222 protein-coding genes, 6 tRNA genes and 1 pseudogene (2 of these 229 only partly in view) are annotated in these 230686 nt (G+C 50.4%); 116 read left to right on the top strand and 113 right to left on the bottom strand.

The annotated features are described in order from the left end of the window. The 3 genes from J4377_RS08515 to gloB all read right to left on the bottom strand — a co-directional run. A protein-coding gene (locus J4377_RS08515; RefSeq protein ID WP_253487893.1) for an extracellular solute-binding protein crosses the window boundary here: on the bottom strand, positions 1–1771 show its 5' portion. It extends 110 nt beyond the left edge of the window; the window shows 1771 of its 1881 coding nt (coding positions 1–1771); its start codon is at positions 1769–1771; its stop codon lies off the left edge, out of view. 165 nt (positions 1772–1936) lie between these two features. Beyond that, positions 1937–3142, bottom strand: coding sequence for a transglycosylase SLT domain-containing protein (locus J4377_RS08520; protein WP_253487901.1), 1206 nt, complete (start codon positions 3140–3142; stop codon positions 1937–1939). A 29-nt stretch (positions 3143–3171) separates the two neighbouring features. Continuing rightward, positions 3172–3939 (bottom strand): hydroxyacylglutathione hydrolase, encoded by a 768-nt coding sequence (gloB, locus tag J4377_RS08525; RefSeq protein ID WP_038484023.1) that lies wholly within the window; start codon positions 3937–3939, stop codon positions 3172–3174. A 113-nt stretch (positions 3940–4052) separates the two neighbouring features. Here gloB and J4377_RS08530 point away from each other — a divergent pair, with 113 nt between their 5' ends. The 4 genes from J4377_RS08530 to nudC are packed head-to-tail and all read left to right on the top strand — an operon-like array spanning position 4053 to position 6834. Beyond that, complete coding sequence (locus tag J4377_RS08530) at positions 4053–4850, top strand: class I SAM-dependent methyltransferase (protein WP_038484026.1); 798 nt, start codon at positions 4053–4055, stop codon at positions 4848–4850. Next, positions 4843–5322 carry a ribonuclease HI gene (gene rnhA, locus J4377_RS08535; RefSeq protein WP_038484029.1) on the top strand — a complete coding sequence of 160 codons (480 nt, stop codon included), beginning with the start codon at positions 4843–4845 and terminating at the stop codon, positions 5320–5322. The genes J4377_RS08530 and rnhA overlap by 8 nt, the downstream gene beginning before the upstream one ends. Then, the gene (gene dnaQ / locus J4377_RS08540) at positions 5310–6062 is read left to right on the top strand and encodes a DNA polymerase III subunit epsilon (protein WP_038484032.1); all 753 of its coding nucleotides are present in this window, start codon (positions 5310–5312) and stop codon (positions 6060–6062) included. Before rnhA ends, dnaQ begins: the two co-directional genes overlap by 13 nt. Further along, on the top strand, positions 6055–6834 hold the full coding sequence (gene nudC, locus J4377_RS08545; RefSeq protein WP_038484035.1) for an NAD(+) diphosphatase: 780 nt from the start codon (positions 6055–6057) through the stop codon (positions 6832–6834). The genes dnaQ and nudC overlap by 8 nt, the downstream gene beginning before the upstream one ends. Positions 6835–6857: 23 nt before the next feature. Here the strand turns inward: nudC and J4377_RS08550 are convergent, their stop codons facing one another. Beyond that, positions 6858–7169 (bottom strand): SCP2 sterol-binding domain-containing protein, encoded by a 312-nt coding sequence (locus J4377_RS08550; protein ID WP_038484038.1) that lies wholly within the window; start codon positions 7167–7169, stop codon positions 6858–6860. Positions 7170–7308: 139 nt separating this feature from the next. Between J4377_RS08550 and sohB the strand changes: the two genes are divergently transcribed. Continuing rightward, on the top strand, positions 7309–8355 hold the full coding sequence (gene sohB / locus J4377_RS08555) for a protease SohB (protein WP_038484041.1): 1047 nt from the start codon (positions 7309–7311) through the stop codon (positions 8353–8355). Positions 8356–8386: 31 nt separating this feature from the next. Here the strand turns inward: sohB and J4377_RS08560 are convergent, their stop codons facing one another. Then, the gene (locus tag J4377_RS08560) at positions 8387–8707 is read right to left on the bottom strand and encodes a metalloregulator ArsR/SmtB family transcription factor (protein ID WP_038484043.1); all 321 of its coding nucleotides are present in this window, start codon (positions 8705–8707) and stop codon (positions 8387–8389) included. Positions 8708–8993: 286 nt separating this feature from the next. Between J4377_RS08560 and J4377_RS08565 the strand changes: the two genes are divergently transcribed. The 3 genes from J4377_RS08565 (at position 8994) to J4377_RS08575 (ending at position 12598) form a co-directional block, all read left to right on the top strand. Next, positions 8994–10910: a propionyl-CoA synthetase gene (locus tag J4377_RS08565; RefSeq protein WP_038484046.1), complete on the top strand. Its 1917-nt coding sequence runs from the start codon at positions 8994–8996 to the stop codon at positions 10908–10910. A 159-nt stretch (positions 10911–11069) separates the two neighbouring features. Further along, a complete protein-coding gene (locus J4377_RS08570) occupies positions 11070–11744 on the top strand; it encodes a 7-cyano-7-deazaguanine/7-aminomethyl-7-deazaguanine transporter (RefSeq protein ID WP_038484049.1) in 675 nt (224 codons plus the stop codon). Between the two features lie 47 nt (positions 11745–11791). Beyond that, a complete protein-coding gene (locus J4377_RS08575) occupies positions 11792–12598 on the top strand; it encodes an alpha/beta fold hydrolase (RefSeq protein ID WP_253487903.1) in 807 nt (268 codons plus the stop codon). A 29-nt stretch (positions 12599–12627) separates the two neighbouring features. Here J4377_RS08575 and J4377_RS08580 read toward each other — a convergent pair whose 3' ends face one another. Both J4377_RS08580 and J4377_RS08585 read right to left on the bottom strand, forming a co-directional pair. Next, positions 12628–14013 carry a 3'-5' exonuclease family protein gene (locus tag J4377_RS08580; protein WP_253487905.1) on the bottom strand — a complete coding sequence of 462 codons (1386 nt, stop codon included), beginning with the start codon at positions 14011–14013 and terminating at the stop codon, positions 12628–12630. Between the two features lie 26 nt (positions 14014–14039). Next, the gene (locus tag J4377_RS08585) at positions 14040–15200 is read right to left on the bottom strand and encodes an ABC transporter substrate-binding protein (protein ID WP_253487914.1); all 1161 of its coding nucleotides are present in this window, start codon (positions 15198–15200) and stop codon (positions 14040–14042) included. A 147-nt stretch (positions 15201–15347) separates the two neighbouring features. On the opposite strand from J4377_RS08585, the gene J4377_RS08590 reads away from it, so the two are divergent. The 9 genes from J4377_RS08590 to J4377_RS08630 all read left to right on the top strand — a co-directional run bounded on the left by J4377_RS08590 (position 15348) and on the right by J4377_RS08630 (position 24187). Beyond that, positions 15348–17054 carry a potassium/proton antiporter gene (locus J4377_RS08590; RefSeq protein WP_038484061.1) on the top strand — a complete coding sequence of 569 codons (1707 nt, stop codon included), beginning with the start codon at positions 15348–15350 and terminating at the stop codon, positions 17052–17054. 58 nt (positions 17055–17112) lie between these two features. Then, positions 17113–17203, top strand: a tRNA-Ser gene (locus tag J4377_RS08595). A 374-nt stretch (positions 17204–17577) separates the two neighbouring features. After that, on the top strand, positions 17578–17991 hold the full coding sequence (locus J4377_RS08600) for a hypothetical protein (protein WP_083004036.1): 414 nt from the start codon (positions 17578–17580) through the stop codon (positions 17989–17991). Positions 17992–18348: 357 nt separating this feature from the next. After that, on the top strand, positions 18349–19023 hold the full coding sequence (locus J4377_RS08605) for a hypothetical protein (protein WP_083004039.1): 675 nt from the start codon (positions 18349–18351) through the stop codon (positions 19021–19023). A gap of 32 nt (positions 19024–19055) precedes the next feature. Further along, the gene (locus tag J4377_RS08610; protein ID WP_083004043.1) at positions 19056–19463 is read left to right on the top strand and encodes a hypothetical protein; all 408 of its coding nucleotides are present in this window, start codon (positions 19056–19058) and stop codon (positions 19461–19463) included. Positions 19464–19525: 62 nt separating this feature from the next. Continuing rightward, positions 19526–20688 (top strand): IS3 family transposase gene (locus J4377_RS08615; protein WP_156886207.1). Its coding sequence is split into 2 segments (ribosomal slippage): positions 19526–19799 and positions 19799–20688, totalling 1164 coding nucleotides; the frame shifts between segments, so codons are not numbered across the junction. Between the two features lie 559 nt (positions 20689–21247). Next, positions 21248–22738: a SulP family inorganic anion transporter gene (locus J4377_RS08620; protein WP_083004047.1), complete on the top strand. Its 1491-nt coding sequence runs from the start codon at positions 21248–21250 to the stop codon at positions 22736–22738. 18 nt (positions 22739–22756) lie between these two features. Next, positions 22757–23614, top strand: coding sequence for a universal stress protein (locus J4377_RS08625; protein WP_083004051.1), 858 nt, complete (start codon positions 22757–22759; stop codon positions 23612–23614). Between the two features lie 111 nt (positions 23615–23725). Next, positions 23726–24187 (top strand): hypothetical protein, encoded by a 462-nt coding sequence (locus J4377_RS08630; RefSeq protein ID WP_083004054.1) that lies wholly within the window; start codon positions 23726–23728, stop codon positions 24185–24187. A gap of 16 nt (positions 24188–24203) precedes the next feature. On the opposite strand, the gene J4377_RS08635 is transcribed toward J4377_RS08630, so the two are convergent. The 7 genes from J4377_RS08635 to cfa form a co-directional block, all read right to left on the bottom strand. Next, positions 24204–26309, bottom strand: a complete 2106-nt coding sequence (locus J4377_RS08635) for a UvrD-helicase domain-containing protein (RefSeq protein ID WP_083004058.1) — start codon at positions 26307–26309, stop codon at positions 24204–24206. A 57-nt stretch (positions 26310–26366) separates the two neighbouring features. Next, a complete protein-coding gene (locus J4377_RS08640) occupies positions 26367–27980 on the bottom strand; it encodes a peptide chain release factor 3 (RefSeq protein WP_083004062.1) in 1614 nt (537 codons plus the stop codon). A gap of 45 nt (positions 27981–28025) precedes the next feature. Further along, positions 28026–28259, bottom strand: coding sequence for a hypothetical protein (locus J4377_RS08645; protein ID WP_083004065.1), 234 nt, complete (start codon positions 28257–28259; stop codon positions 28026–28028). Between the two features lie 351 nt (positions 28260–28610). Next, the gene (locus J4377_RS08650; RefSeq protein ID WP_083004069.1) at positions 28611–29078 is read right to left on the bottom strand and encodes an S-ribosylhomocysteine lyase; all 468 of its coding nucleotides are present in this window, start codon (positions 29076–29078) and stop codon (positions 28611–28613) included. A 78-nt stretch (positions 29079–29156) separates the two neighbouring features. Further along, complete coding sequence (locus J4377_RS08655; protein ID WP_083004072.1) at positions 29157–29504, bottom strand: putative quinol monooxygenase; 348 nt, start codon at positions 29502–29504, stop codon at positions 29157–29159. A 23-nt stretch (positions 29505–29527) separates the two neighbouring features. After that, a complete protein-coding gene (metK, locus tag J4377_RS08660) occupies positions 29528–30757 on the bottom strand; it encodes a methionine adenosyltransferase (protein WP_083004076.1) in 1230 nt (409 codons plus the stop codon). A gap of 67 nt (positions 30758–30824) precedes the next feature. Continuing rightward, positions 30825–31982 carry a cyclopropane fatty acyl phospholipid synthase gene (cfa, locus tag J4377_RS08665; protein WP_083004080.1) on the bottom strand — a complete coding sequence of 386 codons (1158 nt, stop codon included), beginning with the start codon at positions 31980–31982 and terminating at the stop codon, positions 30825–30827. Between the two features lie 524 nt (positions 31983–32506). Here cfa and J4377_RS08670 point away from each other — a divergent pair. Continuing rightward, a pseudogene (locus J4377_RS08670) lies at positions 32507–32862 on the top strand (universal stress protein); the annotation flags it as partial. Between the two features lie 24 nt (positions 32863–32886). Here the strand turns inward: J4377_RS08670 and J4377_RS08675 are convergent. Continuing rightward, a complete protein-coding gene (locus J4377_RS08675) occupies positions 32887–34083 on the bottom strand; it encodes an MFS transporter (RefSeq protein WP_083004083.1) in 1197 nt (398 codons plus the stop codon). 66 nt (positions 34084–34149) lie between these two features. On the opposite strand from J4377_RS08675, the gene J4377_RS08680 reads away from it, so the two are divergent. From J4377_RS08680 to J4377_RS08690, 3 genes are all read left to right on the top strand, one after another. Beyond that, entirely contained in the window at positions 34150–34491 is a 342-nt protein-coding gene (locus J4377_RS08680; RefSeq protein ID WP_083004087.1) for a molecular chaperone DnaK, read from the top strand. A gap of 176 nt (positions 34492–34667) precedes the next feature. Next, positions 34668–36098, top strand: coding sequence for an IS1182 family transposase (locus J4377_RS08685; protein ID WP_192539604.1), 1431 nt, complete (start codon positions 34668–34670; stop codon positions 36096–36098). A gap of 462 nt (positions 36099–36560) precedes the next feature. Then, entirely contained in the window at positions 36561–36728 is a 168-nt protein-coding gene (locus J4377_RS08690; protein WP_198036768.1) for a hypothetical protein, read from the top strand. 183 nt (positions 36729–36911) lie between these two features. Here J4377_RS08690 and radC read toward each other — a convergent pair whose 3' ends face one another. From radC to J4377_RS08720, 6 genes are all read right to left on the bottom strand, one after another. Next, positions 36912–37409, bottom strand: a complete 498-nt coding sequence (radC, locus tag J4377_RS08695) for a DNA repair protein RadC (RefSeq protein ID WP_083004097.1) — start codon at positions 37407–37409, stop codon at positions 36912–36914. Positions 37410–37499: 90 nt separating this feature from the next. Next, complete coding sequence (locus J4377_RS08700) at positions 37500–38111, bottom strand: lambda exonuclease family protein (protein WP_083004100.1); 612 nt, start codon at positions 38109–38111, stop codon at positions 37500–37502. Between the two features lie 38 nt (positions 38112–38149). Next, positions 38150–38899, bottom strand: a complete 750-nt coding sequence (locus J4377_RS08705) for an ERF family protein (RefSeq protein ID WP_083004103.1) — start codon at positions 38897–38899, stop codon at positions 38150–38152. A gap of 22 nt (positions 38900–38921) precedes the next feature. After that, a complete protein-coding gene (locus tag J4377_RS08710; RefSeq protein ID WP_156886210.1) occupies positions 38922–39092 on the bottom strand; it encodes a hypothetical protein in 171 nt (56 codons plus the stop codon). Positions 39093–39214: 122 nt separating this feature from the next. After that, complete coding sequence (locus J4377_RS08715; RefSeq protein WP_083004107.1) at positions 39215–40183, bottom strand: DUF932 domain-containing protein; 969 nt, start codon at positions 40181–40183, stop codon at positions 39215–39217. 98 nt (positions 40184–40281) lie between these two features. Beyond that, positions 40282–40620 carry a hypothetical protein gene (locus J4377_RS08720; RefSeq protein ID WP_083004110.1) on the bottom strand — a complete coding sequence of 113 codons (339 nt, stop codon included), beginning with the start codon at positions 40618–40620 and terminating at the stop codon, positions 40282–40284. A 156-nt stretch (positions 40621–40776) separates the two neighbouring features. On the opposite strand from J4377_RS08720, the gene J4377_RS08725 reads away from it, so the two are divergent. From J4377_RS08725 to J4377_RS08750, 6 genes are all read left to right on the top strand, one after another. Beyond that, the gene (locus J4377_RS08725; protein ID WP_083004113.1) at positions 40777–41226 is read left to right on the top strand and encodes a LexA family transcriptional regulator; all 450 of its coding nucleotides are present in this window, start codon (positions 40777–40779) and stop codon (positions 41224–41226) included. Continuing rightward, entirely contained in the window at positions 41223–42497 is a 1275-nt protein-coding gene (locus tag J4377_RS08730; RefSeq protein ID WP_083004117.1) for a Y-family DNA polymerase, read from the top strand. The genes J4377_RS08725 and J4377_RS08730 overlap by 4 nt, the downstream gene beginning before the upstream one ends. Before the next feature lie 647 nt (positions 42498–43144). Then, positions 43145–43849: an inovirus-type Gp2 protein gene (locus tag J4377_RS08735; protein ID WP_083004120.1), complete on the top strand. Its 705-nt coding sequence runs from the start codon at positions 43145–43147 to the stop codon at positions 43847–43849. Positions 43850–44246: 397 nt separating this feature from the next. Next, positions 44247–45788 (top strand): YfjI family protein, encoded by a 1542-nt coding sequence (locus J4377_RS08740; protein ID WP_253487916.1) that lies wholly within the window; start codon positions 44247–44249, stop codon positions 45786–45788. Positions 45789–45827: 39 nt separating this feature from the next. Continuing rightward, positions 45828–46157 carry a hypothetical protein gene (locus J4377_RS08745; protein ID WP_253487918.1) on the top strand — a complete coding sequence of 110 codons (330 nt, stop codon included), beginning with the start codon at positions 45828–45830 and terminating at the stop codon, positions 46155–46157. A 145-nt stretch (positions 46158–46302) separates the two neighbouring features. After that, on the top strand, positions 46303–46512 hold the full coding sequence (locus tag J4377_RS08750) for an AlpA family transcriptional regulator (RefSeq protein WP_083004129.1): 210 nt from the start codon (positions 46303–46305) through the stop codon (positions 46510–46512). A 23-nt stretch (positions 46513–46535) separates the two neighbouring features. Here J4377_RS08750 and J4377_RS08755 read toward each other — a convergent pair whose 3' ends face one another. Further along, complete coding sequence (locus J4377_RS08755; protein WP_253487920.1) at positions 46536–47297, bottom strand: hypothetical protein; 762 nt, start codon at positions 47295–47297, stop codon at positions 46536–46538. Between the two features lie 402 nt (positions 47298–47699). Between J4377_RS08755 and J4377_RS08760 the strand changes: the two genes are divergently transcribed. The 5 genes from J4377_RS08760 to J4377_RS08780 all read left to right on the top strand — a co-directional run bounded on the left by J4377_RS08760 (position 47700) and on the right by J4377_RS08780 (position 52883). Continuing rightward, positions 47700–49676 carry a class I SAM-dependent DNA methyltransferase gene (locus J4377_RS08760; protein ID WP_253487921.1) on the top strand — a complete coding sequence of 659 codons (1977 nt, stop codon included), beginning with the start codon at positions 47700–47702 and terminating at the stop codon, positions 49674–49676. After that, positions 49673–51061 (top strand): restriction endonuclease subunit S, encoded by a 1389-nt coding sequence (locus J4377_RS08765; RefSeq protein ID WP_253487929.1) that lies wholly within the window; start codon positions 49673–49675, stop codon positions 51059–51061. Before J4377_RS08760 ends, J4377_RS08765 begins: the two co-directional genes overlap by 4 nt. Next, complete coding sequence (locus J4377_RS08770; RefSeq protein ID WP_253487931.1) at positions 51058–51261, top strand: hypothetical protein; 204 nt, start codon at positions 51058–51060, stop codon at positions 51259–51261. Before J4377_RS08765 ends, J4377_RS08770 begins: the two co-directional genes overlap by 4 nt. A 166-nt stretch (positions 51262–51427) precedes the next feature. Beyond that, on the top strand, positions 51428–52360 hold the full coding sequence (locus J4377_RS08775) for a GIY-YIG nuclease family protein (protein ID WP_253487933.1): 933 nt from the start codon (positions 51428–51430) through the stop codon (positions 52358–52360). Position 52361: 1 nt separating this feature from the next. Continuing rightward, on the top strand, positions 52362–52883 hold the full coding sequence (locus J4377_RS08780) for a hypothetical protein (protein WP_083004150.1): 522 nt from the start codon (positions 52362–52364) through the stop codon (positions 52881–52883). Between the two features lie 115 nt (positions 52884–52998). Here J4377_RS08780 and J4377_RS08785 read toward each other — a convergent pair whose 3' ends face one another. Then, entirely contained in the window at positions 52999–53511 is a 513-nt protein-coding gene (locus J4377_RS08785) for a hypothetical protein (protein ID WP_156886211.1), read from the bottom strand. A 223-nt stretch (positions 53512–53734) separates the two neighbouring features. On the opposite strand from J4377_RS08785, the gene J4377_RS08790 reads away from it, so the two are divergent. From J4377_RS08790 to J4377_RS08810, 5 genes are all read left to right on the top strand, one after another. Next, positions 53735–54295, top strand: coding sequence for a hypothetical protein (locus J4377_RS08790; protein ID WP_083004157.1), 561 nt, complete (start codon positions 53735–53737; stop codon positions 54293–54295). Between the two features lie 314 nt (positions 54296–54609). Beyond that, a complete protein-coding gene (locus J4377_RS08795; RefSeq protein WP_253487935.1) occupies positions 54610–57807 on the top strand; it encodes a type I restriction endonuclease subunit R in 3198 nt (1065 codons plus the stop codon). A gap of 107 nt (positions 57808–57914) precedes the next feature. Continuing rightward, positions 57915–59018, top strand: a complete 1104-nt coding sequence (locus J4377_RS08800; RefSeq protein WP_078087603.1) for an AAA family ATPase — start codon at positions 57915–57917, stop codon at positions 59016–59018. Beyond that, a complete protein-coding gene (locus J4377_RS08805) occupies positions 59015–59614 on the top strand; it encodes a DUF4276 family protein (RefSeq protein ID WP_253487937.1) in 600 nt (199 codons plus the stop codon). The genes J4377_RS08800 and J4377_RS08805 overlap by 4 nt, the downstream gene beginning before the upstream one ends. A gap of 66 nt (positions 59615–59680) precedes the next feature. Then, positions 59681–60157 (top strand): hypothetical protein, encoded by a 477-nt coding sequence (locus tag J4377_RS08810; protein ID WP_253487938.1) that lies wholly within the window; start codon positions 59681–59683, stop codon positions 60155–60157. Between the two features lie 50 nt (positions 60158–60207). Here the strand turns inward: J4377_RS08810 and J4377_RS08815 are convergent, their stop codons facing one another. After that, a complete protein-coding gene (locus J4377_RS08815) occupies positions 60208–61398 on the bottom strand; it encodes an integrase arm-type DNA-binding domain-containing protein (RefSeq protein ID WP_253487940.1) in 1191 nt (396 codons plus the stop codon). Positions 61399–61704: 306 nt separating this feature from the next. Here J4377_RS08815 and J4377_RS08820 point away from each other — a divergent pair, with 306 nt between their 5' ends. The 6 genes from J4377_RS08820 (at position 61705) to J4377_RS08845 (ending at position 64486) form a co-directional block, all read left to right on the top strand. After that, complete coding sequence (locus J4377_RS08820; protein ID WP_167541175.1) at positions 61705–61878, top strand: hypothetical protein; 174 nt, start codon at positions 61705–61707, stop codon at positions 61876–61878. Positions 61879–61964: 86 nt separating this feature from the next. Next, entirely contained in the window at positions 61965–62126 is a 162-nt protein-coding gene (locus tag J4377_RS08825) for a hypothetical protein (RefSeq protein ID WP_231656915.1), read from the top strand. Positions 62127–62282: 156 nt separating this feature from the next. Continuing rightward, positions 62283–62594, top strand: a complete 312-nt coding sequence (locus J4377_RS08830) for an addiction module antidote protein (RefSeq protein WP_038484152.1) — start codon at positions 62283–62285, stop codon at positions 62592–62594. Between the two features lie 37 nt (positions 62595–62631). Then, a complete protein-coding gene (locus tag J4377_RS08835) occupies positions 62632–63135 on the top strand; it encodes a hypothetical protein (protein ID WP_198349731.1) in 504 nt (167 codons plus the stop codon). 97 nt (positions 63136–63232) lie between these two features. After that, the gene (locus J4377_RS08840; protein WP_038484158.1) at positions 63233–63700 is read left to right on the top strand and encodes a GNAT family N-acetyltransferase; all 468 of its coding nucleotides are present in this window, start codon (positions 63233–63235) and stop codon (positions 63698–63700) included. Between the two features lie 228 nt (positions 63701–63928). After that, the gene (locus J4377_RS08845) at positions 63929–64486 is read left to right on the top strand and encodes a hypothetical protein (protein ID WP_253487942.1); all 558 of its coding nucleotides are present in this window, start codon (positions 63929–63931) and stop codon (positions 64484–64486) included. Between the two features lie 97 nt (positions 64487–64583). Here the strand turns inward: J4377_RS08845 and J4377_RS08850 are convergent, their stop codons facing one another. After that, a complete protein-coding gene (locus J4377_RS08850) occupies positions 64584–65363 on the bottom strand; it encodes a transporter substrate-binding domain-containing protein (protein ID WP_253487944.1) in 780 nt (259 codons plus the stop codon). Positions 65364–65511: 148 nt separating this feature from the next. Further along, a complete protein-coding gene (locus J4377_RS08855) occupies positions 65512–65817 on the bottom strand; it encodes a hypothetical protein (protein ID WP_038484167.1) in 306 nt (101 codons plus the stop codon). A 179-nt stretch (positions 65818–65996) separates the two neighbouring features. On the opposite strand from J4377_RS08855, the gene J4377_RS08860 reads away from it, so the two are divergent. The 3 genes from J4377_RS08860 (at position 65997) to J4377_RS08870 (ending at position 68981) form a co-directional block, all read left to right on the top strand. Next, positions 65997–67343: a type II toxin-antitoxin system HipA family toxin gene (locus J4377_RS08860; RefSeq protein WP_253487946.1), complete on the top strand. Its 1347-nt coding sequence runs from the start codon at positions 65997–65999 to the stop codon at positions 67341–67343. Further along, the gene (locus J4377_RS08865) at positions 67340–67642 is read left to right on the top strand and encodes a helix-turn-helix domain-containing protein (RefSeq protein ID WP_038484173.1); all 303 of its coding nucleotides are present in this window, start codon (positions 67340–67342) and stop codon (positions 67640–67642) included. The genes J4377_RS08860 and J4377_RS08865 overlap by 4 nt, the downstream gene beginning before the upstream one ends. 169 nt (positions 67643–67811) lie before the next feature. After that, a complete protein-coding gene (locus J4377_RS08870) occupies positions 67812–68981 on the top strand; it encodes an alpha-hydroxy acid oxidase (RefSeq protein ID WP_253487948.1) in 1170 nt (389 codons plus the stop codon). Positions 68982–69103: 122 nt separating this feature from the next. Here J4377_RS08870 and cydB read toward each other — a convergent pair whose 3' ends face one another. Next, complete coding sequence (gene cydB / locus J4377_RS08875; protein ID WP_253487950.1) at positions 69104–70102, bottom strand: cytochrome d ubiquinol oxidase subunit II; 999 nt, start codon at positions 70100–70102, stop codon at positions 69104–69106. Next, positions 70099–71511, bottom strand: coding sequence for a cytochrome ubiquinol oxidase subunit I (locus tag J4377_RS08880; RefSeq protein WP_038484182.1), 1413 nt, complete (start codon positions 71509–71511; stop codon positions 70099–70101). Before J4377_RS08880 ends, cydB begins: the two co-directional genes overlap by 4 nt. A gap of 297 nt (positions 71512–71808) precedes the next feature. Between J4377_RS08880 and J4377_RS08885 the strand changes: the two genes are divergently transcribed. From J4377_RS08885 to J4377_RS08920, 8 genes are all read left to right on the top strand, one after another. Then, the gene (locus tag J4377_RS08885; RefSeq protein WP_253487952.1) at positions 71809–72870 is read left to right on the top strand and encodes a hydrolase; all 1062 of its coding nucleotides are present in this window, start codon (positions 71809–71811) and stop codon (positions 72868–72870) included. 22 nt (positions 72871–72892) lie between these two features. Further along, positions 72893–73897, top strand: a complete 1005-nt coding sequence (locus J4377_RS08890; protein WP_095602922.1) for an aldo/keto reductase — start codon at positions 72893–72895, stop codon at positions 73895–73897. Between the two features lie 115 nt (positions 73898–74012). Then, complete coding sequence (locus J4377_RS08895; RefSeq protein WP_167457121.1) at positions 74013–74189, top strand: hypothetical protein; 177 nt, start codon at positions 74013–74015, stop codon at positions 74187–74189. 221 nt (positions 74190–74410) lie between these two features. Further along, complete coding sequence (locus J4377_RS08900) at positions 74411–75091, top strand: Bax inhibitor-1/YccA family protein (protein ID WP_038484188.1); 681 nt, start codon at positions 74411–74413, stop codon at positions 75089–75091. Between the two features lie 81 nt (positions 75092–75172). Continuing rightward, positions 75173–75562 carry a sulfurtransferase complex subunit TusD gene (tusD, locus tag J4377_RS08905; RefSeq protein WP_038484190.1) on the top strand — a complete coding sequence of 130 codons (390 nt, stop codon included), beginning with the start codon at positions 75173–75175 and terminating at the stop codon, positions 75560–75562. A 53-nt stretch (positions 75563–75615) separates the two neighbouring features. Next, the gene (gene tusC / locus J4377_RS08910) at positions 75616–75981 is read left to right on the top strand and encodes a sulfurtransferase complex subunit TusC (protein ID WP_038484193.1); all 366 of its coding nucleotides are present in this window, start codon (positions 75616–75618) and stop codon (positions 75979–75981) included. Positions 75982–76017: 36 nt separating this feature from the next. Then, positions 76018–76305 (top strand): sulfurtransferase complex subunit TusB, encoded by a 288-nt coding sequence (gene tusB / locus J4377_RS08915; RefSeq protein WP_095602923.1) that lies wholly within the window; start codon positions 76018–76020, stop codon positions 76303–76305. 2 nt (positions 76306–76307) lie between these two features. Beyond that, complete coding sequence (locus J4377_RS08920) at positions 76308–76658, top strand: TusE/DsrC/DsvC family sulfur relay protein (RefSeq protein WP_095602924.1); 351 nt, start codon at positions 76308–76310, stop codon at positions 76656–76658. A 41-nt stretch (positions 76659–76699) separates the two neighbouring features. Here the strand turns inward: J4377_RS08920 and J4377_RS08925 are convergent, their stop codons facing one another. After that, positions 76700–77332, bottom strand: coding sequence for a helix-turn-helix domain-containing protein (locus J4377_RS08925; protein ID WP_038484202.1), 633 nt, complete (start codon positions 77330–77332; stop codon positions 76700–76702). 102 nt (positions 77333–77434) lie between these two features. After that, positions 77435–78376, bottom strand: coding sequence for a histone deacetylase family protein (locus J4377_RS08930; protein ID WP_253487954.1), 942 nt, complete (start codon positions 78374–78376; stop codon positions 77435–77437). Between the two features lie 106 nt (positions 78377–78482). Between J4377_RS08930 and J4377_RS08935 the strand changes: the two genes are divergently transcribed. Then, on the top strand, positions 78483–81230 hold the full coding sequence (locus J4377_RS08935; RefSeq protein WP_253487956.1) for a bifunctional acetate--CoA ligase family protein/GNAT family N-acetyltransferase: 2748 nt from the start codon (positions 78483–78485) through the stop codon (positions 81228–81230). 116 nt (positions 81231–81346) lie between these two features. On the opposite strand, the gene pdxH is transcribed toward J4377_RS08935, so the two are convergent. Next, positions 81347–81991: a pyridoxamine 5'-phosphate oxidase gene (gene pdxH / locus J4377_RS08940; RefSeq protein WP_038484211.1), complete on the bottom strand. Its 645-nt coding sequence runs from the start codon at positions 81989–81991 to the stop codon at positions 81347–81349. 237 nt (positions 81992–82228) lie between these two features. On the opposite strand from pdxH, the gene J4377_RS08945 reads away from it, so the two are divergent. Then, entirely contained in the window at positions 82229–82921 is a 693-nt protein-coding gene (locus J4377_RS08945) for a cytochrome b/b6 domain-containing protein (protein ID WP_253487958.1), read from the top strand. Positions 82922–82951: 30 nt separating this feature from the next. On the opposite strand, the gene J4377_RS08950 is transcribed toward J4377_RS08945, so the two are convergent. The 3 genes from J4377_RS08950 to J4377_RS08960 are packed head-to-tail and all read right to left on the bottom strand — an operon-like array spanning position 82952 to position 84485. Then, on the bottom strand, positions 82952–83344 hold the full coding sequence (locus J4377_RS08950; protein ID WP_095602928.1) for a DUF2069 domain-containing protein: 393 nt from the start codon (positions 83342–83344) through the stop codon (positions 82952–82954). Then, a complete protein-coding gene (wrbA, locus tag J4377_RS08955) occupies positions 83341–83967 on the bottom strand; it encodes an NAD(P)H:quinone oxidoreductase (protein ID WP_089038368.1) in 627 nt (208 codons plus the stop codon). Before wrbA ends, J4377_RS08950 begins: the two co-directional genes overlap by 4 nt. Before the next feature lie 47 nt (positions 83968–84014). After that, entirely contained in the window at positions 84015–84485 is a 471-nt protein-coding gene (locus tag J4377_RS08960) for a gamma-glutamylcyclotransferase family protein (protein ID WP_253487959.1), read from the bottom strand. A gap of 121 nt (positions 84486–84606) precedes the next feature. Here J4377_RS08960 and smrA point away from each other — a divergent pair, with 121 nt between their 5' ends. Then, positions 84607–85197 carry a DNA endonuclease SmrA gene (gene smrA, locus J4377_RS08965; RefSeq protein ID WP_095602930.1) on the top strand — a complete coding sequence of 197 codons (591 nt, stop codon included), beginning with the start codon at positions 84607–84609 and terminating at the stop codon, positions 85195–85197. A 109-nt stretch (positions 85198–85306) separates the two neighbouring features. On the opposite strand, the gene J4377_RS08970 is transcribed toward smrA, so the two are convergent. The 4 genes from J4377_RS08970 to metH form a co-directional block, all read right to left on the bottom strand. Beyond that, positions 85307–85852: a DUF934 domain-containing protein gene (locus tag J4377_RS08970; protein WP_038484229.1), complete on the bottom strand. Its 546-nt coding sequence runs from the start codon at positions 85850–85852 to the stop codon at positions 85307–85309. After that, positions 85839–87497, bottom strand: a complete 1659-nt coding sequence (locus J4377_RS08975) for a nitrite/sulfite reductase (protein WP_038484232.1) — start codon at positions 87495–87497, stop codon at positions 85839–85841. The genes J4377_RS08970 and J4377_RS08975 overlap by 14 nt, the downstream gene beginning before the upstream one ends. A gap of 138 nt (positions 87498–87635) precedes the next feature. Next, positions 87636–88952 carry an MATE family efflux transporter gene (locus J4377_RS08980; protein ID WP_231656930.1) on the bottom strand — a complete coding sequence of 439 codons (1317 nt, stop codon included), beginning with the start codon at positions 88950–88952 and terminating at the stop codon, positions 87636–87638. Further along, positions 88952–92647, bottom strand: a complete 3696-nt coding sequence (gene metH / locus J4377_RS08985) for a methionine synthase (RefSeq protein WP_253487961.1) — start codon at positions 92645–92647, stop codon at positions 88952–88954. The genes J4377_RS08980 and metH overlap by 1 nt, the downstream gene beginning before the upstream one ends. A gap of 286 nt (positions 92648–92933) precedes the next feature. On the opposite strand from metH, the gene nfuA reads away from it, so the two are divergent. Then, positions 92934–93545, top strand: a complete 612-nt coding sequence (nfuA, locus tag J4377_RS08990) for a Fe-S biogenesis protein NfuA (RefSeq protein WP_038484241.1) — start codon at positions 92934–92936, stop codon at positions 93543–93545. A gap of 103 nt (positions 93546–93648) precedes the next feature. Here the strand turns inward: nfuA and J4377_RS08995 are convergent, their stop codons facing one another. After that, positions 93649–94683, bottom strand: a complete 1035-nt coding sequence (locus tag J4377_RS08995; RefSeq protein WP_038484244.1) for a DNA-binding protein — start codon at positions 94681–94683, stop codon at positions 93649–93651. A gap of 176 nt (positions 94684–94859) precedes the next feature. Between J4377_RS08995 and J4377_RS09000 the strand changes: the two genes are divergently transcribed. Both J4377_RS09000 and J4377_RS09005 read left to right on the top strand, forming a co-directional pair. After that, positions 94860–96083 (top strand): site-specific integrase, encoded by a 1224-nt coding sequence (locus tag J4377_RS09000; protein ID WP_253487963.1) that lies wholly within the window; start codon positions 94860–94862, stop codon positions 96081–96083. Positions 96084–96120: 37 nt separating this feature from the next. Then, a complete protein-coding gene (locus J4377_RS09005) occupies positions 96121–96537 on the top strand; it encodes a SufE family protein (RefSeq protein ID WP_038484250.1) in 417 nt (138 codons plus the stop codon). 26 nt (positions 96538–96563) lie between these two features. Here the strand turns inward: J4377_RS09005 and yidD are convergent, their stop codons facing one another. The 6 genes from yidD to J4377_RS09035 form a co-directional block, all read right to left on the bottom strand. After that, positions 96564–96839 carry a membrane protein insertion efficiency factor YidD gene (yidD, locus tag J4377_RS09010; RefSeq protein WP_205739042.1) on the bottom strand — a complete coding sequence of 92 codons (276 nt, stop codon included), beginning with the start codon at positions 96837–96839 and terminating at the stop codon, positions 96564–96566. A 71-nt stretch (positions 96840–96910) separates the two neighbouring features. Further along, complete coding sequence (hisI, locus tag J4377_RS09015) at positions 96911–97378, bottom strand: phosphoribosyl-AMP cyclohydrolase (RefSeq protein WP_095602936.1); 468 nt, start codon at positions 97376–97378, stop codon at positions 96911–96913. Next, complete coding sequence (locus J4377_RS09020; RefSeq protein ID WP_038484256.1) at positions 97378–97827, bottom strand: transcriptional repressor; 450 nt, start codon at positions 97825–97827, stop codon at positions 97378–97380. Before J4377_RS09020 ends, hisI begins: the two co-directional genes overlap by 1 nt. A gap of 31 nt (positions 97828–97858) precedes the next feature. Then, positions 97859–98857 carry an alpha-L-glutamate ligase-like protein gene (locus J4377_RS09025; RefSeq protein WP_038484259.1) on the bottom strand — a complete coding sequence of 333 codons (999 nt, stop codon included), beginning with the start codon at positions 98855–98857 and terminating at the stop codon, positions 97859–97861. Further along, entirely contained in the window at positions 98854–100377 is a 1524-nt protein-coding gene (locus J4377_RS09030; protein ID WP_038484262.1) for an inactive transglutaminase family protein, read from the bottom strand. The genes J4377_RS09025 and J4377_RS09030 overlap by 4 nt, the downstream gene beginning before the upstream one ends. Positions 100378–100415: 38 nt before the next feature. Further along, positions 100416–101255, bottom strand: a complete 840-nt coding sequence (locus tag J4377_RS09035; RefSeq protein ID WP_038484265.1) for an ATP-dependent zinc protease — start codon at positions 101253–101255, stop codon at positions 100416–100418. 224 nt (positions 101256–101479) lie between these two features. Between J4377_RS09035 and J4377_RS09040 the strand changes: the two genes are divergently transcribed. Further along, entirely contained in the window at positions 101480–102010 is a 531-nt protein-coding gene (locus tag J4377_RS09040) for a DUF3833 domain-containing protein (protein ID WP_253487965.1), read from the top strand. 138 nt (positions 102011–102148) lie between these two features. Here the strand turns inward: J4377_RS09040 and J4377_RS09045 are convergent, their stop codons facing one another. From J4377_RS09045 to gorA, 4 genes are all read right to left on the bottom strand, one after another. Further along, positions 102149–102547, bottom strand: coding sequence for an ectoine synthase (locus tag J4377_RS09045; RefSeq protein ID WP_038484271.1), 399 nt, complete (start codon positions 102545–102547; stop codon positions 102149–102151). Positions 102548–102631: 84 nt separating this feature from the next. Beyond that, positions 102632–103900 carry a diaminobutyrate--2-oxoglutarate transaminase gene (gene ectB / locus J4377_RS09050; protein WP_038484274.1) on the bottom strand — a complete coding sequence of 423 codons (1269 nt, stop codon included), beginning with the start codon at positions 103898–103900 and terminating at the stop codon, positions 102632–102634. A gap of 124 nt (positions 103901–104024) precedes the next feature. Continuing rightward, positions 104025–104603: a diaminobutyrate acetyltransferase gene (gene ectA, locus J4377_RS09055; protein WP_030072977.1), complete on the bottom strand. Its 579-nt coding sequence runs from the start codon at positions 104601–104603 to the stop codon at positions 104025–104027. Positions 104604–104839: 236 nt separating this feature from the next. Then, entirely contained in the window at positions 104840–106222 is a 1383-nt protein-coding gene (gene gorA / locus J4377_RS09060; protein ID WP_198349717.1) for a glutathione-disulfide reductase, read from the bottom strand. A 172-nt stretch (positions 106223–106394) separates the two neighbouring features. Here gorA and can point away from each other — a divergent pair, with 172 nt between their 5' ends. Then, a complete protein-coding gene (can, locus tag J4377_RS09065; RefSeq protein WP_038484281.1) occupies positions 106395–107042 on the top strand; it encodes a carbonate dehydratase in 648 nt (215 codons plus the stop codon). Positions 107043–107081: 39 nt separating this feature from the next. On the opposite strand, the gene J4377_RS09070 is transcribed toward can, so the two are convergent. The 6 genes from J4377_RS09070 to J4377_RS09095 form a co-directional block, all read right to left on the bottom strand. Beyond that, positions 107082–107579: a cytochrome c gene (locus tag J4377_RS09070; protein WP_253487967.1), complete on the bottom strand. Its 498-nt coding sequence runs from the start codon at positions 107577–107579 to the stop codon at positions 107082–107084. Between the two features lie 70 nt (positions 107580–107649). Further along, entirely contained in the window at positions 107650–108270 is a 621-nt protein-coding gene (msrA, locus tag J4377_RS09075) for a peptide-methionine (S)-S-oxide reductase MsrA (RefSeq protein WP_253487974.1), read from the bottom strand. A gap of 9 nt (positions 108271–108279) precedes the next feature. After that, complete coding sequence (locus J4377_RS09080; protein ID WP_253487976.1) at positions 108280–112287, bottom strand: translocation/assembly module TamB domain-containing protein; 4008 nt, start codon at positions 112285–112287, stop codon at positions 108280–108282. Positions 112288–112296: 9 nt separating this feature from the next. Further along, positions 112297–114150 carry an autotransporter assembly complex family protein gene (locus tag J4377_RS09085; protein WP_253487978.1) on the bottom strand — a complete coding sequence of 618 codons (1854 nt, stop codon included), beginning with the start codon at positions 114148–114150 and terminating at the stop codon, positions 112297–112299. 84 nt (positions 114151–114234) lie between these two features. After that, entirely contained in the window at positions 114235–115083 is an 849-nt protein-coding gene (locus J4377_RS09090) for a hypothetical protein (protein WP_231656942.1), read from the bottom strand. Positions 115084–115092: 9 nt separating this feature from the next. After that, positions 115093–116385 (bottom strand): nucleotide sugar dehydrogenase, encoded by a 1293-nt coding sequence (locus J4377_RS09095; protein WP_198349711.1) that lies wholly within the window; start codon positions 116383–116385, stop codon positions 115093–115095. A gap of 165 nt (positions 116386–116550) precedes the next feature. Here J4377_RS09095 and ubiG point away from each other — a divergent pair, with 165 nt between their 5' ends. Together ubiG and J4377_RS09105 are read left to right on the top strand one after the other, a co-directional pair. After that, complete coding sequence (gene ubiG / locus J4377_RS09100; RefSeq protein ID WP_198349710.1) at positions 116551–117294, top strand: bifunctional 2-polyprenyl-6-hydroxyphenol methylase/3-demethylubiquinol 3-O-methyltransferase UbiG; 744 nt, start codon at positions 116551–116553, stop codon at positions 117292–117294. Continuing rightward, on the top strand, positions 117295–117960 hold the full coding sequence (locus J4377_RS09105; protein WP_253487980.1) for an HAD-IA family hydrolase: 666 nt from the start codon (positions 117295–117297) through the stop codon (positions 117958–117960). A 76-nt stretch (positions 117961–118036) separates the two neighbouring features. On the opposite strand, the gene J4377_RS09110 is transcribed toward J4377_RS09105, so the two are convergent. The 13 genes from J4377_RS09110 to J4377_RS09170 form a co-directional block, all read right to left on the bottom strand. Further along, positions 118037–118798: a YciK family oxidoreductase gene (locus tag J4377_RS09110; protein WP_095602948.1), complete on the bottom strand. Its 762-nt coding sequence runs from the start codon at positions 118796–118798 to the stop codon at positions 118037–118039. Between the two features lie 33 nt (positions 118799–118831). Further along, on the bottom strand, positions 118832–119623 hold the full coding sequence (gene ybgF / locus J4377_RS09115; protein ID WP_038484308.1) for a tol-pal system protein YbgF: 792 nt from the start codon (positions 119621–119623) through the stop codon (positions 118832–118834). Positions 119624–119670: 47 nt separating this feature from the next. Beyond that, positions 119671–120216 (bottom strand): peptidoglycan-associated lipoprotein Pal, encoded by a 546-nt coding sequence (pal, locus tag J4377_RS09120; RefSeq protein WP_038484311.1) that lies wholly within the window; start codon positions 120214–120216, stop codon positions 119671–119673. A gap of 46 nt (positions 120217–120262) precedes the next feature. Beyond that, on the bottom strand, positions 120263–121549 hold the full coding sequence (gene tolB, locus J4377_RS09125; protein WP_038484314.1) for a Tol-Pal system beta propeller repeat protein TolB: 1287 nt from the start codon (positions 121547–121549) through the stop codon (positions 120263–120265). Further along, positions 121549–122646, bottom strand: coding sequence for a cell envelope integrity protein TolA (gene tolA / locus J4377_RS09130; RefSeq protein WP_253487982.1), 1098 nt, complete (start codon positions 122644–122646; stop codon positions 121549–121551). The genes tolB and tolA overlap by 1 nt, the downstream gene beginning before the upstream one ends. After that, positions 122639–123076: a protein TolR gene (tolR, locus tag J4377_RS09135; RefSeq protein WP_120386936.1), complete on the bottom strand. Its 438-nt coding sequence runs from the start codon at positions 123074–123076 to the stop codon at positions 122639–122641. Before tolR ends, tolA begins: the two co-directional genes overlap by 8 nt. A gap of 11 nt (positions 123077–123087) precedes the next feature. After that, on the bottom strand, positions 123088–123768 hold the full coding sequence (gene tolQ / locus J4377_RS09140) for a protein TolQ (RefSeq protein WP_226912576.1): 681 nt from the start codon (positions 123766–123768) through the stop codon (positions 123088–123090). Between the two features lie 183 nt (positions 123769–123951). Beyond that, on the bottom strand, positions 123952–124356 hold the full coding sequence (gene ybgC / locus J4377_RS09145) for a tol-pal system-associated acyl-CoA thioesterase (RefSeq protein ID WP_301271692.1): 405 nt from the start codon (positions 124354–124356) through the stop codon (positions 123952–123954). Beyond that, the gene (gene ruvB / locus J4377_RS09150; protein WP_253487987.1) at positions 124353–125390 is read right to left on the bottom strand and encodes a Holliday junction branch migration DNA helicase RuvB; all 1038 of its coding nucleotides are present in this window, start codon (positions 125388–125390) and stop codon (positions 124353–124355) included. Before ruvB ends, ybgC begins: the two co-directional genes overlap by 4 nt. A 42-nt stretch (positions 125391–125432) precedes the next feature. After that, positions 125433–126041, bottom strand: a complete 609-nt coding sequence (ruvA, locus tag J4377_RS09155; protein ID WP_231656947.1) for a Holliday junction branch migration protein RuvA — start codon at positions 126039–126041, stop codon at positions 125433–125435. A 70-nt stretch (positions 126042–126111) separates the two neighbouring features. After that, entirely contained in the window at positions 126112–126663 is a 552-nt protein-coding gene (ruvC, locus tag J4377_RS09160) for a crossover junction endodeoxyribonuclease RuvC (RefSeq protein ID WP_231656948.1), read from the bottom strand. 117 nt (positions 126664–126780) lie between these two features. Continuing rightward, a complete protein-coding gene (aspS, locus tag J4377_RS09165; RefSeq protein ID WP_038484334.1) occupies positions 126781–128562 on the bottom strand; it encodes an aspartate--tRNA ligase in 1782 nt (593 codons plus the stop codon). A 66-nt stretch (positions 128563–128628) separates the two neighbouring features. After that, entirely contained in the window at positions 128629–128910 is a 282-nt protein-coding gene (locus tag J4377_RS09170; protein ID WP_038484338.1) for an FmdB family zinc ribbon protein, read from the bottom strand. A gap of 202 nt (positions 128911–129112) precedes the next feature. Between J4377_RS09170 and J4377_RS09175 the strand changes: the two genes are divergently transcribed. Next, a complete protein-coding gene (locus J4377_RS09175) occupies positions 129113–130078 on the top strand; it encodes a D-2-hydroxyacid dehydrogenase (RefSeq protein ID WP_038484341.1) in 966 nt (321 codons plus the stop codon). Here the strand turns inward: J4377_RS09175 and yccX are convergent. Both yccX and J4377_RS09185 read right to left on the bottom strand, forming a co-directional pair. Next, on the bottom strand, positions 130075–130350 hold the full coding sequence (gene yccX / locus J4377_RS09180; protein ID WP_038484344.1) for an acylphosphatase: 276 nt from the start codon (positions 130348–130350) through the stop codon (positions 130075–130077). The two genes, J4377_RS09175 and yccX, sit on opposite strands and share 4 nt — an antisense overlap. 145 nt (positions 130351–130495) lie before the next feature. Next, on the bottom strand, positions 130496–131395 hold the full coding sequence (locus tag J4377_RS09185) for a YihY/virulence factor BrkB family protein (protein WP_095602958.1): 900 nt from the start codon (positions 131393–131395) through the stop codon (positions 130496–130498). A gap of 175 nt (positions 131396–131570) precedes the next feature. Here J4377_RS09185 and J4377_RS09190 point away from each other — a divergent pair, with 175 nt between their 5' ends. Continuing rightward, positions 131571–132665: a bifunctional nicotinamide-nucleotide adenylyltransferase/Nudix hydroxylase gene (locus tag J4377_RS09190; RefSeq protein WP_038484350.1), complete on the top strand. Its 1095-nt coding sequence runs from the start codon at positions 131571–131573 to the stop codon at positions 132663–132665. A 32-nt stretch (positions 132666–132697) separates the two neighbouring features. Here J4377_RS09190 and J4377_RS09195 read toward each other — a convergent pair whose 3' ends face one another. From J4377_RS09195 to J4377_RS09225, 7 genes are all read right to left on the bottom strand, one after another. Further along, positions 132698–133615: a LysR substrate-binding domain-containing protein gene (locus J4377_RS09195; protein ID WP_038484353.1), complete on the bottom strand. Its 918-nt coding sequence runs from the start codon at positions 133613–133615 to the stop codon at positions 132698–132700. A 52-nt stretch (positions 133616–133667) separates the two neighbouring features. Next, positions 133668–135086 carry a cardiolipin synthase gene (cls, locus tag J4377_RS09200; protein WP_253487995.1) on the bottom strand — a complete coding sequence of 473 codons (1419 nt, stop codon included), beginning with the start codon at positions 135084–135086 and terminating at the stop codon, positions 133668–133670. A 118-nt stretch (positions 135087–135204) separates the two neighbouring features. Then, positions 135205–136710 carry a fumarate hydratase gene (locus tag J4377_RS09205; RefSeq protein WP_038484359.1) on the bottom strand — a complete coding sequence of 502 codons (1506 nt, stop codon included), beginning with the start codon at positions 136708–136710 and terminating at the stop codon, positions 135205–135207. Between the two features lie 177 nt (positions 136711–136887). Then, entirely contained in the window at positions 136888–137709 is an 822-nt protein-coding gene (nei, locus tag J4377_RS09210) for an endonuclease VIII (RefSeq protein WP_253487997.1), read from the bottom strand. A gap of 3 nt (positions 137710–137712) precedes the next feature. Further along, positions 137713–139737, bottom strand: a complete 2025-nt coding sequence (gene uvrB, locus J4377_RS09215; RefSeq protein WP_038484365.1) for an excinuclease ABC subunit UvrB — start codon at positions 139735–139737, stop codon at positions 137713–137715. 25 nt (positions 139738–139762) lie between these two features. Beyond that, entirely contained in the window at positions 139763–140170 is a 408-nt protein-coding gene (locus J4377_RS09220) for an OsmC family protein (RefSeq protein WP_038484368.1), read from the bottom strand. Then, positions 140170–140367, bottom strand: coding sequence for a hypothetical protein (locus J4377_RS09225; RefSeq protein ID WP_253487999.1), 198 nt, complete (start codon positions 140365–140367; stop codon positions 140170–140172). The genes J4377_RS09220 and J4377_RS09225 overlap by 1 nt, the downstream gene beginning before the upstream one ends. A gap of 177 nt (positions 140368–140544) precedes the next feature. On the opposite strand from J4377_RS09225, the gene J4377_RS09230 reads away from it, so the two are divergent. After that, positions 140545–141513 carry a folate-binding protein YgfZ gene (locus J4377_RS09230; RefSeq protein ID WP_253488001.1) on the top strand — a complete coding sequence of 323 codons (969 nt, stop codon included), beginning with the start codon at positions 140545–140547 and terminating at the stop codon, positions 141511–141513. Here J4377_RS09230 and J4377_RS09235 read toward each other — a convergent pair. The 8 genes from J4377_RS09235 to J4377_RS09270 form a co-directional block, all read right to left on the bottom strand. Next, entirely contained in the window at positions 141510–142301 is a 792-nt protein-coding gene (locus tag J4377_RS09235; RefSeq protein ID WP_253488003.1) for a TatD family hydrolase, read from the bottom strand. The genes J4377_RS09230 and J4377_RS09235 overlap by 4 nt on opposite strands. Positions 142302–142334: 33 nt before the next feature. Next, positions 142335–143924 (bottom strand): peptide chain release factor 3, encoded by a 1590-nt coding sequence (locus tag J4377_RS09240; protein ID WP_253488005.1) that lies wholly within the window; start codon positions 143922–143924, stop codon positions 142335–142337. A 244-nt stretch (positions 143925–144168) separates the two neighbouring features. Continuing rightward, positions 144169–144378: a putative motility protein gene (locus tag J4377_RS09245; protein WP_253488012.1), complete on the bottom strand. Its 210-nt coding sequence runs from the start codon at positions 144376–144378 to the stop codon at positions 144169–144171. Between the two features lie 147 nt (positions 144379–144525). After that, entirely contained in the window at positions 144526–145767 is a 1242-nt protein-coding gene (locus J4377_RS09250) for an FAD-binding oxidoreductase (RefSeq protein ID WP_253488025.1), read from the bottom strand. Between the two features lie 527 nt (positions 145768–146294). Next, positions 146295–146369, bottom strand: a tRNA-His gene (locus J4377_RS09255). 46 nt (positions 146370–146415) lie between these two features. Continuing rightward, positions 146416–146490 (bottom strand) — tRNA-His (locus J4377_RS09260). Between the two features lie 57 nt (positions 146491–146547). Further along, positions 146548–146624, bottom strand: a tRNA-Arg gene (locus J4377_RS09265). Positions 146625–146716: 92 nt separating this feature from the next. Then, positions 146717–146793, bottom strand: a tRNA-Pro gene (locus J4377_RS09270). Between the two features lie 319 nt (positions 146794–147112). Between J4377_RS09270 and folD the strand changes: the two genes are divergently transcribed. Then, positions 147113–147979 (top strand): bifunctional methylenetetrahydrofolate dehydrogenase/methenyltetrahydrofolate cyclohydrolase FolD, encoded by an 867-nt coding sequence (gene folD / locus J4377_RS09275; RefSeq protein WP_253488027.1) that lies wholly within the window; start codon positions 147113–147115, stop codon positions 147977–147979. Positions 147980–148027: 48 nt separating this feature from the next. Next, complete coding sequence (gene mtnN, locus J4377_RS09280) at positions 148028–148741, top strand: 5'-methylthioadenosine/S-adenosylhomocysteine nucleosidase (RefSeq protein WP_038484392.1); 714 nt, start codon at positions 148028–148030, stop codon at positions 148739–148741. An 82-nt stretch (positions 148742–148823) separates the two neighbouring features. Here mtnN and pyrC read toward each other — a convergent pair whose 3' ends face one another. Next, positions 148824–149861, bottom strand: a complete 1038-nt coding sequence (gene pyrC / locus J4377_RS09285) for a dihydroorotase (RefSeq protein WP_038484395.1) — start codon at positions 149859–149861, stop codon at positions 148824–148826. 149 nt (positions 149862–150010) lie between these two features. Here pyrC and J4377_RS09290 point away from each other — a divergent pair, with 149 nt between their 5' ends. Genes J4377_RS09290 through J4377_RS09300 form a run of 3 tightly spaced genes read left to right on the top strand, consistent with a single transcriptional unit; the run spans position 150011 to position 152287 of the window. Beyond that, positions 150011–150427 carry a hypothetical protein gene (locus J4377_RS09290; protein WP_038484398.1) on the top strand — a complete coding sequence of 139 codons (417 nt, stop codon included), beginning with the start codon at positions 150011–150013 and terminating at the stop codon, positions 150425–150427. Positions 150428–150434: 7 nt separating this feature from the next. Further along, positions 150435–151709, top strand: a complete 1275-nt coding sequence (locus J4377_RS09295) for an ATP-binding protein (RefSeq protein ID WP_198349699.1) — start codon at positions 150435–150437, stop codon at positions 151707–151709. A gap of 38 nt (positions 151710–151747) precedes the next feature. Continuing rightward, a complete protein-coding gene (locus J4377_RS09300; RefSeq protein ID WP_038484404.1) occupies positions 151748–152287 on the top strand; it encodes a response regulator transcription factor in 540 nt (179 codons plus the stop codon). Between the two features lie 52 nt (positions 152288–152339). On the opposite strand, the gene J4377_RS09305 is transcribed toward J4377_RS09300, so the two are convergent. Both J4377_RS09305 and hybE read right to left on the bottom strand, forming a co-directional pair. Then, positions 152340–153113, bottom strand: a complete 774-nt coding sequence (locus J4377_RS09305) for a 3-hydroxybutyrate dehydrogenase (protein ID WP_038484408.1) — start codon at positions 153111–153113, stop codon at positions 152340–152342. Between the two features lie 75 nt (positions 153114–153188). After that, on the bottom strand, positions 153189–153626 hold the full coding sequence (gene hybE / locus J4377_RS09310; RefSeq protein WP_120386928.1) for a [NiFe]-hydrogenase assembly chaperone HybE: 438 nt from the start codon (positions 153624–153626) through the stop codon (positions 153189–153191). 142 nt (positions 153627–153768) lie between these two features. Here hybE and J4377_RS09315 point away from each other — a divergent pair, with 142 nt between their 5' ends. Further along, positions 153769–154032 carry a GrxA family glutaredoxin gene (locus tag J4377_RS09315; protein ID WP_038484415.1) on the top strand — a complete coding sequence of 88 codons (264 nt, stop codon included), beginning with the start codon at positions 153769–153771 and terminating at the stop codon, positions 154030–154032. 122 nt (positions 154033–154154) lie between these two features. Next, positions 154155–154922: a DUF1338 family protein gene (locus J4377_RS09320; protein WP_038484418.1), complete on the top strand. Its 768-nt coding sequence runs from the start codon at positions 154155–154157 to the stop codon at positions 154920–154922. 40 nt (positions 154923–154962) lie between these two features. Here the strand turns inward: J4377_RS09320 and J4377_RS09325 are convergent, their stop codons facing one another. Together J4377_RS09325 and J4377_RS09330 are read right to left on the bottom strand one after the other, a co-directional pair. Continuing rightward, positions 154963–155628, bottom strand: a complete 666-nt coding sequence (locus tag J4377_RS09325) for a CoA transferase subunit B (RefSeq protein ID WP_038484421.1) — start codon at positions 155626–155628, stop codon at positions 154963–154965. A gap of 45 nt (positions 155629–155673) precedes the next feature. Continuing rightward, the gene (locus J4377_RS09330) at positions 155674–156372 is read right to left on the bottom strand and encodes a CoA transferase subunit A (RefSeq protein WP_009724478.1); all 699 of its coding nucleotides are present in this window, start codon (positions 156370–156372) and stop codon (positions 155674–155676) included. A 147-nt stretch (positions 156373–156519) separates the two neighbouring features. On the opposite strand from J4377_RS09330, the gene J4377_RS09335 reads away from it, so the two are divergent. The 3 genes from J4377_RS09335 (at position 156520) to J4377_RS09345 (ending at position 159331) form a co-directional block, all read left to right on the top strand. Continuing rightward, the gene (locus J4377_RS09335; RefSeq protein ID WP_038484424.1) at positions 156520–157413 is read left to right on the top strand and encodes a LysR family transcriptional regulator; all 894 of its coding nucleotides are present in this window, start codon (positions 156520–156522) and stop codon (positions 157411–157413) included. 146 nt (positions 157414–157559) lie between these two features. Further along, entirely contained in the window at positions 157560–158441 is an 882-nt protein-coding gene (locus J4377_RS09340) for an acetyltransferase (protein ID WP_253488029.1), read from the top strand. After that, entirely contained in the window at positions 158378–159331 is a 954-nt protein-coding gene (locus J4377_RS09345) for a LysM peptidoglycan-binding domain-containing protein (RefSeq protein ID WP_253488031.1), read from the top strand. Before J4377_RS09340 ends, J4377_RS09345 begins: the two co-directional genes overlap by 64 nt. Positions 159332–159382: 51 nt before the next feature. Here the strand turns inward: J4377_RS09345 and gcvT are convergent, their stop codons facing one another. Together gcvT and J4377_RS09355 are read right to left on the bottom strand one after the other, a co-directional pair. Beyond that, entirely contained in the window at positions 159383–160495 is a 1113-nt protein-coding gene (gcvT, locus tag J4377_RS09350) for a glycine cleavage system aminomethyltransferase GcvT (protein ID WP_253488033.1), read from the bottom strand. 93 nt (positions 160496–160588) lie between these two features. Next, positions 160589–161998: a sodium:alanine symporter family protein gene (locus J4377_RS09355; protein WP_038484435.1), complete on the bottom strand. Its 1410-nt coding sequence runs from the start codon at positions 161996–161998 to the stop codon at positions 160589–160591. A gap of 410 nt (positions 161999–162408) precedes the next feature. Here J4377_RS09355 and gcvH point away from each other — a divergent pair, with 410 nt between their 5' ends. Together gcvH and gcvP are read left to right on the top strand one after the other, a co-directional pair. Further along, positions 162409–162798 (top strand): glycine cleavage system protein GcvH, encoded by a 390-nt coding sequence (gcvH, locus tag J4377_RS09360; protein WP_009724484.1) that lies wholly within the window; start codon positions 162409–162411, stop codon positions 162796–162798. Between the two features lie 77 nt (positions 162799–162875). Then, the gene (gene gcvP / locus J4377_RS09365; protein ID WP_038484438.1) at positions 162876–165770 is read left to right on the top strand and encodes an aminomethyl-transferring glycine dehydrogenase; all 2895 of its coding nucleotides are present in this window, start codon (positions 162876–162878) and stop codon (positions 165768–165770) included. Positions 165771–165833: 63 nt separating this feature from the next. Here gcvP and J4377_RS09370 read toward each other — a convergent pair whose 3' ends face one another. Continuing rightward, positions 165834–166736 carry a LysR family transcriptional regulator gene (locus tag J4377_RS09370; protein ID WP_038484441.1) on the bottom strand — a complete coding sequence of 301 codons (903 nt, stop codon included), beginning with the start codon at positions 166734–166736 and terminating at the stop codon, positions 165834–165836. Positions 166737–166912: 176 nt separating this feature from the next. On the opposite strand from J4377_RS09370, the gene ppnN reads away from it, so the two are divergent. The 3 genes from ppnN to J4377_RS09385 all read left to right on the top strand — a co-directional run bounded on the left by ppnN (position 166913) and on the right by J4377_RS09385 (position 169418). After that, a complete protein-coding gene (ppnN, locus tag J4377_RS09375; RefSeq protein WP_038484444.1) occupies positions 166913–168295 on the top strand; it encodes a nucleotide 5'-monophosphate nucleosidase PpnN in 1383 nt (460 codons plus the stop codon). A gap of 72 nt (positions 168296–168367) precedes the next feature. After that, entirely contained in the window at positions 168368–169093 is a 726-nt protein-coding gene (locus tag J4377_RS09380) for a sulfite exporter TauE/SafE family protein (protein WP_038484447.1), read from the top strand. 124 nt (positions 169094–169217) lie between these two features. Beyond that, positions 169218–169418 (top strand): hypothetical protein, encoded by a 201-nt coding sequence (locus J4377_RS09385; RefSeq protein WP_253488034.1) that lies wholly within the window; start codon positions 169218–169220, stop codon positions 169416–169418. Positions 169419–169510: 92 nt separating this feature from the next. Here J4377_RS09385 and J4377_RS09390 read toward each other — a convergent pair whose 3' ends face one another. Next, positions 169511–172240, bottom strand: a complete 2730-nt coding sequence (locus tag J4377_RS09390) for an HAD-IC family P-type ATPase (RefSeq protein WP_253488036.1) — start codon at positions 172238–172240, stop codon at positions 169511–169513. Positions 172241–172575: 335 nt separating this feature from the next. Here J4377_RS09390 and J4377_RS09395 point away from each other — a divergent pair, with 335 nt between their 5' ends. Beyond that, positions 172576–172935, top strand: coding sequence for a hypothetical protein (locus J4377_RS09395; protein WP_253488038.1), 360 nt, complete (start codon positions 172576–172578; stop codon positions 172933–172935). A gap of 255 nt (positions 172936–173190) precedes the next feature. Here J4377_RS09395 and J4377_RS09400 read toward each other — a convergent pair whose 3' ends face one another. The 5 genes from J4377_RS09400 to J4377_RS18835 all read right to left on the bottom strand — a co-directional run bounded on the left by J4377_RS09400 (position 173191) and on the right by J4377_RS18835 (position 176903). Beyond that, positions 173191–174408 (bottom strand): EAL and HDOD domain-containing protein, encoded by a 1218-nt coding sequence (locus J4377_RS09400; protein ID WP_009724493.1) that lies wholly within the window; start codon positions 174406–174408, stop codon positions 173191–173193. A gap of 373 nt (positions 174409–174781) precedes the next feature. Further along, positions 174782–174858 (bottom strand) — tRNA-Pro (locus J4377_RS09405). A 126-nt stretch (positions 174859–174984) separates the two neighbouring features. Beyond that, on the bottom strand, positions 174985–175794 hold the full coding sequence (locus J4377_RS09410; protein WP_253488039.1) for an inositol monophosphatase family protein: 810 nt from the start codon (positions 175792–175794) through the stop codon (positions 174985–174987). Positions 175795–175888: 94 nt separating this feature from the next. Then, a complete protein-coding gene (locus J4377_RS09415; protein ID WP_253488041.1) occupies positions 175889–176344 on the bottom strand; it encodes an anti-virulence regulator CigR family protein in 456 nt (151 codons plus the stop codon). Between the two features lie 163 nt (positions 176345–176507). Continuing rightward, positions 176508–176903 (bottom strand): prepilin-type N-terminal cleavage/methylation domain-containing protein, encoded by a 396-nt coding sequence (locus J4377_RS18835; RefSeq protein ID WP_301271693.1) that lies wholly within the window; start codon positions 176901–176903, stop codon positions 176508–176510. A gap of 214 nt (positions 176904–177117) precedes the next feature. Here J4377_RS18835 and pilB point away from each other — a divergent pair, with 214 nt between their 5' ends. The 6 genes from pilB to J4377_RS09450 are packed head-to-tail and all read left to right on the top strand — an operon-like array spanning position 177118 to position 182806. Continuing rightward, positions 177118–178872, top strand: coding sequence for a type IV-A pilus assembly ATPase PilB (gene pilB, locus J4377_RS09425; RefSeq protein WP_253488050.1), 1755 nt, complete (start codon positions 177118–177120; stop codon positions 178870–178872). A 6-nt stretch (positions 178873–178878) separates the two neighbouring features. Further along, a complete protein-coding gene (locus J4377_RS09430) occupies positions 178879–180108 on the top strand; it encodes a type II secretion system F family protein (protein WP_253488052.1) in 1230 nt (409 codons plus the stop codon). 55 nt (positions 180109–180163) lie between these two features. After that, positions 180164–181009 carry an A24 family peptidase gene (locus tag J4377_RS09435; RefSeq protein ID WP_038484644.1) on the top strand — a complete coding sequence of 282 codons (846 nt, stop codon included), beginning with the start codon at positions 180164–180166 and terminating at the stop codon, positions 181007–181009. Between the two features lie 41 nt (positions 181010–181050). Next, positions 181051–181647, top strand: a complete 597-nt coding sequence (gene coaE, locus J4377_RS09440) for a dephospho-CoA kinase (RefSeq protein WP_253488054.1) — start codon at positions 181051–181053, stop codon at positions 181645–181647. A gap of 39 nt (positions 181648–181686) precedes the next feature. Further along, the gene (gene yacG / locus J4377_RS09445; protein WP_038484650.1) at positions 181687–181920 is read left to right on the top strand and encodes a DNA gyrase inhibitor YacG; all 234 of its coding nucleotides are present in this window, start codon (positions 181687–181689) and stop codon (positions 181918–181920) included. A 13-nt stretch (positions 181921–181933) separates the two neighbouring features. After that, positions 181934–182806, top strand: a complete 873-nt coding sequence (locus J4377_RS09450; protein ID WP_038484653.1) for a DNA replication terminus site-binding protein — start codon at positions 181934–181936, stop codon at positions 182804–182806. A 27-nt stretch (positions 182807–182833) separates the two neighbouring features. Here J4377_RS09450 and J4377_RS09455 read toward each other — a convergent pair whose 3' ends face one another. After that, positions 182834–183181 carry a hypothetical protein gene (locus tag J4377_RS09455; RefSeq protein ID WP_253488056.1) on the bottom strand — a complete coding sequence of 116 codons (348 nt, stop codon included), beginning with the start codon at positions 183179–183181 and terminating at the stop codon, positions 182834–182836. 359 nt (positions 183182–183540) lie between these two features. Here J4377_RS09455 and J4377_RS09460 point away from each other — a divergent pair, with 359 nt between their 5' ends. After that, positions 183541–184374, top strand: a complete 834-nt coding sequence (locus J4377_RS09460; RefSeq protein ID WP_038484659.1) for a helix-turn-helix transcriptional regulator — start codon at positions 183541–183543, stop codon at positions 184372–184374. A 77-nt stretch (positions 184375–184451) separates the two neighbouring features. Here the strand turns inward: J4377_RS09460 and J4377_RS09465 are convergent, their stop codons facing one another. The 8 genes from J4377_RS09465 to J4377_RS09500 form a co-directional block, all read right to left on the bottom strand. Continuing rightward, on the bottom strand, positions 184452–184826 hold the full coding sequence (locus J4377_RS09465) for a histone-like nucleoid-structuring protein, MvaT/MvaU family (protein ID WP_009724762.1): 375 nt from the start codon (positions 184824–184826) through the stop codon (positions 184452–184454). A 285-nt stretch (positions 184827–185111) separates the two neighbouring features. Then, entirely contained in the window at positions 185112–186788 is a 1677-nt protein-coding gene (gene rpsA / locus J4377_RS09470; RefSeq protein WP_009724761.1) for a 30S ribosomal protein S1, read from the bottom strand. 184 nt (positions 186789–186972) lie between these two features. Next, a complete protein-coding gene (cmk, locus tag J4377_RS09475) occupies positions 186973–187662 on the bottom strand; it encodes a (d)CMP kinase (RefSeq protein ID WP_253488064.1) in 690 nt (229 codons plus the stop codon). Continuing rightward, a complete protein-coding gene (locus tag J4377_RS09480; protein ID WP_253488066.1) occupies positions 187652–189943 on the bottom strand; it encodes a bifunctional prephenate dehydrogenase/3-phosphoshikimate 1-carboxyvinyltransferase in 2292 nt (763 codons plus the stop codon). The genes cmk and J4377_RS09480 overlap by 11 nt, the downstream gene beginning before the upstream one ends. Before the next feature lie 11 nt (positions 189944–189954). Continuing rightward, complete coding sequence (gene pheA / locus J4377_RS09485) at positions 189955–191046, bottom strand: prephenate dehydratase (RefSeq protein WP_038484667.1); 1092 nt, start codon at positions 191044–191046, stop codon at positions 189955–189957. A 5-nt stretch (positions 191047–191051) separates the two neighbouring features. Beyond that, entirely contained in the window at positions 191052–192155 is a 1104-nt protein-coding gene (gene serC / locus J4377_RS09490) for a 3-phosphoserine/phosphohydroxythreonine transaminase (RefSeq protein ID WP_095602997.1), read from the bottom strand. Next, entirely contained in the window at positions 192139–194913 is a 2775-nt protein-coding gene (gene gyrA, locus J4377_RS09495) for a DNA gyrase subunit A (RefSeq protein ID WP_038484673.1), read from the bottom strand. The genes serC and gyrA overlap by 17 nt, the downstream gene beginning before the upstream one ends. 153 nt (positions 194914–195066) lie before the next feature. Next, positions 195067–195501 carry a thioesterase family protein gene (locus tag J4377_RS09500; RefSeq protein ID WP_038484676.1) on the bottom strand — a complete coding sequence of 145 codons (435 nt, stop codon included), beginning with the start codon at positions 195499–195501 and terminating at the stop codon, positions 195067–195069. A 157-nt stretch (positions 195502–195658) separates the two neighbouring features. Between J4377_RS09500 and J4377_RS09505 the strand changes: the two genes are divergently transcribed. From J4377_RS09505 to nth, 12 genes are all read left to right on the top strand, one after another. Further along, a complete protein-coding gene (locus J4377_RS09505) occupies positions 195659–196597 on the top strand; it encodes a recombination-associated protein RdgC (protein ID WP_120386907.1) in 939 nt (312 codons plus the stop codon). A gap of 58 nt (positions 196598–196655) precedes the next feature. Then, the gene (locus J4377_RS09510; protein WP_038484681.1) at positions 196656–197837 is read left to right on the top strand and encodes a 1-acyl-sn-glycerol-3-phosphate acyltransferase; all 1182 of its coding nucleotides are present in this window, start codon (positions 196656–196658) and stop codon (positions 197835–197837) included. A 171-nt stretch (positions 197838–198008) separates the two neighbouring features. Further along, positions 198009–198290: a hypothetical protein gene (locus tag J4377_RS09515; RefSeq protein ID WP_038484684.1), complete on the top strand. Its 282-nt coding sequence runs from the start codon at positions 198009–198011 to the stop codon at positions 198288–198290. 99 nt (positions 198291–198389) lie between these two features. Next, complete coding sequence (metG, locus tag J4377_RS09520; protein WP_120386905.1) at positions 198390–200426, top strand: methionine--tRNA ligase; 2037 nt, start codon at positions 198390–198392, stop codon at positions 200424–200426. Positions 200427–200518: 92 nt separating this feature from the next. Continuing rightward, positions 200519–202120, top strand: a complete 1602-nt coding sequence (locus J4377_RS09525) for a diguanylate cyclase domain-containing protein (RefSeq protein ID WP_253488075.1) — start codon at positions 200519–200521, stop codon at positions 202118–202120. Next, positions 202117–202698, top strand: coding sequence for an electron transport complex subunit RsxA (gene rsxA, locus J4377_RS09530; protein WP_038484695.1), 582 nt, complete (start codon positions 202117–202119; stop codon positions 202696–202698). Before J4377_RS09525 ends, rsxA begins: the two co-directional genes overlap by 4 nt. A 5-nt stretch (positions 202699–202703) precedes the next feature. Then, complete coding sequence (gene rsxB / locus J4377_RS09535; protein WP_038484697.1) at positions 202704–203306, top strand: electron transport complex subunit RsxB; 603 nt, start codon at positions 202704–202706, stop codon at positions 203304–203306. Beyond that, positions 203293–204972 (top strand): electron transport complex subunit RsxC, encoded by a 1680-nt coding sequence (gene rsxC / locus J4377_RS09540; RefSeq protein ID WP_253488077.1) that lies wholly within the window; start codon positions 203293–203295, stop codon positions 204970–204972. The genes rsxB and rsxC overlap by 14 nt, the downstream gene beginning before the upstream one ends. Then, a complete protein-coding gene (locus J4377_RS09545) occupies positions 204969–206018 on the top strand; it encodes an RnfABCDGE type electron transport complex subunit D (protein WP_253488079.1) in 1050 nt (349 codons plus the stop codon). The genes rsxC and J4377_RS09545 overlap by 4 nt, the downstream gene beginning before the upstream one ends. Continuing rightward, positions 206015–206674, top strand: a complete 660-nt coding sequence (gene rsxG / locus J4377_RS09550; protein WP_253488081.1) for an electron transport complex subunit RsxG — start codon at positions 206015–206017, stop codon at positions 206672–206674. Before J4377_RS09545 ends, rsxG begins: the two co-directional genes overlap by 4 nt. Then, positions 206671–207372 (top strand): electron transport complex subunit E, encoded by a 702-nt coding sequence (locus tag J4377_RS09555; RefSeq protein WP_198349673.1) that lies wholly within the window; start codon positions 206671–206673, stop codon positions 207370–207372. Before rsxG ends, J4377_RS09555 begins: the two co-directional genes overlap by 4 nt. Positions 207373–207387: 15 nt before the next feature. Then, the gene (gene nth, locus J4377_RS09560; RefSeq protein WP_038484713.1) at positions 207388–208026 is read left to right on the top strand and encodes an endonuclease III; all 639 of its coding nucleotides are present in this window, start codon (positions 207388–207390) and stop codon (positions 208024–208026) included. A 53-nt stretch (positions 208027–208079) separates the two neighbouring features. Here nth and J4377_RS09565 read toward each other — a convergent pair whose 3' ends face one another. Next, positions 208080–209138: a DUF3524 domain-containing protein gene (locus J4377_RS09565; protein WP_253488083.1), complete on the bottom strand. Its 1059-nt coding sequence runs from the start codon at positions 209136–209138 to the stop codon at positions 208080–208082. Positions 209139–209291: 153 nt separating this feature from the next. Between J4377_RS09565 and J4377_RS09570 the strand changes: the two genes are divergently transcribed. From J4377_RS09570 to J4377_RS09585, 4 genes are read left to right on the top strand one after another with little or no spacing between them, the layout of a single operon-like run. Then, positions 209292–209666: a response regulator transcription factor gene (locus J4377_RS09570; protein WP_038484719.1), complete on the top strand. Its 375-nt coding sequence runs from the start codon at positions 209292–209294 to the stop codon at positions 209664–209666. Then, positions 209663–211723: a 3'-5' exonuclease gene (locus J4377_RS09575; RefSeq protein ID WP_120386900.1), complete on the top strand. Its 2061-nt coding sequence runs from the start codon at positions 209663–209665 to the stop codon at positions 211721–211723. The genes J4377_RS09570 and J4377_RS09575 overlap by 4 nt, the downstream gene beginning before the upstream one ends. Then, positions 211720–211923 carry a hypothetical protein gene (locus J4377_RS09580; RefSeq protein WP_253488085.1) on the top strand — a complete coding sequence of 68 codons (204 nt, stop codon included), beginning with the start codon at positions 211720–211722 and terminating at the stop codon, positions 211921–211923. Before J4377_RS09575 ends, J4377_RS09580 begins: the two co-directional genes overlap by 4 nt. 2 nt (positions 211924–211925) lie before the next feature. After that, positions 211926–214694, top strand: a complete 2769-nt coding sequence (locus J4377_RS09585; protein WP_253488087.1) for a sensor histidine kinase — start codon at positions 211926–211928, stop codon at positions 214692–214694. Positions 214695–214697: 3 nt separating this feature from the next. Here the strand turns inward: J4377_RS09585 and J4377_RS09590 are convergent, their stop codons facing one another. Genes J4377_RS09590 through J4377_RS09600 form a run of 3 tightly spaced genes read right to left on the bottom strand, consistent with a single transcriptional unit; the run spans position 214698 to position 217456 of the window. After that, positions 214698–215825, bottom strand: a complete 1128-nt coding sequence (locus J4377_RS09590) for a DUF294 nucleotidyltransferase-like domain-containing protein (RefSeq protein ID WP_253485360.1) — start codon at positions 215823–215825, stop codon at positions 214698–214700. Between the two features lie 30 nt (positions 215826–215855). Further along, complete coding sequence (locus J4377_RS09595; RefSeq protein ID WP_253485362.1) at positions 215856–216182, bottom strand: HlyU family transcriptional regulator; 327 nt, start codon at positions 216180–216182, stop codon at positions 215856–215858. A gap of 53 nt (positions 216183–216235) precedes the next feature. Then, on the bottom strand, positions 216236–217456 hold the full coding sequence (locus tag J4377_RS09600) for an argininosuccinate synthase (protein WP_038484737.1): 1221 nt from the start codon (positions 217454–217456) through the stop codon (positions 216236–216238). Positions 217457–217665: 209 nt separating this feature from the next. Between J4377_RS09600 and rnt the strand changes: the two genes are divergently transcribed. After that, positions 217666–218334, top strand: coding sequence for a ribonuclease T (gene rnt / locus J4377_RS09605; RefSeq protein WP_038484741.1), 669 nt, complete (start codon positions 217666–217668; stop codon positions 218332–218334). A gap of 199 nt (positions 218335–218533) precedes the next feature. Continuing rightward, positions 218534–219793 (top strand): 6-phosphofructokinase, encoded by a 1260-nt coding sequence (locus tag J4377_RS09610; protein ID WP_038484744.1) that lies wholly within the window; start codon positions 218534–218536, stop codon positions 219791–219793. Positions 219794–219884: 91 nt separating this feature from the next. Here J4377_RS09610 and J4377_RS09615 read toward each other — a convergent pair whose 3' ends face one another. Beyond that, complete coding sequence (locus J4377_RS09615) at positions 219885–221600, bottom strand: bifunctional protein-serine/threonine kinase/phosphatase (RefSeq protein WP_038484747.1); 1716 nt, start codon at positions 221598–221600, stop codon at positions 219885–219887. A gap of 257 nt (positions 221601–221857) precedes the next feature. Between J4377_RS09615 and ppa the strand changes: the two genes are divergently transcribed. From ppa to purH, 8 genes are all read left to right on the top strand, one after another. Continuing rightward, positions 221858–222388: an inorganic diphosphatase gene (ppa, locus tag J4377_RS09620; protein ID WP_009724723.1), complete on the top strand. Its 531-nt coding sequence runs from the start codon at positions 221858–221860 to the stop codon at positions 222386–222388. Between the two features lie 217 nt (positions 222389–222605). Beyond that, on the top strand, positions 222606–224486 hold the full coding sequence (gene dsbD / locus J4377_RS09625; protein ID WP_253485364.1) for a protein-disulfide reductase DsbD: 1881 nt from the start codon (positions 222606–222608) through the stop codon (positions 224484–224486). Between the two features lie 296 nt (positions 224487–224782). Next, complete coding sequence (gene accB / locus J4377_RS09630; RefSeq protein ID WP_038484753.1) at positions 224783–225247, top strand: acetyl-CoA carboxylase biotin carboxyl carrier protein; 465 nt, start codon at positions 224783–224785, stop codon at positions 225245–225247. Positions 225248–225277: 30 nt separating this feature from the next. Further along, complete coding sequence (gene accC, locus J4377_RS09635) at positions 225278–226618, top strand: acetyl-CoA carboxylase biotin carboxylase subunit (RefSeq protein ID WP_038484756.1); 1341 nt, start codon at positions 225278–225280, stop codon at positions 226616–226618. Between the two features lie 130 nt (positions 226619–226748). Beyond that, positions 226749–227660: a 50S ribosomal protein L11 methyltransferase gene (prmA, locus tag J4377_RS09640; protein ID WP_095603015.1), complete on the top strand. Its 912-nt coding sequence runs from the start codon at positions 226749–226751 to the stop codon at positions 227658–227660. A gap of 99 nt (positions 227661–227759) precedes the next feature. Continuing rightward, the gene (gene dusB, locus J4377_RS09645) at positions 227760–228800 is read left to right on the top strand and encodes a tRNA dihydrouridine synthase DusB (protein WP_253485366.1); all 1041 of its coding nucleotides are present in this window, start codon (positions 227760–227762) and stop codon (positions 228798–228800) included. Further along, a complete protein-coding gene (gene fis / locus J4377_RS09650) occupies positions 228797–229120 on the top strand; it encodes a DNA-binding transcriptional regulator Fis (protein ID WP_038484762.1) in 324 nt (107 codons plus the stop codon). The genes dusB and fis overlap by 4 nt, the downstream gene beginning before the upstream one ends. 60 nt (positions 229121–229180) lie before the next feature. Further along, on the top strand, positions 229181–230686 hold the 5' portion of the coding sequence (gene purH / locus J4377_RS09655) for a bifunctional phosphoribosylaminoimidazolecarboxamide formyltransferase/IMP cyclohydrolase (protein WP_253485367.1). Its footprint extends 75 nt past the window's final position; 1506 of the gene's 1581 nt are visible here — the first part of the coding sequence; its start codon is at positions 229181–229183; its stop codon lies beyond the right edge, outside the window.

The raw sequence follows: 230686 nt of genomic DNA on the forward strand, positions 1-230686 counted from the left end.
CCCACACAGCAATCCGCGTTTCGCCTGAATGATAGTGAGGGATGACATAAAAGCCCCAACGCAGCACGCGATCAAGCGCTTGTGTAATGGTATCTAGCGTTTCACGGTCATCAGCACGAATCAGCTGCTCCACTAGCGCATCGACAGCTGGGTGGGCAAGGGCCATGCGATTGCGACTTTGTGGTGCCTCTGCGGCAGCACTGGTCCAAAAATCGCGTTGTTCATTGCCAGGATTGTTAGACTGGGGGAAGTGGCTGATGACCATGTCGTAATCGTAGCTGCGAACTCGATTAAGGTATTGATTGATATCGACAATGCGTAGCGACGTTTGAACCCCAAGACGTGCCATATTGCGTAGCATGGGTTGCACAACACGCTCCAGGCCCGAGTCGTAGAGCAGTACTTCCAAGGTAAGCGGTCGGCCTGTTTCACCGTGCACCAACACACCATCTTCTACGCGGTAGCCAGCGTCGCGCAGCAGATCAAGCGCAAGCCGCAGGCGTTCACGCAGCTCTGTGGGGTGTTCAATGGGCAGCGGGTCAGTGAACAGTCGTTCTGAATGATGGGAGTCCATCAACGCCTCACGAAAAGGTTCGAGTAGCGCAAGTTCTTCTTCTGATGGCGTTCCAGTAGCTTCCATTTCAGAATTTTGAAAAAAGCTTTCCGTGCGCCGATAGGTGCCATAGAAAATATTAGTGTTGAGCCAGGGGAAATCAAACGTGAGGCTCAGTGCTTCTCGAACCCTTGGGTCCTGAAACTTTTCTTCGCGTAAGTTGAAGACAAACGCCTGCATCATGGAGGGGTTAACATCAGGCACGGTAATCCGCTTAATTAAGCCGTCTTGGTAGGCAGGAAAATTATCATAGCCAATCGCCCAAGTGGCAGCACGTGCATCAGTCCTGAAGTCGGTAAGGCCTGCTTTGAAGGCTTCCCAGGCAATATCGCGGTCGCGGTAGTACTCATAAACAACACGGTCGATGTTGTAACGACCCACATTGACGGGCAAGTTCTTACCCCAATAGTTGTCATCTCGTTGATAGACAATTCGCCGCCCAGGGTCTACCTCGCTAATGCGATAGGGACCTGACCCAGGGTGTGCATCCAGGGTCGGAGAGGTAAAGTCGCGGGGTTCCCAGTAGTGACGAGGCAAGATGGGTAACTGGGCCACAATCAGTGGCAGCTCGCGTGACTCAGTGTCATTAAATTCAAAGCGCACTTGATGATCGTTTAAGGCGATAACGCGTTCGACACCGGCGTAATAGCTGCTGTAGAAGGGGTTGCCTTGTTCACGCAGCAGGTTCAGTGAGAACACCACATCATAGGCCGTTACCGGCTCCCCATCCTGAAAGCGAGCCTCTGGGCGCAAATCGAACTCTATCCACCGACGTTCCGGATCCAGGCGGACGCCTTCTGCCAGCAGTCCGTACAAACTGAAGGGCTCGCCAGGATTGCTGGCCATCAGCGAGTCATAAATTTTAGAAATACCGGTAACAGGCGTGCCACGAATAATAAACGGGTTGGTAGAGTCGAAACTGCCCCCCACGGCAGTATGGGTAATCGTTCCGCCCTTGGGGGCGGACGGATTAACATGGGGGAAGTAGGCAAAATCGGGAGGTAGCTCTGGGCTATTGTAGAGAGATAGCCCGTGCACGGTCTCAACGGGGGTAGAGGTGTTGTTTTCGACGTCGTTTTCAGAAGCCAACAGCGACAGGCTCAACAGCAAGCCGCTGGTTAACAAAAGTGCTTTGGTAAACAACACACCGCTTGGCATTGGTAACTTCCTGTAGCAACGAAGGCTTAGAAACCGAGCTTAGAACCTTAGACACAACTGCTGAGTCACAGTAGCGGCGCTAATAGTAACTGAGATATGGCCAAGAAAGATTAATAAAGACTGCGTTTTAAACCTAGTTAACAAAGCCTGGTTAGATTCCCCAAATTACCGTCCTGAAAGCGTCAGCAGTTGACCTGGCTTCAGTGCCTCTGGGCGTTCAATAGCATTCCACCTGATCAAATCTTGTTGAGTGACATTATAGCGTGACGCAATCACTGATAGGTTATCGCCACTTTCAACGCGGTGAACGCTTGGCGTGCTGGTCGATGCTAACGAAGTACTGTTTGATTGCGAAAGCTGAGCTAACACCTGAGTGTCGACTTCTTCAGGCACAAGTAACGTCTGTGCACTACGTGGGTCAAGGCTGCCATTCAGCAAGCCAGGGTTTAGCTCGGCCAGCGCGGATTGACTAACATCCAGAAGTTGAGAGGCCTGTGCCAGGCTAACTGGCTGCTCCAACTGAACTTTGGCAAAAGCGGGATCAGGATGAATGTCAGGGAGTGAGACCCCGTACTGTTCTGGATTATTGATGATCGTCGCAATGGCTTTAAGTTTGGGGACGTACTGCATCGTTTCGTGGGGCAGTGATAGTTCCCAGTAGTCGCCTGCAAGGCCTTGGCCCTGAGCTTGGCGTTGCGCACGGTTAACAGTACCAGCACCGGCGTTGTAAGCGGCCAGCGAGAGCATTAGGTCACCCTCGTACCATTCATCTGCCTGCATTTCCAGGTAATCAAGCGCTGCTGCGGTAGACGTCACGACGTCTAAACGTCCATCGTAGTTGCTGTTGCGAACCAGGCCTAATGCATCTCCGGTACCCGGCATAAACTGCCAAAGCCCAGCTGCTCCTCGATGGCTTCGGGCGCTGGGGTCGAAAGAACTTTCAACAAACGGAATCAGCGCGATCTCACCAGGAAGGCCACGCTCGCTCACTTGCTGGGTGATCCAGGCAAGCCAGGGGGTTGCTCGTTCCGTGATGGCGGCAATATTTTGCGGGCTTGAACGGTAGTACTCTATCCACTTGTCAACGCGTGCTTGAGCATCGGCGGGGAGATTTTTTTCCTGCCACTGGAAGCTGTCACGAAGTGTGCTCCAGGCATCTTGGGGTTGTAGCTCAAGTGCTTCCCAGAAGTGATGCTGAAAGGCATTGGGGCGGAAATCGGGTGAAGCCGACGCGTCATTGAGGGCGCTGTTAGGTTGATATGCTTCGGTAGTAGAGGCTTGAGAGCTGGCCGCTGCGGCTAAAAATAGGCTCACAATAACAGTGCTTCCAGCGCTTAGTAATAAGCGCTGGCGAATCGTTCGATAAGTCATAGTCGGTTCGTTTTTACTCGATAGCGTTCTTAAAAACGGTTCTTCCACTCGCGTAAAGTGGTGAACGTGGCGAGATCATCATCATTGACCCCATGTGTACCTACTGCTTGACGCACACTATCGGTGCTCACGCGCAAATAGGGGTTGATCTTCAGCTCGCGTCCTATCGTGCTGGGTAAGGTAGGTCGGTCTAATGCCCGAGCCTTCTCACACTCCTGCAGTGCATATTTAACGTCTTCGTTATCAGGATCTGCAGCACGAGCAAATGTTAGATTCGCTTGCGTATATTCATGAGCTGCAAAGACCAGCGTATCCTCTGGGAGTTCCGCTAAGGTTTGAAGAGATGCAAACATTTGCTCTGGCGACCCTTCAAATAAGCGGCCACATCCACCACAAAACAGGGTGTCGCCGCAGAAAAGTAGCGCAGGAATTCCTGGAGTGAAGTAACTCACGTGATCTAACGTATGCCCTGGCGTGGCCATGACTTCAAAAAGACGCCCCATAATACGTACTTCATCGCCATGTCCTACCTGTTCATTAATACCTTCAATAGTAGGATTGGAGGGGCCAATAACCCGAGGCGAGAAGCGTTTAATCAACTCTGTAAGGCCACCCGTATGATCATGGTGGTGATGAGTGATTAAAATCGTATCAAGCGTTAAGGATTCACGCTCAAGAAACTCGATGACAGGTGCTGCTTCACCGGGATCCACCACGCAAACGCTTTGACTGGTATCCTGTCTTAATAGCCAAATGTAGTTATCGCTAAGTGCGGGAATCGGTGTCACGCTCATCATGGGCGAGATCCTTTAGTTCAAAAAAATAGACGCTCAAATTAGACGCTTTCGAATGCGCTAACGCTGGCGTTCAAAACGTTAAAAAGCATTTACTGTGGAGGGAAGCGCTGTTCATGTCAACTTCGTCAACGGCAACTCGGCTCGCCCAGCAGATGGCGGAAAGCCAAGCGTACTGGCAAACAGAGGCTGGCCGCTCGCTATGGGAAACGCAGCGAGCGTGTTTGGGGCCGCTGGTTGAAGGGCGCAAAGGTGGCCACAGTTTAGAGATGAGCATGGGGCCGACGTTGATGACGATGTCGGCTATTCCTCATGTCATTCGCTGGTCACCGACGAGAGCAATGGCGGAGGCTTCGTCCACGTTAGTTTGTCCGCCTGATCACCTTGCCTTACCAGACCGCAGTTTAGAGGTGGTGATTATTCATCACTGGCTAGAGCATTTGCCAGATGCCCATCACACCTTACAAGAGGCTGCCCGGGTAACTTCCGATAGCGGTGTGTTAGTTCTGTTTGGTTTCAATCCGCTAGGATTGAACGGGTTAACCCAGCGTTGGCGTAAGCAGCAAGGGAATTTCCCTTGGAGCGGGCAGTGGCGTACGGCTAGCCGTTTGCGCGATTGGCTGGCGTTTGTCGATTTTGACGTAGAACGCGTAGACTACTGCTGTTTTCGGGGGCCGATGAGCACCACCTGTGGAGAGCGCTGGGAAGCGTTGGGACGCAGGCATAATTTACCATTGGGTGAAAGTTACATGATTCAAGCGCAGCGGCGACAACGCCATGCGCCGGTAGAGCGTCTTAAATTTGGGTTGCGTGCACCGATCACTCCCACTTCTCTGGGAGCTACACGAACCGGTGTTTCTGCGCGATACCACTCAGGTCAACGTCGTCTAGAAAAGGATAGTGAAAGTGAGTAAGCAAGCAACCGATGGGTTGCCTCGCGTTACGGTGTATACCGATGGGGCCTGTCGAGGAAATCCGGGCCCAGGTGGCTGGGGTGTAGTGCTGTCAAGCGGGCAGCATGAAAAGACGTTAAAAGGCTTCGAAGCAGATACCACTAACAACCGAATGGAATTAATGGCGGCCATTATGGCGTTGCGAACGCTAAACAAGCCGTGTGAAGTGGCTCTCTGGACCGATTCCCAGTATGTGCGCCAAGGAATTACTCAATGGATTCACAATTGGATTAAGCGAGGCTGGAAGACAGCGGCCAAGCAACCGGTTAAAAACGCTGAGCTTTGGAAGACCCTTCACGAGGAGACACAGCGGCATCGTGTCGAGTGGCACTGGGTAAAAGGGCATAGCGGGCACCCCGGTAATGAGCGCGCCGATGCGTTGGCTAACGAAGCCATTGATGAGCATAACAGGAGAGCAGCATGCGCCAAGTGATCTTGGATACGGAAACAACCGGCATTGACCCAAAAGATGGTCACCGATTAGTGGAAATTGGTGCCGTTGAAATGATTAACCGGCGGTTTACAGGGCGCTCCTATCATCAGTATATAAATCCTGAACGGCATATTGATGCTGAAGTCGTGGCGGTTCACGGTATTGATGACGCCAAGGTGGCGAATGAACCGGTGTTTGCCGAAATAGCCGATGACTTCTGGGCATTTATAGCAGGAGCCGAGCTGGTGATTCATAACGCCCCCTTCGATGTGGGGTTTATTGATCACGAGCTGACCATGTTAAACCAGCGGCGACGGTCCCCCGCGTTAGGTCCTGTTAGTGAACATTGCCGCATTCTTGATACGTTGGTGATGGCTCGTCAGATGCACCCAGGCCAGCGTAATAGTCTCGATGCGTTATGCAAGCGTTACGACATTGATAACGGTCATCGTGTGTTGCACGGCGCATTGCTTGATGCCGAGATCCTAGCCGACGTCTATTTGGCGATGACCGGCGGGCAAACGGCGCTGACGCTTGATTCAGAAGCATCGTCAGGTGAGCAGCAAAATAATCAAGCCAATGAAGGGCTGTCGGTGCAGCGTTTAGCGTTGACGCGAGGGCAGTTAAGGGTCGTCCGGCCTAGTGAGGAAGAGCGCGCCGCTCACCAAGCTAAATGTCAGGCGCATCAATTACGTTGGTTCGAGGGTGGTTGGTCTGAAGGTAATAGTGCCGATGCTTAGACGAGAAATTCCCCATTATGCGCGAGAAGGTCGTGTTATCCGCGTGTCCCGTAGTCATCTAGCGCCAGCACCGTTGGCTGAAGGTGGTGAGTTGACGCCGTTACAGCCGACTCAACCGTGGGACGAGCGGATGCAGCCGCTGTGCTACTGGCACGATGAGCCGGTGGCGCTGTTAGTGGAAAGTAAGCCGGGTGAGGACTGGATAGATGGACGGCAGTGGCTAGGGGAGTTGACTGCTTCCTGGTTCAGCCTGTTATCGACGGCGCTTCAGGTCGGTGCTTGGTTAGAGAACCATCGTTTTTGTGGGCGTTGCGGTGAGAAGGCAACCAAGTTGGAAGCTGAGTTTGCGATGCACTGTCATGCCTGTGGGCATCGTAACTATCCGCGCATTTCACCCTGCATTATCACGCTAGTCACCAGTGGGGAGGCGATGCTGTTAGCACGAAGCCCAAGATTCCCTCCTGGACGTTACTCAACACTTGCGGGCTTCATTGAGCCTGGGGAGTCTGCTGAAGAAGCGGTACATCGTGAGATATACGAAGAGGTAGGCGTACATGTAGAAAATCTTCGTTATCACCAAAGCCAAGCGTGGCCATTTCCGCACTCACTAATGTTTGGTTTTTTTGCAGAAGCGACGACGCGGCGCATTCATATCGATGGTGTGGAGATTAGTGATGCCGCTTGGTTTTCGCCAAGGCAGTTACCTTCATTGCCACCACCGTACTCAATTTCACGTGAACTTATTGAAGCGCATCTCGCCCGCTGGCGTTGAATGCTCGCGGGCGAGAACGGGCGTTATTTACTGGGAAACAGGCTGGTCAGCTTAGTGGCCAGCATGACATTGCCGGTAGCTTTCAGCTTACCCGTCATAAAAGCCGTCATGCCGTTGATGTCGCCGCTCATGATGCCTTTAAGCGTATCTGAACTCATGCTTAGGCTTACAGAAGGATCGTCGTGCTCGCCTTCGTGTGCGTCCAGAGTTCCATCTTGGATAACCATGTAATGGCTGCCCGCGTCAGAGAAATGAAATTGAAATACCTCATCCATTCCTTTGGCAGCTTCTGGGTTAAAGCGCGACTGAAGTTTATCTAACGTGTTCGATGACATTATAAATTCCCAAAAGTTATTTGGTCGTTAACCAAGCAGGTGTAAGGCGTTAGGTGAGTTAGTTTCTCACGACGCTATCAACGAGGTTATTTTAAACAAGTGTTTTAATCAAGCTGGATTGTCGAGTAGGAGAGAAGGCATGAGTGACTGGATGGTAGAGATGGGCACGTTTTTGATTCAAGCCACCTTGCTGATGGCGATGGTGGGCATCGTGCTGGCGTTAGTGTTGCGTAATAAGGAGAGTGGGGATAATAGCCTTAAGCTAAGCGTAGAGTCGCTTAATGACCAGCGGCGCTCTCGTGGCCGCAGGCTGCGCGTTACCACGACAGAACAAGGTGCACGGAAAAAACTGGTAAAAGCGTTTCGCCAAGAAGAGAAAGCAAAACACAAGGCCGCCAAGCAAGGTAAAGGAGAGGCTCAGAGCGCTCAGAAGGTATGGGTGTTGGACTTTCATGGTGATCTCAAGGCTTCGCAAACTGAGCAGTTTGCTCAAGAAGTTTCCGCGATTATTGATGTTGCCGCAGCCGAGGATGAAGTTGTCGTGCGGTTAGAGTCGGCGGGCGGGCTCGTACATGCCTATGGCTTAGCGGCAGCGCAGCTTGACCGTCTTCAAGCAGCAGGTTTAACCACGACGGTATGTATCGACAAAGTGGCCGCCAGCGGCGGCTATATGATGGCGTGTACGGCCAACCATATTAAAGCTGCGCCGTTTGCGGTGATTGGCTCTATTGGCGTTGTGGCTCAGGTGCCTAATATTCATCGCTTGCTAAAGCGCAATGATATTGATGTCGAGCTGCTGACGGCGGGCAAATACAAACGAACCTTGACCGTGTTGGGGGAAAACACCGAAGAGGGTCGTGAAAAGTTTATTGATGATTTAGAAAACACCCACCGGTTGTTTAAAGAGTATGTCTCTCAGCATCGTCCTGACATGGATATTGATGCACTAGCGACGGGTGAAATTTGGTACGGCAGTGAAGCGTTAGAACAGAAACTGACCGACAGCATTGGTACCAGTGAGGCGTATTTGGTAGAGCGCATGGCGCAGGCTCAGGTGTACAGCGTGAAGCTTGAACCGCCGAAAACCCTCAGCCGTAAGGTAGGCTTGGCTGTGTCGGCGGGCGTCGAGCAAGCCATTGTTAAAGGGCTTGGTTTAATCGATGCGGCTGGTTGGCAGCGTCGATAGTCGATAGCTACTGTTAATAGCTGCTTTTCAGTTAGGTGGCGTAGTGGTGCGCCAGGGTGTCAATAATCGCCTTGGCGCTTTCACTACTTAGTGAGTAGTAAATGGTTTGCGATTCGCGGCGAGTGTCGACCAGTTGATCGCGACGCAAAATTGCCAAGTGTTGGCTTAACGCGGACTGGCTCAGCTCCAATTGCTGGTTGATTTGAGTGACTGAGAGCTCTTTTTCTGCCAGAAGGCAGAGTATTTGGAGACGTTTTTCGTTTGCCAATGCTTTAAGTAGATTAGTGCCCGCCTCAATGGCGTGGCAATCATGTTCAAGCAAACGGGCAGCGGCGCTAGTAGAAGCAGACATGAGGATCTCCTTGCCTACACTGTTGTGACAGCGTTGTTATAGGTTATTTAGGCATCGTCGCGTCGCGAGGATCAGTTGTTGAATGATCAGTAATTTAGCGGTGTTTGTCCAAACACTGGTTTAACGATCTATCAATGGTAGTGAAGTAGTGTTTTGTCGACAATGATGTTGGGCGTGTAGCGCTTTAGTCGCGATTTATCCCATAGTATGAGGGTGTGGCGGCTATTTTCTTTATAAAGTGTCAACAATCGATCGCTTTCATTGACACAATAAAGGCAAGCCCATCATGAGCCTCTATCAGCAAACTTATCAGCAATCTGTCGAAAACCCCGAAACATTCTGGGCTGAGCAGGCCAAGCGACTGCCTTGGTTCAAATTTCCTTCCACAATTCTTAGCTATGACGATCAGCAACATGCTCGCTGGTTTGACGATGGCGAACTGAATATTTGCTACGCGGCGATCGATTATCACGTTGAGCAAGGCAGGGGTGACCAGCCTGCTATTCTATGGGATTCTCCCGTTACCCAAACAAAGCAAGCCATTACCTATCAAGCGTTGCGTGATCGTGTCGCGCAGTTTGCCGGAGGACTTGCTCGCCTTGGTGTGACGAAAGGGGATCGAGTGGTTATTTACATGCCGATGGTGCCAGAAGCGCTTATCGCAATGTATGCCTGCGCTCGATTAGGGGCGGTTCACTCGGTGGTATTTGGTGGCTTTGCACCCCACGAACTGGCGGTGCGCATCGAAGATGCTGAGCCAAAAGTAGTGATTGCTGCTTCCTGTGGCATAGAAGTAGATAAAGTGCTTCCTTACAAACCTATTGTTGATCAGGCCATTTCACTCAGCAGTTTCAAGCCGGATGCCTGCGTCGTTTTTCAACGTGAAGCCCACCGTGCAGAACTTCACGAAGGCGACCATGACTGGCAAACATTGGTAGCGGATGCACCGTTTGCTGATTGTGTTCCCGTAAAAGCGACCGATCCACTCTATGTTCTTTATACCTCTGGCACGACAGGTAAGCCCAAGGGGGTTATGCGAGATACAGGCGGATATGCGGTAGCATTAGCCTATTCGATGGAAGCAATCTATGCCCTGAACCCTGGCGATGTGATGTTCACGGCGTCGGATGTAGGGTGGGTAGTAGGACACTCTTATATTGTGTATGCGCCGCTGCTAAGAGGATGTACCACAATAGTGTATGAGGGGAAACCCGTTAAAACACCTGATGCAGGCGGCTTTTGGCGGTTAATTGACGAGTACAAGGTTAAAAGCTTTTTCACTGCGCCGACAGCCTTCCGCGCCATCAAAAAAGAAGATCCTGATGCCAAGCTGCTAGCTAATTATGATATCAGCAGCCTTGAACACTTATATGTAGCCGGTGAGCGTTTAGACCCTCCGACGTTTCATTGGCTCGATGACCTGCTGGATGTACCGGTAATCGATCATTGGTGGCAAACTGAAACCGGCTGGCCTATCGCAGCAAACTTGCCGGGCATTGAATCTGCGCCCACCAAAGCAGGCTCGGCAACCTTCCCGGTGCCTGGTTTTAACGTGCAAATTTTGGATCGTGACGGTGAGCAAACAGACCCAATGCAGCAGGGCAGCGTGGTCATTAAGCAACCACTTCCACCTGGCTGCCTTACCGGTATCTGGCGTGATCCCCAACGTTTTCATAGTGCCTACATGGCAGCCTACCCGGGTTATTACCTGACTGGCGATGGTGGCTACTTCGATGAAGAGGGATACTTATTCATCATGGGTAGAACCGATGACGTGATCAACGTTGCCGGACATCGTCTTTCTACCGGCGAGATGGAAGAAATCGTCGGTGCGCACCCTGCGGTGGCTGAGTGTGCCGTGATTGGTATTCACGACGAGCTAAAGGGCCAACTACCCATCGGACTAGTGATCACTAAAGATGGTTTTGATGGCGATGAAGCAACGCTTGAAGCAGAGCTGATTAGTCGAGTGCGCGAGCACATTGGGCCGATTGCTTGCTTTAAGCAGGTGTTGGTCGTCAATCGATTGCCTAAAACCCGCTCGGGTAAAATCTTGCGCAAGTTGCTGCGTAATATTGCCGACGGTAAGTCGTTCGGCATTCCCTCAACCATTGATGATCCGACTAGCTTAGAAGATGTGCATGCGGCGATGCGCGAGCGTTCTGTCGGCGCGTCAGGTCAAGCTAAGTCGCTAGACGTTTAGGTTAAAACGTTGCTAATAGCGTGATGAATAGAGTCGCCCCGGCAGGTGGGCGACTTTAATTACCTAACGGAAGGCGTATAATGCGCGCCCCAGTGGCGTTAACCGCGCTTAAATGAGGGTTCCCTAACCCCTCGGACTTGCAAAAAAAGGCCAACCTGCATGTTTGCATTAACCGACACCCAGCACCGCCGTTGCCTTCTGGTAATGGTCGCGTTTCATATTGGTATCATTGCCGCCAGTAACTACTTGGTCCAATTGCCATTTACCCTGTTTGGTTTTCATACCACCTGGGGCGCGTTCAGTTTCCCCTTTATCTTTCTTGCAACGGACTTAACGGTTCGTTTGTTCGGGAAAGGACCGGCTCGCTCAATCATACTGCGGGTCATGTTTCCGGCGCTGGTGATTTCCTACGTTGTTTCGGTAATTTTTCCACGGGGAAGCTTTGCCGGTATCGAAGCCTTGGGTGAATGGAATTTATTTGTTGCCCGTATCGCGTTGGCTAGTTTCCTTGCTTACGTGCTAGGCCAGTTGCTCGATGTTCAAGTGTTTGATCGTCTTCGTCAGTGGGCGTGGTGGGTAGCTCCTGTTTGCTCTACCGTATTGGGCAATCTAGCGGATACGTTTGCTTTCTTTGCGACCGCATTTTATAACAGCCCAGACCCTTTTATGGCCGAACATTGGGTAGAAATAGCCGTGGTCGACTACGCCATTAAGCTAGGCATTAGTCTATTATTCTTCCTGCCTTTATATGGCCTGTTGTTAGCGTGGCTAACGCGTCGGCTAGTCGTGTGGACAGGGCAAACTGACGCATCCCCCCAAACCGCAAACGGCTAGGCTTAACGACCAAGCATAAATCCAAGCGTAACGACTGAGGAGCCCGCATGTCTGATGATGCCCGTGTTGATCTTTATGTGATCGATTTGCCCGACGAATCAGGTAGCGACGATCAACTGCCTCTTGTGGTGATCCACGGTTTGTTGGGTAGCGCCGATAACTGGCGTTCGCATTTAAAGGTTTGGCAGCGCAGTAGGCGGGTCATTGCTGTGGATCTTCGCAACCACGGTCGTTCACCTCATGCAGAAGGTATGAGCTATACCGCTATGAGCCAAGATGTGTTGGCGGCGCTCGATAAGCTTGGGATCGAACGCGCGCATGTACTGGGTCACTCCATGGGCGGGAAGGTGGCTATTACGCTGGCGCGTATGAACCCTGAACGCTGTGCGTCACTGATGGTGGCAGATATCGCCCCGGTAGCTTATCAGCATGGCCACGACGATGTATTTGCTGCACTCGAACGGGTAAAAGCGGGTAAACCCACTAACCGCCGTGAAGCCGATGCCTTATTGGCCGAGCATGTTGACTCCCGTCCAACTCGGCTGTTTCTTGCCACCAATTTAGTGCGCAATGAGCAGGGTGAGATGGAGGTGCGCGTTGGGTTGGATGAGATTCAACGTGGTTATGAAGCGATTATCGGCAAACCTGATGGTGACCGCGCTTTCGAAGGGCCGACACTGGTGCTTAAAGGCGCTGATTCGCACTACGTCGCAGATGACATGCTACCAGCGCTACGCGAAGTACTGCCACGCGCAAGAGTAGTAACACTTAAAAACGCCGGGCATTGGCTTCACGCCGATCAGCCAGAAGCATTCCAGCAAGCCGTTGATACATTTATGGCCGCCAACGCGTAGCCCTGCAGGCAACGCTAAGTAGCGTAGAGCTAGAGCGGCAGCACCGTCAGGTTGTGCCGCTCTGGTTCGCGTAAAAAACGGTTTAGGATGCGATAAGTATCCACATCAAATTTAGCAGTGACTCCCTTTAGCCCCAAGGCACGCTGTTTGGTCGTGGCGCTGCCTAAATAGCACCAGTGATCGACCACATGGTGGCTAGTTGGGCCATTTTTACGGCTTTTCTCGCGAATAATAATTCGCCCCGGCCAAGGCCATGTTTTTACTTGAAAAGATGCTAGTGCTTCTTGAGCACGCTGCGTGTGGTTTTCAAGTGGCTCCTGTCCACAGCAGGCGCCTCGACACTTGCCTAACTGATTAGCAAAACACCGTCCTGTTCCCTTATCTATTCCTAGCGCTTGCGGACAAAGCTGATGTGTTTCGGCAATATTGCGCAGCGCATCTTTAGCTTCTTTGGCACTTCGAAACAGCCCAAATAGCTTTCCCGGCTGAGGCTGGCTGATGGCTTTGCCGCTGACCAGCGTTGGGCAAGGTTGATCGGTTGGCCAATACCACGTTTTTAAATGCCCCTGACGGCGTAACTGTCGGTTCATAATCGGCATCAGCTCTTTGACTAGTTGAGCCTCTCTTAGCTGGGCGCTTAAATCGCCAGCGGTTTCTTCCCACTCAATGTGCTGTATTTGCTGGGCAAGGCGCATCTCTTTGTCGTCCTGGTGGTCGCGCTGGAAATGGCCAAGCACGCGGCTGCGTAAATTAATGCTTTTGCCAACGTACAAGGGAAGGCGGTTGTGACCATAAAACAAATAAACCCCTGGAGAAGCAGGAAGCCCGGTTAGTTGCTCACTGGGTAAATGTGCGGGCAGGCTTCGGTGGCGCTGCTCATCGGCTAGAGCGGCTTGCCAACTGCCAGCGTCATACTGCTGCTGCCAGGTTTCCCACAGCTTCCAAAGCGCAGTGGCATCATCCTCTGCCCGATGCTGGCGGGCTTGTGGAATGTTGAAATGCGCCAATAAGGCGCGGAGATTGTGCTTGGGCAGTTCAGGTATTAAGCGGCGGGAAATGCGCAGTGTGCAGCGGAGTAGCGGCTGATAGGTAATATCGGCACGCTTGAATTCGTTGCGCAGAAAGCTGGCATCAAAGCGTGCATTGTGGGCTACAAGGCAGTCTTCACCGAGCCATTCGCGCAAGCTGTGCGCAATGGTCTGAAAAGAGGGCGCATCAATCAGCATTTCATCATAAATGCCGGTGAGCTGGCTAATGTGAGAAGGCACGCTGGTGCCAGGATTAATCAGGCTGACCCAGCGATCCACTATGTGATCATTGACTACCTTTAAGGCAGCAATTTCGGTAATGCGGTCACGCGTCGCACGGGTGCCTGTCGTCTCAACATCAATAAATATCAGTGGTGTGTTACTCATGGTGCTTGCGTCATTACTACCTTATTTCAGCGTACATCGGTCAACGTATGAGGATTGACGGCTAGCCGGGCAACCGGCAATGCTGTTTCGATAATACCTGCTTGCTCAAGATAGTGTTCGAATGATGCATAGCGTCGGGCATCAAGAGCCGCCGGACTAATGGCAATGCGGCGTAATAGGTCGTCCCAGGCGGCTTCGTTAATCGCATTATCCAGTACAGGATGGCTGCTAATCAGCAGTGACCACGCTGCTTCCGGGTTTTCGATAATCCAATTGCTCGCCTCTTCCAAAGCAATAAGGACACGTGACCAAGTGGCTGATCGTCTTGTTACTGTGTCGCTATTTGCCAGTAGTATCAAACCGTCATGACGCGGCACGTCAACGTCGTTGTAACGTACGGTGTGGGTGATAATGCCATCTGACGCCAGCTGTTGTGGCAGAGTGTGATAAAAGCCATCGGCGATGGCTTCAACTCGGCCTTCTCGCAGGGCACTGGCAGCATCAAAGTGGACGCTTTCCGGCGGGGCGAAATCGTCGATTTGGCGAAATGAGGTAGGCACCAGCTGATCTGCCAGCACATCACGCCCTTCGCGGGTGGAAAAGCCATAGTGCAACCCTGCAAGTTGATCGGTAGTTTCGCCTGTAGGGACGTCTCCCGCCACGATGACAGCATTTAGTGGTGTCTCAATCAGCGTGCCAATACGGGTAATAGCGGCACCATCGTGAACGTGTAAATGCAACAACGGCTGACGCGTTAACGCCAGATCAACTTCTCCCGCCGTCAACAGTTTGATCGCGATAGATGGGTCTGCGGGGGTTAATAATTCAAGTTCAAGTCCATGGGCAGCAAACAGGCCACGCTGCTTCGCCACAATTAAGGCTGCGTGCTGAGGGCTGACATACCAGTCTAGCATTAGACGAAGCTGCTTTAAGGGAGGCGGCTCTAATGGCGGTGGTGGTGCAAGCGCCATGCTGGGCGCTTCTTCCGGGTCATCTTCTGCTGCGTCATTGCCTGTAGGTGGCCATAGCCCAATGGGCAATGATACCTCGCTCTCAAGCGTAAGCGGCTCACTGCTACTAACTGTTTCGCTGTCTTCATTTGCGTAAGTGGCTGAAATTGAAAATAATAAAAAAATGCTTAATGTGAAGAATACAAGTGAACCGACACGCCAAAAAGCGTTCAACATAACCTTAACTCCCGATGGTATGACGCCGGAGTTTAGCTGTGAGGTGAAGGATCTGGCTAGCCCCTGTAAGCGACAAGCCTAACAAGCTCAGTAAATTGTACGGTGGCATGTAATAATAGAACGGCATTGATGGTGAGACGGAGAGACATGGACGCAATTTACACGTTCTTCTTAGTAGGCGGTTCCCTGATGGCGCTCAGCATTTTAGCGAGCCGTCTTTCTTCAATGATGGGAGTGCCGCTGCTACTGATTTTCTTAGGACTTGGCATGCTGGCGGGGGAAGAGGGCCTGCTAGGGGTTGAGTTTGACGATTACACCATGGCGTTCACGATTGGCCATCTAGCGCTCGCAATGATTCTGCTGGATGGCGGCCTTCGCACTCGATTAAAAACGTTCCGTGTCGGCTTTAGGCCTGCGCTCTCGTTAGCCACCTTTGGCGTCTTTATCACCAGCGCTATTGTTGGTGTCATTTCCATGTGGGTGTTTGACCTTTCCCTAGTACAGGGATTGCTTGTTGGGGCAATTGTTGGCTCCACCGATGCCGCAGCCGTGTTCTCGATGCTTAGCGGCCGTGGGGTTAACCTCAACGAGCGGGTAGGGGCCACGCTGGAAATTGAATCGGGTACCAACGACCCGATGGCCATTTTCCTCACGTTGATGTTGGTCGAGCTGTTGGTTGGTGATATTGGCGGCATTGGCGAAACACTGCTGTTCTTCATTTCCCAGTTTGGGATTGGTTTAGTTGTTGGTATTGGTGGTGGTTGGCTAAGCGCTAAGCTGCTGCGTTGGTTAGATCTAGCCCCGGGCCTTTATGCCATGCTAGCGCTGGCGCTTGGGTTTAGCGTGTTTGGATTAACCAGCGTGCTAGGCGGCAGCGGCTTCCTGGCCATTTATTTAGCAGGGTTGATGATTGGTAATCAGCCTGGGCGCCACCTTAACTTTATTCTTCCGGTACACGACGGGTTGGCTTGGCTGAGCCAAATTGGTTTGTTCCTGGTGCTGGGCTTACTCGTCACTCCAAGCCAGCTCTGGGACGTGGCATTGCCAGCAGGGCTAGTTGCGCTAGCACTGATTTTTGTTGCACGCCCCCTTGCGGTGCTGATCACTATTAAGCCATTTTTCAAATTCCGCTGGCGAGAAACCTTCTTTATTGCCTGGGTTGGCTTGCGGGGCGCGGTACCTATTGTATTGGCTATCTTCCCGTTAATCGGCGGGGTAGAAAACGCCTCGTTGTACTTTAACGTAGCGTTTGCGGTGGTACTGATGTCGCTGCTTATTCAGGGCGGTTCGCTAACATTTATGGCGCGATGGCTGAAAGTAGAAGTACCCGTAGGTACCACGCCGAACCGCCGAGGGCCGCTGGGCATAATGCCGGATAATGATTTTGAGATGTTTGTTTACGTGGTTGAAAACGAAGACTTAGAAGATGTTCCTATCCGGCTACTGCGTTTCCCTTCGGGCGCATTGATTTCGGCGCTATTTCGCAACCACGTTATGCTTCACCCCAAAGGGAGTACGCGGCTTAAGCTTGATGATGTCATTTGTGTCATTGGCCGCACTGAAGACCTAGTCGCGCTCAATCGCCTATTCAACGGCGATGCAAAGCTTAAACAAGAGCGGGCCTTCTTTGGTACCTTTACCTTGGATGGCGAAGCGCAAATGCAGGATATTGCCCAAGCCTATGGTTTAACCTTAAGCCCCGGCGAGCAGGACATGACGCTTGCGGAGTTTATCTCGCTACGCGTCGGCGGCCACCCAGTAGTCGGCGACGATGTCGACTGGCATGGTATTCACTGGGTGGTTAGTGAAATGGAAGGCGGGAACATTACCCGTGTTGGCTTAAGGCTCTACTAATTAACCGGAAAGGCGTTGACTTCCAAGGGAAAGCTGTTATTATACGCACCCATAAGCCGGAGGGATGGCAGAGCGGTTGAATGCACCGGTCTTGAAAACCGGCATAGGTTAATAGCCTATCCAGGGTTCGAATCCCTGTCCCTCCGCCAAGTATTACGAATAAGCCGCTGATTTCAGCGGCTTTTTTGTGTCTGTAATTTAGTCAGCCCATACCTCAGCCCATACTTTGGTTTTGGCTTTCACTGAATAGAAACAAACCTCTCTGGACGCTCTCTCTTCGTAAGTCGTTTTTTGATACTCACCTCCATGGCTCAACTCCCTCAAAAGCTTCACTGATGCACGCTCGTGAGGGCGAGGTGACAGCCTCTCTTCTTTCAGATAATGTCCTCTGAAGAGTTTTGAATGGTAGCCACTGGCTGGTAACGACCCAAAGCGGCCATGCCGACAAAGACAGCGGGCGCGGTTTTTTGAGTATATGGGGTATTCTCGATGAATGGTGTTATGTGCTTAAAGGTGGCGGAAGATGATCATAATTAAGACTAAAGTTACAGCTATTGTATTCCTTGTATTAATGGCATTTTCTATCCATGCTCAAGCCGCCGACGAGGACCACATCCGATCAAACCTTGCAGCCGATTATGCACAGTGTTGGAGTTACTACGCGATTACTTCTGAAGGCGTACGTCGCGGCGGGCAGAACGACTTGGCCGAGCAATTCACTGCTCTTGCGAATGAAGCATTCCTAAAGGGGGTTACCCTTAGTAATGCTGAGGTCACAAAGGCTAGGGCGGAGATGGCACGCATGCAGCAGTTTAATGAAATCCGTAGTGATTTTTCAAATCTTGAAATCCTATTTGTAAAGTATAATCAACTCTGTAATGGATTAATGGCTGACCCAATAAGCCGTGAAGAGTATGGGAGGCGTAGCGGGCAGTAATGTTTGTTAGAAAAAGTGGCGAATAACTCTAGATCAAACAGGCGCGCTATCGACCCTGAGCGGACTTCGCTGAGACCGGATATTCATAAGTACCTTTGGCTCACAATGCGCGTTTTTCTGGTTGGGTTTGAAATACAAATGTTTGGTTTTCTGGAGCGGCTTTTTCAAAGTTTTTATGAAACAAGGTGTTAGGGGAAAGCTATTGATGATTATGTGCAATATCCAAAGGATGGTGAAAATGTTAACGCGCATGCGGCATTTATTTCTCTAAATTTCAATGCATTATAACTATATGGTCAGGATGGTGGTGGCCAGAAAAGCACGCATGCGCACTAATAAACTGTTACGTGAAGCCATATGGAAAGATTTGAAACATATACCCGCTTAGGTGGAGATGATAGGTTTAGATGGATTGCCGAGAGTAATCTAGACACGTTTGAGGAAATCGACCCAAAAGTGAAAAAGCTTTGGGCTGATATTTCATCATTGCTATCAAGCTGTGATGACCCCGAAAATCCTCCAGCCGAATACTACACGCTCCATATAGAGCTAGATCCTCTGGAGGAGGCTAGAGACCAGTCATGTATTATTGCTGTTGTGTTCACGGCGATGTACTTTGAGGCCTTTATTTATGACTATGCTGCATCTTGTTTAGGAGATAAGTATTCGAAAGATCACTTGGACAAATTAGACTTCGTATCGAAGTGGCTAGTTATCCCTAAACTGATTACTGGAAAAGAGATATCTAAGTCTGGCCAAGCTTATGAATCATTGAAACGCCTCCACAAAGATCGAAACTCTCTCGTGCATCTGAAATCAAGAGAAATGAATTTCGATAATGAAGAATTGGCAAGTTATATGAAGGCGCGTGAACAAGATATTCAAGAATCAACGAAAAACTGTAGGAAAGCGTTAAGGTATGTAATCCAAGAGCTTTTGGCAATTGACCCAGATCATCCAAAGGTTATCTTGGCGAGTCAATCACGTAACAAGTCAAAGCACTCAGACGCAGCTAGCTGCGCCGGTGTTTGAAGCGTTATGAATTACGAGAAAGGTGAGCCATCGTGCCAATTGAGTTGCCAGTAGAGTTACGGTTCCCGATGGGAGGAACAACTCCGTTAACCGACAGAGCGGTTCAAGACTTTATTAGCCTTGCGCGAAAGGCCTCATCTAGCACCATTGGTCGCCAACAGATTATTGAAAAATTTAAGGAATTTTTGGCTGTTGCGAGTGGTGATCAGTACGCCAAAAGCTCTAGTTTGTCGTGGGCTGAGTCAGACCTAGAATATCACGCTGACAGAGCTGCATCCGACGCACCTGGTTTTATCGCCGCCTTCTGCGATGCATGTGAGGCACTTGAAAACTGGGGAGTAGCTGTTCCCGGGCACCAATACGTTAACAATATCCTTGAGAAACATTCGGTTCCGTTTAGAGTCATCGATAATCAGCTGATGGCCACTGATGAGCACTGAAGTGGCTATAGTTTCCCGGACACACAGACGCAGGTAATATCTCCTGCTTATAGAGGTGTGTCATGACTCAGAAGAAAACCAATTCTTATACCGACGAATTCAGAGAAGGTGCCGTCAAACTGGCGATAGAATCGAATCAGCCAGTTGCCCAGTCCGCCCGAGAACTGGGGGTGAACGTCAATACACTGCATACCTGGATCAATAAATTTCACGGCGAACCACCGCCAGGCTCCGGTAAGCAGGTAAATGACGTGCATCTGTATGAGGAGCTAAAACAGCTGCGTCGTGAAAATGCCCGACTCAAGGAGGAGCGGGAACTGTTAAAAAAGGCGGCAGCCTTCTTCGCCAAAGAATCACGCTGAAATACACCTTTATCATGCACCATCAGAGCGAATTCAGCATCGCTCTGATGTGTCGGGTGTTTGACGTTTCTCGAAGCGGTTATTACGAGTGGCAATTACGGCCGCCCAGCTTGAGAAACCAGCGAGATGAAGCGTTGAAGGCCAACATTCATAAGCACCATCAAGCCAGCCGAGCGACGTATGGGACGCGACGTCTCCAGCAGAAGCTGTCGGAAGAGAATGAATCAGTCAGTCGGCGTCGCATTGGCCGATTAATGCAGGAGGAAGGCTTGGCGTGCAAAACAAGGCGCAAGTTCAGGGCAACGACGAACTCGAAACATGATAAACCCGTTGCTCCCAACCTGCTGGATCGACACTTCACCACGGAGAAGCCCGATCAGGCTTATGTGGGGGATATCACTTACATACCGACACGGGAGGGGTGGCTTTACCTGGCGGTGTTTATCGACTTGTATTCGCGCGCTGTCGTAGGTTGGTCAATGGATAGTCGCATGCCGACCTCGCTGGTCAATGATGCGCTTACCATGGCGATTTGGAAGCGTAGGCCTAATGCCGGATTACTGGTTCATAGCGACCGCGGAAGCCAGTATGCATCGGACAACTTCCAGCAGCTGCTGACGCAACATGGTTATCGGTGCAGTATGAGCCGTAAGGGAAATTGCTGGGATAATGCCCCGTCAGAAAGCTTTTTCCACACGCTAAAGACGGAACTTGTTCACCATGAAGACTTCAAGACACGGGCTGAAGCGAAGCAAGTCATCTTCGAGTATATCGAAGTGTTTTATAACCGGGTGCGGCTGCACTCCAGCAATGGCTATATGAGTCCAGTGGACTATGAGTCAGCGCTACCAGTAGCTGCTTAAAAATATGTCCGGAAGACTGTTGCCACATCAGTGAATCTGTATGACTGACTCAGGTGATAAATGTCGTCTTAAACGGCGTAATGGTACGCCAGGTGCGGGGGGTAAGATCACCCTGCCTAAAGTAGTGGATTGATATGTCAAAGTGATGAAACCCGAAGGGCAGCACTAGACGCTAGGTGCAATGCAGCAGGTTTGCTGCTAAGATATAGCACGTTTTTGCACTACTCTTTCTTTTTCCCAGCTGTAAAAGAATCTCTGCCAATGACTGTATTTACACATCGTTTTTTAGGGCTGATGACTCCACCCTAGCTCCAAGCTCCCCCCACTTGAGGTGCTGATAGCGCTTTCACTGTGCTGTCATCGCTTTCTGGTACTTAAGCCTTCAGTACCTGATTTTCTTGTACATGAACGTAGCCGTACCTAAAGCTAGCTTTCCACTATTGAAAAACTACAAGCTGATTACCCCAGCGTGCCAATGTGTTGGCGATGCTTCCTATTGTTGGCTGCGCTGTTAGCCCGTTTTTGGCTTGTCGTTACCCCAAAATCATGGACCCCTCGCATGTACGAAAAGTTTAAACAATCATGGCTCTCCAACCTCAAGGGTGACACCTTAGCTGGACTTGTTGTGGCGCTTGCGCTAATCCCCGAGGCCATTGCGTTCTCGATTATTGCCGGTGTTGACCCGAAGGTCGGCCTTTACGCCTCGTTTGCAATCTGTGTGATTATCGCCTTCGCAGGTGGCCGCTCGGGAATGATCTCCGGCGCTACCGGTGCTATGGCACTGCTGATGATAACCCTAGTTAAAGATCACGGGTTAGAGTATCTGCTGGTGGCTACCCTGCTCACGGGGGTGCTGCAAATTATTGCGGGCTATATAAGGCTCGCTGAGCTGATGCGTTTTGTATCGCGTTCTGTGGTAACAGGGTTCGTTAATGCCCTGGCAATTCTGATTTTTATGTCACAGTTGCCCGAGCTGACCGATGTCACATGGCACGTCTATGCGATGACACTTGCGGGCCTGGTGATTATTTATGGCTTCCCCTATGTACCCGCAATCGGTAAAGCTATCCCTTCGCCACTGGTCTGCATCGTTGTTCTTACCGTCGTTTACATGATGACCGGCATGGAGATTCGCAGCGTAGGTGATATGGGTGAACTACCCGATACGCTGCCAGTTTTTTTGTGGCCCGATGTACCGCTGAACCTAGAAACGCTGATGATTGTATTGCCCTATTCAATTATGTTGATGGTGGTGGGGCTACTAGAGTCAATGATGACAGCCACGATCATCGATGATTTGACCGATACCAAAAGCGATAAAAACCGCGAGTGTAAAGGACAGGGCATTGCCAATATTGGCTCGGGTCTAATCGGTGGTATGGCAGGCTGTGCCATGATTGGCCAGTCGGTAATCAATATCAAATCCGGTGGACGTCGTCGTACCTCTTCGCTGATTGCTGGAATCGCGCTGTTGTTGATGGTCGTTTTCCTGGCGGATTGGGTATCGCAAATCCCCATGGCGGCGCTGGTAGCGGTGATGATTATGGTGGCAATCGGTACCTTTAGCTGGGAATCGATTCGCGACCTGAAAAAGCACCCTATGAGTACCAATTTTGTCATGGTGGCCACCGTTATCGTAACGGTAGGCACCCATAACCTAGCGATTGGCGTCTTTGTTGGTGTGCTGTTGGCGGCGATGTTCTTTGCCAATAAAGTCGGCAACATTATGTATATCGGCTCTAAAGAAGTAGAACCGGGGAAAGAGCGTGAATATGAAGTCGTCGGTCAGGTGTTTTTTGCTTCTTCTGAGCGCTTTATCGCCGCCTTCGACTTCAAAGAGAGCATCGATAAAGTCACTATCAATCTTTCCCGCGCACACTTCTGGGATATCACTGCCGTACAGGCGTTGGATCGCGTGATAATTAAATTCCGCCGTGAAGGTACCGAGGTTGAGATGGTGGGCTTGAGCGAAGCCAGCGCGACGGTAGTGGATCGCTATGCGGTTCATAACGACCCCGAAGCAGTTGAAAAACTGATGGGCGGCCACTAACCAATGAAGGAGAGCGATATGACTGATCAAGTATTAGCCGCGATTGACGGCTCCCAGTATGCAGAAGGCGTCTGCGATTACGCCGCCTGGGCAAGCTTGGCCATGGATGCACCGTTAACCTTTGTGCATGTGGTCGACAACCATTCTGAAATACCCGAAGAGCAGAATCTTTCCGGCAACCTGCGATTCGGTGCCCGCGAACGGTTAATGAAAGAGCTTTCCGACCTTGATGAGCAGCGCGCCAAGGTGAATCGCGAGCAGGGCAAGCTAATGCTGGAGGCGGCCAAAGAACGGGCGATAAAGGATGGGGTCAGCGACCCCATCACTCGCCAGCTCAACGGTACCCTAGTTGAAACGTTAGTAGAGCTTGAAAAAGACGTGCGATTGCTGGTGGTGGGTAAGCGCGGTGAAACCGCTCACCAGGCCAGTGGCCATCTTGGCTCTAACCTTGAGCGGGTAGTGCGTGAAATGCACCGCCCGATCCTGATGGTGCCGAAAACCTTCAAGCGGCCTGAAAAAATATTGATGGCCTTTGACGGCAGTAAAACAGCCCGTAAAGGCGTCGAGATGCTGGCCCGTTCACCGCTCTTCGTAGGCACCGAGTGCCATGTGCTGATCATCGGTGCAGAAACGGCTGAACGCCGCTCTGAGCTTGAATGGGCGTTAAGCACGTTGCGTGAAGCGGGCCATCAAGCCGAAGGCGCTATTCGTGCTGGCGAGGTAGACGAAGCGCTACAAGCCTACGAAAAAGAGCACAGCATTGACCTGCTGGTGATGGGCGCCTACGGGCATTCCCGTATTCGCCACTTACTGGTAGGTAGTACAACCACGGCCATGCTACGTGGTAGCCGCATACCGGTGCTGATTTTGCGCTGAGTTTTGGTAAGAGCAACAGCGCATAAATATTTAGCTCGCATTGCGACTTGTTACCCGCAGCCGGCCCTCATTTTTTGAGTGAGCCGGCTTTTTTGTTCTAAGGAGAGGCTAATGAAGACTTGGCAGCTCAATAAAACGGAGATATCGGTTCACCAGACGGACGTACCTTTATTGCTAGAAAATGCGTATGCAAAACCTGCTACCAAAGAGCATATAAAAGCCTTGGGCAGCGGAGTGATTGGTGAAGCTTGGATGGTCTCGCAACCTTTTCAGGAAGGGCCAACGATGATTAAATTTGCACCACCCCAAAGTAGTGATGGTGATACTAAAACGCTGGCTTTATGGGCCAAGTGCTACCGTAAAATTATTATTGTGTCAGAGCGAGAAGAGCTTACTACGCTCTCTATTCCTCTACCCGGCGCCAACCCCCATGTTCAAGGCGTTGAAGAGGCAGTACGGGAAGCTGTTTTTGCATTGAGTGATCAACTGCAACACTCGAAACACCTGCAACACTTACACCTTTATGCTTCCGATGAAGAGAGCGTATGGGCATTATTCAACTCAACGTCCTAATCTAGCCGTCTGGGTATTAGGCCGCTTGAAATTGATGGCTTTCCAGCTCTTCGATAAACGGCGAGGGCTGATCGTGGTAAGTAAGGTCAAGCTGATGCATTGTCCGTGTACAGGCCACGTAGAGTAAGTTGCGCTCCATATCCGTTGCGTAATGGGTGGCCGTTACCTCGGGCACAATAACACGGTCAAATTCCAAGCCCTTCGCCATATGAGCGGTACAGATAATAATGCCCTGTCCAAACGCGGTGCTTTGTTCAGTGAGCAACTGTATCTTATCGAATTGTCCTTCTAACGCTTTAAAAACAAGGCTGGCCTGCTTTTGGGTTTTGCACACAATACCCAAGGTATTATGTGTTGAGGCTGCAAACTCTTGGGCTAGCTGCTGAATGGCTGTGTGCGACTGCTTGCGTGAGGCGCAGCGGTGAATAGCAGGCGATTTGCCATGACGCTCAATCGGCTCTAAATCGGGGTTATAGGCGATATGCTGGGCGAAGCGAGTTATTTCAATACTGGAGCGGTAGCTTTTGTTGAGTGTCACGTACATGGATTGACGCAGCACTCGTCGAATCTGCTCGGCTTTCGAGGCGCTATAAGGGTTAACCGATTGGTAGCTATCGCCTAGCACGGTTTTTTTGCAACGAAACAGCTGGCCGATAACCGCGTACTGTACGGGGGTATAGTCCTGCATTTCATCGATTAATAGATGCTTGGCATTCCGCCACCGTGAATGGACTCCCTCCAAGCGCATCTTTAAATAGATCAGCGGGAATACGTCGGCGTACTCAAGCCGCCCCCTGGAAGCTGTCTTGAACAGTTCGGGGTTACCCAGCCAGGTGTAAAACGCCTTGTAGGTTTCGCGCAGGGTTTTCTGCTGCAGCATGCCCTTAATAGTGGCTTTGAGTGTCTTGCGCTCGTCAGGCGCTAAATCATAGTTATATTGATTGCCAATTTTCTGCTCTATTTCCCAGCTCACCTGTTTTAGGCGCTCATTGGTAGGTAGGTTGCGATGCTTTTTAAACACTTCTTCCAGTAGCCAGCCAGGCACTAATCGCCGAGCAATCCAAATATCCTTAGCCTTAAAGCGTTTCGCTTCTACGTCGGCCGCGTAACGATCAAGCTCTTTAAGAAACTCGGGTGAGGCTTTGAAATGCAGGCGCGCCTTCATAGCCTCGTCGTTCTTTTCCAGTAGCGCCGTGGTTTGTTCAAAAAATGTTTCGAATCGATACTGGCTGTCGAGCAACTCGTCGGCCAATGTTTCCATCCCTACTTGATTAACCGTCTCTTCACCCAGCTCGGGCAGCACGTTGGCGATGTAGTCAGAAAACACCTGGTTGGGCGAGATAATTAAAATATCTTCGGAGGTGAGGGTGTCTTTAAATCGATAGAGTAGAAATGCAATCCGGTGTAGCGCAATCGAAGTTTTTCCAGAACCCGCCACCCCTTGAATAATCAGCGTATGGGCTTCGTCGTTACGGATAATCGCATTTTGATCACGCTGAATGGTGGCAACGATGTTCTTCATCGTGTCGTCAGACGCTTGGCTCAGCGTGTCCTGGAGCACATCATCGACCACGTGAACATCGCTATCGATCATCAGTTCAATGCTGGCTTTCTTTATTCTGAACTGCCGCTTGAGGCTGATTTGGCCTCTAATCTCGCCTTTCGGGCTCTGATAGCTGGCGGGGCCTGTTTCGTAATCGTAAAACAGTGACGCAATGGGGGCCCGCCAGTCGTATATGCGGTTTTGACCGGCCAGATCGTCGTAAAAGTGGTGAATGCCGATATAAATCGGCATGGGAGTCGCTTTAGGGGAGCCCCACTGGGCAAAATCGAAGCGCCCAAAATAGGGTGAGTGCCTGAGCTTTTCGAGTTTATGGCGGCGTGCCAAGGCATTGTCGCCAGTCATTACCGCTTGCTCAATTGACTCGCGGGCGGAGATTTTCTCAATGTGATCCATCTCATCCCGGCTTGTCCATAAATACTCTTTTTGGGCCTGTATGTCCTCCGCATAAGCCGCTAGGCGTTGGTTAATCTCTTCTATGTTTAGGTCAATGCGTTCAAGGGTGTGCATTAACTGGCGGTGTTCAGCGTCGCGTTGAGAGATGTTGGTTTTGGTATCCATAGTGCCTGTTAAATGGGGAGTATTTACGTCTTAACGTCTTGTAAAGTAAGTCTTAGTTCAAACAGCGTTTATTTCGCGGGTAGTGTGAAACGTAAGCTCTGGCCATCTTTCAATAGTAATGTCCAGTGCTGCGCGAGTAGGGGGCATAAAGGCCAGGGCGCCCGCTGCGTCGTAGGCTAATCGTACAGAGCTAGTTTGGGTAAATCGCTTTAGCTGATGTATATCCTCACTCGATACCCAGAGCGCTTTATGCACAGGCACGCTTTCAAAGGTAGCGTCAATGTTGTATTCCGTAAGTAAGCGATGAGCGACGGTTTCAAACTGTAGCTGCCCAACAGCGCCCATAATCATCCCGGTCTTTTCTAGCGGTTCGAATACCTGGATAGTGCCTTCTTCACCTAGCTCTTTAAGCGCTTTGTTTAACTGCTTTGAACGTAGCGGATCGTTTAGACGCGCCGTTTTGAAAATTTCAGGTGAAAAGTGAGGGATGCCTGCGATGGCCAATAGCTCGCCTTCACTTAGCACATCGCCAATACGCAGCTTGCCATGGTTGGGGATGCCAATAATGTCGCCTGCATAGGCGGTGGTAAGGTGTGCGCGTTCTTGAGCCATAAAGGTAATAGCGTGGTCGAGTCGAATAGGCTTGGCACTTCGCGCGTGGTTAACTTTTAATCCCTGCCGATAGACGCCGGAGCAAATACGTAAGAACGCAATTCGGTCGCGATGCTGTGGGTTCATATTGGCTTGAATTTTAAACACGATACCTGAAAATTGTTTCCCATCAGGATAGACGGTTGTTTCTTTCGCTTCTCTAGGACGTGGAGAAGGTGCCCACTGGGTAAGCGCCTCTAGAATATCGCGCACGCCGAAGTTGTTAATCGCTGAACCGAAAAATACCGGCGATAAGTCACCTGCTAGAAAAGCTTCCTGGTTAAAAGGATCAGCTGCTTCTTGAACAATTTCCAACTCCTCTTTGAAAGTGGCGTGGGCAATAGGAAAATTCTTGGTGAGGTAAGGATCATCAACGCTTTCTAGCACTTCCACTGCCTGATGAGCAGTGTTATCGCCTGGGGTGAACTTAAGCATGTGGTGGCGACGTAAGTCGAAGACACCTGCAAATTCTTTTCCCATGCCTACAGGCCAAGTAATGGGGGCGCAGGTGATACCCAGAATTTGCTCAATTTCATCAATGACGTCTAATGGTTCACGAACTTCACGATCCATTTTATTGATAAAGGTGATAATCGGGGTTTTACGCTGACGGCACACTTCTAATAATTTTATGGTTTGTGCTTCTACCCCTTTCGCCGCGTCAATGACCATTAATGCGGCATCTACAGCGGTTAGCACGCGGTATGTATCTTCGGAAAAATCCTTGTGGCCTGGCGTATCGAGCAGATTAATTACACACCCTTCGTGCTCAAACTGCATGACAGAGCTTGCTACTGAAATACCCCGCTGCTTCTCCACTTCCATCCAGTCGGAGGTGGCAAATTGCTGGCTCTTTTTGGCTTTTACGGTACCCGCTGTACGGATTGCGCCACCGTACATCAATAGCTTTTCGGTTAAGGTGGTTTTGCCCGCATCAGGGTGCGAAATGATGGCGAAGGTACGACGACGTTTTACTTCTTGTTCAATGGGGAACTGAGCTGCAAGAGCGGCGTTTTCCATATTGACCTCGTGGTGTGGTTTGGCGAAGAGTAAAACTGGATGAGATTACTCCTCCATGTAGCGCCAAGCCTGAACGCCACGAACCAAAGCGCGATTAGTAACGCTAAGAAATCGCCCGCGTTCTAAAATAGCCGATGTCACACCAGCCCCATGGATATCGCGATAAACCACCAGTAAGGGTGTTTTGGCATTGGTGGGTAAATAACTGTGCACGCTAGTCCACTCAGTGGATGTCGTTAATTCGTCGATGTTGGGAATAAAGGCGTTTTGTAATTGCATGGTCACTCCACTCACAGGTCGGTTTCGGCAAATCATTGCGTTACAAAATGCAATGAATGCATAGCGTTGTCTGGAGGGAGTAGCGCTAGGGTGGCGTAGGGCAAAAGCCGTTGTGTAACCGTGCCATTGAGTTACCTCATGCAGTTACCAGCGACCTTAAACAAAGGTATCTGGGGTAAATTGAAGCGGAATCTTACTTCGATTGACCGCTACTCAGGTTTGGTGTTCCGTAGGATGTCGTTACCACTAGAGTAGGCCAAGCGCGATGGTGTGAATTCGTCAAGCGCTTGGTTCATACCCTAAGTTGATGGTTAGTGAGCTAGATGACCTTAAGTTCAGGATAGAATCGTTTTAAGCAAAGACTTGTGTCCATTCATCGCGTTTTTCAAGCAGATCGCTGGCAAGAGCTTGAGCGCCTTTCAGGCTATGACTGGCAGCCCAGCCGCACTGCATTTCGTTGCAAGCGGGTACTTCGGTAGCCGTTAAAACGTCTTCCAGTGTCTTATCGAGTATCTTAAGTACTTCCTCATAGTCATCGTGGTTAATCATCGCGATATAGAAACCGGTTTGGCACCCCATCGGGCTGATATCCACGACCTTATCCGTATGATTACGCGAAAGCTCGGCCATTAAGTGTTCGAGTGAGTGTAGGGCGGGCATTTCCATGTGAGCTTGGTTAGGTTGGCAAATGCGTAAATCGTATTTATGAATACGGTCGCCGTTCTGGCCCTCTTTGATATCAGCAAGGCGTACATAGGGGGCTTTCACCTTGGTGTGATCCAGATTAAAGCTCTCGACGTTCATTTTTTGCTCAGTCATGTGGGATATCCAATGTTTAATGTCTAGGGAGATTATTTTCTATTTCAACTGTAGGTGAAGCCGTACAGCGGTGTGGACTTAGATTCTAGGCGCATCGTAGTCATAAGGTTCGTCGCTATATACACAGACATTAGCGTGATCGATATCGCCGTCCTTAGCTTCCACGTGTTGGGCAAAAAACTGTTTTATCTCTTGGCGATTGCAGTGCGCTTCGAACGAATCACGATTAGCCCATACTTCGTGAAAGACAATGGGGTAACTCGCCCCTTTGGCATTCGGGTGATCAATATGGCGAGTCACCGTGTATGCTAGGCAGCCATCTTCTCGATGAGTATTTGGTTCTAGCCTTTGAAGCGCTTCAAATACGGCTTCCTCTTTTCCGGGCTTAGGTTTGAAGTTGGCAATGCAATATATCTTGCTTGACATATACGGCTCCTAGGCTGGTTTAGTTATTTTAACAACGCTGCTGCTTGACGTAGCGCTTCGGCTTTATCGATTTTTTCCCAGGGGAAAGCGGTAAAGGTTTCTACCTGCGCCGCGCCCTTATCATCGATCCAGTGGTAGCTATGCTCAAACGGCTCGCGCCCAAAGTGACCGTAGGCGGCGGTAAGCTGATACATCGGGTGCAGCAAGTCGAGCATAGTGGTAATGGCAAAGGGCCTGAGGTCAAAATGCTTCCGAACAAGGCTCACAATCTTGGCATCGTCGATGGTGCCAGTGCCAAAGGTATCAATGGCCACAGATGTGGGTTCAGCGACACCGATTGCATACGAAATTTGTATTTCACACTTATCGGCTAAACCAGCGGCAACAATGTTTTTGGCGACATAGCGACCCGCGTAAGCAGCACTGCGGTCGACCTTTGAGGGATCTTTTCCGGAGAATGCACCGCCACCGTGACGCGCCATACCGCCATAGGTATCAACGATAATTTTTCGACCGGTTAGGCCGCAATCGCCCACCGGGCCACCAATCACAAATTTACCCGTTGGGTTAATGTGGTACTGGGTGTTTTCATCCAGCCATTCATCAGGCAGCACTTGCTCAATAATTTCGTGCTTAATAATGCTGCGAAGCTCTTCCTGGTCGATGCTGGGGTCGTGCTGAGTTGATAGCACGACAGCATCAACGCCACAGGGCATACCCGCAGCGTTATAGCGGAAGGTCACTTGGCTCTTGGCATCGGGGCGTAGCCACGGTAGTAAACCGTGTTGACGAAGTTCTGCCTGACGCTCGACTAAGCGGTGCGAATAGTGAATCGGGGCGGGCATGTACGATTCGGTTTCGTTCGTGGCGTAACCAAACATTAAGCCTTGGTCACCAGCACCTTGATCTTCGGGCTTGGTGCGATCAACGCCCTGAGCAATATCAACGCTCTGTTTGCCGATTAGATTCATCACGCCGCAAGTGGCGCCATCAAAACCAACGTCTGATGAGTTATAGCCAATATTGGTAATAACGTCGCGAACTAGCGTTTCCAAATCTACCCAGGCAGAGGTGGTGATTTCACCGGCGATAATCGCCACACCGGTTTTAACCATGGTTTCACAAGCCACCCGCGCCTGCTTGTCACGGGCGATGATGGCATCTAAAACAGCATCAGATATTTGGTCGGCGATCTTGTCGGGGTGGCCTTCTGAGACGGATTCGGATGTAAAGAGGGTAAACGTGTTATGCATTAAACAGTCCAATTAATGAATAGTGAGTCGTGGCTTAATATTTTCAAACGCAAGCATCGAAAACGACTTAGCTAACGCGGTCGTAGCCACCGAGCACACCCTTTTTACTGAGCACAAATTGCCACAGTTGAATGTCGCGAGCGCGGAAAGCACCCGCACAGCTAAGCAGGTAGTAGCGCCACATACGGTAAAAACGCTCGCTGAACTGGTCTTTGAACTGAGGCCAGCTCGCTTCAAAGTTTTTATACCAAGCCATTAGCGTGCGGTCGTAATCTGCGCCAAAGTTGTGTACATCTTCCACCACAAACAGTGACTCCGCAGCGTTGGTCACTTGGCTCAAGGCGGGCAATTCACCGTTGGGGAAAATATACTTATCAATCCAGGGGTCTGGAGAGGTATTACGTACATTTTTGCCAATGGTGTGCAGCAAGAAAAGGCCGTCATCTTTTAAACAGCGATTGGCTACCTTCATGTACTCGCGATAGTTTTTGCGACCCACATGCTCGAACATTCCGATACTGACAATGCGGTCAAATTGCTCGGTTTCATCACGATAATCTTTTAACCGGAATTCAACCGGTAACCCGCTCTGCATTAGCAGCTTGCCGTATTCTGCTTGCTCTTTTGAAATCGTCAGGCCTACGCACTCAACGCCGTAATGTTCGGCGGCGTAGGCCATAAAGCTTCCCCAGCCACAGCCGATATCCAGCACGCGCATGCCGGGTTTGAGCTTAAGTTTGCGGCAAATCAGATCGAGCTTGGCTTCCTGGGCCTCGTCGAGCGTTTTGGCATCTTTCCAGTAGCCACAGGTGTAGGTCATGCGCTTGTCGAGCATGGCGGCATAAAAATCGTTGCCAAGGTCGTAGTGTGCCTCGCCGACCTGAAACGCACGTTTGGCGGTTTGTAAGTTGACCAAACGTGTTTTTAGGTGGTGAAACACTAATTTGCTGTGATTGACCTGATCGGGAAGACGGGCACGCATCAGTTTAAAAAAGAACTTATCGAGGTCATCGGTTTCCCAATCACCGTCCATATAGCGCTCACCTAGGCCGAGATTGCCTCGTGCTAAGGCATCTTCAATCACGCCATGGGCATTTAACCGCATATCCCAGGGACGGTCACCATTGATATGAATATCTGCATTTTCAAGCAGAGTCGCCACAAATAGCTGTGAGGAAGAGGTTTCGTCAAAGAACGCAGTGTGAGGGAGAGGTAGGTATTGCAATGAATTCGCCTTGTTTGAAGAGTAAAAACTTACCAACATGAGGTAAGTGCTTTAGTCTGAAAATCAAACAATGCTTAGGGTGGATTGGTTGTCATCGTTGCCAGCACTTATTGCATTAGTCCATAAGTAACTGATCGTTTTTCATGATATTTTCTCATGAGAAGCAATCAAGCGGAGTGCATAAATGTCGGGCAAAAAACTAGGGTGGGGTCATCAACTGTGAGAGTAGGTGTGGCATGGTTTATGATCCTGCTGATGTATTCTATCGACAGCGAAAAGCCTTCGTTAAGGAAGCCTAGTAGCCAGTAACCGCGCAGATAATGTTAGCAGATTAAATACCAGTTATCACCCTGGTGCCCTATCGGACGAGCGTCGTAGCGAAGCATTACCTTACCCACACTAAGGGAATTAGGCACATTTGGTAGCGACAGTGGCTAACCGGTGGCTTTACATGGCGATAACAATTAGTCATAGCATTACCCTACCTGATAGGTTAGGTGTTGCATTTGGTCATTGAGACCGCCCAGTTTCTGGCACCGCACAACGTGATGATCGCGTTTGACGTTAGTAACCGGCCGTAAAGGGGTGGAAATGCTAGCTAAAAGTCCCTTGTTTGAAGGCACTACTTGTCATGCCGTCATTGTGGGCGCAGAAACAGCTGAACACCGCTCGCAGCTTACCTGGGCGTTAGAAACGTTACGTGCACTGCGAAGGCGCGGGCGAAGTGGAAGAGAAGCTGCGTACCTATAAGCAGGAGCACAGTATCGTTATGCTGGTAATGGCCACCTATGGCCACTCGCGCATTCGCCACCTTCTAGTGATTAGTACTACGACCTCGGTGCAGCGTAACGCCCAACTGCCGGTGTTAACTTTGCGCTGAACACTTGCTTTCATTGCTTGCTACTTACTGCTCCGCCGTGCAGTTGGCTGCTTCCCGCAGCACGCGCTGTGCCAGTAGCCATCCGGCAACGATGAACACCAGCATACCTAATAAAAGCGAGTAAAAGGGTGCACCCACTCCAAGGGCTAACCCCAGTACCGCAGGCGCTATGCCGGTGGAGAACACCATGGATGCGCTAAGTGCTGAGCGTACCTTGCCAAGATGCTCAGCGCCCCATAGCTTGATCAGCAGACCAGAGGCGATAAGCTCCTGAGCGCCCATGGCTAACCCGCCGCCTACCATTAGTGCCCAAATGCTGATGTTCCCACCGATGGTTAACGCCATCACCATAGCGATGGCGTAGGGTAACAAGTAAAGGCGCGCTAGCTTCACGGGCCCCAATTTATCGATCCATCGACCGCCTAGTAACGTCCCCGGCAGTTTGGCGAACCCCATGCCGGTCAGCGCCAGTGCATAAACCGCCAGTGAGCTGTCGAGGGCTTCGGTTAATTGGGCTTGATAAATAAATAGCCCCGTCATGGTGATAGGCAGTGACATTAACAGGGGCAATAACAACCAGAAGCGTTTATCACGAAAGGGGCGAGGGCCGTGGGGTGTTTGTTTCGTCGGTTTAACGCTCGGCGCGCTGGGCCAGGGGGCTTTCATTAGCAGCCACAGCCATGGAAGTGCAATAGTCCCGCACATTAGCCACCAAAAAGTTTGCCAACTGCTCCAGATAAGCGCCGCAGCAACCAACGGTGGTAGCAGCGCTTCACCCAGTGGAATGCCTAAGTTTGCCAACCCAATGGCGCGGCCACGCATGGTGGAAAACTCTCGGGCGGCAAGCGTGTTACCCAAATGGGTCAACATACCCTGACCGCATAGCCGTACTATGCCAAGGCCGACTATCCCTAACCACCACCAGGGCGATAAGGTAAGCAGCACAACGCCGGTTAATAGCAGTAATAATATGATTGCTGCGAAACGTCGTGGGTTTATCCAATCAACAGATGGCCCAAAGCGCAGCATGCAGAAGCCCGCTATCAGAGTAACCACAGCATAAGCGGTGCCAAACTGGCTGACACTAAGCCCAAGGTGGTCTGAAAGAGGGGCTTGAAAGAGGCCAATGAAATAACTCTGCCCAAGGCTTGAGCTAAACATGGCCAAAAAAGCGATACTGAGTACGCTGCGGTGATCGCGCAGCAGGGTGCGATAGCCCATCGAATAGTCCCTTACGCGATCAAACAAATTAGTAGGGTAACGATTGTAGGCTAACTGGAGACGCAGATGAATCACCCCGAGGTGGATATAGCCGTTATCCGTGAGAAACTGATGACACTCGACACCACGCTTCGCGAGGAGAGCGCAAGCAGTGAAGACTCACGCGATACTGTAATGTTGGATCAAACGTCGGTAGGTCGGCTGTCGCGTATGGATGCAATGCAGGGGCAAGCGATGGCCAAAGCAGGCGAGCAGCGCCGCCAGTTAAAGCTAAAGCAGATTGCCGCTGCCCTGCAACGCATTGAGAGTGAGAGCTTCGGTGAGTGTATCGAGTGCGGCGAATGGATTGGGGCCAAACGCCTCACCTGGGATCCGTTAGTGCTGAAGTGTATTGAGTGTGCCGATTAGCCAGGGTATGCAGGCTCCTCTTGAACGCTTTGTAGCCCTCCAATTATTAACTGAATTTAAATAAAGCGCTGAAAGAGAAGTATATTAGAAGACTTTTAAAGACTGCTTTTGGCCGAGGCTGTGTGAAAACGTAGCTGTCGCTATACTTATCCCATGACAGAGTGTGGGAGGTAACGATGAAACGGTTCGTCGCAGGTGAACCCCGATCCCAAGCTACCTTGTTTCCTGAGCTTCTGGATGATTTTGTCTCTGAAGATAATCCGGTTCGAGCCATTGAAGCTTTTGTTGATGCCCTTGATCTCAAACAGCTGGGCTTTAATGGCGTTGACCCTCATGCGACGGGTCGGCCCGCCTACCACCCCGCCGTTCTTTTAAAAATCTATCTTTACGGCTACCTCAATCGCCTCCAATCTAGCCGCCGTCTGGAACGTGAGGCACAGCGTAATGTTGAACTCATGTGGCTAACGGAACGCCTAGCGCCGGATTTCAAAACGATCGCAGATTTCCGCAAAAACAACGGCAAAGCGATTCAAGCTACTTGCCGCGACTTTGTCATGATATGCCGACGTCTAGGGCTTTTTTCACATTCGGTAATGGCGATTGATGGCAGCAAATTTAAGGCAGTCAACAATCGAGACCGTAACTTCACCTTGGCTAAAATGAAGCGGCGGGCAGAAGAAATCGATAAAAGTATTGAGCGTTACTTACGCCAGCTCGACGCAATGGATCAAGGCGCCGCCGCTATCACAGAAATGCGCACGACTGGTTTGAAGGAAAAGATCGCTTCCCTAACAGAAGAAGTTCAGCAACTGCAATCCATTGAAATTCAAAGAACTGAGTCCCCTGATCAGCAAGTCTCTTTGACAGACCCTGACGCTCGCTCCATGACTGCGCGAGGAACGGGAATTGTAGGCTACAACGTGCAGACGGCTGTCGATAGCCAGCATCATTTGATTGTTGCCCATGAGGTAACCAATGTCGGCAGTGACCGGCGTCAGCTTTACCGGATGGCCCAACAAGCACGCGCTGCTAGTGCTGTTAGTGATCTCCACGTCGTAGCTGATCGCGGTTACTTTACTGGTGAGGAGATACTTGCGTGTCACAAGGCCGGTATCACGACGTATCTTCCTAAGCCTAAAACCTCGCCTAGCCAGGCTAAAGGTATGTTTCCCAGAGAAGCGTTCCACTACGTGCCTGAGCGTAATGAATATCGCTGCCCAGCAAGGGAGCGCCTGATTTGGCGCTTCAAGAACGTTGAAAAAGGCCAGACGCTTAATTGCTACTGGAGTTCGGCTTGCCCGAATTGCTCAATGAAGCCGCAATGCACCACAGGTATCTATCGGCGTATCAAACGGTGGGAACACGAAGATGTACTGGAGGCGGTAAAATTTAGACTGGATCAGGCGCCGGATATAATGCGCATCCGTCGTAAGACGGTCGAGCACCCCTTTGGCACGTTGAAAGCGTGGATGGGAGCGACGCACTTCCTGACTAAGGGACTTAAGAACGTCAGCACGGAAATGAGCCTCCATGTACTTGCTTATAACATGAAACGCGTAATGAATATCTTTGGCACCCAGGGGTTAATCCAGGCAATGCGTGGGTAAGGGCTTAAACCTGGTTCTGGCAAGTTTGTAAAGGCGACAATGCTCTTTAGCGGGTGTTTCTTAGTGATCATCTCAAACAGCTAGAGATGCGGAAAATAATAAATAAAGACGTTCTGAAACGTATTGATAGCCGATATTCGTGCCAAGACGGCTAGATACTGTCATCGGCAACTAATTTTTAAGTTTTCACACAGCCTCGGCCGATAGCGGCCAAGCCAACTTTGGTGATGCAGAGTTGCATATCTGAGAATCATGGCACTGAATGCATCTGGTGCCAGGGAGAGAATTGCTTAGCCTGTGCTGTTTAGGTGTGTTGTTATTATCTGTATCAACCTGATGGTCGAGAGGAAATTGAACTGACGCCTGATAGCGCCATCGAAGGAAATATCAGATAAAGGTCGGCTTTTGCTGACAAGCTATTACTACCCGTTCTTGCAGGATGGGGTCTTCGCGGAGAACTTTATGGACTACGAACATGCAATTGTGAAATTCGAAGACGGGATTGGCACCCTGTTCTGCAACGGCTGCGGCATTATCATCGCTGAGGGTACCCAGCATGAGGATAGAGAGCACTACTGTACCATGTGCATGAGCGGCAATTGTAAAGCAAAATTCAAGGAAGGAAACTGACATTCCCAGCCCGCCACGCTCCGCGTTTTAGGGAAGGGGGCGTGGAATAGATGTTGTGAACATCATTAATCTGAAAACTCTTTAACATCCGCTCTTGGCGGTTTGCTGAAGTAACGAAAAAATAAAGCCAGTTTGACGGATGGAGCTGCCTTTCCGGCAGCTCCGTTATATGAATCTGGGGCTCTACAAATACCCCATTTCGGCGAACGACCTACAACCATCACTCCCCACCACCACGTGATCAATCACCCGTATATCCATCAAGCCAAGAGCTTCCTTCAGTCGTTCGGTAATACGCCGATCCGCATCGCTAGGTTCAGGGTCGCCGCTAGGGTGGTTGTGAACGAGGATGACAGCAGCGGCGTTGTAGGCCAGTGCTGCTTTCAGCACTTCCCGTGGATAGACGCTTGCTGCGTCGATAGTGCCGCGAAACAGCTCTTCAAATCGAATTACACGGTGTTGGCTGTCGAGGAACAGCACGCTGAACACCTCGTGCTCATAGTCCTGCAGCAGTAGCTGCAGATGCTCAAACGCTTGCGAAGGCTGGGATATCTTGCGGCCTTTAGCGAGCTTGCGCCGTGCGAAACGCTTGGCCATGGTGATTATGTCAGTTTCCGTGACCGGTGAAGTGACTAAGTAAGTGCCCGCCACTTCACCGGCTTTAAGTTTGGCGTGTGTCATGGTTGTCTCCAAAAAATAAAAAATGCCGGGGTGATGGCCCCGGCGTCTATGTCGTTAATGATCGATTGGTGTAACTATGGGAAGGTCGTGTCACGCTGCCATCACTTGACTGATCCGCCGCTCCATCTCTTCATAAAAGGCCTCGACCCGTTCGGCAATGGTGCGAATCATGATGTCGTCACGGTAGGCACGTTTGATAAACAACGGCATGCCGGGCCAGTAGCTCACGAAGTCGATCCACTCCCGTTCGCTGACCCATAGCCCCCCCTGGCATTGGGGTATGTGTTCATCAGGTATTTCTCCATTCAACAGCACTTCGATTTGGAACTTGGGCAGTTTGGTTTTGATTTCCAGCAAGCCTTTATCACCCACCAAACTGTCAGGTGAGTAACCCACCTCGTGATTGAGGATAATGCCCACTTCCTGTGGCTCTGGTTCGCCAGTGGCATCGCGGTAGAGCTCTCTTGCCACACTTTCTAGCTCGTGGCCCCGTCGGGTATGGGCATTGCCTTGAAACGGCTCTGCCAGTTCACCGGTAATCCGCTCGCCGATTAGTTGGTGCATATACGAAAAGGCCCCAGTACCAAATCCACCAGGGCCTTTGCCGTTGACCAGCAGCGTTTTTAGCTCCGACATGGTGACGCGCCCTAAGCGCGCCGCTAGCCACTCAGGGGAGCCTTGCTCCATGTTGAGTATCTGCATGGATGCCTCCTTTACTCAGGTAGGATTGATACGCCGTTTTAATTAACCGCACGCTTGGTGAGGGATGCTCGCAGCTTGTCAAAATCAACCTGAGGCACCTGAACGGCGGAACCGTATTTACCACTGAACCACTCCTGGGTCGTGGCGGGGCATTGGCTAATCAGCCGCTGGATCTGTCCCGCCTGAAAGGGTGTTACTAGCTTTACTCTAGTGCAGGTGTTGCCGTTATCGTCCTGGCCTCGCGTCGTGATATTTAGCAGGGCACTCAGCACGTAACGTTTGCCATAGCTAGTAGACGAGCCAAAAGCCTGTACCGCGTTTTTGTTACCGCTCATGTCCGCAGGCAGCAGCATGCTGGTCTCTTCACGGTGGCCGTCCTTGTGCATCAACACACCGGTGACCTGAATGCCCCGTTCTTGGGTCTGAATACGGAAGCTCACTGCAAAGCCGTACTTCTGCATAATGGGCCGCACGGTATCGACGATATCTTCCAGCGTGGCGTACTTACCGTTATTGCCTTGGCCATGTTCTTCGATGCTGGGTAACTCGGTCTGCATGGCCGCCATGGCCGCGCTATAGGCCATCATGGCCTGGCGATCCATCACCCGTTCCTGCATCTGTAATAAGCGCTCCATCTTGTCGATATCAACGTCTGGGTTGAGCGCAGCGCGCTCAATGACTTGGATGATGGCCGTGCTTTCTGCAAGGTGAGGGGCAGGCACCGTAGGAACAGCTTGTAAAGAGGGTGCAGATAAGTCGTGATTTACCACATTAGTTTTAGTTGCCATGACGAAGTACCTTCAATAGGGATTAAAGATCGGCAGGAAGCTCACTAGGTGAAACGGGGCATAAGCGCAGCTCGGTGCGATAGAGCTGCCCCTTTGCCATGACGTAGGTCTTGGCATAGGTTTGGTCTTGGGTAAGCAGTCGTTCCGTTAGTTGGGTTAATGCGATATCTAAATCAAGGCTAAGATTGGCCATGGTGTGCTCCACGTAAAATGCAAAAAGCCCAGCCGTGTAGATGGCTGGGCTGATCGCGCTATCCAATAAGGGGTAAGATAAAAACCAAAAGAATTAGCAGTAAGATGATGAGAAACAGCATGTCAGCTCACCAGGGCAAGGGCCGTTTGCAATGCCTCCTGCTTTAACTGAGCCCCTTGACCAAACCACGCTGAATCCAATCGAGTATCGTTACTGCGCGCACGCTTGTCGTGATCCACGTACTCGGTAATAGCATTGAGCAAGCCCCACGCAGTATCTTTGGCAGTGTCGAGATGAGAACCGCGGCCTTCGCCGTGGTAGAGCTTCTGTACCTTGTTAAGCGCCCGATAGTTGGGCAGTTTGGAAGGATCGTCTATCGCCTTATCAATACCGCAGAGTACCGACTGAAAATACTGCTGTGCCTCGCCGTGGTCGACCTTGCGTTCCGCTAACGCCTTCATGCGATACATGAAGTCGTTCCACTGAGAAACAGAAATACCCAGTTGGCGTTTCACTGCACGGGGGTCGAACTCCGAACGGTGGGGCACCTTCACCGCCTGCGACGTACCATCCACGACAATTTGTAGCGTGTTATTGCACACTACCCGCACCGTGGTGGGGGTCGCCATAGTGGCTAGGGTGCCATCGCACGACGTCGCCAACAGCAAGTAGTCGTTCACCTCATCCTGGCCTTTCAGCGAGGTGCTTAAGCCGCTACGGGCCAACGCCCAGAATTTACGCCCACCTTTAAGCACGCCCGCTGTCTCCAGCTCATAACCGGCGTATTCCGTTAGGTCGCGGTAAAACTCCAGAATCTCCTCAGGCTGCACCACCTTATAACGCTGAGATACTACGGAAAGGGGAGCCTTGGTATCCGAGCGATAGAGCACCTTCTGTTCTGGGAACGAGTGGATGCTACCCAAGTGGCTGGCACCCTCGGCAATAAACCGCACTGGCGCTTCTTCAATATGCCAATTCATACCGGCCTGTTGCTGCCAGATTTCCAACGGTTGATGACGTGAAAGCTGCTGCCCCAGGCCATGCCAAGGGGTATCGCCAACGTAAGCCATTTGTTCAACTAGATGTGCCATGAGTCATTCTCCAGATATAAAAAAACGCTGACGAATCGCCAGCGCAAATAAGTGTTTAAGTAAGGGAGCCGCCCGTAGGCGAAGGTAAAAGACGAGGTTTAGTAGGCAGACGCTAAGGGAGGATAGGGATAGCGAAACGCTTGACCGCACGACAGGCATAGCCATGGGGTGCCGTTACCCAAGGGCAGCCACTGTTCAAGCAGCGAGTGGGCGATACGGGAGCCGGTTTGGCCACCGGCAACCGCACCCATCAATGCAGCAGGCAGCTTTGCAAGGGGAAAGCGAGTGACAGCAACCGCAAGTGGACCAGTCATGGCTGTCGCACGCCAGGCACCGATGGCACTCCCTAACAGGGTGCTACCCAAGACGCCAATGCGATGGGCAGTCTCAAGGTTCAACGTACTCAGTGACGCACAGCGTGTGCAGGATGGGGGCATAAACAGCGCTCCTATGCAGTGGAAAAAGGTTCCAGGGTGGTGGATGCATAGGAGTGATATAGATCTGAAATTGGTTGGGATACGTCGATGAGGTATTGCGTTAAGTAAGCACTTTACGGATACTGTTTTTATATACAGTTAATGATGGAGGTGCCCATGACTTTACCTGTTACATTACTGGGACAAGCAGACGTTTTGACGTTTTCGCAGCCCTTACCACTCTATTCCTGTGCCGTGCGCGCTGGCTTTCCCTCGCCCGCAGATGACCATTTGGATACCGATCTTGATCTTCATCGTTATGTGGTGAAACGGCCTGCTGCAACGTATTTCGTGCGCTCAGAAGGAGACTCCATGATCGGCGATGGGATTCACCATGGGGATTTGCTGGTGGTGGATCGCAGCCTCGAAGCCTTACCAGGGCGAATTATAGTGATTTGTGTTGATGGCGAGCTCACGGTAAAGCGCCTTGAGCGGGTAGGGCAGCGGACCTATCTCCGGGCCAGTAATCCCGCTTATCCTCCCATTCCTTTAGATGGACGTGAGTCCCACGTCTGGGGCGTAGTAACTCATGTGCTTCACAGCTTCCCAGGAGCGGCGTTGCAATGATCGCCTTAGTGGACTGCAACAACTTCTACGTCTCCTGCGAGAGGGTCTTCAATCCGTCACTGGAAGGTCGTCCTGTTGGGGTACTATCCAATAACGATGGTTGCGTAGTGGCTCGCAGTAACGAACTCAAAGCCCTAGGTGTGGAGATGGGGACGGCCATGCATCTGCTTGCATCGCATATTCGTCGCCAAGCGGTGTTGCTCTCCAGTAATTACGCCCTGTATGGCGATATGTCCCAGCGGGTCACCGAAGTGCTAGGCGAGTTTTCACCCCATGTTGAGATTTACTCCATTGATGAAAGCTTTGTAGGGTTTCAAGGCTTCGAACATAAGACCCTGGAGGCACGGGGCCAAGCCATGCGCGATACCGTTCGACAGTGGACAGGCATTCCCGTATGCGTGGGGTTTGCACCTACCCGCGTATTGGCCAAAGTGGCGAACCAAGCGGCTAAAAAACATCCCGCCTACAAACAGCACGGGGTGTGTAAGCTGACCGCTGATAGTGAAACGACCAAGGCACTGCTTAAGCAGTTGCCGGTGACCGAGCTGTGGGGCGTGGCACGCCGTACCGGTGAACGTTTAAGGGTGATGGGTATTGAGTCTGCCTGGGATCTGCGCGAAGCAGACCCTAAGCGTATTAGGCAGCGCTTTAGTGTGATGCAGGAGCGCATCGTCTGGGAGTTGCGGGGGCAACCTTCCATTCAGCTAGATGACATGAGCCAGCCCAGACAACAGATCATGGTTTCTCGTTCGTTTGGGCGACTTACCAACGATCCCCGTCAGCTAAGGGAGGCGCTACGGCATCATGCCGCCAGGGCGGGTGAAAAGCTTCGCAAACAGCGAAGCGTCACCAGCGCCATTATGGTGTTTATCCGCACCAACCCGTTTCGTAAAGATTTACCCCAATATCGCCAACGCGTGGTGATATCCCTGGAGCGACCAACTGACGACAGTCGGGAGATTATTGCCGCCGCAGTGCAAGGGCTACGCCGTCTCTGGCGAAAAGGATACGCCTATCACAAAGCCGGCCTAATGCTGCTTGATCTATCCCCCAAAGCTAACCGACAGCTCACCCTTGAAACCCCGCAAACTGACGAAGCGGCTAAGCGCAGCGAACGCCTGATGACGACGATGGACAAGCTCAACCGTGAGCTGGGTAAGGGAACGGTACAGTTGGGCCTGCCCCGTAAAGGAAATGCCTGGGCGCTGCGCAGTGAGCGGAGAACGCCTCGTTACACTACCAAGTGGAACGAGCTGTTGGTCGTTAAGTAGGCCTAACACGCTTGTATGGTGCTGGTCATGCTAGGGGAAGTGCCATTTTAGAAAGAAAATACTGACTGGTATCATTATCTGAGCAGATGCCGAGCCCAAAAGGCTTCTAGTTATCTTATTGAAAAAATGGAATTATTTTTATTGAAAGGAAAGATGAATAAAGTTGTCATGGTCGGCAGAAACCCGCTTACCATGCGGGTTTAGTCTTCTAAATACTAAACCATCGATCCGCTTTAAATGACGGTAATAGTATTATGCTCCTTTGAGGGATTAGGAATAGTATCCATGAAGGGGCCTTTAAGCCGACGCCCTTTCCTCAAGAAGATAGCCGTTAAGCCCTAATAAAACCAGCGCATCTCTTCATGACAAAGCAGTCAAGTGTCATGTAACGATAAGCAAGGCGTGTTAAAGGCACGCCTAACGAATAGTCCTAAATGCTAAAGCGATAAGAAGACAGTGTGACAGCGCTCGCATGATGTTCACAAATATCTGCTAAGGCATTTCCTGTTACGCCGATGATAACCGCGTTTACTAATGCGTTAACATTTCAGCGTTTTCTATTAATCCCATGATCACATTTTTGCTACAGGCATGGCACGGCATCAACGCTGTGTCTATTCCCGTGCGTGAGTTTTAGGAGTTTGATAATGAACACCACTATACAGTACGTAGGACAACACCCACGTAAACGTCATCAATGTAACCCAGCCCTTAAGCTCTGGTGGGATATGTATTACCAAAACATGAGGGTAAATATTGAGAAAGGCCCTTTAATTGAAAACTACCTAGCAACCTTGCTTCGCGTAATGGAGAATGCCCGCCGAGAATGTCCACGAATATTCGCCGTACGCATCGACCCGCGCTTTCCTGCACGGAATTATATTAGCAATACAGGCAATGACAATTCCTATATTCGCAACTTTATAAATCATTTGCAGTGGGAACTAGATGTCGCAGGAACCAAATATCCTCACAAAATGCGCTACGTATGGTGTCGCGAGCAAGTGACCAGCATCCACCATCACTACCACGTACTACTGCTGTTAAGCGGGGATGCGTATAGAAGCCTGGGAAATTATACTCATTCAACTGGTGGAAGCTTTGAGCGTGACAACCTTTACCACCGAATTGTCCGGGCTTGGTCAGTCGCGATAGGCTGGCCACTAGAAAATATGGAAGGGTTAGTACATATAGCCACCGATGACATGACTCATCAAACGTACACTTGGCATTATCAAAGAAATGACCAAGCTACTTTTGAGGAAGTATTTCGTGGGGCTAGCTACATGTGTAAAGAATATTCGAAGCCGATCGGACAAAGTATCCATTGTTTTGAGGGAAGCAGACGGTAGCCACGTAATCCGTCATTAGTCATAAGTCGCAATATCCCAACTCGACTAAAATCGAGCGTTCGAAGCACGCTTCGAACGCTCGATTACTTTGCTGTACTTAGTACCTAAGTGCGCCTATATCGTTAGCTGAGCAATTAATTATCATTCGCTCTCCCTGATTAATCTGATTCGGCAATACACCTTAAAAATCGTTCTAATGATTTTCTTCAGAGCATTCCGCCCAGGCGTGGGTACATCTTGGCCATCATCAAAAAGACTCAGAACCAAACATGGGTAATGTCCATGAATTCAGATAAAAATAAAAAATATGTTATGAAAGCTTGCTATTTTTGCTATTACTAGCAGAAATAGCATGTAAAATTATTAATTTTTATAATTATTCACAGTGAGAAACACAATGCAGACAAATATAAATAGTGAAGAAGAATGGCCAGCCTTTGATGAACAATCACTATTCGAGTCTATGAGCCGCGAGGTGAGCCAGCATGTCGAGGTGGCTCCGGAAATGGCACGAACGACTGCGCTTGGTGCAATGGCAATGGCATGTCAAGGAGTTGTTGATGTAGCTTTTCCTAATGGACATGTGGTTCCTACTTCGTTGAACCTTCTGACTATTGCTGAGAGTGGCGAAAGAAAAACAGCTTTAGAAAATTGGTTCTTTCAACCCATTCGTGATTTTCAGTCAGCACAAAAAAAGGAGCGGCAGCTATCCATTCAGGTATATCAACGAAATCTTAAAAACTGGAGAAATGCGGAAAAAGCACTTGAAAAAAAGCGGACCCAAACTTACTTGAATGGTGAATCCATTGAAGAGATTGAGCGGCAACAAGCCGAGTTAGATGATCAAAAACCTCAACCTTCGCGTCTTCGGCAGCTGATATATGAAAATGTAACACCAAGTGCCCTCGCATTTAGTTTGTACGAAAATATTCCGTTAGCTTGTCTGGTTTCTAGCGAAGCAGGCAACATTTTTGAAGGCCGTGCATTTCAAGATTTACCTATGTTTAATTCGATGTGGAGTGGTTCCACCCTGGATGTATCACGCCGTAGTTCTGAAAGCTTCACATTAGAAAATCCACGATTAAGTCTGGCTTTGATGGCGCAGCCGAAAGTAATTGATCGATTTTTAGAAAAGCGGGGTAGTGAAGCCAGAGACAATGGCTTTCTATCGCGTCTGATCGTAATCAAGCCTGTATCATTCATAGGGAATCGGAAAGGTGGGTCTTCTGTTGATGCCAAAAAAAGCAAGGAGTTTAGCGATAGAGTAACAAATTTGCTTACTGAGGCGTTTGCTATATTGGACAGTAAAAGCCGACAACGGAAGGTTTTAAGGTTTAGCTCATCAGCCAAAACACTTTGGCAACAAATTCAACTAAGCATTGAGCAAGATATGGCAGAGCATGGTAAGTATTACCATGCACGGGATCATGCTTCAAAGCTGATTGATAACGTCACCCGTGTTGCCGCTATTCTTCACACGTTCGAGGGGTATGAAGGAGACATTGAAAGTCATGTCCTTGAATATGCTTATCGGCTTTGTAAATGTCATTCTAACCAATACCTTAAATATTTAGCAGGCGAGCCTGAAATTGTTACCATAACTAATGAACTTATTAGAGAAATCCGGCGCCTGGGTTATCCGATTGGAGAAGATGTTTTTAACTTTAATAAGACATTGTTTCTTCAAAATGGCCGTGGCAAATCCCGCAACCGTAAAACACTTGACCAAGGTTTACAGCTGCTTATAAAGCTGGGACATGTAATATGGACTAGTCACACTAATTTAAAATTTTCCGAGGTAAGATTTTATAATGTCCCCTCCGTCTTAAAAAACGGTATTGATTATCATATTGAAGAGCTACCGAGTTACGAATCACAGTATTTCAGTACAGGCGATACAGGTAGGTATCCTGAAACCAGGATAAATGCATCTTTATAGCCTAAATGCTGATATTAAGCTGTTTCTAAAGATGGTTCGATGTTGTGCATTATCTACGCTTTGAATGAAATCGAACCATCTATTGATCTTTCCCCAAAGTCATCCCCCCGTTCAAGATACGCCTCAATCAGCGCTGATGATGTAGGCGCTTCACGCTTCCACTCTTTATCATTGTACGTTTTCAAAAAACCTAACGGCACATTATATCCCCGCTTCAGAGACGGCTGGTTTGGTATCGATGTCGCAAAGCTGGTCTACTCGGATGCGCAACATGGCGGTTTCGACGAACCACGGCAAGATAGGCGCTTGCGCCCAATTGATTTCGTTTTGGAGGAAAATCACAAAGATGCAAAGAGATTATTTTTATAAAAAATTTCACAGCTAAAGCCCCAGTATTTTTTTACATAGCTGTTTTTGTTGTCTTATTTTTCCAAAAAGCTAATTATTTCCATTGCGAGACTGGTGGTGTTGAGCGGATCTACACTGTCGACATCAACTCACAAGGAGCTCGACCATGAGTAATATCGAACCACCCATCACTGTTCTACGTATGAAGCAATTAGTAAAGAAAATTGGCATCAGCCGTTCTTCTGTGTACGAAAAAATGAATCCCAAATCACCTCGCTACGATAAGACATTCCCGCGGCCTTTCAAACTAGGAAAATCGGCAGTGGGATGGTTTGAAAGTGATATCAATCAATGGCTTATGCAGCGTCATGCATAAATGGTTTAGATGTTTGGTAAAGGCTACTTACGGCGGTGAGTAAAATATTGCTTTCTACATTGCTCATCATTTTTTAACCAGGTAGTTAGCCAAGTTTCAATATCAGTGACTGTTGTATCCGGATCTGCGTCAATTCCATTGTTCATGTGCCGCTCAAATATGAGCGGCGCTAGTTTGCTTGCCGCAGTTTTCATAGCTTTCCAACCATTGACAGGTGCTTGAGATGCTAAAAGCTCGAAAAAATAAGGTTTTAAGTATCGCCGTTCTTGGTGATTATTCTGTCCAGAGGCTCTATTACGATTCGATACTGAAAGTTTGTCTTCCTCATATAGAGCTATCTCTATTTTAAACTCTGACTTTTTGTATTCGATGAGAGTAGACCATGCATTTAGATCACGTCCAGATTGGAAAAGTAAGTCAGAACACAGCAACCAGGTCATTGCTTGAGAGAAATAGCTTTGTAAATAGGGGCTCTGAAACGCAGTACTAAGTGTGTTTTTTATATGCTCTTCGCAGGATGTTCCACTTTGGCCGCTTTTTAACGCTTTCAAGGCTGTTTGGTACGCATCTAAAAATGCAGGGTCTTGGTTTTCTTCAGGAGGTAGGTCGCTATTGATATGATTGCCTGAAAAATAAGCATTTTTCAAAACTATCTTCGCGTCTTCGATGTGCTCAGATAAAGATATCTTCGATTTTACATGGTAAAGGTCATCTACAACCATAACGGGGGTAGGGTATTTAGATGATTCTGGTCTTAAATGTATAGCATTCAGTGGGTAGGTCATGGCTAGTTTGTTGCTCTATTATGCAGATTTGCATATCAAGCCATGTAAAAATATGAATATCAATACGAGATTTAATTGCACGGTGCTAATCATTAACATAAAACCTGATATTAATGATGGGCGCACTCGATCCATCAAGCCAACCCAGCATTCCTGACATGAGGGTATAAAGGGGAAAGATCCATCAGGCATGCCAAATTTGACTTTGTCTTTTACTATTTTGTGATTTTAAGTGATTGTATTTAAAGAGTAAGTGGATTTTTGCCACGTTCAGAGCTATGAATTTAAAATACCTCTGTTCGCTACTCTAGCCTTTGCTGTGAAGCATAGAAGGTGCTCGGCTGGAGGCACAGATGTGTATGATAGTACCCAATTATTTTCATTAAACATGGGGAAGCATCCGTGAACACGGAAAGTCACTCTCAGCTTGCTGCTTTTATCTGGTCGGTCGCTGATCTTCTACGCGGCGATTTCAAGCAGTCCCAGTATGGCCGTATCATTCTGCCGTTTACCCTGCTGCGCCGCCTAGAATGCGTATTAGAGCCTACCAAGGCCGAGGTGTTGAAAGCCGCTGAGGATCACCAGAATAAGCCTGAGGCAGTGCGTGAGAAGCTGTTGCTACGTGCAGCCAATCAGCCGTTTTTCAATGCGTCACCCTTTAGCCTGATCAGCCTGTCTGACACCCAGACCAGCGACGACCTGATGAGCTATGTGCAATCGTTCAGCCAGAGCGCCCGAGAGATTTTCGAGCACTTTGAGTTCGAGAGCTTTGTTCAACAGCTCAGCGCCAATAATCTGCTCTACAAGGTCGTGCAGCAGTTTGCGGCGATTGATCTGAGTCCAGCGCGGGTAAGCAATCACGGTATGGGCGGCATCTTTGAAGAACTGATTCGCAAGTTTGCCGAAAGCTCCAACGAAACCGCCGGGGAGCACTTTACGCCTCGCGATATCGTTCACTTGACTACCTCACTAGTGCTGACCGGGCAAGAAGCCAAACTCAAGCCCAACAGCATCGTCACCGTGTATGACCCGACAGCGGGCACTGGCGGGTTTCTTTCCGAAAGCGACGATTACATTCAGCAGGTCAGCCAGAATGTCACCGTTTCGCTGCACGGGCAGGAGCTGAACCCCGAGTCCTACGCCATTTGTAAGGGCGATATGCTGGTCAAGGGGCAGGAGGTCGAACAGATCAAACTGGGCAACACGCTCTCGGACGACCAACTGGCGGGGGAGCGATTTGACTACATGCTCTCCAATCCGCCGTTTGGCGTTGAGTGGAAGAAGGTACAGAAGCAAGTCACTGACGAGCACAAGCACCGTGGCTATGATGGCCGCTTTGGCCCTGGCTTACCGCGTGTCTCTGATGGCTCGCTGCTTTTTCTGATGCATCTGGTGGCCAAAATGCGTTCCCGCCAAGACGGTGGCTCGCGCATAGGCATCATCCTCAACGGCTCGCCGCTGTTTACCGGTGGGGCGGGCAGTGGCGAATCCGAGATCCGCCGCTACCTGCTACAACATGACATGGTGGAAGCCATCGTTGGCCTGCCCACCGATATGTTCTACAACACCGGCATTGCTACCTATATATGGGTGCTTTCCAACAACAAGCCCGCTGAGCGTAAAGGCAAAGTACAGCTAATTAACGCCACTGGGCGGGCCAGCAAGATGCGCAAGTCGCTAGGTAGTAAACGCCAGTACATTACCGACCGGGATATTGACGATATCGTCCGCTTGTATGGCGCTTATGAGGAAAACGACGAAAGCAAGCTCTTCCCCGTAGAAGCCTTTGGCTATCGTCGCATTACCGTCGAGCGGCCGCTACGCTTGAATTTTGATGCCAGCGCAGAACGCCTGGCCCGGCTGGATGACGAGAAGCCTATTCAGAAGCTGGCAGATGCCGAGCAAGCCGCGCTTAAAACCGCCTGTGAGTCACTCGGTGAACAACGCTACACTAACCGCGATGCATTCACCAAGGCGCTGAAGGGTGCCCTCAAGGCCGAAGGGCTGAAAATCGGCGCACCAGTGCAGAAGGCCATTCTTAATGCGCTTTCTGAGCGCGATCCGGAAGCCGATATTTGCCTGGACAAACACGGTAACCCCGAGCCGGACACCAGCCTGCGCGATAACGAAAACGTGCCCTATGGTGAATCGGTATATGACTACTTTGATCGGGAAGTAAAACCCCACGTACCCGATGCCTGGATCGATGAAAATAAACGCGACGAGCTAGATGGCCGCATTGGCATTGTCGGCTTCGAGATACCGTTCAACCGCCACTTCTATTCGTTTACGCCGCCACGCCTGCTGGAAGAGATCGACGCCGACCTTAAAGCCTGCACCGACAAGATCAAGCAGATGATTGAGGAGCTATCGGCATGAGCTATCCCGCTTATCCCGAATACAAGGACTCCGGCGTCGAGTGGTTGGGTGAGGTGCCGGTGCATTGGGAAGTTACAGCTTTGAAGCGTGGACACGACGTTGTTTTAGGAAAAATGCTACAGCCAGAACCCAAACAGGAAAGTGACCAACTTCTTCCATATTTGCGTGCTGCTAATATACAACCCACGGGAGTTGACCTTAAAGACGTAAGGAAAATGTGGTTCAGCCCATCCGAAGCGCGTCAGTTGGCTCTTGAGTATGGAGATTTATTGATTAGCGAAGGAGGCGATGTTGGTCGTCCAGCACTATGGAGCAATGGCTCTGGTTATCACATTCAAAATTCAATAAATAGGGTGAGGCCAAATGCGAATAATTGTTCGTCTTTCCTTTTCTATTGGATGCTCGCTATTAAGCAAAAGGGCTACGTTGACGTGCTCTGTAATAAGTCGACTATTGCTCACTTTACTGCAGAAAAAGTAGCTTCAGTGCCTACACCTTTCCCTCCAGGTTCAGAGCAAACTCAAATCGCCACCTTCCTCGACCACGAAACCGTCCGTATCGACGCCTTGGTGGAAGAGCAGCAGCGTCTGATCGCGTTGCTCAAGGAAAAGCGCCAGGCGGTTATTTCCCATGCTGTCACCAAAGGGCTCGACCCCGAGGTGCCGATGAAAGACTCTGGGGTGGAGTGGCTGGGGGAAGTGCCAGCGCATTGGGCTGTTGGTCCACTTCGTTGGTATGCAACGATCCAAGGAGGTATCGCCAAAGGTAAGAGTTATGATGCTGAAACACCAACTGTAGAGCTCCCTTATCTTCGCGTAGCGAATGTTCAGGACGGTTACGTAGACCTATCAACGGTTAAAACAGTGGAAGTTGCTGTTTCTGAGATAGAACGCTATCGTCTTCGAGAAGGTGATGTATTGATGAATGAAGGTGGAGATAACGACAAGCTTGGTCGTGGTACCGTTTGGAAGGGGGAAGTTACTGATTGCCTCCACCAAAATCATGTTTTTGCTATTCGGCCGAACCACTTTTTATTGCCACAATGGCTCTCTATGTTCACTCGCTCCAATACAGCTCGTGCTTACTTTTACCTCTATTCCAAGCAAAGCACGAATTTGGCATCGATATCTTCAAGTAGCGTAATGTCATGTCCATTGCCACTTCCTCCTGTTCAGGAGCAACGGCAAGTGCTGGATTTCCTTGCTATTGAAGCTGCTCGATTAGATGATCTGATGCAAGAGAGTATAGAAACTATCAATTTACTCCAAGAGCGCCGTTCTGCACTCATCTCCGCTGCTGTCACCGGCAAGATTGACGTGCGTGGTTGGCAGCCACCAGAGGATTCGGTGTTGACTGGTGAGGCCTCTCAGATGGAGGTTGTATGACACAACTTCCACCCGATACTCAGGAAATGCTCAACAGCCTTCGCACCGCCGTGGCCGAAACCTTAGAGCGCAAGCGCCGCCTGGGCCAATACGCGGTGTTTTGGCAGGATGGCAAGCCCGTTTTAATCGGTGAAGACGCACCGTCCAATCCTGACGTCACAACCCCCGACGATAATCAACAGGCCAAGACGCGACATTGATCACCTGTTAGTTAATCAGTGCGGTAATCGTCATGTGATGGTATCGCCCTGCGTTTTTATTTGACGGGTATTTGATAAGCAGTGCCCTTTGATAAGCCATTCTTGCTTATGGCCCATTTAAATCAACTGCTTATGAATGTATTTCTTTTTGACAGGTATGTGATTAATGACACAGGGACGCAGCATCCGGCTATTTCTAGTGGATGGCACGCCCAACGGCTTGCTTACCGCTGAGATTATGAACTGGACCGGACACGTGCTCACCGGCCCACGCACCAAGCTGACAGAGCTAGTGCAGCGGCCCGAGTGCGGCCGCACCGGTATCTATTTTCTGGTGGGGCCTGACCTGGAAGGCAGCCCACGCCCACAGGTGTATATCGGCGAAAGTGATGATGTGGGAACACGACTAAAACAGCATAACCGGCCAGAAGATAAAGGCGGTAAGGACTTCTGGGAGAAAGTCTGTTTAGTGACCAGCAAGGATCAAAACCTCACCAAAGCCCACGTCAAATATCTGGAAAGCCTGCTGATCCAGTCAGCAGGCGAGCTAGGGCGCTGCAAGCTGGTCAATGGCACCGCGCACGAATACATCAACCTGCCAGAATCCGACCGTGCTGATATGGCGTTTTTTGTCGAGCAGATCCGTACCGTACTGCCGGTACTTGGGCTGGATTTTTTGCGAGGTCGGCCTATGCCATCTCACCCACCGTCGATATTAAAACCGTCGCCAGCTGCCTCTCCAAAGTTTGTAGCAGAAGTACCTCGTTACGGTATTAAAGCCTACGGGCAAGAACTGGACGGTGAGTTTTACGTGCTGGAAGGTTCTATCGCGAGAGGTACATGGACAGGTGTTGATGGTGGTTACCAAAGCCTCTATCAGCAGCTATGTGATGAAGGAGTGCTGGTTGAGGACGAGAACAAGGTGAGACGTTTCGCCAGCGATTACGCCTTTACTAGCCCGAGTGCCGCTGCTGCAGTGGTGTCAGGTCGAAGTGCCAATGGCCGAATACATTGGAAATTGGAAGGCACTGGCCAGACATATGGGGCTTGGCAAGATCAGCAAGTAAGTGCTGCTGCCTCAATGTCCAAGGAGGGCTAACATGACTCCGCCACAGCAACATCGTGATGCTGATATCCAACAAGCAATTGACGATTATCTCCTGGCGCGTCAGGCCATTCTAAAGCTAGGGCGTGAGGTGCCGGGTCGTATTGGTGGAAATGACAACATCATTGGCCGTATCGGTGAGTTTATCGGCCTACGCTTTTTAGAAGCACTCGGCCAAGAACCCGTCATGATGACGGGTAGCTCAAACCCTGGTTTCGATCTTATAGAAGGTGATCAGCGAACCCAGATTAAAGCAATTACCCATGAAAATAAGCGCGGCCGCAGCGTTCGTCTCACACCGGGTTGGACGCAATTCGTATTGATGGAGCTAGGTGAGCATTACACGCCCGAGCGGATTGGCTTGCTTACCTCGACACAGCAAGAGATAGCATTAGCGGATAACTTTGCTAAAACTGCTACCCCGATAGTTAGTCTCACGATGCTTGGGCCTAAAGGGCTCATTAGCCGCTATGGTCGCGTTTATAACCAAGACGAGCTTAGCGCTCTAATGGTTTGAAAAGCGTTTCTTCGAGCTTTGGCGTGAAATTATTCACCCAAGTTGTGGGCCTGGGAAAGGGTAAGCCTTAAAATTTATAGCTAGCGGCTCGTTTCGTTGAGCCGCCAGTTGCAATTTACAAAGCTTTAATTTCGATAACCCAAATCCGGAAAGTGGCATCGGCCACAGTGTCGTAATCTCGATTGATAAATGGTGTAAGGGGATCACTGTGAATTATTTTACAGCTCACCCCCTCGATGCCATCTAATTCTTCGAGTATTACCTGCTTTGCCTTTTCTAAGCGTGAGCCGCCCTTGGGGCATTTACGGGTTAGAACCAGGTAGTTTGTTTCCAGGCTTTTGTGGCCTGCGTGAAAGCACACTCTAGCTAAGCGTTTTATGTCTGGGCGGAGAGAATCCAACTTGGCGCCACGTTTGAATTCGATTACATGGGCGGGACGTTCTCGCTTGTTGTTGTAAAGCACTAAGTCAAAACGGCCGTTGTGACGAATATCTGGATCAGCACGCAGTGACTCGGCCTCTTCGTGCCAGAGATGAGCTTTCTTGAAGGTTCGTTTGACCTGAGGTTCCAACCGATAGCCGAAATCAAGAAAATTATCCGCGAAGTAATCGGCCACGCGCATCGCCATATAATACTCCGGCATGCGGTTCAACGATGTCCCGCATAGCTGCAGGGCGCTTTCATGGGCACGTACTAAGGCGTCTACAATGGCCTGGCGTCGGCTGTTAGGTGAGGATTTGATCAAGTGCTTGCGCCTTCATGGTGGTTTTTGACAACTATTGGAATATATCGGCTAGGTCGAATATAACTTAAGCTATTAATTCAATGGTGATATTAAGCGAGGAAACCAGTTGAAGAATCCAGCCAAAGTGCAAGAGCAGCTAATCTCGTCGACGCCGCAGGCTTGCTTAGTTGCCTTTCACGATGCGATATATGCCCAGGCCGAACTAGAAGCCAAGAGCAACATGTTTGAGATGGTAGGCCCATTAGCAATGAGAGACGATCACGATGCGATCATTTCAACTGCTCAAGCAAACCTTCGCGCTGTGGGCTATTCAGAGGCTGAACAAGTAGCGGTATCGCTTTTAATGCTATTGGAGGTGAAGCAACTCAGCTTCGATCATTTGACCAATGCGTTTGGTAAAGATATCGCTAACTTGGTGGAAACCAGTCGAGCGATAGGCGAGTCTGGCAATGTCGATGATTGGTATGCCTCGCTGGAAAAGTTTGCCCGCATGCCACCCAATTGCCAGACGGTCCGCATGGCGCTGCTGCTGGGCGTTATCGAGCGAGGCATCGAGCCATGTTCTCCCCACGAGTACTGGTACGAAGAAGCCCTTGCGCTACCCAATGCGCACCCGGGCCTGCGCCAAAGGGTTATTTCCCGGTTAGAAGAGAATTTAATTGGTTAACATCTATCCCCTAAGCGTCTGGCGTTCTTTGTGCCTGAGCGATCGCTAGCAGCTGTGAAACCGACAGAAATAGCGTCACATTAATTTGCGAAATACCAAAAAAATCAGCACGATAGTTCCTAGCTACTTGTAAGGTTCTAATAATAAGGTGAATCATGGAAACGAGTGCTATGCAGGCGTTGTTAGATAAAGCACGCTGTCTAAAACAACCCGAACGAGAGCGGACCCTGTTTGATACAGGGGCGCGGGGTTACTTTGATACTGACAACAGACTTGCTCGCTTTCTTTCCGCGCAATAGTCATGGAGAGTGAAAATGGCTGATAGCAGGGAAGCCCAATTTCAACAAGACATCATCGACGCCATGGCCACCGGTGGTTGGGCAGTGGGCACTGCCAGCGGCTATGACCGTACCACAGCACTTTATACCGAAGATCTGCTGGGGTATGTGCAGGAAGCCTGGCCCGAGCGCTGGGAGAAGTTCTGTAAGGCTAACCCGCAAGCATCTGAAACGGTGTTTGTGCAGAAAGTGGTACGCGAGCTGGAGCGAGCAGGCACGCTAGAGGTGCTGCGCCATGGCTTCAAGGTGCCGGGGGTGTCGTTTGACCTGTGCAGCTTTAAGCCCGACCACACCATGAACCCCGAGGCGCTTTCTCGCTATCGTGCCAACCGCTTGCGCGTGGTGCCGGAAGTATCTTACTCGCCCCATGCCCAAGACAAAGCCAGTGGCGGCCAGAGCTACAACCCACGTTTAGACTTGGTCTTGTTTGTAAACGGTATTCCGACCGCAACACTGGAGCTAAAAAGTGAGTTCAAGCAGTCGGTAGAAAGCGCCAAGCGCCAGTACCGCAATGACCGCCCGCTGAAAGACCCCATCACGCGCAAGATCGAGCCGCTGCTGGCGTTTAAGCGCGGCGCGCTGGTGCATTTTGCCGTTAGCCAAGCAGAAGTGGCGATGACCACCAAGTTGGCGGGCAAAGAGACGTTCTTTCTGCCGTTCAACCTGGGCAGCGAAGGCGGCGGTGCCGGTAATCCACCCGCAAAAGATGACAATAGCTACGCCACAAGCTACTTGTGGGAGCGTGTGCTATTGCCGGATGCATGGCTGAAGATTCTCGGGCGCTTTTTGCACCTGGAGCAGAAAACCACCGAAGACTTTCACGGTCGACGCAAAACGAAAGAAACGCTGATTTTCCCGCGCTACCACCAATGGGAAGTGGTTAATCAGCTGATTGAGACCACCCAAGCCGAAGATGGCGGCCAGCGCTATCTAGTTCAGCACAGCGCTGGTTCGGGTAAATCCAACTCGATTGCCTGGCTGGCCCACCAGCTCGCCAACCTCTATGACGAAAGCGGCCAGCACAAGCGCTTCAACTCAGTGATTGTGGTGACCGACCGCACCGTGCTGGATAGCCAGCTGCAAAACACCATTTACCAGTTTGAACATGCCCATGGCGTGGTCTGCCCGATCACCCGCGATGTCGGCAACCAGAGCAAATCTGAACAGCTGGCGGAGGCGCTGGCGAGCAATACCCGCATCATCATCGTCACGATCCAGACCTTTCCTGCGCTGTTCGATGCGCTGGATAAGCGGCCTACGCTTGCCGAAGGTCGCTATGCGGTGATTGCTGACGAAGCTCACTCTTCACAAGCGGGTGATTCTGCGCGCAAGCTCAAGGCGCTGTTAGCGGCTGCTGGCGAGAGCGCGGAAGATGATGAGGAAATCAGTGCAGAAGCAATGCTGGATGCAGCCGTGTCTACGCGTCGCCCTAATGAGCGCATCAGCTACTACGCCTTTACTGCCACACCCAAAGCCAAAACATTAGAACTGTTTGGCCGTGTGCCAGACCTAAGCTTGCCGCCAAGTGCGGACAACAAACCTGAGCCATTTCATCTCTACTCAATGCGCCAGGCTATCGAGGAAGGCTTCATTCTTGATGTGCTGCGCAACTATGTGACTTACAGCACCGCCTGGAAACTGGCCCATTTAGAAGATGAAGAGCAGGAAGTAGACGCCAAGAAAGCCTCCCGTGCATTAGCCAAGTGGGTGCGCCTGCATCCTTACAACATTGCCCAGCGCGTAGAGGTCATTGTTGAGCACTTTCGCGCCAATGTGCGCCACCTGCTAGATGGCCAAGCCAAAGCGATGGTGGTTACCGCCAGCCGCCAAGAGGCGGTGCGCTACCAGCTGGCTATGCGCCAGTATGTGGAAGCTCAAGGTTATAGCGACGTGCATCCCTTGGTGGCGTTTTCCGGCAGCGTACCGGCCGATGAAGTCATTCCTGAAGAAGTCAGCGAAACCAGCAAACTGCTGAACCCCGGCGTGCGTGGGCGTGATTTAGCGGCGGCGTTAGATACTGACGACTTCAACGTGATGATCGCCGCCAACAAATACCAGACCGGCTTTGACCAGCCCAAGCTATGCGCCATGTACGTGGATAAGAAACTACAGGGCGTGGATTGCGTACAAACGCTCTCGCGGCTGAACCGTCTGTTTCCCGGCAAACAGACGTTTATTCTCGATTTCTTCAATGAACCACAAGAAATTTTAGAAGCGTTTGCGCCGTATTACCGCAAAGCAACCTTGGCTGACGTTTCCGACCCGCAGGTGGTGTATGACCTTAAACGCACATTGGATGCTAACGGCATTTATCACTGGCCCGAGGTGGAAGCGTTTGCTACTGCTTTCTTTGACCCTAAAGCACCCGCCTCACGATTAAGTTACTATTGCCAGCCTGCTCAAGATCGTTTCAAAAAGCGTTATGAAATCACTGTAGAGCAGCAGCAGACGTGGAAAGATGCCCGATATCAAGCTGAGCAGCAAGGCGATGATAAAGGCTCAAAGCGTGCTGAGCAGGAGCTGGAAGACGCAGGCAAGACCCGCGATGAGCTTGATCTGTTTCGTAAAAACTTACAGAGCTTTGTACGCACCTATGAATTTCTGAGCCAGATCATCCACTTCGATGATGCTGAATTAGAACAGCTGTGTGTGTATGCCAAGCACCTGTATCCCTTGCTACGTATTGACCGGTTATTAATTGACGACCCTATTGATGTCAGCGAGCTTGAGCTGGACAGTTACCGGCTGACCAAGCGCGCCGAACAGCGCCTCTCGCTTGAAGAGGAGAGCGGTGACTATGGCTTGAAACCGATTTCAGATGTTGGCTCCGGCAAACCCCATGACCCCGAAACTCAACGCCTTAATGAGATTATCGAGCGTCTGAATGACCTCTACGGCGCAGATATTAGCGATGGCGATAAGCTGCATTTTGCCAATGGCATTGCTGACCGCATTGAGCGTGATGATGCTGTTATGGCTCAGATTAATCACCATGATGAAACCCAAGTGATGCACGGGCTGTTTCCCAAGCGCGTCACTGACGCCGTGTTAGATGCCATGAACGACCATGAAAAGCTCAGTATGCCGTTGCTGGAGAGCGAAGAAACCGGTAGACAGTTTGCGCTGCTTATCCTGAAGCTGCTTACAGGTCGGCAGCTTGATGGTCGAATCTAGCGTATGATGATGAACTCAAACGTGATGGATTCATCACGATACTGCATAGATTTTACTGCCTGCGTAAGGTGGGTGATTTACATCTCATGGGCTGGAGGACACAGTGAATGGCTAAAGTTGGCTACCTCACGCACCTAGAAATTAATGGTTTTCGCTCTATCGAGTCTACCTCGCTAGAGCTCAAGCCACTGAACGTGCTCATTGGCCCTAATGGTGCGGGGAAGTCGAACTTCATCAATTTTTTTCGCTTCATGAATAAGCTGCTTCAAAAAGATTTGCAGCTATATGTAGCGGAACAGGGCGGAGCGGATGCGCTGCTTCATTTTGGCCGAAAACAGACTCCTACGCTTTCAACGTACTTGCGCTTTGATCCAAACAGCTATGGGGCAACCTTGATTCCATCGCAAGATGGGCGGCTAGTCTTTAAAGAAGAGTTTTGCGAGTTTTTTGCTGACGCCATAGGCTTTTCAGGTGGCGACAAAAAAAAAGCGCTTGCTAAGCCTGGTGCTGACGAATCAGCCTTGCCAGCACCGCAGGGTATGACTATTGCAGGTAATGTGGCTAAGCACATTTCTGACTGGAAGGTATATCACTTTCATGATACCAGCAGCAGTGCGCCTATGAAGCAGGCGGGAGAGCTGTTAGATAATGATCGCTTACGCGAACAGGGTGAAAACTTAGCGGCCTTCCTTTATGACATTCAGACCCATAACCCAGACATCTATAAGCGAATCGTGTCCACGATCCAGCGGGTCGCGCCGTTTTTTCACGATTTCATACTGGCACCTGAACGGCATAACGACAGTAAAATTCGGCTGCGTTGGAAACATAAAGGCAGCGACGCCTATTTTGATGCGCATGCGCTTTCGGACGGTACGCTGCGCTTTATTTGCATGGCTACTTTACTGCTACAGCCCAGCCTACCTTCCCTGATATTGCTAGATGAGCCTGAACTAGGATTGCACCCGTATGCCATACAGCTATTGGGTTCCATGCTTAGGCTGGTTAGCCAATCAACTCAAATTATTATCTCTACGCAGTCAGTATCGCTGGCTAATGAGTTTGGCGCTGACGATGTGGTCGTCGTTGAACATCACGAAAATCGCTCAACCTTTAAGCGTTTAGATGCGGGCGCGCTAGAAGCATGGTTGGATGATTATCGCTTAGGAGATCTTTGGGAGAAAAATCTGCTGGGAGGTACGCCAGCATGATTCGATTGGGTATTAGTGTTGAAGGGGCAACGGAACGTGAGTTTGTGACGCGGGTATTGGCACCGGTATTGGCACATAGCAACGTTTTTGCGTATCCCATTGATATGCATGGGCGTGTTTCGCTTGAGCGTGTTGAAAAAGAGCTTAGCAAGCTTCTTGCGATGTTTGACCATGTGACCACATTCTACGATTTCTATGGATTTCATAAACGGCCAGAGGGTAGTGTTGATGCGTTAGAAGCAGCGATCAACGATTTGATACCAGCCGATAAACGGCATCGATTCACGCCATACATTCAGCAGTATGAATTTGAAGCGCTGGTACTCGCAGTTCCCGACCGTGCAGAAAGTGTCATTGGCGTTAGTGGCCTGGGCGATAAGATCCGTCAGATAGTTGATCAGTGTGGCGGGGCTGAACAAGTCAACGATGGTTATGACACCTGCCCCTCACGGCGTATTAAAGCGATTGCCCCTCAGTATGATAAAAAATTCCATGGCCCAGTTACTTTAGAAGATGGTTTGCAGGAGGCGAGGGCAGCTTGCCCTCGCTTTGATGCTTGGCTGACTGCTATAGAACAGCTCAGAATAAAAATATGACTAAATAAAATTTAATTCTGGCCGATAGTTTCATTGCAGCATTCAAAAGCTAAAAAAGGATTTGCAATGAAATTAGCAAATGCTTTATCAGTTTCGTTCGTGATTGGGTTGGCGACTGTGCCTGTTACAGCTAATGCCTACTTTGGTGAGCCTGGTACCTGGGCAAGTGGTTGGGGCCAAGGAACGGCAGAATATATGGCGGTAAGTTCTGACGGCTCTGCTGAGTTGTACATTGCGTGTAATGATGAAAACCCAGTCAGCATGACGCTGACTATTGACGGTATCGCTTATGGGAATGATCGTCAGGGTGAGTTCAATCTCGTATTGGATGGTTATGAAATATCCAATCCACATTTCACCAATTCACGCGCGCACGCTGAAGGGTTCCTTTATGCTTGGGAGCGCATGCGTAAAGCCACAAGTATTATTGCTGTGACAGACGATGGTAAGCGTGTGGAGCTTCCAAGTCGTGGCTCTGCGGCAGCACTGCCAAGCGTTGACTCTCCTGCGATGGGCTTTTACACGCAATTCTACTCGTTCTAAATGATTTTAGGCGCTGCCTTAAACAGCGCCTAACTGTTACAGTTGATCACTCACGTGATGTAATTCGCCCATTCCTGCATCATTGCTCTCCGCTTTTCAAATAGATCTCCACGTCGATAGGCGGCTTCCACTTTATTTTCAATGGCATGTGCTAACGCCATTTCAGCTACATCCCTAGGATAGCTCGTTACCTCGCCTGTCCAATCCCTAAAGCTTGAGCGGAAGCCGTGGGGTACATAATTGCCTTTTTCACCACTAGGCCCGTAACCAAGCCCGCGCATAAATTGCAGAAGCGACATATTGGATAGCGGTCGACCCGCTTTCATACCTGGGAAAATAAAGCTATTGCCTCTCACGCGAGGGAGGCTCAACAACAGATCCAGTGCCTGCTTAGATAGTGGCACCCTGTGCTCACGATTCGCTTTCATACGTGTGGCGGGTATCTGCCAAGTTGATTTTACTATGTCGATTTCATGCCACTCAGCATTGAGTACTTCTGACGTGCGAGTAGCGGTCAATATGAGGAGCTGCAGCGCCTTAGAAGACATGCTGTTGTAATGCTGAATTGAGTTCATAAACGCCGCTACTTGCTCGTAAGGCATGGCAGGGTGGTGATTCACCTTTTGAACCCTCGACGGCTTAGCTAGGAGTTTGTCGAGATGGCCACGCCAGCGGGCAGGGTTAACCGGGTCGCGATATTCATGTGCCGCTGCGAAGTCTAATACGTTTTCAATACGCCCTTGTACACGCTTAGCGGTCTCGTTTTTGACCGTCCAGATAGGCGTTAAAATCTTCAATATGTCCTGAGTTGTGACTTCCTCTACAGGGAGGTTTCCTATCACAGGGCGCACGTATGTTTTAAGCGTGCTTACCCATTGACGCGCATGTTTAGCATTCCGCCAGCTGCGGCGGTGCGACTGGATATAGCGTGCTGCGCAGTGCGTAAACGTTACAGGCGCAATTTCTTTTTCAGTTCTCTGCTCACGAGCTGCTAACGGGTCGATACCCTGCTTAACGAGCTTACGTTGCTCAGAAGCTACATCTCTTGCCTCAGATAGAGATGTATCTGCATAGCTACCAAGACCCATATCTCTCAGCTTGCCATCCCAGCGAAAACGGTAAATCCAGCTTGCGCCGCCACCTTTACCAATTTTGAGGTACAGCCCATCCCCATCATTGGTCATGCCAGGGTTTGATTCCCTGACCAGCTTTTGTACGCCTTTTGTTGTCAGTTTTCCCATAGCCGCTATCCCCGTAGTAGGTTTTCAGCGTACCATATCCCAGCCCATACTCCAGCCCATACTTAGTCTCTGTTTTACGTAATATAAGAATGGATGGGACTGGACTGTTTTAGCTATTTTCTTATTTTAAATCAGTGGATTAATGGAAGGCATTGGATGCTGTTGGATATTTAATATACGGACTGTCCCTCCGCCACCTCGATTATAAAGCCCCGTTTTTACGGGGCTTTTTTCGTTTCTAGGCTTTCTTTTTCCTTCCTAGCAGCGCCTCGATACTCTCCATCGGTTATTTAACGTGATGAGAACGTGATCGAACTTGGCTACCGCGTCTCTTGCCCGGTATGGCGTAAGGTGCGTATTTCACTCGGTCATGTTGAGAGAGCTGACCTAAGCAAGCTGTTAGTGAATATCAACCGCGCCCGTAACCAGGTCAACGAGTATGCCTCATTGAAAATTCAGCTACTAAGAATTCGTTGGTAAAAAAAGCCATTGCCGTTTGAGTTTTTTTCAATCGCTTAAAGTCAAGCTATCTCTTTTAATTTGTAGCTTAAAAGCTACAATGCATTATGACTGAACTTGCCCACTACCTTACCGCTGATGGCTATGACCCTTTTCAAGCCTGGCTGGTTGCCACTAAGGCTAAAGATCGTCAAGCCGCCATGCGGGTGCTAACACGCCTTAACAGGCTAGCGGCAGGTGGTACCAAGACAGTAGGCGATGGGGTGTGAGAGCTGTGCATTACCATGGCCCTGGCTACCGCGTTTACTACGCCAAGGTAGGGGCGCGCTTAGTAATGTTGTTAATAGGTGGTACCAAACAGCGCCAGCAGTCTGACATCGAATAGGCAAAAGCGTTTTTGGCCGACCACAAAAGGAGAATACGTCATGAAACGTCATGATGAAGCAGTTATTGAGATGCTGCGCACTGACCCCGGTATAGTTCTGGACTACCTGCGAACAGCGTTTGATGAGCTGGACGAAGAGGGGGGAGAGTCAGCCTTCCTGATGGCGCTGCGTCATGTCGTTGAAGCTCAAGGTGGAATGGCGCTGGTAGCAGAACGTGCCAAAGTATCACGCGAAAGCCTTTATCGCGCCTTGTCCCCCAAGGGCAACCCAACACTTCGAACTATGACCGCGGTGATTAAAGCCACAGGCGTTAACTTCCGCGATCTTACTCATCAAGCGCCAGCAAACTAAAACCACTTAAAAGAAGTGTATCGAAGCGCACGAAGCTATGAAATATCAAAAACTGCACATAATTGGTGGTCCGGGAAGCGGAAAGTCATATATTGCTAGAAGGCTTTCAGAGAAATATGGTCTGCCCCAGCACGATTTAGATGACATATTTTGGGACCGAAACCATACGGATTACATCAGGTCTAGCGACGAGGCACGGCAAAGAAACTTAGAGTCAATCCTGTCGAATGACACCTGGATAATTGAAGGGGTCTATTATAAATGGCTAGAGAAGTCCTTTGAGGGCGCCGATAAGATAATTGTTCTCAATACGCCAGTGTTGCTGAGGCAATGGAGAGTTCTGCGGCGCTATTTGGGCTACAAACTTTCACGTAGCCACGAAAAAGACGAAACGTTTGCAAACCTTATTGAACTGATATCTTGGAACCAAAAGTACGACCGGGACAATCTGGTACGGTTTTATGCATTTTCCAAAGCTCAAGCTCATAAAATAGTAGTTTGCAGCAGTTTCTCTGAGGTAGAACGAGCAGTTAATGCATAACCAAACCATCAATTACGCTCCCTTCGGTCGTAGAACGCTCGTTCCTCGCGCCGTTTATGGTGGGCATTAGCCGGAAGCAGTGGCATCAAAGGGATCTATGAGAACCAGAGAAGCGGAAGCAACGGACCTAGAAGCATTATTGGTACTGAATGAGCAAATAGGTACTTTACATTTCGAAAATGCACCAGAAGCATTTACAAAGCCTTCCGCCGCTGACAAAGAGTTTTTAAAAAATGCTCTGAGTGATAAGTCAAGGCTGTTTTTGGTAGCAGAAGTAGAAAGTAGAGTTGTCGGATTTCTAACGGCAATAATCACTAAAAACGAGACAATACCGTTTCTAGTTAGCTGTCCGGTTTGTCGTGTAGGGACGATAGTCGTTGATGAAAAGTATCGTGCTTCAGGCGTTGGCACAAAACTTATGTCGGCATGTAGCAAGTGGGCTGCCTCGCAAGGCGCGGAGCAAATCAGGCTAGAGGTTATGGCCTTTAACCAATCAGCACAAAAGTTTTATCAGAAGCTAGGTTTTAAAGATCACTCCCACATCATGTGCAAACTTATCGGCTAATAAGTGGTTCAAACCGTTCGCTTCGCTCACTACTCCCCACGGCCTATTCACTCATAACGTTACATCGAAGCGCTCTCAAGCGCTTTTTTAGTTGAGTGAGATGTGGGGTGATTTTTTGTGACAGGTTTCGCTTCCTAAGCTACTGTCATCTTAAGGATTGTGAGTGATTGCGATGGACTGGTTTCGACCTTAAGTCACGTTGAGTAGCGCTAAAAAAGGGAAGTAAGCATGTTTAAAAAAACCAATTTATTCTCTATTTCGACCGCTGTAGCGCTTTCTCTGCTGCTAGTTTCCTCTACGCTGGCCAGTGAGGCCAGTGAGGCCAGTGAGGCCAGTGAGGCCAGTGAGGCCAGTGAGGCCAGTGAGGCCAGTGAGGCGAATGGAGTGTATAGCGAGACGGCAACAGGGATGGTTGAGCTCGTTGTTCAAGCAATCTGTGATGGTGATATAGAAAGGCACCTTGGGATGCATCAACGGAAAATTGAGCCGGATCCCTATTATGAAGAGAAATTTTCTGTCTTCCATGAAGCATGTAACGATGCGGGTATTGCGGAGATTGAAGTAACCTCGGATTTTGATGATGACGTCATGCAAGAGCAGAAGCGACGGTATTTAATTGACGCGAATATTGTGATGGGAGACGGGGCTGTTTACACAACGTCGATTCGAGTGGCTTGGGGCTCAATCCAGGGGGCAGAAGGCAGCGAGCCCGTTGAGACGTGGAGATTAGCTGGGCTAAGTAGAGTACAAGTACCCATTCTTAATGAAGCACTGTCTCGGAATTAGATTTAGATTTAGATTGTTCTCTACTTAATACAACGACCCCAGGGGTAAGCGTAGCGTGTTATCCCTGGGGTTATAGTTGTTGAGATAGTGACAGATCTTAGATCTTGATGTCGTAGTCGACGTATTTGTTCATTAGCTCGTCGTAGGTACCGTCTTGCTTGATTTCTCGCAGTGCCTCATTGAACTGCTCCGCCAGGGCTTCATTGCGAGGATGGAAGGCTGCCGCCACGCCATGTCCGAAATAGTGCTTGGGCTCGCGGATCAGCGGCGAGCTGGTAACAATCCCACTGCCTTCAGCGTTAACTTCAAGCGATGACAGCGCTAGTGGGTAATACATAAAAGCTGCGTCTAAACGACCTGTTCTAATGTCTACCGCGAGATCTTCGCCTGTTGCATAGCGCCGTACGTCAACGAGATCGCCATAGGTGTCGGTGATGTACTCATCGCGGATGGTGCCACGCTGAACGCCTACCGATATGCCTTCAAGGGCGTCGTGATCCTCAATATCGATCTCTTTGCCTTCCTGAGTCACCCAGACACTAGGGTTGCTGTAGTAGGGTTCTGAGAACAGCACTTGCTCGCGGCGCGCATCGGTGATTGCCATTGAGGACATGATGGCGTCGTATTTGCGTGCTAATAAGCCGGGGATGATGCCGTCCCAGCCTTGCTCTACCCATTCGCACTCACGCTCGATGCGTCGACATACTTCTTCACCCAGCTCCACCTCAAAGCCTGTTAGGGTGCCGTCGGGCAAGCGATACTCAAAAGGCTCAAAGGGAACATCAACAGCGAGGCGAAGTGGATCGTCGGAGTAGGCTGGAGCGGCAAATAGCAGTGATGTAAGCGCCGTTGCTATTCCTATGTGACTGCGGGGCATAGACTTTCCTTTTTTCGTTTTTATATAAGGTGTTGATTAAGTAATTTTGCATGATTCGCGTAATAGGTAAAGTGCTTTATAAAGACTTGTTAAATGCTTCTGAGGAGTCAGGGCCTTTTGTCGTTCCTAAACACTTAGCTTTCGCGATTTAGCCGTTTGGCTTTATGACTTTGATCGTAATGGCCACTACTGTGCATGCCAGGGCAGGTAAAACAACGTCTAATACCGAATCCAGCGTCCAGCCACGCCAAACACCCTCAAATATGCCCACCGGTAATGTTTGCCCCCATTCCCAACCACGTTGAACGGCTAACCTGTATTCATGTTGTGCAATCTCACGTCCAAGCAACAGTGCTACCGCGATGGCACCGGTGACTCTTGCGTTTGCAAAAGGAAGTAGAGCCATTTGAATCAGCAGCGCGACAAACGCATGCTCTAAATGGGTAATATTCACATTAGGCTCCAATATGGCGTTCGTGTGGATAATTCAGTGTGCACTATAATGCTCATTAATTCTTTGTTGTGGTAATTATGTGCGCTAAACTGCTCATAAGTAATCCTTGGAAGAATTTTTGAGCACTTTACTGCGCATCAATAATTTCGGACATCTGCGGCTTTCGACATGGGTGATTCGTGAAGTTAACGATACAGGTTCATTTTGAACAAGCGTGGCATGATGCGGCTGAATTGTCGTTGCCTAACCCTGAGCAGGGTACTCGCGGGGAGTCTCGGCTGCGCTATGTGACTGACTATGCCGTTGAGTGGCTATTTCAAGATGACCTGCACGCTTGCAGTATGCGGTTGCCTATCGAGTTAATGCTGACCCATGAATCGCCACACTGGTTCGGTTTCTTGGAAGACATTATGCCGGCCGGAGCTAGCCGACGTTTTTGGGTGAATTATTTAGGGCTTCACGATTTACCCGTCGGGCAACAGGATGCTGAATTACTGGCTCGTGGCACTATCGCGCCGGTCGGCAACTTACGAATCAAAGAATCAGTGCCTGACCTCACCGTAAAGAAAGCCTTAGAGGAGCGACGGTTTCCGCTGCAAAGCGTTGTAGAGCGTCAGGTGGACTTTTTAGAGTATGCCCAGCAGATGGGGGCGGCCAGTGGTGGTGCCACTGGGGCTGGCGGTGAAGCGCCAAAATTGCTGCTCAGATTGACGAACGACGACCACGTTTGGATTGATACCTGGCAGGATGAAAACCATCGACCTGACCTACCCATGCTGGTGAAATTCCCGCGCGGTAGACGTTCAGCTGACGATTGCGACATCTTGCGCGCTGAATATCACTATTATCAGGAGCTTGCATCGTTAGGGGTGGCTACGATAGATACCGAACAGATGCGTTTGGTGGAGGGAGAGCGTTATCCATCCCTGTGGTTACCCCGTTTCGACATGCAGTACCTCGACGGCACTTGGGTTCGCTATGGGCTGGAGTCGGTCTACTCCTTGGTAGGCGCCGCGCCGGGCACCTTTCTGCATCATGGCGAAACAATCCGCCAACTGATTAGTTTGCTGAGCGCTCAATATCGCGTGCAAGAACAAGGCGCTGTTTTCGAGGGCGAGCGCTTTGCTTTGGAGTGGATTAAGCGTGATTTGTTGAATATTGCTTTCGGTAACTCTGATAACCATGGTCGGAATACAGCGTTATTGAAGCGCCTCGACAGCATTGAGCTTGCCCCCGTATATGACTTTGCACCTATGAAGGCTGACCCCGAGGGGGTGACACGAACAACGCAATGGGGAACGCCCCTGGAAGTTGGCGGGGAGTACGATTGGCGAGGAATTGCCGACACCCTGGCAGACGTTGTCGATCCAGAACGAGTGATGGAAGAGCTCCGTGCGCTTGCATTGAAGCTAGAGGGCGTCGATGAACGCTTGGCTGCCCGTGGAGTTCCACCCCGAATCCTTGACATGCCTGCAGTCGGCCTACGCACTATCAACACTCGATTCAAGCGCTGGGGGTTGTTATGAAGCGTTATTCTGATGATCGCGAAGAGGCCCTGGTGGCTCTGTTGAAACGTTTCTATGCGGGGGAAATCACCGATGGTGCGTTATTGCGTGCGTTACGCCGCGATGTGCTGGGGTTGAACCAAACACGTTATGCCGCTTTGGTGGGTATCAGTCGACGAACGTTATCGGATCTGGAAGGCGACAAGAACAATGTCACCCTAGAGGTTAAGAATCGTGTATTCCGGCCGCTAGGGTTAGAAGTGAGCTTGCTGCCGCGTAAGCGTGCTCTGTTGGAGCAAGTTTTGGCGTTCACCGAGTAACTTGTTTCCTTTTAATGCCCTGCCATTTCCTCAAATCTCTACTGGTTATGCTGAAATAGTTTGCTGAGTAAAGAGAGCGAAACAGGGCGTTTACTTGTGCAGTATTGGAGAACAATATAGGCCGTCTGTTCTAGATACTAATGAGAACAATATTTATTAAGGATGTGTTATGCCGATCTATACCAACATTGAAGACCTTCGTCGCCATTACGCCCGCCGTACACCAAAAATGTTTTATGACTACGCCGAGTCGGGCAGTTGGACAGAGCAAACCTTTCGTGAAAATACCAGCGACTTCCAGCATATTCATTTAAAACAGCGTGTTGCGGTCGATATGTCCGGGCGTTCTACGCGAAGTTCTATGCTGGGCGAAGATGTGGCTATGCCGGTTGCGCTTGCACCCGTAGGGCTAACGGGAATGCAATCGGCAGATGGCGAAATTAAAGCAGCACGGGCGGCTGAAAAACTTGGTGTGCTGTTTACGCTGTCGACCATGTCGATTTGCTCGATTGAGGACGTCGCAGAACACACTTCGCAGCCGTTCTGGTTCCAGGTGTATACCTTAAAAGATGATGATTTTATGCGCCGCTTGTTTGAGCGTGCCAAGGCGGCTAACTGCTCAGCTGTTGTGGTCACTGTCGATTTGCAAGTACTGGGGCAGCGCCACAAAGATCTCAAAAACGGACTCTCTGCACCCCCTAAATTGACCGCAAAATCGATTGCCAACATGGCGACGAAAATTCCTTGGGGTTTGGAGATGCTGAAAACCAAGCGTCGCTCATTTGGCAATATTGTGGGGCACGCCAAAGGGGTTACTGACCCTTCCTCATTGTTAGCGTGGACAGTAGAGGCCTTCGATGTATCGCTGGATTGGAAGCGTATTGCGCAATTTAAAACGTGGTGGGGCGGTAAGCTGATTGTGAAGGGCATTATGACCCCTGAGGATGCGCGCTGTGCCGTAGAGATAGGCGCTGATGCCATTATTGTTTCTAATCATGGCGGACGTCAGCTTGATGGAGCAATGAGCTCGATCCGGATGCTGACAAGTATTATCGATGAAGTGGGTGACGAGATAGAAGTCCATCTCGATTCTGGTATCCGTTCGGGCCAGGACGTGCTGAAAGCGTTGGCGCTGGGGGCTAAGGGAACCTACATTGGGCGTGCTTTTACCTATGGGTTAGGGGCTGCTGGTGAAGAAGGCGTCACCAGGGCGCTACAGATTATCCATAAAGAGCTTGATACCACAATGGCGCTATGTGGAGAAATAGACGTTAGCCGCTTAGGCCCTCATAATCTTTATGTGCCGCATGGTTTTGCTGATCCTACTGTCAAGCTTTAGAGCGCACTCAGTGAAGCCTACGTTATATCCAAAGTAATAAAAGAAGGGTGCCTAAATGGCACCCTTCTTTTTTTGTGACAAGCAATTTGTGACAAGCAATCAATAGATTAACTGGTAAAGCGTTAATGGTACCCTTCGCCCACTTTTACCTTGCCGCGGAATACCCAGTAAGACCAGGCGGTGTAGGTCAATACGATAGGGATTACAAACAGCATGCCGATCAGCAAAAACAATTGCGACTCCGGTGCAGAAGCGGCATCCCAAATTGTATAGTTGGGCGGTACGATAACCGGCCATTTACTGGCGATGAGACCAAGGTAAGTAAAGATAAATAGGCCCAGTGTTGAGACAAACGGTAAGCCTTCCTGCTGGCGTTTTACGGCACGATAAAGAGCTCCAGCGCAGACCATGGCAAGAATGGGGAACAGCCAAATTAGGTGGATCTGGTTCATCCAGCGGTCACGCACTTCTGGACTAACCAGCGGTGTCCACAGGCTAACAATGCCAAATACCACCAATACCGCTAAGAGTAATTTTGGTGTGATGCGATAGGCCCACTGCTGGACATGGCCTTCTGACTTCAGGATCAGCCACGTAGAACCAAGCAATGCGTAGCCCGCCATTAGTCCAAGCCCCGTCAATACAGTAAAGGGCGTCAACCAATCCAGTGCGCCACCGACATAGCGAAAGTCTTCGACAGCAAATCCTTGGATGTAAGCGCCGACGACCGCGCCTTGAGCGAAGGTGGCAATGGCAGAGCCCCAACAAAATGCGCGGTTCCACCAACGGCGGTTTTTCTTAGACTTGAAGCGAAACTCGAACGAGATGCCGCGAAAAATCAAGCCAGCCAGCATTAGGAAAACACCGATATAGAGCGCGGGCAAAAACACGGAATAAACTAAAGGAAAGGCGCCGAGCAGCCCTGCACCACCTAGTACTAACCAAGTCTCATTGCCATCCCACACGGGAGCAACAGAGTTCATCATCACATCGCGTGACTCTTCATCAGGCGCGAAGGGAAACAAAATCCCAAGCCCTAGATCGAAGCCATCCATCAAGACATACATAATGACGCCAAAGCCAATAATGGCAGCCCAGATGAGTGAAAGATCAATACTCATGTGTTGGCTCCTTCCAAATCATCATCAAAGGGGGTGTGTGCTGCTGATAGGGGGCGTTTCGGGCGTTCAACCTCGCCTTCAACTTCAGCCTGTGTTTCTTCTTTCATGCCATTGCGCACAACGCGCGTTAGATAATAAATACCGGTAAAAAACACCACGCTGTAAACAGCGATATAGCCAATCAAGGTAAACAGCGCCATACCGCCAGTAAGGGAAGGCGTTAACCCTTCCGCGTGAGTCATGACGCCATACACTAACCAAGGCGCACGTCCTGATTCGGTAACAATCCAACCACCCAGAACCGCAAGGAAAGGGGATGCAATCATGACGGTAAGCGTTTTTAAGAAAAGCGGGTTTTCATAGACACGCCCTTTACGACGCAGAAACAATCCAGTCAGCGCAACAGCAATCATCAGCAAGCCAATGCCTACCATGACGCGGAAAGCCCAGAATACAATGATGACAGGGGGCTGCTCTTCTATCGGTACTGCGTTAAGCCCCGGAACTTCACCATCGACATGGTGCGTCAGAATCAAGCTGGCAAGGTTGGGGATGCCAATTTCAAAATGATTGGTCTGGGCTTCTTTATCAGGAATAGCAAAAAGCAGAAGTGGCACATTGGTTTGCGTTTCCCAGTTACCCTCCATGGCGGCTACTTTCGTTGGCTGGTGCTCCAAGGTGTTCAGACCGTGAAAATCGCCGACTACCGCTTGTGCTGGCGCTAAGATCAGCAGTAACCACAAACACATGGATAGCGCTTTTTTGTTAGCTTCAACATCACGCTTGCGCAGTAAGAACCAAGCGCTAACCCCTGCAACGACGAACCCGCCGGTTAGGAAAGAAGCCATGCCCATGTGAACAAAGCGATACCAGAAGGAGGGGTTAAAGAGTGCTTCCATCCAAGAAGTGATATGAAACCGACCGTCGATCAGCTCAAAACCTGCAGGAGTTTGCATCCAACTGTTGGCAGAAAGTATCCAGAAAGAAGATATAAACGTGCCTACAGCAACCATGATGGCAGCAAATAAATGCACACCTTCAGGTACTTTATTGCGGCCAAATAACAGTACGCCTAGAAAAGCAGCTTCTAGGAAAAAGGCCGTTACTACCTCATAGCTGAGGACAGGACCTAAGAAGTTAGATGTGGCGTAGGCAAAGTTGCTCCAGTTAGTACCAAACTGAAACGACATAACAATGCCTGATACGACGCCCATGCCAAACACAACGGCAAACACTTTTGTCCAGAAGAGCGCCAAGCGATCCCAAGCGGGGTTTTCCGTTTTGTAAAACAGGCCATGCAGTAGTGCGATGTAGGAAGCCAGACCGATAGTAAACACCGGAAAAATGGCATGAAAAGAGACAACAAAAGCGAACTGCAGCCTTGAAAGCAACAGAGGATCTAATTCCATGGCGACCTCCTAGATCGTGTGGCATGAAAGTATTGAAAATCAGTAGTTGTCGCAGGAGCTATATTCTTAAAGGCTATGGCTATATTTCTTTAATCATTAATAATAGTAGTTGAAACCACTCTGCGACGTAAGTTGAAAGTATCTAATGATGCATGGCGTATTGTCGCATCTATGAGAACGCTGCACACAAGTGGCTTCTGCTTTAGGCGAGCCCCAGGGCGATATTTCTGCCACAACCAAATCTGCTTACAAATTTTGCTAAGCTATTCAGCTGTTTTTTGCTGGCGCTTTTCCTCAATGTCTTCAATCCCGTCTTCAATACCGTTTCCACCTCTGCCTCCATTTCGACCTTCGCGCTGGCTGCCAGGCGGACATTTGCAAACGCTCTATAGCCCGCTATGGCGGACATCGCCCCAATTACAACGCCGGCGGGAGCGAATGAGGCTTCAAGATGGTGATTTTATCGATGTGGATTGGTATGGGCCTGAGGGTGAGTCGGCGAATTGTGTACTGCTGCTTCATGGCCTAACTGGCAGTTCTTCTTCACTGTATATACTAGGGCAACAACAAGCGTTAGCGGAGCGCGGTTGGCAGAGCGTGGCTGTCAATTGGCGTGGCTGCTCTGGTGAGCCAAACCATCGTGCCAGGGGATATCACTCTGGCGCGAGTGAGGACTTAGCGGATGTGGTTCAGCAACTAACGTTACGCTATCCATACAAATTGTTTGCCGCGATAGGTTACTCATTGGGTGGCAATGTGTTGCTCAAGTATTTGGGTGAAGAGGGTGGCAATACTCCGTTGCAGGCGGCGGTAGCAGTATCGGTACCGTTTCGGCTAGACCACTGCGCAGACCGAATAAGTAAAGGCTTCTCCAGAATTTACCAGGCCCGTTTCCTGCGAGACTTGCGCCAGTATGTTGAACATAAACAGCAGGTGTTTTTACGCCAAGGGCGAAGGGAAGAACTGGCGCGTTTAGCGGCGCTTGAAACATTACAAGGTATGAAGACGTTTTGGGACTTCGATGGCCGCGTTACTGCGCCACTGCATGGCTTTGAAAGTGCTGATGACTATTACCATCGCTGCAGCAGTGCTTTCTTCGTGGAGCACCTTCGTATTCCAACGCTCATTGTGCATGCGCTAGATGACCCTTTTATCTACCCACAGAGCGTTCCTAATGCGGAAACTTTGCCAAGCAATGTCACCCTGGAGCTTCATGCCTCGGGTGGCCATGTGGGCTTTATAGAGGGTCCTCCGTGGCGGCCGCGTTATTATCTTGAACACCGATTGCCTGACTGGCTGCAGTCGCAGGTTTGTAGCCAGGGTAAAACGCATAACACTAGCGCACTACTATCCAATTAACGTCAATCACCCTGAGGTTGCTATGTCCGTGTTCTTTGACCGATTAAACGGTGTCTCGTCTCCTCGTATTGGCTTGGGATGCATGAATCTTTCCCATGGCTATGGGCAGTATGTGCCAGAAACAGAGGCGCTTCGGGTATTGGAAGAAGCCTTTGAGATGGGATACCGCCATTTTGATACGGCGACGCTCTATGGTGGAACAGCAAATGAGCGGTTGTTGGGGCTCGCTTTAAAAACAAAAAGGCACCAGCTGTTTCTCGCCAGCAAGTGTGGAATGGCATTGGATGCTGAAACAGGGAAGCGCATTATCGATGGTCGCCCCGGCACATTGCGTCGCCAGTGTGAAGAGAGTCTGTCACGACTGAAAACGGATTATTTGGATATTTACTACCTGCATCGCCTAGATCGCAGTGTTCCTATTGAAGAGAGTGTTGGGGCGCTGGGCCGACTAGTGGAAGAGGGTAAAATTGGTGCGGTTGGTTTATCTGAGGTATCGGCAGAAACACTTCGTAAAGGTAATGCGGAATATCCAGTCGCAGCAGTACAGTCAGAATACTCACTCTGGACACGTAATCCCGACATTGCTCTGAAGGATGTATGTGCGGAGCTCGGTGCCGCCTTAGTGGCGTTCAGTCCACTTGGGCGTGGTTTTCTGACGGGGGCAGTGGAAGAAAGTACCCAGTTTTCGACAGGGGATATGCGCTCCGGAATGCCTCGCTTTAGTAAAGACAATTTACCTCACAATATAGCTTTGTTGGATGACGTTAAAACAATGGCTAGGCGTCTTGAGATCTCACCCGCACAGCTGGCGCTAGCTTGGTTAAACGCCCAGGGCCATCATATTGTGCCTATTCCTGGTTCCTGCTCAGTGACGCATATACGCGAGAACTTACGCGCTGAAACGGTCGTACTGGATGACGCAACAGTGACTCAGCTCAACGGTATGCTGTTGCCGAGCCAAGTCGCTGGCGCTCGTTATAGCGATGCGCAACAAGCCGATATTGACACTGAAGAATTTGCGGATTAATAGAGTAAATTGATAGGGCAAATGGTGATTTTACCAAACACCGTTGCTTTCTTTCCGCCTAGGACTATTATTCGCTACCAACGACGATGTTGTTAGCCCACCAAGGAGCACTGCCATGTTAAAAGGTCTGATTATTTGTTTTGCCGTGCTATTTGCACAGTTGGCGGTGCTGAACGTGATCGATGCACGTCTCTATAACGCTCAGGATGCGCGTCAAGCAGCGACAATGCAGCATTTACCTCACAAGGAAGAAGACGACGATAACGTTTCACCGCCAGCAGTGAAGCTGTAAGCAGAAGAGGCGAAGATAATCACGCCAAATGTGGCACGGTCAGGGGAATTTTATAGCGCATTTCTATGTCCAAAGTGGTGTGGAATGTTAAGCATAGTCAACGCTGGAGGAGCAAGTGCCTTAAAAAGCAGTTGTTTGCGTGGAAGACAAATACTTGCGTCTGGAACTTGGTAACGGCATCCTTGTCCGTTGTTAGTATTACCATTAGGGAGCATAGATAAATGGCTTTTAACGATTCGAACACGGCGAGAGCGCAAACGCGCAGCGAAGTAAGTAGTGTTAGCGCTAATAAAGTTCTGCGTAACACTTACGCGCTATTGGCCATGACATTGCTATTCTCTGCGGTCACCGCTGGTGCCTCTGTCGCAATGGGCATCCAACAAATGAACATTTTTGTGTTCTTTATCGGTGCATATGGGCTGATGTTCCTGGTTCACAAAACGGCCAATTCAGCAGCTGGTCTGCTGGCGACTTTTGCATTCACCGGATTTATGGGCTTTACGCTTGGCCCAATCATTTCCGCCTATCTTACGTTGCCTAACGGTGGCGCTTTGATAATGAATGCATTGGCAATGACTGGCTTGACGTTTATTGGCCTTTCTGCGGTTGCATTAACCACCAAGAAAGACTTCAGCTTTTTAGGTAATTTCCTAATGGCTGGTGCCATTGTGTTGATTTTGGCCATGGTAGCTGGGCTGATCTTCAATATTCCTGCGCTTTCATTGATGGTTTCCGCTGGTTTTGTGCTGTTTGCATCAGCTGCGATCCTCTACCAAACCAGTGAAATTGTTCACCGGGCGGGAGAGACCAACTACATCCTCGCAACTATTACGCTTTATGTTTCCATTTATAACCTGTTCATCAGTCTGCTCTCGATTTTAGGCATTATGAGCAACGATTGATCAACCCCTGCAGTACTATCGCGACAGACCCTACTTGCTAGGGTCTGTTTTTTTTAGGGCGGACTGTATCGAGATAATCCGATGGAGTATGGCTTATTGGTCATGGGGGCGCCGTATAGTAGTGCAGCCCCTCATTCCGCGCTGCGATTTGCCCAAGCAGTGCTAAATGAAGGACACCACATCAAGGGCGTTTTTTTCTATCAAGATGGCGTTCATAATGCCTCCCGACTAATGTCTCCTCCACAGGATGAGCTCAATATGCGAGATGCTTGGGTTGACCTGCATCATCAGCACGGGGTGGCATTAGATGTATGCATCGCGGCGGCGTTACGCCGTGGCGTGGTGAGTGAAGCAGAGGCAAAGCGGCACGGGAAAGTGAACTTCAATCTTGAGCCACCCTTTGAATTAACGGGGCTAGGACAACTGCTTGAGCTACAGCAGCGCTGTGATCGTTTGATTACGTTTGCTTAGTAGTGAGAACAGGGCTGAAAACAGGGCGACCAGAGTAGACAGGTAGGACTAAGATGGCTGAAGCAAATGAGCGACTTATCGTTATACGACATGCGCCCTACAGCTCAAATGAGTTGCGGGAAGGGCTGGATGTTGCGCTAGTGTCTGCTGCCTTTGGGCAAGCGGTTGATCTGCTGTTTTTAGGGCAGGGGATATTCGCGTTACTCAAAGAGCAACAGGTTGGCGCGCCTGGCCAAAAAGCCACGCTACCGACAATTAATATGTTAGAAATGTACGATATAGAAAACATATTAGTCCCTACCGAGACTCTACAAGCCTTCAATATAGCCACTGATCAGCTGGTTGAGGGAGTTACCCTAGTCTCGCCTTCAGACGTGCCAGACCTATTCCAGCGTTATAATTATGTTCTTAATTTTTAATTTTGCGCTCAATTTTTAGCAGAGTAGCCAATAACTATGCTGCATATTCTGAATAAACCTCCCCATAGCGATGCTGCTGTGCAAATGCTTAACGCACTCAGCAATGGCGATTCTGTTGTGCTGATAGAAGACGGCGTGCAGGCTGCGCTCTATCCTGAATGGCAAGGCTGGGCAGCCAATACAGCGTCGTTTTTTTTGCTAGCTGAAGATGCTATTTCGAGAGGGGTTCACTCTGTTGCCACAAGCCATGGGCTGCCTTTGATAGAGATGGATGGCTTTATTAGGTTGACCGAGCAAAATGAAAAGATCATTTCCTGGTATTGAATATGAGTAATCAAAGTTTATACCGTTATCTTGATTCATCGCAAAAGATTCAACTAGATCCTGAGGGATATCTAGTTAAGCAGGATCAGTGGAGCGATGAGGTTGCTCAGTTACTCGCTGAGGATGAAGGGTTAACCCTCACAGAAAAACACTGGGAAATTATTCAGCTGGTGCGCGATTTTTATACTCGATATGAAATGGCACCCGCAATGCGGCCCTTAGTGAAAGCCACAAAACAGGCGCTGGGTGATGAGAAGGGGAATTCGATTTATTTAATGATGCTGTTTCCGGGGAGTCCACCAAAGCGTATTGCTCGCATCGCTGGCCTTCCTAAGCCCACAAACTGTTTATAGCTATTTTTTGCGGTTATTTTGAGCAATACGAAATCTTGGCGTTAGACCGAGTCGCCCCGTGTGCAAACAGAAAGCACGACCGCATCTTCTGGGCTGGTAGAAACAAGGGCATGCCCCATGTCACTATCAAAATAAATACTATCGCCTTCGGCGAGCATGAGTGGCGCATAAAATTCTGTGTATAACAAAATATCGCCTTCTAAAATCATCAGAAATTCTTCACCGTCGTGTCGAACCCACTGATGATACTCATCAAAACTGCGTGCTCTAACAATGGTCTTGAAGGGAATCATGCGCTTTTGAGCAAGCTGATGCCCTAGCAGCTCATGCTCGTAGGTAGGGGTAGGGTGCACTTGGCCCTTGCCCTTACGGGTAAGATCTCTACGCCCCATGGTATAGCGCTCACGCTTCGGCGGCGTAAATAGCTGGGGCAGGTCGATGTTCAGGCCGGTAATAAGTTTTTGAACCACACTGAACGTAGGCGACACTTGGTCATTTTCGATCTTGGAGAGCGTTGACCGTGCTAAGCCTGTGCGCTGGCTGACGTCTTCCAATGTCCACTGGTTAGCAAGGCGAATCTGTTTTAAACGTTCCCCCAGGCGTAAAGGTTCGACAAAGGGCTTTCGCCCAGAGGCTATGCGCAGCGCAGCATGCTCTTCAGTAGTAGCGGTCATAAAAAGCCACGTGAGTAAACGTCAATAAAACCGCATGTTATCACAGACGCTCTTTATCAAGGTCGCCGTCGCATGACGTTTCACAATAGTGAGTGGCATACGTCATGGAACATCCGTAAAGGGCAAACCCAATAGCGCTTTTAAGTGAGCTTCTGCACCGCTAGCGAGCGTTTTCGGGTTATACCCCCCCTCAAGTACTGAAACTACTCGGTTTTCTGCATAGAGGGCCGCAATCTCCATTGCTAAGTGGGTTACCCAATAAAAGTCCTCGTCTTCTAAACAGATGTCTCCCATAGGGTCGTCGCGATGAGCATCAAAGCCTGCAGAAAGCATGACTAAGTCTGGTTTGAACGCATGGAGGGCGGGAAGCCACTGTCGTTCGATAATGCGTCTAAACTCTTTACTATCAGTGCCTACTTCCAGCGGCGTATTGACCACATTTTGCCATTCACTGCGTAAATAGCGCCAGGGGTAAAACGGATACTGGAAGCTCGTGCACACCAGTACCTCTGGATCATTTTTGAAGATATCAATAGTGCCGTTGCATTGATGAACATCAAAATCGAGTATTGCGATACGTTTGGCACCATATTTTGCTTTTGCATGGGCCGCACCGACGGCAATGTTGTTATAGAAACAAAACCCCATCGCATCAGCCGCTTCTGCATGATGCCCAGGCGGCCGTACTGCGCAAAATACGTTGTCAGCTTGGCGCTTAAAGACTTGATCAACTCCGCGAATGACGGCTCCTGCGGCCACTCTTGCCGCTTTTAGGCTATCGGGATTCATCATTGTGTCGCTATCGAGTGTAACGATGCCTTCTTTCGGCAGGCACTTTTCTAACGCATTAAGGTGCCTTGTTGGGTGCACTCTTGCTAACGCCTCGTCACACGCCTCTTTGGCATCCGCCTGCATGGTTTGTTGAAGAAGGCCTGCTAGAGATAGGCGCGCACGAATCGCTTCAAGCCGTTGAGGGCTTTCAGGGTGCTCAGGCCCCATATGGTGCAATGCGCAGTCTGGGTGAGTAAGGTAGGCAGTAATCATGCAAGCGCTCCGAAGACAATATCGCCACCTTAATCGTCTCAGGGGCTTGCGCGACAGTGTCAATAAGTCGTACACAGTGGTTATTAATTTCAGGGGAGACGCATTCGTGAGCACACGTTTTTTGCATCATTTTTTCGAACCGCGCACAGTGGCCGTGTTCGGTGCCTCTGAAAAGCCAGCCTCGTTGGGTGGTTTAGTGCTCAGTAACCTTCAAGAGGGCGGTTTTAGGGGGAAAATATGGGCGGTCAATCTGAAAGGATATGACACAGTTTTCGGCGTGGATTGCGTCCGCACCGTCAATGAACTGCCTGAAATCCCTGATTTAGCGGTTATCTGTTCGCCAATCGATGGTGTTCCTAGTCTTATCAAAAAACTTGGGCAGTTTGGTGTTAAAGCTGCGTTGGTGCTTTCCGGTGGTGCCTACCTTGATCGTGAGACGGGCAACAAAGGCTCAATCCGGCAACGTATGTTGCAGTCGGCGATAGAGTCGGGTATCCGGGTGCTAGGGCCCGAGTGCATGGGGCTGATTGTGCCTGGGAAGAAACTGAATGCTTCCTATGCCAGTCAGCCAGTTCAAGCAGGCAAAGTGGCCTATTTAGGGCAATCGGGCATGTTGGCAAATGCCATGATCGATTGGGCAGCTGGCCGCGATGTTGGCTTTTCACACTTGATCACGGTCGGTGACAGTGTTGATGTGCTACTGCCAGATTTGATTGATTATGTGAATCAGTTTTCTCCAGCGCAAGCGATTCTGCTGCACCTTGAGCGCGTGATGGATGCTCAGCACTTTATGACCTCCGTACGTGATGCATCGCGTAACCGCTTGGTCGTCGCCATTAAGAGTGGGCGAACGCCGCAGTCTGATATTTCAGGTATGGCCCCCACACCAGGTATTGCTAATCGTGATGTGGTGTTTGACGCGGCCTTTGCCCGGGCGGGCGTTGTTCGCGTCAATGATTACGATGAATTGCTGGATGCGCTTGAAACCTTATCGCGCATGAAGCCGCTTCGCGGCGACCGATTGGCTATTGTGTCTAATGGCTTAGGGCCCGCCATGCTGGCGATCGATAAACTGATAAGTGCGGGCGGTAAACTGGCGGAGTTTAGCGAAGAGACCCAGCGGGTGCTGCATAAAAGCCAGGTAGATATGAGCAAACCCGGTGAGAACCCAGTGGATTTAGGCGGCAACGCGACGCCAGAGCGTTTTGTAGAAGCGCTAAAAATTGTCACTGCCGACCCAAATGTGGATGCCGTACTGGTGGTTCACGCGCCTACTCGTTTAGCGCCTTCATTGGCCACCGCTCAGGCGCTGATTGATCATCGAAAAACATTTAAACGTAACTTACTAACGAGTTGGATGGGGCTGAAAGAAGCCCTGAACGCTAGGCATGTGAGCAATTTGGCGGGTATACCCACCTATACATCGCCGGAAAAGGCAGTGAAAGCATTTATGCATATGGTGGACTACCAGCGTGTTCAGGCACTGCTGCATGAAATTCCGCCTAGCTTACCTTTTTCCACCAGCGCAGAGATTCGTGCGGAGTGTCGCGCGCTGATTAAAAATGCCAAAGCGGACGGGCGGCAAACGTTGACCCATTCAGAAACGGCCCAAGTGCTAGAAGCCTATGGCATTCCTGCCGCACCTAGTGTCTATTTGGCTAATCCGGAAGATGCCTTAGCGATGGCGGATCATTTTCCAGGTCCTAAGGCGCTAAAAGTCATTCACGAGGGCAATTGCCGCCCTTATCGCTACCGTAAACACCCCCATAAAATATCCGCGGGTCTACTGCAAGATTTAGAAACGCCGGAGCAAGTGGCCGAAGGGATCCGTCAGCTAGGCGATAAGGTGCGCGAGAAATTCCCCGAATATGCTATTCGCGAATACTGTTTGCAGCCAATGCAGCGTGGTAAACACTCAATGCAGATCTGTGCCGGGATCACTCGTGATCCTGTGTTCGGTCCGCTGATTGTTTTCGGGATAGGTGGCTATAAAGTGAACGTGCTAGCGGATCGTCAGATTGCGCTACCACCACTGAATATGAGTTTAGCCGCTGACGTGGTGGGTAGAACCCATGCGGCTTCATTGATTCGCGAGCATTCGGCCGATCCCGAACGAGATATCCAGCGGCTCTGCCAACTGTTGGTCAAGCTATCCCAAATGGCTTCTGACTTGGGCGACTTGAGGGGGCTCGAACTCAATCCTTTGCTGCTGAACCGTGATGGGATGTTAGCCGTGGATTTTGCCATGGACTTAGGCCCGCCTGCGCGTTTTGCCATCATGCCTTACCCTGAAGAGCTACGTGAATGGGTAACGCTGACAAATGGATGGCGGGTAGAGGTTCGCCCCATCCGCGCGGAAGATGCGCCACTGATTACGACGTTCCACCGGCAGTTATCAGAGGAGAGCATTCGTTTTCGTTATTTCCACAATAAATCCAACCTAACCCAGCGTGATTTGTCGATTCTGTCGCATATCAACTACGACCGACAGATGGCCTTTATTGCCGAACATCAGCACGATGACGGGAGCAAAGAGATGTTGGGTGTCGTTCGGGTATGGAATGATCCCGATAATATTCGCACGGAATTTTCGGTCATTATCCGTGACGACTTGCAGGGGCTGGGTATTGGTAGCCTGTTAATGAAAAAGATGATCGATTACTGCACCAACATTGGCACGCTCGAAATGATCGGCAAAATTATGGTAGATAACCATCCCATGCGCGCCTTGATGAAGCACTTGGGCTTTAAATGTCGCTACAACATGGAAGAGCAGGTGATTGATGCCGTGCTCAGGTTGAACGAGCCTGAAAGCGAATGGCAGCGTCACCGGTTGGAGAGCCAGCCTGACTAAGCTATTGCTGACCCAAATAAGCCTGCCTCAAAAGAGGCAGGCTCATTCATGGGATGGGTAAATCGAGTGAAAACAGTGTCTAAATTAAGAAACCACTAAATTAATAGATTTCTTAATTAAGGAGCTAAGCGGAAGCGGCTCCAATCGCCGCCGTCACGCCGTTCAAAGCGTAGGCGGTCGTGAAGACGACTGGGTTGCCCCTGCCAGAACTCAATCATTTCAGGATTAACTCGATAGCCGCCCCAGTGATTCGGACGCGGAATATCTTGTCCTTCGTAGGCTTGTTCAAAGCGTTTTTGCCGCTCTTCAATCCAATTACGATCAGGGATCACAACGCTTTGGGTAGCAATCCAGGCACCCAGCTGGCTACCACGAGGCCGGCTCGAGAAGTATTCATCAGACTCTTCTTGTGCCACTTGTTCTACGGGACCTTCGATGCGAACTTGCCGTGACAGCGAGGGCCACCAAAAGGTGATGGCGGCAAAAGGTACGTTGCTCAGCTCGCTACCTTTGTGGCTATGGTAGTTGGTAAAGAACACCATACCTTGCTCGTCAAACCCCTTGAGCAGAACGACACGGGCATGGGGGCGCCCCTGACTGTCTACCGTAGCAAGGGTCATTGCGTTACCGTCTTGACCTTCTGTTTCCAGCGCTAGGCTAAACCACTCATCAAACAGCACAAAGGGATTGTCGGGGGCTTGGGCTTCATCAAGGCGGCCACCTTCATAATCGCGCCTAATATCAGCTATATTGCGTGTCATTGAATACTGCTCCCTTTAAATTTTGTTCATGGTCGCTGGTCTTTCGGTAAAGCTCAAGCCCTGTCTCTAAGCTTTGCTGACAAGCTCTATTTAGAAGCCCAGCCGAGAAGTTGATGGCGTTACGGGTAATGCAAAGTTGCTTGATTGTATAACGCGTCGACTGTGCTCTGTAATGCGTTATATCAGAAACATTGAAGAAATGAGAAAATGTATGAATAGAAGATAAAGGGCAACGTAATGCAGAATGAAAGAAAACAGCTGGCCGTTTGGGACGTCTTTGTACGCTTATTCCATTGGTGTCTGCTGGCAGCGGTGATCATTTCGTTTTACACCGCAAAAACCAATGGCGCACCGTTTTTGTTTCCGATTGAGGCTCATGCCCAAGCAGGCTACCTCATTATTGGTTTATTGATATTTCGCGTGATATGGGGCGTCTCAGGTCCTGCCTATGCTCGCTTTAGTGCGTTTATCTATGGTCCAAAAGATACGGCAATTTATGCAAATGCGCTGCTGAAGCGACGTGCCCCCCGCTACGCGAGCCACAACCCCCTGGGTGGTTGGATGGTGGTTTTTTTGTTGCTCTCACTGAGTTTTCAGGCAGTGAGTGGACTGTTTTTGAGTGACGATATCTTCTTTCAGGGTCCACTTTACGGTTTGCTGGGCCGAGACATAAGTGGCGAGCTAGCCAGTTTGCATTCACTCAATAGTGATGTGCTGCTTATCCTGATAGGCATCCATGTTGCGGGCATCATTGTGCATGCTCTGCAGGGAGAAAATTTAGTCGCTGCAATGGTGACGGGAATCAAACATTTCAACAGTGAACCGATTGATATAAAACCTGCCCACCGAACTAAGCACCGCCTGTTTGCGCTAGGTGCTTTTTTAGTTGCGGCGGGCGTTTGTGGCTGGTTGTGGTTTTATCCTTACTGATAGTTCTAGCAAACAGAGCGTTATCTAAGCTTACTCCTGGCGCTGTTGACGACTGCGAAAACGTGCGTACGCCATACAGCCAGTAAATAGTGCCAGCGATACAACCGCTTCCAGCACACCGCGAACCCCTTGGCCGGGTAGGGTTGCCAGCATAGTGCCTTGAGTAAAGTACAGTAGGCTGACAAATGCTAACCAAGCATGGCCTCTGGCTCGCTGACCAATGATAGAGGGTAGGAATAGTAAGAGTGGCAGTACAAATGCGACAACAGGACGCCAGTTAAAGGTATCACCCTGAATAAAAAAGCCACGATAGATAACTAGCAGCAGCAGAATGACAAAGCTGACGAGTACTAACTGCCTTGCTTGCTGTGTGAGCTTATCGAGTCCATGGCGAGTCTCGAGACCTTCTAACCACTGCCTCATGCCGCTTCCTCCTGGCGCATTTTATGCAGCGCTCGCGCAAGCCTAGCCAACCGCTTGCCTTGAGCAAGACACAGTGCACGCTCGTGCTCGTCGACAGAGCGGTCACTTCGCGCACCGGCAACATGACTAGCCCCGTAGGGGGTGCCACCGGTTTGGGTGCTGAGAAGGGCGGTTTCATTATAGGGGATGCCGGCGTAGACCATGCCGTGATGCAGTAACGGAATTAGCATGCTAAGAAGCGTGCTTTCCTGGCCACCGTGGAGGCTGGAAGTGGATGTGAACGCACAGGCAGGTTTATCAATCAACGCGCCATTCATCCATAGGCTACTGGTCGTATCTAGAAAATACTTAAGCGGCGCAGCCATATTGCCAAAACGCGTAGGGCTACCCAATGCCAGCGCGCTGCAGTGGCGCAAATCCTCGAGGTCTGCATAAACCGCTCCCTCTGCTGGAATTTCGGGGTCAACGGCTTCACAGGTTGTGGAGACAGGGGGAACGGTGCGCAGCCGCGCTTCAATCCCCGTAATGCTTTCGACACCTGCTGCAATCTGCCTTGCCATATCCGCAGTGGCTCCTGAGCGCGAATAGTAAAGAATTAAAACAAACGGCGTGGAATCACTCATGAGGTATCCTAGAAATAACGACGTAAAGAGGGCACTGCGTTGTCTGCTTATGGTACCAGAGCTACCGGTTGTACAGGAGATGAGTTAAGCAATTGGCTAAGCGTGGGCAGGCGTAGATAAACCCATGCGGTTGAACCGTCCGTTAGCGTTTGTTTGACCCGCTCATAGCGAATACCTAGGCGCTCATAACGATCCAAGCGCAGTAGCTGATCCGCAGTGACTTCTAACCGTAACCCTTCTACATGGCTATGGGTATCGGGAGTCAAGTCCAGGCCTTGTTTTTTAAAGCCTTCAAGACGTGCTGGTTGTGGGTTGCCTGAACTTCCCATCACCACCCATCGCACAGGGAGATAGCGCAGCGTGCCATAGACGAAGACACTGTGGGTTCGTTCTTCAATGACTGGCAAGTGGGTGGGGCGCTCGTAAAACCACGGGCTCAGCATTGTCAGCCAAAGCCAACCTGCAGCACCGATTAGTAGTGCTGCGCTACACGCGATCAAACGTTTTAACCAAACCATGCCCACTCCTTTGATTATGTTGGCTATCAGCGTGGCGTTAGATGTTAATGAAAACAAGTCTTAAGCAATGTCGACGGGTTTGCTAGGATAAGGGCATTAGACCCTGTCAGAGGAGCCTGTTATGAATCAATCACTTCGTGATGAGATGGATTTCAGTGCGTTGGTCGGCGATGTAAAGCCGTTACCCAAGCATAACCGCGCAGATACAGGTACCCAGCGCCAGCGGCCTACAGAGGCCCAGCTTGCTCGTCGTGAAAGTGCTGAGCAGCGTCTGGAAGAGCGTAATTTCTTATCTGATGATTTTGTCGACTTGTTGCCGCCCTTTGATCCGATTGAATACCGCCGTGAGGGTATTCAGCAAGGTGTGGTCGATAAACTGAAGCATGGTGGTTACAGTGTTCAGGCCCAACTACATCTGCTACGACGGCCGTTGGCAGAGTGCCGTAGAATGCTGTTCCCGTTTATTCAAGAAGCTTACCTCCACGACCTTCGCTCTGTGCTCATTGTGCATGGGAGAGGTCGAGAAATAGATAGTCCTGCGAATGTCCTGCGTTCCTATCTGGCTAAATGGCTTGCTCAGTTCGACGAAGTGCAAGCTTATGTTTCTGCGCAGCCTTCCGAAGGCGGCCTTGGCGCCACCTGGGTCATGCTACGTAAAAGTGACCGTGCCAAAGCTAACAACCGTGAGCGCCAGCAAAAACGCCGCGGATAGCCTGCCATTGTTTATCAAGTAATTGTTTATCAAGCAAAAGGGCAGCCGAGGAACTGCCCTTTCTATCTCTACTTCTATCTTTTTACTTCTATCTCGATACCGTTTGCGGTTACTGCTTGGTGTCCGCCAGGCGGCGTTCGAACAATGCTTGGCGCTGCTCAACATCGGTTTGGTAGCGAACGCTAAACATGTTTAACGCACGGATAGCGTCGTCTGGATGCTGATCATCACGCAGAGCCATGGCGGTAAAGCCACAGCGGCGCATGTAATCCAACTGGTCGACCAACACATCACCGACCGCACGTACTTCACCAGTATAGCCGTAGCGTTCGCGAAGCAAACGAGCAAGCGTGTAGCCACGTCCATCCGTAAATGCCGGGAAATCAATGGCAACCGCACTGGTACTGCTTAGCTGCTGGCCAAGCTCCGTGGTTAACTCGGTATCACTTGAAAGTAGCGGTGCTAGCTCGGCATCGTCCTGATTCGCTTGCCAGAGTGCCAGCGGCACAAAGGCGGGACGCTGTTCAGGGAGCGTGTCTGCGTCATAGGACACACACCACGCATTCTCTGCTGCCAGTTCACCATCAGCGATCAGATGGTCGACATGTACCGGCGTGAGCTCAACCGCGTCAGTCTGAGTGTCATTGCTGGGCATAAACACGCTCCTTAAAGGGTTTTAAGCCAATACGGCGATAGGTGTCGAGGAACCGCTCGTCTGCGTGACGTTCGGCCACATAGACTTGAAGTACCTTATCGACAACGTCCGGCACGTCTTCGCGGTAGAAAGAGGGCCCTAGGATTTTACCTAACGAGGCATCGTCAGTTGAGTTACCACCAATTGAGATTTGGTAATACTCTTCGCCTTTTTTGTCGACGCCAAGTATGCCGATGTGACCAACGTGGTGATGCCCACAAGCGTTCATGCAGCCTGAAATATTCAGATCCAGTGGGCCGAGGTCATAGAGGAAGTCCAGGTCTTCAAACCGCTCCTGTAGTGCTTGAGCGATGGGAATCGAGACCGCGTTGGCCAAGCCACAGTAGTCGCCGCCAGGGCAGCAGATAATATCGTTCAGCGTACCTACAGTCGGATTGGCCATGCCCAGTGCATCAAGCTCTTTCCAGAGTGCTTCCAGCTCATCGACGGGAACGTCAGACAGCACTAAGTTTTGCTCGTGGGTCACGCGCACTTCACCGAAGCTATAGCGATCGGCCAAGTCGGCGACGGCTTCCATCTGATCCGCGGTGACATCACCAGGCGCGTGTTCGCGGCGCTTAAGTGAAAGAGTCACTGCTTTATAACCAGGGACTTTGTGGTCGGTGACGTTATTCGTCACAAAGCGGGCCAAACTACGATTTTCGCTGCGTAACTGTTCGAAATCGGCAATGGCGCTCTCAGCAACCGGACGACGCTCTGGTTCAGGGAAGTGAATCTTGGCCGCATCAACCGCTGCTTGGTTGAGTGTTTGTGGGCCATCTTTAAGATGCGCCCACTCTTCGTCAACGCGGCGGCGAAACTCTTCAATACCGAGCGCTTTGACGAGTATTTTAATACGTGCTTTAAACTTGTTGTCGCGGCGACCAAATTGGTTGTACACGCGAACACACGCTTCCAAATACGTTAACAGATGCTGCCAGGGAAGGTCTTCGCGCACCACGTCGCCAATCATCGGTGTGCGGCCAAGGCCGCCACCTGCTAGCACTTTAATGCGTACGTCGCCGTCCTCGTTACGCCATAGCCGCAGGCCGATGTCATGCACTTGAATAGCTGCGCGATCTTGGGCGGCACCGCTGACAGCAATTTTAAATTTGCGCGGCAGGTAGGCGAACTCTGGATGTAAGGTTGACCACTGACGAATTAGCTCACACCAAGGGCGTGGGTCTTCCACTTCATCCCCCGCGATACCGGCAAACTGGTCACTGGTGGTATTGCGGATGCAGTTGCCGCTGGTTTGAATAGCGTGCATTTGTACTTTGGCGAGGTCAGCCAAAATATCGGGCACGTCTTCCAATGCTGGCCAGTTCAACTGCAAGTTTTGCCGAGTCGTGAAGTGGCCATAGCCACGGTCATAGCGGCGGGTAATGTCCGCTAACGCGCGAAGCTGCTTGCCTGCCAGCATGCCGTAGGGGATGGCGATTCGCAGCATTGGCGCATGCTTCTGAATATACAGGCCGTTTTGGAGTCGCAGCGGGCGAAACTCTTCTTCTCCCAAACGCCCGGCGCGGTAGCGGTCCATTTGGTCACGAAACTGAGCGACGCGCTCGTCAACCAACGTTTGGTCGTGAATATCATAACGGTACATGTGGCACGATCCTGCTAAAAGCGAAATGGTCACGTCGAGACGGACGGTAATGTGCCGTCACCTTAACGCGGGCGTCATATTCTACAAAAGAATATATAATTATCTTTTTATCGCTAAATGGTATTTGGGATTTATAAGTCATAGCTCTTGAGCTAGCCAGCGTCGACGCTGCCACACCCATAAGAAGCTGCTGGAATTGAGCGCACGGTAGAAAAGCTGCACTAGCCATACACCGAGTAGCCCATATTCCAACTCAATGCCTACCCACCAGGCCAGTGGCAGAAACACTAGCCACTGCATGCTCAAAGTAAGCAACATCACTGTTCGCTGAGCGCCAGCGCCCATTAACGTTTGGGCCAGCACCAGTGCGGCAGCATCCAGCACTATCATTAGGCCAGTAATTTGTAAGGGAAGAGTGCCTAACTGAATGAGTGAGTGATCTTCAAAAAAAATAGCCAGAACAGTTGCTGGGAACAACAGCATAGGGAGTGCCAACACTGTCAGCAGCAAACCAGCGACGCTTAATGCGTCGATTCCCCAGCGGTGTGCTGCCTGTTGATCATCGCGCCCTAACGCTTCACCGACCAAGCTCATTGCCGCAACACCCACCCCGACTCCAGGTAAAATAAGTAGCAACGATAGATTCACTAGCACATGGCCGACAGCGACACTCTGCGTGCCCATCCTACCTAATAGCCAGAACAGCACCACATAGCCGGCGGCAAACCATACTTGTTGCAGTGAGTGTGGGATAGCCAAAAATAGTGTGGTCTGTAATGAACGCAATGTCAGCTTTTGTCGGGTAAGTGCGTGGGCGTTATACGTCACGTAAGCCCAAATAATCAGTCCCAGCAGTAGCGAAAGCGTCGTGCCAATACCTGCACCATTGGCACCCAGCGCTGGAAGGCCACCAATGCCATAAATTAATCCTGCACTAGCGATCACATTGAACACATGCACAATGACGATAATACGCAGGTAAAGGTGCGTGTGCTGCCGGCCGTTCCAGTAACCGCGAAAGCAAAGTGTTAAGGCAATCGCGGCTAACGATACAACGCGCCAGCGGAAATACTCCACGGCAATGGTCGTCACATCATCTGCTGGCGTAATTAATTGTATTAACCGGGGAGCCTGCCACCACGCGAGACACGATAATGGAATACCGACCATAACGGCGATCAGCAAGCCAGAGTGAAGTGAGCGTGTTAGCGGGAAGTGTTCTGCGCCCAGGTCTTGAGAGGTTTGCGACTGGACGCTGGAAGAGAGGCCAAAAACCAATGCCGTCATCATAAACATGGCATAGCCGCCGATACCAACACCTGCCAATGCCTCTTGGCCTAAATGGCCTACCAGCGCAGCATCAATAAGGTTGAGCATGCTCTGTGAGAGCATGCCCAGCATGATAGGTAAGGCTAAGCGTATGACCTTACCTTGGCGGCGGCCCACTGCTGACATTAGCTAGGGTCGTAAGAGAGTACCGGAGAGAGCCAGCGTTCCATTTCCACTAACGGCATCTGCTTGCGTTGCGCAATCGCTTCCACTTGATCCCGGGTGATTTTTCCAGTGGAGAAGTATTTTGACTGGGGGTGGGCGAAGTACCAGCCAGAGACCGCCGCCGCAGGCCACATAGCGAAGTTCTCGGTCAGTGCCAAGCCGGTATTTTCTGTCGCATCAAGCAGCCGGAACAGCGTGGCCTTTTCGGTATGATCAGGGCAGGCTGGGTAACCGGGAGCAGGGCGGATACCCTGATATTTCTCGGCAATTAGCGCGTCATTATCCAGCGTCTCTTCCGGCACATAGCCCCAGAACTCTTTGCGCACGCGCTCGTGCATGCGCTCGGCAAACGCTTCTGCCAAACGGTCGGTTAATGCTTGCACCATGATGGCATTGTAATCGTCACCAGCTGCTTCATAGGCTTTGGAAAGTTCATCAACCCCATGGCCTGTGGTAACCGCAAAGCCACCAATCCAGTCGGCTTTGCCGCTCTCTTTAGGCGCAATAAAATCCGCAAGGCTGTAGCAAATACCGTCACGCCCTTTGGTGGTCTGCTGGCGAATGTGGTGCAAACGCTCAACTACTTCGGTGCGACTTTCATCGGCATACACTTCAATGACATCGTCATCGACGCTGTTGGCGGGCCACAGACCAATGACGCCGCGCGCTTGAACACGCTTTTCGTCGATTAGCTTGCGCAGCATCACTTTGGCATCTGCAAACAAATTGCGTGCAGCTTCGCCGACTACCTTATCTTCAAGGATTTTGGGGTACTTGCCAGCGAGCTGCCAGCTCATAAAGAACGGTGTCCAATCGATGCGTTCAACCAGCTCTTCAAGGTCGTAGTTATCGAAAGTTTTTAGACCCAACACCTGAGGTTTTACTGGAGTAAAGCTGTTCCAATCCGTGCGAAAGCGCCGTTTACGGGCTTGGGTATAGTCCAGGTCTGCGGCTTTAGGGCGACGTTTGGCGTTACGCTCGCGCACTTTTTCGTACTCTTCGCGAATCTCTGCAACGTAGGCCGCTTTAAGGTTCGGCGCCAGTAAACGGCCTGCAACGCCAACCGCCCGGGAGGCATCGGTTACATAAATCACGGGGTGATCGTATTGTGGCTCAATTTTTACGGCTGTATGGGCTTTGGAGGTAGTGGCACCACCAATGAGCAGCGGCAGATCCATGCCCCGACGCTTCATTTCTTTAGCAACATGCACCATCTCATCAAGCGATGGGGTAATCAGTCCTGAAAGCCCAATGATGTCAGCATTATGGTCTTGAGCGGCCTGAAGAATTTTTTCGGTGGGCACCATCACGCCAAGGTCGATAACTTCATAGTTATTACACTGCAGCACCACGCCAACAATGTTTTTGCCGATATCGTGAACATCGCCTTTAACCGTGGCCATTACGATCTTACCTTTAGCCTTGGTCTCTTCGCTTTTTTCCGCTTCGATATAGGGAATCAGGTAGGCAACCGCCTGCTTCATGACGCGAGCCGACTTAACCACCTGGGGTAGGAACATTTTGCCGGCACCAAACAGGTCGCCAACCACGTTCATACCATCCATTAACGGGCCTTCGATCACCTCGATGGGCCTGGCGGCCTCGGCGCGAGCCTGTTCGGTGTCCTCTTCTATATATGCAGTTACGCCTTTAACCAACGCATGCTCGATACGCTTATTAACCGGCCAACTGCGCCACTCCAGGTCTTCTTTTTTGGCCGCACCGCTGCCATCGCCTTTGTACTTGTCGGCAAGGTCAAGCAGTCGCTCGGTACCATCGCTACGGCGGTTGAGTACGACGTCTTCTACCGCATCTCGCAGCTCGGCGGGTAAGTCATCATAAACCGCCAATTGGCCCGCATTGACGATACCCATGCTGAGGCCTGCACGAATGGCGTGATAAAGGAATACCGAGTGAATAGCTTCACGAACGGGGTTATTGCCTCGAAATGAAAACGAGACGTTCGATACGCCACCGGAGATCATCGCGTGAGGCAGGTGCTCACGGATCCACTGGGTAGCCTCAATGAAATCGACGGCGTAGTTATTGTGTTCATCTATGCCGGTCGCGATAGCAAAGATATTAGGGTCGAAAATAATATCTTCCGCCGGGAAACCAATGTCATCGACTAGTACGCGGTAGGCGCGTTCACAAATCTCGGTTTTACGCGCAAAGGTATCTGCTTGGCCTTCTTCATCAAACGCCATGACCACAATGGCGGCGCCAAAGCGGCGACACTTGGTGGCTTGCTCGCGAAACGCGGCTTCGCCTTCTTTCAGCGAGATAGAGTTAACCACCGCCTTGCCTTGAACGCACTTAAGGCCCGCTTCGATGATGTCCCATTTGGAGGAGTCGATCATGATCGGAACGCGAGCGATGTCGGGTTCACCAGCGATTAAATTCAGGAAACGAACCATCGCTTCCTGGGACTCCAACATGCCTTCGTCCATGTTGATGTCGATAATTTGCGCGCCGTTCTCGACCTGCTCCAAGGCGACTTCAAGCGCGGTGGTGAAGTCTTCTTCGACGATCAGCCGCTTAAAGCGTGCCGAGCCGGTCACGTTAGTGCGCTCACCGACATTGACAAACAGCGCGTCGGCTTCAATGTTGAAGGGCTCTAAGCCAGACAGACGGCACGCATGACTACGCTTTGCAACCTTGCGGGGCGCCATCGAGCTGACTGCCTCAGCGATGGCACGAATATGCTCAGGGGTTGAGCCACAGCAACCCCCAATAATATTGACCAGTCCACTTTCTGCGAACTCGCTGACAATGGCCGCCATTTCCTCTGGGGTTTGGTCATACTCACCAAACTCATTGGGTAGACCCGCATTGGGGTGCGCAGAAACAAAGGTATCGGCTTTAGTGGAAAGCTCTTCGATGTAAGGGCGCAGCTCTTCCGCACCTAGAGCACAGTTCAAGCCAACCGAGAGCGGCTGGGCGTGGCGAACAGAGTTCCAGAATGCCTCGGTGGTTTGACCAGAAAGCGTGCGACCTGACGCATCGGTAATGGTGCCGGAAATCATCACCGGCAGCCGCGTGTTCAGGTCATCAAACAACTCTTCAAGCGCATAAATAGCGGCTTTGGCATTAAGTGTGTCAAAGATAGTCTCGATCATAATAAGATCGGCACCGCCTTCGATTAACGCACTAGCAGCTTCGTAATAGTTCTCGCGAAGCTCGTCGAAGGTGACATTGCGCTTAGAAGGGTCGTTGACATCTGGCGACAGAGATGCGGTGCGTGAGGTTGGCCCAAGTACCCCAGCGACATACCGCGGGATATTCGTTTCAGCAGCCACGGCGTCACAGACATTACGCGCCAAACGTGCCGACTCACGATTTAGCTCAGGCACCAAATCTTCCATGCCATAGTCTGACTGAGAAAGACGTGTGCTATTAAACGTATTGGTTTCAATAATATCCGCGCCAGCTTCTAGATAGTCGCGGTGAATACGTGCCACTAAGTCCGGACAGGTAAGTGCTAATAGGTCATTATTACCTTTAAGATCCGAGGGCCAGTCACGAAAGCGGTCACTACGGAAATCGTCCTCGCTGAGTTCGGCGTTCTGCAACATGGTGCCCATGCCGCCGTCCAAAATCAGGATACGTTGGGAAAGGCGTTGGGTGAGGGAAGCAGTCAAATCACTAGCAGCCATGGCAGGGGGGAATCTCCAGCGTCTCAGTCGAAAGGATATTTTTTATAGTCGTCGTCATAGTGTGAGCGGCGCCTATCATAACAAAGGGCACACCATAGGGCAGCAAGTAAGGGCGTGAAGTTATTGCAGTATCTTAATGAGTCGCGCTCATATACATAGGCAATAGCCTACTAAAATAGTCGGGATTGTGCTGGCGAGCAGTTTTGCTTACCATAGGCGTTAATGAAATAGTTATAAATGACATGTGATGTGGCCAAGCCACAACCACGGGAGGATAACATCCCTTATGACCGCGACTATCGAAACTGATACCCAAGGTATTGATATTACTGACAGTGCTCAGGAATATCTTGCTGAACTGTTGGAAAAGCAGAATGTTGAAGGCATTGCTGTGCGTATTTTTATCACCCAACCCGGCACGCCTTACGCGGAAACATGTTTAGCCTATTGCCGTCCAGGTGAAGAAGAACCCACTGACGTTAAGCTTGAGCTTGAAAAAATTAACGTATTTCTCGATAAAAACAGTTTGGCGTTTTTAGACGAGGCGGTTGTTGATTTTAACGCGGATCGTATGGGCGGCCAGTTAACCATCAAGGCTCCTAACGCGAAAATGCCTAAAGTTAACGCGGACAGCCCGCTGGAAGACCGCATCAACTACACGCTTTACAGTGAGATTAACCCAGGACTGGCGGCCCACGGTGGTGAAATCAAACTGGTAGAGCTGACCGAAGACAAGGTGGCGATCCTTGCTTTTGGTGGCGGCTGCCAAGGTTGTGCAGCGGTAGATTTAACGCTTAAAGATGGCGTTGAGAAAACGCTGATGGAGCGGATTCCTGAGTTAGCGGGTATCCGTGACGTGACCGATCACACGGATACAACGAACGCTTACTACCGCTAACGCACTGTTGGTGGCACCGTGTTCGCTTCGAAAAGCTCAGCAGAAATCTGCTGGGCTTTTTTTATGAGTGGTAGGTTGTGAGTAATAGGTTATAAGTGCTAGATCATTCGTTGGGTGGATTATCTTCTTTTTCTTGCGAGGAGAGCGTCTCGGGCAGCGCTGTTAATTGTGCCTGAAGGGCTTCCATTCGTTGCCAAAGCTGTTGCTGCCAGTTTTCGTCCTGAAGCGCCGTTTTGTGCTGCTGTTCTAGTGCTTGGTGGGCCTTATCGAGCTCGCTCTGCAGGCTGGAGTGCAGCTCTTTTAGCGATATATTGTTGCGCTCAAGCTCGTCAATTCGTTGTTGCAAGCTGCTGTTGTCTAACTGGTAGTGCTGCAATGTGTCTTTTTTGAGCTGAAGCTCTTTCGCCAAGCTGTCTGAGCGCTGCTCGAACTGGAGTAGGCGCTTTTGTAGTGCTTTTTCTTCTTGGGCACGCTCTTGTCTTAGCGTGTCTAGCAACGCCATCAGTTTTCCTTCTGCTGCTTCGTTACGCTGCTCTTCCTGAGCAATGCGCTGTTCCCAAGCGGCTTGGCGTTGTTGCAGCTCCTCAGTGAAGCGCTCTTTCAGCGAAGCTACGTCATGCTCAGACTGGGTAAGCAACTGCTGGTATCGCTTAGCATCTTGGGTGGCTTGCTCTGCCTGTTGCTGCCACTGATGCTCGCTCGCTTGGCTAGCGGCCAGCTCACGATTAAGTGTCTCCAAGCGCTGTTCTGTATGTCGCAAATGCTCTGCAAGGGCGCTTTCGCGTTGTTCCGCATTGGCTGTCTGCTGAACCGCTTCGGCGGCTTCCTGCTGGGCGCTCTCTACCTGCCGTTTAGCATCTTCGCGATAGTGGATGAGCGCTTGATTGGCGACCTCTTGCGCCTCGCGCCATAGCTCGGTTGCGACGTTAACGATGACTTCTGGAACGCCCTTAGGTGGCGGAACATCGCGATTTTGCTCTCGTTCAATACGCCAATTACGGAAATGCTCACTGATTGTTGTGAAGCTGCCAGTTCCCAGTACTTCGCGAATGCGTTGCACGCTAGGGGTGTCGCCGCGAGCGAGCAGGGTATCGATTGCTTGCTGAACATCACTGTATTGAATCCCGCTGCGAGCCATGGTGCTTATCCCTGTCAGATTGGTAGCGCTATTTTCGTAGGGTTTGGTTAAAATTACAATAATTACGTAATACATAAAACGTAATATTATTTACATTCATCGCTATAAATTCAAGATTACTGCCATAATCTTGAATTTTAACGCTGATAACAGCACACTTAACCCATTGAAAAATCATGCAGTGGACATGGGGAAACGCAGAGATGCCCGGAGAGGTCGCGAAACAGCAAGAACAAGCATATAAAGGCCTAGAAAAGGGCGGTTGGCCTGATTTGCTGGCTAAGTCTTCCGTGCCTGCCCCCCCGGGAACTGACACGCAGTTAATTGATGCTCAAAACGACGTTGAGTCTGTTGCTGCGTGGCTTAGGGAGTATCAAGACAGCCCTCAGACATTGAAAAGTTATCGCCGAGAGGCGGAGCGCCTGCTGCTTTGGCTGTCCAGCCATAACACGTCGTTATGCGATATGAATCGTGAAATGTTGCGCCAGTACGAGGCTTTTTTGGCAGATCCTCAGCCAGCTGAGCAGTGGGTGGGGGCAAGTAAGCCTCGCTATCATGCGCAATGGCGACCTTTTCGTGGTGGGCTCTCGCCTGCAAGTCGGCGGCAAAGTCTGATTATTCTGCAGGGCTTGTTTAGCTGGCTAGTGGAAGCTGGGTGGGTACGCCATAATCCATTTGTGCTAATGCGCGACAAGGCTAGGCGGCTGAATAACCAGGCTCAAACCATTGAGCGTTATCTAGAACGAGATCTTTGGGCATGGTTTTGGCAGTGGCTGAATGCGCCAGTCGGGCACGCTAGTGAGCGAGAAGCGTATGAGCAAGCGCGACGACGATTTATATTCTGCTTCGCTTATCTACTAGCGCCTCGTATTAGTGAAATGGCTAACGCTCGGATGGGTGATTTTCAGGAAAGCGAGGGGCGATGGTGGTGGGTGGTGGTCGGTAAGGGAAGTAAGCTTGCACGTATTCCGGTGCCCGATGACATGCTTGAGTGTGTGCTCGAATGGCGGGAAGCACTTGGATTATCAGGCCTGCCCAGTTATCACGAACCCGACCCTCTTATCCGTGCGCTAGATAAACGTCGTGGCATTAGCGATAACCAACTTTATCGGCTGATTAAAGGAGTCTTTAGCGAAGCGGCTGATGCGCTAGAAGCGCAAAATGGCAAGCCTGCCTATGTGAGCGCGCTGCGTCGTGCAACACCCCACTGGCTGCGGCATACGGCGATTACACATCAAGCGCAATCGGGAGTAAGCCTGCGCTATTTAGCCGAGAGTGCCCGTCATTCTAAACTGGATACGACGAGTCGCTACTTACACACCGAAGATAATGAATGGCACCAAGAGCAGCAGCGTCATCGCTTGAAAACAGCCCCAAAAACGCCTTCTGACCCGTTATAATGCCAGTACATTGAGACACCAACCCAAAGGAAACGCCATGGCAACTTCAGGCGCTGAGCTGGCCCAGCAAGAACTGGTCGAAGAGTTTGAAATATTTGATAACTGGATGGATCGTTATCAATACATTATCGATATGGGGAAGCAACTGCCTGACTTTCCGGAGGAGCAGCGAACTGAAGAGTTTAAGATTCAGGGCTGCCAATCTAACGTGTGGATGTGTCACGAAGGGCAGGGCGACAAGCTTATCTTTAAGGCAACGTCGGATGCGGCCATCGTTTCAGGACTGATTGCGTTGCTGCTAAGAATCTATAGTGATCGCACACCTGATGAGATTAGCCAAACCGAGCCTCACTTTTTGAAAGATTTAGGTTTGGATAAGCACCTATCACCTACCCGCAGTAATGGCTTGCATGCCATGTTGGAGCGTATTTACCAGGTGGCAAAACAGTCTTAATTGTAAACGCGCATTGGAAAGCTTTATCAGTGATGATGGTCGCACTTTGAATGCGGCGGTGCTGTTAAGTCGGGGTCTTCACGACACAGTTGCTCGCTTCTGCCACCAGGCACGGGATCGATGCCACCGGCGCTGCCTGGGTGGCATCGCATAATACGCTTTATCGCCATCCAGCCGCCTTTGAAAGGGCCATGCACTTGAATGGCTTCAACGGTATAGGAGGAGCAGCTTGGCCAGAAGCGGCAGCGCGGCCCCAGTAGGGGGCTAATGGTGTATTGATAGACCTTGATACAGCCAATCATGACGATGGCGAGTGCCTTCAAGGCCCAGTGCTTTGCTTGGGATAGCGGCTTTACCACTATTTCTTTTACCACTATTTCTTGCCGTAAAGTGCCGCTGGGTCGATAAGCGGCTCGCTGGTAATCGCCGCATGCTCTTCACTTACCGATAAGTAAAAACAGCTGCGTCGACCGGTGTGGCAAGCGGGTCCAGTCTGATCGACTTGCAGTAATAGTGTGTCACCATCGCAGTCGAGAGCCGCAGATTTCAGCTGCTGTTGTTGACCCGAGGTTTCACCTTTGCGCCAGAGCTTTTTACGCGAGCGTGAATAGTAGCAAGCACGCTGCGTTGCTAGCGTTTCTTCGAGTGCCTCGCGGTTCATCCATGCCATCATTAACACTTCGCCTGAATCAAACTGCTGGGCAATGGCAGGCAGCAAGCCTTGTTCGTTAAAGCGCACTGCGTCAAGAAGTGCTTCCGTCCCGGGCAACGTGTCGGAAGGGCTGGCAGACTCTAGGGCTTTGAATAGGTCGCGCGGGGCTAATTGGTCAAAACGTGACATTACTCATTACTCGCAGATCGGCAATTTTGGCACAAGCCTTGAAGTTCTATCGTTTGGCGCTCGACGTTAAACCCTTGTCGTTTGGCTAATTCGGCCAGCTGAGCGCTTATTTCATCTAAGTGAAGCTCTTCAACATAGCCACAATGGCGACAAATCAACAGCTGAAACCCATGGGCATGCTCAGGGCAAGCGCAGGCAACGTAAGCGTTTTGTGACTCTATACGATGCACGAGACCTTGCTCGATAAGAAAGTCGAGAGCACGGTAAACCGTGGGGGGTCTTGCTGCGGCATGCTCAGTGGATAGCTGGTCTAACAAGTCATACGCTTTTAGGCCGCCACCATTCTCAGCAATCAGTTCTAGTACTCGGCGGCGAATAGGAGTAAATCTCACGCCTCGGGTATGACACTGGGATTCCGCTTGTTGTAATAGCGTATTAGCTTCTGTCATTAGGGCACTCGTTGAACGGTATATGCGTAGTCTACGCCGTCGCCGAAGAAGTGTCAGGCGTTTCTACTAGTTCGCTTTGGCGGGCAAAGTGGTGCTGTGCAAACGCTACCCGCTCAGCGACGGGAACACCGTCAGGCTGCTGTTCAATCAGGTCAAGCCGGCGACGAAGCCCTTCTCCATTGGTCATTTGGATAGCAAGCCCGGGGCGCGCATTAAGCTCAAGCAGCATGGGGCCATGCTTTCTATCCAGTACCATATCGGTGCCAAGATAGCCAAGCCCGGTCATCTCGTAGCAGCCTGCTGCCAGGTGGAGCAGAGTATCCCACTGTGGGACAACCAGACTTGCCAAGTCGTGACCTGTATCGGGGTGGCTGAAGCATGGGCGGTCGAACTGCACCCCGCGCAGAGCCGCGCCTGTGGCAATGTTCAACCCAACACCCACAGCCCCCTGATGAAGATTGGCTTTCCCATCTGATGCCGCGGTAGAGAGCCGCATCATGGCCATGACAGGATACCCTTTAAACACGATGACTCGAATGTCCGGTACGCCTTCATAGGTATAAGCCATCAGGCTTTCATCGAAATTGATCAGCGTTTCGATGACGGCGACATCCGGTGAGCCGCCTAGCGAATAGAGACCAGAAAGTATGTTCGAAACATGGCGCTCAATATCTTCAATCGACAAACTGACACCGCTTGGCTTGATAAAGATACCCTCTTGTACCTTTTCAATAACAAGTATGCCTTTTCCGCCACTGCCTTTGGCTGGCTTGATCACAAAGCCTGAATGGCCGCTCAGCATCTCACTGATATGCTTGACACCAAACTGAGTCGTTACCGTACCAATGAGTTCAGGCGTTGTAATGCCGTAACGCTGTGCAAGAAGCTTGGTTTTCAGCTTGTCGTCAACAAGCGGATATAAGCGTCGGGAATTATAGCGGCCAATGTAGCGAATATTTCGCCGATTCATGCCGATAATTCCCTTGTCTCTAAGTCGTGTCGGCCACGTCCAGTTCTTTAGCCAGCTCATGAGGATTTCTCTTCATCGGTAATTGGCTTAAAACGGCGTAGCTCCAATAAACGGTAGCCCGTGTAATTACCAAGCAACAAGATGAGCGCCATCAGAATGAACTGAACGCCAAGGAAGTTGAAAGTAATGTGGCGAACCCAGGGGTTGTTCATGGCAAGGAACGCTAATACAGCGGTTAAGAGGCTGCCTCCGCCTTGAACCAATACCTGCTTTGGCCCTTCCTCTTCCCAAAGAATCGACATCCGCTCAATCGTCCACGCGAGAATGATCATTGGGAAAAATGTGACGGTTAACCCCGAACTTAGGCCCATACGATAAGCAATGACAGTGAAAATTGAGATGATTGCTATGACAGTGATGATGACCGCCGAAACCCTCGCTACCAGCAATAGATTGAGATATGAAAGATAATTACGAATGATCAAGCCCATGGCCACAATCAGCAGGAAGCCAATTAAACCCGTTAGCAGGGTAGTTTGAATAAATGCTAATGCAATAAGCACCGGCATAAACGTGCCCGACGTTTTCACCCCAACCAGCACGCGCAAGAACACTACTACCAGTGCACCAATGGGAATCAGCAGAATCGTTTGGAAAAGTGCCTGCTCTTCCAAAGGAAGGCTATGGATAGAGAAGTTCAGTAGCGTGTCGTCAGAATAATGATTGCGAACCGCCGCAGACGCAGGCTGATAATGCGTCAACATAGAAAAGGTAACCCGTGAGTTGGTGCCGCCCTGAACTTCTAGGACAGCGCGACCGCCAGTTTCCCAGAGCAGAAGGTTGTCGGGCTTTCCTTGCTCGCCGGTCGCGGGATTAAATAGTGTCCATGTTTCAGCAGATTCATCGAACACTTGAATCCAACTGCTGAGGGTTTGTCGACGACGACCATCCTCCATCAATAGACCGCTGACTTCCCTTGCATGAACACCCGCTTGATTCAACAAGCGCACAATCAGCGGCGATGGCTGTTCTTGGGTTAAGAGTAGTCGTGCATTTTCCCCTTGGCGTTCGCCATTAATATCTAAAATCAATTCTCTCGCAAAGGTGGCGTTATTGGCGCTACGTGCCCAAGCGCGATCAATTAATTGGCTAGCAGCTGAGTCGTACGGGCTTTCCCAGGGAGGAATAGTCGATAATTCTGGTGGCGTTTGCACGGGTGAGCGCGCATCTGGCGAAACAAGCATCTGCACAGAATAGTAAAGCTGTTGGCTGCCGGCGGCATTGCGAATAGTCCACTCAGCCTGACGACCTAGTTCATCTGCTTTGTAGGCAAGCCCATAGCCGGAAGATGCGGTGTTTTCCGTCAACACCCGATATCCAGCCTGATGAGAAGGTAGCGCTAGATCAACCTGCACAGGGCCGTCCTGGGCATTAAAATTGATAACCGCTTCGATTTCCCACACTTGGCGCTGCTCACCGGGTAGCCAGGGGATTTCAAACTGAACATGTCGATGTACACTGGCGGCGATGCCAACTAACAGCAGTAATCCAACGATTAAATAAAATGGCAACCGTGACATCATGATTCCTTTCAGCGAAAAACGGCGGGGGAGAGCTGTTACTCTTCAGTATCGTCTTGATCTGCTGCTTCATCTTCAGCGGCTTGATCGGCGGGTTCACCACCCGGGAATTCTGGGCGTTCGTAAAGATAGGTTTGAGCAACATCAATGGTGGCAATATCCATCATGAATCGCCGTCCTAACAGCACTGGGTAGTCCAGATGGGTGCGATTATTAAGCGTGAACTCAACGTTTTCGCGGATTGGGCCCAGGGTCATTAACAGTGAGATCACTGGGCGAGACTCTTCACCAGATGCCTGAACAATACGCACCCTACGTACAATTGGCGCTTCGATCCATTCATCACGCACGCGATCTACGACCACGTCATCGTCATTTAGTGCCAACTTAAAGCGCACCCAATTTTCGCCATCACGTTCAAAGCGGGTAATTTCAGATGCTGATAGTGATGACGTGTTGGCTCCTGAATCAACGCGCGCCTTCAAATAAGTGCCAACGCTGGGTAAACCAATCCATTCACTGCGGCCTAGCAGCGTTTTGTTGTCTTGAGTGGCCTCAACATCGCACTCTTCACGAACAATAACGGGATCTTCACCGCGAGCTTGTATACCAGCCACATCTTGACGCAAATAGCGCAACAGACTGCCGACTTCGCGAACATCAGCTGTCAACGCTTGCTGCTGGTTAAGCTGCTGCTCGTGTAGTAGTGCAGACGCGGATGCACACTGCTGGGCAAGAGAGGTTTCAAGTTCAAGGATGCGGGTGTTAAAAGACGCTTCGCTTAATGGCGGTGGCTCATTCGTTTCTGGCGGTGTCACAGCACAGCCTGCAACCGAAAGCGACAAACCAGCCATTAGACACAATACACCTGAGCGCATAACGTGAGATATCCTTAAACAAGAAGAGCATGAATGATAAGGAGAAGGACACTGGATTGTCCAACTTGATCAGCTGGTTTTGGAACCTTTATCTATCTGATTTAACATAATATATATTATGCGAACCTATAGATTATGTAGAAACGCCTGTTAATGCTACTGTAACGCACCAATTTCTCCTACAATAGCTATACGATTAACATCCTTCGTGTAGGAATATTCTAATGATACGCAAACTCATAATTGCCACTACCCTATTTGTGCTTGCTGGCTGTGCCAATGTCGAGGTTGAAGATTATGCCAGCACAACTCCTCGCTTAGATATCGCTGAGTACTTCACTGGCAACACCCAAGCTTGGGGTATGGTGCAAGACTACTCTGGTGAAGTACAGCGCCGTTTCACAGTCGATATCACGGGAACTTATGACGGCAACAAGCTGACTCTTGATGAAGCTTTTTTGTTTGCTGATGGTGAGACGGATCGACGGGTGTGGGAGTTTGAGCAAGTAGACGATCATCACTGGGTTGGCACTGCGAATGATGTTGAAGGCCAAGTAGATGCGCGTCAGTATGGTCACGCCTTCCATATGCGCTACCCGCTTGATATCGAGGTTAGCGGTCGCACTATCCGTTTCTTAATGGATGATTGGATGTATCTGCAGCCCGATGGGCGTTTGATAAACCGCACCGCGATGAAGAAATTTGGCTTTACCTTAGGAGAAATCACCTTGGTTTTCGAGCAAGTCGATTCGTGAGCCTGATTTCTTAATACCTAATATCTTAGCAACTAATTCCATATCACCTATGCCAATCTTCCATTAAAAACAGCCTGCTTAATAAAGCAGGCTGTTTTGTTTTGTCATTAGCCAATTAGAAAGCTAACGTTGACCTTATCACTCACTAGCAGGTGCAGCGTATGAGCCGTCTTCCTGGTGTACTTCATTACCAGTAATTGCTGGCGTGAAGACGCATGCGACGGTCATGCCTTTTTCTTTACCGCGTAACAGATGTTCGTCGTGCTGATCCAGCAGATAAATATCGCCTGCTTTGATCGGCCAGATTTTACCATCGGCTAGGGTTTCTACTTCGCCTTCGCCTTCATAGCAAAACACAGCTTCATAGTGGTTTTTGTAATGAATATGCGTCTCAGTACCTGGGAAAATACGGGTAATATGAAATGAAAAACCCGCATTATCATTGGCTAGAACAAGACGCGTGCTGTCCCAGTTGCCATTTTCGGCAGTGACAAGACGATCTGTTTTACGTGCTTCTTCAAGATTACGAACGATCATAGAATTGCTCCGTTATGAGGCACTTGGTATTAACCGAAGCAGCCCAGTGCTGAATCGATGCTGCAAAATTAGCCTAACTCTACATCACGCTTGGATAACAGCATTGACTGAGGCTTCTAGAATATCCAGCGCTTCCAGCAAGTCCTCATCACTGATGGTCAGCGGGCATAGGCACTTCACTACTTCGCCGTCTTGGCCGCTGGTCTCAATAATAAGGCCGTGCTCAAATGCTTTACTGGTGATCTTATCGGCAATATCACCAGAGACAACATCAATACCACGCATGAGGCCACGTCCACGTTCAGTGGCAGGCATACCGTTCTCACTGAGTAAGGCCGCCAGCTTTTGGAAACGTTCTTCAACAATACGCGCTTTGCGCTGAACATCACGCTCAAAAACATCATTTGACCAATATTTTTTAAGCGCAGCCGTAGCGGTTACCATTGCCAGACTGAAGCCGCGGAACGTACCGTTGTACTGTCCAGGCTTCCATTTATCAAGCTCTGGGCGCATCAACACATGGGCAAAGGGCAGCCCGAATCCAGAGAGTGATTTTGAGTTAGTCACGATATCAGGCGTGATGCCCGCGTGTTCAAAGCTAAAGAACTTACCCGTGCGGCCACAGCCAGCTTGGATGTCGTCGATGATCAACAGAATATCATGGGCGTGACAGATGCTCTCTAAACGCTTGAGCCATTCAAGGCCTGCCACGTTAATACCGCCCTCGCCTTGCACAGTTTCGACAATAACACCCGCCGGAATATCGAGGCCGCCAGATTTGTCGTTAAGTAATTTCTCGAAGTAATCCAGCGTATCCGCATGCTCTCCCATATAACCATCGAAGGGTAAAAAGCTTGCGCCTTGTGTAGGAATGCCACCGGTCGCCTCGCGGAATTTGCGGTTACCCGTGGTTGCCAATGCCCCCATAGTGACGCCGTGGAAGCCGTTGGTGAAGGTCACAATGTTATGGCGACCTTTAGCAACACGGGCCAAACGGATGGCCGCTTCTACTGCGTTAGTTCCTGTCGGACCAGGCAAATGTACCTTGTAGTCTAAGCCGCGAGGTTTGAAAATAACCTCTTCAAGGGTTTCTAGGTAATCACGCTTTGCAGCGGTCCACATATCCAGGCCATGAACAACGCCATCTGTTGACAGGTAGTCGATCATCGCTTGTTTGAGATGTGGGTTATTGTGACCGTAATTGAGAGTCCCGGCACCGGCCAGGAAATCAATGTACTCACGACCATTCTCGTCTGTTAAACGAGCATTCTGGGCTTTCGTAAACACAACGGGGAATGAGCGCGAATAAGTACGTACGTTAGATTCCATGCGTTCAAGCGTCTGGGTCTGCATTAACGACCTCCTTTTTAAATCATTGAGCCAAGCGTAGGGCAAACTGGCGGAAGCAGTGGTAACAAATTTAAAAACGTAACCAGCTATGGAGAGCCGCGTACTGGGCGATAGCTGGTCCGTTCCGTTACATACTGTCTGTTTGAAATGGACCTATGCGAACTAGGTTTTCAGGATCATGCTCTCCACCGAGTTGTTCGGTAGAGAAATATTCACGGCTATTTAAAGGGGCTTGCCAACGTGCCGCTAGGCGGCGAAATAAGCCCCAAGAGGCCTGATTGTCTGGAGTGATCGTCGTTTCCAGATGATGCACATTATCAAGTTCTGGACGCGACATAATGGCTTCGACTAAGCGGCGTGCCAAGCCTGTGCCACGTGCTTTTTCACCGACGGCAACCTGCCATAGAAAGTAGGTGTCCGGCGCGTTGTCTTTCACATAACCAGATACAAACCCTACTATCTCGCCCTCTTCATTTGTTGCAACCGCACAAGTGTCACGAAACTGAGTTGCCAACAGTAGATAAGCATAAGCAGAATTAACATCAAGCGGCGGACAAGCTTTTATCAACTCGTAGACGCCCCAACCATCATCTGCATTCGGCTTGCGAATAAATAACGGAGTAGACGCATGCCCAACCACAGCATCAGCGACTGTCGGGCGGGCAAGATCTGCAGAAGGGGTAAAAGGTGTTATTGGCGTGCTCATGGTTATGCTTCGCTGTAGCGAATTTGAGCGCCATTATAACAGCTGATTATGAGCAATTCAAAAATCATATTATTCATCCTGTCCTTTTCCATAAATTTTGGTTATCAAAAGCGTCTCTACCTGCAAAAAAACAGCTGAAAGAACCGCTGTATTGGAAGAGTTTAGATCAACCTCACATAGCTGCGAGACAAAAAAGGCGAGCTGATGCTCGCCTTAAAAATGTGAATTTTATGTAATCAATTGCGAGTAGCTGTTCTCATTGTCACAAACTCTTCCGCACCTGTGGGGTGGATACCGATGGTACGATCAAAATCTTCTTTTGTAAGCCCAGCTCTGACCGCAATAGCGATCCCTTGTATTAATTCACCGGCCTCTTCACCTACCATGTGAGCCCCTACGACAACATCTGTCGCATCATCAACGATTAGCTTCATTAAGGTGCGTTCTTGGCTACCTGACAATGTGTGTTTCATTGCTTTAAAGTCCGCGCTATAAACGCGAATCTTGCCAATGTTTTCTCTGGCAGCCTCTTCAGATAGCCCTACCGTCCCAATATTGGGATGACAAAAAACAGCCGTAGGAATCGTGGTGTAGTCCAGCGGTTTAGGCAGTGTTTCATTGAAGTGGATATCGACTAGCTGCATCGCCTCAGCCAATGCCACGGGCGTCAATTCAGGCCCCTGGGTCAAATCGCCAAGCGCCAAAATCGAAGGGACTGACGTTTCGTAGCGCGCATTCACTGGGATTTTTCCCTTGCTATCAAGATGAATGCCCAATGCTTCAAGCCCTAGCCCCTGCGTATTGGCATTACGTCCTGTCGCTGCTAAGACGGCATCTACCTCTTGAACATCACCGTTAGTTAAATACACGTTAAACGCAGAGCCATTGGGTTCAATCCGTTCAATATTGGTATTGAAATGCAGATTGACGCCTTTTTTGCTCATTTCATCGCGGGTAAAAGCTCGAACTTCTTCATCAAACCCTTTTAGAAACAGCTCTCCACGATAAATCAAATGCGTTTCACTACCGAGGCCGTTAAAAATGCTCGCGAACTCGACTGCAATATAGCCGCCCCCCAAAACGAGAAACCGCTCTGGAAAAGCGTCAAGGTCAAATATTTGATTTGAAGTGACTGTATATTCACTGCCAGGAAAATCAGGTACCCATGGCCAGCCACCTGTAGCCAGCAGTATCTTTTGTGCTGTTACTTGGGTAACACCCTCTTCAGAGGTCAATGAAACGGTGTGTGCATCTGTCACGGTTGCTCTAGCGTGAAGCAATACGACCCCCGCGCCCTCCAACATCCGCTGATAAATGCCATTTAGGCGTTTTATTTCACTGGTTTTATTGTCGCGTAGCACTGACCAATCAAAGACAGCAGGCCCAGGCAACTGCCACCCAAAGCCCGCGGCATCATCGAAGCTGTCGTGAAAGTGGGCCGCATAGGAGTACAGTTTTTTAGGCACGCAACCGACATTGACACAGGTACCGCCCAAGTAACGATCTTCTGCTATAGCAACTCTGGCACCGGTTGCCGCCGCCATTCGTGCGGCGCGAACCCCCCCTGACCCTGCTCCAATTACCAGTAAATCGTATTCATATTCCGCGTTATCTGCCATGTGCTACTCCTATCCTGAACCATTGCATGTACTTATCGGTCATGCACTTGCCGACAACGGTCGCTAAGCACAAAGATTGACCTTAGATTCCGAGAAGGTTAAAACCCCTCTCTCTGTATCCTAGTTTGCTCTATCTTGAACCTAACAGCTCCTAACCTGTGACGGAGATCCAATGTCTAACGCTATTGAAACACTGCTTGATAATAATCGCGCCTGGGCAGAGCGTATGTGTGAGGAAGATCCTGACTACTTTAAACGCCTTTCCAATCAGCAAAACCCTGATTACCTCTGGATTGGTTGTTCTGACAGTCGTGTGCCCGCTAACCAGATTATTGCCCTTCCGCCAGGCGAAGTCTTTGTCCATCGTAATGTCGCTAACCTTCTCCACCATACCGATATGAACGCACTATCAGTTGTGCAGTTTGCGGTGGATGTACTCAAGGTCAGTCATATCATGATTGTGGGGCACTACGGTTGTGGTGGCATTAAGGCGGCAGTAACCGGCGGTGAATGCGGAGTCGTCGATTACTGGCTGCATTCGGTGCGCGAACAGTATAACCGCCACCGTGATACGCTTGAACACTTGCCATTGGAAGAGCAAATTGACCGCATGTGTGAATTGAACGTAAAGGCTCAAGTTAATAGCTTGTGCCGAACTAAAATTCTGCAACGTGCCTGGCAGAGAGGCCAGGATATTTCAGTGCATGGTTGGGTCTATGGGTTGAGCGACGGCCGTGTAAAAGATCTAAATTGCACCATAACCGGCCTGGAGCAGGTTGAGACCCTTTATCGTATCGACCGCCTTCAACAAAGCGACTGACACTATCTGTGCCTATCGCTCTAATGACATCGATCCCAGTTAGTTATAGCGGTAGGCGCGATGACAGCTTTTACAGCTTAAGCCAACATCAGAAAATGCTCGCGTAGCCGCGCGATAATCCTCTTGCTCGGCAGCATCAATCAGCACTGCCACCTTTTGTTCAAGATCTGTAAATCCCGCTGCGAAGTCTTCCCATTCCTCCCATATTTCTGGGCGAGCGTCAGACCCGCGTCCATGGGTGCCGACAATAAACGCGGGCAAAAAATGAGCTTGAGTAGCTTGTTCCTGAAGTGTTGCTAACCGTGGAGCGGCTCCGCGGGCATCCTGGTTATTCACCAAGTCAAAACGCAGCTGACGCAGAAGACTTTCTAGCTCTTTCAATTCATCCTGACGCCATATGACTGCTTCTCGTTCACTGGCAAACGGGCTTTCTTCAACCGTTTGAGGCATCGCTGGAACGGTGTCTTCAGTGACTTCCTCAGCCATGACCGGTGTAGCAATTACACTAGAGATAGCCAGAGCCCAAACCGAAGGCATGAGCCATGAACGTTTTAAAGTGTGTGGCATTTTACTGACCTTATGATGAATGATTTGGCCCTCACCACGACTAACCGATGGGACAAGTCACACCGGTACCTTTCAGTCCGCAGTAACCACCGGGGTTCTTGTTCAGGTATTGCTGATGATAAGCCTCTGCGTAATAAAAGGTATTCAGCGGCTTGATCTCGGTAGTAATAGCACCACGGCCAGCCTTATCGAGAGCCTTTTGGTAGGTATCGGCACTCTTTTCTGCTGCAATCAACTGCGCATCCGTTGTTGTGAAAATAGCAGAACGGTACTGGCTACCCACATCGTTGCCTTGACGGTTTCCTTGTGTAGGGTCGTGCTGTTCCCAAAAAATTTGCAACAGCGTATCTAAGGATGTGGCACTGGGGTCGTATACCACTCTAACCACTTCGGTATGGCCTGTTTGTCCCATGCACGTTTCTTGATAAGTTGGGTTTTGTGTTTCTCCCCCAGCATAACCTGCGGCAGTGACGTAAACCCCCGGTACTTGCCAAAACAGGCGCTCAACGCCCCAAAAACACCCCATACCTAACACAATTTCTTCATACCCTTCTGGAAAAGGAGGGTGAAGTGAGTGGCCAGTAACGGTATGTACGCTACTCGTTTCAATCGGCGTCACGCGGCCAAGTGGTGTTGAATTTGCTTTAGAAAATAGCGTCATAACGCCCTCTTATTGCCGTGGATAAATCGTAGGGTCACCGGGCCGGGTGAAGGTATAAATTAAGTCGACGGCTTGATTGGCGCCCGATACTGCCTGCACGTATAGATTACGCCAAAGTGTGTAGCGTAACGTCAGTTCTGCAATGGGCGAGAAAATGCCAACACCGTAGCTAATACGGATGTCATCGGTTAGCTGCCCAGTCAGCGCTACTTGACTGTTGTCACCTGCCCCAGTGGTATCCAAGGTTAAATCGCTAATACCAAAGGCTTCTCCAATTGAACCAACGGCTTGGCCTGTCCGTCCAAGAGACATTCCAATCAAGGCGGTAGTTAGCTCGCTGCCAATTCCACCACCAGCAGCATCTGGCGCCCGCCCTCTCAATAAATATGACAGTGCACGGGTTTCACTCATTCCTGGTTCTGAAAAAATAAGTACGTTAGGTTCTTCGGCATTGCCTCTGACGCGAAGGCCGGCAATAACCTCATCTTCTGTGATGTCTGGATTTCGAATGGCTTCGAAATCGAGGATTGGAAGCCCTGGAGGACCACTGAATATTAGCTGTCCACGGCGAATCAGGAGATCTTGACCAAAAGCTTGAAAGCGGCCATCGACTAAATTGACATCACCAAACAGCTGTAGTGCACCACGGTTTTGACGAATTTCTAATGTGCCACCCAAGCCAGAATTAAGCCCATATGCTGATATTTGCATATCACGACCCAAGGTTAGTGTGATGAGCACATCAAGGGCCATGCCTGATTGTGAGAGCTCGTCAGCCGCGCTTGAATCGTTATTGGCAGCTCGCTGCTGAGCCAGCCGTTCCGCTTTTCGGTCGTCACGCTCGGTGATAATGACTTCGTCAGAGCTTGGGCTAACAGCCGAGGCAGGAAGATCGCCAATCTCTAAGCGCGCCCAAGGTAGATCGACATTGCCACGCACTTGCAAGCGATCCGGCGTTACGCGAATGCGGATATCAGGGGCTGCTTCTAAACGCCCAAACTGTGGTAAAACGATTAATAGTGGCTCCTGGGTAGCGTTTACATCGACACCAATACGCCAGTCGTCACCTGCGGGCCAAAACGCATCCCCGGTAATATTTAAGCGGCCACGTTCAGCCGCAATAAAACCATTTATGTCCCCTTGCTCGCCGTCAAACGCAACGACTAGCTCGCCATTTTTAATATCAAGAGGAATATCTGGGCCATTAGCGCTTAGATTGCGAAGTGCAAGCTGCCCCTGTAAATCTGGCTGACTGGTTGTTCCAGTAATTTGTATACTACCATTTAAGTCGCCCTCTAAACGATCCATACCCACCACTAATGGGCGGTAAGGCGTTAAAGAAAGCTCTTGGGCCCTTAGCTCTCCACTAAGACCACCACGACCAAGTGGATCACTAATGGTGAGATCGAGTGTCAGCTCACCAGCATCTTCAAGCGACAGTACAATATCGGCATCAGCTTGAGCTTGGCTGGCTTCTAACTGCGTGTTTAAACTAATCACAGGAAGCTGTACGGGCTGGCCGTAATCATTGACTGCAGTAATCGCTAACTCACTTAATACCTGAACGTCGGCTTGCCACTGGGCTCCCCCTTGGCGCCAAGCTGCAACAAGATCTGCCGTCGTGTCGCCTTCAAAGCTCCACTCTTTAGGCAATAAAGGCTCCAGTGCTTCCATCGGCACTTCTCTGATGCTTAGCACTGTGCGCCCTTGATCAGCTGATGCAGTAACCGGTTCTTCTGAACAAACAAGCCCTCCTTCTTCGCGCCGTAAACAGAAAGGTGAGAGTTGTGCTTGGCCGTTAGCAAGGTTGTAACGAATATCAAGAGGGGCTTCTAAACGTAGGTTGCCAAACTCGGAGTCAACTTCCAGTGGGGTTAGTTGGCCATGATACTGCTGCGCTTGCTGATCAAAACGACCATTTAGCGTTAAAAGCGCACGGCTTAGCATGTTATCGGCCTGGCCATCGACACTAACAGCGAGCGCATGTTGAGATAGGCGGCCGTTAAGCTCAAGGGTAATACTTGAAAATGCCTGCCCACCTGCATTGACTTGCTGCAATCCAAGGTTAATGTCTAGCGATGGATCGTCGATACCCTCGATATTACTGGTCAGTGATAACGTTTCAATACGGTTCTCGGCAAAACGCAAATCGCGACCAGTTACTTCGGCCTCTACTCTCGGTTGGCTAATGCTACCTCTGGCAAGAATATTGCCTGTTAATGTACCCGCTAAGTCTGGATGCAGCGTCTGTAATTGACGTAATGCAATCTCAGTATCTAGCGACATTGCTTGTTCACTAACCTGGCCAGAGGCCGTTAATCGGTTGTCTCCCTGAGTGAAAAGTAGTTCTTGGATATCAACTTCAGGCGCACTGTTAGCCTCTAGGGAGGCTTGTAGCGTCAGAGGATACTCCTGGAGCTCCCCATTAATATCGAGGACTGGCAGACTGACTTCCCAGAGGTCGCCCGTTTGGCTCACACTAGCGGTAATATCGCCATTGAGATTGCCGTTGAGCTGTTCGACAAAGTGAGAAGGATCGAATTGATCCAGCCTGATGGTGGTATCAACTCGAAGTGACGAAGCCCAGTTAACTTCCCCTTCACTGCTAAGCGAACTGTCATCTATCGTTAGGGTTAGTGGCGCCCAGCGGAACGATGAAAGATCTCCGTCGCCACTGAGGCGAATGTTGGTGGCTGGCACTTGCGGGCCTTGAGCGTTTAAGGAAAGCGTTGTCTGGTACGCTTCCAAATTGCCGCTAGCAACGATGTCTATATCTTCAACAACATAAGGTTCTGCCGTTGACTCATCACTACTGGGCTGTGTGAGTGGCCACTGTACTCGGTTACTCTGTAGTCGTATATCAAAGGGTAGCGTCGGTGCTAGTGCATCGACTTGAGCCTCCAGTGTTGCATTAACGACACCGGATGCCCCTAAACTGGCTGTAAGCTCATCTAGGGATCCCGACAGCTCCAAAACAAGCTCTTCCCCACTTAGCTCGGGAAATATCTCGGGTAAAAACAAAGTTGACGTTAATCGAGCATCTATCGGATAACTGCCTGATAATGTAGCGTTGGCTGTTAAGTTTGCCTCGGCATCTGGCGTGAGCAACTCTAATGACCGGAGAGCTATTTGGTTGCCTTCGGCACTCGCAACCACGGCTAATCGTTCGACTTGGTAATCAACGGCTCCGCTGACAGTGACGTCAGTCACGGTGAGGGATGCTAAGTCGATATCAATGGGAAGCATTACTTCAGGTAGCTCAATTCGCTCCCGTGCTGTTAAGGCCTCTACTGCTTGATCAGGTTCTTCTATGAGGGGTTGGGTAGCCATAACAGCACCATCAATGCCAGATGCATGTAACGGCGTCTGAATACCTTCGGTCAGTTGAGTGCCTGCCGAGGGAGGTAAGTACACGGTTGGCTGCATGAGCGTAGTAGGCGCGATACTGACAAGATGCTGTTGTGCAGTGATCGCGGTTGAAAACGATTCCCAACCGATGCGAGTTCCATCAGCTAGCTGCAGTTGAACGTTATTGAACTCAACTGAGCGTAGCTCAATAGGAAAAGGAAGTTGGATGCTAGGCATCCCCTCTGATTCTGGTGATTCAGGGTCCGGTTCAGCGCTTTCCCCCAAACGTATATCTGCACCTTCTATATGAAATTGATCTAGGCAAAGCTTGCCTGACAGCACACAGTCTTCAGCCCAAGCGAGCTCTAGGCTGTCGACGTTGACGCGTGTCTCACCGAGCGATAGTTGAAAACCGCGCAATGCAAACTGGTCGAGCAGTGCGCCTTCTTGGTGTTCATACGTAAAGAACCCCCGTTGCTCGCCTTGAGAAAATAGTTGTCCTGTTCCCCAAGGAGAGAGCGCAATGCCTAATAGAAGAGCGACCAAACCAAATAGCCAGAGTGGTAGCACAATGGCTAACCGTACAAAACTCCACAAAAACAACCCGGCACGATGTTTAACTGAGAGCGGTTGACGCTTAATGGATGCTGCTGTTACAACCTTAGCCAAAATGCTCTCCTAAAATTCTGGACCGATGGAAAAATGCAGCCGCCAATCGTCTTCATCGTCAAATGGGTGTGCTACATCAAGTCGGATAGGACCCACAGGGGAAATCCAACGTACACCAACCCCGGCGCCCGTTTTTAATTCTTCTGGCCCCCAGTCATCGAAGGCATCTCCAGTATCGACAAAAGTGGCTCCCCACCAGTCTCCAGAAACTCGACGCTGATACTCGAGGGTCGAGGTCAGCATTTGCTGGCCGCCACGTAATAGCCCTTCTTCATTTCGCGGCGATAGGCTTTCATAGGAGTAACCCCGAACGCTTCGGTCGCCGCCTGCAAAGAATCGCAACGAGGGTGGCAGCTTATCGAAATTATCTGTTTCGATAGCACCGATACTTAGCCTTGCAGAAAAGCGGTTGTCATCGCCGATGGTGCGAATCCATTCAGTATCGCCTGTTACACGTGCGAATTGGGCGTCTGAGCCCCATAGGGTGTCTGAGTACTCAATCGATAATTGTTGTCTATCTCCCCAAAGCGGAAACCGCTGGGGGCGCGTTCTCGTACGAGACCACTGAATGCCTGGATAAAACAGTAATACTTCATCAGACACTCCCCCTTGGGTGAAGTCTTCGTAGGTGGTGCGGAAGTAAAGTGTTTGCACCCAACGGTTTTCAAATTCCCATCGACGAGCAATTTCTACGGTGCCCTCTAATGATTGGGTATCACCGTCATCCAGGTTACGCACACCATATTGAAGGCGATAGCTGTCACGTAGAGGGTCTTCTAATGGAATATTGTAGGTACCGGTGAAACGCTGGTCGGGTGCTGAAACATACAGATCATGATTTAAACTATGACCAAAACGATTGATCCATGGCTGTTTCCAGCCAAATCGCATACGCGGCCCTACGTCAGTTGCGAAGCCAACCCCGACTTCAAATTGATGGCGATCAGCAGGCTCTACACTTACGTCAATAGGCAAGCTGGTATCGTCTCGTTTAGTTATGCTAAGTGCGCTGGCAAACGCTACGCTGGAAAGTCTGGGGCGTTGGGGCTGTGATGCTGTTGCTTCATCCCACCACGGTGAGCCACCTGTTGGTGGCGATAAGGTCAGTTCGCGTGCTGTCGCTATACGTGGTCGAACCGTCACAGAGCTGAACCATCCTGTTTCAGCCAAACGTTGATTATAAAGGGCTACCGATTCCGCTAGATAAGGCTCTCCCGACGTAAAGGTCTGCATTTGAAGTAACCGCTCAGGCTCAATATGGCTGCCTGCAATAGTCGTATTGCCAAATTGATAGCGTGGGCCGCTGTTGAAATCCATATAGAGACGAGCGCTTTCAAGGTAGGGTCTTATTTCCATTCGGCGATCGGTAAACTCCGAGTCGAAATAACCACGTTCCAGTGCTAAGCCTGAAAACTGGTTGCGCAGGCGATCCCATGGGGCATGCCGCAATGTATCGCCTTCCTTCAAGGGAAATGCATCGAGTGCTTCCTGAAACGGAGGATCATCGCTCGCTTCACCGGCGATATTGACAGAAAGCACATCGATTTTGACCGGCGAACCGGGTTCGATACGGAGTGTGATGGGTGAGCTACCAACCTCAACCGTAATGTCTGGTTCGTAGTAGCCGAAAACGCGCATGGCTTCTTGCGCACGTTTCCGTATCTCTCCTTCTAACCTGACATCGGTGTATTGCTCTTCATTAATATTTTGTAGATAAGCATTAATATTGGCCTCAACTTCACTGCTAACACCATTGATGGAAGCGTTGAGTGCCCACAAAGGTGCTGACCACGTTACAAGAAGTGGTAAAACCACCCCACAAGTCGCTTTTTTAACGGTAGGCCATCGCCGTTTTCTTTCCATGCAATTCATCCCTAACCAAATCAGCGACTCGGTGGCTTTATTACTAATTGCCCTATGATACCGGCAATCTTTAACGGTGTATTTCTAGCGGAGCATCTCCATCTGGGCACTGAATGCCAGTTGGGCTTGCCGCACCTGACGGATATCACTTTCTAAGGTGTTTAACCGTTGTGCCCACTGCTGCTCAAGCGCTTCTAAAGCTTCTTGAGTAGCTGGGATATCAGTACTTCTTAGCGTTTCGAGAGCAGAGTTTACCTCAGTAAAGCGCTGATCGATCTCTTCTTGCCATGTTGTAACCTTTGTTGCCAATTCGCTGCTCTCATTTTCCAGTTGAGCAACCTCATCTAACCGGCTTGCAGTAGCAGACAAGCGTTGTGACAGCATTTCTTCGAGGTAAGTTACTTCTTCTGCTAAATTTTGCCGCCCAGACATGCCCGCTTGCTCAAGTGAATCAAGTGATGTGCGTATTGCGGCAAGCTGCTGGTCACGCAACGCTGCTTGTTCTTCCAGCAGACTAATACGGTCAGCAATGCTGCTCAGGGCATCACCATTAATGAGCTCTTCGTTTGACGTCAAGAGCCCGTACAGCTCTTCACGTGTGCTTGTCACCGCAACGGCTAATTGCTCTTGCTCTTGGAACAGTGTTCTCATCTGTGCTTGTAAAAAGGCTATCGCATCTTGTGTATCCGTGTCACCTGAGTCGAGTCTTGCATGAAGATTAGACACTTCTCCACTAACGCGATGCACCTCTTCTAATAAGCGTTCTCTTTCATACCAAAGGCCCCCTGCTGCGGCGCCCAGCGAAATGATAATAAGCATCATCAATAACCACAATGGCCACAGTTTGGGCCCCCTGCGATGACGCAAGTGTTGTGCGGTCAAGCTTTGATCCACATCGGGAACAATGCGAGAAGATGCAGTACTGTTGGGCATGACTTTTCCTCAATACGTTGTGGGATCTGCTCGACGCCCGATTCCTCTATACCGTAAGCCACAGCTAGCCACGAAGGCTGGATCATAAATATTTCGTCCATCCAACACCAACTTAGCGCTCAATAAGGAGGCTAAACGATGCCAGTCAGGGTTCCAATAAGATTTCCATTCAGTCACCAACATTAGTGCGTCGGCTCCTTCACATGCCAGATAAGGGTCACTGGTAAACGTAGTTAGATCGTTTCGGTCACCGACAGCGTTGAGCAGCGCGGGGGTTGCCGCTGGATCATGAAGCTTCACCTTCACCCCTTGTGCCCATAAGGCGGCAAGGAGTGTCAGCACTGGCGCATGATCGATTCGGGTAGTTCCAGGTTTAAAGGCAGCCCCCCAAATAGCAATTGTTTTGCCGGCTAAATCGCCCTCGAAGAACGTCCATAGCTTCCTAAATAACGTCTCTTTTTTCTGTTCATTGATGTCCATTACTTGCTCTAGCAATGCCGAATTACGACCACTGGCTGACTGAACATCAGCTAAGCGCATTAGGTCGCGAGAGAAATTGGGGCCACCAAAGCCACAGCCTGGATATAAATATTCATAACCAATGCGAGTATCAGCCCCCATGCCTTGGCGTACATGTTCAACGTCAACTCCGAGCGTGTCTGCTAGTCCTGCAATCTCGTTCATGTAGCTTATACGTGTTGCCAACATGCCGTTAATAGCGAGCTTAGTCAGCTCAGCCGCTCTACAAGGCATACGCTGGAACACATCATTGCGGCGATTAAAGGCACGTAAAAGCTCGCGCGCCACCTGTTCACCTGTTGCATCATCGCAGCCTAATAGCCAGCGTGAAGGACGCGTAAATGAGAGCCAGGCCCGCCCTTCTTCCAAAGTGTCGGGTAAGGCAACGCTACTGTGCTGGGGCCCCATAAGCGCGTGCAACTGCTCTGTTTCGCCTACTGGAAATGTTGAATTATTAATTAATACAGCACCACTATGGCGCTCAAATATAGAGGCTTCAAGCAGTGCCTTGGCCGCCTGACGCTGATTGGGCGACAGAGCCAACCAAACTACATCAGGAGAGTGAGCCTGCTCTGGCGCTTCAATGATTCTCAGTGTTCCACTGGCTAACGCTTGTTCAATATGCGTCATTAACTCAGGCTCACTGCGCAACCAGTCCGCCTTTAAAAGCTGTGGCCATGGTGCGCTTTCGTGTAGTAGCCACTCAACTTGATGGCCTACCCAGGCTAACGCTGCGGCGGCGGTGGCGGCACTTAGTTCACTTCCGTGGAGTAATACTCGCATTCATCACGCTCCCTGAGAAAATAAAAGTCGCGAAAATAGAGGGTTAAGATTCATGTCGCGTTCCTTTTCATGCGTTCCTTTCCAGGAGTGGTTAGAATGACATAATACTGAACGACTGGTTGGTTGCCACCTTCATGCCAACTTACCGACAATGGGAGTTAAAACATGCAAGCGATACCTCAGGATAGCACTACTCATCGCAACCACGACAATGTCGACGCAGCGGAAGTTGCGAAATTTGAAGCACTTGCTAGTCGTTGGTGGGACGCAGAGGGGGAATTCAAGCCGCTGCACGCTATCAATCCCTTGCGGCTTGACTTTATTGACGCGCGTGCAGGCTTAGCCGGTAAAAAGGTGCTTGATGTCGGCTGTGGTGGTGGGATTTTAAGTGAATCGATGGCCCATCGAGGTGCTAATGTTACCGGCATTGATCTTGGAGAAGCACCCCTTAACGTTGCCCGACTACATGCGGCAGAAAGCGGTGCATCGGTGGACTATCGGCTGATAAGTGTTGAAGCGTTAGCAGCAGAGCAGCCAGGGCATTATGACATCGTAACCTGCATGGAAATGCTTGAGCATGTGCCTGACCCTGCATCGGTCATTCGTGCTTGCAGTGAGCTGGTTCGCCCTGGGGGCTACGTTTTCTTCTCGACCCTAAATCGTACCCCTAAATCGTATGCTTTTGCGATTTTAGGTGCTGAGTATGTGCTTAAGCTATTGCCGCGCGGCACCCATGATTATGCAAAATTTATACGTCCTTCTGAGATGGCCGCATGGGCAAGAGCCTCAGACCTTGAGATTAATGAACAAACGGGACTGACCTATAATCCGTTGACTCGTCACTACCGCTTGGTCGCAAATGATGTATCGGTCAATTACATGATGTATTGCCGAAAAGCGAGCCAATAAATGTCCACATCAATACCTGAAGCCATACTGTTTGATCTAGATGGAACTCTTGTTGACACTGCCCCTGATCTTGCTGAAGCAACGAATGCATTGAGGCGGCATCATGGGCTGACACCACTGCCCTATGGGAAAATACGAGGTCAGGTTTCTAACGGAGGCAGTGCCTTAGTAACCTTGGCTATTGGTATCGAAAGTGGTTCAACTGAACATGATACGGCGCGACAGTATTTGTTAGATAATTATGAAAAAGCAGTTGCTGTTCACAGTCGGCTATTTGAACCCCTTGACCAATGGCTAGACCGCTGGCATTCAGCATCACGCTTGTGGGGAATCGTAACGAACAAACCAAGGCGCTATACCCTTCCGCTACTTGAGGCCCTGGCGCTCACGCCAGGAGCTCTTTTATGTGCAGATGATCTAGCGGTCAGAAAACCCGCTCCGGAACCTCTTTGGGAGGCTGCGCGCAGGCTTAACGTGGCGCCACAAGCGTGTTGGTACGTCGGTGATCATATCCGTGATATGGAGGCAGCAAAAGCGGCGGGAATGACGGCTGTTGCCGTTGGCTACGGGTATATCAGTGAGGAAGACGACTATCAGCAATGGCCAGCTGACTTATGGTTTGAAACCTGTAAAGACTTAGTCGATGCTCTGACTGCTTTTCATTGATAGCGTTAATTTAATGAAAACGCATAGAACATCGACAAGCGGTGCGGTACGTCAGAAAGTTATGGGCAAGATGCGTTTATGCACGTGGTGGTTGAGCGTCAAATTTATGGCCACTAACCCCCGTGCTGTCTGGCCCCATAAGCCATAAGTAAGTGGGCATAATTTCCTCAGGGGTACGCAGCGTCAACGGATCCTCCCCTGGATAAGCAGTTCGGCGCATTTGGGTACGTGTTGCCCCTGGGTTTAACGTATTGACCCGCACAGTAGACTGGTTTTCAAGTTCGTCAGCAAGCACTTCCACAAAACCTTCAGTGGCGAACTTAGAAACCGAATATGCCCCCCAGTAGGCCCGGCCTTTTCGTCCAACGCTTGATGAGGTGAAGACCACAGAAGCATCCGCTGACTGCTGAAGCAGTGGTAGCAACGCTTGGGTCATCCAAATAGGCCCATTGATATTGACCTGCATGACTTGTTCCCACAGCTCTGGATTGTACTGCTCAAAAGGCGTAATTCTGCCTAGCAAACCAGCGTTATGCAGCAATCCATCTAAACGACCAAATTCTTTGTCCAGCGTTTCAGCCATGTCGTGAAAATCTTTGAGTGTTGCACCCTCAAAGTTGAGCGGAAAAATTGCAGGCTGAGGCCCGCCTTCTGCTTCAATTTCGTCGTAGACACGCTCAAGCTTGGCTATCGTGCGGCCAAGCAGTATCACAGTTGCCCCATGGCGGGCGTAGGTAAGTGCAGCAGCACGTCCAATTCCATCACCCGCACCGGTTACCAACACGACGCGGTTTTCCAAAAGATTGGACGCTGGTTGATAGTCGATTTTGCAGCTCATGAGGTTTCCTTGATACAAAAGTGTAAACAGACGTTATCCTGCCGACTGACGTAAAAAGTCATTGGCAAGTCCTGCAGCGCTACTCTGCGGATAATCATCACGTACTTGTTCCAGCAGTTCACGACTGCGTTCAGCCTCGCCCTGCCGCGCTTTTACTAACCCTAGCTTATAAAGCGCATCGGGTACTTTACTGCTGCCGCTGTACTGCTCAATAACACGGCTAAATGATTCATCAGCAGCGCCAAGTTCACCTTCAGCAGCATAAAGTTCCCCCAGCCAGTAATGTCCGTTCGCGGTCAGACTGCTGTCGGGGTGATCAGTAACAAAGGCTTTAAATGCATTGATCGCATCTTCGAATTGACGTGCTTGAACGTGGGCAAACGCTGCTTGGTAGTCAGCCTGAGCGTCTTCGCTGACGTTCCGAGTAGAAGCTGCGTTGGCAACTTGCTCTGCCGCCTCGGGTTCCACTGCAGGAGTCGATTGTTCAATTTGGCTAGGGCCGCTATTCATCAAACGATCTTCAATATCCAGGTATTGCTGCTGTGATTGCCGGCGAAGCTGCTCTAACTGGTGTCGAAGTTCTTCAATTTGACCACGTAGTTGTTGAATCTCCTTCTGGTGTTCTTGTACCTGATTAAATAGTACTAAATTACCACCAGAAGCTTCATGGCGCTGAGCTTCCTGATAAAACCCGCCTGACCCCGATGATAAGTCATGCACTAATGGCTGCTGACCAAAGGCTGTTAAAGGCAATACGGACAGCGGGAGCACTATGGCTCCCGCACCGCACAGCCTCTCAAAATAACGTTTGAGACTGTGGATCATGATGACTCCGAACATTAAGGGTTGGCGCGCAGCGCGCGCCAATGCCATCAGTAATTAAAGACAACACGACGGTTCTGAGCGTAAGCGCTTTCGCTTTGACCGCTAGCCACCGGACGCTCTTCACCATAGCTCACAACGCTCATTTGAGACGGTGATACGCCTTGGATATTCAAGAAACGCTGTACAGCATTAGCACGACGCTCACCAAGAGCCATGTTGTATTCACGTGTGCCACGCTCATCGGTGTGTCCATGCAGGACAACACGCGAATTCGGGTTGGCGCGTAAATAGCGGGCATGTGCCATTACAACCGACTCATACTCACTCTTGATGGTATCGCGGTCAAAATCGAAATGAATGGTGCGCACTTCTGGAATGCGAGAATCGGCTTGTTGACCAGCGCCTGCGCCGGAACCAGATGTAGAACCATACTGGCCACCAGTGCCGGCACCTGAGGTGCTAGTTCCGGTACCGCTGCCATCCTGGCTTCCATAAGAGTCACCGTCCTGGGTTCCGCCGGTGCTGGAACAGCCAGCGATAACTACGATAGATAACGCTACTGCCAATGAGCGAGCCAACGGTTTAAGTTGCATAATCAGACTCCTTGCCTGAAAACAAAAAAATAAAACTTTTCGTCAATCAATTTAAAAAAGGTGACCACGCGGGATCGCGCACATCACCCTGCGCTGCGGGTAATCTAAATGACGAGCGGCCATCCGCTGAAACGGCACTTAACACCCCATTACTACCCTGTTGGGTAGCGAAGATTACCATGGTCCCGTTCGGCGCAACACTAGGGGATTCATCTCTTGTTGTTTCACTGATGACAACAAGGCGTCCTCCATCACGCTCCTGACGTGCAACTTGGTATCCACGGTTGGAGCGGTGAATTAAAAAGATATACTCCCCGTCAGGTGAATAGCGTGCGCGCGCATTGTAGTTACCGGTGAATGTGATGCGATTTGCTTCACCGCTACCTAGCGAATATTCATAAATTTGCGGCCCACCGCTACGGTCAGAGGTAAACAACAGACTACGTCCATCAGGTGCCCAAGCTGGCTCGGTATCAATGCTACTGTTTTGAGTTATGCGCTCTACTGAGCGATTATTGATATCTAGGATATAAATTTCTGGTTGTCCATCTTTGGACAGTGACATAGCGATTTTGCGCCCGTCAGGTGACCATGTAGGAGCACCATTGATACCGTCGAAAGAAGTTGCCTGTATCCGTTGCCCAGTTGAAACATCTTGAATATAGATAGCCGGACGCTCTGTTTCAAAGGATACGTATGCCAGTTTCCGACCATCGGGAGACCATGCGGGTGACATGATCGGTTGGTCGGAGGTAAGCACTTGTTGACTATTACGACCATCCGCATCGGCCACATACAGACCAAATTGCATATTATCGCCTAATCCTTGAGCAGTTACATAAGCAATTTGAGTTGAGAAAGCACCCCGGATATCAGTAATTTCTTCAAAAATTTGATCGCTAATATAGTGAGCAGCACCACGTAAATCGTTCGTGCTTGCAGTGACCGTTTCGCCAATCATACGGCGCTGTCCACTGATATCCATTAACTCAAATTGAATCTGATAACCACTACCTGTCTGTTGCGCTCTACCTACCACTAAATATCGCACATCTAGAGAACGCCAAGTGCCAAACTCAACGTCATCCGCCTGGCTTGGCCTATCAAACATCGCACTGCGTTCTAAAGGCGCAAAAAAGCCGCTGCGTTCGAGATTGTCCTGGATGATTTGAGCCACGTCTTCAGGCATGTTATCGCCGCCTGCAAAGGGAACGATACCAATCGGTAAGGCTTGGTCGCTCCCACGTGTTATTTCGATAGTTAGGTTTGCATTTGCATAACTACTAACGAATAGCAGCACACAAAACAGCCACACTTTGCTTATGGTTTGCATCAGCGAACATCCCCCGGGGTAAATCGCAGATTAAATTGACGTAAGTTACGCTGCTGCTCTGCGGGCAAATCCCTCAGCTCGCTGAACGGAGCAGCGTGTTCAACAGCCTGCATTGCAGACCGATCAAAGGCACTATCACCACTGGATGAAGCGATAGTGGTTAAAAGTACCTCTCCTGATGGGCCAAGCCTTACTTGAATCGTAGCACTCATTGCGTCACTGGCACCTACTGGAATTAACCATGCCTGCTCTACCGCTCGACGCACAATATTAATAAAATCATTCGCAGCTTGCTGCGCCTGCTGTGCGTTAGCAGCAGCCTGGGCTTCTCCCTCTAGCTGACGCTGCATGGCCGCCTCGGCTTCCCGTTGGCGCTGAGCTTCTGCCTCGGCTTCCCGCTGGCGCTGTGCTTCTGCTTCGGCTTCCCGCTGGCGCTGAGCTTCTGCCTCGGCTTCCCGCTGGCGCTGAGCTTCTGCCTCGGCTTCCCGCTGGCGCTGAGCTTCTGCCTCGGCTTCCCGCTGGCGCTGAGCTTCTGCCTCGGCTTCCCGCTGACGCTGTGCTTCTGCTTCGGCTTCCCGCTGGCGCTGAGCTTCTGCCTCGGCTTCCCGTTGAGCCTCTTCTCTGGCTTGAGCTTCTAATTCCTGCTGTTCGGCTAGACGCTGTGCTTCTTCTTCTCGTCGCTGCGCCTCGGCTTCGGCCTGAGCTCGAGCCTCCTGCAGCTCGCGAGCTTGCTCTTCTGCTCGCGCTTGAGCTTCTTCTCTCGCAGCGGCTTCGTCTGCCTGCTGCTGCAATGCTTCTTGCTCACTTGCATCAGGCTCAGGTGCTGGCTCAGCCTCATCGGGGTCGGTTGAACTATTGAGAGCTGCTTGCTGATCCGTCGTTTGCTGTGCTTGATCAGTGAATGTTTCAGTACTGACGAACGTCGCTTGCACAATAGAGGATGAGTCTGGCTCTGCCGTAGAGCTTGGCAGACTAACCAAACTAAAAAGCACAACTAATAGATGCACCGCAACCGCCAGGACAGTAGGCCACGTATAGCCAACATCCTGTGGGTCGCGGGGTGGTTTGATTGCCATTTGCGCGCTACGTTTAACCATCTTGTGGCGGCTCAGATAACAGACCTACATTAGCGACACCCGAGCGTTGCAGTGTGCTCATCAATAAGACTATTTGTCCGTATGGAACGTTGCGATCGCCGCGAACCATGACAGGCGTCTCAGGTCGTCGCTGTAATATCGCTGTTACTCGCTCTGCCATTTGCTCAAGAGAAACAGCCGTTGAGTCTTCGCCAAGCGTGATGAAATAGCCCCCATCCTGATCGACAGAGATAATGATCGGATCGCTTTCGTCTTGGCTTTCGATAGGCTCTGATGTGACTTGAGGTAGATCGACTTGCACCCCTTGAGTGAGCATTGGTGCGGTGATCATAAAGATCACCAGCAAGACCAGCATGACGTCAATAAAGGGGACTACGTTGATTTCAGCCATCGGCTTTTTATTGCCGCTGCGATTAAACGGGCCTTGCATAGCGTACTCCCTTAGCTAGCACTGGACTTACTTTCACGACCTTGCAAATTACGGTGCAAGATAGCGTGAAATTCCTCGGCAAAGTCTTCGTACTTGCCCAACAAACGAGCGGCATCATTCGATAGACGGTTATAGAAAATTACCGCGGGAATAGCTGCAAACAGGCCCATGGCTGTTGCAATTAATGCTTCAGCAATCCAAGGGGCAACGGTTGCCAATGTAGCTTGCTGTGTCATAGAAAGGGACTGGAAAGACCCCATAATCCCCCAAACTGTTCCGAACAAGCCAATGTAAGGGCTCGCGGATGCTACCGTTGCGAGAAATACAAGATGCTGCGTTAGGCGATCTTCTTCCCGTGACCAGGCGACTCGCATACTCCGCTGCACGCCTTCTAAGATGGTGTCGGGGTTACGGGTTTTTGGCATTAAACGATTAAATTCGCGAAAGCCCGCCTGGAAAATATGCTCTGCTCCATAGCGTGGGTCGTCAGCAGGAATTTCTCGATATAACTCGTTTAAATCGACACCCGACCAAAAGGATTCTTCAAATTGGTTGTATTCCTGTTTTGCCCTGCGCAGGGCAATGCTACGTTGGAAAATAACCACCCATGAGAGGATTGACCCCACCACCAGCAGTAACATCACCAGCTGAACAACCGTGCTGGCACTCATTATCAAGTGGGGGATGGACATGGTGTTATCGTTCACAGTTACCCTCATCAAGCTATTAATGTCGGAATTTCCGAACAGTGGTGGTATATAAAGGTCATGAAGTACGCACGCTACATCGTGCTATCTACTCCATAGGTTTACACATGTTATAGGTTTACACATGTCATAGGTTTATGCGTGTTTTCGATGTTCGTCTTAAACTAATCAACCAAGCGCTTGCAATGTTTTTGGCCATGCTTTTGGCCATGCTTTTGGCCGCATCTTATGCGCGCATAAGCAGGCTATCTCGACTGTAGCAGCGCATAAGAGTTCCTCATCTCGCTGCACTTGCTGCAAAAAAGTCATCCGGCATCGACCAACATTCTCAATATTTGTACTGACAATAAGTGCGTCATCCAAGCGTGCCGGCTTGCTGTAGTGACAGGCCAAGCGATATACCACTAGCTGGGTGCCATCGTCTAGCAAAGATTGCTGATTAAGGCCTAGCGTACGTAACCATTCGCTGCGGGCGCGCTCCATAAACTTCAAGTAGTTAACGTAGTAGACAATTCCACCGGCGTCAGTATCTTCCATATATACGCGCACCGGCATCGTGAACCCATTGCTCATGGGCGCCACTCTCCTTCTGGATCAATAGCATGTTCGTGAGGCGTTTTATTGAAGTGTAGCCACGCTTGTCGCGTCACTACGCGCCCCCTTGGCGTGCGCATCATCAGCCCCTGCTGTATTAGGTAAGGTTCGATGACGTCTTCAATGGTACCGCGTTCTTCACTAATAGCGGCTGAGATTGAGTCAATCCCAACAGGTCCGCCATCAAACTTATCAATCATTGCCAGCAAGAGCCGCCGGTCCATATGATCCAGCCCATGGTGATCGACATTCAGCATGTTGAGTGCCGCATCGGCGAGAGTAACATCAACGATGCCATTGCCCTTTATTTCTGCATAGTCACGTACGCGACGCAGCAGCCTATTGGCAATACGCGGGGTGCCTCTGGAGCGCTTGGCAACCTCCACTGCGCCTTCATGGCTCGTTTCAACACCTAGCAAGCGGGCAGAGCGAGTCACAATCTCAGTCAGCTCTTCAAGGTTGTAAAACTCCAGGCGTTGCACAATGCCAAAGCGGTCACGTAATGGAGAGGTTAGTAAGCCTGCGCGCGTTGTCGCACCTACTAAGGTAAAGCGAGGCAAATCTAGTTTGATTGAGCGGGCTGCGGGCCCTTCACCGATCATAATATCCAGTTGGAAATCTTCCATTGCCGGATAAAGTACCTCTTCTACCACGGGTGACAGCCGGTGAATTTCATCAATAAACAGTACATCACCTGGCTCTAGGTTCGTCAGCATGGCTGCTAAATCACCTGCACGCTCAAGCACTGGGCCAGAAGTTGACTTCAGCCCTACCCCCATCTCGGTAGCAATAATATTCGCAAGCGTTGTTTTACCCAGCCCAGGGGGCCCAAATACCAAGGTATGATCTAGGCTTTCCTGACGTAGCTTTGCGGCCCCCATGAAAATCTCAAGCTGCTCGCGTACCCGTGGCTGCCCAATATAATCCTTTAAGTGTTTGGGACGAATAGCATGATCAATACGCCCTTCCCCTTGTTCGGGCTCAGCCGCAATTAATCGGTCATGTTCTAACATAAAGTGCGCACTATCAGTCGTTCCATGAAATAACCCACGTTGTTACCCAGTCATGCGTTTTGTCAGCGCGGCTTTAATAATCGCCTCTGTTGACTGCTTGGGATTAATGTCAGCCAGCATTTTTGAGGCTTCAGTCAGCTTATAGCCCAAGCTCACCAGGGCAGCTTCCGCATCTGCTAATGAGTCACGGGGAGCAGGTTCACCATTCGCCGCTTCTAACGCGAGGGGCGCATCCGCCGCGTTCCCCCATTCAGGGAAACGGTCACGCATTTCAATAATTAACCGCTCGGCGGTTTTTTTACCAACGCCCGGAAGCTTCGTCAGTGCTTTGCTATCGTCGTCACGGACGCAGCGCATAAAGGCGGCTTCGTCCATTCCAGAAAGGATAGCTAGTGCTAGCTTTGGCCCTACGCCGTTGACTTTGATTAGGGCACGAAACAGTGCGCGCTCTTGTTCACGGCCAAAGCCGTAAAGCAAATGGGCATCATCACGAATTGTAAGATGCGTATACATGGATACGCTCTCACCTACGGCTGGAAGTGCCACTAGGGTATTCATAGAGGCTTCAAGCTCGTAACCGACACCATGCACATCAACCACAATCCAAGGGGGGTGCTTTTCTAACAAAAAACCATTAATACGACCGATCATAGGTATGCTCGCAATAATAAAAAGCAGTCATTTACTATAAAGACACTCTGTATAAATGACCAGTAAGCAGCTAAAGCCGCCACCGCCCTGTGCTGCGCCGACGACTGCCCTTAGAGGGTGCAACAAGTAAGCCATGTCCTGCATACGCATGGGTAAGCGCGATAGCTAGCGCATCCGCGGCGTCCGCCTGTGGCGTTGAGGAGAGCTGCAGAATAGCGGTGACCATATGTTGCACCTGGCTTTTCTCCGCCCCGCCTTGGCCAGTAACGGCTTGTTTGATCTGCCGTGCTGCGTATTCTGCAATGTTCAGACCGTGATTCGCGATGCAGACGAGAGCCGTGCCCCGTGCTTGGCCAAGCTTCAATGCTGAATCGGGATTTTTAGCCATAAAGACTCGCTCAACGGCGACGGCATTGGGCCGATGCAGCCCCACTACTTCGCTTAAACCTGCATAAATTTGCGCCAAACGCTGCTCTAAAGGGCCATCGGTCGTTCTAATGCAGCCACTGGCGACATAATGAGGCTTAACACCTATTAAATCGATGACACCATAGCCCGTGATACGCGAACCAGGGTCGATACCCAAAATCCTAATCGCGGGAGCGGGCTGTTTTTCATCCATGGCAGCTGTCCTATTGGTAGCGAGCGGTTCAAACAAAAACACCGACGCCTAAACGTCGGTGCTGAACTACTAGTTGGCGAACTTCTCGTTGCTGAGCTATAAAGCAGAGCTGAGCAATTACTCGCTGGCGGTCTCTGCTTTCGCTTTTTGGCGCAGACGGATGTTCAAGTCTTTCAACTGATCCGCGCTGACTTCACCTGGTGCATCAGTCATTAAACAGCCGGCGCTTTGGGTTTTCGGGAAGGCAATCACTTCACGAATTGTCTTAGCTCCAGCCATCAGCATCACTAAACGATCTAAACCGAACGCTAGACCGCCATGGGGAGGCGCACCGTATTGCAGAGCATCCAGCAGGAAGCCAAATTTTTCTTGCGCTTCCTCTTGGCCAATGCCCAAAATTTCAAACACAGTGCTTTGCATGGTTTGATCGTGAATACGAATAGAACCACCACCGAGCTCGGTTCCGTTAAGCACCATATCGTAAGCACGCGACAAGGCTTTTGCTGGGTCAGCTTTAAGCGCTTCTGGCGAGCAAGAAGGTGCAGTAAACGGGTGATGTAACGGGCTGAGGCGACCGTTGTCGTCCGCTTCAAACATCGGGAAATCGACAACCCATAACGGCGCCCACGCCTGGGTGTAAAGCTCAAGGTCGGCACCCAACTTGACGCGTAATGCACCAATGGCCTCATTGACGATGCGCGCTTTATCCGCACCAAAGAAAATGATATCGCCATCTTCAGCGCCTACGCGATCAAGCAGCTCTTCAACCACATTTTCCATGAACTTAACAATGGGTGATTGAAGACCTTCAAGCCCTTTGGCACGCTCATTGACCTTAATCCACGCCAGCCCTTTCGCACCGTAAATACCAACGAACTTAGTATATTCGTCGATCTCTTTACGAGACAATTTGGCGCCACCCGGCACTTTCAATGCCGCTACGCGGCCGTCTTCCGCACTTGCAGGTCCCGAGAAGACTTTGAAATCAACCTGCTGCATCAGGTCATCAACATCGGTCAACTCTAGCGGAATGCGCAGGTCAGGCTTATCAGAGCCAAAGCGATCCATTGCTTCTTGCCAAGTCATCCGTGGGAACTCAGGCAGCTCAACGCTCAGCACTTCCTGGAAGAGTTGACGAATCATGGCTTCGGTAATGCCCATGATATCGTCTTCTTCCACAAAAGAGGCTTCGATATCGATTTGCGTGAATTCAGGCTGGCGATCAGCCCGCAGATCTTCATCACGGAAGCATTTAGCGATCTGATAGTAGCGATCAAAACCAGCCACCATTAACAGCTGCTTAAACAACTGTGGCGACTGCGGTAATGCAAAGAAGCTGCCTGCATGTGTCCGGCTAGGAACGAGGTAGTCGCGGGCACCTTCCGGCGTTGCGCGAGTCAATACCGGCGTCTCGATATCCAGGAAGCCTTGGTTTTCCAAGTAAGCGCGGACGTTATGAGAAATACGCGAACGCAAGCGTAGCTTCTCAATCATATCCGGGCGTCGAAGGTCGATATAGCGATGCTTTAAGCGAACCTCCTCGCCTACTTTGTTGTGTTCATCCAACTGAAAAGGTGGTGTGGCAGCTGTGTTGAGCACCTCCACCTCTTTAGCTAATACCTCAATCATGCCTGTTGGCATGTTGGGATTTTGCGTTCCTTCAGGGCGCAACCGGACACGGCCAGTAATACGAAGCACGTACTCACTGCGAGCACGGTCAGCATTAGCAAATGCCTCGGCGGTATCAGGGTCGACTACGAACTGAGCGATACCATCGCGATCGCGCATATCCAGGAAGATGACCCCACCATGATCACGGCGGCGATGAACCCAACCGCAGACAGTGACCGTTTGTTCCACCAAAGTTTCGTTAAGCTGGCCGCAATAATGGCTGCGCATGTCTAATCCTGTTCTGTTGCGTGGCAATGAGATTGTCGTGGGCCGTTCTGACCCTGACAACCGCGGCTAAGCCGCGGCGCCCTTTTTCGTTGATGCGCTACTGGTATCGCTTGTGGCACCAGTGCTAGAAGTAGATTGGCCTTCTGCTGCCAAGTTTTTCTTACTTCCTGTTTTAAAATCGGTTTCATACCAACCGCCGCCAGCAAGGCGGAAACCAGCCGCCGAGACCAAGCGTTCAAGACTGGCTCGCTGGCACGCGGGACAATCCTTCAGCGGATCAGCGCTGATTTTCTGCAATTTTTCCATGCGATGACCGCAGGCCTTGCACTCGTACTCATAGATGGGCATGTTGATAACTCCTGAAAAGCTCAACTCCGACAGGCTAAGTTTGTATAAACTAGTGGCAAATCCAACGCTTGCCAGGCAAAGAATATGTGGCCTGCTGGGATAAATTCCAAGACTGCGGTTGATAGAGCAACACATTATACCCTTTTGTGCCCCCTGCTGAGCAAGGCCAAGTGCCTTTCGGCAGATAATGGAGAAAAGAAAAATGCCCAATGCGGTAATGCTGGATGCCGAGAGCTTAGGCGCGGATATCAATCTAACAGCAATTAGAGACCTTGTTAGTCATTTAGAGGTGTATCAGCAAAGCACTGCCGAACAGGCAAGTGAGCGCTTGTCAGATGCGGACATAGCGATCGTCAACAAGGTTGTACTGAACGCAGAAACACTATCAACTTTGCCTAAACTCAAGCTTATTTGTGTGTTGGCTACTGGGCTTAACAATATTGATCTCGACACAGCTAAAGCCCAAAACATTATTGTAAAGAACGTCACCGCCTATGGAACAGCTAGCGTTTCTCAGCACACATTAATGTTAATGCTGACACTGGCAAACCGATTGCCACGTTACCAAGCTGACATCGCACGAGGCGAATGGCAGCGCAGCGATTTCTTTTGCTTACAAGCTCACTCGACGCTGCAGCTTTCCAATAAGCATCTGGTGATGGTGGGGCAAGGTGAGCTTGGCTCAGAAGTGGCACGTTTAGCTGAAGCGTTTGGGATGAAGGTTACATTTGCTGCTCGTCCTGGCAATGAATCAAACGACAAGCGGCCCTCTCTCGACGATTTATTACCGACGGCAGATATTATTAGCTTGCATTGCCCGCTTAACGAAACAACCAAGCACCTTATTAATCGCACACGCTTGGCAAACGCTAAGTCATCACTGCTATTAGTCAACTGTGCCCGGGGCGGCATCATCGATGAAGAAGCGGCACTTGAGGCGCTTCGTGCTGGCAAGATTGGAGGGTTAGCGGTTGATGTGCTCCCCACTGAGCCGCCGAAAGAAGGTCATCCTCTATTAACAGCATTAGCAGAAGGAGAGGCACTTAATTTGATAGTGACCCCTCACAATGCCTGGATTACCCCTGAGGCTCGCCAGAACATTGTGGCGCTCACTGCTGATAATATTAAGCAATGGCAAACTGAGGCGAGTGGATTAAGCGCCAATTAGTAGGTTGCGAAATGATCAGGAGCGCGGTGGCCATCCAGCACTTCAATAGTGACATGGGTTACCTGCGCTCCTTTGGGCCCCTGCCATAACCATTCAGTAAGAGAAGCTACGTCAGTGGAATTACCGCATAGCACTACCTCTACCCGTCCATCGGGTAAGTTTTTGGCGTAGCCCGTTAGCCCTCGTTGAAGCGCTTGTTCCTGTGTTGAACGCCGAAACCATACTCCCTGCACTTTTCCTGTTACATAGGCGCGTACACAACAAGTAGACATAAACTGTCCTCTCAGTGTTTATACAATAGCATTTATAGACTTCAGCCTGGTAAATCGACAGGCTGAAGTCTGTTGATATCCACTCTTTTCAAACGAGCTCTCTATAGGGCTCTTTTTACCCACCTTTTTTAAACCAATTCTTGTCTTACACTAACTCTCGCTTCACCAGAACTGCACTATTACGTGGCACCAATGGCCGCCCACGACGAAGTAGCAAGGAACGAGTAAAAGCGGCGCCAAACAGTAGAATTAATGAACTGTAATATACCCATAATAGAATCATCACAACAGACCCCGCTGCGCCATAAGTAGACGCTGTGGCGGTATATGTTAAATAAATAGCTATAACGCTGCGTCCAATTGTAAACAGTACGGCGGTTACTACTGCGCCAATCAACACATCCTGCCAACGGAGAACAACATCCGGCAATACTTTGAAAATAGTAGCGAATAACAATGCCACCATCGCAAGTGAAATTAATGACTCAAGCGATGTCGTTAATAAACTGGCATAGGGCAATAAATTTCCAGCTCCGTGGAGCATCCCTCGCAAGGCAACCGCCAACACTAACGATATTAGTAGGATGAAGCCAATAGACAGTACGACCGTTAAAGAAAGTAAACGATTTTTTATAAAGATAAGAGCGCTGTTGGAGGTGGGCTTTGCAGTAACGCCCCATATGGTATTGAGCGAAAATTGCATCTGTGCAAACACGGTCGTGGCCCCTACTAACAAGGCCACAAAGCCAAGCACTGTTGGTAAGATACCTGACTCTTCTATACGTGATTGGACAACGGCCTGCTCAATCGCAAGTGCTGCGTCAGCGCCTAACGTGTCCTGAAGCTGAGCAACTATTTGACCTTGGGCAGCATCTTCACCCAGCACCACGCCTATCACTGTTACCGCGATAATAACGGTAGGCGCTAAGGAGAAAAGTGTGTAGAACGCTAATGATCCGGCATAGCTGAAGGCATTTCGTTCAAGCCATAACGCCGTTGCATCTTGAACCACGTTCCACCAAAAAATGATCGTTTTTTTCAGCATATTCATTCCCTTAACAAAAGAGTGTCCCTATCAAGCACTAGCGCAAGATACATCTAACAATCATACCGAACTAAAACGTTGAGCGCAGGCGGAGGCGCATTGCGCACCTTAACTGCCCACTTCATAATGGCTCTCTTTTCTCTGCTACTTTCTCACCCACGACCAAGGAAGCGTTATGAATTCGGATGCTGTTAAATCTACTACGGCTTACGACTTTGATTGCTTGGTGTTTATTGGTCGTTTTCAGCCTCCCCACCTTGGCCACCTTGCCATTATCCGAGAGGCGTTAAAACAGGCACGCCAAGTCATCGTATTAGTGGGCTCTGCTTGGCAGGCACGCTCTTTACGCAACCCGTGGACGTTCGATGAGCGACAGGCAATGATTCGTTCTGGGTTTGATGAACAAGACAATCAACGCCTGGAAATTACTCCCCTACTTGACGCGCTTTACAACGATGATGTGTGGGTACGTGATGTGCAGCGTAAAGTGCGTGATTTGACTTCCCCTGCTAACGCTCGCTTACCCCGTATTGGTTTGATTGGCGCAAGCAGAGGACAATCAAGCTACTATTTATCGCTTTTTCCTCAATGGGAGTCCATCAGTGTTCCACTCGTTGAAGGTATTTCAGCGAGTCAAATACGTGAGCGGTTGTTTCGCTCGCCTGGTTCTACCGATGACTATTTGAGTACAGGTGCATACCACGACTTACCACCAGAAGTCGTCAAAAGCGTTGACAAGTTTTGCAAAGGTATTGCCTACCACGGCCTACTGGAAGAGCAGCAGCTACTCGATCAATACAAACAAGCCTGGGCACAAGCCCCCTATCCGCCCATTTTTGTGACTGTTAATGCGGTTGTCGTCCAATCAGGCCATATTTTGTTGGTAAAGCGAATGGCTGCGCCGGGTAAAGGACTTCTTGCATTACCCGGAGGCTTCATCAATCCCCATGAGCGTTTACTAGATGCCTGTTTAAGGGAGCTCCGTGAACGATTAAGGCTTAAAGTGCCCGAACCCGTTTTAAAGGGCTCGCTACGCGGACAACGCTTGTTTGATGAACCTCATCGCAGTTGGCGTGGACGAACGTTAGCTGAAGCTTTCTATTTTGCTCTTAGACCTGATCAGCAGTTGCCCCGTTTAAAGCCAGTCAAGGGCGGCGATCATGCTCGCTGGGTCGCCCTTGCTGATCTAGAACCCGAAAGCTTGTTTGAAGATCACTTCTTCATTATTCAAAATTTTCTTGGATTGCCGGCAGATTTAGGCACATTTTAAAATCTAAGGTATTTTTCTAGTCGTTCTGCAGGCTAAGCCTGCAGAAAATCACGTGGCAATTTCATCATTTGGCGCCAGAGACGCTCAACGCCAGGTTTATGGACTAACGAACAGCGGTAAAGTCTAATTTCTAGAGGGATATCCCAATTTTCATCGCCAGCTCTTACTAATTTGCCGGTTTTGAGCTCTTCACGAATACAAAAATCAGGAATCCAAGCAACTCCCACTCCCTGAAGTACCATGCCTTTCAATCCTTCTGCCATGGCCGTTTCATAAACCGTACGCAGCTTCAGTCGTAATGGATCGTTTTTGAGCAGCATGCGTACGCTCCGCCCCAGAAATGCGCCCTGCGTATAAGCTAAATAGGGAATTGAACTGTCATTTTGAATCGAGAAAAGCGGTTTGCCCTCTTCATCTGGTAGTGAAACAGGCAACATTTTCACTTGGCCAATCGAGAAAGAGGGAAAGACTTCTGCGTCCAGCTGCATAGTGGCAAAGGGGTCATAATATGCCAGCATCAGATCACAGTTACCTTCGCGCAGAACATGGATCGCCTCTCCAACGTTCATAGCGACTAATCGTGTAGGCAGTTCACCCAAGCCTTTTTGTAAACGAGAAATCCAAGGTGGGAAGAAGCTTAATGCCAGTGAGTGTGCCGCGACGATATCAAGCGCTTCATTCGCAATAGAAACTCCCCGGAGATGGCTCAATGACTCGTTCAATTGCTCCACTAGGTTGCGTGCGGTGATCAAAAACAATTGGCCCTCTGAGGTCAGGCCAATCGGTGTTGTCGAACGATCTACTAAGATGACCCCTACCGCTTGTTCTAGCGCACGAATACGGCGACTGAAAGCAGGCTGAGTAACATGGCGCTGCCTGGCAGATGCCGAAAAACTTCGTGTATTGGCTAATGCAACGAAATCCTCGAGCCATTTTGTTTCTAAATTCACCCAAAACTCCTTTTGCCTAATCGTTGTTAGCGGCGTGCAGGGTTATTATTGATTACTGAATAGGTGCGGTTAAATATGCCGCACGAGAAACTACTTTCTTCCACATTGGGCGCTGGCTAATTTCGTCAATTGTAACGCGTCGACACTGAGCAAAATCTTGCTCTAACATGGCGTGTACTTTACTGGCAAACGCTGTGCTGGGTATGAAAGCTGTTATTTCAAAGTTGAGCCGAAAAGACCGATTATCCAGGTTTATTGTGCCGACAGTCGCTGCGTTGTTGTCAATGAGCATGACCTTTTGGTGTAAAAAACCAGGAAGATAACGGTATATTTTCACACCCGCTCTTAACATATCAGGCAAAAATGAAAACGCAGATAGAAACACCAGCAAATGATCAGGGCGCTCGGGAATCATAACCCGCACATCTACGCCTCGCATTGCTGCTAACCTAAGCGAATCCTGTACTCCTTGATCTGGTACGAAATATGGGCTAGTTACCCAGAGCCTTTCATTAGCACTATGAATTAACTGTTGAATTAAAAGGCTAGCCGTGTCCTGTTTATCGGCTGGGCCAGATGGCACAATAACCACATGATAATCATCTTGCGGATGACTATCGGCATGCCAGTTTAAGGTAATGACTTCCCCTGTTGCCCAGTGCCAATCTTCCCAAAAAGCTTCCTGCAAACCCAGCACACACGGTCCACCGAGGGCTAAATGGGTATCACGCCAGGGGCCATGCCGTGGATTTTGCCCAAGGTATTCTACACCAACATTAAAACCACCTACCCAGCCCTGCTTACCATCCACGACTGCTATTTTACGATGGTTGCGAAAATTAAGCTGAAAGCGATGTTTGAATCCGCGAGAAGAACGAAAAGCTTTTACTTCGATACCTTCTTTGATCATCTCATTTAAAAAGCCATCGTTTAGTTTCCGACTACCCACTTCATCGTATAGAAAATAAACACGCACCCCCCGCTGTGCAGCTTTGATTAAATGATCCTGCAATCGTTTGCCTAAAGCATCGTTACGCACAATGAAAAACTGCAGCAGAAGATACTCTTTTGCCTGATCAATACCCTCAAAAAGGCTTGTGAAGGTGGCTTCACCATCGATCAACAAGTCGGCACTATTACCTTTAGTCAGCGGCATCATTGCCAACTGTTCAACTGCCTGAATATCGATGCTAGTCGGCGATGAAAGGTGCGGCTTAATGTTATGGCGATAACGTACCAACACTCGACGTAATACGTTATCTCGTTCCCCTCTTGCTGTTACATAGCCATAGAAACGCGGGCGACCGAAAAACCAATACGCAGGCAGCGCAACATAAGGAAACGTTAATAGTGAAATAATCCAGGCGATAGCCCCCTGAGACGTTCTGCTCGACATAAGCGCCATGACCGCTGACACGATACCTAATAGATGTATCAACATAATGCCGGTCCCTAGCAACCATGAGGTCATTGCTTATTCCTCGCTATGAAGTGAGCTGTTTATCAGATTATTTCACTGCTAATGCACAAAAGCCCCGCGTGAGACGGGGCTTATTTGTCACTGATTGCAGTTCTACGCCATCAGTATGCTACGCCTTTTGGGCGATGATCTCCTTCCATTTGGCCGGGCCTGTCTGGTGGACGGAAGTTCCTTGGCTGTCGACAGCAACCGTGACCGGCATATCTTCAACTTCAAATTCGTAGATGGCTTCCATTCCTAGATCTTCAAAACCAACAACGCGTGACTTTTTAATTGCTTGGGCAACAAGGTAAGCAGAGCCGCCAACAGCCATCAAATAAACCGCCTGGTTATCGCGAATGGCATCAATGGCGGTCTGACCACGTTCCGCTTTACCAACCATGCCAAGCAGGCCGGTCTCTTCAAGCATGGTGCGGGTGAATTTGTCCATTCGAGTAGCGGTGGTCGGACCAGCGGGGCCAACGACTTCGTCACCTACCGGATCAACAGGACCCACGTAGTAAATAAAGCGGCCTTTCATATCAACCGGTAATGGCTCGCCTTTGGCAATCATATCGACCATGCGTTTATGTGCCGCATCACGGCCAGTTAATAGCTTACCATTCAACAGCAGCGTATCACCCGGCTGCCACGTTTTGACTTCTTCAGGAGTGACGCTATCCAGATTAACGCGCTTGACGTTATCGCCTGCTTCGCGGGTAATTTCTGGCCAGTCTTCAAGTTTAGGAGCAGGAAGCGCTACTGGGCCACTGCCATCAAGCGTGAAATGCGCATGACGCGTGGCTGCGCAGTTGGGGATGATTGCCACAGGCTTATTGGCCGCATGGGTTGGATAGTCTTTAACTTTAATATCCAGCACGGTGGTTAAACCACCTAAGCCTTGAGCACCGATACCGCTCTTATTCACTTTGTCGAACAGTTCCAGACGCAGCTCTTCAGCGCGGTTGCTAGGCCCACGGGCCTGCAAATCTTGAATATCGATAGGGTCGAGCAGCGCTTCTTTGGCAATCATCATCGCCTTTTCAGCGGTGCCGCCAATACCAATTCCCAACATACCCGGCGGACACCAGCCTGCGCCCATTTTAGGCAACTGCTCCATCACCCAGTCCACAACGCTATCGGATGGGTTTAGCATCGCAAACTTAGATTTGGCTTCGCTGCCACCGCCCTTCGCGGCGACGTGGATATCGACCTTATCACCCGGCACAATCGAATGGTGAATAATCGCGGGTGTATTGTCTTTGGTATTGGCTCGCTTACCGTCGGGATCAGCGAGAACAGAAGCACGCAGCACGTTATCAGGCAATTGATACGCACGGCGCACGCCTTCGTTAATCATGTCATCGAGGCTTAGCTCGGCGTCCCAAGTGACGTTCATACCCACGTGAACGAATACCGTCACAATGCCCGTATCCTGGCAAATTGGACGATGTCCCGTAGCACACATTCTTGAGTTAATTAAGATTTGTGCAATCGCATCTTTCGCAGCGGGGTTCTCTTCACGCTCGTAAGCGGCTGACATTGCATCAATGAAATCTTTAGGATGGTAGTAAGAGATGTACTGTAGAGCATCGGCAACGCTCTGAATGACGTCGTCCTGGCGAATCACGGTCATGGACTAACAGCTCCTCGGTTATCGTCTTGGCTGCGGCCTTTTTAATGGCCGTCTAGATGTACCGGTAAGTATACCGTATTGACCTTTATGCGGCAGCCACAACCACGGTTAACCTACGTATGATAACTAGGGCATTAGTCTGACGTTCATTAGAACATACAAGATAACGGTATAAAATTATAGGTGCTGGCACGTTGGACATAAATATAAACGGCGAGAGCCAACCATTATGCGTTCGATAACTGAGCCACAGCGATGACAGGAAAGGCCAGCGCGTTCAAACACACTAAAACGCCATTGTCGGCGTGGCTCACCGGAGGCAGTGGCCTGTTTAATCCATCCCTCACGATTAGTAACACCCGCTTCCAAATACGCCTGACGCGTCGTTTCCACAATCATAGTGGCGAGCAGGTCTAACTGATTTTCAGTTAAGTCACATGGGCGCTTCTTAGGGTGAACGTTAGATAAAAAAAGAATTTCAGAGCGCAAGTAATTTCCTAACCCAGCGACAAGCCCTTGATCAAGTAACAATGCACCCAGGCTTCTGCGCATAAACGCTGGATCAGTCAGGCGTTGTTTCACATCATCAGCCGATACGTTTTGACTTAATAAATCAGGCCCCAAGCGAGACAAGAAAGGGTGATGGCTCAACTCACTCTCATGCCAGAGCGAAATATCAGACGCGCTATAAAGACTAGCCACCTTGCCCTCAGCAACCAGCCGAACTCGTAATGACCTTTTCGTGCTTGGCGGCCTACTCTCGCTATGTAGCTTCCATACGCCATAAAGCTGATTGTGGGAATACAGCACACGATGGTCTGCAAAACGGATTAGCATGGCCTTGCCCCACGTATCAACTGCCTGAACCCGTTGACCAATCAATGAATCCGCTTGCACGGCGAGTTCAGGAAATGCAAACCACACATCATCAAGATGTTTGCCACCTATCTGCTTCTCAATTTTATCTGCTGCACGGCGGATTTCAGGGCCTTCAGGCATCGTTTACCCCAGCGCCAGCTGTTTTTCTTGCATTTGATGAAGTTGATCACGAAGCCTTGCCGCCTCTTCAAACTCCAGGTTCTGCGCGGCTTCAAACATGGCGTCCTCTAGCTTACTAATAGCCTCGAGCAGATCGTGTTTGCTCATCGTGGCCACATCATATTCAGCAGCACTCTCTGCCACTTTGCGCTCGTTGCCACGCCGACGACTGCTCTTCTTGCCTGGTGCCTGGGCGGCTTCAAGAATATCCGCCACGGAGCGCGTCACGGTGGTTGGCGTGATGCCATGCTCTTCGTTATGAGCGGTCTGCTTGGCGCGGCGACGTTCGGTTTCATCGATGGCTTTGCGCATTGAATCGGTGATTTTGTCACCGTATAAAATAGCTTTACCATGGGCGTTACGGGCTGCACGGCCAATGGTTTGAATCAGTGAGCGTTCAGCGCGTAAAAAGCCCTCTTTATCCGCGTCCAGGATAGCAACAAGCGACACTTCGGGAATATCTAAGCCTTCTCGAAGTAAGTTGATACCGACTAAAACATCGAACTTACCAAGACGCAGGTCGCGAATAATTTCAACCCGCTCAACGGTATCAATATCCGAATGTAAATAGCGCACGCGGATACCGTGCTCATCAAAGTATTCGGTCAGATCTTCCGCCATGCGTTTAGTCAACGTCGTCACCAGAACACGCTCACCTACGGCGGTGCGTAAGCCAATTTCTGAGAGCAGGTCATCAACCTGAGTGCTGGCGGGGCGAACCTCTATTTCTGGGTCTAACAATCCCGTTGGGCGCACCACCTGTTCGACAATTTGACTGGCATGCTCTGCTTCATACTTACCTGGCGTTGCCGACACAAAGATGGTTTGTGGCGAAATAGACTCCCACTCTTCAAATTTCATTGGGCGGTTATCTAGCGCTGAGGGTAGCCGAAAGCCATATTCAACCAGGGTCTCTTTTCTAGAACGGTCGCCCTTATACATACCGCCAACCTGGGGTACGCTCACATGAGATTCATCAATAAACAGTAACGCGTCATCCGGCAGATAGTCGAAGAACGTCGGGGGTGGCTCGCCAGGCGCGCGGCCTGAAAGATAGCGCGAGTAGTTCTCAATGCCGTTGCAGTAGCCAAGCTCTAGCATCATTTCAATATCGTAAAGGGTTCGTTGTTCTAAGCGCTGCGCTTCAACTAAACGCTCGTGCTTACGCATCCACTCAAGACGCTCCTTAAGCTCTGCCTTGATCGCATCAATAGCACCTAAAATAGTTTCTCGCGGAGTAACATAGTGAGATTTAGGATAGATGGTCATGCGAGGCACATGGGTACGCACCTCGCCAGTTAATGGGTCAAATAGGCGAATAGAATCAACTTCGTTGTCAAACAACTCGACCCTCACCGCTTCCTCGTCAGAGTCCGCAGGGAAAATATCGATCACATCGCCCCGTACCCGGTAGGTGCCTCGACGAAAATCCATATCGTTGCGGGTATATTGTAACTCGGCCAAGCGGCGTAAAAAGGCACGCTGATCAATTAGCTCACCACGGGTGAAGTGCAACCGCATCTTAAGATACTGATCCGGATCACCGAGACCATAGATTGCCGATACCGAGACAACGATAAGCGCATCACGGCGTTCCAGCAGCGCTTTCGTAGCAGATAAGCGCATTTGCTCGATATGGTCATTTATCGAGGCATCTTTCTCAATAAAGGTATCTGAGGAAGGGACATAGGCTTCCGGCTGATAATAATCGTAGTAAGAGACAAAATACTCGACAGCGTTATCCGGAAAAAACGATTTGAACTCACCATATAGCTGGGCAGCTAGCGTCTTATTGGGCGCCATTACAATCGTTGGGCGCTGCTGCTGCTGCACAACATTTGCCATAGTGAACGTTTTACCCGAGCCAGTCACCCCTAACAAGGTCTGATGGGCAAGCCCCGACTCAAGCCCACTAATCAGACTGCGTATCGCGGCGGGCTGATCACCAGCGGGCTTAAATTTGGACTGCAGCCGGAATTCCTTGCTCATCATTACTCCTTAAAAAGGAAGTGTACTACTCGGTAAACGTGGAAATTTCTACCGTCGCCTGGGTCATCAACCGCTGTATCGGGCAGCGATGGCTAATGTCTTCTAGCTTTGCCCGCTGTTCAGGATCATCAATGCCGTGGAAAGTCATCGTCACAGCTAACTTATAGACACCTTTTCGTTCCTCACTATCATCGCGCTGGACCTTAACGGTGATGCCTTCCAGCGGCCACTCTTTGCGCCTAGCATACATTTGCACAGTAATGGCTTTACAGGTACCTAGGGCAATATCGAAGTAGTCATGCGGGTCTGGTGCACTACCGTCTCCTCCGACTACCGGCGGTACGTCCCCATAGAGGTCTTCCAAACCATCGACTTCAATACGCTGACGAAATGTATGGTTACGCTCACTAATAATCGTGATTGGCTTATGCATCAGGAAACCTTTATACCGAGGTTTAACTTCTCGATCGCTTTTATAAGCGCTTCACGCTTAGCTCGCCCTTCTACTTCTGCTCCGTGGCGCCCTACCTCAGCACTATCGACGCCATCCAGCATCATCAGCGCCGTGGTAATCTTATTCACCTGATCTACTGTTGTGACACCTTGGAACGTTAATGATTGATATGCCATTCCTTGCCCTTTTCTACGCTGAATTGAAGTGAGTACGCTATTGAAAACTATGCAAAACTGATACAGGCAAAGAAGTCTAGCACGCGCCAGAGCCCTTGCAATCTACCCGCAGTGCCCGCACCTTTGATACAAATGCGATTACGTTACGTTTACCCTATCTTCCCTTATGGAGTCTATATGGCGACTGTCTCTTCGTTACTCAAGATGAATGGCTGCGTCCGTTTGCCTCACCTCGCCGCCTTAGATGTCAAAGGTCCAGATGCTGAGAAATTCCTACAAGGGCAAACAAGCGCACAAGTTAGTTTAGCCAATGGTTTTTTTGCGCCTCTTACCTGCTTTTGCACACCAAAGGGAAGAATGCTGGCCAATGCTCAATTACTGAAAATCAGCAACGACCATTATAGGCTACTGTTGAGCACCTCATTGATCGATATGCTCGCCAGTCATTTAGCCAAATTTGCCGCTTTTTATCGCGTCGAATTGCAGGCTCAGACATCGATGCTTATCGTAGGCGCCAGCGAAAGTGCCAACAAGATTGCTCAAGCGTTTGGTTTAGCGCTTCCTGATCAACCTTATACCCATCACAGCAATACCCAAGCGACAGCCTTATGCCAGCCAGGTGGCGGGCGTTGGTTAATCAGCATAGAAAACTCTGCTGAACAGAACGCCATTGCAATAAATGATGATGAAGATGCGCTTAACACGTGGCAATTAGCAGATATCCGCAGTGGTTTGGCGTGGTTAACAGCCCCACAGCAAGATCACTTCCTCCCACAAATGTTGAACTGGGAAGCACTGGGGGGAATTAGCTTTAAGAAAGGTTGCTATACAGGACAAGAAGTCGTCGCACGGGCGCATTTCCGGGGCCAAGTGAAAAAACGCTTAGTGCGCGTTACTGCCAGTGTTAACAGCTTACCCCAAGTCGGTGACACGCTAGTGGATGAGCAGGATAAAACCGTCGGTGAAATCGTTAGCAGTGCATTTAGCGACAAGCAGCAAATTGAAATGCTCGCCGTTGCGAATACTAAAGCGATTGAAGCGCTCTCCCCCCTTTATTGGCAAGGGCATCCGGTCACGCTCTGCGACCTGCCCTATACGGTTGAGCGCCTCGACCCTGAACAACTGGCCAGCAGCCTAACCGCCTAGTAAGAATTGAAATAAGGAAGTTTAAATAAGCCAATAGCATTCGCACTGCTTAGTGTCGCTATTGTTTCAAATGACTGATGCCGGAGTGCTGCCACCACGCCAGCTACCTTTGCCACCCTGCATGGTTCATTACGTTGCCCCTGATAGCCGCTAAGCGGCATATCGGGGCTGTCAGTTTCTAACACAAAGCCATCGTCCGGTAAGCGTGACACCACGTTACGAAGTCGTTGTGCGCGCTCGTAGGTAATCGCCCCTCCCAAACCCAGGGTATAGCCTAGATCGAGAAACTTAGCGGCCTGCTCATAAGAGCCTGAAAACGCATGGATAAGCCCACCACTGGTAAGCGCCAGCTGGCGTAGGCGTTTGCTTACCTGATCATTGGCTTTTACGCAGTGCACCACAACAGGTAAAGCGAACTGTTTTGCTAGACCGAGCTGCGCATCGAAATAGGCCCACTGTTTATCTAATGACTCCGTAAAACGGCCATCGATACCGCACTCACCTATTGCCACTACGCGTTTTTCGGCTTCGACTTTCTGCTCAGCTAAAAGCTGTTCCAAGGCGACTAAATCGCGGTCAACGTGTTGATCAATGAAGTAAGGGTGAAGGCCAACACAACTACTTACCTCCTTACGCGCGCCAAGCGTCAACACATTCGGCCATTGGGAACGCGTCGTTGCTGGCACAACAAAGTGTTCGACGCCCACTGCCTGGGCATTTTCGATGACCGCATCGCGATCATCGTCAAATGCCTCGAAATCCAGGTGGCAGTGGGCATCAATCAACATAGCAAGGCAGTCAACATAGCAAGGAAGACTCGCTCAGTGCTCGCGAGTGGGCTGGAAACGAATATCCGGCCAGCGCTCTTGGGTCATCTGCAGGTTGACCCGCGTTGGTGCGATATACGTCAGGTAGCCGCCGCCATCGATAGCAAGGTTGGAGCTCGCTTTACGCTTAAACTCTTCCAACATCTTGGCGTCTTCGCAATAGACCCAACGTGCGGTTTGTACATTGACCCCCTCATACAGGCAGTCAACTTTGTACTCTTCCTTCAAACGGTGAGCAACAACGTCAAACTGCAGCGTACCGACAGCACCAAGAATCAGGTCGTTGTTATCCATCGGCATAAAGACCTGCGTAGCGCCTTCCTCAGAGAGCTGCTGGAGCCCTTTTTGCAGCGCTTTCATTTTCAACGGGTCTTTTAAACGAACACGCTTAAACAACTCTGGCGCAAAGTGAGGAATGCCGGTAAAGCGCATATCTTCACCAACGGTGAAGGTATCACCAATCTGAATCGTGCCGTGATTGTGCAAGCCAATAATATCACCTGGCCAGGCTTCCTCTACCTGAGAACGGTCTGACGCCATAAACGTTAGGGCATCGGCAATTTTCACATCCTTGCCTATCCGCACGTGGCGCATCTTCATATTCTTTTCGTATTTACCGGAACAGACACGTAAAAAGGCAATACGGTCACGATGGTTCGGATCCATATTCGCCTGAATTTTAAACACAAACCCCGTAAAGCGATCATCTTGAGCGGTTACTTCACGGATATCTGTCTCGCGTGGCTGGGGCGGAGGCGCGTACTCAACAAACCCATCCATCATCTCTCGTACGCCGAAGTTACCCATTGCGGTACCAAAGTACACGGGCGACAGCTCACCACGGCGATAGGCATCAAGATCAAACTCATGGGAAGCACCGCGCACCAACTCGACTTCCATGCGCAACTCTTCGGCCTGCTCTGCGCCAAGTACAGCGTCAACTTCCGGGTTATCTAAACCCTCAATTCGCTTGTCATCTGGAATACGGCTGCCTTGCCCCTGGGTATACAGATGAATGACATCGTTATAGAGGTGATACACACCCTTAAAGTGCCGCCCCATGCCAATCGGCCATGTCATCGGCGCACACTGGATATTCAGTACAGTCTCTACCTCGTCCATGACTTCGATGGGGTCGCGGATATCGCGGTCCATCTTGTTGATGAACGTTAAAATAGGCGTGGTGCGCAAACGGCAAACTTCCATCAGCTTGATGGTACGATCCTCAACACCTTTCGCACCATCAATCACCATTAACGCGGAATCTACCGCGGTTAATGTACGGTAAGTATCTTCAGAAAAGTCTTCGTGCCCCGGCGTATCCAGCAAGTTCACGATACGCCCACCATAAGGGAACTGCATCACCGACGTCGTGACCGAGATCCCGCGCTCTTGCTCCATCTTCATCCAGTCTGATGTGGCATGGCGATCATTACGCTTGCTCTTAACAGAGCCAGCTAACTGAATAGCATTTCCGAATAACAGCATCTTTTCGGTGATGGTGGTTTTACCAGCGTCGGGGTGCGAAATAATCGCAAACGTACGGCGTAGTTCTGCTTCGCGCGCTAATTTGGCGTCAGACATGGAGTTCTCTAAAAATGGTGCAACGTTATGACTGGGATGGCGCCTTAAATATCGGCGTTTACATGGATATATGGTACCGCAACTAAGCCGCTGCGGCATACCATGGATAGCAAAGGGGGAATCAAGAATGTAGGCACTAGCGTCGCAAAAAGAGGAGCTAGAGCAACCGCTAAAAGAGTAGTGAAGGGAAATTTAAAAAAGCGCCGAACTTGTCGGCGCTTTTTTCTTACTGACGTTTATTTGGCTAGGCGTAAGTATTGACCTGAGTCCCCACGCTACCATCTTGGGCAAGGTCTGGCTGAGCGCCCATATTAGCAGAGGCAAGTACTTCCGACACTTGCTGTGCTTGCATATCAAGAGACTGCTTAAAAAGCTGCATTTGTGCTTGTTCAGCAGATTGTGCTTGATTCATATAGAGCGCGGTGCTCACTGCGTTGCTTACGGCAACATCCATCTTTCACCTCACGATTGCGATATGTTGCACCAAGATAGCAAACATCATGCTTTACTACCAAGCAGCCTTTCCCATTAAGTACTTATCCAACAGTACTTATCCAACAGTACTAAGCCAACAGTACTAAGCCAACAGCTACCCACTGATTTAGAAACGGTCAGCTCTGAAAGGCGCCATATCAATCTCTGTCGGCTTACCTTCTATCATATCCGCCAGTAATTGCCCGGTAGCAGGACCTAGGGTAAATCCCTGATGCCCATGTCCAAAAGCTAACCACAGACCACGATGCTTGGGAGCCGGCCCTATAACAGGCTTCATGTCAGGCAAACATGGTCGCGCGCCTTTCCAAGCAGAGGCGTCGCGACGCTCAGCGAGAGGGAATATCGTGCGCGCAACTTTTTCTGCAGCAGCTAACTGCTGCTCATCAGCTGGCGACTCAAGCCGGTCAAGCTCAGCCCCGGTGGTTAACCGGACGCCTGCATTCATAGGCGCAAGCAAGTAACCCACCTCCGCATCCATTAACCAGTAATGAAGCTTTTTAGAGGGCTGTGTGGCGTAGTGCATGTGATAGCCACGCTTAACAAAAGTCGGGAAATGATAGCCTAAGCCTTTCAGCCAGCTACCTGCCCATGGACCTAGTGCAACAACAACCTCATCTGCTTCTAGGCACTCAGCAGCCGTATCGACTTGCCAGCGCTCTCCTTGTTGCTTCAACCCCTTAATATCAGTTTGCAAAATACGCCCGCCCTGCTGGACAAAAGCATCGGCATAAGCGGCAACCAGCCCACCTGGGTCGGCAACTGTCCAAGGGTCAAGCCAGTGAATAGCACCAATAATTTCGCTACCCAAATCTGGCTCTTTAGCCTCTAATGCAGCGCGGTCCAAAACGTCAAACTGAACACCAAAATTGTCACGGGCGTCTTGCGCTTCTTTTACGCGTTTTGCTAGCTCTTCAGGCGTGCGATAAATTTCCAACCAGCCTTCCCGGCGAACCAAATGATCAGCATTTGCCGCTTCAATCATGGGGCCGTGAGTCTTCAAGCAGAGCTGTATTAATGACGCATACTCAGGCACTATTTTTTTATAGTGTCGGCTAGAAGAGTTATGCCAGTAGCTCAACAGCGGCGAAGCAGCATTAATCATGCCTGCAGGCCGATAACGAATATCAACACGCTTGTTTGGCAGCACGCTCAGGATGGTTTTCATATCCCGCGGGAAAGCATAAGGACGAACCGCTTCGCGCTGGATAATGCCAGCATTGCCGAAAGAGGTTTCACGACCAGGTTGGCGACGATCAACCAGCGTTACTTGATGACCACGCTGCTGCAGGTGCCATGCAATGCTGACACCGACCATACCTGCCCCTAACACCACCGTTTGACGCGCCATTGCGTTGCACTCCGTAAAAGAAAATACTGCCTACAGTTCAAATGATTATTTTCAACAAACAACTCATTAAAAAATATCACTAACCAAACAGCATTAACATAGCTTAAAAAACTGTTTTTAGACCAAAAAGCAGCAACAAATATCGCATCAAAAAATAATATAGATGACTTCACTACACGTATCGCCAAAGCCATCAAAATGCACCAGCGCTTCTTACTAAAGACCTTTTTAAGCGGTTCATCAAGCGCAGGCCTGCTCCTCTACTAAGGCGGCATCGCGATAAGAAGCCTAGGGAAATTTCGCAGCAATTTCAGATAGAGAGTAATTTTTCGGGCCAGAAATGAATCAAAGGACAAAACCTAGGAAAGGCATTGCGTAGCAAATAAGGTAAAGAGGCTTAAAACACGAGCGACCAAAAACGCAAAAAAGCCGAACATAGGTCAGCTTGGTTTCAAACAAAATAATTAATAAAGGGGAAAAGTAATGACAATGGGAGAGGATTTTTTGAGGATAAATATCAAGGTTAATGGGGTGGATGATGGGGATCGAACCCACGACCACCGGAGCCACAATCCGGGGCTCTACCACTGAGCTACATCCACCACAACCTAAAACTAGAATTGCATATAATTAATACGTGTCATCAAATGGGGTGGATGATGGGGATCGAACCCACGACCACCGGAGCCACAATCCGGGGCTCTACCACTGAGCTACATCCACCATTGATGAAGTACTGACTTACATGTCTTACCGAAAGCGTCCAATAAAAAGCTTTAATGGCACGCCCAGCAGGACTCGAACCCGCAACCTACGGCTTAGAAGGCCGTTGCTCTATCCGGTTGAGCTATGGGCGCACATAAAGCATTCTAAGAGACTGAATACTGATGAGCACTTGACCACAACCAATGTTCGGAAAAGCAAGTTACCACCTTCCGCGCTAGGTATGTGGTCGGGATGGAGGGATTCGAACCCCCGACATCCTGCTCCCAAAGCAGGCGCGCTACCAGACTGCGCTACATCCCGATTTCTTACCTTAGACGCTGCTGCATGTCCCGTCTCAAGCGAGGCATATATTACTATTTCTGAGTTTAAAGTCAACACCTAAAGTGATTGATTCGTTAGAAGCTTTGCCTTGCCGCCCTAGCATGCGAAAATCAGGCCTTCTCGAAAGCCAGTGACCTCCTGCGCTCAGCCACACAATTCCAGGGGCTGAATTATAGATAGCAGGGTTTAAGTATCGGTGTTCGGGTACGATGCTCACGCGCCGCCCACATACTTTAAACGCCACGGCCTAGACATAGTCACTCAGCTTCGTTTCTAACCTTCACAGGGATTCTATTACATGACCGCCCAACTTATCGATGGTAAGGCCATCGCCGCTAATGTCCGCCAGCAAGTTGCCGAGAAAATCAGCGCGCGCCAGCAAGCTGGCGCTCGGGCACCTGGACTAGCTGTTGTTGTGGTCGGGGAAGACCCAGCCTCCCATGTTTATGTCAGCAACAAACACCGCGCCTGTGAGCAGGCAGGCATCCACTCTTTTCAACATGCGCTACCCGCTGATACGCAGCAGCATGAACTTGAAGCACTGGTCGATCAGTTAAACAACGATGCAACGGTTGACGGCATTCTTGTTCAACTACCATTGCCAGAGCATTTAGACTCTCGCCCTATTCTTGAGCGCATTCGCCCAGACAAGGACGTCGACGGCTTTCACCCATACAACATTGGTCGTCTAGCGCAACGTATGCCCTCGCTCAGGCCCTGCACACCTAAAGGTATTATGACCATGCTCGCCCATAGCGGCATTGCCGTTCGAGGGTTAGATGCCACTGTAGTCGGCGCGTCCAACATTGTCGGTCGGCCGATGGCGTTGGAGTTGATGCTGGCAGGTTGCACCACCACGGTATGCCACCGCTTCACGCTACAGCTTGAGTCTCATGTGCGCCGCGCTGACTTGGTTGTTGTCGCTGTCGGCAAACCCGGCATTGTCAAAGGGGAATGGATCAAACCAGGCGCCATCGTGATTGACGTTGGCATTAATCGCCAAGACGACGGCACGCTCACTGGTGACGTTGATTTTAAAGCCGCGGCAGAGCGTGCCAGTTTCATTACACCCGTGCCTGGCGGCGTTGGGCCGATGACCGTTGCCACGCTACTTGAAAACACGCTAGAAGCCGCTGAACGGCACGACAAAGGCCTAGAGCTGTAGTGTTACACACACCACTGCCGTTAACGATTTCTTAAGGAGTAATCACGAGTGCAACGTATTGGAATCATCGGCGCGATGGCGCAGGAAGTGAACATACTGGCAGGACAGCTAGAAGGCGCTGAACGCTACGAGCATGCTGGCTTCGTTTTTTATACGGGCACACGTCACGGCTTGGAAATTATTGTGCTGCAGTCGGGGATAGGCAAGGTCAATGCGGCGGTAGGCACCGCGATTTTACTTGAGCGACACCAGCCTGATGCGATCATTAACACCGGTTCCGCAGGCGGCTTTGCAAGCGACCTTGCTATTGGTGATGTGATTATTTCGGATGAAGTTCGCCATCATGATGTTGACGCAGTGGTCTTTGGCTATGAGCTTGGTCAGGTACCTGGAATGCCGGCAGCCTACCAAGCAGACAAACAACTTCGTGATATTGCCCGCAACGCCATTGCCTCATTAGGTGAAGTCAATGTACGTGAGGGGCTCATCGCCACAGGCGATGCCTTTATGGCCGATCCTGTTCGTGTCGCGACTACCCGTGAACAGTTTCCAACCATGCTAGCCGTCGAGATGGAAGGCGCCGCTATTGCACAAACATGTCATCTTTATGGCTGCCCATTTGTGGTCATTCGCGCGCTGTCTGATATACCCGGCGGCGGTGACAACCACCTGTCATTCGAGCAATTTTTAGACATCGCGGCTGACCATTCATCACGGATGGTGGATCAGATGCTGATCGAGCTTGGTAAGAACAAGAAATAGACGTTAAAAAAGAGTGCTTAAAGCGTTAAAGAAACGGAGCCAGTTGGCTCCGTTTTTATGATTTGCTATCCAGCTATACGAACTACGCTTTCAGCTTCCATGCCAAGCTCTCACCCGCCATTAATGGAATAATATGCTGACCAGCCGTATAGGGATAATGCGCTGGCAGACTCCATGAACGACGCTCCAACGTCACGCTATCAGCATTAGCCGGTAATCCATAAAAACGTGGTCCATTGAGGCTGGCAAACGCTTCTAACTTGTCCAAGGCACCCATTTCCTCGAAGGCAGCTGCATAGAGCTCAATGGCAGCAGGCGCTGTATATGCCCCTGCACAGCCGCAGCTAGACTCTTTGTCACCCTGGGCATGAGGCGCACTATCGGTGCCCAAAAAGAATTTAGGGCTGCCGCTGGTCGCCGCTTTTAACAACGCCTGACGGTGCTGCTCACGCTTTAGTATGGGCAAGCAGTAATAATGCGGACGAATACCACCTGCCAGCATTTTGTTGCGGTTAAACAGCAGATGATGGGCTGTGATCGTGGCCGCAATATTATCAGGCGCAGCAGCGACAAACTCGGCAGCCTGCTGGGTCGTAATATGCTCAAACACTACCTTAAGATTAGGGTGTCTAGCCAAAAGCGGTTTCATAACCTGCTCAATAAACACCGCTTCTCGATCAAAAATATCAATTTCATGATCGGTAACTTCACCATGCACCAACAGCGGCATACCAACGTTTGCTAGCATCGCAATAGTGTCATCGCAGTGCGCAATGTCGGTGACGCCCGATGCAGAGTTAGTGGTAGCGCCCGCGGGATAGAGCTTCACGGCTTTCACGACACCACTTTCAGCAGCACGCTCAATTTCTTCAGGGGGCGTCGTGTCTGTTAAATAGAGCGTCATCAAAGGTTCAAAAGAACTCCCTTCGGGCAACGCTGCTAAAATTCTCTGCCGATACGCTAGTGCTTGTGCGGTAGTGGTTATCGGCGGCTTTAGATTAGGCATTATAATCGCACGCCCCATTTGGGCGGCGGTATGACCTACCACAGCGCTTAGCGCCTCATCATCACGTAAATGAAGATGCCAATCATCGGGGCGAGTCAACGTAATAGCGTCCACGGCAAGTCCTGTGCAGAAATGAATTAAGTAAAAGGGTCAGAACAGTATACCCAATACGGGTAAGGGATAAATCTCCCCTATCCATCCCACAGTCGTTCCCAAGTGTCGTATCATGGCGACACTTTGTAAGATCAAGGACTCAGTTTTTTATGCAGAATGTGCGTCGCTATGCGGACATTATCGCCAGTATTGAAGGATTATTATGGCTTGGTCTTGCCTGGTCGATATCCTTTTCAATGTATTTTGGGAGTACCGAACCGACGCTGGCTGTCCTATTCGTTGTTGGTGCACTCGTGCTATTCGGTTGGGCGCACCGTCCATTGCGCTACCTGTTGAAACGCTATCACGTACGTAAGCGCCGTACTGACATGTGGATTCATACGCTAGCACTGCCACTCTTGCTCGCTATGTTTTTCCATATCATGTTAGAGGCTGTACTGGGCAGTGCCTGGCTACCTCCTAAAATGCTGCTATTCAACTTGCTTGCCTCGGCGGGATGGCTGACGTTCGTTATGACGTTATTTATAAAATATGTTATTCACAACGTGAAAGCATCGAGCAAATAAGCACGCTATGCCTACCGCCCTACCTCTCCCGCTTTCGACGCCAAACCGTAACCTCGTTCGATTAACGATCGTCAGAGGTATCACCTGGACCGGTTTTTTACTGGCCATTATTGTTGGCATAGAGCTACTCGCTTTCGACTTGCCAGTGACCGCAGTCGTCAGTGTTGTGATTGCCATGGGGATACTGAATATCGTCACATGGTGGCGCTTAGGCAGACCAAAAGCGGTTAATCATTTCGAATATCTTGCCCACTTATTGGCCGATATTGCAGGCTTAACGCTGCTATTTTATTTTTCAGGCGGCTCAACAAATCCCTTTATTACTTACTATTTAGTGCCTGTCACTATTGCCGCCGCAACTCTTCCCTGGCGGCATGCTTGGATCATCGCCGCGTGTTCAATGGCAGGTTACACCTACCTGATGTTCTTTTATCACCCGATACCTCAGCTGGGCCACATTAACAGCGACGGCCCACTAAGCCTGCACGTATTGGGTATGTGGCTTAATTTCGGCTTATCAGCCGGGCTTGTCACGTTCTTTATCTACAAAATGGCCCACGCACTGCGTAATCGAGATAAAGCACTATCTCGCACGCGAGAAGCGGCCCTGCGCAATGAACAGGTATTAGCCGTTGCTACTCAGGCCGCTGGTACGGCTCATGAGCTTGGCACGCCGCTTTCAACCATGGCCGTACTGCTAAATGAAATGTACCAAGACGCGCCTAATGACTCCCCCTTGCAACAAGATATAGCCATTCTTCGCCAGCAGGTAGACGTGTGCAAATCACGCTTACAACACCTTGTCACGACGGCTGATCGTCGGCGCATGGCAGAACCAGAGATACTAGATGCTGAACTGTGGTTAGCCACCGTTGTGCAACGTTGGCTCGTTATCAGGCCAGATGTTAGCCACTTTTTTGATGTTGCCGAGAAACGCGGCCGCCCCTGGTTGGCCGTCGATGCCACATTAGATCAAGCGCTAACCAATTTGCTGAATAACGCTGCCGACGCTAATCCAGAGCACATTGCTATTCGCTTGGATTGGCAAGATGAAAGCGTTGTTATTGATATACGCGACCACGGCCCCGGCATCGCCATGTCGATTGCTGACCAGCTAGGCGATACGTTTATTTCCACCAAAAGCAAAGGCATGGGGATCGGGCTGTTTTTAACCCATGCCACCATTAATCGTTTCGGTGGTGGAGTAAGCCTGTACAATCATCCTGAAGGCGGTACGTTAACGGAAGTGACTCTGCCGCTTTGTTCCGCCCCTGATAAGTAACAGCGACGCAGAGCATTCGCCAGAAAATCGAGGACATCATGCAGACGCAAGACCAACGCCTTTTAATCGTCGACGATGATGAAATGTTTTGTCACGTGTTAAGCAGAGCGCTTTCGCGTCGTGGTTTTGAAGTGCAAGTTGCCCACGATGCTGATCAAGCAATGACACTGATCACGCAGTTCATGCCAACGATGGCAACACTAGATCTAAAACTTGAGCATAGCTCCGGACTTAAGCTACTGCCCGACATGCTGGCAAGCGCACCGAATTGCCGCATTGTGGTATTAACGGGGTATTCCAGCATCGCCACAGCGGTAGAAGCCATCAAACTTGGCGCCGTTAACTATCTGTGTAAACCAGCAGATGCCGACGATGTTATTGCAGCTTTTGACCATCAGGATGGCGATCCAAATATTGAACTAGCCGACAATCCTCCCTCTATCAACCGTATAACGTGGGAGCACATTCAAAAGGTGTTGCAAGAGCATGATGGCAACATTTCAGCCACGGCTAGGGCACTCGGCATGCATCGGCGCACATTACAACGCAAATTACAGAAGCGCCCGGTACGTCGGTAATCCCCCCACTCTTTGCGCAACAACGACGCAAAGAGTGGGCGTCAACTTAATGTTATTGGGCGGTCCATCCTAGATCAATGTTCCAACTTGCGCCCGTTACAGCGCCTGCCGCATCGGAAGCTAAGTAAGCAACTAGTTGAGCAACCTCGGAAGGCTCGATCAAGCGCTTAACCGCTGCGTTTTTCAGCATGATTTTTTCAATCACCTCTTGCTCATCCATCCCATGTAGTTTGGCTTGGTCGGCGATCTGATTATCTACCAGCGGTGTTTTCACATAGGCGGGGCAAATAGTATTGGCAGTAATCCCCTGCTCGCCACCTTCCAAAGCGGCGGTTTTCGTTAGTCCGATCATGCCGTGCTTGGCACTGATATAAGCGGCTTTGCCAGGCGAAGCCACCTGCGCATGAACAGACGCAATATTAATCACACGTCCCCAACCTTTTTTACGCATATGTGGCCATGCTGCCTGGGTAAGCAAAAACGGCGCCGTCAGCATTAAATCAATGATTTGACGCCACTTCTCTTCAGGGAACGTCTCAATAGAAGCGACGTGCTGAATACCTGCATTATTAACCAAAATATCGACGCCACCAAAGCGTTTAACCGCGTCAGCAATCGCTCCACGGCACGCGTCGGGGTCGGTTAAATCTCCCTGATAAAACGCTGCGCCAGCCGCGTCAGCAACTTCTTTTCCAGCCGGGTTAAAGTCTACTGCTAACACTTGAAAACCCTGCTCACAGAAATGTTTCACCACCGCTTCACCAATACCGCTGCTAGTGCCAGTGACCACAGCAACACGGGGTGTGACAGCTTTTTCAGAGGACATAAACGTTCCTTTTGCTGAGATTATTCAGAGTAAAAATGTAAAAACAACAGTGTAGATAGAGATAGACGTTTCTGCCTAACCAACCTCTGAAGAAGATTTATCAGACACCATTAGCTGCATCATCATGCGTTGGGCTAGTCGCGCAGCTTCCTGCATACTTTCCAGATCACTTAGATCCTCCAGAATGACGCGCTTATAAAGCTCGCTGCCGCTGGGCAACTGTTCACATGAGAGCGAATAGTGGCCAGAAGGAAGGTTGAGACGCAATGCATTTCCCAGGGGACCATGCTGATTCAGGCATGGCACAGCAACTAGCCACATCGCACAAGGTGTTATTAACGCACCGACCAGTAGTGACGCATGCTCCTCTTCCCAAGGCTGGAAGCACAGTGCATCAACTCCAAGACGAGGGTTATAATGATCCGCCTGCTTCATTGAGCGCAGATGCGCATCTCGATAATGCAACGCTAATTCAGCTAAGCGCGCGTATTCTTGGGCAGCTAAGGTTCGCATACGTTCTTCCAAATTATTAAACATTCGCCCATAACACGGCTTAATGAAGCGTGTAGTGTAGCGCTATTAGCCAAACTGCATGAGCTACGCCACAATAGGCAACCCATTTCTAATAGATCTTTATCCTAAAGGAGTTTCTACGATGTTTGTGGTAATTTTTGGCCGCATGTCATGCCCTTTCTGCGTACGCGCAAAGCATCTCGCAGAGCATTTAGAGAGTAACGGAAAGATAGAAGGCTACCGCTACGTTGATATGCCTTCAGAAGGCGTTACCAAGGAAGATATTGCAAAAACGGCTGGCAAACCTATTCATACCGTTCCCCAAGTGTTTGTTGACCAACAGCACATCGGTGGTTTTACTGAGTTCGACCATTTTGTGCGCCAACAGCAGCTGCTGGCTTCTTAACCCAGGCGTTAAAACTGACGTTTACACCCGTTGAACAACCAAATCTTCGCTTGCCTATACTGAAGTATCACAGTTTATATGACAGTTCATGTGGCGTTCGATTAGGCGGCGAGGGTATCCCAATGCAGCGAGAGGAGTTTGTTCAACAGCTTTGGCTGGACTACGTGCATACACACCCAGACCTTGGCGGACTAAGATTGTGGCCGCTAAGTACGTCAGCCGAGTATTTGACCTTGGTGACGCTAAATTATGGCCCCTTTGCTGCTAGCGAGCTCAACACCAGCCTTGCACATATGGGCTACCGATCAGTTGGCCATTACGCTATGGCTGATAAGGGCCTTTTGGTGCATTTACTTGCACCTAATGACAGTAGCAGTTGGCTGGTATTAGCAGAATTGCAGCTGGGTGCGCTTTCAAAAGCACCCCGCGAAGCACTAACGCAGCTCGTGCTACAAAGTCATCCGGCCGATTGCCAAGGGCAAAATTTACTATGCCGAGGACGCCCATGGCCAATGCCCTCTTGGGCACTTTATCAGCAATTACAACAGGCACACCCCCTCGCTGCCTGGCTAGCGATCATGGGCCCTAGACTGCATCACGCAGGTTTCGACTGCTCAACGATTGGCGAGCCCCTAGACACCTTGCATAGTCAGCTTGAAGCATGCGGCATGCCCAGTTTTGAGGGGCAACAAAACGGCGTATTTGCCGTGTCACCGCTAATTGAGCATCGATTTTATCCTGCAATGCCATTAAAGACCGTTTTCAGCTCAGGCGATGAGCATCGCCTTTGTCTGGGGGGACTAGCACTCGTGCAAAAACATGTCGGCGACGACCATGAGCGTATTGCTGAAATCCTGCTACCTTTCCACACCCGCTGTGAAATGGCGTGAGCTGATCAGCTCACGCCTGCTAAAAGTAGTCGACTAAGGGTTATTCCGCGTCAAACGTCATTTCAGGAACGTGGTCGGGCACAATCAGTTTGCCAGCTGTTTTTTCAATAATTTCTTCAACACTGACACCCGGTGCACGCTCTTTGAGAATAAAAGCACCGTCTTTAATTTCCAAATAAGCGAGGTCGGTCAATACACGATTAATGCAACCTGCCCCTGTTAGAGGAAGCGTGCACTTTTCTAGTAACTTGGACTCACCGTGTTTCGAGGCGTGCGTCATGGTACAGATAATGTTTTCTGCGCCAGCAACCAAATCCATCGCGCCGCCCATCCCTTTGATGAGCTTGCCTGGCACCATCCATGACGCAATATTTCCCTCTTGGTCCACTTCAAAAGCACCCAGCACGGTCAGATCCACATGACCGCCACGAATCATAGCGAATGATTCTGCTGAAGAGAAAATAGCAGCCCCAGGACGAGCGGTGACCGTCTGCTTACCGGCGTTGATCATATCAGCATCAACTTCTTCCTCAGTGGGAAAACGCCCCATACCCAGCAGTCCATTTTCGGACTGCAGCATGACATCAATGCCGTCAGGCACATAGTTGGCAACCAGCGTAGGTATGCCGATACCTAAATTGACGTAAAAGCCATCTTCAAGTTCACGCGCAACGCGCTGTGCCATTTGCTCACGTGTTAAAGCCATGGTGTATACCTCTTATTGAGTGAAAATGTCTAAACCAGAGAGCGATCAGCTACGTACCGTGCGTTTTTCGATGCGCTTCTCGAATGAGCCTTGAATAATGCGATCCACATAGATACCGGGGGTATGGATCTGGCTTGGCTCCAATTCGCCTGGTTCAACAATTTCCTCAACTTCTACAACCGTTATTTTTCCAGCGGTGGCTGCCATGGGATTGAAGTTCTGTGCCGTATGCCGATACATGACGTTGCCGTAGCGATCCGCTTTCCAGCCTTTAACAATCGCGAAATCACCGGTAATGGCTTCTTCTAAAATATAGTGGCGGCCGTTAAATTCACGCACCTCTTTACCTTCACCAATAGGTGTTCCGTAACCGGTGGCGGTATAAAATGCGGGGATACCCGCACCACCGGCGCGCATTTTCTCGGCCAGCGTGCCTTGGGGTGTTAGCACAACTTCAATTTCGTCGTTAAGCATTTGCTGTTCAAACATTGCGTTCTCGCCAACATAAGAAGCGAGAATTTTACGAATCTGACGATCTTCGAGCAGCACACCTAGCCCGAAACCATCAACACCGCAATTATTAGATACTACCGTGAGGTCAGTGACAGCCCGACGTTTAATCTCAGCGATCAAATTCTCAGGAATGCCGCAAAGGCCAAAACCGCCAGCAATAACGGTCATGCCGCTTTCGATACCTTCCATCGCTTCCTCATAGGAAGATACACGCTTATCAAATCCTGCCATTGTTATGCCTCGCATTATTATCGGTGGTACGTTGCACGCGTCGTTATGATGCGGTTGGATCTGTATAGCCAGTGTTGTACCAGATGATATATTTGTTAAGTTTGTTTTTCTTATCAATTTATATAAAAAACTTATTAAAGGGTCTGTATGACCGTTAAGCAACTTCGCGCTTTTCTGGCGGTAGCCCAAACTCTGAGCTTTACCCAAGCCTGTGAGCGCCTGCACTTGTCTCAGCCAGCACTCAGCTTGGCCATCAAAGGGCTTGAAGATTCGCTGGGGGGAAAACTGCTGATACGCAGTACCCGTAGCGTTCGACTCACACCTGAAGGTGAAACCCTTATCCCACTGGCGAAGCATTTACTTGCTCAATGGGATAATACTGAAGAGCGACTACGCCAACGCTTCACTCTCCAACTTGGCCGTTTAAGCGTAGCAGCCATGCCCTCTTTTGCGTGTAATTTGCTTCCCAGCGCTCTGGTTACCTTTCGTCGGCAATATCCTAAAATTAATATTACTGTCCATGATGTTATCAACGAAGAAGTCATCGACATGGTGCGCTCTCGCCAAGTGGAAATCGGCATTGCCTTTTTACCCGAAGGAACCGGCAGCTTAACGTTTACGCCACTCTTTGAAGATCAGTTTATCGCTGTTGTCCCCCCCGAATCAGGCTTGGCCCAGGCCAACACACTGAGCTGGGCCACATTGTTACAACAGGATTTTATTACCCTTCAACGCCCATCAATGGTGCGTAGATTGTTAGAGCAGGGACTTGCCAAACAACACATTGACTTACCGGTCGCTTTTGAAAGCCATCAGCTCTCAACCGTTGGTAGAATGGTGGCAGATGGCTTAGGTGTAAGTGCCGTGCCTTCAATGTGTATTCAGCAAATGCACCAACTCGGCGCTCGTTGCGTTCCCTTAACCTCACCAGGCATTGCCTGCCGAGTTGGGATACTGACGCATCATGAGTTATCTGTCGCGGCACAGGCACTGAGTAAAGTGCTAATCGAAGGTATCAACACACCGACACTGACGCCCTAGCACATCCGTTAAGCATGCTAAGGTTTGGTAATATACTGGGCAGCGGGGGCGTGATCCTTTAGCATTTACTCGGGGTTGCCTTTAAATTGGTCACCTATCGCTAGAATTGCACCACTGGTGTCATCATACGTAAAAGGAACTGTGGTATGTCTACTGCCAAAGGAGTCGTCAGCCTGTTGTTGCTGACGCTAACGACGCTGTTTTGGGGCGTGCCACTCATTTTGTTAACGCTGTTAAAAGTCATCACCCCAGGACGACATCAAAAACAGAGAATTCTTGATGGCCTGTGCAGCGTTGCGCTCAATTGGATTGGCGCAAATCTGTGGTGGATGCGCCGGTGGATCAAGCCTGATGTCAATATCAGCATTCCGGACTCACTCAGTCCACATCAATGGTGGCTGGTTATTTCAAACCACCGCAGTTGGACAGATATCTTCATTCTGTTTATGGCATTGCATCGCCGCATTCCAATGCCTCGGTTCTTTTTGAAACATCAGTTAATTTGGATTCCTATCGTCGGGCTGGCATTTTGGGCGTTAGAATTCCCTTTTATGCGGCGCTTCAGTCGTGAGCAACTTGCAAAAAACCCTAAATTCGCCACTATCGACCGTGAATCAACTGAGCGCGTTTGCCGGCAAGCTAGAAATGCCCCCATTGCAATATTTAATTTTGTCGAGGGGACACGCTTTACCGTAGCAAAACGGGAAAAACAGCAAAGCCCATTTCGGCACTTACTGAGACCCAAAGCTGGCGGTGTCTCTCAAGTGCTTAGCCTGCTTGGTGACAAACTGGATGGCATTTTGGATGTAACCATCAGCTATGAAAATCCAACGCCAACTTTCTGGGGTTTTCTATGCGGAAAAGAGGCTTGCATTACACTTAACGCAAGGCAACTCGCTATTCCCCAATGGATGAACGAAGCCAACTATCACGAAGAACAGCAGCACAAGGAACGGTTCCACGCATGGATCAATTCACTCTGGCAGGAAAAAGACGCCTTGTTAGCCAAGCAAACCAACCACGACTAGCTCGGTGGTTAGCGGTCTGTGTGCTAGCAACGTTGTTAGTGGGATGTGCTGGCTCTCCCTCTTCAAATGATCAAAATAACCCTGTCCCCAGTAGTACTGCCGGTCAAATAAATGGTGAATGGGTAGAGGTACAGCGCGGCGATACGCTGGGAAAACTTGCGAACCGAGCAAATGTTCCACTAGAACGTCTTGAACGCTTCAACCCTGGAACAAATGCTCAACGCTTAAACGTTGGACAGCGTTTATTAATACCTACCCAGCAAGAGCGAGCGCCCTCTGGCGGGCCCTATCGCTACCAAATTCGGCCGGGCGATACCTACTCAAGTATCGCGCGCCATTTTGGCACCACATCAGGGCGTATACAGAGTGCCAATCCTGGCACCTCTCCCAGAGCGCTCAGAGTTGGCCAAATTGTCAGTGTACCGCTTAGTAGCAGCACCACCTCAAGCAGCGCCAGCAGTTCTAGCGTAAGCCGGCCAGCGGCGGCACCGACGCCAAACGCAAGCCTACCTGCATCTGCACGTCGTTGGCCTTGGCCCTTAGAGGATTACCGGATTGTGCGCCGTTTTGGTGCCGATAGCCGTGGTACGCTTCAACCTATGCTACTGGCCACCCAAGCAGGTGCCAAAGCACAAGCAGTCGCGCCAGGTGAAGTGCGTTTTGCAGATGGAATGCGCCAGCTTGGCGAAGTTGTCATTATTCATCATGCGGATAACTTACAAACCGTCTACGCGCTGTGCGAACGCATTTTAGTCCGTGTCGGCCAGCAAGTGAGTACAGGCGACCCGCTATGTGATGTCGGCCAAAGCAGTGCGACACAGCGCTACGACTTGCTTTTCGACCTGCGTCAAGGTGGCAAACCGATTGATCCTCGACAAGTATTAAGATGACGTAAAAAAGCCCCTGAATTTCAGGGGCTTTTTTCATGAACAATGGCGGTATTAGCCGCGATAATAGCCTGGCTTCACAAACGGAGTAGGTGTCACCACCATCGGCAGCTGTTTACCTCTCACCAACGCATAAACAGTGGTCTCAGGCGCTTCCCATTCACGCCCCACGTACCCCATGGCAATTGGCTTACCAACACTTGGCCCAAAGCCACCGGAAGTCACAACACCAATTTCATTGCCATTTGCATCAACTAAAAGCGCGCCCTCTCTTACTGGTGCACGCCCTTCTGCCACTAACCCTACCCGCTTACGCGTATGATCTTTGGCGTCTACTTGGTGCAGAATAAGATCCGCTCCAGGGAAACCTGCCGGACGCTCCCCACCATGTCGGCGAGGCTTACCAATCGCCCAAATAAGCCCAGCTTCTACAGGCGTCGTCGTCATATCCATATCGTGCCCGTACAAGCACAGCCCTGCTTCTAGGCGAAGCGAGTCGCGTGCACCCAAACCAATCGCTTCAACTTCGGGCTCAGCTAACAGCTGCTCTGCAAATGCCTGGCATGCATCAGAAGCTACTGATATTTCAAAGCCATCTTCACCGGTGTAACCGCTACGACTAATCCAGACTTCCTGCCCCGCCATCGTGAAGCGGCCATGCTGCATAAACGTTAGCTCACACGCTTGGGGGCACAGACGTTCCATGACATCGCGTGCTTGCGGGCCTTGCAGAGCCAGTAGCCCACGGTCGAGTACCTCAATGTGATGAGTAGCAGCAAGATTCGTACGCAGATGGGCAATATCCTGCTCTTTGCAAGCAGCATTGACGACCAGATAAAAATGATCACCTGCATTGACGGCCATTAGATCATCGATAATACCGCCATCAGTCCCGGTAAATAGTCCGTAGCGCTGTTCACCTTTGCTTAACCCCACTAGGTCTGCTGGGATGAGTGACTCAAGCGCTTCGGCAACATTGTCACCAGAAACCGCTATTTGGCCCATGTGAGAAACATCAAACAGCCCACATTGCTGACGTGTGTGCTCATGCTCTTTTTTGACACCCAATGGGTATTGCACCGGCATGTCATAACCCGCAAAGGGAACCATTTTGGCTCCTAGCGAAAGATGCAATTCATGGAGTGGCGTCTGTTTAAGGTCGGTCATGGGATTTCCTCGGTCGAGAAAGAGAAACGGGAAGCCATGACTGGCTTCCCGGCTCTATTACATCTTATCGGCCCATATTACGTTGAATAGGGCTTACTTATCATGATCCAGCGCTTCACCTGGCAGCACATCTTTGCCTGCAAAGTAATCACGGGTAAGTTTGAATACCACTGGCGAAAGTAGCGCCAGCGCGATCAAGTTAGGAATGGCCATCATAGCGTTAAAGGTATCAGCCATCAGCCAAATAAAACCAAGCTGCGCGATAGCACCCAGCGGGATTGCCAGAACGAACAGCACGCGATACAGCATAATCGAACGTGTACCGAACAGGAACTGACAACACTTTTCGCCGTAGAAAGACCAGCCAAGAATGGTGGTGAATGCAAACACAGCTAGGGCAATCGCAACAATCTGGTTACCAAAACCGGGCAAGGCAGCATCGAACGAAAGCGCCGTCAGTGATGCACCCGCCTCACCATCAATCCATACCGTGGAGGTCAAAATAACCAGTGCCGTAATGGTGCAAACGACGATGGTATCGATAAAGGTGCCCAGCATGGCGATGAGGCCTTGGCGAACCGGGTTTTTGGTCTGCGCTGCTGCGTGTGCAATTGGTGCACTACCTAAACCTGCTTCGTTAGAGAAAATACCGCGTGCTACACCAAACCGGATAGCTGCCATTACTGCCGCACCGGCAAAGCCACCCGCTGCTGCCATCGGATTAAAGGCGTAATAGAAAATCAAACCAAACGCTTCACCAATTTGGCTTGCATTAATGATCAATACCAACAGCCCGGCAATCACGTAAGCAATCCCCATGATGGGCACTAGTTTACCGGCTACTTTTGCAATGCGCTTAATGCCACCGAGGATAACAGCACCCGCCAGCACCATGATAATTACGCCGGTTAGCCAATGCGGAACACCAAAAGTAGAATCCATAGCATCCGCTACAGAGTTGGACTGTACGGTGTTACCGATCCCGAAAGCTGCTACCGCACCAAAGAATGAGAACAGCCCCCCCAGCCAGAGCCATTTCTTACCGAGGCCATTCTTTATATAGAACATCGGGCCACCGACATGGTAGCCAGTGCTATCGGTTTCACGATAACGCACAGCCAGAACTGCTTCAGAAAATTTAGTGGCCATCCCCACTAACGCAGTGATCCACATCCAGAACACCGCACCTGGGCCACCAAGCGCAATAGCCGTTGCCACACCCGCGATATTACCTGTGCCAATCGTGGCAGATAGCGCCGTCATCAGTGCATCAAAAGGCGAAATCTCACCGTCTTGGTCAGCAGACGCCTGGTCAGCATCTGCTTTGCTAGGCTTAGGGTCGCGGCCTTGCCACATTAGTTTGAAACCCACACCGAGCTTTCTAATCGGCATCAGTTTCAAGCCAATCTGTAAGTAAATCCCTACACCTAGCAGTAGGACCAACATTATCGGGCCCCAAACGACACCGTTAATTGCCCCTAGGAGGTTAGTTAGTATTTCCACGCGCTTCTCCTTACCCTGTTCGTTAGCTCGTTTATTATGGGTACTGGGCAGTCAAGCTGCCTTATTTAATGCTGCTGAGTTATCAAACATTTCCACCATAGCGCGTCTCACGCTTTGAAAAAACGCATGATCAGCATGTTTTACACCATTTTCCTAGTGCGCATCCATCGTGATGTCGCAACTCAGCAGAGAAAGCATCTGTTTTTACAAATTCTAACAGATGTAAAGCATCAGGAAACTCGAAGTGGCTTTTTTGCCGCCATGGGGTGTTGAAGAAATTTGTTTCCGATTGGAAACACGTTAACATATGGCACAGATCGCCTGACTTAGAACTGGCCAATAGTCGCCAAGGCGAACGACAGGCGTTAGTATGCTCCTGTCCAGACAACTGTTTCATAAAGGGAATCATCATGAGCAATCTTCCTGCCAATCTTCGTTATGCCGAAAGCCACGAATGGGTACTTGACCACCAAGACGGTACCGTCACGATCGGCATTACTGATCATGCCCAAGAAGCGTTGGGTGACGTTGTTTTCGTTGAACTGCCAGAAGTCGGTCAGGCACTCAACAAAGGCCAAGAGTTTGGCGTTATCGAGTCTGTTAAGGCGGCTTCTGACCTTTACTCGCCGGTTAACGGTGAAGTTATCGAAGTGAATGAGGCACTTGAAGATTCGCCGGAGACAGTCAATGAAGCGCCTTATGAAGGTGGTTGGATCATGAAGGTGCGCCTGACAGACACAGCCCTTGAAGGGTTGCTAGACGCAGATGCTTACCAGGCAACACTTAGTTCAGACGATTAATTAGTCGGAAAGCCTGCGTAAAGCAGGCTTTCTAGTTTCACCCTGCGCGGTTTTCTCATTACGTTCGGAACCCTCCCATGCCATTTGAAACACGCCGTTTGGCCGAACTGGCCGACCATGATGCTTTTATCAAACGCCACAATGGGCCTAGCCCCGCTGATGTCGACACCATGTTAAAAGCGCTCAATTTGCAGCGCATGGAAGATCTTATTGAGCAAACCGTGCCAAGCGATATCCGCCTTGGCCGTGAGTTAGCCCTGGACGACCCACGCAGTGAAGCAGAAGCTTTAGACTATTTAAGCCAGCTGGCGCGCCAAAATCGAGTAGCCAAAAGCTACATCGGGCAAGGTTACTACGGCACCCACATGCCGGCAGTCATTCAGCGCAATGTGCTGGAAAATCCGGGCTGGTACACCGCTTACACGCCTTATCAACCTGAGATCTCTCAAGGCCGACTAGAGGGCCTGCTCAACTTTCAGCAGGTCATTATGGATTTAACCGGTATGGAGCTTGCCAATGCTTCATTGCTGGATGAGGCGACCGCCGCGGCAGAAGCGATGGCGCTATGCAAGCGCAGCAACAAGAAAAGTAAGTCAACGGCTTTCTTTGTTGCCGATGATCTATTTCCGCAAACATTAGACGTTATCAAAACTCGCGCGGAGTTTTTTGGCTTTGAGCTAATCAGTGGCCCAGCAGAAACGCTGGCAGAACACGATGTGTTTGGTGCCCTGGTGCAATATCCTTCCGCCAGCGGCAACATCACGGACATTTCTCCTCTACTAAGTGCTGCCAAAGAACGCGGCATCATGACGTGCGTCGCCACGGATCTATTGAGCCTAGTGCTGCTCAAAGAACCAGGCGCAATGGGCGCTGATATCGTCGTCGGTAACTCCCAGCGTTTTGGTGTCCCTATGGGCTTTGGTGGCCCGCATGCGGCTTTCTTCGCCACATCCGACAAGCTAAAGCGCTCGATTCCTGGCCGCATTATTGGTGTATCCAAAGATAGCCGCGGTAACACTGCATTACGCATGGCTATGCAAACCCGCGAGCAGCATATCCGCCGCGAGAAAGCAACCTCCAATATTTGTACTGCTCAGGCACTACTAGCAAATATTGCTGGCTTCTACGCCACCTACCATGGCGCAGAAGGTCTTCGCAAAATTGCAGGCCGCGTGCATCGCCTCACTACTTTGTTAGCGGAAGGCCTTAAGCAAGGTGGGGTCATGTTAGCGAACGACAGCTGGTTTGATACGCTCCGCCTGACCCAAGTAGATGCTGGAAAAATACATGGCCGCGCCATGACGCATGATATCAACCTTCATTACTTCGCCAATGGCGATGTGGGCATTAGCCTGGATGAAACTACAACTGCTCATGACGTCGCGACGCTGTTTGATGTGCTGTTAGGCGATGAGCACGGCTTGTCCGTCGCAGCGCTGGATGGACAGGTTATTAGTGACGAACTCAGCGGCATTCCTCCACTGTATCGGCGTGAAAGCAGCTTTTTGGAACACCCCACGTTTACCCGTTATCGCAGCGAAACCGAGATGCTGCGTTATTTGAAACGTCTCGAGAACAAAGACCTTTCCTTGGCTCATGCCATGATCCCGCTGGGTTCGTGCACGATGAAGCTAAACGCTACCAGTGAAATGATTCCGATCTCCTGGCCTGCGTTTGCGCACCTCCACCCGTTCGCCCCCCGCGACCAAGTGGCCGGCTATCATCAAATGATTGATGAGCTAGCCGCTTTCTTAGTGGAAGTGACGGGTTATGACCATATCTCCATGCAGCCCAACTCAGGTGCCCAGGGTGAATATGCGGGGCTGCTAGCCATTCGTCGCTATCAGGCAGCACAAGGAGAATCCCATCGTGATGTGTGCTTAATCCCCAGCTCTGCCCACGGCACTAACCCAGCGTCTGCAGCCATGCTAAGCATGGACGTTGTCGTAGTTGAGTGTGATGCCAACGGCAACATTGACTTGGATGACCTGACGCGCAAAGCCGAGCAGCACAGTGATCGCCTATCTGCAGTAATGATCACGTATCCCTCTACTCACGGTGTATTTGAGTCCCATGTTCGCAAGGTTTGCGAGGTAGTACATCAGCATGGCGGCCAAGTGTATGTGGATGGTGCCAACATGAATGCTCAGGTGGGTTTGACACGGCCCGGTGACTTCGGTGGTGATGTCTCGCACCTCAATCTGCACAAAACATTTTGTATACCCCACGGTGGCGGTGGCCCGGGCATGGGCCCGATTGGTGTCAAAGCTCACCTTGCCCCCTTCGTTTCCAATCACGTGGTTACGCCTATTAATGGTGTTAACCCAGAAAACAGTGCGGTTTCCGCTGCAGCATTTGGCAGCGCGTCAATTCTGCCAATCTCTTGGGCTTACATTAAGATGATGGGCGCACGTGGGCTTCGCGAAGCAACTGAGCTGGCTATTCTTAATGCCAATTATATTGCCAAGCGATTAGAGAGTGCTTATCCGATTCTCTACCGTGGCCAGAACGGCAATGTCGCCCACGAATGCATCATCGATATTCGCCCGCTCAAGAGTGCTTCCGGTATCAGTGAAGAAGATATTGCCAAGCGTCTGATGGACTACGGTTTCCATGCACCGACCATGTCGTTCCCTGTACCAGGCACACTGATGATCGAGCCTACAGAGTCTGAGTCACTCTACGAAATTGATCGCTTCTGTGATGCCATGATCGCGATTCGAGAAGAGATTGCGCGCGTCGAAAAGGGTGATTGGCCGCTGGATAATAACCCGTTGGTGAATGCCCCTCATACCCAAGCAGATTTGATGGATAGCGAGTGGCAACGCCCTTATGACCGTAAGCTGGGCGCCTTCCCAACAGAGGCTGTAGCTGCGTCAAAGTATTGGCCTGCGGTTAACCGCGTTGATAACGTATTCGGTGATCGGCAACTTATCTGCACTTGCCCTAGCATTGACGAATACCGCCGTTAATACTCAACGCATACGCTATTAGACGACAAGACATCCCTGTCTCTTAAACGCCCTTGGCGCTCGTTATTCGGGCACCAGGGGCGTTTTTTCTTGCAGGCGTTGGTGATGAAACCCCTCCAGTAGCTTTTCATAACGTTTCGGCAAGACCGAATCTCGCCGGCGCAATAGATAAAGCACTTCATTAATCCCTTGAGGTAACGCCAACGCTTTTACTTGGCGCTGCCAAGGGGAGGTTTCTAACACCAGGCGTGAGACAACGGTAAAACCTAGCCCTCGCGCGACCGCATCCAGCACCATGCTCACTTCATTAGTAAATCCCTGATGCCGAAAGTGCGTCATTGAACGAAATTCGTCTGGATAATTGGCGCGCAGCAGTGCGTTGGCGTGATTAATGCCGTCGTAGTAATTAAGAAAGCCTATGCCCATCAGGTCGGTTAGCGTGCTACCAGCGAAATCAGCAGGCACGACTAAACATAATGGCTCTTTGTGCCATACCGTGCAGGTCAATTCGGTATGGTTGACCTGCTCAGTCACGATGCCAATATCGTAGCGGCCTTCAAGCAGGTCATTAACGATTTCGTGATTAAAAGCAAAACTGTAATTGACCGTTAAGTTGGGGTGCATCTGCTGCTGGCCAAGAATAAAAGGATAAAACATCAACCCAACACTTCCTGGGGATGCAATCCGGCATTCACCGCTATCCAGCGAGTCGTCATCTAAACCATGGCGAAACTGCTCATGCTCGGCAAATAGCTTCAACGCATAATCATAAGCCCTTCGTCCAGACTCCGTTAGCGTAAAACTTCTGCCCTTTCTCTCTATCAGCGGTTTATCTAAATAGCTTTCTAACTTGCGGATATGCTGGCTGACGCCAGGCTGCGTCATCTCCAAACGGCGCGCAGTTCGTGTGAAACTCCCCGTTTCCACTAACGTTATAAACGTCCGAAAATACTGGGCATTAAACATAATAAAGCGCCATCTTAACTAGCCACCGTGTGCTCTTAACGAGAGCACAGAGTAGCACAATCCGACTCTTAAACGGACGCTAAGGACCAGCACTACCCTTATTGCTTGAATTCAGTTAGTAAAGGCCATGATAGTATGTGGTTTCGTTAACAATATGATTAGGGACAGCCAGACTAATGACGCAACTCCCAGTGCCGCGCGCCACCATTTCCAGCATTATTTCCCCGGAAGGGAGCCTCGAAGTGCTTTCCCAGCATGAGGTCAACCGTTTAAAAAGCACCTCTAAAAGTGGCCTGCATGACCTGCTACGCCGCTGTGCACTCGCGGTGCTTAACTGCGGCAGCCCAACGGATGATAGTTTGGCCATCATGGAAGCCTACAAAGACTTTGATATTGAAGTTTTACAGCAAGACCGAGGCATCCGCCTGAAGCTAACCAATGCTCCCGCCGAAGCCTTTGTCGACGGACGAATGATTCGTGGTATACGTGAACATTTATCATCCATTCTTCGCGACATTGTTTATGTTTACAACGAAATCCAACACCACAAGCGGTTTGACTTAACCACGGGTGAAGGCACAACTAACGCCGTGTTTCATATCCTGCGCAAGGCGGGCACGCTGAAGCCTGGGCGCGACCCAAGTTTGGTGGTGTGCTGGGGTGGCCACTCGATTTCCAGAGAAGAGTATGAGTATACCAAGGACGTTGGTTATCACCTTGGCTTGCGGGATCTAGACATCTGCACCGGCTGCGGCCCTGGCGCCATGAAAGGCCCCATGAAAGGAGCTAACGTTGCCCATGCAAAACAGCGTCGTAAAGATGGCCGCTATTTAGGTATTTCTGAGCCAGGTATCATTGCAGCCGAAGCGCCTAACCCTATCGTTAACGAGCTAGTTGTCATGCCAGACATCGAAAAACGGCTCGAAGCATTCGTGCGTCTAGGGCACGGTATTATTGTTTTCCCCGGAGGGGTGGGTACTGCAGAAGAAATTCTTTACCTGCTGGGAATCCTGCTGCATCCAAGCAATCACGATATTCCCTACCCACTCGTGTTTACTGGCCCAGCTGATTCTGCCGAGTACTTCCAGAAAATCGATGAATTCTTAGTTTATACGCTGGGCGAGGATATCCGCCGCTACTACACGATTATTACCGGTAATCCTGTGGCTGTCGCACGCAAAATGCGTGAAGAAATTGACGAGATTGCAGACTTCCGCCGCAAGCATCAGGACGCTTTTTACTACAACTGGCGTCTTACCATTGCACGTGACTTTCAGGCCCCCTTCGAGCCAACCCATGAAGCTATGCGCGGTCTAGCGCTTCACCGTCAGCAGCCTACTCATGAACTAGCGGCCAACTTGCGTCGTGCTTTTTCTGGCATTGTGGCGGGTAACGTTAAAGAGCCGGGAATTCGAGCAATTGAAGCCCATGGACCTTTTGAGTTAACCGCTGAACCAGAACTCATGCAGCGCTTAGACGAGCTATTAACCTCATTTGTCGCCCAAGGACGCATGAAACTTGATGGACAAGCATATACACCCTGCTATGTTCTCAAGTAACTAATTTAGCAAGCACAGCCTTTATCAGGCGCAACCCAGCCACGCTGCGCCTGATACATCAGGAAACTCACAGTGATTATTGCTCTTTTAACGCTGATTGCAGCAGGCATCATCAAAGGTGCCATCGGTTCTGGCGTGCCAGTCATAGTCGTACCTGTTCTCACCATGCTCTACGACGTGAAGCTAGCCATTGCCGTATTAATCGCCCCCAATTTGTTCAGCAATGTTTTACAGGTTTGGCAATACCGGCATCATTTGTTGCCACTGCGTTTTCTCGCTGCCTTCTCTTTATCAGGTGGGTTAGGCATTGTGTTGGGCACATGGGGATTAGTCGTGTTATCACCCACTCTTTTATCGCTTGGGGTGGCCGCGTCGATCGTGCTCTATTTAGTCATCAAAATAGCTAGGCGAACGCTTGCTCTTCCTTTCGCGACCGCCAACCGCATCGTACTGCCTGTTGGCTTGCTCGCTGGCGTACTGCAAGGCGCGGCGGGTATGTCAGCACCCGCGTCTGTAACGTTTCTAAACGCAATGCAGTTGGAGCGACGCGTGTTTATCGGCTCTATCTCTGTGTTTTTTGTTGCCATCACCTGCGTGCAAATACCCGCGCTGCTGAGTGCGGAAATACTCACACTGGAACGCACGCTTTACAGCTTTATAGCGCTATTCGTCATTCTCGCCGCCATGCCCATCGGCGCACAGCTCGGCAAACGCCTACCGCACCGTTGGTTTGATAATCTCATCATGCTGTTGCTAGCAGGCATTGCAGTCAAAATTATTGTGGATGCTGCACTTTAAACCATGACGACCGCCTCACTGAGCAGAAAGAGTGTCAAACCGCTACACTGATGACGCAGTCGCAACTCCTTGCCTAGGCGTTAATGGCAAGGTGAAAACCACCACCAAGGAAAGGATAAACAGCATGGAAATGATCGATCAGCTTCGGGATGGAAAAACCAAAGCATTCGCCAAGCACTGCTTTGAACGCTACTCCCCTGAAGAGCTGAATGCCGCCTCAGAAGGTATGCCGGATCAGGACGAAATGGCGCACTGGGAAATTACCGCTGGCCAATGGGAAGAAGCCATTGCAGCAGCACTTGCGGATCACCATTCACAAGGCTAAATAGAGTGCTAAGCTAACGTGAGTATTATTAGCGCCGCCTATGATTTGTTATCCCCCTAGGTGGCGCTGATCTTTCACAAATAGGTATTGGCTTATTTCTGCTTAGCCTCGAGTATGCGCCAGCCCATTTTCTCAGCCTCAATTAGCAGATAAATCATTCCGCTACTTAAAATGATGGCTAGCCAATGCATAATGCTTAACCCTTCGCTACCGAAGATAAGCTGCATAAAGGGTAGATAGGTAAACGCCATTTGCAGCAGCATCACCATCATAATAGCGATCCATACCGGCCGACTGCCAAAAATGCCAGCAAACGACAGCGTACTATTAATTAAAAAGCGGCTATTGATTAAATAAGCGGCACTACCAGTGACCAGCATATTGACCGCCCCTGCCCGCGCTAGCGCTTCGCTGCCCCCTTGGTTGAGTATCCAAGAGAACATGCCGAAGACGCCAACAAGCAGTAGCACAGACACAAAAATCACTCGCCATAATAAAAACAGATCAAGCAGCGGTGCTTTAGGATCTCTTGGCTGGCGCGCCATTAAGTCTTTTTCCCCAGTCTCAAACGCTAATGCCAGACCTAGCGTAATCGCTACCACCATATTTACCCATAATGCCTGTAACGGCGTTACCGGTAGCACCGAGCCGGATAGCACGGCTAGCATGATCGCCAAGCCTTGAGCACCGTTGGTGGGCAGAATAAAGGTGATCGTTTTACGGATGTTATCGTAGACTTTGCGGCCTTCTTCAATAGCACTGACAATGGTTGCGAAGTTATCATCTGCCAGTACCATTTCAGAAGCATCTTTCGCCGCCTCAGTCCCCTGTACCCCCATAGCAACGCCGACATCAGCACGTTTTAAGGCTGGCCCATCATTAACGCCATCCCCAGTCATGGAGCAAACCCCGCCCCGCGCCTGCATCGCCTTAACTAAACGCAATTTGTGCTCGGGGGATGCCCGAGCAAAGACATCAATCTCTAAAATGATATCTTCTAACGCTGTATCGGACATCGCTTCAATTTCTCGCCCGGTAAGCGCTTTATCGGTTTGCGCAAAACCCAGTTGTTTAGCAATAGCCAGCGCTGTCGAAGCATGATCACCGGTAATCATAACGGGACGAATACCCGCGTGTTGGCAACGTTTAACCGCTTCAATGGCCTCTTCTCTTGGTGGGTCCAGCAAGCCAATAATTCCCAGTAAGCGCAACCCACCTTCAATATGGTGATGATCAAGCTCATCGATTGCAGCGGCAGGTTTATCCGCAATGGCTAGTACGCGTAAACCTCGCGAGGAAAGCTCGTGAATACGGTTTTCCCACTCATTACGATCAATATCGACAGTGCCTTGCTTGGTAGCAACGCTGTCGCACATTTCTATCAAACGATCAGGCGCCCCCTTTACGATGACACGCTGGCCATCAGCTCCTGCATGCAGAGTGGCCATATACTTAAAGTCTGACTCGAAAGGGATTGCATCTACCCGTGGAAACTGCTGGCGCACCTCTGACGTTTTTATACCTGCTTTTTCACCGGCAACTACTAACGCGCCCTCTGTCGGGTCACCATAAATCTGATACTGTCCCGCTTGCTGATGCAGCTCAGTGTCGTTACACAATACGCCAGCACGTAAAAAATCGCTTAACGGTTGGGCACTGTCCATATCGACACATTCTGTTTCTTGCTCACCGCAGGCACGCAGTCGATAAAAAGCCCCCTTGGGCGAGAAACCGATACCCTCGATGAAAAACTGCTCGTCACCCAGCCATACCGCTTGAGCCGTCATTTCATTGCGCGTCAATGTGCCCGTTTTATCGGAAAAAATAGTCGAGATGGAGCCTAACGTTTCTACAGCAGGAAGCCGACGAATAATGGCGTTGCGCTTCGCCATGCTTTGCACACCAAGCGCGAGCCCAATGGTAACAATGGCAGGTAGACCTTCGGGAATCGCGGCCACCGCTAGACCGACAGCAGCCATAAACATATCCGCAGCGGGCTGGTCATGAAGAAGCGTGCCTAACAGCGCGGTAATAGCGGCGGCACCCAAGATAAAAATTGCCAGCACCCTACCCGCACGATCAAGCTGCTGAAGCAGCGGTGTTTTAATTTTTTCTACACCACGCAGAAGTTCAGAAATTTTGCCGATTTCAGTGTAACGCCCCGTCTCAACGACCAAACCACGGGCATTGCCTTGCACCACAATTGTACTGGCAAACGCCATACTGCTTCGCTCCGCAAGATCCACATCTGCGCCCACTGGGTGCGACTGCTTCTCCACAGGAACCGACTCCCCAGTTAAAGCCGCCTCGTCGGTGCGAAAACGCCGCGCTTCAATCAGTCGCACGTCCGCAGGTATCCGGTCACCACTCTCCACCAGCACGATGTCCCCTGGCACTAACGCTTCGGCAGGAATGGTAGTGCGCTTCCCGTCACGTATGACATTGGCCTGGGGAGAAAGCATATTGCGGATGCTATCAAGCGCTTGCTCAGCTTTTCCTTCCTGGATAAAACCAATCAGCGCAATCACGGCTACCACCCCCACAATGGCCGCCGCATCAATGACGTGCCCAAGCAGGAAACTGGCAATAGCAGCAACCAGCAGTATAAGAATTAAAATATTATTGAGCTGATCTAGTAAACGTCGATACCAAGGTCGCCCCTGGGCCTGCTGAAGACGATTCGGACCATAGCGCTCTATACGCGCTTGAGCCTCAGTGGTAGATAGGCCGTCGGCAGTAACACCCTGCCACTCAAGCACTTGATCTATCGAGGCACTATGCCACTCTCGCGATGACTTGGCAGGTGTTTGAGGGTTTTCCATCCATAAGCTCCCTTGTTAAATATATTGTCAGCTTACAGCAGGTTGCTGCGCTGCAGTACTACTGTTATCCATAAAGTAACAAGGAAATGATGCAACGCAAAAAACGCCACGCCACCCAGGCTAAGTAGCGTCGCTCAGCATTTAATTAGCTATTTTGATCCGTTAATTTTTGGAATAGGTCGTAAGAATCAAACTAAAGAGCTAAACCTTCTCGTAGATAGTAAAAATATGATCAGCGTCAAAGGAGCAGCTACTAATGACAACCTTTATTCCGGGCGCGACTATGCTATTTCTAACAGGGTTCGACTCCTAACTGCACACAAGGAACCAATACAATGACAACGTTAATGTTTCCCAATCTGACAGCGAATACAACCAACAAGGATACGATACTGGTTCTTTGGCATCAGCCTTGGGTGGAAGCCACACATTCGGCCGCAAAGCTGCAACGCGTCTGGCTAGAAACTATTAACGAAGCACTTCGGTATGAGCTTGATTTCATTTCAACCGTGGCCCCCATCTACAGCAAGCTAACCTGCTGCATGCTCGGTTTTGAAGGACCTCAAACCCCAGCATCAATGGCAGCTTGCTACCACAGCATCGCAGGAGACATGACAGAGGCCACTTTTAACCGCATGCGCAAGGTATCGGAACTCAGCGAGGACTTACGCGAGCGAATTTGGTGCGAGCTCTGATTCTGTGGCTTTTGCGCAGGTGTCTGACCACTGATGGCGCTTATGTTCTAGGCTTCGCCAATTTACCTGCTGATGGCCTCAGCATGACATCTCACTTAGGGGTTATTAGGAGGCTAGAACTTTAAGACCAGAACTTTAAGATCTTACCTATGAGGCCAAAGCTACGTGGCTACAGATAAGACGCTTTCTGCTTACCACTCCAGAAAACGGTCACCGCCAAATAGCTAAGCTCACGTCACCGGCTTGGCCAGGTAATCATAGTGTTTCCGAAAGCTTTACAACCTCAACCGCATGCCTACGCGCTTGGCAATATAGCTCCAACCAAGACGGCTCCAATACATCCATATGCTTTAACATCACACACCGCTCAATCTTGCGTGCCAATTTAAGCTGCTTGCCAAGAATGCCTGTTTCATTCACAACTGCGTCAGCAATCGCTTTACTGACGTTAACTGACTCGATAAATGTCGATGGATCAATCTTAAGCAGTAAGTCGACGCCCGACATCAGCCCCACCAAATAGGCATCAGCTCCTCGGCTGCCTCGAACTTGATGCGCTTTTGTCAGTAACTCGCACAAATGAGCACGAGTAAGAATTAACTCAGCATGTTCTCGCGTACTGTCTTTCAACACACCGAAAATCAGCATCCAGCGACGAAGATAGTCTAACCCAAGACGAGAAATTACATCATGCACGCTTTCGACCGGCAAATGGCCACGATAGAGCGGGCTATTGGCAATTTTAAGTAGCTTAAAGGCGAGGTTGGGATCTGCAGACACCATCTCAGCAAGTTCACTAATACCTACATTTTGATTGGATAGCGCACTCAAAATTCGTGTGAACTGTAGCGAAGACGGGGGTAACACTTTGCCATAAATAATAGAAGGTTTAGCAAAATAATAACCTTGGAACAGCTCAAAACCCGCATCGTAGTAGATTTCATACTCTTCTTTGGTTTCAACGCGCTCGGCAAGCCATGCAACCGGATAATGAGAAAGGGCATCTTTTTTTCTTAAAACTTCCTGCGGATTAGCGCCTAAAGTATCAACTTTAATGTAGGAAGCATAATCTAAAAGAGAGTGCCAACTGGGCTTAAATTCAAAATCATCCAGCGCAAAGCGAAACCCTTGCTGATACCAATGACGCACACTTTCGACAAGCGCTTGCGTCGGCTCTATGCGCTCAACGAGTTCGATGACTACGTTTTCAGGCGGCACAGGCAAAAATGCTCGCGACATAAGAAAATCTGCCGACACATTAATAAACACCAGTGTTTGAAAATGACTAATCTGCTCTGTGATACCGGTGCCGAGGTTATAAAGCAGCTCAGTGGTCGCCTGTTTTTCACCAACATCAAAAACGCTACGATTATCGTCGCTTCGATATAGTAGCTCAGCAGCAACCATTTTTTGGTGACGGTCAAAAATAGGTTGGGTTGCCATAAGCGTCGCAAGCGACGTTTGTTCAGCCATAACATCTCCATTACATTCGACTAGCAATCCCTATACGCAAGTCTACTTAAATAGCGGTAATGTACCTTAATTAGTTTTATTTAGCATGCCATATTGATTAACTAATGAGCACTAGCTGAACAACCTCGATCATTTGAATAAAAAACCTTACAAAACCCCCACACCGCTCAGCAGAGGGTGCAGCACAGGTCATCTCAAAACGGGCAAACTCTAGACGACGGACTTACCAAGTCAACGCAGAGAGCAGATCATAGGCTAGCTTTCACCGATTAAGCTGATGGCGACTTATGCTAATGAGTACTAGTGTGGAAGGAAGATTTAAAACCAAAAAAACGGCCACCGCTGTAATAGCTAAGTGACCGTTTTATCTGTTTGGTCGGAGTGACAGGATTCGAACCTGCGACCTTTGCAACCCCATTGCAACGCGCTACCAAGCTGCGCCACACTCCGATATCTTGGATTGGCAACGAATGTTAACCAACATCGTTTGCCTCAAGACGGTGCGTATACTAGCGCTTTCTTAACCAAATGAAAAGCTCTTTTTGCGCTTTCTTTTCAATTGGTTGCCGCTTGCACTTAATCGATGCTCTTAAGTAGCGATGCCATGGCATCATATACCTTGGGCGTTGTGACGAGCAGTTGCTCTGGGTAGAGGTCAACTGGCACGCCGTCAGGTACCTCAGTTAAGTGGCCTACTTTCGCGCCTGCTTCACGAGCAATGACCCAACCCGCGACAAAGTCCCATGGTGAAACGCTTTCGTAATACGCGTCTAAGCGGCCGCAGGCGACATCACAGAGGTCAATCGCAGCTGCGCCATTGCGACGAACATCCTGACAGTTCACCAACACGGCTTCCAAACGTGGTAGAAGCTGTTTGCGAGCCTGTTTATCGTAGGGAAAACCGGTAGCCACCAGAGTGCTTTCAAGCGTATCAGCGTCACTCGGTTTGATTGGTTGCTGATTGCAGTACGCACCTAATCCTTGCGCGGCACTGAAGGTATCACCCAAGAAAGGTGCATGAACAACGCCTACTTTAGCGATGCCGTTCTCTATCCAGCCAATCGACACCGCCACATGGCGCAGGCCTTGGGCAAAGTTGACGGTTCCATCGATAGGATCTACCACCCACAGCTGCTCGGCGGGGGTATGCAGCGCACGCTCAGGGCTTAGTTCTTCACTCAGCCTCGCTTCACCAGGAAAATGCTCCTCCAGGCGCTGGCTAATTAGCGTATCAACTGCCACATCAACATCGGTAACCAGCTCAATGCCGGCTTTTAAACGTTGACTGAAGTCTTGCTGTTCGCGGGCGCGGCGAATCATATCGCCTGCCTCCTCCGCAATACGCACTGCCAGCGCCAGCCGCTCTTCTAGGGTGTAAGCCGTCATTAACGCTCCTTACTTGATGGTTTCACATTGCCTGAAATAAGCTCAGCTTAAGCGGTGACGCATGGCATTACCATGACGCCATGCGAAACAATCCTTAACGAAGTGCATCCACCAGCACATCGACAACGATACGGGTAGCCGCCTCAATGAGTACGACATCGGCCCCTACGCGCTCCCATTCGTAGCCGGGATACTGGGGAAGCTGAGATGCCAACGGACCATCAAAGCGTTTTGCAATTCCCGGAGGAAGGGGTTTACCGCGTTCTAAGTTGCGCTGAATACCCGGCGGCAATGGCTGGGCACGTGGCGCATCGTATTGCCGCAAGAGACGAAGCAGTTCACGTTCGTTGATACGAGGAAGATCTACAACGCGTTCGTCGCGATGGCGACGCTCATGTCGGCCTATATCCTGCCCGCCACGCTGGCGCTCGGAATGTGGGCTGCTGTCTCTAGCACCATGGGCGGGTGCGTGTGCTGGCTGTGCGACTGCCGCCACTTGCCACAACAGGGTGCAAACTAACAGGCAAGCGCTAAGAGGAATTGATTTCATTATCGGCTCCTTATGACCAGGAGCATTGAGTATAGAGAGCAAATGCGCAGGCAGTGTGAAGATTGAACAATATTAAAAATACGGGCAAAAACCTGCAGATACGAAAAAACCATTAGCTGGCACAACGACCAAAGCTAATGGTTAAGTTTTAAGGTGCTGTACACTATTCCTCGGAAGTCATAGAAATTATCCCACCTCCAGATACATACACAGTTTCCTGACGATCCTGAGTTGAAACTTCAATAATTTCTGATAGTTGGATATCTGCAGTGCCTGCAAATACATTGAATAGCTCCACAGCATCAGTGCTATGGGCACATGACTGAAAGCTGATTTCAGGCGCGCCCTTTCCGAGAGATGCTTCCGCGATTGAAAGTGTTCGATATGAATTGAGTTCCCCAATACATGCAGAAGCCTCTGAGCGGTCCAAGTAGCTTCCATACTTGGGCACGCCGATGGCAGCCAGGATGCCGATAATAGCAATGACTACCATCAGTTCAATGAGAGTAAAACCACTCTGTTTGTGAATTGTAGTTATTTTAAAAAATCTTTTATCCATAACACTTCTCCTTTGTGTTATTAAATTTCCTCTTCAATAACATGAAGACCGAAAGTGTGTTAAACAAATAAATGCCACAATATTTAACAACACCAACAGCTTCTCAATGCTATATTTAACCAACGATAGCAAGCTCAGCGTTACATTTCCGTTGACCATTAATAATAATTAATATTTAACACAAAAAATAAAATAAACATGATTGAATTTAACCATGAACGATTTACCCCCCAGGCCGACGGTGAGCAAGGCGGCCATGCATAGCGGCCTGCACGGTATCGCTAAACGGCTGATAGAACATGGCGTGCTGACCGAAGCCCAGGCGACTGTCGCGGAAAGCACAGCAACAGAGCTTGACGTGTCGCTGTTACAGCACGTGGTCGATAGTGGGCTGGTAGAATCAGGCGCTGCAGCGCTGGCCGCTGCCTGGGAGTATGGTTTACCGGTTGTTGATCTAGATGCCATTCGTATAAACGCGCTACCACCCGCCAGCGACTACCCCGTTAAAATATTAGAGCGTCTAGATGTTCTTCCCCTGGCACGCCACGGGCACCGCCTTACTGTCGCTGTACCCTACCCCGCTACGCTAACCCAACTGAATGAACTTCAATTTGCTACCGGGCTAAGTGTAGATGGAGTACTGGCTCCCGCTGATCAACTTAAAAACACTCTAACGCAGTATCTAGCGCAAAATGAGCGCAGCATGCTAGATGAACTGGAAAATGTAGATGATGCGGTCAGCGCGTTGAGTATTGTTCAGCTTGACGAAGATGAGGCGACATTAGACAAGGCAGTAACAGATAGCGAAGATGCCCCCGTCGTTAAATTCGTCAATAAAATACTGCTAGATGCTATCAGTCTCGGCGCTTCCGATATTCACTTTGAGCCCTATGAAACCCAGTACCGGGTGCGCTTTCGTATTGATGGCATGCTGCTTGAAATTGCTCGCCCACCTTTTGCGCTGCGGCACCGCATCGCGGCACGTGTAAAAATCATGTCTCGGTTGGATATCTCTGAGCGGCGCCTGCCTCAGGATGGTGCAATCAAGCTGCAGCTTTCACGCACACGCTCAATTGATTTTCGAGTGAACTCACTGCCCACTGTGTTTGGTGAAAAAATGGTACTGCGTTTGCTAGATCCTGCCTCTGCTCAACTCGCTATCGAGCAGCTAGGCTTTAGCCCTGAACAGCAGGCCGTTTATGAACACGCGCTTAAGAAGCCTCAAGGAATGATTCTGGTTACCGGGCCTACGGGGAGCGGTAAAACAGTGACGCTTTATACCGGCATCAACATTCTTAACCAAATTGAGCGCAATATCTGCACCGCCGAGGACCCGGTAGAAATTAAAGTGCCGGGGGTCAATCAGGTGAACGTTCTCCCTAAAATCGGTCTGAACTTCGCCAGCGCTCTGCGCGCCTTTTTACGCCAAGACCCTGATGTTGTCATGGTGGGCGAAATTCGCGACTTGGAAACCGCCGAAATTGCCGTAAAAGCAGCCCAAACAGGTCACTTAGTGCTATCTACCGTACACACTAACTCCGCCGCTGAAACGCTAACCCGATTAGCGAATATGGGCATCGCATCGTATAACATCGCAAGCTCAGTTAGCTTGATTATTGCCCAGCGCTTGGCACGCAAGCTATGCAACCTATGCAAAACACCTGCAAAGATTCCTGCCGAAGCGCTGCATCAGGCTGGCTTTAGCCAACAGGAGATTCGCAACGGCACGATTTATTCAGCGGTCGGCTGTAAACAGTGCACACAGGGCTATAAAGGTCGTATTGGTATCTATGAAGTGGTGCCTATTACTGATGCCATGCGCCAGCTGATTATGCGCGATGGCGATGCGCTGGATATCGACCAACAAGCGCGCCGCGAAGGTTACCCTAGCCTTTATCAGCGTTGCCTACATCGTGTGCTGGATGGCAGCACTAGTCTGGAAGAAGTTAACCGCATCAGTAAGGAGTAACGCGCCATGGCCAACGCTAAAGCATATCGCACAAAGCCAACGCCGCTACACCGCTGGAAGTGGGAAGGCAAAGGGCCACAAGACCGAGCTATGCGAGGCGAGCTGATTGGCCGCACCAAGCCCGAAATCATTGAACAACTGGCTAAGCAGCGTATTGTCGCCACAAAAGTCCAAAAACGCAGCAGCTTTAGTGGTCGCAGCAAGGTAACCAACGTCGACATCATGATTTTTGCACGGCAAATGGCCACCATGGTGCGAGCAGGTATCCCTATTCTTCAGGCATTACAAGCCGTTTCTGAAAGCCTAAAAAAACCCGCCATGGTAGCACTAACCCAGAAAATCATGGAAGACGTATCTTCGGGCGATAGCCTTTCCAACGCCATGGCAAAACACCCCAAACAGTTTGACCACCTGTTTGTTAGCCTAGTCGACGCAGGAGAGCAGGCTGGTGCGCTTGACCAGATGCTGGAGCGGGTAGCCAGTTATAAAGAGAAAGTTGAATCACTCAAAAATCGTGTCAAAAAAGCACTCTGGTACCCCACTACGGTGATGATCATTGGTATTGCCGTTACCATGCTGCTACTCATCAAAGTCGTGCCTGAATTTGAGAGCATGTTTCAAGGTTTTGGCGCAGAACTGCCAGCGCTCACTCAGTTTACGGTTAACTTATCGGACATGGCCCAAAAGTACTGGTTACAAGCAACGGGTACACTAATCGGCAGTATCATGCTGCTGAAAACTGCAGCGCGACGCTCACCACGCGTCGCTTATCGGTTAGACAGCCTGATGCTTCACCTGCCTATCCTTGGCGATATTTTACACAAATCGGCTGTCTCACGATTTACACGCACTTTAGCGACTACCTTTACTTCTGGCGTGCCACTAATTGAGGGGCTCGAAACTGCCGCAGGTGCCGCGGATAATCGCGTGTACATCAGAGCTATTAATGAAGTGCGCCAAGATGTAACTACCGGACAACAGCTGCATTTCGCCATGCGTATGACCAACCGCTTTCCAGCGCTGGCAGTTCAAATGGTGAGTATTGGTGAGGAAGCCGGCTCACTGGATGCGATGCTTAACCGAGTAGCCGATTACTACGAAGAAGAAGTGGATAATAAAGTAGACGCCCTGACCTCGTTAATGGAACCGATTATTATCGTTGTCCTTGGCGCGCTAGTGGGCGGCGTTGTAGTCTCCATGTATTTGCCTATTTTTGAAATTGGCACCGCACTATAAATAAACCGTTCATACGCACTTCCTCAACAAACACTTCCCCAACAATTGGAATACCATGGGTTTATCACCAAGCTTTTACCTCTTTTTTGCTTTACTAATCGGCCTCTGCTTTGGCAGTTTTCTTAACGTTGTCATCACCCGTTTACCCGTTATGCTGATGCGCCGCTGGCGCAATGAAGCACGTGCCTCCCTTGAGCTGGCCGAAGAAACATCCCCCCGCTTTAACCTTGCTACTCCAAGGTCAATGTGTCCACGCTGCGAACACCCAATTGCTTGGCACAATAACCTACCCTTAATAGGCTGGCTAAAAAGAAGGGGGAAATGCGCTCATTGCCAAACCTCCATCAGTGTACAGTATCCATTCGTAGAGCTGATGGGCGGAATACTTGCAATCGTGGTTGTGGCCTTGCATGGCCCGACGCTAAGCGCAATGTTTATCTATGGTGCTTGTATAACGCTACTGGCTTTGGCAGTGATCGACTTTCGTACCTATTTACTCCCTGATATGTTGACCCTACCGTTGTTATGGGCTGGCTTAGCTTACCAATTGCTCTTTCAACCCCTGCTGCTCCCTGGCGCTGTTATCGGCGCAATGGCGGGCTATGTTGTGTTATGGAGCTTTTACTGGCTATTTAAGCTCATAACAGGCAAAGAAGGCATGGGATTTGGGGATTTCAAGTTACTCGCTGCCCTTGGCGCTTGGGTGGGTTGGAGCATGTTGCCGCTACTGATTATTTTATCTGCGGGTATTGGCGCAATCATAGGATTAGCCGCTCAAGCTATTTCTCCCCAGTTACGTGGCCAACCTCTCCCCTTTGGTCCCTTTCTTGCGCTGGCGGGCTGGATTTGCCTACTTGTAGGCAACGAGTTAATGACACTCTATACGTCGTTGCTGTATTAAGCCTAATGTCGGTTTTAATTCAATTTTTTTTAGGAGCATGCATGATCATTGGACTGACAGGTGGTATAGGTTCGGGAAAGTCTACTGTTGCCCGTGCGTTTGGAGAACTGGGGATTGGCTGGGTAGATGCCGATGATGTCGCTAGAGAAGTCGTTGCCGTTGGCGAACCCGCACTAGCTGCTATTGCCGAACACTTTGGCACAGACGTATTGAACTCCGACGGAACACTGAATAGATCAGCACTGCGTACCATCATTTTTGAAGATCCTGCACAACGGCTGTGGTTAGAGTCTGTCACTCATCCCAAGATACGCGAACGCCTTCTTTTGCATCTGGACCGTCTGCAGGCGCAGTCGCCTTATGTATTATTAGTGTCTCCTCTGCTTTTTGAGTCTGGTCAAGATAAGCTGGTCAATCGTACGTTAGTCATCGATGTGCCCGAATCGCTGCAATTATCACGCACACTTGCCCGTGATGGGGTGAGTGAATCCCAGGTGCGTGCTATCCTCGCCGCCCAACTTCCACGCGAAGAACGCCTTGCTAAAGGCAATGATGTCATCGACAACAGTGGTGACCATGCGAATATGATGCGCCAGGTCATCCAACTGGATCTTCGTTATCGCGCCGAGTGCACTTAACGACGTACTTGAGACGCACTTTTGAAACAGGAGTTTGTCATGCCCACACCGGCAAATGATTCACCGCTAGAGGTTGCTTGCCCCCAATGTGGCAAGAAAGTTATCTGGGGGCCAGAAAGTACTTATCGCCCTTTTTGTAGCAAACGTTGCCAACTGCTTGATTTGGGCGCTTGGGCGGAAGAGTCGCATCGCATTGCAGGTGAATCCGCCATGGATGAGGCAGACTTAGATACCCTGCTTGCTCAAGCAGATAGAGACACACCTCTTTCTTAAAGGCTCGCCCAACATGACTGACGCCACGCTGCCTCTATATCATCTACTGCATGAGCTTGATGCCCACTTTGATCAACTGGTAGCTACCATTGAGCGGGCTGCAGCGCTATACGAATTTAACCCACCACCTACTTGGCGGTTTCATCATGACGTTAGCGAGCCTATTTGGTTGCGGGATGCACTACTGGACATGTGGCATCAGCAGGGACAGGATGGCCGCGAAACGCGTAACTACATCGCAGTCATCGCCGCTAACGATGATTTATTAGCAGCGTGTCATCAAATTAACCACGCAAAGGCAAATATCAGCGACTTACTCGCGCGCATTAAGCAGTCTCATCCAAACGCGTTGAGCGACGCTAAGTCTCGTTTACCAAACCGTCATCCCCATATCGACGACATACTGCGTAAAAGCGGATTTGCAAGACTCCATCTAAAACAGTGCTGGCGACAACTCCCCATTGCCCCTGCGCCGGTGTCTAGAGTTAGGCTAGCGTGGTATAGCAGCGGTCGCTCAATCAAACGCGTTAGTGTTCAAGAGGCTGAGCAAAAATTATTACAGCTAGACAGTGATGCACCACATATCCGCATACAACTACGCAAGCTCGCCAGCATTCCAAGTGGAGAAATATTGGCGCAGGTGCAAACCCAAGCCCCTTTAATGCGCGCAAATCTGTTTTTTGTCGAACCGCTTGCGGATGGACACACGCGACGAGCACTTAATATTGCAATGCCGCTAATTGTGCCTGCAAATGAAGGACGATTACCACATCTCAAAGCCCCAGCAGAAACGCCTCCAACGACTCGCACAAGAGCTAAGCGGCGCGACGAAAAACTCGAAGATGACGTATATTTACCTAGCTTACGCATCTATCGGTATCGCTAGCGAGCTACCTCACCTCATAACGTCGCATTATCTACCTGCTACAGGCACGTCATCAAGCTTCCACTGCTTAGACTCCAGCAGCGCGTGTACGACCTCGCTTACATCTCGCTCCGATAAATCATATTCGCCAATCAGAGCTTTTAAGCGTTGATCAAACAGACGCTCTTGCTCATTTGAGTGTGCCGCTTCATCTGCTGCTTGGTCGTCAGCCTCCAACGCCGCAATTGAACGTACTGGCGGTCCCGTTGGAATATTGAAATCGCTGTTAGGATCTTCTAACTGGCGCAGCGCCTGCGCGAAGGCATCATCCAGCTCACGAAACTTGCGTAGCTTTTCACGCTCATCTAGCTGTTTTTGAACTTTTTGATATTTCATCGATGTTTCATTTACACCTTACTTGAAATGAATGACAAGTCTGCTGAAACAGACCTTTTCCGGCAAAACTGTGCCCAAACGCGTAAAGCCTCTGAGCAAACTTGCCTTTGCTCTATCTTCCCAGCATAAAGGCATCACAGCTTAGTATTAAATAAGCTGCTCACGATATAAAACAGGATGCTCAGCAAAAACGCCCAGTTAAGCAACCTAAGGTGGCGCATATAGCGGCAAATTCATCTAGTAGGCAAGCAGCAATGTTAATCGCCTATTAGATCACTAGCAACGCAAGCACCGGGATGGTGCATTACAGGTGAGATGAGTAGCGCGACCTGTACGACTTAAGCATAGGAGGCCAGATAATGTTCAATGCAATGATGCGAGCTGAGATCTGGCTGCAAGACACTCTCGATAAACCGCTTGGAATCGAAGACCTTGCTAACCACTTAGGATACTCAGCATCACAAATACGCCGGCAGTTCCGCCACTGCTTCAACATTTCACCTAGTGCTTACCGTGAAAAAAGGCGTCTTGAGCGAGCCGCTGTCTTGCTTTCACTCACCTCACAAAATATAGCGCAAATCGCTATTCGTTGTGGATATACTAATCACTCTTCTTTCTCACGCGCATTTCAGCGCCGCTATCGGCTGTCACCCCGCGAATATCGCCAAGTGGTAAGCAGCCTGTATCTTCTGAACAGACCTGACAAAAAATTCACAATCAGCATTGAAAAAAACCGTCCCGCACATGTGGTTTTAATGCGCTTGTACCAAGCACCAGACCACATTCATGGGCTAGGCAACACAAAGTATCACGCTAACCATTTAGAGCACCTACAAGCCCAACTAGAGACATCTACCCCAACCATGGTATTGCCAGACCTTTTAACAGAGAAAGTGACGGCCGCTGTAGAAGAACCTGCACCGAACCACACTAGAACTGATATCGGGCTCTATCTAGAAAATAGAGATACTGCCGAATATCTAGCACTGCCAGTCAACTACCGTCGGGTAGACATTCCTTCACGCTACTATGCAAAAATATACTTCGATAACATTTCACAATTATCTTATGTAATGTCTGAAACGCTAGTAGCATTAATGGATGAAAAAAATCGTTTAAATATCAGCGGTGATGCACCGCAAGTATTATGGCATCCAGATCATATTGAGCTACGAATACCTTTATCTGCCTAGCCAGCCTGAATAGTTTTTATCCGCTTTCATTAAACCAAAACCGGCACTTCTTGTTAGAAATGCCGGTTTAAAACGACTCAGTCTTCCATACGCTCTAGCCAGGATTCGACAGCCTCATCACCATGCTCATCTTTCCAGCTACGCAGGCCTTTATGATTACCGCCGCGGGTTTCAATCACTTCACCAGTATGCGGGTTCTTATAAATCTTCAGACGACGCTTACGACGCGTAGAGGATGCCGCAGCACCTTTGGATCCACGCTGATCCGCGTTAGGGTCCAGCAATGCAATAACATCAGAAGGGCGCTTACCAAACTCGTTCATTAACGCTTCAAGTTTAGCTTTAAATTCAAGCTCGCTTTTCAAGCGCTGATCACCTTCCAAGCGCTGTAAGTCTTCTTGTAGTTGTTTTAGCTGCTGTTCCTTTTGAATATACTCATTTAATAACGACATGGGGATTCCTTTTAGCATAGGTTTGACTGCGTGAGTTAATCAATCTACCAACTCAATACGCAAGAGTTCAGGATGCGCGCACATTATTGCTTTAAATGCGCCAGCTGACAATAGTCTAGTTGACTTTAGCTTAAATACTAATCAATTTTTATTGCTTAGTTGGAACTATAAAAACTAGCTTTATACGCAAGTCAAACATAGGCTTGTGATCTATTTCACATCATACAAATTCATAAAAAACGCCGCCCATTAGGGCGGCGTTTTTCTGGGCTATCAACTACTTAATTAGTCTTGGCCCATCTGCTGTTTGATTAGATCACCGATAGTGGTCGGACCACCTGCTTCCGGCTCTTGATCACGCAGCTTCTTCAGATTTTGACGAGTATCATCTTGCTCTTTCGCTTTAACCGACAGATTGATCTGACGACTCTTACGATCAACGCTTACGATACGCGCTTCAATGCTATCGCCTTCATTCAGCACGTTACGGGCATCTTCAATGCGATCAGCACTGATTTCAGACGCCTTGAGGATAGCAATAACATCAGTCGCTAGCTCAACGTGTGCTTCTTTGGCATCAACTTCTACGATACGGCCTGTAACGATGCTGCCTTTGTCGTTAACCGACAGATATTCAGCTACTGGATCGGAATCCATTTGCTTAATACCTAAGGAGATACGCTCACGCTCAGGATCGATTGAAAGAATAACGGCTTCAGCTTCGTCACCTTTCTTGAAGTTACGGACAGCTTCTTCGCCAGTTTCTGTCCAAGAGATATCAGACAGGTGAACCAGACCATCAATACCGCCTTCAAGGCCGATGAAGATACCAAAGTCAGTGATTGACTTGATGGTACCTGAAACACGGTCGCCCTTGTTGTATTCAGCGTTGAAAGTTTCCCAAGGATTAGCAGTACACTGCTTGATGCCCAGAGAAATACGACGACGCTCTTCATCGATATCAAGAACCATAACGTCAACATCATCGCCCACTTGGACAACTTTAGACGGATGGATGTTCTTGTTAGTCCAGTCCATTTCTGAAACGTGAACCAGACCTTCGACGCCCTCTTCCAGCTCAGCAAAGCAGCCGTAGTCAGTCAGGTTAGTGACGACTGCGTGCACTTTGGTGCCTTCCGGGTAACGGTCTTTGATGTTGACCCAAGGATCTTCACCCAGCTGCTTAAGACCTAGAGATACGCGGTTACGCTCACGGTCAAACTTCAACACTTTGACGTTGATCTCGTCGCCAACAGCAACGATTTCAGACGGATGCTTAATGCGCTTCCACGCCATATCAGTGATGTGCAGCAGACCATCAACGCCGCCTAAATCGACGAAGGCACCGTAATCAGTCAGGTTCTTAACGATACCTTTGATTTGCTGACCTTCCTGCAGGGTTGCCAGCAGTGCTTCACGTTCAGCACTGTTTTCGGCTTCCAATACAGCACGACGCGAAACAACGACGTTGTTGCGCTTCGGGTCAAGCTTGATGACTTTGAAGTCTAGCTCTTTGTTTTCCAGGTGCGCAGTGTCACGAACCGGACGAACGTCAACCAGAGAGCCCGGCAAGAAGGCACGGATAGAGTCGACGTCGACTGTGAAGCCGCCTTTGACCTTACCGTTGATCACGCCCTTGACGACTTCGTCTTTCTCGAAGGCTGCTTCCAGAATCTTCCAAGCTTCTGCGCGCTTGGCTTTTTCACGGGACAGACGCGTTTCACCAAAGCCATCTTCTACGGCTTCAAGTGCAACGTGCACGTCGTCACCGATAGCGATGGTCAGTTCACCGTTCTCATCGCGGAATTGTGACGCAGGGATCTGACCTTCAGATTTCAGACCAGCGTTAACGGTAACCCAGTCACCGTCAATGTCGACAACCTGAGCCGCGACAATTGCGCCTGGCTCCATGTTGATGTCGTTAAGAGACTGTTCAAACAGTTCAGCAAAGCTTTCGCTCATGGTTTTCCTACGTGATCAACGTTGTTGAGGCATAAATGCCTTCTCCGTACCACCAGCAAGTACGGGCCTAATGTCATTCTGCTTCTGGAGGTGTTAGCGCTGGTTAGACCTGACCGGGCTCTCTGATATGGAGTAATCGCCCTGCCACGTCGTGACACCTTTCCAAAAACGCCGCAAGGGAGAATCAGGTGCCGTTTACCATGCCACGCTGGGCCAGCAATTCGGTCAACTGATCAACCACTTCCGGTATGCTCAGGCATGTGGTATCAAGCGTTATGGCATCATCTGCCGGCTTGAGAGGAGCCACACTGCGCTGCGTATCGCGTGCATCGCGTGCCTGAATCTCCTTTAAAAGACTCGATAGACTAGCATCCACCCCGGCTTCCTGCAACTGTAGATGCCTACGCCGAGCCCGCTCCTGCGCACTTGCAGTCAGAAAAATTTTTAATGGCGCATCAGGGAACACGACGGTTCCCATATCACGGCCGTCGGCCACCAAGCCTGGCGATTGTTGAAAATCTCGCTGACGCTGAAGCAATGCTTCACGAACTTGCGGTAGAGCCGCCACACGGGATGCGCGCTCACCAGCCTGCTCTGTACGTATCGCTCGAGAAACGTCTTCACCTTCCAAAAGCGTGCGAGGCTGCCCATCAAGCACTGGGAAGGCAACATCCAGCTGTGTGGCAACCAACGCCAACGACACCTCGTCATCCAAGGCCACGTCATGCTTTAAAGCTGCCTGAGCAGTAAGCCGATAAAGCGCCCCACTATCTAATAGGTGCCACCCCAGACGTTCAGCGACCAGCCCACTGATAGTGCCTTTACCTGCACCACCCGGCCCGTCAATCGTTAGCACAGGGGCTTTAATCGGCATTAGCTCCCTCCACATTTACCTGCATTCCGATACGCTGCGCCAAAGCCACAAAATCAGGGAAAGAGGTAGCCACATTCGCGCAGTCATCAATAATAATCTCATCGCTTGCACGCAAAGAGGCTATTGCAAACGCCATGGCAATACGGTGATCACCTAAACTATCAATTCGACCGCCACCGTAGCTCGCCACAGCATCGTCAGCATTGCCAACAATATCAATACCATCTTCAACAACCGTGTGCTCAACGCCTAGTATCGCCAGCCCATCGGCCATTGCCTGAATTCGATCAGACTCTTTGACCCGCAGTTCTTCAGCACCGCGCAAGCGCGTTTTGCCTTGCGCGTTAGCAGCAGCGATAAACAGTGCGGGAAACTCATCAATGGCAAGCGGTACTTGATCAACCGGGATATCAATCCCTTTTAAAGGCGCATAGCGAATACGGATATCCGCCACCGGCTCACCGCCTACCTCGTGCTCATTTTCAAGCGCTAGGTCAGCCCCCATCAGGCTGAGGATGTTAATCACACCAACGCGCGTAGGGTTGATACCTACGTGCTCAAGGGTAATGTCAGCCCCTGGCGTAATAGCCGCAGCGACGAGAAAGAACGTGGCAGAAGAAATATCAGAAGGGACATCTATCGGGCCTGCCGTCAGCTTACCGCCACCTTGAAGCCAGCAAGTATCGCCCTCGCGCGAGACCTCGTAGCCAAAACCATTAAGCATACGCTCGGTGTGATCGCGAGTAGGCGCTGGCTCACGCACGCGAGTTTCACCTTCGGCGTACATACCGGCTAACAGCAAGCAGGATTTCACCTGCGCACTGGCCATCGGCATGTCGTAGTAAAGACCCTTCAATGCGGCGCCACCTTTAATTTTAAGTGGCGGACGCCCACCTTCAGCGGTGTCGATAGTCGCCCCCATCAAGCGCAGAGGGTCCGCAACGCGCCCCATTGGCCGTTTGGTTAACGACTCATCACCGGTTAGCTCACTATCAAACGCTTGGCCTGCCAATAATCCCGCAAACAGGCGCATGGCAGTACCTGAATTACCCACGTACAGCGGGCCTGCCGGGGCTTTCAAGCCATGCATCCCTACGCCATGGATAGTAACTCTCCCCTGATATGGCCCCTCAATGGCAACACCCATTTCACGGAAGGACTGCAAAGTCGCGAGGCTATCCTCACCCTCTAAAAATCCTTTAACTTCGGTAACACCCTCCGCCAGAGCACCCAGCATAATGGAGCGATGGGACATTGATTTATCGCCCGGCACGCGCAGACGGCCTTGCGCCTGGCCGCCCGGCTGCACCCGATAAGTCACTTTACCGTGTGGTTGCATATGATATTCCGCCTGATAGCTGGTTTTATTCAATAACGTATCGAAATAATGGCGTGCATGACTGGCACGATCAAACGTTGCAATAAGGGCATCGCTATCGCCACCTTCTACCGCCTTCCGCAACCGAGCGAGCCCCGCCTCAAAATCATCTAACGACGACAAGACGGCGTCCCGGTTGGCAATAAAGATATCTCGCCACATAACAGGGTCGCTGCCCGCGATTCGGGTAAAATCACGAAACCCACCGGCTGCATAGCGAAAAATTTCTAACCGCTCGTCTTGACGTGCCAGCGTATCGACCAACGAAAATGCCAGCAAATGCGGCAAATGACTGGTACGCGCCAACACTTGGTCGTGCCGCTCTACACTCATTTGCAGTACATCTGCGCCAGTGGCACACCACAACGCCTCAACCCGCGCAAGCGCTCCTGCGTCGACATTCGGCTCAGGCGTTAGTATCACTTTGTGATTGATATAGAGGGCGGGATCTGCTGCAGCAACACCACTTTTTTCAGAGCCTGCAATAGGATGACCTAGCACCACTGAAGGGGGCACCTCCCCAAAGGCACGCACAGCACAGTCACGGATCGTCGCTTTCGTGCTGCCCACATCGGTAATCACCACATTTTTAGACGCACGGTGAAGCGAACCTGCCAGGGTGGCCATCACACTCTCCATGGCCAATACCGGTACGGCCAAAATCACCATAGAGACGTCATCAAGCAGTTCTGCTAGCTGCGAACCACCATGGTCTATCAACCCTAAATCAATCCCCAAGGCGATTTCTGACGCATTGGAGTCACACGCGGAAATATGTCCTTTGAAACCTGATTGCCGTAGCGCGGCGGCCAGCGACCCCCCGATCAAGCCAAGGCCAACAATCAATAAATGTGACTCTTGGCAAGATGACCTAACGTCAGCGCGACTATCCAAAACTTGCAAAGTACACTCCGTCACAGCACGCCTAGAGGATAGGAGCCAAGCACACGCAGCTCAGAAGCACGTAGTCTTACTTCTTCGAGCACTGCCGCGACCTGCGGCTCATCCCGATGCCCTTTGAAATCGATAAAGAACACGTAATTCCAAACACCAGTCCGCGAAGGCCGTGTTTCGATCCGCGTTAAATCAATGCGGTGACGATGGAACGGTTCCAGCAGATCATGCAGTGCACCGGGCTGGTTACGCATAGCGACAACAATTGAGGTTTTATCCTCGCCAGATATCGGCACATCTTGATTACCAATAATTAGAAAGCGCGTGGAGTTATCAGGGCGATCTTCAATCTTTTCGGCAATGCGCTCTAGACCATACAGTTTGGCCGCCATATCTCCGGCAATTGCTGCACTGTGCCACTCTGTTTTGACCAGCTTGGCAGCTTCTGCGTTAGAGGAAACAGGCACCCGCTCAGCATGGGGATAGTGAGCATCAAGCCATTTACGGCACTGGCCAAACGATTGCGGGTGGGAATAGATGCGTGAGACCTTATCCCGACGCGTGGTTTCACTAATTAGCAGGTGGTGGTGAATGCGTAGTACTACTTCACCGCAGATCTTGATCGACGAGTCCATAAAGGTGTCAAGCGTATGATTGACAACCCCTTCGGTGGAGTTCTCTACCGGCACCACCCCATAATGAACAGCACCTGCCTCTACTTCACGAAAGACTTCATCAATCGCTGCCATCGGCATACTGACAGCACTCTCACCAAAGTGCTTAAGCGCCGCCTGCTGGGTAAATGTACCCTCTGGGCCTAGGTAGGCAACTTTGACAGGCTGCTCCAGCGCAAGACACGCCGACATAATTTCGCGAAACAGCCTCGCCATCTCTTCTGAGTCTAGCGGGCCTTGATTCAACGACATAATGCGACGCAGCACCTGCGCCTCCCGCTCAGGACGATAAAATACGGCGTCTTTATCTTGAGCAAGCTTAACGTGTGCCACCTGCTGGGCGCAGTTGGCGCGCTCACTAATCAAACGCAGAATATCGCCATCCAACTGGTCGATACGTTGACGTAAGTCGTCTAAATTAATCGGCGTATCGGACATGATGGTTAGCCTCTTCGTTGTTCAAAGTCCGCCATAAAGGCGATTAGCGCATCAACGGCCTCTTCAGGCACCGCGTTATATAAACTCGCACGCATGCCGCCAACACTACGATGGCCCTTTAGGTTAAGAAGCCCCGCCTCGTCAGCTTCTTGCAGGAATACGCTATCTAAACTGCTATCGGCTAGCACAAACGGAACATTCATGCGGGAACGGTTACGGCTGGCAATCGGATTAGTATAAAAATCACTGGCATCAATAGCAGCGTAAAGCTTCTGTGCTTTGCGCTGGTTAATGTCATCCATCACCTCTAAGCCACCGATGTCATCTTTTAACCACTGGAAAACAAGGCCAGCCAAGTACCATGCAAACGTTGGCGGCGTATTGACCATAGAGCCTGCGTCTGCAAGCATTTGATAGTCAAACAGCGACGGAATGGAGCTAGGCGCTTTGCCGAGCAAGTCATCACGAATAGCAACCAGAGTTAAGCCAGCCGGGCCAATGTTTTTCTGAGCTCCCGCGTAAATCACTCCAAACTGCGTTACATCGATAGGGCCAGATAGAATGTTCGAGGACATATCGCATACCAGAGGCACATCAGCACCATCTGCGCGCTGCACCCTTGGCGTATAGTCGAACTCTAAACCACCGATGGTTTCATTTGAGGTGTAATGCAAGTAAGCAGCATCGCTGCTAATCGCCAGTGCATTTTCATCCGGCACCGCCGTATGACCATTATCTTCACTACTCGCTGCCACATGACAGTTAAACCCTAACCGCCGGGCTTCACTAATCGCCTTTTTGCCCCAAATGCCTGTTTGGATAAAATTGGCGCTTCCCCCTTGTCCAAGCAAGTTCATCGGCAGCATCGCAAACTGCATGCTGGCTCCGCCTTGCAAGAAAAGCACTTTGTAATTACTGGGAATATCCAGCAAATAACGCAGGTCTGCTTCTGCTCGATCCGCAATAGCGACAAACTCATCACTGCGATGACTCATCTCCATAACAGACAAGCCACGCCCTTGAAAGTCCAGCAGTTCGTTGCGCGCACGTTCAAGCACGGCAACAGGCAGGGCCGCTGGCCCTGCACAAAAGTTATAATGACGTGTCATCGGTTCCCTGTTCCTGTTCGCCATCGTCAGCGCTATCTGGCTTGCCTGGATCAACAGCATCGCTATCGACGACATCGGTATCAATCGCACCGGTGTCTAGAACGTCTGTTTCTGAACTATCTGACTCAAGCTCATCTACTTCGGCAGGCTCATCCACACGGACAGTTTTAACTAGTTTTTCTTCTTTACCCAGGCGAATCAGCATAACCCCCTGAGTATTTCGCGAGGTCGTGGACACTTCTTCAACCCGAGTGCGCACCAAGGTGCCGCGATCAGTGATCAGCATCATTTCATCGCTGTCATAGACTTGCATTGCGGCTACCAGAGCGCCATTACGTTCGCTGGTTTGCATGGCAATAACACCCTGCCCACCACGACCACGCAGCGGAAATTCTTCTAGGCGCGTACGCTTACCGTAGCCATTCTCACTGGCCGTGAGAATATAGATTTGACCTTCCGCTTGAGCATTCTCGGCCGTGACAACCTGGCTATCAGCATCTACATCGGCGTCATCTTCAGCGTCAATTTGCTGGCTCTTAGGAATGATCAAGCTAATAACTTCAGCATCCCCCGCCAGACGCATACCGCGCACACCACGGGCGGTACGCCCCATGGCGCGCACATTGCCTTCTTCGAAGCGGATAGCCTTACCGTTAGAGGAAAGCAGCATGGCGTGATCAGAGCCAGACGTAATAGCAGCCCCCACCAAACGGTCGCCCTCTTCCAAATCAATAGCAATCAAGCCGACACTACGTGGGCGAGAGAATTGCTCAAGACTGGTGCGTTTAACGGTACCTTTCGCCGTGGCAAAGAAAATGTAGTGCTCAGGATCGTAATCACGCACTGGCAAAATGGCGTTGACGGCTTCGCCTTCTTCAAGCGGTAGCATATTGACCAGTGGCTTGCCCCGAGAGCCACGACTGGCGTTGGGCATCTCATACACTTTCAGCCAATACACCTTACCCCTGTTAGAGAACAGCAGCACAGTGTCATGGGTAGATGCGACCAGCAGGTGTTCAATAACGTCTTCATCTTTCATCGCAGTGGCTGATTTACCTCGTCCACCACGGCGCTGAGCCTGGTAATCAGACAACGGCTGAGTCTTGGCGTAGCCTGAGCGGGAAACAGTGACCACCATATCTTCTTCAGCGATGAGATCTTCAATCGACAAATCAAGGTGGCTCGCCTGAATTTCCGTACGGCGGTCATCGCCATACTGCTCACGTACAGCATGCAGCTCTTCTCGGATCACTTCCATCAGACGATCTGGAGAAGCCAGGATGGTCGTAAATTCCGCGATTTTCTCAAGAATCGACAGGTATTCGTCTAACAGCTTCTCGGTTTCAAGACCCGTTAGGCGATGCAGACGAAGCTCTAGAATTGCTTGAGCCTGCGCGGGCGACAGTCGATATTCCGTCGCCGCCGTATTTAGACCAAACCCTTCATCTAGCTCTTCAGGCTTGCATGAGGTTGCGCCAGCGCGTTCCAGCATCGCGGTAACCTGTCCAGGCTTCCACGTTTTAGCCAACAATTTTTCACGCGCTTCAGAGGCATTGGGAGATGCCTTAATCAGCTCGATCACTTCATCAATGTTGGAGATGGCAACTGCCAAACCTTCCAACAAATGACCACGCTCACGGGCTTTTTTCAATTCATACAAGGTACGGCGAGTAACAACTTCACGGCGGTGGCGAATAAACGCCTCAAGCATCTCTTTTATGTTCAGAGTGCGCGGCTGACCATTTTCCAGCGCCACCATGTTAATCCCAAACACATTTTGCAATTGTGTTTGCGCAAACAAGTTGTTGACGACGACATCACCCGATTCGCCGCGTTTGATCTCGATCACTACGCGCAGGCCGTCTTTATCCGACTCATCGCGGAGTTCAGCAATACCCTCGATTTTCTTCTCTTTTACCAGCTCAGCGATTTTCTCGATCAATCGCGCTTTATTCACCTGGTAAGGCAGTTCAGTGATAATAATGTGATCTCGACCACTCTTATCATCATGCTCAATCGTGTGGCAGGCACGCACATAGATACGCCCGCGCCCGGTGCGGTAGGCGTCTAAAATACCCGCGCGACCGTTGATAATGCCCCCGGTAGGGAAATCCGGCCCTGGAATGTACTGCATGAGGTCATCAACGGTGAGCGTGTAATCATCAATTAACGCCAGACAACCATCAATTATTTCCCGCATGTTATGGGGCGGAATATTGGTCGCCATGCCCACCGCAATCCCTGATGACCCATTGATTAACAGGTTAGGAACTTTGGTTGGCAGCACGGCTGGAATGCGCTCGGTGCCGTCGTAGTTATCGACCCAATCAACGGTATCTTTTTCCAGGTCAGCTAGCAGCTCGTGGGCAAGGCGTGCCATACGCACTTCGGTGTAACGCATGGCGGCCGCGTTATCACCGTCAATAGAACCAAAGTTACCCTGACCATCCACCAGTACGTGACGCATGGAAAAGTGCTGGGCCATACGAACGATAGTGTCATAGACCGCACTGTCACCGTGCGGATGGTATTTACCGATGACATCACCGACGACACGCGCCGACTTCTTGTACGGTTTATTCCAATCGTTGCTCAGCTCGTGCATGGCAAAAAGCACGCGCCGGTGAACAGGCTTGAGGCCGTCACGCACATCGGGAAGAGCGCGACCAATAATGACACTCATCGCGTAGTCGAGGTACGACTGTTTAAGCTCGTCTTCAATATTGACGGGCAAGATTTCTCTGGCGATGTCACCCATGAAAGTCAGATCCTTTGCACTGCATTGGCACTGCGAGAGTTGAAAGCGCTTAAAAAAGCCGCCCTTGATACCACACCAAGGCGGCGCGCAGAGTCAGCACCATCATACCACTGCATAAGCACCATGGGCAGTCAGTGGCAACGGCATTACGCTTTACGCTAAAAAGGCGCCTTTATCGACCACAAGCCCCTCAAACACCTCTCGCACGTCTCCTTCAATAGGAGCAGCCTTATTTGCCTTCGTATCTAGCAGCACAAAGGTCAAATCTGCCTGAGCAACCAGTACGCCGTCTTGACGCACAATTCGATGATGGCAAATCGCGCTACGATCACCCACATCTACTATGCCGGTCATAACCTGCAAATCATCGTTCTGAACAGCGGCTGCTCGATAATCAATATTCAGATTAACCACGACAAACGCTCGGCCTGCCTTATGAAGTTGATTTATCAGGCTCGGATGGTCATCAAAAAAAGCCCAGCGCCCCTCTTCCATAAATTCAAGATAGCGCGCGTTGTTGACGTGACCGTAGCCGTCTAAATGGTAACCACGTACTCGCAGTGCAACACTGGATATTGCTGTAGACATAACACCCCCATTTTTAAAAATCTGTTAACCATTCACAAAACCTCTCAAATCAAACACAAGTTTTAAACCAGTGCAACAACAAGGCAATCCCCTAAGGCGCTGGTAGGAAAGGCTTGGTTTCGCCATAATGTGCCACCTTTTTAATAGGATTGGTGACATGTGGTTTAAGCACCTACATTTATACCGCCTTCACGGCGCCCCTGAGCTTGATAGCGATACACTAGCGAATGCACTCGACGAGCATGCAGCCAAGCCGCTAGGCAGTGCGGATGCGCGTCGTTTAGGGTGGACAGCCCCGGCAGGACGACTAGGTGGTGGTCAGCGGCTGCATGAAATCCAAGGCCACCGACTACTTTCAGCCCTGCGCCAAGAGCGCTTGCTTCCTGCGTCTGTAGTAAAAGAGGAAGTGGACGATAAAGTCGCTGATATCGAAGCCAGCGAAGGGCGCAAGGTAACGCGCAAAGAAAAAACGGCGCTGAAAGAGCAAGTCACTGAGGAACTAATGCCCCGCGCATTTGTTCGCAGTCAGAAAATCGATTTATGGTGGGATACGCGCCGTCAATTAATTGGCGTCAATGCCAGCTCTCGTACACGGGCAGAAGACGTGCTGGATCTACTACGTGAAACGTTGGGCAGCTTGAAAGTCACGCCGCTCACATCACAAACACTGCCTATCCGTGCGATGACGCAATGGCTGGGCGAAGCGGAAAGCCGCCCTGCCGACCTTGTGTTAGGGGATCAGGTTGAGTTAAAAGCCAAAGGCGATGATGGCGTGCTGCGTGCTCGCCAAGTTGATCTAGACAGCGACGAGATCCAGCAATTGCTTGAAAGCGGACGTCAAGCCAGCAAGCTCGCAGTTAGCCTGGAAGGTCGTTTAAGCTTTGTTCTGCATGATGATTTAGCGCTGAAATCATTGCGTTTTGGCGATGCATTAATAGAGGAAGCTGATCACGCAGATGATGGCGATGATGCACTTGCTCGCTTAGAAACTGATTTTATTTTGATGGCGCAGGCACTTTCTGACGATATTCCTCGCCTAATCGAGTGGCTGGGTGGTGAAGCTCAGCGCGAAGCTGCTACGCAGCCAGACGCTTAATTCAGCCGTTAGCCTGCTGATATAAACTGTTTATTTCTGCCTATATCCAACGGATCGCATGACTCATCACAACAACGCACTTAACGCCGACACCGCCAACGACCCCTGGGCTGACATTCGCCCCTATATGGATCATGAAGTGGCCAATGTTCTTGAGCGCCTATCACATGATAGCGAGCTTTTAAATGCATTGACTCAGTTCAGGCTCCCGCGCATGGCCAAGTGGGCGCCCCCCATCGCCCGCGCTTTAGCAGGCCATGCCGTCCGTCGTGAAGTAAAGGGCGTTACATCCGTATATGACTTCCAGATGCGTATCGCCAGCTATATGGAGCGCATGATTCGCACCACCACGGATGCCTTCGAAGTCTCCGGGCTTGATAAGCTCGATAACAACAGCGCTTACCTGTTTATAGGCAACCATCGCGATATATCGCTAGACCCCGCCTTTGTGAACTATGCGCTTTATCTGGCTGGTCGCGATACAGTACGTATTGCGATCGGAGACAACCTCCTGAAAAAGCCTTACGTCACCGATCTGATGCGGTTAAACAAAAGTTTTATTGTACCGCGCAGCGCCCGAGGCAAGCGTGCGATGCTGGCGGCATATCAGCAGTTATCAGCCTATATTCGTCACTCAATTACTGTTGATCAGCACTCTATTTGGATGGCGCAGCGAGAGGGTCGTGCTAAAAATGGCATTGATCGCACCGATCCCGCCATCATCAAAATGCTGACCATGGCCAGACGCAACGCTGACCGGGATATGGTATTCGGTGACGCCATTGCCGAGTTAAAACTGGTGCCGGTATCAATTAGCTACGAATACGACCCTTGCGACCATCAGAAAGCTCAGGAACTCCACGATATCGCTACCGAAGGAAGCTACGCGAAAAGCGAATTCGAAGATATTCGCTCTATTGTGTCAGGAATCACCGGCTCTAAAGGTCGGGTGCAACTGCGCTTTGGTAGTCCGGTAGGCGCTGATATGGCAACGCCGGATGAAGTGGCAGCAGAGATTGATCGCCAAGTGATCGGTGGCTATCGCCTGTTTCCTAGCCATTATTTAGCACTGGAAGCCCTAGGCGAATCACCAGAACTGATCGCCCGCAAAACGATAACGCGTCAAGACAGAGAGCGCTTTAACGCTCGGCTGGCTAGCATACCTGAAGCGTTGCGGCCTTATTGGTTGGAACAATACGCCAACCCTGTCAAACACAAGGCTGGGCGCCTGAGCCTTTAAAGCGCAAGGGTACTGGAAACATACGTACTGGAACAGTGTGCTAGTAAAAGCCAATAGACTGCATCCAATGCTTCCAGGAACCCATGCTCAGCTGTAAAAAAAGTGCTATGGTCAAAGCATTCATTGGTCTCGCTTGAACATCCCTCAAGCGCGGTCTTAAGGAGAACTCCAATGTCCGCATCAGAAATTCAAAAAACACGTATTATTAATGAACTACGCGATTTTATTCGCAAGCTGCTCCAAGATCCAAAAATCTTAGAACAATCCCTAGCGATTGCAAGACAGCAGCTAGTCGAAGGCAACAGCCCTGCCGTAATGGCCAAAATTGCCAACGAAATCTCCGACACTACGAGCGTCCATATTCCCGAAGACCCCACTGAGCACTCTGAAGCTGACAAGCTTTTTTTAGAGCTTCTGCGTGAAGTCGTTCAGGAAGAGCAGGCACTTTACTAGCGGAGAAATAGCTGTAAGCAGCATGTTGACGTTACCGGCGAAGCGCACTCCTACTTCGCCGTCTTTATTTGCACTGCCTAACCGGAATTATCATTCACCATGTCAAATACTGCCCCGCGCAACATCTTGGTGACAAGCGCGCTTCCTTATGCCAATGGCGCCATTCACTTGGGCCATCTTCTTGAGTACATCCAAACCGACATTTGGGTGCGTTTTCAAAAAAGTCGTGGACAGCAGTGCTACTACGTTTGCGCCGACGACGCCCACGGCACTGCCATTATGCTGCGGGCTGAACAGGAAGGTATTACGCCCGAAGCCCTGATCGAGCGCGTTTCCCAAGATCATCAAGAAGATTTCGCCCGCTTTGGCGTGGGATTTGATAACTATCATTCCACCCATTCAGAAGAAAACCGCTATTTTAGCGAACTGATCTACACCCGCTTGCGTGATAAAGGCCATATTGCCACCCGCGATATTGAGCAAATGTTTGATCCGCAAAAGGGCCTATTCCTAGCGGACCGTTTTATTAAGGGCACGTGTCCTAAATGTGGTGCCGATGATCAATATGGCGATAACTGTGAAAAGTGCGGTGCCACTTACACGCCTGCTGACTTAATCAACCCTGTCTCAGCTATTTCTGGGGCAACGCCAGAAGTACGTAGCTCTACGCATTACTTCTTCAAGCTGCCAGACTTTGCTGAATTTCTTCAGCAATGGATTAATGATGGCCATGTACAGCCACAAATTCGTAACAAGCTGATGGAGTGGTTCGAGTCGGGCTTTAATGAGTGGGATATCTCCCGAGATGCGCCCTACTTTGGCTTTGAAATTCCTGATGCTCCAGGTAAATACTTCTATGTCTGGCTAGATGCCCCCATTGGCTACCTGGCAAGTTTTAAAAACTTATGTGATCGGGAAGGTATCGACTTCGATACCTTTTGGAAGAAGGGTTCCGATGCAGAGGTTTACCACTTCATTGGCAAAGATATTGTCTATTTCCACGCCCTGTTTTGGCCTGCCATGTTGCACGGTGCAGACCTTCGTACGCCGACTGCGGTCAACTGTCACGGTTTCTTAACTGTAGACGGTGCCAAGATGTCAAAATCTCGTGGCACTTTCATCAAAGCAGCTACCTACGCTGAACATTTAAATCCAGAGTATTTACGCTACTATTTTGCCGCTAAATTAACGTCCAAAGTGGATGACCTGGACCTTAATCTCGACGACTTTTCTGCGCGAGTTAACTCTGATCTAGTAGGAAAAGTTGTCAATATCGCCAGCCGCTGCGCCGGCTTTGTGAAAAAACTGGGCGGCGGCAAGCTGGCTGAACACTGTGCCGAACCACAAATGGTCGCGCGCTTTATCGCGGCTGGCGATGAGATTGCTGACGATTTTGAGGCGCGTGAATTTAGCCGGGCCATGCGCAAAATTATGGAATTGGCCGATGAAGCCAATACGTACATCGCCGACAAGGCCCCCTGGGCACTAGCCAAGCAGGAAGGCCGTGACGCCGAAGTGCTGGAAATCTGCTCAGTAGGCATCAACTTGTTCCGCCAGTTGATGGTCTATCTTGCACCTGTGGTGCCAACCATGGCCGAACAGGCACGTGAATTCCTGGCGATTGAGTCACTTGACTGGGACAGCCGCAATAGCGTACTAGTCAATCACTCAATCAATAAATTCAAGCCGTTAATGACGCGTGTTGAACGGGATAAGATTGACGCTATGATTGAGGCATCCAAGGAGGATTTAGTGGAAGAACAGAAGCTGAAAAACACTCCCAAAGGCCCATTGGCGGAAGAACCGATTGCGGCAGAAATCAGCTTTGAAGATTTCGCTAAAGTTGATTTACGCATTGCCCGCATTGCCAAGGCACAGTACGTTGAAGGTGCTGACAAGCTGCTCCAGCTTACGCTGGATTTAGGTGGTGAAACACGTAATGTCTTTTCAGGTATTCGTTCGGCCTATTCACCAGAAGCACTTGAGGGCCGCTTGACGATCATGGTAGCTAATTTAGCTCCTCGTAAAATGCGCTTCGGCTTATCAGAAGGCATGGTATTAGCATCTGCTAACAAAGAAGGCATTTACCTACTTTCCCCCGATGCCGGTGCGGAACCAGGACAGCGCGTAACTTAATTAGGTATACTTTGACAAAGGGGCTGAGCACGCAACCTCAGCCCCTTTTTCATGAGTTCGTACCGATATTTTAACCCTACTGAGTTCGCTATATGCACCAGCGTATCCCACGCTCATTGCGTTTTCGTTTTTTCGCTGCCCTTGGCGGATTACTTCTATGTGCAATAGCCGCGCTGGCATCAATAAGCGCATGGCTTATATTCCCGGCACTGCAAGCAGAAGAACGGGCTACGGTAAAACGGGAGCTGGACCGTGTTGAACGTAGCTTTGAGTTGGATCAACAGCAGCTACATTCGCAAGTACGGGACTGGGCTCACTGGGATGATACTTATCAGTTCATACAAGGAGAGTATCCACGCTATGCAGACGTCAACTTTAGCCAAGAAATGTTTGAAGACATGCGCTATCAGCTCATGGCATTTTTCACAGCCAGCGGAGACGTGCACTTTCTTGCTGGAATAAATCCAGTAACAGGCGACTACCAAACATGTAGAGCCCCTATCGATGACTGCAGTTGGATGACCCCATGGGTAACCAATATGCAGACAGCCATTGCCGAAAACAGAACCGATCAGAGTAGCATTTACCCTGACCGTCCTCCGGCAATAATGGCCTCTAGCCCAATTTTACGCACTGACAAAAGTGGCACGGCAGTTGGGTGGTTATTCAAGACGCGCTCATTAGATGATGATTGGTTGGCGTTTATGGAGGTTTATACAGGGCTACCTATCACCCTCAACCTCAGTAAGGAGACGATTTCTATCAGCGATGTTTTCAGCTTTTCAGGCAATACGGTATTTGCCGAACGTTACTTCCCTACATCGAGCTCTCTCAGCTCTGTATCGTTAGGCGTAGGCATTGAGCTTAATCGTACAAGTTATTTAACCAGCTTAACCACATTTCGTTATGTGCTGTTATGGACCGCTGGCTTGATGATCATGGTCATTGCCTTGGTACTACTGCTTCTTGAGAAAATTGTGCTAAAGCCGCTACGTTTATTAACTCAATTTACTCAGCAAGTAGGCATTGATGGGGCGGATGCCCATGGGCTTATCAAACGCAACGATGAGATAGGGTTACTGGCACGTACGTTTCAAGAGCAATTCGCCTGCCAGCAGCAGCTCAATGCCGAGCTGCTGAAGCTATCCACCCATGACGCACTAACGGGTCTACCTAACCGCCGGCTTTATGATCAGCGCCTAGAAACGGCCTTTTCAGACGCTGTCTCAACACCAAGTGAATTAGCGGTTATGATGTTGGATATTGATCACTTTAAGCTGTACAACGATCACTACGGTCATCAACAAGGCGATGAATGTTTGCAGCAAGTTGCTGGCGCTTTTAATAGCATCGCAACCAAATTCAACTTCCTAATTGCCAGAACGGGAGGAGAGGAGTTCAGCGCCATCTTGCCGGGAGCTTCTCCAGATTCTGCCAAGGGCATTGGCGAGCAACTGACGCGAGTGATAGACCAACTGCAGCTACCCCACGCCACATCACCCGTGAAGCCCTATGTAACGGTAAGCGTTGGTATCGCTACGCTGAAAGATAGCAAATCGCCTTCGCCAAGCGCCATAATGAGTACAGCCGACCAAGCGCTCTATCTTGCAAAAGCAGCCGGAAGACATCAGGTTGTGCTATTTACCCCCCCTAAAGCCAGTAACACTCTTTCTGCGCAAAATACGCCGCTATGAATGAACTCTTCTTGATTTTGGTCAGTACTGCGCTGGTCAACAACTTCGTATTGGTACAGTTTTTAGGGCTCTGCCCGTTTATGGGGGTTTCCAATAAGCTGGAATCCGCGATGGGTATGTCGCTAGCGACGACGTTCGTGCTGACACTAGCATCTGCCGCTAGTTATGTGGTCTATCATGGCTTACTTGTGCCCTTGGACGTTACCTATCTTCGCACTATCAGCTTTATCGTTGTTATTGCCGCCGTCGTGCAATTTACCGAAATCATGGTGCGTCAACTCAGCCCCCTATTGCATCAAGTGCTGGGGATCTTTCTACCGCTGATTACGACTAATTGTGCGGTACTTGGTGTTGCCCTGTTATCGCTTAACCGCGAGCTGAGTTTCTTTCATACGACTCTCTATGGCCTGGGTGCTGCGCTTGGGTTTTCGATGATTTTGGTGCTGTTCGCAGCGATGCGCGAGCGATTGGCCAATGCTGATATACCAACCCCGTTTAGAGGTGCCGCCATTGCAATGGTCACAGCGAGCCTTATGTCACTGGCATTTCTCGGTTTTTCAGGATTAGCACAGGGGTAACCGCCATGGGAGACATCTTTTCTTGGTGGGGCATTCTCAGTGCAGTGGGTGTGTTGACCGGAATTGGAATAACGTTTGGGGCACTACTGGGAATGGCCAGTGTGCGCTTCAAGGGCGAAGAAAATCCGCTGGTAGAGCAGATTGATGCGCTGCTGCCACAAACCCAATGTGGCCAGTGCGGCTACCCAGGCTGTCGGCCGTATGCCGAAGCCATCAATCAGGGCGATGCGTTAAATAAGTGCCCGCCTGGCGGCGAAGCGACTATTCACGCATTAGCCGACTTATTAGGCCGAGAGCCTGTGCCACTGGATGGCGAAGCAGCCACCGAAGATACCGTCGCATTTATTCGTGAAGCCGAGTGCATTGGCTGCACTAAGTGCATTCAAGCATGCCCAGTAGACGCCATTATTGGCGCTGCAAAGCAAATGCATACAGTGATAGAAGATGAATGCACCGGCTGTGATTTGTGCGTTGCGCCCTGCCCGGTCGACTGTATTGATATGTTGCCCAGAAGCAAGCCTCTCAACCAATGGCAGCCTGTCGTCACCAACGCACCTTTAATCACCAGCGATCGCCAGCTAACCAGGAGCCAGCATGCCGGCCTATGAATTTCCGGGCGGCATTACTCCGCCCGAACGAAAAGATCGCTCGAACCAATCGCCGCTTCGCAACGCGACTTTGCCTACCCAAGTAACACTTCCGCTTAAACAGCATTCAGGTAATCCCGCGATCCCCTGTGTTGCTATCAATGATACGGTTCAGGTGGGTAGCCTAATTGCCCAGCGAGACGGCATGGTATCGGCCAACCTGCACGCCAGTATTAGCGGGACAGTGACTCAGATTAGTGATAACGCCATCACCATCGACGCTGATGGCTTAGATCGCTGGCAAGTGCTGCCCTCTCTTAACTGGCGTGCCGAAGACCACCAAACGACCATTGCGAGACTAGACAGCTGCGGGCTAGTAGGCCTTGGTGGTGCCGGTTTTCCCGCTTATATCAAAGCCCAAATAGCGGATCATCACCGCATTGATACGCTCGTCGTCAACGCCGCCGAATGCGAGCCATATATCACAGCAGACGACTTGGCTCTTCGCCACTATCCAACCGAAATACTGGAAGGCGCGCAAATGGTCGCTAAGCTCTGCGGTGCCCGTCAGATTGTGGTGGGTATTGAAGATAATAAGCCCGAAGCGATCCATGCATTAAAAGAGGCGCTCTCTCACTTTCAAAAGTCTGACTGCCAGCATCCAGTGAGCATAACGATGAAGGTCATCGAGACCCGCTATCCCAGCGGTGGTGAGCGCCAATTGATCCAAAAACTGCTCAACCTTGATGTTCCCAGTGGTGGCCTTCCTGCCGATGTTGGTGTTCTCTGCCACAACCCCGGCACACTGCTGGCAGCGCTATATGCAGTACGTGATGGTAAACCTTTGGTCGAGCGAATTGTCACCTTAACGGGAGACGCCATCAGCACACCAGGCAACTACTGGGTGCGTATTGGCACATCTATTGAAACGCTGCTTCAGCAGGTAGGGTTAGCAAACCAACAGCTTCATCAAGTCATTGTGGGCGGTCCGATGATGGGCTTACCACTTACAACACTTGATGTCCCGGTGACCAAAACGACAAACTGCTTGATTGCAGCCACCCGCGAAGAACTTCCTCCAGCCCCCAGTGAGTCTCCCTGCATTCGCTGTGGTGCCTGTGAAAGTGTTTGCCCTGTTCAGCTTCTTCCGCAACAGCTGCATTGGTATGCCCGTGCAGAGAACGACGCTACATTGGAAAAATTCCACCTATTTGATTGTATTGAGTGCGGTGCCTGCAGTTATGTTTGCCCTAGTTATATCCCATTAGTACAAGACTATCGTTCGGCAAAGCAGCGTATTCGCGTTAAGCGCATTGAGTCCGCCAAAGCCGAGCACGCTAAACATCGATTTGAATTTCGTCAGGCTCGCCTGGCGCGCGAGAATGCCGAGAAGCAAGCTCGTCGCCAAGCGAGGCAGGCACAAAGTCGTCAGACGTCAGATAGCTCAAAGGCAACCGACAGTACAGTGCAAGTGGTGGATTTACGCAGCTTGCGCATTGCTCAAACCGCCGCTAAAGCGGCAGTGAGAAAAGCTGAAAAAACCCTCGCAAGGGCTGCAGCAGAAGACCCAAGTCAGCGCCACGATGATTTAGAAACTCAACTGGCCACCGCCCAAGAAAACCTTAAGGCAGCTGATACTCGGCTGGCTGAAGCTCGCGCCACGATGGCACAACAGGAATCGCCATGAGCATGATGCACGCCTCGCAGCGAACGACTGAATCATTAAATACGATGCCACCCACCGCCCATCTAATGCGATGGGTAATCGTCGCCACCGTGCCTGGGCTTGCCGCAATGACGTTTTACTTCGGCCTGGGCGTTATTAGCAATGTGCTTTTAGCAGCCCTGTTTGCACTCGGCGCAGAAGCGCTGGTGTTAAAACTTCGCCAGCGCCCGTTACAGCCTGCACTTAGAGATTCAAGTGCAGTATTAACCGGCGTACTGTTAGGTGCATCGCTACCACCTGCTAGCCCCTGGTGGCTCCTTGGGATAGGCGTTATTGCGGCCATCGTGGTTGCTAAACAACTGTATGGCGGCCTAGGCCAGAATCCTTTCAATCCCGCCATGGTGGGCTACGCACTACTACTCGTATCGTTTCCCACTTACATGACGTTATGGTCGCCGCCGCAGCCTCTAATCTCTGAAAACCTATGGGTCCAGATAAGCGGTACCTTACCGACTTCCACACTTGATGCGCTAAGTGGTGCTACGCCGCTAGATGCCTTTAAACATAAAGGTGAAACGGTACTGGCCAGCGAATTTTGGGCTAGTCAGCCTTTACCTGAAGGGACATTGAACGCTTGGCGCAACGTCGCGCTAGCTTGGTTAGCAGGTGGACTGCTATTAATTGCCAAACGAATTATTAGCTGGCATATCCCTGCTTCGATGCTTGTTAGCATGGCAGTGCTCGCCACGCTTTTTTATGCCAGCGACCCAAGCCACTTCGCTTCACCGCTGTTTCACCTAACCACAGGTGCAGCAATGTTCGGCGCATTTTTCATTGCCACCGATCCCGTCTCGGCAGCGACTAGTCGCCGAGGAAAACTGTTGTTTGGCGCGGGGATTGGCGCGTTGGTCATGATTATTCGCACGTTTGGCGGCTACCCCGATGCCGTGGCATTTGCCGTTTTACTAATGAACTTATGTGTACCGCTATTGGATCTCTATACCGTGCCACGCCCTACGGGCCAGCCTAAAGCACAGCAGCATGCAAAGCATGGTGACTCACCATGACGCCCCGCCAAGCCATGCTACGCGGCGCTTTCGCCTTAGGAATGTTTTCACTGGTCACTGCTGGCAGCGTTGCGTTGACCCGTGCGGTGACTGCCGAGCGTATCGCTGATCATCAGCTAGCCTATCAACACCGCCAACTGCAGGATGTATTGCCTGCCGCATTAACAGATATAGCGGTTCAAACGGTTTTAGATGGCGTATTCAAGCTCCCTAACCCGGAACAGTTGGGGCACCGCGAACCTCAACAGGGATGGTACGTCCAGCGCGATCATCAACGGGTCGTCATCCTGCCGGTCGTTACTCGCCAAGGTTACAATGGCGAAATTCGGCTACTGGTGGGCATTGACCAGCAACAACGCATTACCGGTGTGCGCGTTACCCACCATCAAGAAACGCCTGGGCTTGGCGATGACATTGAGCGCCAGCGAAGTGACTGGATAACCGAGTTTAATGGCTTGAGTTTAAACAGTCTGCCGCCAGGTGGATGGGCCGTACGTAAAGATGGTGGCCACTTTGACGCTTTTACGGGCGCCACCATTACGCCACGCGCAGTCGTCAACGCCGTCCATAGTGCACTGAGCTATGTCACCGAACATGTCGCCGAAAACGCCACCGAAACAGAACTCCCTATCACCTTCGAAGAGTCCACCCAATGAGTCAGTGGCGCGAACTAGCTCGAAACGGCCTATGGTCGAATAACCCTGCTCTCGTTCAGTTATTGGGGCTATGCCCCTTACTGGCGGTTAGTGGTAGCGTTGTCAATGCACTGGGATTGGCATTCGCTACTCTGCTTGTCATGGTGGGCGCTAGCACTACTATTTCACTGATTCGCCACCAGGTTCCCAGCGCAGTAAGACTGCCCGCCTTTGTCATGGTGATTGCCGCTTTCGTGACCTGCGCTGAGCTTTTAATGGCTGCATTTGCCTATTCGCTTTACCAAGTGTTGGGGATTTTTATTCCGCTGATTGTCACTAACTGCGCCATTTTAGGGCGTGCAGATGCGTTCGCTTCCCGCCAGCCAGTCATACCGGCTGCCATTGATGGCTTTATGATGGGCCTCGGGTTCGGTGCCGTATTGATTCTGCTCGGGGCGCTACGCGAGTTGCTTGGGCAAGGCACGCTGTTTAGCGATATGGCGCTACTATTTGGGCCTATTGCTACCAACTGGCAACTCACCTTCGTAGATGATTATCAGTTTTTGTTTTTCGTGCTGCCACCCGGGGCTTTTTTCGTTGCGGGGCTATTGATTGCGTTAAAGAATGTACTTGATCAACGCCGTAGCGCTCGCGCGCAACCTGCTCAAGCAGTGCCCCGAACAGATCGTCGAGTACGTGTTACCGGCACTATCAAATAACCAAGAGAGCATCCGATGAATGCCCAAAAGCGTTATGAAATTTTTGCTCGCCTACAGGCGGAGAACCCCCATCCCACGACTGAGCTAAACTGGAGCACGCCCTTTGAACTGCTAGCCGCGGTGCTGCTGTCTGCTCAAGCGACGGACGTTGGTGTTAACAAGGCCACTGACAAGCTTTTCCCTGTGGCCAATACGCCGCAAGGGATTATTGACCTGGGTATCGATGGGCTAAAAAGTTACATTAAAACCATCGGGCTGTTTAACACTAAAGCCGAAAACCTGATGAAAACCTGTCACTTGCTGATCAATCAACATGGTGGCGAGGTACCTGAAACACGCAAAGCACTGGAAGCCTTGCCGGGGGTGGGGAGAAAGACCGCCAATGTGATTCTAAACACCGCGTTTGGTCAACCCACCATCGCCGTAGACACGCACATTTTTCGAGTTTCTAACCGCACGGGTATCGCCAAAGGCAAAGATGTCGTTGAAGTTGAGCAAAAGCTACTACGCCATGTTCCAAATGCATTTAAACAAGACGCCCACCACTGGCTGATTCTACATGGGCGCTATACCTGCATTGCCCGCAAACCACGCTGCGGCAGCTGCATTATTGAAGACCTGTGCGACTATAAAGACAAAACCGAACTTGCTTAAGCCCACTGGTTGTTAACGTGAGCAAAGCAGGACCTCGACCAACAATTCAGTGATCAGTGCCCCATCAAAAGCGCACGGTAAGCGCGACGCCATTCGGGCCACTGCCACTGCTGGGTATTCAACAGTGCTGGTTGGCTAGCCGGATCGGTTAACCAAGCGTGCAGTCGTTGGTAAAGCCCCTCTTGCGTGCCATCAAAGCGATAGTCATTAGGGTAGAGTTCGGGGAAACACAGCCTGTCTGGCACTAGCGGAATCGCGCCGCGCTGAGCAGCTTCCATAATGGCTAACCCCTGGAACTCGTGCCACGTGGTCGAGACCACAATACCACCACCCGCTAGCAACGCTCGGTACTCTGCTTCTGGCTGCGGCCCCCAGCAAATCGTGTGCGCCGCCAAGCGTTCTTCTGCCTCTTCAAAAATAGCGGGTACATCACGAAATCGCTGCCCAAGCACCGCCAGCTCAAAAGGAACCTGCTGCTCACTCAGCTTGAACAGCACCGCAAAGAAATCCTCGGGGTTTTTATCGTACTCCCAACGATGATTCCAAATAATCCGCCGTGGGTGTGCGTTAGTTGGGGAGGCTTTACCTGACGGCATTATTGGCACAGGCAACACTTTTGACTGTTGGCGTAAACGCTCTAATGGTTTAGCTGCTGGCAGGTTTTCAGGCATCTTTTTTAACCACTGCCGCGCGCCGTCAAAAAAAGAGTCACGGTTGTAGGTGGTATTAAACACCAACGTATCCGCCGCCAACGCCGCGTATAAATTGACCATTTTGGCCTCTACCTGGGAGATTTGATCGCTAGACTCTGGGTAGGCAAACTGGTTTTCATGAAAGTAAACAATCTTTCTGGCACGCCCTAAATGAGGGAATAAGCCAACGAGCGTGGCAATATCGACCATCGAAGTGGCTAACACAACCTCATAGGGTTCACTCAGTGTCTCATACTCTTTTAACCACCAACTCAATGGGTTACCGCGGATTCGCCACGAAAAGTGGCGTGGCGGCAAGCTCAGCAACGTCCAAGAGACATCATTTACTTCAGCCATCAGACTTTGTGCCCAATAGCGGTGACTAACAGCCTCATAAGCAGACAATAATAAAACGCGCATAAACACCTTAATAAAAGCCCATTAAGCGAAGTAAAAAGCAGCCACTTGATGAGAGACGTTACGAGCATTCGGCCAAGGTCGTCTTGGCCTAACCTGTCGCGCTACATACACTCTAATCAAACACCTAACAACGACCCCTTTAGGGAGGGCATCATGGCCAAAGTACTCGTGGTCGACGACGAGCCCAATATTGTACTGTCTCTGGAATTTTTAATGGAGCAGGCAGGCTTTCAAGTTGTCACCGCCTACGACGGAGAAGCCGCACTCGAACGTATCAACGATTCCGCCCCCGACCTGCTGCTGCTTGATATCAGCCTGCCCGGAATCAGCGGTTTTGATGTACTAGAGCATCTTCGCCGTTCAGAAGCGACGGCCCAACTGCCGGTCATTATGCTGACCGCCCATGGGCGAGATATCGAACGTGAGAAAGGCTTAGCGCTAGGGGCTGATGACTACATCACCAAACCGTTTTCGACCCAGTCGCTAATTGAAAAAGTTAAATCACTGCTCAATGGTAACCCACAATGACCCGTGACGGGCTCCCTAAACGTCAGCGACTCATTGGCCTATGGCTGCTGCTAAGCGGTATCAGCTTGCTGGGGGGCGCTATTTTTGCTGCGTGGCTGGATGCTCAGCTTTCGCCTACTGGCCCTACCCGTGTAGCGCTCTGGTTGGGCAGTTTTTCCGGCGGCACAACGATATTTTTAGTTGGCCTGCTATTAGAACGTATGCTGTTCACCCCTCTACGCCATTTACAGGTTCAGCTAGCCAGATTAGTGGCAAACCCAGATGCTCGTGATGAACACCCGCCAGAAGGCTGGCTGAAAGGGCTTGGCCCTGACCTACGAAGAGTGCGCGAGAGTTGGCGCATTGACCGCAATCAATTAGCTACGGCTCATGCCGATGGCGCACGTAGCGCCGCAAAAATACGCCGCGAATTAGAAACGCTGCTGCAAGTACTCGAAACCCCCTTATTACTATGTGACCACCACCGCCGTTTGATGCTATTCAACCAGGCCGCGGAAGATTTCTTTGTCGATAATACGGCGTTGGGCTTGGGTAAACGCTTAGAAGCGCTACTACCCGTTGCCAGCCTACAACAAGCTCTTAGCCAACTTCCCGCGGATGGTTCGCCCCGCGAACTGCTTGCCCCCTGTGATAACCGCTGGTTAAAGGTCGTGCTACGTCGAGTTCCTGGCAGTGATGGAGAAACACTACTAACGTTTAGCGATGCAACCGCGTCCTGGTCAAATGAAATGGGTGTTAGAGCAGAACTCGCCACCAAGCTACCCCTCCTACGCCAACATACGGCAAGCCTGACCAGTGCAGCGGATGCACTGATACAACTGCGCCATAACGGCACTGAGAACCCTATGTTACGCCAGCGGTTCGAGCAGGTAATCCAAGAGGAAGGCGCCACCCTAGGTGATAATGTTGGTCAAATCGGACAGTTATTGGATGATTTGCAACATCAAGGCGAGCGCTTAACCCCCATGTGGTCGAATGACTTCTGGCAAGCCCTGGATGAACGCTTAGATCCAGCGCATCGGCTCATCACCCCCGTCGGCATGCCTGCCTGGTTTAAAGGCGACGCACCGGCACTGATTGTTCTGTTTGATTCCTTAGTCAAGCATCTTAATTCTCACCTGCCGGTTAGCCATTTTGAAGGTGAGATATGCCTTGGCAACAAGCGGGTTTATTTGGACTTAATTTGGCAAGGCAGCCCCTTACCAGAGCATGAGCTAGCGAAATGGCGTCGCCAGCCTCTGCCATCGCTGCCGCTTAATCCGCTGGTGTCAGACGTACTGCGCCAGCATGCGAGCGATATTTGGAGCCTTGCTGACGATGATGCTATTCATGCGCGCCTGCGCCTGCCGCTACCAGCCATGGAGCGCGTCGGGGCGCCTCGAGAAACCGCACCTCCGCGACCAGAGTTCCATGATTTCGGCATTGCTGACCTGCCGCCACCCGATGAAGAATTGGCTAACCGCACGTTACGCAGTTTAGAGGTGGTTGCATTTGATACTGAGACCACCGGCCTTGAGCTTCGCCGAGGGGATACGGTGATTAGCCTAGGGGCTTGTCGGGTGGTCAATGCGCGGCTGTTGGCCAGCGAGGTCTTTGATCAAAAAGTCGATCCGAAACGTCCAATCCCCCCTACCAGTACAGCGATACACGGATTAACAGATGCTGATGTGGCCGGCGCGCCGCCCCTTGATATTGTCCTAACGCGCTTTCGAGATTACGTCGGTGAAGCGGTTTTATTAGCGCATAATGCCGCGTTTGATATGCTCGCCATTACTAACAAAGGGGTTGTCTTTGATATGCCTGTCATCGATACCTTATTAATCTCAAGAGCATTAGACGAAGCGTTAGATGGGCATGATTTAGATACCTTGGCACAACGATACGATCTTACGTTCCCACCAGGCACTCGCCACACGGCGCTTGGTGACGCCCGTGTAACCGCTGAGTTATGGCTAGCGTTGTTACCCCGGCTTGAAGCACGTGGCGTGGATACGTTAGAGCAGCTGTTGGCGCTGCAGGCCAACGCGTTTGATCGCCAGGATGCCAGTGCCTCATGAAACATCCAGGCTCACGGCAAATCGAGCGTTTAATAGCCTTATTCGCCCTAGCAACACTGCTCTTCAGTCCCCCACTGATTATCATGGTTGACCGGCTCAGCTCTTTGAGCATGAGCTGGTTACCGCTTTATCTCTTTATTGCTTGGGGCGCGGTAATTGGCCTCACCGCCTGGTTAATGGAACAACGTTCGGGACGCTGATCATGCGTACAGATGCAGTGATTCTAGGAACGGCATTTGGCTATTTGGCGCTGCTGTTTGTCGTCGCCGCGTGGGGCGACCGACGTGCCGAGCAGGGCCGATCATTAATTGGCTCGCCCACGGTATATGCCCTATCGATTGCCGTCTACTGCACCGCATGGACGTTCTATGGCAGCGTGGGACGCGCAGCAGACCATGGCCCCAGCTTCCTGCTTATCTATCTTGGTCCAACCCTAGCGATGCTTCTCGCCCCTGTCGTCATTCGCAAAATGGTACGCATCGCATCCCGCCAGCGCATCACTTCTATTGCTGATTTCATTAGTGCTCGTTATGGCAAAAGCACCAGCTTAGGCGCACTCGTTGCATTAATGGCCCTTATTTGTATAACGCCCTACATTGCACTGCAGTTAAAAGCGATCACCGTTAGCCATGCAGTACTTGTGAACTACCCCAATACAGCGGATGCCACCCTGGTTGATGAGCGTTTCTGGCTGGACAAATCGCTTTGGGTCGCCTTAGTGCTTGCGGTATTTATTATACTTTTCGGCACCCGCCATCTCGATGCCAGTGAACGACATGAGGGAATGGTTGCTGCTATTGCCTTGGAATCACTGGTGAAGCTAATTGCGTTTATGGCCGTCGGTATTTTTGTGGTGTTTGTGTTGTATGAAGGCCCCAGTGCGCTATTCGCCAGCGTCGCCACAATGCCAGAAATAGCGGAAAAAATGGGGTTGGAAAGCGTACCAGGCGGTGCCACTGGCTGGGCCGGAATGCTAATACTTGCTTTTCTGGCTTTTTTAACCCTGCCTCGTCAGTTCCAGGTGCTGGTTGTCGAAAACGTCGATGAACAGCATTTAGCCAGGGCGAGCTGGTTATTTCCGCTTTATATGTTGCTAATCAACCTGTTTGTTATTCCTATCGCCTTTGCTGGTCTTCTGTTAGGAGCTGGCGCGGGCGATTCCGATAGTTTTGTGCTGACACTACCCCTTTCTGCAGGGCTTGAAGGATTACCCTTACTCGTATTTATAGGCGGTCTTTCAGCAGCTACTGGCATGGTGATTGTTGAAACGATTGCACTTTCTACCATGGTGAGTAACCAGCTCATTATGCCCTTACTGCTAAGAACACAACGCCTTCACCTGAGCACGTCCGGCGAGTTGGCAGGTTGGCTGTTGGGCATTCGCCGAATTGCCATCGTTTTGATACTGCTGCTTGGCTATCTATATCACGCGCTGATTGGTGACTCCTACAGCCTTGTCACTATCGGGCTTGTCTCCTTTGCGGGGGTGGCACAATTTGCCCCAGCCCTGTTAATTGGCCTCTACTGGCGCGGCGCGACTCGCCAAGGAGCCACCGCTGGCTTAATCGCAGGCTTTTTAGTCTGGTGCTATACGTTACTGCTGCCAGGTTTTGCCCAATCCGGTTGGTTAGATGCAACGTTTCTAACTCAGGGGCCATGGGGCATTTCTTGGCTGATGCCTTACCGCTTATTTGGCCTGGAAGATTGGGATATTTATTCCCACGCACTGCTGTGGAGTATGCTGGCAAATGTTGGCTTACTGATTGGCGTGTCACTTTTTAGCCGCCCTACGCCACTTGAGCAAACCCAAGCCGCCCTTTTCACTGGCGCCTTACACCCTAACTTGCAAACGACCTCTTTATGGAGAGGACAGACGACTCAAGGCGCCTTAAAAGAATTACTTATTCGCTACCTTGGCAACCAAGTCACCCATCGGGTGTTTAACCAAAGCATTAATAAAAGCGACTACCGCTCAGACGAACCGGCAACGGCCGATCTAATTACCCGTTCAGAGCAGGCGCTAGCAGGTTCACTTGGCAGTGCATCAGCGCGCGTACTAATCAATTCAGTGGTACGCGGAGAAGCACTGGATCTTGAGTCAATTTTGAGTATTTTAGACACCACGTCACAAACCCTGGAGTACAACCGTCGGCTAGAGCAAAAATCACAAGAATTAGTCGCTGTAAGTGACGAGCTACGCAGTGCCAATGAACAGCTGCGCGAGCTTGACCGCTTGAAGGACGAGTTTGTCGCCATGGTAAGTCATGAGCTTCGAACCCCGCTAACCTCGATACGCGCGTTTGCCGAAATATTACGCGATAGTGATCAATTACCCGATGAAAAACGCCAACATTTTCTGGGCGTTATTGTCCATGAGAGCCAGCGTCTTTCGCGTTTAATCGAGGAAATTCTTGACCTTGCGCGCTTAGAGAGCGGTCGCTTGACGCTTCATCCTGTCACCCTCGACCTAGCAGTCCTAGCGAGGCAGAGCATCGATGCAGTTGCCCGCTTACATGAAGATCGAGGTATTACCCTCGATATCAGTTTAGCGGCTGACCCCGCCATGGTAGTCGGTGACCAAGACCGCTTGGAGCAAGTCATTATTAACCTGCTCGATAACGCCAGTAAATTTGCTGACCGCCAGCAGCCTCAAGTGCGGCTGGCACTTTATCGGCACCGTAATCATTTTCGTTTAAGCGTTGAAGATAACGGCCCAGGTATCAGCGCTGACGAGCGTGAGCGCGTATTTGAGAAATTTCATCAAATACAGCAAAGCGGTGAGACACCACGCGGGCGCCCCAAAGGTAGCGGCCTTGGCTTACCTATCAGTCGAGGCATTATTGCTCACCTTGGTGGAAGGCTTTGGGTGGAAGACGCTAAAACGCTAGGTGGCGCATGCTTAACCCTAGAGCTGCCAGCAGCCCCTAAGGAGTCAACTCTAAGTAACTCTTCGCAGCTTACAGGGGAATAGCCGTTATAAGCGCTTTACTTGGTTAACACACGCTTTGATTTGCTGTAAATCAAATTTCAGCAGTAACCGCTGATCATCACGAAGACGTCGCAGGTCCACCCAGCCGTCAGCTGTCTGCCCGTGATACTTATTGTGGCGCTGCTGCTCTAGCAGCAAGTGCTGCATACGGTTAAAAGCGGCTATCAGTAAGTCCGATTGCTCCTTCGTCAACGCACGTGTGAAATGGGCAAGTGCCGTTAGCCGTTCACGTGTTCCTATCTCACTTCGCTGGTATCGCACACAGAGTAATCGGGCAGCGCTTATTAGAGGCATCAATCCTTGTCGCTTAAGATCGATTGCTTGGTCATAGGGAGCAGCTAGCCCAGGATGTGAAGCAATGCGACCAAACCGGTCAAGCGCCACCGGCAACTCATCTAACAACGCCGCCATTTCATCCATGAACAAAGGCGCGCTTGAGAGAGTTGAACGCACCCGTTGGCCTAACGTTTGTGCGAGCTCAGGATTCCCTGCCACAGGATAAAAATCGAGCCATATATTGGTTTGCTGCACCCGCTTAACCTGACGATCCGCACTCCAAATTGCAAATTGCTGCTGCCATTCGCTCAAGCGCTTGCGCCACATTGGCCAACGCGCCATGACATGGCCACGGCAAAGCGGAATGCCCGCTTCATCTAAGCGTTGTGTAAAACGTTCGCCTAGCGCCTGAAAGTAGCCATCAATTTCAACGTGTCGAGCGTCAGGATAGTCGTCAATAATCAGCGCATTGTCCTGGTCAGGCCCAAGCAAGCTTTCAAAGCGTGCCGCCGAGCCGAGCGTAACAACGCAGTAATCCACCGGCGGCTTACCCCACCCTTGTGCCTGCATTTCATCTAGCGCTGCTGCTATCGATTGGCGATAAAGCCAAGCGATGTGGTCGCTAATGAGTTCGCTAATACGCCAAGCAGGCAAGTCATAACGCAGCAATGTCTCAACAAAAGAGAGCTGTGCGGCATAGGCGTCAGATAAGGATGGATTAAAAAGAGAGGTATGCGCGTAAAAATCGCGAAGTGGAGCACTTAGCGCCGAGATATCCAATGAGCCATGATGACATACCAAGGAGCGCCAAGGGGAAGCACGGTACACCATGTGCATACTCCGCTCCTCAACTAAACGAAAAGCTTGCTAGGTTTCACTAGCATTACGAGGATCAGCCGTAAACATCTCCTCACCCACTTCATCAATAAAGCGCTGCGCTTTAGCGACCATCATCGCATCGCAAGCATCACGACCTGGCAGCATGTCAGAGCGTTCAAAGCGGTGCTCGTGAGTAACGCCCTCGCCATCCAACTTACGGATCCAACCGCTAACCCGAAATTGTCCACTTTGGTTATCAGGCTGAGACACAATTAAATACTCTTTATATTCAACTGGCTCGGCCGCTTTGGTGCCTCCTTCCGAGGCGCCAGCCCCCGCGCCACCCAACAGGCCAGAAAATAGTTTTTTAAACATTCGGACTCCTTCGCAATAAAAGCGGCCAGACTGCGTCTGGCCGCTTAGCATGCTTAGCTCTGTTGACGACCTTTACCGGCAGCAATCCGTAGACGCAATGCATTCAGCTTAATAAAGCCTTCTGCGTCTTTTTGATCGTACGCGCCCGCATCATCTTCAAACGTTGCAATCGACTCATCAAACAACGACTGCTCGGACTTACGCCCTACAACCGTTGCATTGCCTTTATAGAGCTTCATGCGAACAACGCCCGCGACGTTTTTCTGTGTTTCGTCGATCGCCGCTTGTAGCATACGACGCTCTGGGCTCCACCAATAACCGTTGTAGATCACTTCAGCGTATTTAGGCATTAGTTGATCTTTCAAGTGCGCTTCTTCACGGTCAAGCGTCAGCGACTCGATGGCACGGTGAGCACGGAGCATGATCGTGCCCCCCGGTGTTTCGTAGCAACCACGGGACTTCATACCAACATAACGGTTTTCAACGATATCCAGGCGGCCAATACCATTATCGCCACCTAGTTTGTTAAGCTTTTCAAGCACTTCATGAGGCTTAAGCGCTTCACCATCAATAGCGACGATATCGCCATTCTCAAACGTCAGCTCTACATAAGTCGGCTGCTCAGGCGCGGCTTCAGGAGAAACACTCCAACGCCACATGTCCTCTTCTGCTTCGGCCCATGGGTCTTCCAAAATGCCGCCTTCATAAGAAATGTGCAGCAGGTTGGCATCCATGGAGTACGGTGATTTTTTCTTTTTATTAGAAAAATCAACGGGAATATTGTGCTCTTCGCAGTAAGCCATCAACTTCTCACGCGAAGTGAGATCCCACTCGCGCCAGGGCGCAATAACCTTCACGCCAGGTTTGAGTGCGTAGCCACCCAGTTCAAAACGAACCTGATCGTTACCTTTACCCGTTGCACCGTGAGAAATGGCATCAGCGCCCGTCTCATTAGCAATTTCAATTAAGCGCTTAGCAATCAACGGACGAGCAATAGAAGTGCCGAGGAGATACTCGCCTTCATAGATGGTGTTCGCTCGGAACATTGGGAATACATAATCGCGAACAAATTCCTCGCGAAGATCTTCGATATAGATCTCTTTAACACCTAGTGCTTGAGCCTTAGCGCGTGCGGGCTCGACTTCTTCACCTTGACCGATGTCGGCTGTAAAGGTCACTACCTCGCAGTTGTAGGTCTCTTGCAACCACTTAACGATAACGGATGTGTCCAGGCCGCCTGAATACGCCAGCACAACCTTTTTGACATCGGACATTCTTTGCTCCTTGTTCATGAAAAGTAGTTCACCCAACGACACCGCGCTGAGCGCAGTGCAATAACATAAACTACGAGTATAGCGCTCTCAATGCTCAGCGAATACCGTCAACGACGCCTAAGGGGTAAAGCTGCTAGAATCATAGCCAACAAAGGGGTTGCTTTAACCGCTTATTTTAACTACTTACTCGCTTTACTAAGGAGAGCTGCATGAGCGAGGCATTTGCCCGCGAATTGATGGCCCAACGTTTTCGCAGTTATCTGCCGGTTGTCATTGATTTAGAAACGGGTGGGTTTAACGCCCAAAGTGACGCAGTACTCGAAATTGCTGCCGTGACGCTTACCATGGACCCTGACGGTAATTTATTACCCGACGCCACTTACGCGTATCACATTCATCCGTTTGAAGGCGCGAACGTTGAGCAATCTGCGCTTGATTTCACAGGCATTAATCTAGATGACCCACTGCGTCGCCAAGTGGCGCTAAGCGAATCTGAAGCGCTAGGTGAAATTTTTCGCCCCATCCGCAAATCAATCAAGGCACATGGGTGCTCACGGGCAATACTGGTTGGTCATAATGCTGCCTTTGATCATGGCTTCCTAAATGCGGCGGCGAACCGCTGCAGCGTAAAACGGAATCCGTTTCACCCTTTTTCCAGCTTTGACACAGCAACCCTGGCAGGCTTTGTATACGGCCAAACAGTGCTTGCTCGTGCGTGCCGCGCGGCAGGTATCGAGTTTGATAACAAGTCCGCCCACTCGGCCCGCTACGATACCGAACGCACAGCAGAGCTCTTTTGTGCGATGGTCAACCGCTATAAAGACTTAGGCGGATGGCGGCTGGCTCAGCAGGAACAAGAACTGGATGACAGCGAGTAATGAGCCCCAAGATGCACCCACTGAGGCTTTGCGCTAAACTTCGCCGCTGCAAACCCCGCGTTTGCACAATTTTATATAGAAGCGTGCTCTAGCATTACACGCGTCTAAACGCACAACGATTAACACAGGCAAAGGATAATTATTGTCCTTTGCTTGACTACTGTTTTAACCATCCGTTTTCAGGAGATGAGACGTTTCCATGGCCCAGCATAATGCCTTTTACGCCCAGTCCGGTGGCGTTACCGCCGTCATCAATGCCAGCGCCTGTGGCGTTATCGAAGCTTGCAGACAAGCGCCCGACCAGATTGGCAAGGTATATGCCGGTCATAACGGCATTATCGGTGCCTTAACGGAAGACCTCATCGATGTGACTCAAGAGAGCGATGAATCGATTGCTGCCTTGCGCCACACGCCTGGCGGTGCATTTGGTTCCTGCCGCTATAAGCTGAAAGACATTGACACTCACCGTGCTCAATATGAACGCTTAATCGAAGTCTTCAAAGCCCACGATATTCGCTACTTCTTCTACAATGGCGGCGGTGACAGCGCAGACACCTGCCTCAAAGTGTCCCAACTGTCTGAAAAACTCGGCTACCCGCTAACTGCGATTCATGTACCGAAAACTGTTGATAACGATCTGCCTATTACCGACAACAGCCCCGGGTTTGGTAGCGTTGCCAAATATATCGCCACCTCTACGCTTGAAGCCTCATTGGATATTGCGTCTATGTGCGCCACATCCACTAAAGTATTCGTCCTTGAAGTGATGGGCCGTCATGCTGGCTGGATTGCAGCTGCAGGTGGTTTAGCGGGTGAAGGCGAAGGCGAGCCGCCTCACCTGATTATCTTTCCTGAAGTATCGTTTGACCGTAAAGCGGTCATGGCGCGCGTTGAAGAGTGCGTTCAGAAGTACGGTTATTGCGTCATCGTTGTTTCTGAAGGCGCACGCTATGAAGATGGCACTTTCCTTGCCGATGCCGGCAATACGGATGCCTTTGGGCACCGCCAATTAGGCGGCGTAGCGCCGACACTTGCAGGGATGGTGAAGCAAGACCTTGGTTACAAATACCACTGGGCAGTTGCTGATTATTTACAGCGCGCGGCGCGTCACTTGGCCTCTAAAACCGACGTTGAACAAGCCTACGCAGTGGGCCGCGAGGCGGTAACATTAGCACTTGCAGGTAAAAATGCCATGATGCCTGCCATTCGCCGTATTTCCCAGGAACCCTATCAGTGGGATGTCATCTCGGCGCCGCTGTCACAAGTGGCTAACCAAGAAAAATTCATGCCACGGGATTTCATTAGCGAAAACGGCTTTGCGATTACACCCGCTTGCCGAGCGTATCTCTCTCCGCTCATTCAGGGCGAGGATTTCCCTCCGTTTGAAAACGGCCTGCCTAAAGTAGCTAAGCTAAAGCTCGCAAAAGTGGAACAGAAACTGCCTAAATTCACGCTGTAAATAGTTAGCGTGTTGTAAAAACGGGGCGATGAAATCATTCATCGCCCCGTTTTTTATGGTTAGCGTTTATTAAGTGAGCAACGTTAAGCTTTTAGCGCAATAACCAAGAAAGCACCAATAAGAGCAGCAGAATACCCGCCACCCCCTGCCAAAAACGCCGTGACTCTTGGCGAGGCTCCTCCCGGCTGGGCACGCGCCCTAACGGGACTCTTAAGGCATGCAGAAATTCGGAGAGCCGTCTAAAACGTAGTGCACGCTGAGGATCTAGAGCACGACGCAACGCGTCATCAAGCTCAGTCGATATTTCTGGATTGGTTGTTCGGGCACTACGGTAGCTGAGTTCTTCAAGATCGGTATGGCTACGCAGTCGATTAGGCGTCAACGTATAAGGCAATGCCCCTGTCAGCAACCAATAGACCGTTGATGCCAATGAATACTGGTCACTGCGCCGACCTACGCTATCACCCAGTGCGTACTCAGGGGCCGTGTGTTCATTAAAACCAATTTGGCGAAGTAGCTCGCCCGAGTGGCGATGGCCATCCACCTCGCGCATATGGCAGGCACTGAAATCTGCCAACACGAGTTTGCCGTGTGGGTCGATCAGCACATTATCAGGGGTAATTTGCTGATGAATGATATCGCGATGATGCAACGCTTGAACCGCTTTACCCAGTTGATTGGCGATATCCAGACGCTGCACCAAACTCGCTTGTGGGTGCCTTTCTGCCCACTGGCGGAGCGTTTCACCTTCAACGTGCTGCATTAAGTAATAAAGGTAACGGCGTGGTCGTGACGACTGCATTACTTTGACGACAAAGGGCGAATTTACACGCTCTACCACCCATTGCTGCAGTAAAAAATGTTCCAGATAAGCGTTACGCAAAGAGAGTTCTGGGCTGGGTGCTTTCATCACCATTTCACGCTCTGAATGCACATCACGGACGCGATAAACTCTTGATTGCGCATTACGTGACAGCACCGACAGCACCTCAAGCCCATCAAACCGCTCTCCTGGCGTCAGCTCAGGGGGAATAGGCAGGTCACCATAAATAAGCCCTGGGTGATCTTCAGACTCTTCCGGTAGCTCATCAATACGCAGCAGTTGGAAGCAAAATTGATCACCTCCATACCCCCTATCTTGGGCACGCTGCTTTGCTTCGCTCGCGAGGCACTCACAGGCTGCGTCTAGATCACTGGCATTTTGGCGGATCAGACGAACGTAATCAGATGGCATTAAGGTGCCACGGACGCCCTGAGTAGTAAAAACAAAAAAGTCGCCCTGTTTAAGCGGTAAATGGGTATAGTCGATATCGACGCTTCCATCCATCCCCAAAGCACGTGAGGGGTAACGATAGCCGCCAATATCGGTCACATGGTCGCGGGTTAGCTGCTCGAACTCAGCGCCTCGCAATCGAAAAACTAACGTATCCCCCATATGAAATAGGTGCGCTTCACGCTCACGAAATACCATCGCGGATAGCGAAGATACGAAACTTCCTTCTTTAACATGCTTGCTTTGGCTGTAGCACCAACCATTAAGAGCACGAAGTACCCGGGTGGCCGACGTTTTCGTGTCCCAGTGGTCAGGCGTAGAGTAATAGTCAGCCAAAAAACCGCGAACACTTAAATCACCTGCCTGTTTAGCCAAGGTGTTACGAGAAATCGAGTCACTAATAACTGCGCAACCCCCTTTTACTTTCAACAGCTGCGCATCAGGCAACCGCACCGACATGGAGCTACGGTGTAGACGCCTATCAGGGGCCACAAAGGCTTGGCCATAACTAATTAGTAACTGGGCGTGCGCCAACTCATCCTCCTAGGCTTTAGGCTCTTCATGGGAACCACACAGTGGTTATGATACACGCTGATCAAGGGAAGCGATGCCCGCCAAACGTCGTGATGGCGAAAAACGACGCTTATTTTTGGATTCATCGCCATTGTTAGCGGCACACACCTATGTCGCATTGGTAATCCACTAGCCAACTTCGTATAATTCTCCGCCATTAATGCAATGCATCAACTGCTTAGCCTTCGCACTAAATAAGCCAAGCCAAGGAATAAACGATGAACTTCGATAACATCCCCGCTGGAAAGGATCTGCCCAACGATATTTACGTGGCGATCGAAATTCCCGCTAATCACGCGCCGATTAAGTATGAAATCGATAAAGATATGGGTGCCCTTCTGGTTGACCGCTTCATGGCAACCCCCATGTTCTATCCGGCTAACTACGGCTTTATCCCCCACACCCTGGCCGATGATGGCGACCCGCTGGATGCTTTGGTAGTTACCCCCCACCCAGTGGCTCCGGGCAGCATTATTCGCGCTCGCCCTGTTGGCATTTTGAATATGACCGACGAAGCAGGCGAAGATGCAAAATTGGTATGCGTCCCGCATCCCAAACTGAGCACTCTGTATGATGATGTTCAAGAAGTGACTGATCTTCCTGAACTGCTACGTCAGCAAATCGCTCACTTTTTCGAGAACTATAAAGACCTCGAAAAAGGTAAGTGGGTGAAAGTAGAGTCTTGGGAAGGTGTTGAAGCGGCACGCAAAGCGATTGAAAAATCAGTCGCGGCTTACCAAAAAGCTTAATCTATCGGGTTGAGCAATAACGCCAGACCGCACTTCCTCTTAAAGGCTGCCCATGTGGCAGCCTTTTCTATTATCTGTCGTTTAATTCCGAGGCCTGAGATTCAACATTAACGGAGCATGAAGAAGCGCGTCACGTCACCGCAGCATCTACGCTGACATCACAAGGTAGGATATGCTATTTCAAAATCTCCCTGATCCGTCTGCGTAAGGATACTTCGTGTTGCCTTTTAAGCGTTTAAGTCTGTTACTGTTACTCTGCTGGCTTCCCCTGCTAGCCCATGCTCAGTGGTTTTCCTCTTCCAGTAATCAAAGCGATTTTTTACCTGTTCTAGAAGCCTTTCAGCCTACTGCTTGGCATGATGGCAGCGCCATTTATATTGGTATCGATATTGCGGACGACTATTATTTATACCGCCACCAATTTAGCGTTAGCAGCAAAACGGACGCTGTATCCATTGATGAACCGCTACTTCCGCAAGGAACATTCACAACTGATGAATTCATGGGCGATGTGTATGTTTTTCGTGACAAATTAGTCTTTGAAACGCCATTTTCCCCCTCCTATAGTGGCCCGATCGATATTGAACTGACGTTCCAAGGTTGTGCCGACGCAGGTCTTTGCTATCCGCCAGAAACTATATCGCTTGAAGCCTTAGAGTCATCTCCTCCCACGGCCTTTGCTGACTGGGACGCTGCAGATCATGCACTGTCAGGCGCTGAAGGCAGCGATGACCAGCAAATTGGTCAAACCGCAGGCACCAATAGCAGCACTGAATTTTCAGCTCCACAAAGCGAAGACAGCCGCTTTAGCGCATTGCTCGGCAGCGCCAGCCTCCCTCTTGCCTTGGGGTTATTTTTTATCGCTGGACTGGGCCTTACTTTCACGCCCTGCGTCCTACCGATGGTGCCTATTTTGTCCTCAATTATCGTAGGACAAAAACCAACTCGACCCCGAGCGTTTGTTCTCTCAGCCAGCTATGTTTTGGGCATGGCGTCCACCTACGCGTTAGTCGGTGTGTTGATGGGTCTGTTTGGCGCGGGCTTAAATCTTCAGGCCCACCTGCAATCAGCGCCGGTGCTGGTTACCTTTGCTGTTCTATTTACGCTATTTGCCTTAGCTATGTTCGGGGCGTTTGATTTAAGGGTTTCGCCGCGACTGGCCTCAAAAATTGACGGCTGGCAAGCACGTGCACAGCAAAGCGGCCCTGCAGGCCTAGCCCTGGCAGGCGCACTATCGGTATTAGTGGTTTCACCCTGTGTAACAGCCCCACTTGCCGGTGCGTTGGTGTTTATTTCCTCGACAGGAAACGCTGCCATGGGCGGAGCTGTTTTATTTGCACTAGGCCTAGGCATGGGTGTGCCACTGCTATTAGTGGGCACCTTTGGGGCAACGCTGCTACCCCGCTCAGGCGCTTGGATGAACGGCGTTAAAATTGCTTTCGGATTGCTGTTACTGGGCGTTGCGATTTGGATGGTTGAGCGATTAGTACCGCCTTCGATAGCGCTTTTGCTCTGGGCAGCGCTGGCCATAGGTAGCGCACTCATGCTGGGCGCCTTAAATATGAATCAGTCACAAGGCTGGCCTAAAGCACGACAAACATTAGGACTGATGTTACTGGCATGGGGCATTGCTCTTGTCATTGGCGCTGCCCAGGGCGGCAGCAACCCATTGCGCCCCTTAACAGTATCCAGCTCCTCAACGGACAGCGGCACGCCGCAAGCAACGCTTGCTTTTCAGCAAGTTGATGAACTGAGCGCACTTGAAACCGCACTCTCTGAAGCCGCGAGCGCCCAACAGCCTGCCTTTGTTAATTTCACTGCTGACTGGTGTATCTCCTGCAAGCTAATGGAGCGCGATGTTTTTCCAGACCCCAATGTGGTCGCTGCATTGAACGATTTCCGCCTGATTGAGGTCGATGTCACCAATACGGATGCGCAAAGTCGGGAACTGCTAAACCGATTTAACTTATTCGGCCCACCAAGCCTGCTTTTTTTTAGCCAGGGCGAAGAAGTACGGGATGCACGCATTCAAGGTGAAATAACGGCTACCCAGTTGGTACAACACCTGGAAGCGTTACGGCGCTGGCAACAAGGCTGAGCTGAAGCCTATGACCACCTAGTGTCGCGAACGTCGTCAAACGGTTGTTTAAATAACCAGCAACGAGCTTATGTCGGCCGTCACTAGACATGCCCGTACTTTTTCGGCAAACTTCGCAGCCATATCAGCTAAAATCTTCATGTTTTAGGACTTAGCACCGGGTAACGTTCAACATCGTGCAGCGTTCTCTTCATTTTCAAACAAGGTTTACTGCGCTGTAACGGCGCTCAATGCAGTTGGCGATACAATACTCAACTGCATTGCGATTAACTTTCATCACTTTTGGGGCAACAGGTATGGATATTCGTAAAGTTAAAAAACTGATTGAACTCCTCGAAGAATCAAACATTAGCGAAATCGAAATTCAGGAAGGCGAAGAGTCCGTCCGCATCAGCCGCCATCCGAATGGTGCAACATGGCAGCCTCAGCCGATGCCACAGTACGCTCAAATGCCGCCTATGCAGCAGGCACCAGCTCAACCCAGCGCTCCGGCTGCTGATGCAGAGCCCCAAGGCGTAAGCTATCAAGGTGAAGCGGTTAATTCACCCATGGTAGGCACGTTCTACCGTAGCCCAGCACCGGGCGCCAAATCGTTTGTGGAAGTTGGCGATACGGTTAAGCAAGGCGATACGGTATGTATCGTTGAAGCAATGAAAATGATGAATCAAATTGAAGCCGATCGCGACGGCGTCGTCGAGGCCATCCTAGTGGAAGACGGAGAGCCGGTGGAATTCGATCAACCTATGATCGTCATCGCTTAATCTTTCACAACAACACGGGTGGATTCTCCCATGCTGGACAAGGTACTTATCGCAAACCGCGGCGAGATTGCCCTTCGTATTCTCCGGGCCTGTAAAGAGCTAGGGATTAAAACCGTTGCGGTTCACTCCAAAGCCGACCGTGAATTGATGCATGTTCGCTTGGCCGACGAAGCGGTATGCATCGGCCCCGCCTCCTCAGCGCAGTCGTACTTGAATATTCCTGCATTAATAAGCGCTGCTGAAGTGACAGATTCAAGCGCCATTCATCCTGGTTACGGCTTTCTCTCGGAAAACGCTAATTTTGCTGAGCAGGTTGAGCGCTCTGGCTTTACCTTTATTGGCCCGCGCGCTGAAACTATCCGCCTGATGGGTGATAAAGTTAGTGCCATTGAAGCAATGAAGATTGCTGGCGTTCCTACCGTGCCTGGCTCAGATGGCCCGTTAGGTGACGATGAAGCCACCAACCTAGCCACTGCGCGCCGCATTGGCTATCCGGTAATTATCAAAGCTGCTGCAGGCGGTGGTGGCCGCGGCATGCGGGTGGTGCACACTGAAGGCCATCTGCTTTCAGCCATTACTGTCACTCGCACTGAGGCGCACTCAGCGTTTGGCGATGGCACGGTTTACATGGAAAAATTCCTTGAGAAACCCCGCCATGTTGAGGTCCAGGTGCTGGCTGACGGCCAAGGCAATGCTATCCACCTTTATGATCGCGACTGTTCTTTACAGCGTCGTCACCAAAAGGTTCTGGAAGAAGCGCCTGCCCCTGGAATCGACCCGGAAGCGCGTGCAAAGGTGCTAGAAGCATGCCGCCAAGCGTGCCTCGAAATTAACTATCGTGGCGCGGGCACCTTTGAGTTTCTGTACGAAGACGGTGATTTCTTCTTTATTGAAATGAATACCCGTGTACAGGTAGAGCACCCTGTCACCGAGATGGTCACAGGCGTAGATATCGTTAAGGAACAGTTGCGCATTGCCTCCGGCCTGCCACTTTCGATTCGCCAAGAAGACGTAAAGATCAATGGCCATGCTTTTGAGTGCAGGATCAATGCGGAAGACTCGCGTACGTTTATGCCCTCTCCGGGCAAAGTCACCCTGTTCCATGCTCCGGGCGGCCTTGGCGTGCGTATGGACTCTCATCTGTACACTGGCTACACCGTACCGCCTCATTATGACTCACTGATCGGCAAGCTAATCACCTGGGGGGCTGATCGCGAGATTGCCCTGACGCGTATGCGCAACGCCCTAGATGAGCTGCTAGTCGAGGGGATCAAGACCAATATTGATCTGCAAAAAGATTTGGTGAGAGATAGTTATTTCCGCCAAGGTGGCGTCAACATTCACTATCTTGAAAAGAAACTCAGTAGCTAATACCAGAAATTAATATCTGCAAAGGCGCTGAGCTGAATAGATAGCTGATAATACTCAACGGGGTGGCCATAGCCACCCCGTTATTGTTTTTTACCTTTGCGTGAATGCACGTACGCAGTGGAGATTACTGATGCCCTGGCTCCAACTCAAAGCCCACGTTGCTCCAGAACAAGCCGAACTACTAGAAGATCTACTGTTAGAGGAAGGCGCGACGGCCATTGGCCTTCAAGATGCCCACGATGATCCTGTTTTCGAACCAGAGCGAGGTACTACCCCGCTTTGGCAAGATACAATTCTCACTGGCCTATATGACGACTTAGACGGCGTTGAAGCCATGCTTGAGCGCATTCAAGCCGCTTGGTCTGAGCAAGTCCCCGGCGAACCCTGTCCAGACATTGCGTATGAACTATTAGCCGATAGAGACTGGGAAAGAGAATGGATGGATGACTTTACGCCGTTGCGAATGGGCCAACGGCTATGGATCGTACCGAGCTGGCATGAGCCCCCAGAAGCCAATGCCGTCAATCTCATTCTTGACCCAGGCCTTGCCTTTGGCACTGGCACCCATCCCACGACAGCGCTTTGCCTGGAGTGGCTGGATAGCCTTGCGGTTAGCGGCGGACTGGAAGATAAAACCGTCCTAGATGTGGGCTGCGGCTCAGGCATTCTTGCCATTGCCGCGCTAAAGTTAGGGGCAACCCACGCCGATGCTACTGATATAGATCCACAGGCACTTCAGGCAAGCCGTGACAACGCAGCGCGCAATCAGATTAGCGACGCACAATTGTCCCTTTACTATCCTGAACAGCTGATCGACGGCCACTACCCAGTTGTCACCGCCAATATTTTAGCTGGGCCATTAGTTGAATTAGCCCCAATGATTGCAGGCCATGTCGCACCCGGCGGACAAATAGCATTGTCTGGCATTTTAGCGAACCAAGCGAATGAGGTCTTGCAAGCCTACGAAGCCCAGGGCTTGATAATGGAAGAGCCCACAATTCGCGAAGGGTGGGTTCGTCTATCAGGCTACCGCGCCGTTTAATCTAGCCAACGGCCTTCACCCCATCGCCGAGTAGGCGTATCATACGCCCCCTTGAAACGCCTACTCGGCGATTTTTATCTGTATCTACAGCGCAGCACAATGACCACACAAAACTTTCAGCCACCAATGATAGGGCCTCACCAGCTACCCAACCAAGTCATCTTGGCACCGATGGCTGGCGTTACCGATCGCCCATTTCGCCAACTTTGTAGGCGTTTAGGTGCTGGATGGGTGGTCGGCGAAATGGTGACAGCCGACCCCTCTCTTTGGCATACCCGAAAGTCCAAGCTACGCATGGATCACCAAGGCGAGCCCGACCCACGGGTTGTACAAATTGCCGGGGGTGACGCTGAAATGCTTGCCAATGCTGCGCGCCTTAACGCCGAACTAGGCGCCCAGGTGATTGATATCAACATGGGATGCCCGGCTAAAAAGGTCTGCAATAAGGCTGCTGGTTCGGCCCTAATGCGTGATGAAGCCCTAGTAGCCGAAATTCTGGACGCCGTTGTAAAAGCCGTTGATATTCCAGTTACCTTAAAAATTCGCACAGGCTGGTCTGCTGAAGCTAACAATGGCCTACGCATTGCTAAACTCGCGGAATCTGCAGGCATCCAAGCCTTAGCAGTACATGGACGTCATCGAGAGCAGCGCTATACTGGATGGGCTGAGTACGACACTATCGCTGACATAAAATCGCACCTGACGATACCGGTTATCGCCAATGGGGATATTACCAGCCCTCAAAAGGCCAAAGAGGTCTTGTCATATACAGGTGCCGATGCAGTAATGATTGGCCGCGGGGCGCAAGGCAACCCATGGATATTCGAGCAGATTACCCATTATCTTGCCCATGGAGAACTGCTAACACCCCCAACTCTTGATGAGCGCCGCAACGTTCTCAATGAGCACTTACAAGCTCTGCACACGTTTTATGGCGATACAATGGGTGTTCGCATAGCGCGAAAACACCTAGGTTGGTACTTGAATGAAGACCCGCGCTTCAACGACAAACAGCATTATCTGCTGAAGCAGCAATTTAATGCGCTTGCCACCCCAGCATCGCAATTTAATTGGATTAATGATGCCATGACGCAAGACGCTGCAGAGCGTCTGCTAGCTAAAGGAAGCCATGCTGCATGACTGAACGCGACCTGCTTTCGAACGAGCTCTCTCACCGTCTCTCAGGCACTCTGGCGGACCCCGCCGCGAGCGTACCGCCCCAACCACTTAGAGAAGCGGTTGAGACAGCGATACGCCGTTACTTCGAGCATCTCGATGGCAGCCAGGCAACTGATCTCTACGCGATGGTGATGGCCGAAGTAGAAGCGCCGCTACTTAGCTGCGTAATGGAACATACAGAAGGCAACCAAACCCGAGCCGCGGATGTATTGGGTTTAAACCGTGGCACATTGCGCAAAAAACTTAAGCTCTATGGATTGATTGAAGGTGACGCCCCATAAGGGGCGTTGTCGTTTGTAATTTTCGATGTTAACTCCTTGACTCTGCACACGAGCACTCTAATGGCTGATAGTACTGCTACCCCCGTCCGTCGCGCCCTTTTGAGCGTATCCGATAAAACCGGCATTGTTGAATTCGCCCGCGGTTTAAGCCAACACGGCGTAGAACTTCTTTCAACTGGCGGAACCTTCCGACTGCTTCAGGAAAATTCTGTTCCTGTTAAAGAAGTCTCTGAGCACACTGGTTTTCCTGAAATCATGGATGGCCGTGTAAAAACACTGCACCCCAAAATCCATGGTGGAATCCTGGCGCGCCGCGGTCAGGATGATGCGGTGATGGCAGAGAACGACATCACCCCCATCGACATGGTGGTCGTTAATCTTTATCCATTTGCTGCCACTGTTGCCAACCCAGACTGCACACTGGAAGACGCCATCGAAAATATCGATATCGGCGGGCCGACCATGGTGCGCGCATGCGCAAAAAATCACGCCTTTACCACCATCGTGGTAAATGCCGATGACTATGCTCGGGTACTGGGAGAACTGGCTGCGCAAGACGGTCAAGTGAGCGCCGCTACCCGCTTTGATCTGGCCGTGAAAGCATTTGAACACACCGCCGGTTATGATGGCGCCATTGCCAATTATCTTGGCCGTAAAGTGACTAGCGAAAACGCAACGTTTGCTCGCACTTTCAACCTGCAATTGGACAAAAAGCAGGACATGCGATACGGCGAAAACCCGCATCAGCAAGCTGCTTTTTACGTGGACCCCCAAGCAAGCGAACCGAGCGTCGCCACTGCAAAAACTCTGCAAGGTAAGCCACTCTCCTTCAATAACGTGGCCGACACAGATGCAGCATTTGAATGCGTTAAAGCGTTTGATGAAACTGCTTGTGTCATCGTCAAACATGCCAACCCTTGCGGTGTAGCTATTGGCGCTACTGCACTTGAAGCATATGACAAAGCCTTCGCTACCGATCCGACCAGCGCTTTTGGTGGCATTATTGCGTTTAACGTGGCGCTAGATGCCGAAACCGCTCGGGCAATTATTGATCGCCAGTTTGTTGAAGTTATTATCGCACCCGGCGTGAGTGATGAGGCAGCAGCTATCGTGGCAGAGAAGCAGAATGTACGCCTGCTTGATGTCAGTGCCCACTGGCCTGGCGAAACACAGCCTGCGTTTGACTTTAAACGTGTTAACGGCGGACTGTTGGTACAAGAGCGCGACCAGGGCATGGTAACCCGCGAAGAGCTGACCGTGGTTAGCGAACGTGTTCCAACAGAACAAGAACTTCGCGACCTCGGTTTTGCTTGGCGAGTCGCTAAATTCGTTAAATCGAATGCGATTGTATACGCCAAAGAGGGTCAAACAGTGGGTGTTGGCGCAGGCCAAATGAGCCGCGTTTACTCAGCGAAAATTGCGGGCATTAAAGCGGCAGATGAAGGTCTTTCAGTACCAGGCTCGGTAATGGCGTCAGATGCATTCTTCCCCTTCCGCGATGGTATTGACGCCGCCGCAGCCGCAGGCATTACTGCCGTTATTCAGCCCGGCGGTTCCATGCGTGAC

Source organism: Halomonas sp. XH26 (assembly GCF_024138895.1).
Taxonomy (GTDB): domain Bacteria; phylum Pseudomonadota; class Gammaproteobacteria; order Pseudomonadales; family Halomonadaceae; genus Vreelandella; species Vreelandella alkaliphila.

What these genes read in the sequence shown, in the direction of transcription:
- J4377_RS08520 (WP_253487901.1), bottom strand. Translation starts at nt 3,142, where the DNA reads ATGACTTATCGAACGATTCGCCAGCGCTTATTACTAAGCGCTGGAAGC.
- gloB (WP_038484023.1), bottom strand. Translation starts at nt 3,939, where the DNA reads ATGATGAGCGTGACACCGATTCCCGCACTTAGCGATAACTACATTTGG.
- J4377_RS08530 (WP_038484026.1), top strand. Translation starts at nt 4,053, where the DNA reads ATGTCAACTTCGTCAACGGCAACTCGGCTCGCCCAGCAGATGGCGGAA.
- dnaQ (WP_038484032.1), top strand. Translation starts at nt 5,310, where the DNA reads ATGCGCCAAGTGATCTTGGATACGGAAACAACCGGCATTGACCCAAAA.
- nudC (WP_038484035.1), top strand. Translation starts at nt 6,055, where the DNA reads ATGCTTAGACGAGAAATTCCCCATTATGCGCGAGAAGGTCGTGTTATC.
- J4377_RS08550 (WP_038484038.1), bottom strand. Translation starts at nt 7,169, where the DNA reads ATGTCATCGAACACGTTAGATAAACTTCAGTCGCGCTTTAACCCAGAA.
- sohB (WP_038484041.1), top strand. Translation starts at nt 7,309, where the DNA reads ATGAGTGACTGGATGGTAGAGATGGGCACGTTTTTGATTCAAGCCACC.
- J4377_RS08560 (WP_038484043.1), bottom strand. Translation starts at nt 8,707, where the DNA reads ATGTCTGCTTCTACTAGCGCCGCTGCCCGTTTGCTTGAACATGATTGC.
- J4377_RS08565 (WP_038484046.1), top strand. Translation starts at nt 8,994, where the DNA reads ATGAGCCTCTATCAGCAAACTTATCAGCAATCTGTCGAAAACCCCGAA.
- J4377_RS08570 (WP_038484049.1), top strand. Translation starts at nt 11,070, where the DNA reads ATGTTTGCATTAACCGACACCCAGCACCGCCGTTGCCTTCTGGTAATG.
- J4377_RS08575 (WP_253487903.1), top strand. Translation starts at nt 11,792, where the DNA reads ATGTCTGATGATGCCCGTGTTGATCTTTATGTGATCGATTTGCCCGAC.
- J4377_RS08580 (WP_253487905.1), bottom strand. Translation starts at nt 14,013, where the DNA reads ATGAGTAACACACCACTGATATTTATTGATGTTGAGACGACAGGCACC.
- J4377_RS08585 (WP_253487914.1), bottom strand. Translation starts at nt 15,200, where the DNA reads ATGTTGAACGCTTTTTGGCGTGTCGGTTCACTTGTATTCTTCACATTA.
- J4377_RS08590 (WP_038484061.1), top strand. Translation starts at nt 15,348, where the DNA reads ATGGACGCAATTTACACGTTCTTCTTAGTAGGCGGTTCCCTGATGGCG.
- J4377_RS08600 (WP_083004036.1), top strand. Translation starts at nt 17,578, where the DNA reads ATGATCATAATTAAGACTAAAGTTACAGCTATTGTATTCCTTGTATTA.
- J4377_RS08605 (WP_083004039.1), top strand. Translation starts at nt 18,349, where the DNA reads ATGGAAAGATTTGAAACATATACCCGCTTAGGTGGAGATGATAGGTTT.
- J4377_RS08620 (WP_083004047.1), top strand. Translation starts at nt 21,248, where the DNA reads ATGTACGAAAAGTTTAAACAATCATGGCTCTCCAACCTCAAGGGTGAC.
- J4377_RS08625 (WP_083004051.1), top strand. Translation starts at nt 22,757, where the DNA reads ATGACTGATCAAGTATTAGCCGCGATTGACGGCTCCCAGTATGCAGAA.
- J4377_RS08630 (WP_083004054.1), top strand. Translation starts at nt 23,726, where the DNA reads ATGAAGACTTGGCAGCTCAATAAAACGGAGATATCGGTTCACCAGACG.
- J4377_RS08635 (WP_083004058.1), bottom strand. Translation starts at nt 26,309, where the DNA reads ATGGATACCAAAACCAACATCTCTCAACGCGACGCTGAACACCGCCAG.
- J4377_RS08640 (WP_083004062.1), bottom strand. Translation starts at nt 27,980, where the DNA reads ATGGAAAACGCCGCTCTTGCAGCTCAGTTCCCCATTGAACAAGAAGTA.
- J4377_RS08645 (WP_083004065.1), bottom strand. Translation starts at nt 28,259, where the DNA reads ATGCAATTACAAAACGCCTTTATTCCCAACATCGACGAATTAACGACA.
- J4377_RS08650 (WP_083004069.1), bottom strand. Translation starts at nt 29,078, where the DNA reads ATGACTGAGCAAAAAATGAACGTCGAGAGCTTTAATCTGGATCACACC.
- J4377_RS08655 (WP_083004072.1), bottom strand. Translation starts at nt 29,504, where the DNA reads ATGTCAAGCAAGATATATTGCATTGCCAACTTCAAACCTAAGCCCGGA.
- metK (WP_083004076.1), bottom strand. Translation starts at nt 30,757, where the DNA reads ATGCATAACACGTTTACCCTCTTTACATCCGAATCCGTCTCAGAAGGC.
- J4377_RS08675 (WP_083004083.1), bottom strand. Translation starts at nt 34,083, where the DNA reads ATGGGCTATCGCACCCTGCTGCGCGATCACCGCAGCGTACTCAGTATC.
- J4377_RS08680 (WP_083004087.1), top strand. Translation starts at nt 34,150, where the DNA reads ATGAATCACCCCGAGGTGGATATAGCCGTTATCCGTGAGAAACTGATG.
- J4377_RS08685 (WP_192539604.1), top strand. Translation starts at nt 34,668, where the DNA reads ATGAAACGGTTCGTCGCAGGTGAACCCCGATCCCAAGCTACCTTGTTT.
- J4377_RS08690 (WP_198036768.1), top strand. Translation starts at nt 36,561, where the DNA reads ATGGACTACGAACATGCAATTGTGAAATTCGAAGACGGGATTGGCACC.
- radC (WP_083004097.1), bottom strand. Translation starts at nt 37,409, where the DNA reads ATGACACACGCCAAACTTAAAGCCGGTGAAGTGGCGGGCACTTACTTA.
- J4377_RS08700 (WP_083004100.1), bottom strand. Translation starts at nt 38,111, where the DNA reads ATGCAGATACTCAACATGGAGCAAGGCTCCCCTGAGTGGCTAGCGGCG.
- J4377_RS08705 (WP_083004103.1), bottom strand. Translation starts at nt 38,899, where the DNA reads ATGGCAACTAAAACTAATGTGGTAAATCACGACTTATCTGCACCCTCT.
- J4377_RS08710 (WP_156886210.1), bottom strand. Translation starts at nt 39,092, where the DNA reads ATGGCCAATCTTAGCCTTGATTTAGATATCGCATTAACCCAACTAACG.
- J4377_RS08715 (WP_083004107.1), bottom strand. Translation starts at nt 40,183, where the DNA reads ATGGCACATCTAGTTGAACAAATGGCTTACGTTGGCGATACCCCTTGG.
- J4377_RS08720 (WP_083004110.1), bottom strand. Translation starts at nt 40,620, where the DNA reads ATGCCCCCATCCTGCACACGCTGTGCGTCACTGAGTACGTTGAACCTT.
- J4377_RS08725 (WP_083004113.1), top strand. Translation starts at nt 40,777, where the DNA reads ATGACTTTACCTGTTACATTACTGGGACAAGCAGACGTTTTGACGTTT.
- J4377_RS08730 (WP_083004117.1), top strand. Translation starts at nt 41,223, where the DNA reads ATGATCGCCTTAGTGGACTGCAACAACTTCTACGTCTCCTGCGAGAGG.
- J4377_RS08735 (WP_083004120.1), top strand. Translation starts at nt 43,145, where the DNA reads ATGAACACCACTATACAGTACGTAGGACAACACCCACGTAAACGTCAT.
- J4377_RS08740 (WP_253487916.1), top strand. Translation starts at nt 44,247, where the DNA reads ATGCAGACAAATATAAATAGTGAAGAAGAATGGCCAGCCTTTGATGAA.
- J4377_RS08745 (WP_253487918.1), top strand. Translation starts at nt 45,828, where the DNA reads ATGTTGTGCATTATCTACGCTTTGAATGAAATCGAACCATCTATTGAT.
- J4377_RS08750 (WP_083004129.1), top strand. Translation starts at nt 46,303, where the DNA reads ATGAGTAATATCGAACCACCCATCACTGTTCTACGTATGAAGCAATTA.
- J4377_RS08755 (WP_253487920.1), bottom strand. Translation starts at nt 47,297, where the DNA reads ATGACCTACCCACTGAATGCTATACATTTAAGACCAGAATCATCTAAA.
- J4377_RS08765 (WP_253487929.1), top strand. Translation starts at nt 49,673, where the DNA reads ATGAGCTATCCCGCTTATCCCGAATACAAGGACTCCGGCGTCGAGTGG.
- J4377_RS08770 (WP_253487931.1), top strand. Translation starts at nt 51,058, where the DNA reads ATGACACAACTTCCACCCGATACTCAGGAAATGCTCAACAGCCTTCGC.
- J4377_RS08775 (WP_253487933.1), top strand. Translation starts at nt 51,428, where the DNA reads ATGACACAGGGACGCAGCATCCGGCTATTTCTAGTGGATGGCACGCCC.
- J4377_RS08780 (WP_083004150.1), top strand. Translation starts at nt 52,362, where the DNA reads ATGACTCCGCCACAGCAACATCGTGATGCTGATATCCAACAAGCAATT.
- J4377_RS08785 (WP_156886211.1), bottom strand. Translation starts at nt 53,511, where the DNA reads ATGGCGATGCGCGTGGCCGATTACTTCGCGGATAATTTTCTTGATTTC.
- J4377_RS08795 (WP_253487935.1), top strand. Translation starts at nt 54,610, where the DNA reads ATGGCTGATAGCAGGGAAGCCCAATTTCAACAAGACATCATCGACGCC.
- J4377_RS08800 (WP_078087603.1), top strand. Translation starts at nt 57,915, where the DNA reads ATGGCTAAAGTTGGCTACCTCACGCACCTAGAAATTAATGGTTTTCGC.
- J4377_RS08805 (WP_253487937.1), top strand. Translation starts at nt 59,015, where the DNA reads ATGATTCGATTGGGTATTAGTGTTGAAGGGGCAACGGAACGTGAGTTT.
- J4377_RS08810 (WP_253487938.1), top strand. Translation starts at nt 59,681, where the DNA reads ATGAAATTAGCAAATGCTTTATCAGTTTCGTTCGTGATTGGGTTGGCG.
- J4377_RS08815 (WP_253487940.1), bottom strand. Translation starts at nt 61,398, where the DNA reads ATGGGAAAACTGACAACAAAAGGCGTACAAAAGCTGGTCAGGGAATCA.
- J4377_RS08825 (WP_231656915.1), top strand. Translation starts at nt 61,965, where the DNA reads ATGACTGAACTTGCCCACTACCTTACCGCTGATGGCTATGACCCTTTT.
- J4377_RS08830 (WP_038484152.1), top strand. Translation starts at nt 62,283, where the DNA reads ATGAAACGTCATGATGAAGCAGTTATTGAGATGCTGCGCACTGACCCC.
- J4377_RS08835 (WP_198349731.1), top strand. Translation starts at nt 62,632, where the DNA reads ATGAAATATCAAAAACTGCACATAATTGGTGGTCCGGGAAGCGGAAAG.
- J4377_RS08840 (WP_038484158.1), top strand. Translation starts at nt 63,233, where the DNA reads ATGAGAACCAGAGAAGCGGAAGCAACGGACCTAGAAGCATTATTGGTA.
- J4377_RS08845 (WP_253487942.1), top strand. Translation starts at nt 63,929, where the DNA reads ATGTTTAAAAAAACCAATTTATTCTCTATTTCGACCGCTGTAGCGCTT.
- J4377_RS08850 (WP_253487944.1), bottom strand. Translation starts at nt 65,363, where the DNA reads ATGCCCCGCAGTCACATAGGAATAGCAACGGCGCTTACATCACTGCTA.
- J4377_RS08865 (WP_038484173.1), top strand. Translation starts at nt 67,340, where the DNA reads ATGAAGCGTTATTCTGATGATCGCGAAGAGGCCCTGGTGGCTCTGTTG.
- J4377_RS08870 (WP_253487948.1), top strand. Translation starts at nt 67,812, where the DNA reads ATGCCGATCTATACCAACATTGAAGACCTTCGTCGCCATTACGCCCGC.
- cydB (WP_253487950.1), bottom strand. Translation starts at nt 70,102, where the DNA reads ATGAGTATTGATCTTTCACTCATCTGGGCTGCCATTATTGGCTTTGGC.
- J4377_RS08880 (WP_038484182.1), bottom strand. Translation starts at nt 71,511, where the DNA reads ATGGAATTAGATCCTCTGTTGCTTTCAAGGCTGCAGTTCGCTTTTGTT.
- J4377_RS08885 (WP_253487952.1), top strand. Translation starts at nt 71,809, where the DNA reads ATGTCTTCAATCCCGTCTTCAATACCGTTTCCACCTCTGCCTCCATTT.
- J4377_RS08890 (WP_095602922.1), top strand. Translation starts at nt 72,893, where the DNA reads ATGTCCGTGTTCTTTGACCGATTAAACGGTGTCTCGTCTCCTCGTATT.
- J4377_RS08895 (WP_167457121.1), top strand. Translation starts at nt 74,013, where the DNA reads ATGTTAAAAGGTCTGATTATTTGTTTTGCCGTGCTATTTGCACAGTTG.
- J4377_RS08900 (WP_038484188.1), top strand. Translation starts at nt 74,411, where the DNA reads ATGGCTTTTAACGATTCGAACACGGCGAGAGCGCAAACGCGCAGCGAA.
- tusD (WP_038484190.1), top strand. Translation starts at nt 75,173, where the DNA reads ATGGAGTATGGCTTATTGGTCATGGGGGCGCCGTATAGTAGTGCAGCC.
- tusC (WP_038484193.1), top strand. Translation starts at nt 75,616, where the DNA reads ATGGCTGAAGCAAATGAGCGACTTATCGTTATACGACATGCGCCCTAC.
- tusB (WP_095602923.1), top strand. Translation starts at nt 76,018, where the DNA reads ATGCTGCATATTCTGAATAAACCTCCCCATAGCGATGCTGCTGTGCAA.
- J4377_RS08920 (WP_095602924.1), top strand. Translation starts at nt 76,308, where the DNA reads ATGAGTAATCAAAGTTTATACCGTTATCTTGATTCATCGCAAAAGATT.
- J4377_RS08925 (WP_038484202.1), bottom strand. Translation starts at nt 77,332, where the DNA reads ATGACCGCTACTACTGAAGAGCATGCTGCGCTGCGCATAGCCTCTGGG.
- J4377_RS08930 (WP_253487954.1), bottom strand. Translation starts at nt 78,376, where the DNA reads ATGATTACTGCCTACCTTACTCACCCAGACTGCGCATTGCACCATATG.
- pdxH (WP_038484211.1), bottom strand. Translation starts at nt 81,991, where the DNA reads ATGACACGCAATATAGCTGATATTAGGCGCGATTATGAAGGTGGCCGC.
- J4377_RS08945 (WP_253487958.1), top strand. Translation starts at nt 82,229, where the DNA reads ATGCAGAATGAAAGAAAACAGCTGGCCGTTTGGGACGTCTTTGTACGC.
- J4377_RS08950 (WP_095602928.1), bottom strand. Translation starts at nt 83,344, where the DNA reads ATGAGGCAGTGGTTAGAAGGTCTCGAGACTCGCCATGGACTCGATAAG.
- wrbA (WP_089038368.1), bottom strand. Translation starts at nt 83,967, where the DNA reads ATGAGTGATTCCACGCCGTTTGTTTTAATTCTTTACTATTCGCGCTCA.
- J4377_RS08960 (WP_253487959.1), bottom strand. Translation starts at nt 84,485, where the DNA reads ATGGTTTGGTTAAAACGTTTGATCGCGTGTAGCGCAGCACTACTAATC.
- smrA (WP_095602930.1), top strand. Translation starts at nt 84,607, where the DNA reads ATGAATCAATCACTTCGTGATGAGATGGATTTCAGTGCGTTGGTCGGC.
- J4377_RS08970 (WP_038484229.1), bottom strand. Translation starts at nt 85,852, where the DNA reads ATGCCCAGCAATGACACTCAGACTGACGCGGTTGAGCTCACGCCGGTA.
- J4377_RS08975 (WP_038484232.1), bottom strand. Translation starts at nt 87,497, where the DNA reads ATGTACCGTTATGATATTCACGACCAAACGTTGGTTGACGAGCGCGTC.
- J4377_RS08980 (WP_231656930.1), bottom strand. Translation starts at nt 88,952, where the DNA reads ATGTCAGCAGTGGGCCGCCGCCAAGGTAAGGTCATACGCTTAGCCTTA.
- metH (WP_253487961.1), bottom strand. Translation starts at nt 92,647, where the DNA reads ATGGCTGCTAGTGATTTGACTGCTTCCCTCACCCAACGCCTTTCCCAA.
- nfuA (WP_038484241.1), top strand. Translation starts at nt 92,934, where the DNA reads ATGACCGCGACTATCGAAACTGATACCCAAGGTATTGATATTACTGAC.
- J4377_RS08995 (WP_038484244.1), bottom strand. Translation starts at nt 94,683, where the DNA reads ATGGCTCGCAGCGGGATTCAATACAGTGATGTTCAGCAAGCAATCGAT.
- J4377_RS09000 (WP_253487963.1), top strand. Translation starts at nt 94,860, where the DNA reads ATGCAGTGGACATGGGGAAACGCAGAGATGCCCGGAGAGGTCGCGAAA.
- J4377_RS09005 (WP_038484250.1), top strand. Translation starts at nt 96,121, where the DNA reads ATGGCAACTTCAGGCGCTGAGCTGGCCCAGCAAGAACTGGTCGAAGAG.
- yidD (WP_205739042.1), bottom strand. Translation starts at nt 96,839, where the DNA reads ATGATTGGCTGTATCAAGGTCTATCAATACACCATTAGCCCCCTACTG.
- hisI (WP_095602936.1), bottom strand. Translation starts at nt 97,378, where the DNA reads ATGTCACGTTTTGACCAATTAGCCCCGCGCGACCTATTCAAAGCCCTA.
- J4377_RS09020 (WP_038484256.1), bottom strand. Translation starts at nt 97,827, where the DNA reads ATGACAGAAGCTAATACGCTATTACAACAAGCGGAATCCCAGTGTCAT.
- J4377_RS09025 (WP_038484259.1), bottom strand. Translation starts at nt 98,857, where the DNA reads ATGAGCTGGCTAAAGAACTGGACGTGGCCGACACGACTTAGAGACAAG.
- J4377_RS09030 (WP_038484262.1), bottom strand. Translation starts at nt 100,377, where the DNA reads ATGTCACGGTTGCCATTTTATTTAATCGTTGGATTACTGCTGTTAGTT.
- J4377_RS09035 (WP_038484265.1), bottom strand. Translation starts at nt 101,255, where the DNA reads ATGCGCTCAGGTGTATTGTGTCTAATGGCTGGTTTGTCGCTTTCGGTT.
- J4377_RS09040 (WP_253487965.1), top strand. Translation starts at nt 101,480, where the DNA reads ATGATACGCAAACTCATAATTGCCACTACCCTATTTGTGCTTGCTGGC.
- J4377_RS09045 (WP_038484271.1), bottom strand. Translation starts at nt 102,547, where the DNA reads ATGATCGTTCGTAATCTTGAAGAAGCACGTAAAACAGATCGTCTTGTC.
- ectB (WP_038484274.1), bottom strand. Translation starts at nt 103,900, where the DNA reads ATGCAGACCCAGACGCTTGAACGCATGGAATCTAACGTACGTACTTAT.
- ectA (WP_030072977.1), bottom strand. Translation starts at nt 104,603, where the DNA reads ATGAGCACGCCAATAACACCTTTTACCCCTTCTGCAGATCTTGCCCGC.
- gorA (WP_198349717.1), bottom strand. Translation starts at nt 106,222, where the DNA reads ATGGCAGATAACGCGGAATATGAATACGATTTACTGGTAATTGGAGCA.
- can (WP_038484281.1), top strand. Translation starts at nt 106,395, where the DNA reads ATGTCTAACGCTATTGAAACACTGCTTGATAATAATCGCGCCTGGGCA.
- J4377_RS09070 (WP_253487967.1), bottom strand. Translation starts at nt 107,579, where the DNA reads ATGCCTTCGGTTTGGGCTCTGGCTATCTCTAGTGTAATTGCTACACCG.
- msrA (WP_253487974.1), bottom strand. Translation starts at nt 108,270, where the DNA reads ATGACGCTATTTTCTAAAGCAAATTCAACACCACTTGGCCGCGTGACG.
- J4377_RS09085 (WP_253487978.1), bottom strand. Translation starts at nt 114,150, where the DNA reads ATGGAAAGAAAACGGCGATGGCCTACCGTTAAAAAAGCGACTTGTGGG.
- J4377_RS09090 (WP_231656942.1), bottom strand. Translation starts at nt 115,083, where the DNA reads ATGCCCAACAGTACTGCATCTTCTCGCATTGTTCCCGATGTGGATCAA.
- J4377_RS09095 (WP_198349711.1), bottom strand. Translation starts at nt 116,385, where the DNA reads ATGCGAGTATTACTCCACGGAAGTGAACTAAGTGCCGCCACCGCCGCC.
- ubiG (WP_198349710.1), top strand. Translation starts at nt 116,551, where the DNA reads ATGCAAGCGATACCTCAGGATAGCACTACTCATCGCAACCACGACAAT.
- J4377_RS09105 (WP_253487980.1), top strand. Translation starts at nt 117,295, where the DNA reads ATGTCCACATCAATACCTGAAGCCATACTGTTTGATCTAGATGGAACT.
- J4377_RS09110 (WP_095602948.1), bottom strand. Translation starts at nt 118,798, where the DNA reads ATGAGCTGCAAAATCGACTATCAACCAGCGTCCAATCTTTTGGAAAAC.
- ybgF (WP_038484308.1), bottom strand. Translation starts at nt 119,623, where the DNA reads ATGATCCACAGTCTCAAACGTTATTTTGAGAGGCTGTGCGGTGCGGGA.
- pal (WP_038484311.1), bottom strand. Translation starts at nt 120,216, where the DNA reads ATGCAACTTAAACCGTTGGCTCGCTCATTGGCAGTAGCGTTATCTATC.
- tolB (WP_038484314.1), bottom strand. Translation starts at nt 121,549, where the DNA reads ATGCAAACCATAAGCAAAGTGTGGCTGTTTTGTGTGCTGCTATTCGTT.
- tolA (WP_253487982.1), bottom strand. Translation starts at nt 122,646, where the DNA reads ATGGTTAAACGTAGCGCGCAAATGGCAATCAAACCACCCCGCGACCCA.
- tolR (WP_120386936.1), bottom strand. Translation starts at nt 123,076, where the DNA reads ATGCAAGGCCCGTTTAATCGCAGCGGCAATAAAAAGCCGATGGCTGAA.
- tolQ (WP_226912576.1), bottom strand. Translation starts at nt 123,768, where the DNA reads ATGTCCATCCCCCACTTGATAATGAGTGCCAGCACGGTTGTTCAGCTG.
- ybgC (WP_301271692.1), bottom strand. Translation starts at nt 124,356, where the DNA reads ATGAGCAATGGGTTCACGATGCCGGTGCGCGTATATATGGAAGATACT.
- ruvB (WP_253487987.1), bottom strand. Translation starts at nt 125,390, where the DNA reads ATGTTAGAACATGACCGATTAATTGCGGCTGAGCCCGAACAAGGGGAA.
- ruvA (WP_231656947.1), bottom strand. Translation starts at nt 126,041, where the DNA reads ATGATCGGTCGTATTAATGGTTTTTTGTTAGAAAAGCACCCCCCTTGG.
- ruvC (WP_231656948.1), bottom strand. Translation starts at nt 126,663, where the DNA reads ATGGATGAAAAACAGCCCGCTCCCGCGATTAGGATTTTGGGTATCGAC.
- aspS (WP_038484334.1), bottom strand. Translation starts at nt 128,562, where the DNA reads ATGCGCAGCCATTATTGCGGCCAGCTTAACGAAACTTTGGTGGAACAA.
- J4377_RS09170 (WP_038484338.1), bottom strand. Translation starts at nt 128,910, where the DNA reads ATGCCCATCTATGAGTACGAGTGCAAGGCCTGCGGTCATCGCATGGAA.
- J4377_RS09175 (WP_038484341.1), top strand. Translation starts at nt 129,113, where the DNA reads ATGCCCAATGCGGTAATGCTGGATGCCGAGAGCTTAGGCGCGGATATC.
- yccX (WP_038484344.1), bottom strand. Translation starts at nt 130,350, where the DNA reads ATGTCTACTTGTTGTGTACGCGCCTATGTAACAGGAAAAGTGCAGGGA.
- J4377_RS09185 (WP_095602958.1), bottom strand. Translation starts at nt 131,395, where the DNA reads ATGCTGAAAAAAACGATCATTTTTTGGTGGAACGTGGTTCAAGATGCA.
- J4377_RS09190 (WP_038484350.1), top strand. Translation starts at nt 131,571, where the DNA reads ATGAATTCGGATGCTGTTAAATCTACTACGGCTTACGACTTTGATTGC.
- cls (WP_253487995.1), bottom strand. Translation starts at nt 135,086, where the DNA reads ATGACCTCATGGTTGCTAGGGACCGGCATTATGTTGATACATCTATTA.
- J4377_RS09205 (WP_038484359.1), bottom strand. Translation starts at nt 136,710, where the DNA reads ATGACCGTGATTCGCCAGGACGACGTCATTCAGAGCGTTGCCGATGCT.
- nei (WP_253487997.1), bottom strand. Translation starts at nt 137,709, where the DNA reads ATGCCTGAAGGCCCTGAAATCCGCCGTGCAGCAGATAAAATTGAGAAG.
- uvrB (WP_038484365.1), bottom strand. Translation starts at nt 139,737, where the DNA reads ATGAGCAAGGAATTCCGGCTGCAGTCCAAATTTAAGCCCGCTGGTGAT.
- J4377_RS09220 (WP_038484368.1), bottom strand. Translation starts at nt 140,170, where the DNA reads ATGCATAAGCCAATCACGATTATTAGTGAGCGTAACCATACATTTCGT.
- J4377_RS09225 (WP_253487999.1), bottom strand. Translation starts at nt 140,367, where the DNA reads ATGGCATATCAATCATTAACGTTCCAAGGTGTCACAACAGTAGATCAG.
- J4377_RS09230 (WP_253488001.1), top strand. Translation starts at nt 140,545, where the DNA reads ATGGCGACTGTCTCTTCGTTACTCAAGATGAATGGCTGCGTCCGTTTG.
- J4377_RS09235 (WP_253488003.1), bottom strand. Translation starts at nt 142,301, where the DNA reads ATGTTGATTGATGCCCACTGCCACCTGGATTTCGAGGCATTTGACGAT.
- J4377_RS09240 (WP_253488005.1), bottom strand. Translation starts at nt 143,924, where the DNA reads ATGTCTGACGCCAAATTAGCGCGCGAAGCAGAACTACGCCGTACGTTT.
- J4377_RS09245 (WP_253488012.1), bottom strand. Translation starts at nt 144,378, where the DNA reads ATGGATGTTGCCGTAAGCAACGCAGTGAGCACCGCGCTCTATATGAAT.
- J4377_RS09250 (WP_253488025.1), bottom strand. Translation starts at nt 145,767, where the DNA reads ATGGCGCGTCAAACGGTGGTGTTAGGGGCAGGTATGGTCGGTGTCAGC.
- folD (WP_253488027.1), top strand. Translation starts at nt 147,113, where the DNA reads ATGACCGCCCAACTTATCGATGGTAAGGCCATCGCCGCTAATGTCCGC.
- J4377_RS09290 (WP_038484398.1), top strand. Translation starts at nt 150,011, where the DNA reads ATGCAGAATGTGCGTCGCTATGCGGACATTATCGCCAGTATTGAAGGA.
- J4377_RS09295 (WP_198349699.1), top strand. Translation starts at nt 150,435, where the DNA reads ATGCCTACCGCCCTACCTCTCCCGCTTTCGACGCCAAACCGTAACCTC.
- J4377_RS09300 (WP_038484404.1), top strand. Translation starts at nt 151,748, where the DNA reads ATGCAGACGCAAGACCAACGCCTTTTAATCGTCGACGATGATGAAATG.
- J4377_RS09305 (WP_038484408.1), bottom strand. Translation starts at nt 153,113, where the DNA reads ATGTCCTCTGAAAAAGCTGTCACACCCCGTGTTGCTGTGGTCACTGGC.
- hybE (WP_120386928.1), bottom strand. Translation starts at nt 153,626, where the DNA reads ATGCGAACCTTAGCTGCCCAAGAATACGCGCGCTTAGCTGAATTAGCG.
- J4377_RS09315 (WP_038484415.1), top strand. Translation starts at nt 153,769, where the DNA reads ATGTTTGTGGTAATTTTTGGCCGCATGTCATGCCCTTTCTGCGTACGC.
- J4377_RS09320 (WP_038484418.1), top strand. Translation starts at nt 154,155, where the DNA reads ATGCAGCGAGAGGAGTTTGTTCAACAGCTTTGGCTGGACTACGTGCAT.
- J4377_RS09325 (WP_038484421.1), bottom strand. Translation starts at nt 155,628, where the DNA reads ATGGCTTTAACACGTGAGCAAATGGCACAGCGCGTTGCGCGTGAACTT.
- J4377_RS09330 (WP_009724478.1), bottom strand. Translation starts at nt 156,372, where the DNA reads ATGGCAGGATTTGATAAGCGTGTATCTTCCTATGAGGAAGCGATGGAA.
- J4377_RS09335 (WP_038484424.1), top strand. Translation starts at nt 156,520, where the DNA reads ATGACCGTTAAGCAACTTCGCGCTTTTCTGGCGGTAGCCCAAACTCTG.
- J4377_RS09340 (WP_253488029.1), top strand. Translation starts at nt 157,560, where the DNA reads ATGTCTACTGCCAAAGGAGTCGTCAGCCTGTTGTTGCTGACGCTAACG.
- J4377_RS09345 (WP_253488031.1), top strand. Translation starts at nt 158,378, where the DNA reads ATGGATCAATTCACTCTGGCAGGAAAAAGACGCCTTGTTAGCCAAGCA.
- gcvT (WP_253488033.1), bottom strand. Translation starts at nt 160,495, where the DNA reads ATGACCGACCTTAAACAGACGCCACTCCATGAATTGCATCTTTCGCTA.
- gcvH (WP_009724484.1), top strand. Translation starts at nt 162,409, where the DNA reads ATGAGCAATCTTCCTGCCAATCTTCGTTATGCCGAAAGCCACGAATGG.
- gcvP (WP_038484438.1), top strand. Translation starts at nt 162,876, where the DNA reads ATGCCATTTGAAACACGCCGTTTGGCCGAACTGGCCGACCATGATGCT.
- J4377_RS09370 (WP_038484441.1), bottom strand. Translation starts at nt 166,736, where the DNA reads ATGTTTAATGCCCAGTATTTTCGGACGTTTATAACGTTAGTGGAAACG.
- ppnN (WP_038484444.1), top strand. Translation starts at nt 166,913, where the DNA reads ATGACGCAACTCCCAGTGCCGCGCGCCACCATTTCCAGCATTATTTCC.
- J4377_RS09385 (WP_253488034.1), top strand. Translation starts at nt 169,218, where the DNA reads ATGGAAATGATCGATCAGCTTCGGGATGGAAAAACCAAAGCATTCGCC.
- J4377_RS09390 (WP_253488036.1), bottom strand. Translation starts at nt 172,240, where the DNA reads ATGGAAAACCCTCAAACACCTGCCAAGTCATCGCGAGAGTGGCATAGT.
- J4377_RS09395 (WP_253488038.1), top strand. Translation starts at nt 172,576, where the DNA reads ATGACAACGTTAATGTTTCCCAATCTGACAGCGAATACAACCAACAAG.
- J4377_RS09400 (WP_009724493.1), bottom strand. Translation starts at nt 174,408, where the DNA reads ATGGCTGAACAAACGTCGCTTGCGACGCTTATGGCAACCCAACCTATT.
- J4377_RS09410 (WP_253488039.1), bottom strand. Translation starts at nt 175,794, where the DNA reads ATGACGGCTTACACCCTAGAAGAGCGGCTGGCGCTGGCAGTGCGTATT.
- J4377_RS09415 (WP_253488041.1), bottom strand. Translation starts at nt 176,344, where the DNA reads ATGAAATCAATTCCTCTTAGCGCTTGCCTGTTAGTTTGCACCCTGTTG.
- J4377_RS18835 (WP_301271693.1), bottom strand. Translation starts at nt 176,903, where the DNA reads ATGGATAAAAGATTTTTTAAAATAACTACAATTCACAAACAGAGTGGT.
- pilB (WP_253488050.1), top strand. Translation starts at nt 177,118, where the DNA reads ATGAACGATTTACCCCCCAGGCCGACGGTGAGCAAGGCGGCCATGCAT.
- J4377_RS09430 (WP_253488052.1), top strand. Translation starts at nt 178,879, where the DNA reads ATGGCCAACGCTAAAGCATATCGCACAAAGCCAACGCCGCTACACCGC.
- J4377_RS09435 (WP_038484644.1), top strand. Translation starts at nt 180,164, where the DNA reads ATGGGTTTATCACCAAGCTTTTACCTCTTTTTTGCTTTACTAATCGGC.
- coaE (WP_253488054.1), top strand. Translation starts at nt 181,051, where the DNA reads ATGATCATTGGACTGACAGGTGGTATAGGTTCGGGAAAGTCTACTGTT.
- yacG (WP_038484650.1), top strand. Translation starts at nt 181,687, where the DNA reads ATGCCCACACCGGCAAATGATTCACCGCTAGAGGTTGCTTGCCCCCAA.
- J4377_RS09450 (WP_038484653.1), top strand. Translation starts at nt 181,934, where the DNA reads ATGACTGACGCCACGCTGCCTCTATATCATCTACTGCATGAGCTTGAT.
- J4377_RS09455 (WP_253488056.1), bottom strand. Translation starts at nt 183,181, where the DNA reads ATGAAATATCAAAAAGTTCAAAAACAGCTAGATGAGCGTGAAAAGCTA.
- J4377_RS09460 (WP_038484659.1), top strand. Translation starts at nt 183,541, where the DNA reads ATGTTCAATGCAATGATGCGAGCTGAGATCTGGCTGCAAGACACTCTC.
- J4377_RS09465 (WP_009724762.1), bottom strand. Translation starts at nt 184,826, where the DNA reads ATGTCGTTATTAAATGAGTATATTCAAAAGGAACAGCAGCTAAAACAA.
- rpsA (WP_009724761.1), bottom strand. Translation starts at nt 186,788, where the DNA reads ATGAGCGAAAGCTTTGCTGAACTGTTTGAACAGTCTCTTAACGACATC.
- cmk (WP_253488064.1), bottom strand. Translation starts at nt 187,662, where the DNA reads ATGCCGATTAAAGCCCCTGTGCTAACGATTGACGGGCCGGGTGGTGCA.
- pheA (WP_038484667.1), bottom strand. Translation starts at nt 191,046, where the DNA reads ATGTCCGATACGCCGATTAATTTAGACGACTTACGTCAACGTATCGAC.
- serC (WP_095602997.1), bottom strand. Translation starts at nt 192,155, where the DNA reads ATGACACGTCATTATAACTTTTGTGCAGGGCCAGCGGCCCTGCCTGTT.
- gyrA (WP_038484673.1), bottom strand. Translation starts at nt 194,913, where the DNA reads ATGGGTGACATCGCCAGAGAAATCTTGCCCGTCAATATTGAAGACGAG.
- J4377_RS09500 (WP_038484676.1), bottom strand. Translation starts at nt 195,501, where the DNA reads ATGTCTACAGCAATATCCAGTGTTGCACTGCGAGTACGTGGTTACCAT.
- J4377_RS09505 (WP_120386907.1), top strand. Translation starts at nt 195,659, where the DNA reads ATGTGGTTTAAGCACCTACATTTATACCGCCTTCACGGCGCCCCTGAG.
- J4377_RS09510 (WP_038484681.1), top strand. Translation starts at nt 196,656, where the DNA reads ATGACTCATCACAACAACGCACTTAACGCCGACACCGCCAACGACCCC.
- J4377_RS09515 (WP_038484684.1), top strand. Translation starts at nt 198,009, where the DNA reads ATGTCCGCATCAGAAATTCAAAAAACACGTATTATTAATGAACTACGC.
- metG (WP_120386905.1), top strand. Translation starts at nt 198,390, where the DNA reads ATGTCAAATACTGCCCCGCGCAACATCTTGGTGACAAGCGCGCTTCCT.
- J4377_RS09525 (WP_253488075.1), top strand. Translation starts at nt 200,519, where the DNA reads ATGCACCAGCGTATCCCACGCTCATTGCGTTTTCGTTTTTTCGCTGCC.
- rsxA (WP_038484695.1), top strand. Translation starts at nt 202,117, where the DNA reads ATGAATGAACTCTTCTTGATTTTGGTCAGTACTGCGCTGGTCAACAAC.
- rsxB (WP_038484697.1), top strand. Translation starts at nt 202,704, where the DNA reads ATGGGAGACATCTTTTCTTGGTGGGGCATTCTCAGTGCAGTGGGTGTG.
- rsxC (WP_253488077.1), top strand. Translation starts at nt 203,293, where the DNA reads ATGCCGGCCTATGAATTTCCGGGCGGCATTACTCCGCCCGAACGAAAA.
- J4377_RS09545 (WP_253488079.1), top strand. Translation starts at nt 204,969, where the DNA reads ATGAGCATGATGCACGCCTCGCAGCGAACGACTGAATCATTAAATACG.
- rsxG (WP_253488081.1), top strand. Translation starts at nt 206,015, where the DNA reads ATGACGCCCCGCCAAGCCATGCTACGCGGCGCTTTCGCCTTAGGAATG.
- J4377_RS09555 (WP_198349673.1), top strand. Translation starts at nt 206,671, where the DNA reads ATGAGTCAGTGGCGCGAACTAGCTCGAAACGGCCTATGGTCGAATAAC.
- nth (WP_038484713.1), top strand. Translation starts at nt 207,388, where the DNA reads ATGAATGCCCAAAAGCGTTATGAAATTTTTGCTCGCCTACAGGCGGAG.
- J4377_RS09565 (WP_253488083.1), bottom strand. Translation starts at nt 209,138, where the DNA reads ATGCGCGTTTTATTATTGTCTGCTTATGAGGCTGTTAGTCACCGCTAT.
- J4377_RS09570 (WP_038484719.1), top strand. Translation starts at nt 209,292, where the DNA reads ATGGCCAAAGTACTCGTGGTCGACGACGAGCCCAATATTGTACTGTCT.
- J4377_RS09575 (WP_120386900.1), top strand. Translation starts at nt 209,663, where the DNA reads ATGACCCGTGACGGGCTCCCTAAACGTCAGCGACTCATTGGCCTATGG.
- J4377_RS09580 (WP_253488085.1), top strand. Translation starts at nt 211,720, where the DNA reads ATGAAACATCCAGGCTCACGGCAAATCGAGCGTTTAATAGCCTTATTC.
- J4377_RS09585 (WP_253488087.1), top strand. Translation starts at nt 211,926, where the DNA reads ATGCGTACAGATGCAGTGATTCTAGGAACGGCATTTGGCTATTTGGCG.
- J4377_RS09590 (WP_253485360.1), bottom strand. Translation starts at nt 215,825, where the DNA reads ATGCACATGGTGTACCGTGCTTCCCCTTGGCGCTCCTTGGTATGTCAT.
- J4377_RS09595 (WP_253485362.1), bottom strand. Translation starts at nt 216,182, where the DNA reads ATGTTTAAAAAACTATTTTCTGGCCTGTTGGGTGGCGCGGGGGCTGGC.
- J4377_RS09600 (WP_038484737.1), bottom strand. Translation starts at nt 217,456, where the DNA reads ATGTCCGATGTCAAAAAGGTTGTGCTGGCGTATTCAGGCGGCCTGGAC.
- rnt (WP_038484741.1), top strand. Translation starts at nt 217,666, where the DNA reads ATGAGCGAGGCATTTGCCCGCGAATTGATGGCCCAACGTTTTCGCAGT.
- J4377_RS09610 (WP_038484744.1), top strand. Translation starts at nt 218,534, where the DNA reads ATGGCCCAGCATAATGCCTTTTACGCCCAGTCCGGTGGCGTTACCGCC.
- ppa (WP_009724723.1), top strand. Translation starts at nt 221,858, where the DNA reads ATGAACTTCGATAACATCCCCGCTGGAAAGGATCTGCCCAACGATATT.
- accB (WP_038484753.1), top strand. Translation starts at nt 224,783, where the DNA reads ATGGATATTCGTAAAGTTAAAAAACTGATTGAACTCCTCGAAGAATCA.
- accC (WP_038484756.1), top strand. Translation starts at nt 225,278, where the DNA reads ATGCTGGACAAGGTACTTATCGCAAACCGCGGCGAGATTGCCCTTCGT.
- prmA (WP_095603015.1), top strand. Translation starts at nt 226,749, where the DNA reads ATGCCCTGGCTCCAACTCAAAGCCCACGTTGCTCCAGAACAAGCCGAA.
- dusB (WP_253485366.1), top strand. Translation starts at nt 227,760, where the DNA reads ATGACCACACAAAACTTTCAGCCACCAATGATAGGGCCTCACCAGCTA.
- fis (WP_038484762.1), top strand. Translation starts at nt 228,797, where the DNA reads ATGACTGAACGCGACCTGCTTTCGAACGAGCTCTCTCACCGTCTCTCA.